94 protein-coding genes and 4 pseudogenes are annotated in these 194,869 nt (G+C 72.7%); 34 read left to right on the top strand and 64 right to left on the bottom strand.

Annotated elements, in window-relative coordinates:
- Nucleotides 1–109: 109 nt before the first annotated feature.
- Together AC0AIB_RS04920 and AC0AIB_RS04915 are read right to left on the bottom strand one after the other, a co-directional pair.
- On the bottom strand, nt 110–304 hold the full coding sequence (locus tag AC0AIB_RS04920; protein WP_328345849.1) for a ferredoxin: 195 nt from the start codon (nt 302–304) through the stop codon (nt 110–112).
- Nucleotides 301–1,497: a cytochrome P450 gene (locus AC0AIB_RS04915; protein ID WP_328348765.1), complete on the bottom strand. Its 1,197-nt coding sequence runs from the start codon at nt 1,495–1,497 to the stop codon at nt 301–303. The genes AC0AIB_RS04920 and AC0AIB_RS04915 overlap by 4 nt, the downstream gene beginning before the upstream one ends.
- A gap of 320 nt (nt 1,498–1,817) precedes the next feature.
- Here AC0AIB_RS04915 and AC0AIB_RS04910 point away from each other — a divergent pair, with 320 nt between their 5' ends.
- Together AC0AIB_RS04910 and AC0AIB_RS04905 are read left to right on the top strand one after the other, a co-directional pair.
- Nucleotides 1,818–3,083 carry a cytochrome P450 family protein gene (locus AC0AIB_RS04910; RefSeq protein ID WP_328345847.1) on the top strand — a complete coding sequence of 422 codons (1,266 nt, stop codon included), beginning with the start codon at nt 1,818–1,820 and terminating at the stop codon, nt 3,081–3,083.
- A gap of 177 nt (nt 3,084–3,260) precedes the next feature.
- Nucleotides 3,261–3,590 (top strand): non-heme iron oxygenase ferredoxin subunit, encoded by a 330-nt coding sequence (locus AC0AIB_RS04905; protein ID WP_328345845.1) that lies wholly within the window; start codon nt 3,261–3,263, stop codon nt 3,588–3,590.
- Nucleotides 3,591–3,825: 235 nt separating this feature from the next.
- Here the strand turns inward: AC0AIB_RS04905 and AC0AIB_RS04900 are convergent, their stop codons facing one another.
- From AC0AIB_RS04900 to AC0AIB_RS04875, 6 genes are all read right to left on the bottom strand, one after another.
- Nucleotides 3,826–5,091, bottom strand: a complete 1,266-nt coding sequence (locus AC0AIB_RS04900) for a cytochrome P450 family protein (protein ID WP_328345843.1) — start codon at nt 5,089–5,091, stop codon at nt 3,826–3,828.
- Between the two features lie 444 nt (nt 5,092–5,535).
- Nucleotides 5,536–7,503, bottom strand: coding sequence for a multicopper oxidase family protein (locus tag AC0AIB_RS04895; RefSeq protein ID WP_328345841.1), 1,968 nt, complete (start codon nt 7,501–7,503; stop codon nt 5,536–5,538).
- 49 nt (nt 7,504–7,552) lie between these two features.
- Nucleotides 7,553–8,758, bottom strand: coding sequence for a cytochrome P450 (locus AC0AIB_RS04890; RefSeq protein WP_328345839.1), 1,206 nt, complete (start codon nt 8,756–8,758; stop codon nt 7,553–7,555).
- 94 nt (nt 8,759–8,852) lie between these two features.
- The gene (locus AC0AIB_RS04885; RefSeq protein ID WP_465096102.1) at nt 8,853–9,740 is read right to left on the bottom strand and encodes an NAD(P)H-binding protein; all 888 of its coding nucleotides are present in this window, start codon (nt 9,738–9,740) and stop codon (nt 8,853–8,855) included.
- Between the two features lie 273 nt (nt 9,741–10,013).
- A complete protein-coding gene (locus tag AC0AIB_RS04880) occupies nt 10,014–10,514 on the bottom strand; it encodes a nuclear transport factor 2 family protein (RefSeq protein WP_328345835.1) in 501 nt (166 codons plus the stop codon).
- A gap of 500 nt (nt 10,515–11,014) precedes the next feature.
- A complete protein-coding gene (locus AC0AIB_RS04875) occupies nt 11,015–12,487 on the bottom strand; it encodes an MDR family MFS transporter (RefSeq protein ID WP_328345832.1) in 1,473 nt (490 codons plus the stop codon).
- A gap of 94 nt (nt 12,488–12,581) precedes the next feature.
- On the opposite strand from AC0AIB_RS04875, the gene AC0AIB_RS04870 reads away from it, so the two are divergent.
- A complete protein-coding gene (locus AC0AIB_RS04870) occupies nt 12,582–13,178 on the top strand; it encodes a TetR/AcrR family transcriptional regulator (RefSeq protein WP_328345830.1) in 597 nt (198 codons plus the stop codon).
- Nucleotides 13,179–13,208: 30 nt separating this feature from the next.
- Here AC0AIB_RS04870 and AC0AIB_RS04865 read toward each other — a convergent pair whose 3' ends face one another.
- The 24 genes and pseudogenes from AC0AIB_RS04865 to AC0AIB_RS04750 all read right to left on the bottom strand — a co-directional run bounded on the left by AC0AIB_RS04865 (nt 13,209) and on the right by AC0AIB_RS04750 (nt 85,266).
- Entirely contained in the window at nt 13,209–14,192 is a 984-nt protein-coding gene (locus AC0AIB_RS04865; RefSeq protein WP_465096101.1) for an ROK family protein, read from the bottom strand.
- A gap of 2 nt (nt 14,193–14,194) precedes the next feature.
- Nucleotides 14,195–14,893, bottom strand: a complete 699-nt coding sequence (locus tag AC0AIB_RS04860) for an HAD-IA family hydrolase (RefSeq protein WP_328345827.1) — start codon at nt 14,891–14,893, stop codon at nt 14,195–14,197.
- A gap of 10 nt (nt 14,894–14,903) precedes the next feature.
- Nucleotides 14,904–15,980, bottom strand: coding sequence for a Gfo/Idh/MocA family protein (locus AC0AIB_RS04855; RefSeq protein WP_465096100.1), 1,077 nt, complete (start codon nt 15,978–15,980; stop codon nt 14,904–14,906).
- A complete protein-coding gene (gene rifK / locus AC0AIB_RS04850; RefSeq protein ID WP_328345823.1) occupies nt 15,977–17,143 on the bottom strand; it encodes a 3-amino-5-hydroxybenzoate synthase in 1,167 nt (388 codons plus the stop codon). Before rifK ends, AC0AIB_RS04855 begins: the two co-directional genes overlap by 4 nt.
- 72 nt (nt 17,144–17,215) lie before the next feature.
- The gene (locus tag AC0AIB_RS04845; protein ID WP_328345821.1) at nt 17,216–18,070 is read right to left on the bottom strand and encodes a shikimate dehydrogenase family protein; all 855 of its coding nucleotides are present in this window, start codon (nt 18,068–18,070) and stop codon (nt 17,216–17,218) included.
- A gap of 14 nt (nt 18,071–18,084) precedes the next feature.
- Nucleotides 18,085–19,356: a 3-deoxy-7-phosphoheptulonate synthase class II gene (locus AC0AIB_RS04840; RefSeq protein WP_328345819.1), complete on the bottom strand. Its 1,272-nt coding sequence runs from the start codon at nt 19,354–19,356 to the stop codon at nt 18,085–18,087.
- Entirely contained in the window at nt 19,353–20,414 is a 1,062-nt protein-coding gene (locus AC0AIB_RS04835; protein WP_328345817.1) for a 3-dehydroquinate synthase family protein, read from the bottom strand. Before AC0AIB_RS04835 ends, AC0AIB_RS04840 begins: the two co-directional genes overlap by 4 nt.
- The gene (locus AC0AIB_RS04830) at nt 20,411–20,629 is read right to left on the bottom strand and encodes a hypothetical protein (protein ID WP_328345815.1); all 219 of its coding nucleotides are present in this window, start codon (nt 20,627–20,629) and stop codon (nt 20,411–20,413) included. Before AC0AIB_RS04830 ends, AC0AIB_RS04835 begins: the two co-directional genes overlap by 4 nt.
- Before the next feature lie 33 nt (nt 20,630–20,662).
- On the bottom strand, nt 20,663–21,394 hold the full coding sequence (locus tag AC0AIB_RS04825; protein ID WP_328348764.1) for an arylamine N-acetyltransferase: 732 nt from the start codon (nt 21,392–21,394) through the stop codon (nt 20,663–20,665).
- Nucleotides 21,395–21,453: 59 nt separating this feature from the next.
- On the bottom strand, nt 21,454–31,899 hold the full coding sequence (locus AC0AIB_RS04820; protein WP_465096099.1) for an SDR family NAD(P)-dependent oxidoreductase: 10,446 nt from the start codon (nt 31,897–31,899) through the stop codon (nt 21,454–21,456).
- A gap of 52 nt (nt 31,900–31,951) precedes the next feature.
- A complete protein-coding gene (locus AC0AIB_RS04815; protein WP_465096105.1) occupies nt 31,952–37,378 on the bottom strand; it encodes a type I polyketide synthase in 5,427 nt (1,808 codons plus the stop codon).
- A 72-nt stretch (nt 37,379–37,450) separates the two neighbouring features.
- Nucleotides 37,451–42,892 (bottom strand): annotated as a pseudogene (locus AC0AIB_RS04810) (type I polyketide synthase); the annotation flags it as partial.
- A gap of 60 nt (nt 42,893–42,952) precedes the next feature.
- Nucleotides 42,953–58,708 carry a beta-ketoacyl synthase N-terminal-like domain-containing protein gene (locus AC0AIB_RS04805; RefSeq protein ID WP_465096098.1) on the bottom strand — a complete coding sequence of 5,252 codons (15,756 nt, stop codon included), beginning with the start codon at nt 58,706–58,708 and terminating at the stop codon, nt 42,953–42,955.
- Between the two features lie 33 nt (nt 58,709–58,741).
- A complete protein-coding gene (locus tag AC0AIB_RS04800; RefSeq protein WP_465096097.1) occupies nt 58,742–74,230 on the bottom strand; it encodes a type I polyketide synthase in 15,489 nt (5,162 codons plus the stop codon).
- A 40-nt stretch (nt 74,231–74,270) separates the two neighbouring features.
- Complete coding sequence (locus AC0AIB_RS04795) at nt 74,271–75,464, bottom strand: cytochrome P450 (protein ID WP_328345804.1); 1,194 nt, start codon at nt 75,462–75,464, stop codon at nt 74,271–74,273.
- Between the two features lie 37 nt (nt 75,465–75,501).
- Nucleotides 75,502–75,717: a DUF5988 family protein gene (locus tag AC0AIB_RS04790; protein ID WP_328345802.1), complete on the bottom strand. Its 216-nt coding sequence runs from the start codon at nt 75,715–75,717 to the stop codon at nt 75,502–75,504.
- Nucleotides 75,718–75,849: 132 nt separating this feature from the next.
- The gene (locus AC0AIB_RS04785; protein WP_328345800.1) at nt 75,850–76,806 is read right to left on the bottom strand and encodes a Gfo/Idh/MocA family protein; all 957 of its coding nucleotides are present in this window, start codon (nt 76,804–76,806) and stop codon (nt 75,850–75,852) included.
- Nucleotides 76,803–77,786, bottom strand: coding sequence for a Gfo/Idh/MocA family protein (locus AC0AIB_RS04780; RefSeq protein ID WP_328345798.1), 984 nt, complete (start codon nt 77,784–77,786; stop codon nt 76,803–76,805). The genes AC0AIB_RS04785 and AC0AIB_RS04780 overlap by 4 nt, the downstream gene beginning before the upstream one ends.
- Before the next feature lie 583 nt (nt 77,787–78,369).
- Entirely contained in the window at nt 78,370–79,452 is a 1,083-nt protein-coding gene (locus tag AC0AIB_RS04775) for a cellulose binding domain-containing protein (protein WP_465096096.1), read from the bottom strand.
- Between the two features lie 150 nt (nt 79,453–79,602).
- Complete coding sequence (locus AC0AIB_RS04770; RefSeq protein WP_465096095.1) at nt 79,603–80,475, bottom strand: sugar phosphate isomerase/epimerase family protein; 873 nt, start codon at nt 80,473–80,475, stop codon at nt 79,603–79,605.
- A gap of 6 nt (nt 80,476–80,481) precedes the next feature.
- Nucleotides 80,482–81,666 (bottom strand): ABC transporter substrate-binding protein, encoded by a 1,185-nt coding sequence (locus AC0AIB_RS04765; RefSeq protein WP_328345792.1) that lies wholly within the window; start codon nt 81,664–81,666, stop codon nt 80,482–80,484.
- Between the two features lie 12 nt (nt 81,667–81,678).
- Nucleotides 81,679–82,662 carry an ABC transporter permease gene (locus AC0AIB_RS04760; protein ID WP_465096094.1) on the bottom strand — a complete coding sequence of 328 codons (984 nt, stop codon included), beginning with the start codon at nt 82,660–82,662 and terminating at the stop codon, nt 81,679–81,681.
- Between the two features lie 2 nt (nt 82,663–82,664).
- Nucleotides 82,665–83,639 (bottom strand): ABC transporter permease, encoded by a 975-nt coding sequence (locus AC0AIB_RS04755; RefSeq protein ID WP_328345788.1) that lies wholly within the window; start codon nt 83,637–83,639, stop codon nt 82,665–82,667.
- A gap of 115 nt (nt 83,640–83,754) precedes the next feature.
- On the bottom strand, nt 83,755–85,266 hold the full coding sequence (locus AC0AIB_RS04750; protein WP_465096093.1) for a sugar ABC transporter ATP-binding protein: 1,512 nt from the start codon (nt 85,264–85,266) through the stop codon (nt 83,755–83,757).
- Between the two features lie 521 nt (nt 85,267–85,787).
- Between AC0AIB_RS04750 and AC0AIB_RS04745 the strand changes: the two genes are divergently transcribed.
- On the top strand, nt 85,788–89,342 hold the full coding sequence (locus AC0AIB_RS04745; protein WP_328345785.1) for a ThuA domain-containing protein: 3,555 nt from the start codon (nt 85,788–85,790) through the stop codon (nt 89,340–89,342).
- A 637-nt stretch (nt 89,343–89,979) separates the two neighbouring features.
- On the opposite strand, the gene AC0AIB_RS04740 is transcribed toward AC0AIB_RS04745, so the two are convergent.
- Nucleotides 89,980–91,521, bottom strand: a complete 1,542-nt coding sequence (locus tag AC0AIB_RS04740) for a non-reducing end alpha-L-arabinofuranosidase family hydrolase (protein WP_328345783.1) — start codon at nt 91,519–91,521, stop codon at nt 89,980–89,982.
- A gap of 527 nt (nt 91,522–92,048) precedes the next feature.
- Between AC0AIB_RS04740 and AC0AIB_RS04735 the strand changes: the two genes are divergently transcribed.
- Together AC0AIB_RS04735 and AC0AIB_RS04730 are read left to right on the top strand one after the other, a co-directional pair.
- Nucleotides 92,049–93,416, top strand: coding sequence for a sensor histidine kinase (locus AC0AIB_RS04735; protein WP_328345781.1), 1,368 nt, complete (start codon nt 92,049–92,051; stop codon nt 93,414–93,416).
- Nucleotides 93,417–93,420: 4 nt separating this feature from the next.
- Nucleotides 93,421–94,101, top strand: coding sequence for a response regulator transcription factor (locus AC0AIB_RS04730; protein ID WP_328345779.1), 681 nt, complete (start codon nt 93,421–93,423; stop codon nt 94,099–94,101).
- A gap of 43 nt (nt 94,102–94,144) precedes the next feature.
- Here the strand turns inward: AC0AIB_RS04730 and AC0AIB_RS04725 are convergent, their stop codons facing one another.
- The 4 genes from AC0AIB_RS04725 to AC0AIB_RS04710 form a co-directional block, all read right to left on the bottom strand.
- Nucleotides 94,145–94,909: an enoyl-CoA hydratase-related protein gene (locus AC0AIB_RS04725; protein ID WP_465096092.1), complete on the bottom strand. Its 765-nt coding sequence runs from the start codon at nt 94,907–94,909 to the stop codon at nt 94,145–94,147.
- Between the two features lie 16 nt (nt 94,910–94,925).
- Complete coding sequence (locus AC0AIB_RS04720) at nt 94,926–96,269, bottom strand: ferredoxin reductase domain-containing protein (RefSeq protein WP_465096091.1); 1,344 nt, start codon at nt 96,267–96,269, stop codon at nt 94,926–94,928.
- Nucleotides 96,266–97,918 carry an amino acid adenylation domain-containing protein gene (locus AC0AIB_RS04715; RefSeq protein WP_465096090.1) on the bottom strand — a complete coding sequence of 551 codons (1,653 nt, stop codon included), beginning with the start codon at nt 97,916–97,918 and terminating at the stop codon, nt 96,266–96,268. The genes AC0AIB_RS04720 and AC0AIB_RS04715 overlap by 4 nt, the downstream gene beginning before the upstream one ends.
- 184 nt (nt 97,919–98,102) lie before the next feature.
- On the bottom strand, nt 98,103–100,070 hold the full coding sequence (locus AC0AIB_RS04710; RefSeq protein WP_465096089.1) for an AfsR/SARP family transcriptional regulator: 1,968 nt from the start codon (nt 100,068–100,070) through the stop codon (nt 98,103–98,105).
- Nucleotides 100,071–100,172: 102 nt separating this feature from the next.
- Here AC0AIB_RS04710 and AC0AIB_RS04705 point away from each other — a divergent pair, with 102 nt between their 5' ends.
- Nucleotides 100,173–101,069, top strand: coding sequence for an alpha/beta fold hydrolase (locus AC0AIB_RS04705; RefSeq protein WP_328345772.1), 897 nt, complete (start codon nt 100,173–100,175; stop codon nt 101,067–101,069).
- 81 nt (nt 101,070–101,150) lie between these two features.
- On the opposite strand, the gene AC0AIB_RS04700 is transcribed toward AC0AIB_RS04705, so the two are convergent.
- From AC0AIB_RS04700 to AC0AIB_RS04690, 3 genes are all read right to left on the bottom strand, one after another.
- Nucleotides 101,151–102,929, bottom strand: a complete 1,779-nt coding sequence (locus tag AC0AIB_RS04700) for a DUF1996 domain-containing protein (protein WP_328345770.1) — start codon at nt 102,927–102,929, stop codon at nt 101,151–101,153.
- Nucleotides 102,930–103,049: 120 nt separating this feature from the next.
- Entirely contained in the window at nt 103,050–104,483 is a 1,434-nt protein-coding gene (locus AC0AIB_RS04695; protein ID WP_465096088.1) for a hypothetical protein, read from the bottom strand.
- Nucleotides 104,480–105,529, bottom strand: a complete 1,050-nt coding sequence (locus tag AC0AIB_RS04690; protein WP_328345766.1) for an NAD-dependent epimerase/dehydratase family protein — start codon at nt 105,527–105,529, stop codon at nt 104,480–104,482. The genes AC0AIB_RS04695 and AC0AIB_RS04690 overlap by 4 nt, the downstream gene beginning before the upstream one ends.
- A 142-nt stretch (nt 105,530–105,671) precedes the next feature.
- Between AC0AIB_RS04690 and AC0AIB_RS04685 the strand changes: the two genes are divergently transcribed.
- The 10 genes from AC0AIB_RS04685 to AC0AIB_RS04640 all read left to right on the top strand — a co-directional run bounded on the left by AC0AIB_RS04685 (nt 105,672) and on the right by AC0AIB_RS04640 (nt 115,022).
- Nucleotides 105,672–106,331: a glycosyltransferase family 2 protein gene (locus AC0AIB_RS04685; RefSeq protein ID WP_328345765.1), complete on the top strand. Its 660-nt coding sequence runs from the start codon at nt 105,672–105,674 to the stop codon at nt 106,329–106,331.
- Nucleotides 106,328–106,987: a TIGR04282 family arsenosugar biosynthesis glycosyltransferase gene (locus AC0AIB_RS04680; protein ID WP_328345763.1), complete on the top strand. Its 660-nt coding sequence runs from the start codon at nt 106,328–106,330 to the stop codon at nt 106,985–106,987. The genes AC0AIB_RS04685 and AC0AIB_RS04680 overlap by 4 nt, the downstream gene beginning before the upstream one ends.
- Nucleotides 106,984–107,625: a class I SAM-dependent methyltransferase gene (locus AC0AIB_RS04675; RefSeq protein ID WP_328345761.1), complete on the top strand. Its 642-nt coding sequence runs from the start codon at nt 106,984–106,986 to the stop codon at nt 107,623–107,625. The genes AC0AIB_RS04680 and AC0AIB_RS04675 overlap by 4 nt, the downstream gene beginning before the upstream one ends.
- Complete coding sequence (locus tag AC0AIB_RS04670; RefSeq protein WP_465096087.1) at nt 107,622–108,836, top strand: molybdopterin-dependent oxidoreductase; 1,215 nt, start codon at nt 107,622–107,624, stop codon at nt 108,834–108,836. Before AC0AIB_RS04675 ends, AC0AIB_RS04670 begins: the two co-directional genes overlap by 4 nt.
- Nucleotides 108,833–109,282, top strand: coding sequence for a hypothetical protein (locus AC0AIB_RS04665; RefSeq protein ID WP_328345757.1), 450 nt, complete (start codon nt 108,833–108,835; stop codon nt 109,280–109,282). Before AC0AIB_RS04670 ends, AC0AIB_RS04665 begins: the two co-directional genes overlap by 4 nt.
- Nucleotides 109,283–109,307: 25 nt before the next feature.
- The gene (locus tag AC0AIB_RS04660) at nt 109,308–110,018 is read left to right on the top strand and encodes a response regulator transcription factor (protein WP_328345755.1); all 711 of its coding nucleotides are present in this window, start codon (nt 109,308–109,310) and stop codon (nt 110,016–110,018) included.
- Between the two features lie 68 nt (nt 110,019–110,086).
- Nucleotides 110,087–111,043, top strand: coding sequence for a sensor histidine kinase (locus AC0AIB_RS04655; protein ID WP_442930796.1), 957 nt, complete (start codon nt 110,087–110,089; stop codon nt 111,041–111,043).
- A gap of 163 nt (nt 111,044–111,206) precedes the next feature.
- Nucleotides 111,207–112,493: an ROK family transcriptional regulator gene (locus AC0AIB_RS04650; RefSeq protein ID WP_465096086.1), complete on the top strand. Its 1,287-nt coding sequence runs from the start codon at nt 111,207–111,209 to the stop codon at nt 112,491–112,493.
- A gap of 27 nt (nt 112,494–112,520) precedes the next feature.
- Nucleotides 112,521–113,342: a LacI family DNA-binding transcriptional regulator gene (locus tag AC0AIB_RS04645; RefSeq protein WP_328345750.1), complete on the top strand. Its 822-nt coding sequence runs from the start codon at nt 112,521–112,523 to the stop codon at nt 113,340–113,342.
- 126 nt (nt 113,343–113,468) lie between these two features.
- Nucleotides 113,469–115,022: a cellulase family glycosylhydrolase gene (locus AC0AIB_RS04640; RefSeq protein WP_328345749.1), complete on the top strand. Its 1,554-nt coding sequence runs from the start codon at nt 113,469–113,471 to the stop codon at nt 115,020–115,022.
- A 333-nt stretch (nt 115,023–115,355) separates the two neighbouring features.
- On the opposite strand, the gene AC0AIB_RS04635 is transcribed toward AC0AIB_RS04640, so the two are convergent.
- Nucleotides 115,356–116,912 (bottom strand): RICIN domain-containing protein, encoded by a 1,557-nt coding sequence (locus AC0AIB_RS04635; RefSeq protein ID WP_465096085.1) that lies wholly within the window; start codon nt 116,910–116,912, stop codon nt 115,356–115,358.
- A 270-nt stretch (nt 116,913–117,182) separates the two neighbouring features.
- Nucleotides 117,183–117,557, bottom strand: a complete 375-nt coding sequence (locus AC0AIB_RS04630; RefSeq protein ID WP_328345745.1) for a UBP-type zinc finger domain-containing protein — start codon at nt 117,555–117,557, stop codon at nt 117,183–117,185.
- Between the two features lie 141 nt (nt 117,558–117,698).
- On the opposite strand from AC0AIB_RS04630, the gene AC0AIB_RS04625 reads away from it, so the two are divergent.
- Complete coding sequence (locus AC0AIB_RS04625; RefSeq protein WP_328345744.1) at nt 117,699–118,295, top strand: alpha/beta fold hydrolase; 597 nt, start codon at nt 117,699–117,701, stop codon at nt 118,293–118,295.
- Nucleotides 118,296–118,331: 36 nt separating this feature from the next.
- Here the strand turns inward: AC0AIB_RS04625 and AC0AIB_RS04620 are convergent, their stop codons facing one another.
- Nucleotides 118,332–119,966: an ABC-F family ATP-binding cassette domain-containing protein gene (locus AC0AIB_RS04620; RefSeq protein WP_328345742.1), complete on the bottom strand. Its 1,635-nt coding sequence runs from the start codon at nt 119,964–119,966 to the stop codon at nt 118,332–118,334.
- Nucleotides 119,967–120,036: 70 nt separating this feature from the next.
- Nucleotides 120,037–120,993 carry a sulfotransferase family protein gene (locus tag AC0AIB_RS04615; RefSeq protein ID WP_465096084.1) on the bottom strand — a complete coding sequence of 319 codons (957 nt, stop codon included), beginning with the start codon at nt 120,991–120,993 and terminating at the stop codon, nt 120,037–120,039.
- Here AC0AIB_RS04615 and AC0AIB_RS04610 point away from each other — a divergent pair.
- Nucleotides 120,923–121,234 (top strand): annotated as a pseudogene (locus tag AC0AIB_RS04610) (Imm7 family immunity protein); the annotation flags it as partial. The gene AC0AIB_RS04615 and the pseudogene AC0AIB_RS04610 sit on opposite strands and share 71 nt — an antisense overlap.
- Nucleotides 121,235–121,269: 35 nt before the next feature.
- Here AC0AIB_RS04610 and AC0AIB_RS04605 read toward each other — a convergent pair.
- From AC0AIB_RS04605 to AC0AIB_RS04580, 6 genes are all read right to left on the bottom strand, one after another.
- Nucleotides 121,270–121,980: a hypothetical protein gene (locus AC0AIB_RS04605; protein WP_328345738.1), complete on the bottom strand. Its 711-nt coding sequence runs from the start codon at nt 121,978–121,980 to the stop codon at nt 121,270–121,272.
- 103 nt (nt 121,981–122,083) lie between these two features.
- The gene (locus tag AC0AIB_RS04600; protein ID WP_465096083.1) at nt 122,084–123,076 is read right to left on the bottom strand and encodes a nitroreductase; all 993 of its coding nucleotides are present in this window, start codon (nt 123,074–123,076) and stop codon (nt 122,084–122,086) included.
- Nucleotides 123,077–124,165, bottom strand: coding sequence for a GNAT family N-acetyltransferase (locus AC0AIB_RS04595; RefSeq protein ID WP_328345734.1), 1,089 nt, complete (start codon nt 124,163–124,165; stop codon nt 123,077–123,079).
- Nucleotides 124,162–124,602, bottom strand: a complete 441-nt coding sequence (locus AC0AIB_RS04590; protein ID WP_465096082.1) for a DUF4188 domain-containing protein — start codon at nt 124,600–124,602, stop codon at nt 124,162–124,164. The genes AC0AIB_RS04595 and AC0AIB_RS04590 overlap by 4 nt, the downstream gene beginning before the upstream one ends.
- A 2-nt stretch (nt 124,603–124,604) precedes the next feature.
- Nucleotides 124,605–126,182 carry a phenylacetate--CoA ligase family protein gene (locus AC0AIB_RS04585; protein WP_465096081.1) on the bottom strand — a complete coding sequence of 526 codons (1,578 nt, stop codon included), beginning with the start codon at nt 126,180–126,182 and terminating at the stop codon, nt 124,605–124,607.
- A gap of 777 nt (nt 126,183–126,959) precedes the next feature.
- Nucleotides 126,960–127,556 carry an acyl carrier protein gene (locus tag AC0AIB_RS04580; RefSeq protein WP_465096080.1) on the bottom strand — a complete coding sequence of 199 codons (597 nt, stop codon included), beginning with the start codon at nt 127,554–127,556 and terminating at the stop codon, nt 126,960–126,962.
- A gap of 194 nt (nt 127,557–127,750) precedes the next feature.
- Between AC0AIB_RS04580 and AC0AIB_RS04575 the strand changes: the two genes are divergently transcribed.
- Both AC0AIB_RS04575 and AC0AIB_RS04570 read left to right on the top strand, forming a co-directional pair.
- Nucleotides 127,751–128,059, top strand: coding sequence for a phosphopantetheine-binding protein (locus AC0AIB_RS04575; RefSeq protein ID WP_465096079.1), 309 nt, complete (start codon nt 127,751–127,753; stop codon nt 128,057–128,059).
- A gap of 415 nt (nt 128,060–128,474) precedes the next feature.
- On the top strand, nt 128,475–131,336 hold the full coding sequence (locus AC0AIB_RS04570; RefSeq protein ID WP_442930690.1) for an AfsR/SARP family transcriptional regulator: 2,862 nt from the start codon (nt 128,475–128,477) through the stop codon (nt 131,334–131,336).
- A 16-nt stretch (nt 131,337–131,352) separates the two neighbouring features.
- Here the strand turns inward: AC0AIB_RS04570 and AC0AIB_RS04565 are convergent, their stop codons facing one another.
- A complete protein-coding gene (locus tag AC0AIB_RS04565) occupies nt 131,353–132,822 on the bottom strand; it encodes a class I adenylate-forming enzyme family protein (protein ID WP_465096078.1) in 1,470 nt (489 codons plus the stop codon).
- A 356-nt stretch (nt 132,823–133,178) separates the two neighbouring features.
- Here AC0AIB_RS04565 and AC0AIB_RS04560 point away from each other — a divergent pair, with 356 nt between their 5' ends.
- From AC0AIB_RS04560 to AC0AIB_RS04550, 3 genes are all read left to right on the top strand, one after another.
- On the top strand, nt 133,179–134,942 hold the full coding sequence (locus tag AC0AIB_RS04560) for a condensation domain-containing protein (protein WP_465096077.1): 1,764 nt from the start codon (nt 133,179–133,181) through the stop codon (nt 134,940–134,942).
- 59 nt (nt 134,943–135,001) lie between these two features.
- Entirely contained in the window at nt 135,002–135,925 is a 924-nt protein-coding gene (locus AC0AIB_RS04555) for a TauD/TfdA family dioxygenase (protein ID WP_465096104.1), read from the top strand.
- 363 nt (nt 135,926–136,288) lie between these two features.
- On the top strand, nt 136,289–137,071 hold the full coding sequence (locus AC0AIB_RS04550; RefSeq protein WP_465096076.1) for a thioesterase II family protein: 783 nt from the start codon (nt 136,289–136,291) through the stop codon (nt 137,069–137,071).
- Between the two features lie 111 nt (nt 137,072–137,182).
- Here AC0AIB_RS04550 and AC0AIB_RS04545 read toward each other — a convergent pair whose 3' ends face one another.
- Complete coding sequence (locus tag AC0AIB_RS04545) at nt 137,183–137,797, bottom strand: helix-turn-helix transcriptional regulator (protein ID WP_328345716.1); 615 nt, start codon at nt 137,795–137,797, stop codon at nt 137,183–137,185.
- Between the two features lie 20 nt (nt 137,798–137,817).
- Entirely contained in the window at nt 137,818–138,420 is a 603-nt protein-coding gene (locus tag AC0AIB_RS04540) for a response regulator transcription factor (protein WP_328345714.1), read from the bottom strand.
- Nucleotides 138,421–138,954: 534 nt separating this feature from the next.
- Between AC0AIB_RS04540 and AC0AIB_RS04535 the strand changes: the two genes are divergently transcribed.
- From AC0AIB_RS04535 to AC0AIB_RS04505, 7 genes are read left to right on the top strand one after another with little or no spacing between them, the layout of a single operon-like run.
- Complete coding sequence (locus AC0AIB_RS04535) at nt 138,955–139,941, top strand: class I SAM-dependent methyltransferase (protein WP_465096075.1); 987 nt, start codon at nt 138,955–138,957, stop codon at nt 139,939–139,941.
- Nucleotides 139,938–140,753 (top strand): 2-keto-4-pentenoate hydratase, encoded by an 816-nt coding sequence (locus AC0AIB_RS04530; protein ID WP_328345710.1) that lies wholly within the window; start codon nt 139,938–139,940, stop codon nt 140,751–140,753. Before AC0AIB_RS04535 ends, AC0AIB_RS04530 begins: the two co-directional genes overlap by 4 nt.
- A 31-nt stretch (nt 140,754–140,784) precedes the next feature.
- On the top strand, nt 140,785–141,684 hold the full coding sequence (locus tag AC0AIB_RS04525) for an acetaldehyde dehydrogenase (acetylating) (protein WP_328345708.1): 900 nt from the start codon (nt 140,785–140,787) through the stop codon (nt 141,682–141,684).
- Nucleotides 141,681–142,745 (top strand): 4-hydroxy-2-oxovalerate aldolase, encoded by a 1,065-nt coding sequence (gene dmpG / locus AC0AIB_RS04520; RefSeq protein WP_328345706.1) that lies wholly within the window; start codon nt 141,681–141,683, stop codon nt 142,743–142,745. The genes AC0AIB_RS04525 and dmpG overlap by 4 nt, the downstream gene beginning before the upstream one ends.
- Entirely contained in the window at nt 142,738–142,965 is a 228-nt protein-coding gene (locus AC0AIB_RS04515; RefSeq protein ID WP_328345704.1) for an acyl carrier protein, read from the top strand. The genes dmpG and AC0AIB_RS04515 overlap by 8 nt, the downstream gene beginning before the upstream one ends.
- Nucleotides 142,958–144,007, top strand: a complete 1,050-nt coding sequence (locus AC0AIB_RS04510; RefSeq protein WP_465096074.1) for a histidinol-phosphate transaminase — start codon at nt 142,958–142,960, stop codon at nt 144,005–144,007. Before AC0AIB_RS04515 ends, AC0AIB_RS04510 begins: the two co-directional genes overlap by 8 nt.
- A complete protein-coding gene (locus AC0AIB_RS04505) occupies nt 144,007–144,963 on the top strand; it encodes an LnmK family bifunctional acyltransferase/decarboxylase (RefSeq protein ID WP_465096073.1) in 957 nt (318 codons plus the stop codon). The genes AC0AIB_RS04510 and AC0AIB_RS04505 overlap by 1 nt, the downstream gene beginning before the upstream one ends.
- A 171-nt stretch (nt 144,964–145,134) precedes the next feature.
- Here AC0AIB_RS04505 and AC0AIB_RS04500 read toward each other — a convergent pair whose 3' ends face one another.
- From AC0AIB_RS04500 to AC0AIB_RS04465, 8 genes and pseudogenes are all read right to left on the bottom strand, one after another.
- Nucleotides 145,135–146,448 carry an MFS transporter gene (locus AC0AIB_RS04500; RefSeq protein ID WP_465096072.1) on the bottom strand — a complete coding sequence of 438 codons (1,314 nt, stop codon included), beginning with the start codon at nt 146,446–146,448 and terminating at the stop codon, nt 145,135–145,137.
- A gap of 5 nt (nt 146,449–146,453) precedes the next feature.
- Entirely contained in the window at nt 146,454–153,605 is a 7,152-nt protein-coding gene (locus tag AC0AIB_RS04495; protein ID WP_465096071.1) for an amino acid adenylation domain-containing protein, read from the bottom strand.
- On the bottom strand, nt 153,602–160,033 hold the full coding sequence (locus tag AC0AIB_RS04490; RefSeq protein WP_465096103.1) for an amino acid adenylation domain-containing protein: 6,432 nt from the start codon (nt 160,031–160,033) through the stop codon (nt 153,602–153,604). The genes AC0AIB_RS04495 and AC0AIB_RS04490 overlap by 4 nt, the downstream gene beginning before the upstream one ends.
- Before the next feature lie 8 nt (nt 160,034–160,041).
- The gene (sbnB, locus tag AC0AIB_RS04485) at nt 160,042–161,052 is read right to left on the bottom strand and encodes a 2,3-diaminopropionate biosynthesis protein SbnB (RefSeq protein ID WP_328345693.1); all 1,011 of its coding nucleotides are present in this window, start codon (nt 161,050–161,052) and stop codon (nt 160,042–160,044) included.
- Nucleotides 161,046–162,056 (bottom strand): 2,3-diaminopropionate biosynthesis protein SbnA, encoded by a 1,011-nt coding sequence (gene sbnA / locus AC0AIB_RS04480; protein ID WP_328345692.1) that lies wholly within the window; start codon nt 162,054–162,056, stop codon nt 161,046–161,048. The genes sbnB and sbnA overlap by 7 nt, the downstream gene beginning before the upstream one ends.
- 115 nt (nt 162,057–162,171) lie before the next feature.
- Nucleotides 162,172–163,107: pseudogene (locus AC0AIB_RS04475) on the bottom strand (threonine ammonia-lyase); the annotation flags it as partial.
- Nucleotides 163,104–164,576 (bottom strand): amino acid adenylation domain-containing protein, encoded by a 1,473-nt coding sequence (locus tag AC0AIB_RS04470; RefSeq protein WP_465096070.1) that lies wholly within the window; start codon nt 164,574–164,576, stop codon nt 163,104–163,106. The gene AC0AIB_RS04470 and the pseudogene AC0AIB_RS04475, both read right to left, overlap by 4 nt.
- Nucleotides 164,573–165,520, bottom strand: a complete 948-nt coding sequence (locus tag AC0AIB_RS04465) for an ornithine carbamoyltransferase (protein ID WP_465096069.1) — start codon at nt 165,518–165,520, stop codon at nt 164,573–164,575. Before AC0AIB_RS04465 ends, AC0AIB_RS04470 begins: the two co-directional genes overlap by 4 nt.
- A gap of 176 nt (nt 165,521–165,696) precedes the next feature.
- Here AC0AIB_RS04465 and AC0AIB_RS04460 point away from each other — a divergent pair, with 176 nt between their 5' ends.
- Both AC0AIB_RS04460 and ectB read left to right on the top strand, forming a co-directional pair.
- Nucleotides 165,697–165,894, top strand: coding sequence for an MbtH family protein (locus AC0AIB_RS04460; protein ID WP_328345686.1), 198 nt, complete (start codon nt 165,697–165,699; stop codon nt 165,892–165,894).
- Between the two features lie 51 nt (nt 165,895–165,945).
- Nucleotides 165,946–167,196 (top strand): diaminobutyrate--2-oxoglutarate transaminase, encoded by a 1,251-nt coding sequence (gene ectB, locus AC0AIB_RS04455; RefSeq protein WP_328345684.1) that lies wholly within the window; start codon nt 165,946–165,948, stop codon nt 167,194–167,196.
- 75 nt (nt 167,197–167,271) lie between these two features.
- On the opposite strand, the gene AC0AIB_RS04450 is transcribed toward ectB, so the two are convergent.
- Complete coding sequence (locus tag AC0AIB_RS04450; RefSeq protein WP_328345682.1) at nt 167,272–168,915, bottom strand: MFS transporter; 1,644 nt, start codon at nt 168,913–168,915, stop codon at nt 167,272–167,274.
- Between the two features lie 499 nt (nt 168,916–169,414).
- Here AC0AIB_RS04450 and AC0AIB_RS04445 point away from each other — a divergent pair, with 499 nt between their 5' ends.
- Nucleotides 169,415–170,224 (top strand): response regulator transcription factor, encoded by an 810-nt coding sequence (locus tag AC0AIB_RS04445; protein ID WP_465096068.1) that lies wholly within the window; start codon nt 169,415–169,417, stop codon nt 170,222–170,224.
- Nucleotides 170,225–170,336: 112 nt separating this feature from the next.
- Here AC0AIB_RS04445 and AC0AIB_RS04440 read toward each other — a convergent pair.
- Together AC0AIB_RS04440 and AC0AIB_RS04435 are read right to left on the bottom strand one after the other, a co-directional pair.
- Nucleotides 170,337–181,703 (bottom strand): annotated as a pseudogene (locus AC0AIB_RS04440) (SDR family NAD(P)-dependent oxidoreductase); the annotation flags it as partial.
- An 11-nt stretch (nt 181,704–181,714) separates the two neighbouring features.
- Nucleotides 181,715–194,833, bottom strand: coding sequence for an SDR family NAD(P)-dependent oxidoreductase (locus AC0AIB_RS04435; protein WP_465096067.1), 13,119 nt, complete (start codon nt 194,831–194,833; stop codon nt 181,715–181,717).
- Between the last annotated feature and the right edge of the window lie 36 nt (nt 194,834–194,869).

Below are 194,869 nucleotides of genomic sequence, written 5' to 3'. Positions count from 1 at the left end.
CGGGCGCACGGCCGGCTGTGGGGGCGGGGGCCCCGACCCGTACCCGCGCTGCGCCGGGTGGGGAACGGGGCCCGGTGCCGGGTGGGGTACGGCCGGGCGGCCGTCGGCCTCAGCGATCGGCCCGCAACGCCCCGGACGGGCAGGCCGCGATCACCTTGAGCACGGCGTCCTCCTGGTCGGGGTCCGGGTCGGGCCGCAGGAGCACCACCGTGCCGTCCTCGTCGTTCTGGTCGAAGATCCGGGGCAGCCGCAGCACACACAGTCCCGCACCGACGCAGACGCCCCGGTCGGCACGGACCCTCATCGGGCGTCCCAGACGATCGGCAGGGCGTGCACCCCGTAGGTGATCATGTCGTTGCGCAGCGGCACCTCCGCCGGCGGTACGGCGAGGCGGACACCGGGCAGCCGACGCAGCAGTTCGGTGTAGCCGACAGTCATCTCGATCCGGGCCAGCTGCTGGCCGAGGCACTGGTGCACACCGTGGCCGAACGCCAGGTGCGAGGTGCGCTCACGGGTCACGTCCAGCACCTCCGGCTGCGGCCAGTGCCGCCCGTCCCGGTTCGCGGCCAGCAGGGAGACCACCACCGTCGCCCCCGCCGGGATGTGCTCCCCGCCCAGCTCAAGGTCCTCCTTGGCGAACCGGAAGAGCCCCGTGCTGACGATGGTCAGGAAGCGCAGCAGCTCCTCGACGGCGTCGCCGACCCGGGACGGGTCGGCGCGCAGCGCGGCGAGCTGCTCGGGCCGTTGCAACAGTACGAACGTGCCCAGCCCGAGCATGCTCGCGGTGGTGTCGAGACCCGCGAAGAGCAGGAGGTTGGCGATGCCGACCAGCTCGTCGTCGGTAAGCGCCGGATCGGCGCCCGGGTGGTGGGCCAGCCCGGAGATCATGTCGTCGGTGGGATTCGCCCGTTTGTCCGCCACCAGCCGCTGCATGAACGCGCGCTGCGCTTCGGTGTTCTCGATCGCCTCCTTGACCGGCACGTTCGTCTGCAGCAGGTCCGCCGCGCGCTGCTGGAACTCCGCCCGGTCCTCGTAGCCCACCCCGAGCAGCTCGCAGATCACCAGCGAGGGCACCGGAACCGCGAACTCCGGCACGAGATCGGCGCTGGTTCCCGCAGCCAGCATCGCGTCCAGCCGCTCGGTGACGATCTGTTCGATCCGCGCGGCGAGGTCCCGCATCCTGCGCACCGTGAACAGGCCGGCAAGCAACTTGCGGTAACGGGTGTGCTCCGGCGGATCCATGTTGATGAACGATCCGGCCCGCGCCTTGCCGCTGCGCAACTGCTCCCCCACCTCCGGGGAGAGGTTCTTGAACCGGGGGTGGTAGCGGAACCGGTCGGCCGAGAAACGCGGGTCGGACAGCACCGCGCGGGCCTCCTCGTACCCGGACACCATCCAGCACGGTTCCCCGCCGGGCAATGTCGACCTGCCCACCGGGGACTGCCCGGCCAGCGCCGCCAGACCGGGTGGCAGCGCGAACGGATCATCGCGCTGCAGGAACTCCCGGGAAAGCGGCGCTTGAAGCGATTCGTCGGCGGGTGGAGATTTCATCGTCTCGGTCGTCACCGCAGGGTCCTCCCAATTGCTCCAACAGACAGCGAACCAGCTCCCGCCGACCCATACTCCGCTGTCGAAGCCTAGGACAGTCCACACCGGCCGAACATCCCTCACGCTGATAGCGCCGCCGGCACCGACACCTATCAGGTTGAGGGATGCTCAGCCCGCCGGCCGCTCCCTATCGTTGCCGAAAAGGCGCCGTAACGCGCCCGCCCCACGCCAACGGATCGCACGCTATTCGACACGAAAGGGAGGGGCTCATGACCACTGCCGAGACGACGGCCGAGACGGTCGACCTGTTCTCACCAGAAGTGGTCGCCGACCCGTTCGGCTGGTACGCGCGGCTGCGCGAGGAGACCGGCCCGACCACCGGGACGCTGAACATCGGCACCATGATGGGCGGGCCCGAGATGTGGCTCGTCACCCGCTACGAGGACGTCCGCCAGGTCCTCACCGACCCGCGGTTCGTCACCAACCCGCCGGCCGACTCGACCATCGCGGACATCCGCGACGGCGTGTTCAAGCGACTGGACTTCCCACCGGATCTCATCCCGTGGATGGCCAACCTCCTCAACGTCTCCGACGGCGAGGACCACACCCGGCTCCGCAAGCTGGTCTCGTACGCGCTGACCGCACACCGGATCGGCAAGCTGCGCCCCCGGGTCGAGAAGATCACCGCGGACCTGCTGGACAAGCTGGCCGAGGACAGCAGGGACGGCTCACCGGTCGACCTGGTGGAGGAGTACTGCTACCCGCTGCCGGTCACCGTGATCTGCGAGCTGGTCGGCATCGACGAACCCGACCGGCCGCACTGGCGGGCCTGGGGCGACTCGATGGCCACGATGAACGGTGAACGCATCCCGACCACGCTGCTCAAGTGCATCGACCTCGCCCGGGAGCTGATCGAGAAGCGGCGGGCCGAGCCCCAGGACGACCTGGTCACCGCCCTCGTGCAGGCGCAGGCCGAGGACCCGAGCCGGGTCTCCGACGACGAGATCATCGGCATCCTGTTCAGCCTGGTGACCGCCGGCCACCAGACCACCACGTACCTGATCGGTAACTCGGTCATCATCCTGCTCGAGAACCCCGACCAGCTCGCGCGGTTGAAGGAGAACCCGTCGATGTGGCCGCAGGCGGTGCGCGAGCTGCAGCGCCTGGGCCCGATCCAGTTCGCGCAGCCGCGGTTCCCCGTGGAGGACATCGAGCTGGGTGGCGTGACGATCCCGCGGGGTGCGCCGGTGGCGCCGCTGCTGCTGGCGGCGAACACCGACCCGCGCAAGTTCCCCGACCCCAACAAGCTGGTCATCGACCGGCTGGCCGTCGGCAGCGAGAGTCACCTCGGGTTCGGCAAGGGCATCCACCGCTGCCTCGGTCAGCACCTGGCCTACCAGGAGGCGGAGGTGGCGTTGCAGGGGCTGTTCACCCGGTTCCCGGACCTCTCCCTCGCCGTGCCGCGCGAGGAGATCCCGTGGATCCTGCGGCCCGGGTTCACCCGGACCAGGACCCTCCCGCTGAAACTCGCCTGAGCACCCCGGCACCCTGTCGGTGCCCCGGGCGGGCCGGCTGATCATCCACGCCCGAAAGTGCAGGTCTGGGCGGTCCGGATACAGGACCGCCCAGACCTGCACGGCGTCGTACGCTGACCTCCATCGAGCCCGTCCGGGCAGACCAGCACGTTCCCGTCGAGAGGGAGAACCGCCCGTATGCGCACGCCGCAAGGGATCCGACTGTGTGCCCTGTCCGACCTGGAAGACAAGGCACCTCTTGCCGTCCAGGTCGGTGACGTCCCCGTCGTGGTGGTCCGCATCGGGGACGAGGTGCACGCGCTGCGGAACCAGTGCACGCACGCCCGGATGTCGCTGTCGGAGGGCGAGGTCACCAGCAAGGGGATCGAGTGCTGGATGCACGGCGCCTGCTTCGACCTGCGCACCGGCGTGCCGACCTCGCCACCCGCCGTCGACCCGGTGGACGTCTATCTGGTACGCGTCGAGGGCGGAGACGTGTTCGTCGACCCCCACACCACGGTGAACTGACCACCCGGGCAGGACTCCCCCGACGGCAAGCAGCGCGCCGGCTTCGGCGCGCTGCTGTCGTACCCCGTCACCGGTGCCCGGTCGCCGTCGAGCGGCGAGGTGCCCACTGACGGCGACCGGACGATCACCGGTCGCCGTGGTCGGCGGGCGACCGTCCGCGCCCTACCTGGTCGCGGCTGCTGTCTCAGGTCCGCCGACCCCGAGCCAGCAGCCACGACCAGGCACACCGGGCCCGTTAGCCGAGCCGCGACCCGGCGCCGTGCAGGCGGATGGGCAGCCGCCGCAGCCGCCACGAGCCAGGCATGTTCTGCCGTTCCAGCTCCTCCGCGGGGACGGCCAGCTCCAGGTGCGGGAAACGGCTCAGCAGCCCGCCGAACGCCACCTCGAACTCCTGCTTGGCCAGGTGCGCGCCCAGGCAGTAGTGCAGACCGGCACCGAAGCCCACGTGCAGCTCGCGTTGGCCGTCGGGCTGCCGGCGGAGGTCCAGTCGATCGGGGTCGGGGAAGTAACGCGGGTCGTAGTTGGCCGCGACGAGCATGCACATCAGCCGGTCGCCCTGCCTGATCGTGACACCGCCGACCTCGACGTCCTCCACCGCGTGCCGGAACTGGGTCCCGTGCAGCGGACCGCACCACCGCATCAGCTCCTGGACCGCCGCCGGCATCAACGCGGGTTCGGCGCGCAGCGTGTGCAACTGGTCGGGATGGGTGAGCAGCGCCAGGGTGCCGTTTCCGATCATGTGCGCCGTGTTCTCGGTGCCGGCCAGCACCAGAGTCAGCACCATCGTGATCAGCTCGTCCCCGGTGAGCCGGTCCCCCTCCTCGTCGTGCGCCTCGATCAGCCCGGACAACAGATCGCCGGTCGGCACGGCCCGGCGCTGCTCGACCAGTTCGGTGATGTGGTCCACCATGCCACGCATCGGCTCGTTCTGCGCCCCCGGCTCCAGCGAGAACGCGGCCCGGCCCCACTGCCGCCACCTGGGCCAGTCGGCCTCGGGGATGCCGATCAGCTCGCAGATCACGTTGATCGGCAGCAGGTAGGCGAAGTTCTCGATCAGATCGACGACGCCCACCCCGTCGGCGTCGTCCTCGGCCGCCCGCCGGGCGAGCTGGTCCAGCAGTCTCGCGGCGATCTCCTCCACCCGGGGACGCAGGGCGGCGACGCGGCGTGCGGTGAAGGTGCGCGACACCAGCCGCCGCAGCCGGACGTGGTCCTCTCCGTCGGCGTCCAGCAGGCTGCTCGTGAAGATCTTGATGTACTTCTCTTCGAGTCCGAGCGCCTTGGCCAGCTCTTCGTGCAGGTCGTCGACGTTCGCGCCGGGAACGCTTGCCGGGTTGTTGGCGAAGCGCTGGTCAGCCAGCACCATCTTGACGTCGTCGTACCGGGTGATCAGCCACAGCGGTGTGGGCGAGGTGGGGTAGACGGCCCGGACGATCCGGTCCTGCTCGCGTAGCCGCGAGTATCCCCGGAACGGGTCGCGGAGCAGGTCCGCGTCCCTCATGTCCAGTGCGGAGGTCCCATTGCTGGTGGCCACGGGACAGGTCCCGCTGATGGTGTCCATGTCTGCCTCCCAGGGTGTCACGTAGTGGGCACGCGGTCGACCGGATTCGCCGGCCGACCGGCCTTACGGACGGCGGGGGCGTACCCCCGCCGCTGGCGCGTGGGCGAACAGGCGCGACCGGGACGGCCTGACGTCGGGCGCGCTGTGGCGATGTGCTGTTCGGCAGGTACGGCACCGGGTGGCGGGTCCGGCCCGTGACAGCCGAGGGTGGCCGCCGGCCCCCTCGGTCGCCTTGGGCAACAATCGGACAGAACGAAGCGGCGCCCACCGTCACCGACGTCGACGAGAGCCGAGGCTCCCGCCGGGACCGGGCCGACGCTGACGGCGTCGGCCCCGGTCCGGTGGTCGTCGTCGAGCGGAGGGCCCGCGCCGCACCGTCGGCGGTCAACGCCCACCTGGACCTCCCCCGCCCCCCGGGTGGTGCTCCGAACTGCCGGAGTGGTGGGTCGAGCCGCCCGGATGCATGTGGAACCGGGCCACCTCGGCCGGGTGGACGACGAAGGGCCGCATCATGCCCTCGTCCTCGTGGTCGAGGATGTGACAGTGGTACATGAACTGGCCGGTGGCACCCTCGAAGCGGCCGGCGACCCGGATCCACTCCCCCGCCCACAGGTTGAAGGTGTCCTTCCAACCCTCCTCGTGCTTCTCGATCGGCGGGCCCTCACCGGGAGCGGGAAACGGCCTGCTGGTGCCGCCGACCGCGAGGTCGAAGGCCGTCAGGTCGGCGAACTTCCACCGGGTCAGCAGCTGGAACCGGGCCAGGTGGATGTGCATCGGATGCGGGGCCCCACCGAGCTGGATCAGATTCCACACCACCCACCGGCCCCGGTCGATGAAGACCGTCGTCGTCTCGTCGAACAGCCGCGCGACCTTGCGGAAGGTGCGCACCCGCCCGGCGGCCGGGTCGGTGAGCTGGATGATCCCCTCCTGCGGGAACCGGGTGGGCAGTTCGGCCGGGTCGGTGATCTCCTGCAACTCCCACATCTCCGGGTGCGGTCGACCTGCCACCCCCGGCAGGGTCGTCGCCACGAACACCTCGTCGTGATCCTCCGGAACGGTGCTGCCCTCTCGCAGCCGGACGTACGAGCCGGACAGCCGGGCCGGCGGCGTGAAGAAGTCGGCGCGGCTCCGGCTCTCGACACGGAACTGCATGATGTCCGGGTCGACCGAGGCACCGGTGTTGACCAGGCGCAGGCGCTGCCCCTTGAACCGGCTGAAGTCGATGAGCAGGTCGACGCGCTCGGCCGGGGTGAGGGTCAGCCCGCCCGCCGGCACCGCCGCCGGGGCGGGCAGCAGGCCGGCGTCCGTGCCTACGATGCGGACCGCGTCGTTGTGAACGACGCCCGCCTCGTCGACCAGGTCGAGCCGGAAGAACCGGCCGTTCGCCGCGTTGAGCACCCGGAAGCGGTACCAGCGCGCGTCGACGTCCAGGTGCGGCCAGATGACGCCGTTGACGACGGTGAACGGGCCGGTGACGGGGGCCGACGTACCGGTCGCGGGCTGGTACTGGAACTTGAACAGCAACCGGCCGGTGAGCGCCCCGGTCGCCGGGTCGGTGTCGAGGTTGCGGTCGGCGATGACCAACGGGATCTCGTGGTCACCGCCGGGCAGTCGCAGCCGGTCCTCCTCCTCGTCGCGGATCAGGTAGAGGCCGACGAGCCCGGCGTGGACGTTGAACCGCGTCACGGCCATCGCGTGGTCGTGGTACCACAGTGCGGTGGCCGCCTGCCGGTTCGGGTACTCGGTGAGCTGCACGTCCCCCGGCGACATGCCGTTGTGCGCCCAGCCGTCGTTGCCGCCGTTGGTCGTCGCGCCGTGCAGGTGGACGACGTTCCAGGGCGGCAGGCCCGCGACCCCGTCGATGAGTTCCACCCCGGTGGGCAGGCTGCCGTCCGCGCTGCGGTAGCCGGGCATGTTCGCCGGCGTCGGCACCGCGTACGGCGCCCGCACCGCCACCAGCGGCACCGTTCCCTGTAGTTCGTTGACCCAGGCGACCCGCAGTCGCCTGTCCCGGCGCACCTCGATGGTGGGGCCGGGAAACTGTCCCTCGTAGGTCCACAGGGTGGTCTCGGGCAGTTGGGAGTGCAACCGGCGCCGCGCGTTGGTCATCGTGATCGTGAGCTCGTCTCGGTGACGCCCCGACGACGGTCGGACCGTCGGCGGAATCCGCAGCGGGTCGAGGAACTTGGTGAGACCGAACTGTGGTGCCACGAGTGGCGCCCGGGCTCCGCTGCCCGTCGCCGCCGACGCCCCCGGGGCACCCGGGCCGAGCGTCTGCACCCCCGCGACGACGCCCGCGGTACCGAGCACGGTGGAGGCCAGGAAGGCACGACGCTGAACGGGGGAATCCATTGGTTCTACTCCTGCGTGGGGATGGCGGCGTACCGACACCTGCGGGGTGCTACCAGGTGACCGGTAGCGTGGTCAGCACCTCGAAGCCCGCGGTCGGGTTGAACGGAACCTCCTCCGCCGGGACGGCCAGACGCAGGCCGGGCAGGCGTCGGAGCAGGGTGGCGAGGGCGATCTCCATCGTGATGCGGGCCAGGCTCTGGCCGAGGCACTGGTGGGTGCCGAACCCGAACGTGACGTGGTCCCGGGCGGTGCTGCGGCGCAGACCCAGCGAGTTCGGCTCCTCGTGGACCTCCGCGTCGCGGTTGATCAGGGAGGTGATGAAGAAGACGCCGTCGCCCGCGCGGATGGTGGCTCCCTCGACCTCGATGTCGTCAGTGGCCAGCCGGGTCACACCGTCCGGAATGGACACGAAGCGTAGCAGCTCGTCGACCGCGGTGGGCATCAGCGCCGGGTCGGCCCGCAGCTCGGCCAACTGGTCGGGGTGTTGGAGCAGGGTGAACAGGCCGAGCGAGATCATGGTCCCGGTGGTGCCGTGGCCGCCCGCCACCTGGAGGACCAGCGTCGAGACCAACTCCTCGTGGTCCGCGTCGTCCGTGGCACCGCGCTTCGTGAGGAGGTCGTCGAGCACCCCCTCCCCCGGGTTACGTCGCTTCTCCGCGATCAGGTCACCCATGTAGGCCATCAGCACGTCGTACGCCTGGTTGGCGTTCGGGCCGGCGGCGAGCTGGTGCGACATCCGCGCGAAGGACGCGTGGTCGTCGTCCGGGATGCCCATCAGGCGGTACAGCACCGTGGCCGGCACGGGGGCCGCGAAGGCCGGGATCAGATCGGCGGGAGCGCCGTTGTCGACCATGTGGTCCAGCCGCTGGTCGACGATCTCCTGGATCATCGGACGCAGGGTGTTGATCCGCCTGATCGTGAAGCTGGGGATCAGCATCTTGCGCCGGGCCTGGTGCACCGGGCCGTCGACGCCCACCAACGCGGTGACGATCTTCATGACCTTCTGCTGTGCGTCGCCGACGGCAGCGGCGATGCTCGGGAACATCATGGGCCAGGCGGGGTTGGTGCGGTCACTGGAGATGCGGGGGTCGGCCAGGAGCCGGCGGGTCAGCTCACGACCGGTGACCGCCCAGACCCGCCGCCCGTCATAGAGCGCAACCTGGGCGAGTGGCCGCTGGTCGACAAGCGACGGGTAGTCGGGTGCCGGCTGGTAGGGACAGGTACGGTCCTGCGGGAACACCACGGTGTCAGTCATACGCGAACCTTCCGAGCAGCCAGTGCGGTGACGTGGGGGTTACCGGTGCGGTGCGGAGATTCGTGGCGACCGCCAGACACCACGATCCGGACGGCTAGCTCATGAAGTCCGCCCGGTGGTCCACCGCCCAGTCGGCGAAGGTCCGCGCCGGCTTGCCGAGGACCTGCTCGACCGTCCGGTCGATCTCGGCGGGCCCGTCGAGGGCCTCCAGGTAGTAGCGGATCCTGGTCTCGATGATCCCCGGCGGGTCCGTCGGACCGATCACCCCCTCCCGGATCAGCTCCCGAAGGCGGGGCCCGAACCGCTCCCGCAGTTCGGCGCGGGCTTCGTCGCCCGTGACGTCCTCGATCGTCAACTCTCGGCCGATCGCCTTACCGATGAGGGCGATCTGCTCGGCCTGGGTGATGCTGTCACCGCCGCTGAGGTGGTACCTCGCCCCGGCGTGGCCCTCCTCCAGCAGGGCGCGGGTGCTCACCTCGGCGATGTCCCGCTCGTGGATGGAGGACAGGTAGGAGTGCGCGTAGTGCAGCCGCACCGGCCGGCCCTGCCTGATAGCGGGCGCCCAGAGCAGGGAGTTCACGGCGAAGGCGCCCGGTCGGACGAAGGTCCACGACAGACCTGACCGTTCGATCGCCTCCTCCACATCCCGGTGCCACCTGGCGATCCAGTGGTCCGGGTCGCGACCGGCGACGGCCAGCGAGGACAGCAGTACGGCGTGCCTGACCCCGGCGGCCTTCGCGGCCGCCATCACCCCGTCGATGCTGGCCGGCTGGTTGTACAGAAATACCTTCTCGACGCCCTGGAACGCCTGCGTGAACGTCGCCGGGTCGGTCAGATCGGCCCGGCGGACGTCGACCTCCGCAGGCAGGTCGAGCGACTCCGGCTTGCGGGAGGTCGCCCGCACGTCCGCGCCCGCCCGCACCAACAGGTCGACGACGTGACGGCCGACGTTGCCGGTCGCACCGGTCACCAGGATCGCCATCATTCCCCCCGCCAGCCTGTTGTCGCCCCATCGGTCATCCGTACGAGCATTCGTAGGCTAGGGCAGGCGAGGGCGGCTGGGCATACCTCGCCTTGATAGCAGTGGAAGCCGGAAGGTGGCCGCCGACCAGGGTGGCGAGCCACCGCCGGACGCGTGTGATTCGACACGGCGTCCGCATGCCGCCCGTCCCGGTCGGACGGAGGGCGGTCCGCCGGTTCGGGACGGTGGACGACACCGCCCCTCCCCGGCTCGCCGGCTACCCCTTACCCGGGATCAACGCGGGGCGGGGGCGGGAACGGACTTGTCGATCGCCCACAGGACGTCGCCCTCGATGCGCGACAGGCGCCACCCGTCCGAGGAGCGCGTCGCCTCGAAGCGCATCCGCGAGTTGAGGGTGAGGGTCGGCTCCGGCGCGATCTTCCCCTTCGGCGTGACGCTGCTACCGAAGAGCTGCACCACGTCCGCCCGGACCTTGGCCTTGTCGCCGTCCAGGTCGACGAGGACGTTGCTGACCAGCTCCTGGACCCGGTCCTCGGTCTTGAACCCCTCGGACGCGCCGGCGATGACCTTGTCCCGTCCTTCGGTGAGACCCCCACCGGGATTGCTGACCACCACCCCTTCGGAGAGCACCTTGTTCAGATCGTCGAACTTCCCCTCCGTCGTGTCGGCGTAGAAGCGGTAGACGAGCTGGGTGATGTCTCCTCGGTCGTCACGGTATTCGACCTTGTCGGTGCCGCAGCCCGCGGTGGGGAGGGCGACGAGAAGAGCCGCCAACAGGCCGACGGTGCGGACGGACCCGCGCCGTGACCGAACGATTCCCCCTGGACTATCCATGTTCTGTTCTCTCCAACCCTGTCGCAGTCTTCGTCAGTACGCGGGCAGGCGCCGACATTCTCCACCTGGGATGAACAGGAACAGCACCGCCGCGACCCGCAACACCGGTGATCACCTGAAGCGACCTCCGCCGCAGAAGTGGACTACCGAATGTCGATGTGCGTCGACCCCGCCATCCACAGGATTGCCTTACGATCACCGGCGATCCGTGCGAGCCATCGTAGGGTAGGGCAGGCCAGCACCGCTGACCATACCTTGTGGAGACATTTGCGAACTGAGTTGGGAATCAGACACCCACCGTCCGATCCGTGGCCTCCGAGCACTGTCCACTTTGTTCTGATGACGAAATGGCTCGACCTTCGGGTCACCCTGCGGACATGCACCAGTCGACCCCTGGGGCACGTCGGAGATACCCCTCGGATAAGCAGCTGCGCTGCGGTTCAGGCGCGGGCGGCGACCTCGGATTGGGGTTTCTCGGAATCGGGAAGAGGCTTGGGACGGCCGGGGAGCAGGAGGCAGAGCGGCACGGCGAGGACGGTGAAGCCGACCGACCACCAGAAGGTCGTGCCGAAGGCCCGGGTGACGGCGTCCGGTGCCCGCGAGCCGGAACCGGCGTGCTGGAGGATCATGGCCAGGACGGCAGTGCCGAACGAGCCGCCGATCTGCTGGGTGACCAGGACGATGATGCTGGCGTTGGGGATGTCGCGGTGGTCCAGGCCCAGGTAGGCGGCGCTGGCCAGGGGGATGGTGGCGGTGCCCAGCCCCAGACCGCGCACGACCAGGACGGCCATCAGCAGCGGGTACGGCGCGTCGGGGGCGACGGCGAAGGGCACGGTGGCCAGGCCCACGATGCCGAAGCCGGCGAACGCGATCCAGCGGGGCCCTACCCGGTCGGTCCACCGACCGGCTAGCGGCCGTGACAACAGCGAACCGATGCCCTGCGGGATGAGCAGCAGCCCCGCGCCGAGCGCGTCCTCACCTCGGGCCTGCTGCCAGTAGAGCGGCAGCAGCAGCATCGCGCCGTACAGGGTCACCCCGACCAGGAAGAGCAGGCCCGCCGACGCGGCGAGCGACCGGTGACTCAGCAGCCGGATGTTCACCAGCGCCCCGGCTCCCCGGCGCAGCGCCCAGCCGATGAAACCGGCGACCAGGACGAGGCCGGCCAGGAGCGGGACCAGGACCCTGGGGCTGTCGAGGCCGGAGGTGACCGGGATCTGGGACAGGCCGTAGATGAGGGCGGCGGCACCCGGCGACAACAGGAGCAGGCCGACGGTGTCGAGCCGGCCCCGCTCGCCGACGGGCCGGTCGTCGGGCAGGTTCCTGAACGCGAGCCAGCCACCGACGCTGCAGAACAGGATGTTGACCAGGAAGAGCAGCCGCCAGTTCCCGGTGGCCAGCAGGAGGCCGCCCAGGACCGGGCCGAGGATCGGGCCGAGCGCGACGGGCAGGCTGATGGTCGCCATCACCCTGCCGATGTTGCGACCCCGGACGGCCTGCATGATCAGCGTGCTCATGAGCGGCATCATGACGCCGGCGGCGACGCCCTGGACGATCCGGAAGACGATGAGGCTGGGGGCGTCCCACGCCGACGCGCAGAGCACCGATCCGAGCAGGAAGAACCCGAGCGAACCGAGCCACAACCGCTTGCCGCCGACCGCGGTCTGGGTCCAGCCGACGATGGGGATGGTGACGAACATGGCCAGCAGGTAGCCCGTGCTCACCCACTGGATGGTGCTCAGCGGGGCATCCAGGTCACGGGCCAGGTCGTTGATGGCGACGCTGACGATCGTGGTGTCGAAGACCGCCGCCAGGGCACCGACGATGATCGTGAGCGCCAGCCGCCGCACCACCGGGTCGATGCGATCGGAATCGGTCGGCGTTGCGGCGGGTGCGGGCTTGCCGGATGCAGACATGGACACATCCTAAGATACATCGTTGTTTCTTATCGAGAGGCGACTCTAGATCGGGCGCACCGGGCCCGCAAGTATGCTGCGCAGGTGAGTCGAGGTGGGTGAGCCGGGCAGCCGGCGACGGGGCGCCGCACTGGAGCAGGCCCTGCTGGACGCGTCCTGGCAGGAGCTGGAGGAGGCCGGTTACGCGCGCTTCACCATGGACGCCGTCGCCGCGCGCGCCGGGACCAGCCGTCCCGTGCTGTACCGACGCTGGGGCGACCGGCTCGAGCTGCTGCGTGCGACGATCGTCCACGTCCTCGAGCGCAACCGTGTCCCGGCACCCGAGGACACCGGCTCGCTCCGCGGCGACCTGCTGGCCCTGATGCAGGAGATCAGCCGCACCCGCACCGAGTTCGTCACCGTGATGAGCGTCCACCTCGCCGGGTACTTCGAGGAGACCGGCACCGGTCCGGCCGACCTTCGCGACGTGATCCGGTACGGCCGCCCACACGCCCTCGACATCGTCTACGGCCGCGCCGCGGCGCGCGGTGAGATCGATCTCACCCGACTCTCCGCACGGGTCCGGGAGCTGCCCTTCGCCCTGCTGCGGCTCGAACTCCTCACCACCCTCCAACCCGTCTCCGACGCGACCCTCGAGGACATCGTCGACACCATCGTGCTGCCGCTGCTCCGACCCGCCGGGGTGGGCTGACGCCGGTGGTCGGACCGGTCGGCCCGGTGGTCATCCCGCGCTGTCGGCAGGGGCGGCGGTCGGGACAGGTACGCCGGTCGGCGGTGACGTCGACCCTCGCGCGGGCCCGGCCGGGGGCGGTGCGACGAGGCGGGCGAGCGACACCGCGCCGTGCAACGACGACAGACCGCCCAGCCGGGCCGGCGCCACCGGCAACGGGTCGTGTCCGGGGCGCGCCAGTTCGGCCAACCAGGCGGCCATCCGGTCGACGATCTCGGGGACGCCGGCCGAGAAGCCCCCACCGATCAGCACACGCTGCGGGTGGAGCAGCTCCTGCACGCTGGTCACGGCGGCGGCCAGGGCGCGGCACGTCCGGTCGACGGCGGTGACGGCCCAGGGCTGTCCGGCGCGCACCGCCGGCCCCAGTTCGTCGAAGGTGACCTCCGCTCCCCGCAGTCGCGCCGCGCGGCGCAGGGTGGCCGGTCCGGAGGCGACCGCCTGGAGACACCCGCGCCGGCCGCAGACGCAGCTCGCCCCGCCCGACTCGACGATGACGTGCCCGATCTCGAACGAGCCACGGCCGGGTCCGGGACAGGGGACGCCACCCAGGACCAGACCGCCACCGACGCCGGTGCCCACCCCGACGTAGAGCAGATCGTCACAGCCAGAGGCCCGCGCCTCGGCGAGCGCGCCGAGATCGCCGTCGTCCGCCCAGGCGACGCTCGCCCCGGGGAACAGCGCCCGCAGGGCCGCGTCCAGGTCCAGGTCGACCCACTCCGGCCGGCTGGGCCACGAGGTGACCCGGCCCCCCGGGCCGACCGTCGCCGGCATCGCGACCCCCACCGAGCGCGGTGGGGCACCGATGCCGGCCCGCAGCTTCGTCAGTTCCCCGGCGAGTTGGGCGAGATCCCGGGTCACGCTGTGCCGGGGCGTCCAGCCGAAGGTGGACTCCCGGACGAGCCCGGCGTCGGTCTCGGCCCGCAGTGCGACCTTGGTGCCGCCGACGTCGACGCCGAGGTAGTGGGCCGTCTCCACGGTCAGCCGGCCGGGACGGCCGGACAGCGGGCGAGCAGGTCGGCGGGGCGGTGCAGCACCAGGTCGGGGCCGCCGGCGAGCAACTCGGCGATGTCCTCCGGCGGCGCCCACAGCGCGGCGGCCGAGGCGACCCCGGCGCCCTGGGCGCTGGCCAGGTCGGTCGGCGCGTCCCCGATCATGATGGCCCGCTCGGGGGGCACGTCCAGCAGGTCCAGGGCGCGTCGCACGATGTCGGGGGCCGGTTTGGGGCGGGCCACCTCGTCGGAGCCGATCACGTGGGCGAAGAACGGCAGGAGGCCGAGCCGGTCCAGCAGTGAACGGGCCCGTGGCCCGCTCTTGCCGGTGGCGATGGCCAGCCGTAGGCCGCGGACCCGCAGGGTCAGCAGCAGTTCGAGGATGCCGTCGAAGACCTGCACCTGGTCGGCGAGGCGGTAGCTCTCCCGGACGAACGGCTCCTCCATCGCCAGCGGCAGGTCCATGATCCGCATGATGTCCGGGAAGTAGCGACCCAGATGGCGACGGTACTCCCCGAAGGGCGCCGGGCCGTCGCCGACGACTTCGGCGTACGCGATGGCGAAGGCCTCGCTCATCACCGCGAAGCTGTCGACGACGACCCCGTCGAGGTCGAAGATGACCGCGTGCCGGACCGGTGCCGAGGGGTCGGTCGCGGTCGCCGGCCGGTCGACGATCGGAAATGCCATGGAGACCTCTTCACTGGTACGCGGACACCGTGCGCCGGGCACGCGCCGACCCCGCCGACGCGTAGAAGTTCTCGATCATCTGCACGATCGGCCGGGCCTCGGCGATGGCGCGGCCGCGGCTGGCCGGGTCGGCGAGCATCGCGGCGAGGTCGTCCAGTTGCCGGGTGTACTCGATGCCGATCCGCTCGGTCGGCACCGCGAGCCGGGTCGTGGCGCCCTCCCGGGTCATCGTCAGCGCCGGATCGGGCTCCCGGTTGGGGCTGAAGCCGAAGGTGCACCTCAACTCCGCGACCCCGGCCCGGCCCTCGACGCGGATCGACGACACGTCCCGCGCCTCGTGCGATGCCCAACTAGCCCGCAGGGCGACCGAGACGCCGTCGTCGCGTACCAGGAAACCGCGTGCGGTGTCCTCCACGTCGGCGGCGTCGGCGCCGGGCTGGTCCTGTCGCCACGCCGCCCGCCAGGCGTCCACGTTGACGAAGTCGTCCGACGTCACGCCGATCACCTGCGTGAAGGTGGCCGGGCCGAGCAGGAACGCCAGCGTGTCTACCAGGTGCCAGCCGAGGTCGAACAGCGCTCCCCCGCCGGCCTTGCCGCGCTGGGTGAACCAGCCGCCGGCCCGCGGCACGCCGCGGGACCGGGTCCAGCCGAGGTCGACGTGCCGGATGTCACCCAGGTCCCGCAGCGCCCGCCGCAACGCCTCGACATCACCCCGGTACCGGGCGGCGCTGCCGGCGAGCAGCATCCCGCCCCGGCGTTCGGCCATCGCGAGGACGTCGACCTCGGCAGAGGTCAGGCAGACCGGTTTCTCGACGAACACCGAGATCCCGGTGGCGAGCAACGCGCCGGCCACCTCGACGTGCAGGTGGTTGGGCACCGCGACGACGGCCAGGTCGACCTCCTTCGCGGTGAACGCGTCGACAGTGGGATGCACGGCGAGGCCCGGCTCGTCCCGGAACGCCGCCCGCGACGCCGGGTCGGCGTCGACGACCGCGACGACCTCGAAGTCGGCGTGCGCACGCAGCAGCGGCAGCCACAACTCCCGCCCCGCCCAGCCGAGCCCGACCACCGCCACCCGGATGCTCATGCGGTGGCCACGGCGGCGGCGACGATCTCGGCCGTCGCGTGCATCTCCTGCTCTCCGGCGAGCAGCACCCGGTGGTGCAGCCAGACGCAGTCCCGGCTGATGGCATCGGTGTGCGGGCAGCGCTCCGCGATGGCGTCCAGGCTCTCGTCGGGTGCGCCGAACTCCCAGAAGGCCTCCGTGCGGTAGATCGCGCGGAACCCGGCGAACGCCGGTAGACCCGCCGCCACCAGCCGGTCGACCAGGGCGTTGCGGCCGTCCTCGCTGATGCCGGGGACGCGGAACATCGCCATGTAGTGCGAGTTGCGGTCGGCGCGCACGTCGCCGCCCTGCGGCACCACCCCGTCGATCGCCCCGAGCAGCCGCGACAGCAGCGTCCAGCGCTGGTCCCGCAGCGCGATCTGCGCGTCGAGGCGACGCAGCTGTGCCCGCAGCACGGCGGCGGAGAACTCGTTGAGCCGCATGTTGGACCCGGAGATCCGGTGCAGGTAGCGGCGGTCGCCCCGGGGCCGACCACAGCTGTGCCGCAGGAAGGCCAGCTCGTACTTCTCGCTCTCCCCCTCCGGGAACACCACGGCGCCGCCCTCGCCGGCGGTCATCAGCTTGCCGTTCTGGAAGCTGAAGGTGGCGATGCTGCCCAGCTCACCGACGCGCCGGCCCTGCCACTGCGCGCCGTGCGCGTGCGCGGCGTCCTGGAGCAGCGGTACGCCGTTCTCGGCGGAGATCTTCGCCAGCGTGTCCATGTCGGCGATCAGACCGGCCATGTGCACCGGCATGATCGCCCTGGTGCGTGGCGTGACGGCGGCGGCGACCGCTCCCGGGTCGATGTTGTAGGTGTCCGGGTCGACGTCGACCGGGACGGTGACCGCGCCGAGCCGCTGGGCCGCCTGGGAGGAGGAGATGAAGGTGAAGGCCGGCACGATGACCTCGGTGCCCGGCCCGACTCCCATGACCTGCAGGGCGAGCTCCAGCGCGTGTGTGCCGTTGGTGACCGCCAGCGCGTGTTCGGCGCCATGGTGGTCGGCGAACTCTCGCTCGAACGAGTCCACTTCGGATCCGCCCATGCGCCACCACTGGCCCTGCTCGAGCGCACGGATCAGGCCGTCCCGCTCGGCGTCGTCGTGCTGAGGCCACGCGGGGAATTCTGGTGCCGGTCGCGCGTCCATGGCTCTCCGATTCTCGTGGTGGATCCCATTGGGAGAAAGCGTGAATGGCCGTGTGACAGGGAAATGGCGATTTCAGCCTCTTGCGTCATGGTATGAGCGCGGTCGGGGGCCAACATCCCTCGGTCTGGTAGTCGTCGACACGTCGCCCCAGCGGAAGAAGGAGCGGTACGAATCGAGCTGCCCGTCGAGCATGTGGAATCCATGATGGACGGTGTGCCCACGCGCCGCGGCGGCCCGCAACAGGCGGGTCTCCCGGGGGTGCATGATGATGTCGGCCACCACGCTGCCCGGTGGTAGGAGGTCCGGTCGCATCGGCAGCGGGTCGTCGGGTTCGAGCCCGAGCGGCGTGGCGTTCACCACCAGGTCGACGCCGTCGAGGTCCGGCCCGGCCGAGGTGACGGTGCGGCCGGGCCAGTGCGGGTCCAGGCGGGAGCGCAGACCGGCCAGTCGGGCGGTGTCCGGGTCACACACGGCCAACCGGTCGACCCCCGCCGACAGCAGCGCCGCCGCGATGGCGCTGCCCGCGCCCCCCGCCCCGACGAGGGCCACCCGACGGCCCGCCGGCTCGTGGCCGGCCGCCACCAGACCGGCCACGAAGCCCAGACCGTCGAAGTTCTCCGCGTACCAGCTGCCGTCGTCGTCCCGGCGCAGCGCGTTGGCGCTCCCGGCGATCCGGACCATCGGGCTGCACCGATCGGCGAGCGCGACGACCGCGGCCTTGTGCGGCACCGTGACGAAGATGCCGTCGACGTTGCCGACACACCGCAACCCGTCCAGGATCCGGGCGAGGTGTTCCGGCCGCGCGTGCACCGGGACCAGCACCGCGTCGACGCCCAGCCGGGCGAGGAGCGGGTTGACCAGCAGGGGTGAGCGCACCTGGACGACCGGATCACCCAGGACCACGTACAGCCGGGTGGTGCCGCTCACGGGTGCGGGTGTGGTCAGCACCGTCCCGCCCGCCCGGCCGAGCCCCGACCGGTCAGCATCGCGGCGACCGCGACGGCGAGTTCGACCGACTGCGCGGCGTTCAGTCGCGGGTCGCAGGCGGTCCGGTAGCGGGTGGGCAGGTCACGCTCGGTGATCCCGCAGCCGCCACCCAGGCACTCCGTCACGTCCTCGCCGGTCACCTCGACGTGGATGCCGCCCGGATGGGTGCCGAGTCCCCGGTGCACCTCGAAGAAGCCGGCCAGCTCGTCGAGCACTCCGTCGAAGTGCCGGGTCTTGAACCCGTTACCCGACAGCCGGGTGTTGCCGTGCATAGGGTCGCACTGCCAGACCACCTGGTGCCCGGAGGCGTTGACCTTCTCCACGATCGGCGGCAGCACGTCCCGGACCAGGGCGTGGCCCATCCGGCTCACCAGCGTCAACCGTCCCGGGACGGCGTCCGGGTCGAGGCGCTCCACGTACTCGACGGCCAGCTCCGGGGTCACCCCGGGACCGATCTTGACGCCGATCGGGTTGGCCAGCAGCTCCGCGAATGCGACGTGCGCCCCGCCGAGCTGACGGGTGCGCTCACCGACCCACAGGAAGTGGGCGAGACCGCTGGTCAGCCGGGCTCGGGGGGTGCAGGCATCCGCCCAGAGCACGGCCCGCTCGTAGTCGAGCAGGAGCATCTCGTGGCTCACGTAGACCCCGCCCGCGCCGACCCGGCGGACCACCTCCATCGCGCCCGCCGCGTGCGCGTGGGCCCGCAACATGCGGTACGGGTCGGGCGTCCTGGCGGCGAGGGTGGGTTCGGCGGAGTTGACGATGTCACCGCGGTACACCGGGAGGCCCGACGCGTCCACGGCATTGGACCGGGGCTTGGCGTACTGGCCTGCCATTCGCGCGATACTGACCACCGGCATCCCGGTGGCCCCGGTCAGCACGTCGGACATCCGGGACAGCACCCGCAGGTTGGCGCGCAGGTGCGACTCGGTGTTGTCGGCGAAGGTCTCGGCGCAGTCGCCGCCCTGGAGCAGGAACGCCTCACCCCGGGCGACCGAGGCGAGCCGATCGGCCAGCCGGGCCGTCTCCACCGGCGTCACGATCGGATCGACCTGCCGCAACCGCGCGACGACGGCCCGGGCCCGGTCCGGGTCCGGCCAGCCCGGCTGTTGCGCCGCGGGACGGGCCAGCGCCTCGTCCAACCGGTGGGCCAGCAGCCGATCCGCCGGGCAGCGGGCGTGCGCAGGTCCGTCGGCGTCGCCCGGCGGGTGCGGGAACCGTCTCATGTCGAGACCGCATCGGCGGTGGCGGCCCCGACCAGCGTGGCCATCGGCACCCGCGGCATCTCGTCGAGGGCCCGCCGGACCGCCGCCACCGGCACGTCGCCGACCAGTTCCGCGCCCGCGGGCCCGTCCAGGACGAAACCGAGTCCGTCGACCGCCTTCTTGTCCCGGCGCATCTGACCGACCAGGAGTTCGGGATCGACCCCGGCGGGCAGTGCGGTGGGCAGGCCGTAGTGCCGGACGACCGTCAGGTGCTCGTCCGCCCTGGCCTGGTCGATCCGACCCAGCACGTGGGCCAGCCGGCCGGCGAAGACCGTGCCGATGGCGACCGCCTCACCGTGCCGGAGCGCGAAGCCGGTCGCCAACTCCAGCGCGTGACCCAGCGTGTGGCCGTAGTTGAGCAGGTGCCGCCGGCCGGCGTCGCGCTCGTCGACCTCCACGATGCCGGCCTTGAGGGCCACGCTGGCGGCGATCTGCGCGGTCAGCGGCAGGCCGCGCAGGTCACCGGCGCCGATGAAGTGGCAGCGGGCGATCTCACCGAACCCGCTGGCCAGCTCCCGGGGCGGCAGGGTGGACAGGTAGTCCGTGTCGCAGAGCACCGCACGGGGCTGCCAGAACGCGCCGACCAGGTTCTTGCCGTCCGGCAGGTTCACCGCCGTCTTCCCGCCGACGCTGGCGTCCACCTGGGCGAGCAGCGTCGTGGGCAGGTGGATCACGTCCACCCCCCGGTGGTAGAGCGCGGCGGCCAGCCCGACGACGTCGGTGGTCGTCCCGCCGCCACAGGAGACGACGACGTCGTTCCTGGTCAACCCGAACCGCACGAACTCGCCGCACAACGCCTCCACGGTGGCGAGGGTCTTGCCGTGCTCGCCGTCGCGGGCCGGCAACAGCAGCGTCTCCACCCCCGGGTCGGGAACCCACCGCGGTGGCCGGGCCGACACCACGACCGCCCGTCTGGCACCCAACCGGCCCACCACCTCGGCGAGGGAGGAACGGACCCCCGCGCCGACGGACACGTCGTAGGAGCGGTCACCGAGCCGCACCGGAACCGTCGCGCTCACGGTGTCTTCTCCACGGTCTCCGGCCCGGGCCACCGCGCCGGGCGGGCGGCCGTCGACCGCGGCGCGGGGCGGACGCCCCTCGGCTGCGGCGCCGGGCGGGCGGCCATCAGCTCCGGCGCGCCGCCGTAGAAGGCCCACACGAAGCGGGAGTACTCCACGAAGCAGGCCCGGACGAAGTCGACGAACCATGCGAACGGATGATCCAGCTTCTCCATCGTCTCCCTTTCTGGTAACGACCGGGTTCGAGCTCAGTCGAGGTGACCGGAGAGGATGCGGGACAGCAGCATCCGGTGCTCGTCGTCGTCGGTGATCGTGCGTACCTGCTCACGACCGTTGCGGACGGTCAGGTAACGGCGCTGCCGCAGGAACACCTGCCCGTCGTCCACGGCGCGGCCACACAGGACCTCCCGGGTGTCGTCCCGGCCCGGATCGGCCAGGATCTCCCGGAAGTTGCTCTCCATCTCCTTCCAGTCGCTCCACTGCCGGGGCTGCATGGTGAAGGTGTAGACAGTGCCCCAGCGGGTGGCGACCCCCCTGCGTTGCAGCGCGATCCCGGGCCCCTGGTCGACCAGCCGGAACCGGCTGCCGTACTGGGCCTGCACCGGGGCGCAGACCCGCAGCGGCTCGACGTACGTCGGTCCCGGGTAGCCGACGTCGACCAGCCAGTCGGCACCGTCCAGGGCGACCCGGGCGAACATGTGCTCGACGTCGCTGCCGAACGCGGCCCGGCCCTCGGTGGTGCTGCCCGCCAGCAGCGTGGCCTGGTAGCCCAGCTCGCAGAGGAGCCGGTAGAACAGGCGGTTCAGGTGGTAGCACGCGCCGCCCCGCCCGTCGACGATGCTCCGGGTGAACACCGCGTCGTCGTCGAGGTCGACGACGACCACCCCGTCGTCGAGGTCGTAGGCGAGACTGCTGTACGGAATCGCCATCAGGTGCCTCTTCTGCAGCACCCGCAACGTCTCCAGGTCCACCCCGGTCATTCCCTGGCAGCCGATCCGCCGCAGGTAGCCGTCCACGTCGAACACGTCGTCACCCTCTCTCAGACGGAGATCGCCGCCGGGACGTCCGCCCGGTCGCCGTACATCAGCTCGTACAGGTGGGCGGCGATCCGTTCCGGTGTCGGATGGGTGAAGACGAGATTGGCGGCGATCTTGCGGTCGGTGAGGTCGCGCAGCCGGTTGCGCAGCTCGATGGCGGTGAGCGAGTCGAAGCCGACCTCGAACAGTCCCTGGTCGGCCTCGACGTGGTGGCCGGCCCGGTAGCCCAGCACCGCGGCCACCTGGGCCCGCACCAGATCCAGTAGGATCCCGGCCCGCTCGGCGGCCGGCAGTCCGGCCAGCCGCTCGGCGATCTGCCCGGCCTCGTCGCCGGTCGCGCCACGCGCCTGCTGTCGACCGGCCCGGACCAGGCCACGCAGCAGGTGCGGCACCGCGCCGCCGGTCGAGGCGTCGGCGCGTACGCCGCGCAGGTCCAACTTCGCGGGCACCAGCAGCGCCTGCCCGGACCCGACGGCGGCGTCGAAGAGCTCCATGCCCTCCGCAGGGGTCAGCGACAGGAGCCCGCCACGCCTGGTCATCCGGGACCTGGCGAGCTCGTCGGTGCCGGCCGCCATGCCGGTGGTCTGCTCCCACAGGCCCCACGCCAACGACAACCCCGGCAGGCCCAGCGACCGACGCTGCGCCACCAACCCGTCCAGGAACGCGTTCGCCGCCGCGTAACTACCACTACCGGCACCCATGAACACCGACGACACCGACGAGTACACGACGAACGCCGTCAACGGCAGCCCCCGCGTCAACTCGTCCAGATGCCGCACCGCCTCCACCTTCGGCGCGAAGACCTCCGCCAACCGGTCCGGGGTGACCGTGCCGATCACCCCGGCGTCCGCGACACCGGCGGTGTGCACCACCGCGGTCGGGGGGTGCTGGGCCAGCAGGGCCGCCACCTGATCCCGGTCGGACAGATCGGCGGCGACCACCGCCACCTCGGCACCCTGCCCGGTGAGCTCGGCGACCAGCGCGGTCGCGCCCTCGGCGGCCGGACCACGCCGACTGGCCAGCACCAGCCGTCGCACCCCGTGCCGGGTGACCAGGTGCCGGGCCGCGAGGGCGCCCAACGCCCCGGTGCCACCGGTGACCAGCACCGTCGCGTCCGGGCCGAACACCTTCCCGGCCGCCGGCACCGCGCCGGTGGCCCGGATGAGGCGCGGCACCGACAGCGCCGCGCCGCGCACCGCCACCTGCGGCTCACCGGAGGCCAGCACCGCACCCCACCTCGACTCCGTCGCCTCCCCGCCGGCCGGGTCGAGGTCGACCAGGACGATCCGGTCGGGGTTCTCCGCCTGCGCGGCCCGTACCAGGCCCCACACCGCCGCGCCGGCGGGATCGGTCACCGCACCGTCCCCGGCGGGCACCGCGCCCCGGGTCGCGACCACCAACCGCGACTCCTCGAACCCGCCGCCGTCGAGCCAGCACTGGACCACGTCCAGCACCCGGGTGGTCAGCCCCAGCACGTCGGTGCCGCCGACGGCTTCCAGGACCACCACCGCCGGGGCGTCCACCGTCCCCGACAACACGTCGTCGGCCAGGTCGGCCACCGCTTCGGCGTCCGCGACGGGAAGCCAGGACGGTGCCGACTCCACCCGGACCGGGGGCAGCCCGACCCACTCCAACCGGAACAGCGAGTCGGCGGGCGCGGTTCCCGCCGCGGCGGCCGCCAACTGCGCGTCGGACACCGGCCGACCCACGAGCGACTCCATCGTCACGACCAGGCCACCGGCCTCGTCCGCGGCTTCCAGCGCCATCGCGTCCGGCCCGGGGCTGGTGACCCGTACCCGCAGCACCGCGGCGCCGGCCGCGTGCAGTCGCAGCCCGTTCCAGGCGAACGGCAACGACAGTTCCTGCCCGCCCGACGCGTCGGCGGCGGACACGGCACCGACGAGGGTCGAGTGCAGGGCCGCGTCCAGCAACGCCGGGTGGATGCCGAACCTGCCGGCCTCCGCCCGGTGCTCCTCGGGGAGCGCCACCTCGGCGAAGACCTCCTCGCCCCGCCGCCACACCGCCCGGACGGCCTGGAACGTCGTGCCGTACCCGTAGCCCACCTCGGCGAGCCGGCGGTAGCCCTCGCCGATGTCCAGCGGCTGCGCGCCGGGGGGCGGCCAGGCGGTGAAGTCGAACCCGCCGCCGTGCCCCCGCGGCGCGTCCACCGCGAGCACACCTGTGGCATGCCGCGTCCAACTGTCCGCGCCGCCGTCGACGTCCTCACGCTGGGAGAACACCTCGACGGTACGGGTGCCGTGGTGGTCCGGCCCGCCGACGGCGACCTGTAGCCGGACCCCACCGTGCGGGGGGATCACGAGCGGCGCCTCGATCACCAACTCGTCGAGCACCGCGCAGCCGGCCTCGTCCCCGGCGCGGACGGCCAGCTCGACCAGTCCGGCACCGGGCACCACGACCACGTCCCGGACGGCGTGGTCGGCCAGCCAGGGGTGGGTACGCAACGAGAGGCGGGCGGTGACCACCAGGCCGTCGGACTGCGGCAGCCGGACCACCGCGCCGAGCATCGGATGGTCGGTGCCGGCCAGCCCCAACGAGACGGCGTCGGTGGCGGGCTCGGTCGCGTGCAGCCAGTAGTGCTGGTGGTCGAAGGCGTAGGTCGGCAGGTCGACGCGGCCGGTCGGGGTGGGCAGCACGCCGCCGAAGTCCACCGCGACACCGCGGACGTACAACTCGGCCATCGAGGTGAGCAGCCGGCGCAGTCCGCCCTCACCGCGCCGCAACGACCCGACGACCACCGCGTCGGTGTCGTCGGTGCTTTCGGTGATCGGCTGGACCAGCACCGGGTGCGCGCTCACCTCCACGAAGACCCGGTGCCCCTGGTCGACCAGCTCGGCCACGGCGGCACCGAAACCCACCTGGTGGCGCAGGTTGCGGAACCAGTAGCCGCCGTCGACGACCCCGGCGGCGGAGATCCACTCGCCGGTCACCGTCGAGCGGAACGGCACCACCGGCGCCTGCGCGCGGATCCCCGCCAGCGCGTCGGCGAGGGTGTCCCGGATGCGTTCCACCTGCCGGCTGTGCGAGGCGTAGTCCACAGCGATCCGGCGCACCCGCACGCCGTCGGCGGACAACGCGTCGAGCGCCTCGTCCAACGCCTCGGCGTCGCCGGCGACCACCACCGATCCGGGACCGTTGACCGCGGCCACCTCGACCCGCCCGGCCCACGGTGCGAGCCGCGCGGCGACCTCCTCCCCGCCCAGGGCGACCGAGGCCATGCCACCGCGTCCGGACAGCTCCGTGGCGATGGCCCGGCTGCGCAGCGCCACCACCCGGGCCGCGTCCTGAAGCGACAACGCACCCGCCACGCATGCCGCGGCGATCTCGCCCTGGGAATGGCCCAGCACCGCGTCGGGGAACACCCCGACCGAGGACCACACCGCCGCCAGCCCGACCATCACCGCGAAGCTCGCGGGCTGGAGCACGTCGACCCGCTCCATCAACGCGGGATCGCACTCCCCCCGCAGCACCTCCGGCAGGGACCAGTCGACCCAGGGCGCCAGCGCGGCGGCGCACTCGGTGACCCGCTCGGCGAACACCGGCGACGAGTCCAGCAACTCCCGCCCCATGCCCACCCACTGCGCCCCCTGGCCCGGGAAGACCCAGACCAGCTTTCCGGGCGGTCCCGAGGTGGTCGTCCGGCCGACCACCAGGTCGGGGGCGCTCTCGCCGTGCGCCAGCGCCCGCAGGCCGGTCAACGCCTCCTCGGCGGACCCCGCCACCACGACGGCCCGCTCCCCGAACACGGCCCGCCCGGACACCAACGCCCGCGCCACCGCCGCCAACGACGCCCCGTCGGCGTCCTCGACGACGCCGGCCAACCGGCGGGCCTGCCCGGCCAGCGAGCCGGCACTGCGCGCCGACACCACCAACGGCAGCACACCGGCCGGCGGCGCGGCGGCCACCGGCGGGGCCGGCTCGGGCGGCGCCTCCTCGATGATCAGATGCGCGTTCGTCCCGCTGATCCCGAACGACGACACCCCCGCCCGGCGCGGGTGACCGTCGCGCGGCCACTCCTGTGCCCGGGTCAGCAGCTCCACCCCTCCCCCGGACCAGTCCACCTGGGAGGTGGGGGCGTCCACGTGCAGCGTCGGGGGGATGAGGTCGTGCCGTAGCGCCTGCACCATCTTGATCACACCGGCGACGCCCGCCGCCGACTGCGCGTGGCCGATGTTCGACTTGATCGAACCCAACCACAGCGGACGGTCGGGCGACCGGTCCTGTCCGTACGTGGTCAGCAGGGCCTGCACCTCGATCGGGTCCCCCAGTGCCGTCCCGGTCCCGTGCCCCTCCACCACGTCCACGTCGGCCGGGTCGAGACCGGCGCTGGCCAGGGCACGGCGGATCACCCGCTGCTGCGAGGGTCCGTTCGGCGCGGTCAACCCGTTGGACGCGCCGTCCTGGTTCACCGCGCTGCCCCGCAGCACGGCCAGCACCCGGTGACCGCGTTCCCGCGCCACAGACAGCCGCTCCAGCACCACCACGCCGGCGCCCTCGGCCCAGCCGGTGCCGTCCGCGCCGTCCGCGTACGACTTGCACCGGCCGTCACCGGCCAGACCACGCTGCCGGGAGAACGCCACGAAGGTGCCCGGCGTCGCCATCACGGTCGCCCCGCCGGCCAGCGCCATCGAACACTCACCCTGCCGCAGCGCCTGCGCACCGAGATGCATCGCCACCAGCGAGGACGAACACGCCGTGTCGATGGTGACAGCCGGCCCCTCGAAGCCGAACACGTACGACACCCGGCCGGACGCCACGCTCGCCGCCCCGGCCGTGCTCGCGAAGCCCTCCAGCTCGGGCGCGGGCACCCCGATCCCGTAGCCCTGGGCGGAGATCCCGGTGAAGACGCCGACGTCGCTGCCCCGCAGCGAGGTCGGGTCGATGCCGACGCCCTCCAGGGCCTCCCACGACACCTCCAGCAGCAGCCGCTGCTGCGGGTCCATGGCCAACGCCTCCCGGGGCGAGATCCCGAAGAACCCGGCGTCGAACAGGCCGGCGTCGGCGAGGAAGCCGCCCCGGCTGGTGGTGGAGGTGCCCCGGTTGTCGGGGTCCGGGTCGAACAGGTCCGCCAGGTCCCAGCCCCGGTCGGTGGGGAAGGGCGACACGCCCTCGCGGCCGTCGCGTACCAGCCGCCACAGGTCGTCCGGGCTGGTCACCCCGCCGGGCAGCCGACAGGCCATGCCCACGATCGCGATCGGCTCGTCCGGGTCCGCCACGGCGGCGACCGGGGTGGGCGTGCCGGCCACCCGCTCGCCCAGCACCCCGTGCAGGTAGCGGGCGAGGGCGACCGGGTTCGGGTAGTCGAAGACCAGGGTCGCCGGCAGTTTCAGCCCGGTCGCCTCCCGCAGCCGGTTGCGCAGTTCGACTGAGGTCAGCGAGTCGAATCCGGCGTCCTTGAACGCCGTGTCCGGGCGCACCGCGTCCGCGCCGGCGTGCCCGAGCACGAACGCGACCTGACCGCGTACCAGGTGCAGCAGCAGCGCCTCCTGCGCGGCCGGGTCGAGACCGGCCAGCCTGCGGACCAGGTCCTGGTCCCCGGCCGCCGCCGCGCGGGCCTGCTGCCGGGTCGGCCGGACCAGGCCGCGCAGCAGGTACGGCACGGTCGCCCGGGTCGCCCGCAGGTCCAGCTTGACCGGCACCAGCAGCGCCTGGTCGGTGCGCACGGCCGCGTCGAACAGGGCCATCCCCTCGGCTGGCCCGATCGCCAGGACGCCACCACGGCTGGCCCGTGCCTGGTCGGCCTCGCCCAGGTGGGCGGTCATCCCGTCGGTCTGCTCCCACAGGCCCCACGCCAGCGACACCGCCGGCAGGCCGGCCGCGCGGCGGCGGGCGACCGTGGCGTCCAGGAAAGCGTTCGCCGCCGCGTAGTTGCCCTGCCCGGCGGAGCCGAACACCCCGGACGCGGACGAGAACACCACGAACGCGTCGAGGTCCAGCCCCCGGGTGAGCTCGTCGAGGTGCCGGACCGCGTCCACCTTGGGGGCGAACACGGTGGCCAACCGGTCGGCGGTCAACGCCCCGATCACGCCGTCGTCCAACACACCCGCGGTGTGCACCACGGCCGTCGGCCGGTGCGCGGCCAGCAGCGCCGCCACCTGGTCGCGGTCCGACACGTCACAGGCGACGACCGAGACCACGGCGCCCTGCCCGGTCAGCTCGGCGGCCAGCTCCTGCGCACCGTCGGCGGCCGGACCACGCCGGCTGACCAGGACCAGCCGCCGCACCCCGTGTCCTGACACCAGGTGCCGCGCGACAAGCGCGCCCAACGACCCGGTGCCGCCGGTGACCAGGACCGGCCCCGGCCCGTCGAAGCCGGTCGTCGCGGCGTCCGACGGGGCCGCCACCCGGGCCAGCCGGGGTACCGAGAGCCCGGTGCCCCGCACCGCGACCTGCGGTTCACCCGCCGCCAGCACCGGCCCCAGCGCCTGCTCGACGGTGTCGTCGGGGTCGAGATCCAGCAGCACGATCCGGTCCGGGTTCTCGGCCTGCGCCGACCGCACCAGCCCCCAGACCGCCGCCGCGGCGGCGTCGGCCACCCCGCCGTCACCGGCGGGCACCGCACCCCGGGTCACCACCACCAGCCGCGACTCCTGCGGACCGGCGTCCAGCCACACCTGGAGGACGTCGAGCGCCCGCGCGGTCACGGCCAGCGCGTCGTCCGCGCCGACCGCCTCGAACACCACCACCGCCGGCGGGTCGTCGACCAGGGCCACCACGTCGTCGACGGTCGCCACCGACGCCCACGACGGCACGGGTTCCCCGGCGACCGCCGGCAGCGCGGTCCACTCCACCCGGAACAACGAGTCGCGGGACGGGCCGGCGTCCCGCTGGTCGACCGACACCGGCCGGGACACCAACGAATCCACCGACAGCACCGGGGCACCCGTCGGGTCCGCCGCCTCCACCGCGATGGCGCCGGGGCCTGCGGAGGTGATCCGCACCCGCAGCGCCGACGCGCCGGCGGCGTGCAGCACCATCCCGTTCCAGGCGAACGGCAGCACCGGCGGGCCGGCATCCTCCGCCGCCGCGGTGCCGAGCATGCCGGCGTGCAGGGCGGAGTCCAACAACCCGGGGTGGATGCCGAAGCCGCCCGACCCGGTGCCGGTCTCCGCCGGCAACGCGACCTCGGCGAACACCTCCTCGCCCCGCCGCCACACCGACCGCAGCCCCTGGAACGTCGGGCCGTACGCGTAGCCCCGCTCGGCCAGGTCGGCGTAGACACCGCCCGTCTCGACCGGCTGGGCGCCCGGCGGCGGCCAGGCGGTGAAGTCGAACCCGGCGGGCCGCGCCGCCGGCCCGACCGACAGCAGGCCCGTGGCGTGCCGGGTCCACTCGTCGGCATCGTCGTCGCGCTGCGAGTACACGTCCACCGGGCGGGTCCCGCCGTCCCCGGCGGCGCCCACGGCGACCAGCACCCGCACCCCGCCGCGCTCCGGGACGCGCATCGGCGTCTCGATGACCAGCTCGTCGAGCACCGGGCACCCGACCTCGTCGCCCGCGCGGACCGCCAACTCGACCAGGCCGGTCCCGGCCACCAGCACCCGGCCACCGATCGCGTGGTCGGCCAGCCACGGGTGCGACCGCAGCGACAGCAGCGACGTGAACACCAGCCCGTCGGACTGCGGCAGGCGTACCACCGCACCCAACAGCGGGTGGTCGACGGCGGACTGCCCCAACGACGTCGCGTCCGCCCCGGCCCCGCCGGGCGGCAGCCAGTAGTTCCGCTGATCGAAGGCGTACGTCGGCAGGTCGACGTGCCCGGTCACCGGCGGCAGCAGGCCGGCCCAGTCGACCGGGACGCCCCGGACGAACAACTCGGCAAGCGCGGTCAGCAGCGTCCGGTCCTCCGGGCGGCCGTCGCGCAGCGCCGGGACGCACCTGACCTCGGCGTCCGTCGCGGCGGCGGTCTCCGCCACCATCGCGGTCAGCGTCGCGCCCGGCCCGAGTTCCACGAACAGGTCGCCGCCGTACGCCAGCGCGGCGGCGATCCCGTCGGCGAACCGGACCGGCCGGCGTACGTGCGCCGACCAGTACCCCGGGTCCGCGAGTTCGCCCGGCTCCGCCAGCCGGCCTGTCACGTTCGACACCACCGGGATCGTCGGCTGATGCCAGGTCACCCCGGCGATCTCGGCGGCGAACCCGGCCAGCATCGGCTCCATCTGGTGGGCGTGGAACGCGTGCGAGACGACTAGCTGCTTCGTCTTGTGGCCCCGCTCGCGCAGCCGGTCCGCCGCGGCGAGGGTGGCGTCGTGGTCGCCGGAGAGCACCACGGAGGACGGGCCGTTGACCGCGGCGAGCTCCACCCGTTCGTCGAGGAGGTCGGCGACCTCCGCCTCGCTCGCGGCCACCGCGACCATCACCCCGCCCGGCGGCAACGCCTGCATGAGCCGGCCGCGTGCCGCGACCACCCGGGCCGCGTCGGCGAGCGACAACACCCCGGCGGCGTACGCGGCGGTGAGCTCGCCGATCGAGTGCCCGATCACCAGGTCCGGCCGCACCCCCCACGAGGTGACCAGCCGGAACAGCGCGCTCTCCAGCGCGAACAGGCCGGCCTGGGTGAACACCGTCTGGTTCAGCAGGTCACCGCTGCGCGGCAGCCGGTCCAGCACGACGTCGCGCACCGGGTGGTCGATCCAGCCGGCCAGACACGCGTCGAGGTGCGCGCAGACCTCGTCCAGCGCCTGCGCGAACACCGGATACCTGTCGTACAGCTCACGGCCCATGCCGGGCCGCTGCGCGCCCTGCCCCGGGAAGACCAGCACGACCCGGCCGGGCGTAACCGAACCGGTCACCACCTCGGGGGCGGCCTCGCCGCCGGCCAGCGCGCGCAGCCCGGCGACCGCCTGCGCGGTGGTGTCCGCCACCAGCACGGCGCGCTCACCGAGCACCGCCCGCTCGGTCAGCAGGGCCGTCGCCACCCGGGCCAGCGGCAGCTCGGTGCCGGCGAGGAAGGCGGCCAGCCGATCCGCCTGCGCGGTCAGCGAGGCGGCGCTGCCCGCCGACACGACAAGCGGCACCAGCCCGGTGGGCGCCTCCGCCGGGGCCGTCGCGACGTCGGCGGCGGGGGCCTCTTCGAGGATCACGTGCGCGTTGGTGCCGCTGATCCCGAAGGCGGAGACCCCGGCGCGGCGCGGTTGGCCGTCGCGCGGCCAGTCGCGCGCCCCGGTCAACAGCTCGACCGCGCCGGCGGACCAGTCGACCTGCGGCGTGGGCTCGTCCACGTGCAGCGTGGGCGGCAGCACGCCGTGCCGCAGCGCCTGCACCATCTTGATCACGCCGGCCACGCCCGCCGCCGCCTGGGTGTGCCCGATGTTGGACTTGACGGATCCCAGCCACAGCGGGCGGCCCGGTTTGCGGCCCTGGCCGTAGGTCGCGATCAGGGCCTGGGCCTCGATCGGGTCGCCGAGCGCGGTACCCGTCCCGTGGGCCTCCACGGCGTCCACCTCCGCCGGGGTCAGCCCGGCCCCGGCCAGCGCCTTGCGGATCACCCGCTGTTGCGACGGGCCGTTCGGCGCGGTCAACCCGTTCGAGGCGCCGTCCTGGTTCACCGCGCTGCCCCGCAGTACGGCCAGGATCCGGTGGCCACGCTCCCGGGCCACCGACAGCCGTTCCAGCACCACCACACCGACACCCTCGGACCAACCGGTGCCGTCCGCGGCGGCGGCGAACGCCTTGCTCCGCCCGTCGGCGGCGAGCACCCGCTGCCGGGAGAACGCCACGAACGTGCCGGGTGTCGGCATCACGGTCGCCCCGCCGGCCAGCGCCATCGAGCACTCCCCCAGCCGCAGCGACTGCGCGGCCAGGTGGATCGCCACCAGCGACGACGAACAGGCGGTGTCGATGGTGACCGCCGGCCCCTCGAACCCGAAGGTGTACGACACCCGGCCGGACGCGACGCTCGACGCCGACCCGGTGCCGGCGAAGGCCTCCAGCTCCGGCGTGATCGACCCGGCCCCGTAGCCCTGGGTGAACACCCCGGAGAACACCCCGACGTCGGTGCCGTGCATCGACGTCGGATCGACCCCGGCGTCCTCCAGCGCCTCCCACGACGTCTCCAGCAGCAGTCGGTGCTGCGGGTCCATCGCCAGCGCCTCCCGGGGGGAGATCCCGAAGAGGCCGGCGTCGAACTGCCCGGCGCCCGTCAGGAAACCACCCTGACTGGTGTACGAGGTGCCGGGGCGGTCCGGGTCCGGGTCGAACAGGCCCTCCAGGGGCCAACCCCGGTCCTCGGGGAAGTCGGAGAGGGCGTCCACCCCGTCGGCCACCAGCCGCCACAGCTCCTCCGGCGAGGACACCCCACCGGGGAACCGGCACGCCATGCCCACGACGGCCAACGGCTCGTCGGCGTGCCCGGAACCCCGCTGCCGCAGGGTGTGCAGCTCGGCGGTGACGCGCTTGAGGTACTGCAGGAGCTTCTCGTCAGTGGCCATTGTCGTCTGTCCTCACGAAGGTGTCGATGGGGTCCGGCGGCGCGCACCGAGGTCAGGTGAGTCCGAGTTCCGCGTCGATGAAGTCGAGGACGTCGTCGGCGGAGGCGGATTCGAGTTGCTCCGCCACCGAGGCGACCTCGCCCTGCCCACGGACCCCTGTGCACCTGGCGACCAGCCCCTGCAGGCGGAGCGTGAGGGCGGATCTCGTCGACTCGTCGAGCGTCAGCTCGCCAATCAGCGACTCGACCTCCTCGATCCTGGCCGTGACCCGGGTGAGTGCGTCACCACCGGTGCCCAGTTCGTCGCGCAGGTGCCGGGCGAGGGCGTACGGGGTGGGATAGTCGAACGCCATCGTGGCGGGCAGTTTCAGGCCTGTCGCGTCCCGCAGCCGGTTACGCAGCTCCACCGACGTCAACGAGTCGAACCCGGCGTCCTTGAACGCCCCGTCCGCCCGGACCGCCGCCGCGCCGGAGTAACCGAGCACCACCGCGACCTGGGCACGCACCAGGTCCAACAGCACCGCCTCCTGCTCCGCCGGAGCGAGTCCGGCGAGCCGCCGGGCCAGCCCGCCGTCGCCGTCGGCCGCCCGCCGCGCCTGCTGCCGTCCGGGCCGGACCAGGCCGCGCAGCAGGTGTGGCACCACACCGCCGGCACGCAGCTGGCGGAGGTCGAGTTTGACCGGCACCAGCAACGCCTGCCCGGCGGCGAGCGCGGCGTCGAACAGGTCGACACCCTCCGCCGCGGTGATCGGCCGCACGCCACCCCGACTCATCCGGGCCTGGTCGGCTCCGCCGAGGTGCGAGGTCATCCCGGTGGCCTGCTCCCACAGGCCCCACGCCAGCGACAAGCCGGGCAGCCCGGCCGCCCGACGGTTCGCCGTCGTGGCGTCCAGGAAGGCGTTCGCCGCCGCGTAGTTGCCCTGGCCGGGCGAGCCGAACACCCCCGAGCCGGAGGAGAACACCACGAACGCGTCGAGGTCCGTGCCCCGGGTCAGTTCGTCGAGATGCCGTACCGCGTCCACCTTGGGGGCGAACACCCGCGCCAACCGCTGCGGGGTCAACGCCTCGACCACCCCGTCGTCCAGCACGCCGGCGGTGTGCACGATCCCGGTCGGGCGGTGCTGTGCGAGCAGGGCCGCCACGTCGTCGCGGCGGGACAGGTCGCAGGCGACGACAGACACCTCGGCGCCCTGCCCGGTCAGCTCCACGACCAGGTCCGCCATGCCCTCGGCGTCCGGTCCCCGCCGGCTGGCCAGCACCAGACGTCGTACGCCGTGCCGGGCCACCAGGTGCCGGGCCGTCAACACCCCGAGCACACCCGCACCGGACACCAGCACCGTCCCGTGTGGACCGAATCCGGCGGGAGCCTGCGACGCGGGCGCGTCGGCGGGAGCCTGCGACGCGGGCGCGTCGGCGGGGGTCTGCGACGCGGACGTGTCGGCGCGGGCCAGGCGCGGGACGAGGAGGTTCCCCGCGCGGACGGCGACCTCCGGTTCCCCGCTCGCCAGCACCGGCCCCAGGACCTGCTCCGCGGCACCGTCGGCGTCGAGGTCCAGCAGGACGATCCGGTCGGGGTTCTCGGCCTGGGCGGAACGCATCAGCCCCCACACCGCCGCCGCGCTCGGGTCGACCACCGCCCCGTCGCCAACCGGCACCGCCCCCCGCATCACCACAAGCAGTCGCGCCTGCTCCGCCCGGCCCAGCCAGTCCTGGAGCGCCGCCAACGCGTGCGAGGTCACGGCCAGCGTGTCGGCTCCACCGGCCACCTCCAGCACCTCGACGTCGGGCCGGGCGTCGGCCGATGTCGCCGCCGGGGCGGTCAGGCCGGTCCACTCCACCCGGAACAACGCGTCCTGCGGCGTCGTGGCGGCGGCGAGCCCGGCGACGGTGACCGGACGGTGCACGACCGACTCGGCCGTCAGCACCGGGCTGCCGGTCCCGTCGGCCGCCGCCAGCGAGACGACACCGGCCGCGCCGGGCACCAGCCGTACCCGCAGCGCCGAGGCGCCGGCCGCGTGCAGCGCCAGCCCGGCCCAGTCCAGCGGTAGCCGCAGTTCGTCGGGGTCGCCGTCGGCGGTGGGCAGAGTGGCGTGCAGGGCCGCGTCCAGCAGCGCGGGATGGATCCCGAAGCCGGCCGCCTCCGTGGCCACCTCGTCCGGCAGGGCGACCTCGGCGAACACCTCCTCGCCCCGCTGCCACACCGCGCGCAGCCCCTGGAAGGCGGGGCCGTGGACGTACCCACGTGCGGACAGGTCGGGGTAGCGGTCCGCCGGGTCGACCTGCCGCGCACCGATCGGCGGCCAGGTGGCGAAGTCGAACTCCGGGGCCGGCGGCGACGCGGCGGACAGCGTGCCCCGGGCGTGCCGGGTCCACCCGTCGTCGACGCCGTCGGGCAGCGAGTGCACCTCCACCGTCCGGGTGCCGTCGTCCGCCGGCCCGCCCAGGGACACCTGCACCCGGACCCCGCCGTGCTCGGGCAGCACCAGCGGCGACTCGGTGACGAGCTCGTCGAGCGCCGGGCACCCCACCTCGTCGCCGGCCCGCACCGCCAACTCCACAAGCGCGCTGCCGGGCAGCAGCACCACCCCGCCGACGACGTGGTCGGCCAGCCAGGAATGCGACCGTAGCGACAGCCGCGCGGTGAACACCCGGCCGTCGGAGCGGGGCAGCGGGACCGTCGCCCCCAGCAGCGGGTGCTCCGTCGCCCACTGACCGAGCGACGCCGCGTCGGTCGCGGACTCCTCGGGCCGGAGCCAGAAGTGCTGCCTGTCGAAGGCGTAGGTCGGCAGGTCGACGTGCCCGGCGACGGGCGGCAGGACCCCGGTCCAGTCGACCGGTACGCCCCTGACGAACAGCTCGGCCATCGAGGTGAGCAGGCGGCGCGTCCCGCCGTCGTCGCGCCGCAGCGTGCCCGTCACCACGACGTCGGTGTCGTCGACGATCTCGCTGATCGGCTGGACCAGCACCGGGTGGGCGCTCACCTCGACGAACACCCGGTAGCCCTGCGCGACCAGGTCGGCCACCGCCGGCCCGAACCCGACCCGTCGGCGCAGGTTCTCGTACCAGTAGTCGCCGTCGGTCACCCCGGCGTCGCGGATCCACTCCCCCGTCACCGTCGAGTGGAACGGCACCGTCGGGGCCTGTGCGGTGATCCCGGCCAGCGTGTCGGCGAGGGCGTCGCGGATGTCCTCCACGTGCCGGCTGTGCGAGGCGTAGTCCACCGCCACCCGCCGTACCCGGACCTGCTGCCCGGCCAGCGCCTCCAGCGCCTCGTCCAACGCCTCGGCGTCCCCGGCGATCACCAGCGACGACGGGCTGTTCACCGCGGCCACCTCGACCCGGTCCGCCCAGGGCCGCAACCGGGCGAGGACGTCCTCCTCGCCGAGCGCGACCGAGGCCATCCCGCCCCGGCCGGACAGCTTCGCGGCGATGGCCTGGCTGCGCAGCGCCACCACCCGTGCGGCGTCCGCGAGGGAGAGCGCGCCGGCCGTGCAGGCCGCGGCGATCTCGCCCTGGGAGTGGCCGACGACCGCGTCGGGCAGCACACCCACCGACGCCCACACCGCCGCCAGCCCGAGCATGACCGCGAAGCTGGCCGGCTGGAGCACGTCGACCCGATCGGTCAGTCCCGGATCCGCGTCACCGCGCAGCACGTCGATCAGCGACCAGTCGATCCACGGCGTCAACGCGGCGTCGACCTCGGCGATCCGCGCGGCGAAGACGGGGGACGAGTCGAGCAGTTCCCGGCCCATCCCGACCCACTGGGTCCCCTGACCGGGGAACACCCACACGACCTTGCCCGCCGGGCCCGCACCGGTCAGCACACCGGGGGCGGTCTCGCCCCGGGCCAACGCGGCCAGCCCGGCCGACGCCTCCCCGGCCGAACCCGCGACCACCACGGCGCGCTCGTCGAAAAGGGTCCGGTGCGAGAGCAGCGCGCCGGCCACCTCCACCAGCGGCACCGGGGCCGACTCCAGGTACGACGCGAGCCGGGCGGCCTGGCCGGTCAACGACCCGGCGCTGCGCGCCGTCACCACCAGCGGCACCACCCCGGGCGCCGACACCTCGGCATCGGGTGCCTCGGACGCCTCCTCGGGTGCTTCCTCCGGTGCCTCCTCGATGATCAGGTGCGCGTTGGTCCCGCTGATCCCGAACGACGACACCCCGGCGCGACGTGGCCGGTCACCGCGCGGCCACTGCCGGGCCCCGGTCAACAGCTCCACCGCACCCGCCGACCAGTCGACCTCGGTGCTGGGCTGCTGTACGTGCAGGGTGGGCGGCAGCACCCCGTGCCGAAGCGCCTGCACCACCTTGATCACGCCGGCCACCCCGGCCGCCGCCTGGGTGTGCCCGATGTTCGACTTCACCGAGCCCAGCCACAACGGCTGCCCCGGTTCCCGGCCCTGACCGTAGGTGGCAAGCAGCGCCTGCGCCTCGATCGGGTCACCCAGCACCGTGCCCGTGCCGTGCCCCTCGACCAGGTCCACCTCGGACGGTGACAGCCCGGCATTCGCCAACGCCGCCCGGATCACCCGCTGCTGCGACGGACCATTCGGCGCCGTCAACCCGTTCGACGCACCATCCTGATTCACCGCACTACCCCGCAACACCGCCAACACCCGATGACCACGCTCCCGCGCCACCGACAACCGCTCCAACACCACCACCCCCACCCCCTCCGCCAACCCCATCCCATCCGCACCCTCCGCAAACGCCTTACACCGCCCATCCGCCGCCAACCCCCGCTGCCGGGAAAAGGACAGGAAGGAACCGGGCTGGGCCATCACCATCGCGCCGCCGGCCAGCGCCGCCGAACACTCGCCCTGCCGCAGCGCCTGCACGGCCAGGTGCATCGCCACCAGCGACGACGAACAGCCGGTGTCCACGGTCACCGCCGGCCCCTCGAAACCGCACACGTACGACACCCGGCCGGTGGCGATGCACGGCGCGGCACCGGTGCCGGCGAACCCCTCCAGCTCCGGCGCGACCGGGCGACCGGAGCCGGCCCCGTAGCCCTGACTGGACAACCCGGTGAACACGCCGACGTCGGTGCCGCGCCACGACGAGGGGTCCACGCCCGCCCGTTCCATCGCCTCCCAGGACGCCTCCAGCAGCAGCCGCTGCTGGGGGTCCATCGCCAGCGCCTCGCGGGGTGAGATCCCGAAGAATCCGGCGTCGAACAGGCCGGCGTCGGAGAGGAAACCGCCCCGGCTGGTGGTGGAGGTGCCCGGCCGGTCGGGATCCGGATCGAACAGGACGTCGAGGTCCCAGCCCCGGTCGGTGGGGAAACCGGCGACCGCGTCGACCCCGTCCACCACCACCCGCCAGAGGTCGTCCGGCGAGGTCACCCCGCCCGGGTACCGGCAGGCCATCCCGACGATCGCGATCGGCTCCCGTGCCTGGTCCTCGACCTCGCGCAGCCGCCTGCGGGCGTCGCGGGCGTCGCCGATGGCCCGCTTGAGGTAGTCGCGGAGTTGCACCTCGTCAGCCATGGAAACTCAGCTCCCCGGGGATGTCCGTGTCCGATTGCCGGTCTGCGGGTCGTGCGGTGGTCAGGCGAAACGGTCGACGAGCGCGAAGAGCTCCTCGTCGCTGGCGGTGTCGAGGTCGTCGTCGGACGGCCCCGGATCGGCCGCCGCCTCGGCCGTGTCGAGCAGCTCCCGCAGGCGCGCGGTGATCCGGTCGCGGGCCTCGTCGTCGCCGGCCACGGCACCGATCGCCGAGTCCAGGCCGGCGAGGTCGGCCAGGACGGAGTCGACCGGCGACACCTCCTCGACGGCGATCTCGGCCCGCAGGTGGCGGGCCAGGGCCTGCGCGTTCGGGTAGTCGAAGACCAGGGTGGCCGGCAGCTTCAGACCGGTCGCCTCGCGGAGCCGGTTACGCAGCTCCACCGAGGTGAGCGAGTCGAACCCGGCGTCCTTGAACGCCGCGTCCGCCCGGACGGCCCCCGCCTCGGCGTGCCCGAGCACCACCGCGACCTGGGTCCGTACCAGCTCCAGCAGCAGCGTCTCCTGGTCGGCCGGGGCGAGTTCGGCGAGTCGACGGGCCAGCCCGCCGTCCCCGCCGGCCGCCGCCCGCGCCGACTGCCGCCCCACCCGGACCAGTCCCCGCAACAGAGGCGGTACGCCCCCACCGGCAGCGGCGTCGGCCCGGACCTCCCGCAGGTCCAGCCGGACCGGCACCAGCAGCGCCGGCCCGGACGCCAGGGCGGCATCGAACAGCGCCATGCCGTCCGAGGACCCGAGACCGCGTACGCCGCCGCGCCCCTCACGCCGGCTCATCCGGTCCAGGGTGACGTCGTCGATGGTGTCCGCCATCCCGGTGAGCTGCTGCCACGGCCCCCAGGCCAGCGACAACCCGGGCAGACCCGCCGCCCGGCGCTGGGCCATCAGGCCGTCCAGGTAGGCGTTGGCCGCCGCGTAGCCGCCGCTGCCCGCGCCCATGAAGATCGACGAGGCGGACGAGTAGACGACGAACGCGTCGAGGGCGAGGTCACGGGTCAGCTCGTCCAGGTGGCGTACCGCGTCGACCTTCGGGGCGAACACCCGGGCCAGCTTCTCCGGGGTCAACGCCCCGACCACCCCGGCGTCGAACACCCCCGCCGTGTGCACGACGGCGGTCGGACGCTCCTGCGCCAGCAGGGCGGCGACCTGATCCCGGTCGGACAGGTCACCGGCCCACACCGACACCTCGACGCCCTGCGCGGTCAGCTCGGTGACCAGCTCGGCCACCCCGTCGGCGGCGTGGCCCCGCCGGCTGGCCAGCACCAGCCGCCGCACCCCGTGGCCGGCGACCAGGTGCCGGGCCGCGAGAGCACCCAACGTGCCGGCCCCCGAGATCAGCACTGTCGACTCCGGGCCGAACCCGGACGGGGAGCCGGCGCCCCGGGGGACGCGGGCGAGGCGCGGCACGGCCAGCGTCGACCCGCGTACCGCCACCTGCGGCTCGCCGCTGCCCAGCACCGCGCCAAGCACCGCCTCCGGTCCGTCGGGAGTGGCGGGATCGGCGTCCAGCAGCACGATCCGGTCCGGGTTCTCGACCTGGGCGGCCCGCACCAGACCCCACACCGCCGACGCCGCCGGGTCGGTCACCCCGCCGTCACCGGCGGGCATCGCGCCCCGGGTGGCCACCACGAGCCGCGACTCGTCCCGCTCGCCCGCCGCCAGCCAGGCCTGCACGACCGCCAGGACCCGCGAGGTCACGGCCAGCGCGTCGCCGGCACCGACCGCCGTCACCACCACCGCGTCGGGCACCTCGGTCAGGGCGGCCACATCGTCGGGGCCGTCCACCGCCACCCAGGACGGCGAGGGCTGCCCGGCGACAGTGGCGAGCGCGGTCCAGTCGACCTGGAACAGGGCATCGGTCCCGGCCGGGTCCACCTGGTCGGTGGAGACCGCGCGCAACACCAACGAGTCCATCGTCAGGACCGGTCCGCCGGTCTGGTCGGCGGCCTCGACGACCATCGTGTCCGGTCCGCCGGTGGTGACCCGGACCCGCAGCGCCGCCGCGCCCACCGCGTGCAGCACGAGACCGTTCCAGGCGAACGGCATCACCGACCGCCCGGGTTGCCCCTGCGGCTCGTCCGCCGCGGCGGCGACGGTGCCGGTCTGCAGGGCCGCGTCCAGCAGCGCCGGGTGCAGGCCGTAGCCGGCGGCCTCGGCGCGGTGCTCCTCGGGCAGGGCGACCTCGGCGAACACCTCGTCGCCCCGCCGCCACACAGTCCGCACTCCCTGGAACGCGGGACCGTAGCCGTAACCCCGCTCGACCAGGTCGGCGTAGAAGTCGCCGACCTCGACCCGCTGCGCGCCCGGGGGCGGCCACGCCGTGAAGTCGAACCGGTCGCCGCTGTCGCCCGGCCGTGCCGACAACGAACCCGTGGCGTGCCGGGTCCACCCGTCGGCGGCCTCCCCGCGCTGCGAGTACACGTCCACCTGGCGTACGCCGTCGTCGTCCGGTCCGCCCACAGCGACCTGGACCCGCACCCCGCCGTGTTCGGGAACCACGAGCGGCGTCTCCGTCACGAGTTCGTCGAGCACCGGGCAGCCCACCTCGTCGCCGGCCCGCAGGGCCAACTCCACCAGGCCGGTGCCGGGGAAGAGCACCACGCCACCTATCGCGTGGTCGCCCAGCCACGGATGCGACCGCACCGAGAGCTGCGACGTGAAGACCACCCCGTCGGACTGGGGCAACCGCACCACCGCGCTCAACAGCGGGTGATCCGGCGCGGACTGGCCGAGCGCCGTCGCGTCGGTCGCCGTGTCGGCCGACCGGAGCCAGTAGTGCCGGTGGTCGAAGGCATAGGTCGGCAGCTCCGCCCGGGCCGACGCCGAGGCCGGCAGCCACGGGGTCCAGTCCACAGGTACGCCCCGGACGAACAGTTCGGCAAGCGAGACGAGCATCCGGCGCGGACCGCCGTCGTCGCGGCGCAGCGAGCCGGTGACCAGCACGTCGGCGTCGTCCACGATCTCGTTGACCGGCTGGACCAGCACCGGGTGCGCGCTGACCTCCAGGAAGATCCGGAACCGCCGGTCGAGCAGCTCGGCCACCGCCGGGGCGAACCGGACCTGGTGGCGCAGGTTCCGGTACCAGTAGTTCCCGTCCAGCACCCCGGCGTCGGTGATCCATTCACCCGTCACGGTCGAGTAGAAGGGCACCGCCGGCGCCTGCGCCGTGATCCCGGCCAGCGCTTCGGCAAGCGTTTCCCGGAGGTCCGCCACGTGCCGCGAGTGCGACGCGTAGTCCACCGCCACCCGCCGTACCCCGACGTCCTGGCCCGCCAGCGACGCCAGCGCCTCGTCCAGGGCCTCGGCGTCCCCGGCGACCACCACCGACGTCGGGCCGTTCACCGCCGCCACCTCGACCCGGTCGGCCCACGGCGCCAGCCGGGCGACGGCGTCGTCCTCGCCGAGCGCCACGGTCGCCATGCCGCCCTTTCCCGACAGCGTCGAGGCGATGGCCCGGCTGCGCAGCGCCACCACCCGGGCGGCGTCGTCGAGCGACAGCGCCCCCGCCACGCAGGCCGCCGCGATCTCACCCTGCGAGTGGCCCAGCACGGCGTCGGGCCGTACGCCGGCCGACGTCCAGACCGCGGCCAGGCCGACCATCAGGGCGAAGCTGGCCGGCTGGAGCACGTCGACCCGGTCGGTCAGCTCGGGATCGGCCTCGCCACGCAGCACCTGCTCCAGCGACCAGTCGATCCACGGGGCCAGGGCGGTGGCGCAGTCGGCGATCCGGGCGGCGAACACCGGTGAGGAGTCCAGCAACTCGCGGCCCATCCCGACCCACTGCGAACCCTGGCCCGGGAACACCCACACCAGCTTCCCTGGCGCGCGGGCGCTGCCGGTCACCACCCCGGCGGTGTCCTCCCCCCGGGCGAGGGCGCCGAGCCTGGTCAGTGCCTCCTCGGTCGAACCGGCCACCACGACGGCGCGGTCGTCCAGCACGGCCCGGCCGGCGGCCAACGTGGCGGCCACCCCGGTGAGCGGCGACCGGGTCGTCGCGAGGAACCCGGCCAGCCGCTCCGCCTGCCCGGCCAACGCCGCCGCGCTGCGCGCCGTCACCACCAGCGGCACCACCCCGTCGGCCGGCACCCCGTCGGCCGGCACCCCGTCAGTGGCGGGCACCTCCTCGGGTGCCTCCTCGATGATCAGGTGCGCGTTGGTCCCGCTGACCCCGAACGACGACACACCGGCGCGACGCGGATGCCCGTCGCGGGGCCACGGACGGGCCCCGGTCAGCAGCTCCACCGCGCCCTCGGACCAGTCCACCCCGGTGCTGGGGGCGTCGACGTGCAGGGTGGGCGGCAGCACCCCGTGCCGCAGCGCCTGTACCACCTTGATCACGCTGGCCACCCCGGCGGCGGCCTGGGCGTGACCCACGTTCGACTTCAACGACCCCAACCACAACGGCCTCCCGGGCTCCCGGTCCTGGCCGTAGGTGGCAAGCAACGCCTGCGCCTCGATCGGATCGCCGAGGGACGTCCCGGTGCCGTGGCCCTCGACCAGGTCCACCTCGGACGGTGACAGCCCGGCATTCGCCAACGCCGCCCGGATCACCCGCTGCTGCGACGGACCATTCGGCGCCGTCAACCCGTTCGACGCACCATCCTGATTCACCGCACTACCCCGCAACACCGCCAACACCCGATGACCACGCTCCCGCGCCACCGACAACCGCTCCAACACCACCACCCCCACCCCCTCCGCCAACCCCATCCCATCCGCACCCTCCGCAAACGCCTTACACCGCCCATCCGCCGCCAACCCCCGCTGCCGGGAGAACACCACGAAGGAGTTGGGGCTGGACATCACCATCACCCCGCCGGCCAGCGCCATCGTGCACTCGCCCTGCCGCAGCGCCTGCGCCGCCAGGTGCATCGCCACCAGCGACGACGAGCAGGCGGTGTCCACGGTCACCGCCGGCCCCTCGAAACCGAACACGTACGACACCCGGCCCGAGGCGACGCTCGACGCCACCCCGGTCCCCGCGAAGCTCTGCATCTCCGGCCCGATCGGACCGGACCCGTAACCCTGCGGGGCGGTGCCGACGAAGACGCCGACGTCGGCGCCCTTCAGCGCGGTCGGGTCGACGGCGGCGTTCTCGAAGGCCTCCCAGGAGGCCTCCAACAGCAACCGCTGCTGCGGATCCATGGCCAGCGCCTCACGCGGTGAGATGCCGAAGAACCCGGCGTCGAACAGCCCCGCCTCGTGCAGGAAACCGCCCCGGCTGACGTACGAGGTGCCCGCGTGGTCGGGGTCGGGGTCGAACAGGTTGTCCAGGTCCCAGCCACGGTCGTCCGGGAACCCCGACACCGCGTCGCGGCCCTCGGACACCAGCCGCCACAGGTCTGCCGGCCCGGCCACCCCGCCCGGCAGCCGACAGGCCATCCCGACGATCGCGATCGGCTCCCGGGACGCGCCGAGCAGCTGGCGGTTGCGCTTCTTCAACTCGCCGGCCTCGGCCACCGACCGCCGCAACGCCTCGACGACCTTCTCGTACGACGCACTCACCGCACGCCCACCTTTCCTCCGTAGCAGCTGCCGGACCACCCGGGGCTACTCACCGCCGAGCACCAGTTCCACCAGGTCGTCGACGTCCAGGTCGCCGACCTCCCGTTCCTGCGCGGCACCGTCGTCCGGCTCGTCCGTGCCGGCCAGTTCGAGCAGGGCGTCGACCAGTCCTGCCGCCCGCAGCCGGGCCAGCGGGACCGACGCGAGGGCCTGCCGCAGCCGCGCCTCGTCCACCGTCGCGTCCGCTGCGGGCGCGGTGTCGTCCGGGCGCAACCGGGTCCGCAGGTGGTGGGCGAGCGCCACCGGGTTCGGATAGTCGAAGACCAGCGTGGGCGGCAGTTTCAGGCCGGTCGCCTCGCGCAGCCGGTTGCGCAGCTCCACCGAGGTCAACGAGTCGAACCCGACGTCCTTGAAGGCCACGTCCGCCCGGACGTCCTGCGGGTCGGCGTGCCCCAGCACCGCCGCGACCTGGCCGCGCACCACGTCCAGCAGCAGCGCCTCCTGGTCGGCCGGGGCAAGCCCGCCGAGCCGGCGGGCCAGCGAGTCGTCCGGCGCGGCCGCGGCCCGCGCCTGTTGCCGGCCCGCGCGTACCAGGCCCCGCAGCAGCGACGGCACCGCGCCGCCGGCGGCGACATCGGCCCGCATCGCCTGCGGGTCCAGCCGGATCGGCACCAGCAGCGCCTGGTCCATCCGCAACGCGGCGTCGAACAGGGCCAGGCCCTCGGCCCGGCTCAGCTCCAGCACGCCGCCACGGCTGGCCCGCGCGTGGTCGACGATGCTGAGGTGGGCAGCCATCCCGACGCTGCGCTCCCACAGGCCCCAGGCCAACGAGAGCCCGGGATGGCCCGCCGCCCGCCGGTGCGCCATCGCCGCGTCCAGGAACGCGTTCGCCGCGGCGTAACTGCCCTGACCGCCGCCGCCGACCACGCCCGCGACCGACGAGAACACGACGAACGCGTCCAGGTCCAGGCTCCGGGTGAGTTCGTCGAGGTGCCGTACCGCGTCGACCTTGGGCGCGAACACCCCGGCCAGCCGGTCCGGGGTCAACCCGCCGACCAGCCCGTCGTCGAACACCCCGGCCGTGTGCACGACGCCGGTCACCGGGTGTTCGGCCAGCAGCGCCGCGACCTGGTCCCGATCGGACACGTCGCAGGCCACCGCCGACACGTCCACGCCCTGTGCGGTCAGCTCGGCGACCAGCTCGGCCGTCTCCTCGGCGGCCGGGCCGCGCCGGCTGGCCAGCACCAGTCGACGTACCCCGTGCCGGGCCACCAGGTGCCGGGCCACCAGCGCACCCAACGCGCCGACACCCGAGACCAGGACGGTGCCGTCCGACCGGAAGGCGACCGGGGCGTCCCGGAGCGGGTCGGCGACCCGGGCGAGCCGGGGAACGCAGAGCCGGTCCGCCCGCACGGCGAGCTGTGGTTCACCGGCCACCAGCACCGGGTCCGCAGCGGCCCCGGGGGTGGGGTCGGCGTCCAGCAGGACGATCCGGTCCGGGTTCTCGGCCTGGGCGGCCCGGACCAGACCCCACACCGCCGCGGCGGCCGGGTCGGTCACCAGGTGGTCACCACCGGCGGGTACCGCACCCCGGGTACGGACGACCAGTCGCGCCTCCTCCAGCCGGGGCTCGGCCAACCACGCCTGCACGACCGCCAGCACCCGGGAGGTCACCGCGAGCGGACCGGCACCGCCGTCGGCGTCGCACACCGCCACCGGTGGCAGCTCCTCGCCCTGGGCCAGTGCCGTCACCTCGTCGGCGGTGGAGACCGGCGTCCACGACGGCACCGGCTCGGCGGAGGTCCCGGGCAGTTCGCTCCAGTCCACCCGGAACATCGCGTCCCGGGCGTCGTGCCCGGCGGCACCCAGTTGCGCCGCCGACACCGGGCGGGACACCAGCGAGTCCATCGTCAGCACCGGTCCACCGGTCCCGTCGGCCGCCTCGACGACCAGGGTCTGCGGCCCGTTCGGCGCGAGCCGCACCCGCAGCGCCGTCGCACCCGCGGCGTGCAGGACGAATCCGTTCCACGCGAAGGCCAGCACCGCCTCGTCCGGTTGTTCTCCGGTGGCACCGGCCGTGGCGGCCTGGAGGGCGGCGTCCAGCAGCGCCGGGTGGACGCCGTACCGGCCCGCCTCGGGGCGCAGGTCCTCGGGCAGGGCCACCTCGGCGAACACCTCGTCGCCGCGCCGCCACACCGCACGCAGGCCCTGGAACGCGGGGCCGTAGCCGTAACCCCGCTCGGCCAGGTCGGCATAGAAGTCCCCGACGTCGACCGGTTCCGCGCCCGGCGGTGGCCACGCGGTGAAGTCGTATTCGGTGCCGCTGCCGCCCGGTGTCGCGGAGAGCACCCCGACGGCGTGCCGCGTCCAGGTGCCGGTGCCGCCGTCGCGGCGGGAGTACACCTCCACCCCCCGCGTGCCGTTCGCGCCCGGCCCGCCCAGGGCCACCTGCACCCGTATCCCGCCCTGTTCGGGCAGGACCAGCGGCGTCTCGACCACCAACTCGTCGAGCACCGGGCAACCGGCCTCGTCGCCGGCGCGTACGGCCAGTTCCACAAGCCCGCTGCCGGGCAGGATCACCACCCCGCCGACCGCGTGATCGGCCAGCCACGGATGCGAGCGCACCGACAGCAGCGAGGTGAACACCAGGCCGTCCGAGGTGGGCAGCTGGACCACCGCACCCAGCAACGGGTGGTCGGTCGTCGCCTGTCCCAGTGACGTCGCGTCGGTGGCGACGCCGATGGGCTGGCGCAGCCAGTAGTGCCGGTGGTCGAAGGCGTAGGTCGGCAGCTCCAACCGCCGGGGCGGCGGGGGCAGCAGCCCGGTCCAGTCCACCGCCACGCCCCGGACGTACACCTCGGCCATCGAGGTCAGCAGCCGCCGCAGGCCGCCGTCGTCGCGCCGCAGCGACCCGGTCACCACCACGTCGGCGTCGTCCACGATCTCGCTGATCGGCTGGACCAGCACCGGATGGGCGCTGATCTCCACGAACACGCCGTGGTCCCGGCCGAGCAGATCCTCGACGGCCGGGCCGAAGCGCACCTGACCGCGCAGGTTGCGGTACCAGTACCCGCCGTCGACGACCCCGGCGTCGCGGATCCACTCCCGGGTCACTGTCGAGTAGAACGGCACCGTCGGGGCCTGCGCCCGCACGTCCGCCAGCGTCTCGGCGAGCAGGTCGCGGATCTGCTCGACCTGGACGGTGTGCGAGCCGTAGTCGACCGCCACCCGCCGGACCCGGACCCCGTCGGCCGCCAGCGCGGCGAGCGCCTCGTCGAGGGCTCCGGCGTCGCCGCCGATCACCACCGAGGTGGGGCTGTTGACCGCGGCGACCTGGACCAGGTCGGCCCAGGGCGTCAACCGGGCGACCGTCTCGTCCTCGCCCAGGGCGACCGACGCCATGCCGCCCCGCCCGGACAGCGCCGTGGCGATGGCCTGGCTGCGCAACGCCACCACCCGGGCAGCGTCCTGGAGCGACAGCGCGCCTGCCACACAGGCGGCGGCGATCTCACCTTGAGAGTGCCCGACCACGGCATCCGGCCGCAGCCCGACCGACCGCCACACCGCGGCCAGGCCGACCATCATGGCGAAACTGGCCGGTTGCAGCACGTCGACCCGGTCCAGCAGGTCGGGCGGGGCCTCGCCGCGCAGCACGTCGATCAGCGACCAGTCCACCCACGGCGTCAACGCGGCAGCGCACTCGGCGATCCGCTCGGCGAAGACCGGCGAGGACGCCAGCAGTTCCCGGCCCATCCCGGCCCACTGGGTGCCCTGGCCCGGGAACACCCAGACCACCTTGCCCGGGGCGCCCGCCCGACCTGTCACCACGCCGGGCGCGTTCCCGCCGGCCGCCAGCGCGGTGAGCCCGGCCGTCGCCTCGGCCCGGGAGCCCGCCACCACCACGGCCCGCTCGGTAAGCGCGGCCCGACCGGAGGCCAGCGCCCCGGCCACGTCCGCCAGCGGCACCTCGCCTGCCTGGTCGAGGTACGCCGCGAACCGGCCGGCCTGCGCGGCCAGCGCGGTGGCGCTGCGCGCGGAGACCAGCACCGGCACCACGTCCGGGCAGGTGGCCGGTGCGGGGGTGGGGGTGTCGTCCTGCGGGGGCGCCTCCTCCAGGATGAGGTGCGCGTTGGTGCCGCTGACCCCGAACGCGGAGACCCCGGCCCGGCGCGGGTGCCCGTTGCGCGGCCAGTCCCGTGCCTCGGTCAGCAGCTCGACCGCGCCGGCCGACCAGTCCACCTCGGGCGTGGGCGCGTCCACGTGCAGGGTCGCCGGCAACACCCCGTGCCGCAGCGCCTGCACCATCTTGATCACCCCGGCCACCCCGGCGGCGGCCTGCGCGTGACCGATGTTCGACTTCAACGACCCCAACCACAGCGGCCGGCCCGGATCACGGTCCCGGCCGTACGTGGCGAGCAGCGCCTGCGCCTCGATCGGGTCGCCCAGGGCGGTGCCGGTGCCGTGCGCCTCCACCGTGTCCACCTCGGCCGGGACCAGCCCGGCGTTGGCCAGCGCCCGGCGGATCACCCGCTGCTGGGACGGGCCGTTCGGCGCGGTCAGCCCGTTGGACGCGCCGTCCTGGTTCACCGCGCTGCCGCGCAGCACCGCCAGGATCTGGTGCCCCCGCTCCCGCGCCACCGACAGTCGTTCGAGGACCACCACGCCAACGCCCTCGGCCCAGCCGGTGCCGTCGGCGGCGGCGGCGAACGCCTTGCAGCGCCCGTCCACGGCCAGCCCCCGCTGCCGGGAGAACTCGACGAAAGCGCCCGGGTTCGCCATCACCGTCGCACCGCCGGCCAGCGCCATCGAGCACTCGCCCTGCCGCAGCGCCTGGGCCGCCAGGTGGATGGCGACCAGCGAGGACGAGCAGGCCGTGTCGATCGTGATCGCCGGGCCCTCGAAGCCGAAGACGTAGGAGACCCGGCCCGACGCCACGCTCGACGACCCGCCGGTCCCCGCGAAGCCCTCCAGCTCGGGGGTGACCACGCTGGCCCCCGGGGCGACGTAGCCCTGGCCGAAGACGCCTGTGAACACGCCGACGTCGGCCCCCTTCAGCGCGGTCGCGTCCACCCCGGTGTCCTCCAGCGCCTCCCAGGACGCCTCCAGCAGCAACCGCTGCTGGGGGTCCATCGCCAGCGCCTCCCGCGGCGAGATCCCGAAGAACCCGGCGTCGAACAGCCCCGCCTCGTGCAGGAAACCGCCCCGGCTGGTGTACGACGTGCCCGGACGCTCCGGGTCGGGGTCGAACAGGCCCTCCAGGTCCCAGCCCCGGTCGGTGGGGAACCCGGACACCGCGTCCCGGCGCTCGGCCACCAGCCGCCACAGGTCCGCCGGCCCGGCCACCCCACCGGGCAGCCGGCACGCCATGCCGACGATGGCGATCGGCTCCTCCGGGTCGGCGGCGGCGACTGTCGGCACGGCCACCGTCGGCGTGCCGTCGCCCAGCTCGTCGCGCAGGTGCCGGGCGAGGGCCTGCGGGCTCGGGTGGTCGAACACCAGCGTGGCGGGCAGTTTCAGCCCGGTCGCCTCGCGCAGCCGGTTGCGCAGCTCCACCGAGGTCAACGAGTCGAAACCGGCGTCCTTGAACGCCGCGTCCGCCCGGACCGCACCGGCACCGGTGTGTCCGAGGACGGCCGCCACCTGGCCGCGTACCAGGTCCAGCAGCAGGGAGAGCTGGTCCGCCGGGGTGAGCCCGGCCAGCCGCTCGGCGAGCCGGCCGCGTCCCCCGCCGGCGGCACCGGAGCTCGCCTGCCGCCGGCCGGCGCGGACCAGACCACGCAGCATGTGCGGCACCGCGCCGCCGGTCGAGGCGTCGGCGCGGACGCCGCGCAGGTCCAACTTCGCGGGCACCAGCAGCGCCTGCTCCGCGCCGAGGGCGGCGTCGAAGAGGGCCATGCCCTCGGCCTGCGTCATCAGCTGGAGCCCGCCACGCCGGCTCATCCGGGCCCGGGTCAGCTCGTCGGTGTTCGCCGCCATGCCGGTGGTCTGCTCCCACAGACCCCAGGCCAGGGACGACCCCGGCAACCCCAGCGATCGGCGCTGCGCCATCAATCCGTCCAGGAACGCGTTCGCCGCCGCGTAACTACCGCTACCGGCACCCATGAACACCGCCGACACCGACGAGTACGCCACGAACGCCGTCAACGGCAGCCCCCGCGTCAACTCGTCCAGATGCCGCACCGCGTCCACCTTCGGCGCGAAGACCCGGGCCAGCTTCTCCGGGGTGACCGTCTCGATCACGCCGGCGTCCAGGACACCTGCCGTGTGCACCACCGCGGTCGGGGGGTGCTGGTCCAGCAGGGCCGCCACCTGATCCCGGTCGGACATGTCGCAGGCCACCACGGTGACGTCCACGTCCCGCCCGGACAGCTCGGCGACCAGCTCGGCCACCCCGTCGGCGGCCGCACCCCGCCGGCTGGCCAGCACCAGCCGGCGGACACCGTGCCGGGCCACCAGGTGCCGGGCGGCCAGCGCGCCCAACACGCCGGCGCCCGAGACCAGGACGGTGCTCTGCGGGCCGAAGCCGGTGGCCGGGTCGGCGGTCCGGGTGGCGCGGGCGAGCCGGGGCACGGACAGGGTGGTCCCGCGCACCGCGAGCTGCGGCTCACCGCTGGCCAGGGCCGCCCCCAGCACCGGCTCCACGCCCCCGTCGAGGGCCGGATCCAGGTCGAGCAGGACGATCCGGTCCGGGTTCTCACCCTGGGCGGCACGCACCAGACCGCACACCGCCGCCCCGGCCGGGTCCGGCACCGCGCCGTCCCCGGCGGGCACCGCGCCGCGGGTCACGACCACCAGCCGCGACTCCTCCAGCCCCGGGCCGGCCAGCCAGGCCTGGACGACCTGGAGCACCCGGGCGGTCACCGTCAGGGGATCGCCAGCACCTGTCGCGTCCAGCACGACCGCCGGGGGTACGTCGGTCAGGGCGGCCACCTCGTCGGCGGTGGCGACAGGCGTCCATGCCGGCGTCGGCACGGCACCGTCGGCGGGCAGCTCGGTCCACTCCACCCGGAACAGCGAGTTGACGGGTTGCGTGCCGGCGTCGGCCGTGCCCCCGGACGGCGTACGGAGCCCGAGCGAGTCCACGGTCAGCACCAGCGAGCCGGTGTCGTCGGCGGCGCTCAGCGCCACCGTGTCGGCGTCGGTGGCGACCAGCCGGACCCGCAGCGTCGACGCGCCCACGGCGTGCAGCACCAGCCCGTGCCAGTCCAGCGGCTGTCGGAGCGGCGCACCGGCCCCGTCCGCCGTGGGCAGCAGGCCCGGGTGCAGGGCCGCGGCCAGCAACCCCGGGTGCAGGCCGTATCCGGCCGCCTCCGCGACCTGCCCCTCGGGCAGGGAGACCTCGGCGAACACCTCTCCGCCGCGCCGCCACGCGGCCCGCACCGCCTCGCCGTAGGGAGAACCCTCCTCGGCCGGTCCGGCGTCGTGCGGAGCGATGTCGACCGGACGCGCGCCGGGGGGCGGCCAGGCGGTGAAGTCGAACGGTTCCGGTGTCCCGGGGGTCTGCGAGAGCAGGCCGGTGGCGTGTCGGGTCCACACCTCGTCGGCGGTGTCCTCGCGCAGCGAGTAGATGTCCACCGTGCGGGCGTCGTCCCGGCCGGGCCCGCTCAGGGCGACCTGCACCCGGATCCCGCCGTGGGCGGGGACGACGAGCGGCGTGTCGATCACCAGTTCGTCGAGGACCGGGCAGCCGGCCTCGTCACCGGCGCGTACCGCCAGCTCGACCAGCCCGGATCCCGGGACGGCCGCGACGTCGCCGGCGGTGTGCCCGGCCAGCCACGGGTGCGACCGCACCGACAGCCGGGAGGTGAAGACCAACCCGTCGGACTGCGGCAGCCGGACCACCGCGCCGAGCATCGGATGGTCGGCGCTTGCCATCCCGAGCGACGACGCGTCCGCCGCCACCGCCGGGTGCAGCCAGTAGTGCTGGTGGTCGAACGCGTACGTCGGCAGGTCCACCCGACCGGTGACCGGCGGCAGCATCGCCTGCCAGTCCACCGGCACCCCGTGCACGAACAGCTCGGCCATCGACGTCAGCAGCCGTCGCGGGCCACCGTCGTCACGGCGCAGTGTGCCGGTCACCAGGACGTCGGCCTCGGTGCCGTCGACCACGTCGTTGATCGGCTGGACCAGCACCGGGTGCGCGCTCACCTCGACGAACACCCGGTGACCCTGGTCGATCAGGTCGGCGACGGCCGGGCCGAACCGCACCTGGTGGCGCAGGTTGCGGTACCAGTAGTCACCGTCGACCACCCCGGCGTCGCGGATCCACCCGCCGGTGACCGTGGAGTAGAAGGGCAGCACCGGCGCCTGCGCGTCGATCCCGATAAGCGTCTCGGCCAGCTCGTCCTCGATGTCCTCGACGTGCCAGGTGTGCGACGCGTAGTCCACCGCCACCCGCCGGCCGGACAGCGCCTCCACCGCCTCGGCCAGTGCCTCGGCGTCACCGGCGATCACCACCGAGGTGGGACCGTTGACCGCGGCGACCTCGACCCGGTCGGCCCACGGCGTCAACCGGGCGACCGCCTCCTGCTGGCTCAGGGCCACCGACGCCATGCCGCCGCGGCCGGACAGCTCGGCGGCGATGGCCTGACTACGCAACGCCACCACCCGGGCGGCGTCCTGAAGCGACAACGCGCCCGCCACGCAGGCCGCGGCGATCTCGCCCTGGGAGTGGCCGACCACCGCGTCGGGCACCACACCCACCGACGCCCACACCGCCGCCAGCCCCACCATCACCGCGAAGCTGGCCGGTTGCAGCACGTCGACCCGGTTCGTCACCTCGGGTCCGGTGTCGCCGCGCAGCACGTCCACCAGGGACCAGTCGATCCAGGGCGCCAGCGCGTCGGCACACTCGGCGATCCGCTCGGCGAACACCGGGGAGGTGTCGAGCAGTTCCCGGCCCATGCCCACCCACTGGGTCCCCTGGCCGGGGAACACCCACACCAGCTTCCCCGGCACCCGCACGCTGCCGGTCACCACCCCGGCCGGGGTCTCGCCCCGGGCCAGCGCGGCCAGGCTCGCCGACGCCTCCCCGGCCGAGCCCGCCACCACCACGGCGCGGTCGCCGAGCAGCGCCCGGCTCGACAGCAGCGCTCCCGCCACCCGGGTCAGCGGCACCTCGCCGGCCCGCTCGACGTACGCCGCCAGCCGGCCCGCCTGACCCGCCAGGGAGCCGGCGCTGCGGGCCGACACCACGAGCGGCACCACGCCGTCCGCCGGTTCCTCCGGGGGCAGTGCCCGGACCTCGTCGGCAGGCGCCTCCTCGATGATCAGGTGGGCGTTCGTGCCGCTGATCCCGAACGACGACACCCCGGCCCGACGCGGACGACCGTTGCGGGACCAGTCCCGGGCCTCGGTCAGCAACTCGACCGCCCCGGCGGACCAGTCGACCTGGCCGGTGGGCTCGGTCACGTGCAGGGTGGGCGGCAGCACGTCGTGCCGCAGCGCCTGCACCATCTTGATCACGCTGGCCACCCCGGCGGCGGCCTGGGTGTGCCCGACGTTCGACTTCAACGAACCCAGCCAGAGCGGCTGCTCCGGGTCGCGGTCCCGGCCGTAGGTGGCAAGCAACGCCTGCGCCTCGATCGGATCGCCCAGCGCGGTACCCGTGCCGTGGGCCTCCACCGCGTCCACGTCGGCGGGCGTCAGGCCGGCGTTGGCCAGCGCGCTGCGGATCACCCGCTGCTGCGACGGCCCGTTCGGGGCGGTCAGCCCGTTGGACGCGCCGTCCTGGTTGACCGCGCTGCCCCGGATCACCGCAAGCACCCGGTGGCCCCGCTCCCGGGCCACCGACAGCCGTTCGAGGACGACGATGGCGACACCCTCGGACAGCACCGTGCCGTCCGCCGTGGCGGAGAACGCCTTGACCCGTCCGTCCTCGGCCAGCCCGCGCTGCCGGGACATGCCGAGCACGCCGATCGGCGAGCCCATCACGGCGACCCCGCCCGCCAGCGCCATCGAACACTCGCCCTGGCGCAGCGCCTGCGCGGCGAGGTGCATCGCCACCAGCGACGACGAACACGCCGTGTCGACGGTGAGCGCCGGTCCCTCGAAGCCGAACGCGTACGACACCCGGCCGGAGGCCACGCTGCCGGCGGTGGCCGTGGTGACGAAGCCCTCCAGCTCCGCCGGCATGTTGCTCAGCGACTCCAGGTAGTCGTGGATGGAGACGCCGGTGAAGACACCGATGTCGTGGCCGCGTACCGCGGTCGGGTCGACGCCCGCCCGCTCCAGGGCCTCCCAGGAGGCCTCCAGCAGCAACCGCTGCTGCGGATCCATCGCCAGCGCCTCCCGCGGCGAGATCCCGAAGAACCCGGCGTCGAACAGGCCGGCGCCCTGGAGGAAACCCCCCTGCCGGGTGTACGACGTACCCGGACGCTCCGGATCGGGGTCGAACAGGCCCGCCAGGTCCCAGCCCCGGTCGTCGGGGAAGGGGGACATCCCCTCGCGTCCCTCGGACAGCATCCGCCACAGCTCGTCGGGGTCGGTGACCCCACCGGGCAGCCGGCAGGCCATGCCGACGATCGCGACCGGCTCGTCGGGATCGGCGAGCACGGTGACCGTGGTCGCGGTGCCGGCCACCGTGTCGCCCAGTTCGGTACGCAGGTGCCGGGCCAACGCCACCGGCGTGGGATAGTCGAAGACCAGCGTGGCGGGCAGCTTCACCCCGGTCGCCGCGCTCAGCCGGTTACGCAGCTCGACAGCCGTCAGCGAGTCGAACCCGATCTCGTTGAAGGTGCGGGTGCCCTGCGCCAGCTCCGGTCCGCTGAAGCCCAGCACCCCGGTCGCCTCGGCCTGGACGATGCCCACCAGGATGGTCTCCTGCTCGTCCGGCGTCAGCCCGGCGAGCCGGCGGACCAGCCCGCCGCTGTCGCCGGCCGACGCCCGCGCCACCCGCCGGCCCACCCGGACCAGACCGCGCAGCAGGTGCGGGACGTCCCCGCCGGTCGCGGCCTGGGCCCGCATCGCCTTCAGGTCGAGCTTGATCGGCACCAACAGCGCCTGGTCGGCGTGCAGACCCACGTCGAACAGGGCGGTGCCCTCCGCCGGGGTCATCGCCAGGACGCCTCCCCGGCTCATCCGGGCCTGGTCGACGGCGCTGAGGTGGGCGGTCAGGCCGGTGCTCTGCTCCCACAGGCCCCACGCCAGCGCCACGCCCGGCAGCCCGGCCGCCCGGCGGTTGGCCATCACCCCGTCGAGGAAGGCGTTCGCCGCGGCGTAGTTGCCCTGACCGGCGGAGCCCATCAGCGCGGCGGCCGACGAGAAGACGACGAAGGCGTCGAGTGCGGTGCCCCGGGTCAGCTCGTCGAGATGCCGCACCGCGTCCACCTTGGGGGCGAAGACGCCGGCCAGCCGCTCGGCTGTCAACGCGCCGATCACGCCGTCGTCCAGGACGCCCGCCAGGTGCACCACGGCCGTCGGGGGGTGCTCCGCCAGCAGGGCCGCGACCTGGTCGCGGTCGGACACGTCGCAGGCCACCGCCGACACGTCCGCGCCCTGCGCGGTCAGCTCGGCGACCAGCTCCGTGACACCGTCGGCGGCCGGACCCCGGCGGCTGGCCAGCACCAGCCGGCGCACCCCGTGCCGGGACACCAGATGCCGGGTGAGCATGGCAGCCAACGACCCGGTCCCGCCCGTGACCAGCACGGTCCCGTCCGGCCGGAACACGTCGGGCGCACCCGGATCCTGGTTCGCGGCATGGGTGAGCCGGGGGGTGGCGAGGGTGGTCCCCCGCACCGCGAGCTGCGGTTCACCGCTGGCCAGTGCCGGTCCCAGCAGCAGGTCCGGGCCGGCGGGGTCGGCGTCGAGCAGGACGAACCGGTCCGGATTCTCCGCCTGGGCGGCCCGGAGCAGACCCCAGACCGCCGCGCCGGCCGGGTCGCCCACCAGGCCGTCCCGCGCGGGCGTCGCGCCCCGGGTCACCACCACCAGCCGCGCGTCCGCCAGCTCGTCCGCGACCAGCCAGGCCTGCACCACCGCCAGCACCCTGGTGGTCAGCGCCAGCGGCCCGTCGTCGTCACCGACGGCGTGCAGGACGGCCGTCGGTGCGCCGGCTGCGCCGCGGGTCAGGGCCGCCACGTCGGCCGGGCCGGTGACCGTCGTCCAGGACGGCACCGGGGCGGCGGCGACCGGGGGCAGCTCGGTCCACTCCACCTGGAACAGCGAGTCGCGGCTCTCCTGCGCCGCCGTCTCCAGTTGATCGGCGGAGACCGGCAGCGACACCAGCGAGTCCATCGTCACCACCGCAGCGCCGGTGTCGTCGGCGGCCTGGAACGACAGGGCGTCCGGCCCGCACGGCGCGACCCGTACCCGCAGCGCGGACGCGCCGGCGGCGTGCAGCACCAACCTGTTCCACGCGAACGGCAGCACCCGCCGGTCGTCGTCCGGGTTGGCGAAGGCGTTGGTGTGCAGGGCGGCGTCCAGCAGCGCCGGATGGATACCGAACCTGCCGGCGTCCTCCCGCTGGTCGTCCGGGAGCGCGACCTCGGCGAACACCTCGTCGCCGCGCCGCCACACCGCGCGTAGCCCCTGGAACGCCGGGCCGTAGGCGTAACCCCGCTCGACGAGGTCGGCGTAGAAGCCGTCGATGTCGACCTGCCGTACCCCCGGCGGCGGCCACGCGGTGAAGTCGAATCCGGTCACCGGCGTCGTCGGCGTGGCCGCCAACAGGCCGGTGGCGTGCCGGGTCCAGGTGTCCGTGCCGTCCTCGCGCAGCGAGTACACCGACACCGGGCGCAGCCCGGTCTCCGCCGGCCCGCCGACGGCGACCTGGAGCCGTACCCCGCCCTGCTCGGGCAGCACCAGCGGCGCCTCGATCACCAGTTCTTCCAGGACGCCGAAGCCGAACTCGTCGCCGGCCCGCACCGCGAGGTCGACGTAGACCGTGCCGGGGATGATCACCACCCCGCCGATCGCGTGCCCGGCCAGCCACGGATGGGTCCGCAGCGACAGCCGGGAGGTGAAGACCAACCCGTCCGACTGCGGCAGCGGCACCACCGCGCCCAGCAGCGGGTGGTCGGCGCCGACCAGGCCCAGCGACGCCGCGTCGGTGGCCGAGTCGCCCATCCGCAGCCAGTAGTGCTGGTGGTCGAACGCGTAGGTGGGAAGCGCGACGGGCGGCTGTCCCGCCCCGTCGGGCAGCAGCACCGACCAGTCCACCGGTACGCCCCGGACGTACAGCTCGGCCATCGAGGTCAACAGGCGGCGCAGGCCGCCCTCGTCGCGCCGCAGCGACCCCGTCACGACCACCTCGGAGCCGGCCCGGTCGACGATCTCGCTGATCGGCTGCACCAGCACCGGATGCGCGCTGACCTCGACGAACACGCCGTGCCCCTGGGCGAGCAGCTCGGCGACCGCCGGGCCGAACCGCACCTGGTGGCGCAGGTTGCGGTACCAGTAGCCACCGTCGACGACCCCGGCGGCCTGGATCCACTCCCCCGTCACGGTGGAGTAGAACGGCACCGTCGGCGCCAGCGCGGTGATCCCGGCCAACGCGTCGGCGAGGGCGTCGCGGACGTCCGTCACGTGCCGGCTGTGCGAGGCGTAGTCCACCGCGATCCGCCGTACCCGGACGCCCTGGTCGTCGAGCAGGTCCAGGGCCTCGTCGAGGGCGTCGGCGTCGCCCGCGACCACCACCGACGACGGGCCGTTCACCGCGGCCACCTCGACCCGGTCGGCCCACCGGGCCAGCCGCTGGGTCGCCTCCTCCTCGCTCAGCGCGACCGACGCCATGCCGCCCCGCCCGGACAGCGTCCCGGCGATCGCCTGGCTGCGCAGCGCCACCACCCGGGCCGCGTCGTCAAGCGACAGCGCACCGGCCACACAGGCCGCCGCGATCTCGCCCTGCGAGTGGCCGAGCACCGCGTCGGGCTGCACACCGACCGACGTCCAGACCGCGGCAAGGCCCAGCATCACCGCGAAACTGGCCGGTTGCAGCACGTCGACCCGCTGCAGCACCGCCGGGTCGACGTCCCCGCGCAGCACGTCGACGAGCGACCAGTCGACCCACCGCTCCAACGCGGCGGCGCAGTCCGCGATCCGCGCCGCGAACACCGGGGAGGAGTCCAGCAGGTCCCGGCCCATGCCGGCCCACTGGGTCCCCTGGCCCGGGAACACCCACACCACCGGACCGGGCGTACCGGAGCCGGTCACCAGACCTGGCGCGTTCTCACCCCGCGCCAACGCACCGAACCCGGCCACCGCCTCCTCGGTCGAGCCCGCCACCACCACGGCCCGCTCGCCCAACGTGGCGCGGCCCGCCACCAGCGTCCCGGCCACCTGGGGAAGCGGCGCCGGGGTGTCGGCGAGGAACGACGCCAGCCGGCCCGCCTGCGTCGCGAGCGAGGTGGTGGTCTGCGCCGACACCACCATCGGAACGACCCCAGTCGGCGGCAGCGGGGCCGGGGCCGCCTCCTGCGGTGCCTCCTCCAGGATCAGGTGCGCGTTGGTGCCGCTGGCACCGAACGACGACACACCGGCCCGGCGGGGACGACCGTTACGGGGCCAGTCCCGGGTCTCGGTCAACAGCTCCACCGCGCCGGCCGACCAGTCCACCTGCGGCGTGGGCGCGTCCACGTGCCGGGTCGCCGGCAGCACCCCGTGGCGCAGCGCCAGCACCGCCTTGATCACCCCGGCCACCCCGGACGCCGCCTGGGTGTGGCCGATGACCGACTTGACCGAGCCGAGCCACAACGGCTGCCTCGGATCCCGGCCCTGCCCGTACGTGGCGAGCAACGCCTGGGCCTCGATCGGGTCGCCCAGCACGGTGCCGGTGCCGTGGCCCTCCACAGTGTCCACATCGGTCGGCCGGAGCCCGGCGCTGTTCAGCGCGTTGCGAATCACCCGCTGCTGGGAGGGGCCGTTCGGCGCGGTCAGCCCGTTGGACGCGCCGTCCTGGTTCACCGCGCTGCCCCGGATCACCGCCAGCACCTGGTGACCCCGTTCCCGGGCCACCGAGAGGCGCTCCAGCAGCAGCACGCCGACGCCCTCGGCCCAGGACGAGCCGTCGGCACCCGCGGCGTACGACTTACAGCGCCCGTCGAAGGCCAACCCCCGCTGACGGGCGAAGCCGACGAACCCGCCCGGCGTCGCCATCACCGTCGCACCGCCGGCCAACGCCATCGAGCACTCGCCCCGGCGCAGCGCCTGGGCGGCCAGGTGCACCGCGACCAGCGACGACGAGCACATGGTGTCGACGGTCACCGCGGGTCCCTCGAGCCCGAGGGTGTACGCGACCCGGCCGGAGGCGACCCCGCCCGCGGTGCCCAGCGCGCGTTCCAGGCTGAGGAACCCCTCGAACCCGCTGAGGTCGGGTGCGTAGTCCTGGTGCACGATCCCGGCGAACACCCCGACGTCGCTGCCCCGCACCGAGTGCGGATCGATACCGGCCCGCTCGAAGGTCTCCCACGCCACCTCGAGCAGTTGCCGCTGCTGCGGGTCCATCGCCAGGGCCTCCCGGGGGGAGATCCCGAAGAACGCGGCGTCGAACTGCCCGGCGTCGTGCAGGAAGGCACCTTCCCGGACGTACGTCGTCCCAGGGTTGTCCGGGTCCGGGTGGTAGAGGCCCTCCAGGTCCCAGCCGCGGTCGGTGGGGAAGCCGGTGTAGACGTCGGTGCCGTCGGTCACCACCCGCCACAGGTCCTCGGGGCCACGGATGCCGCCGGCGTACCGGCAGGCCATCGAGACGATCGCGACAGGCTCCGCGGTCGCGGCGACAAGCGCACTGTTCTCCTGCTGAAGCCGGGCGTTCTCCTTCAGCGAGGCACGCAGTGCCTGGACGATCTGCTCGTCTGGCGCCGACATAACCCATCCTCCACGTTCGTTCGTCATCGGTGGTCAGCTCGTCGTGCCCAGCGCACGCTGGACGAGACCGGCGATGTCCAGGGCGTCGATCAGTTCCCCGTCGTCGTCCGCCGGGGGCGGCCCGGTATCCGGGCCGGTGGCGTCCACGTCGGCCAGTCCCAGCAGGGTCTCCAGCACGCCCGCCTCCCGGAACCGGGCGATCGGCACGGACGCGAGGACCCGCCGCAGGTCGTCCTCCCGCCCCGCCAGGTCGTCGTCGGGCTCCCGGAGCAGTTCGGCACGCAGGTAGCCGACAAGCGACTCCGGGGTGGGATAGTCGAAGATCAGCGTCGCCGGCAGGCGGAGCCCGGTCGCCGCGTGCAGGCTGTTGCGGAGGTTGACCGCGGCCAGCGAATCGAAGCCGACCTCCTGGAAGGGCTGCCTCGGCCCGATGCCCTCGGCGCTGCCGTGGCCCAGCACCGTCGAGGCGTGTCCACGGACCAGCCGGAGCAGAATCCGCTGCTGTTCGCTGTCGGTGACGTCGCGCAGGGAGTCCGCCAGCGACGCGGCGGTGTCGCTGTCACCGGTGTCGGGCTGCGACGCCGCCAGGGCGGCCTTCGCCTCGGGCAGATCCGTGAAGAGCGGGCTGGGCCGCACCGAGGTGTAGGCCGGGACGAAGGCGGCCCAGTCCATGTCGGCGACGGTCACGGACTTCTCGTTGCCGCCCACCGCCTGGACCATCGCGGTCACCGCCACCGGGGGGGCCATCGGCAGGACACCCCGGCGGCGCAGCTGGGCCAGGGCGGCCTCGTCCATGCCCACCCCGATCTGGTCCAGCGCGCCCCAGCCGATCGAGGTCGCCCGCAGGCCGCGGGCCCGACGCCACTCGATGAGGGCATCGAGGACGGCGTTCGCCGCACCGGACGGCCCCTGGCCGCCACCACCCCAGACCCCCGCGATCGACGAGAACACGACGAACGCGTCGAGCGGGGTGTCCCGGAACAGCTCGTCCAGCCACAGCGCGGTGTCCACCTTCGCGGCGAACACCCCGGCGAGGTCGCCCACGCCGGTGTCGTCGACGGAACTGGTCTGGGTGACGTCGGCGGCGTGCACCACGGCAGTCACCGGCTGCTCCGGGGCCGTCGCGGCCAGCAGGGCGGCGATCGCGTCCCGGTCGGCATCGGCGCAGGACTCGACCACCGTGGACAGGCCGAGCCCGGCCAGTGCGGCCCGCAGCTCCGGCACGCTGTCGTCGGGCGCGTGGGCGGTGGTGGTGACGACGAGCCGGTCGACGCCCGCCTGCGCCAGCCAGACGGCGGTGTGCCGGCCGAGCCCCTCCGCCCCACCGGTCACCAGGACCGTGCCCCGGGGTTGCCAGCCCCCGCCGCCCGCCGGCTCGGGTACGGGCTTGCGGACCAGCCGCCGACGGTAGGTGCCCGACCGGCGGATCGCGAGCTGGTCCTCGTCGACGCCGTTCAGCACCCCGAGCAGGGACTGTGCCGTGCGGGGGTCACTCGCCCCGGGCAGGTCGACCAGACCGCCCCAGCGGTCCGGCCGTTCGAGCGCGACGGCACGGCCGAGGCCCCAGAGCGCGGCCTGGGCAGGTGCGGTGACGGCGTCCTGGATGCCGATGTTCACCGCGCCCCGGGTCAGGCACCACAGCGGCGCGGTGACGGCCCGGTCGCCCAGGGCCTGCACCAGGGCGAGCGTCGTCGCCGCGACCTCGGTCGGGGTCCCGGGGTCCAGGGCGAGCAGGGACAGCACGCCGGTCAGGTCGTGGTCGGCCAGGGCCGTGGTCAGCCGGACACCGAGCCGTTCCCGGGTGCGGTCCGGCGCGTCGACCTCCAGCAGGGTCAGGTCGAGGCCCTGTCCGGCCAGGTCGGCGAGGAGCGCGTCGTCACCGTGCGCCGGCGGCACGACGACGAGCCACCGGCCGGCCGGCACCCCGGCGGCCTCCCGGTCCAGGGGCTGCCAGGTCACCTGGTAGCGCAGCTTCTCCGCGGTGGACATCTCGCGGCGCTTGCGCCGCCAGTCGGCCAGCACGGGGGCGACGGTGTCCAGCGCACCGCGCTGGTCGGGTGAGGCGAGTTCCAGCAACTCGGCGAGGGAGTCCAGGTCGGGACGCTCGAGCGCGGCCCAGAAGTCGGCGTCAGCGCCGTCTGTGCCCGGTTCGGCCGCGTCGGTGCCCGGGTCGGCCTCGTGCAGCCAGTAGTGCCTGTGGTCGAAGGCGTACGTCGGCAGGTCGACCCGGACCGGGACGGGCGGCAGCAGCGCGGCCCAGTCGACGGCCAGCCCCCGCACGAACAGCTCGGCCATCGAGGTCAGCAGCCGCCGCAGGCCACCGTCGTCGCGGCGCAGCGTCCCGACCACCAGCCCGTCGGTGATCTCGGCGATCGGCTGCACCAGCACCGGGTGCGCGCTGAGTTCCACGAACACGCCGTGGCCCTGGGCGACCAGGTCCGCCACCGCCGGGCCGAATCCGACCTGGCTGCGCAGGTTGCGGTACCAGTAGCCGCCGTCGACGACCCCGGCGTCGCGGATCCAGTCGCCGGTGACCGTCGAGTAGAACGGGACGGCCGGCGCCTGCGCGTCGATCCCGGCCAGCACGTCGGCGAGGGTGTGCCGGATGTCCTCGACGTGCCAGCTGTGGGAGGCGTAGTCGACGGCCACCCGCCGGACCCGTACCCCCTGGCCGGCCAGGAGTTCCAGGGCCTCGTCCAGGGCGTCGGCGTCGCCGGCGACCACCACCGAGGACGGGCTGTTGACCGCGGCCACCTCGACCCGGCCAGCCCAGGGCGTCAACCGCCCGAGCACGTCCTGCTCGGGCAGCGCGACCGAGGCCATGCCACCGCGACCGGACAGCTTCGCGGCGATCGCCTGGCTGCGCAGCGCCACCACCCGGGCGGCGTCCTGGAGCGAAAGCGCCCCGGCCACGCAGGCCGCGGCGATCTCACCCTGCGAGTGCCCGAGCACCGCATCCGGTCGTACGCCGACCGACGACCACACCGCCGCCAGGCCCACCATCACGGCGAACGACGCCGGTTGCAGCACGTCGACCCGCTCGGTCAGGTCGGCGGGGGTCTCGCCGCGCAGCACGTCCGGCAGGGACCAGTCGATCCACGGCTCCAGCGCGGCGGCGCACTCGGCGATCCGGGCGGCGAAGACCGGTGACGAGTCGAGCAGTTCCCGGCCCATGCCGACCCACTGCCAGCCCTGGCCGGGGAACACCCACACCACCCGGCCGGGCACGTCCACGCCGCCGGTGACCAGGCCCGGGGCGTTCTCACCCCGGGCCAACGTGCCCAGCCCGGCGAGCGCCTCGGCGTCGGTCTGCGCCACCACCACGGCCCGCCGGCCGAGCTTCGCGCGCCCCGAGAGCAGCGCACCGGCCACCCCGGCCAGCGGCACCGCACCGGCACCCTTGAGGAAGGACACCAGCCGGCCGGCCTGCCCGGCCAGCGCACCCGGGCTGCCCGCCGACACCACCAACGGCACCACCCCGGCCGGTACGACCTCCGGGGCGGCCGGCGCCGTCGGCGCGGCCGGCGCCTCCTCCAGGATCACGTGCGCGTTCGTCCCGCTGGCCCCGAAGGAGGACACGGCGGCCCGGCGCGGACGCCCGCCGCGTGGCCAGTCCCGCGCCTCGGTCAGCACCCGGACCGCCCCGGCCGACCAGTCGACCTTGGTGGTGGGGGTGTCCACGTGCAGCGTCGCGGGCAACAGCTCGTGCCGCAGCGCCTGCACCATCTTGATCACCCCGGCCACCCCGGCCGCCGCCTGGGTGTGCCCGATGTTCGACTTCAGCGACCCCAGCCACAGCGGACGGTCGGGGTCCCGGCCCTGCCCGTAGGTGGCCAGCAGGGCCTGTGCCTCGATCGGATCGCCCAGCGCGGTGCCGGTGCCGTGCCCCTCCACCGCGTCCACGTCGGCGGGCGTCAGGCCGGCGTTGGCCAGCGCGCTGCGGATCACCCGCTGCTGCGACGGGCCGTTCGGCGCGGTCAGCCCGTTGGACGCGCCGTCCTGGTTCACCGCGCTGCCACGCAGCAGTGCCAGGACCGGATGCCCGCGCTCCCGCGCCACCGACAACCGCTCCAGCAGCAGGACCCCGACCCCCTCGGACCAGCCGGTGCCGTCGGCGTCGTCGGCGTACGCCTTGCACCGGCCGTCGGCGGACAACCCCCGCTGCCGGGAGAACTCCAGGAACGCGTCCGGGCTGGCCATCACCGTCGCGCCGCCGGCCAGCGCCATCGAGCACTCGCCCTGCCGCAGCGCCTGGGCCGCGAGGTGCATCGCCACCAGCGAGGAGGAGCAGGCGGTGTCCAGGGTGACCGCCGGTCCCTCCAGGCCGAACACGTACGACACCCGACCGGAGGCCACGCTGGCCGCCGCCCCGGTCATCAGGTAGCCCTGCACGTCCTCGGGCACCCGGTGCAGCCGGGTCACGTAGTCGTGGTGGACGATGCCGGTGAAGACCCCGATGTCGCTGCCCTTGACCGACAGCGGGTCGATGCCGGCCCGCTCCAGCACCTCCCAGGAGGTCTCCAGCAGCAACCGCTGCTGCGGGTCCATCGCCAGCGCCTCGCGGGGCGAGATCCCGAACAGCGTGCCGTCGAACTGGGCGGCGTCGTAGAGGAACCCACCCGTGCGGGTGTAGCTGGTGCCCGGGTGGGCGGGGTCCGGGTGGTAGAGGCCGTCGAGGTCCCAGCCCCGGTCGACGGGGAAGCCGGCGACCGCGTCGTGCCGCTCCCGTACCAGGTTCCACAGTCCCTCGGGGGTGTCCGCGCCGCCGGGCAGCCGGGTGCTCATCGCCACGATCGCGATCGGCTCGTCGGAGACGGCAGCCCCGGCGGTGACTGGCAGTTCCGGGTGCTCACCGAGCAGTTCGGCGCGCAGGTGGGCGGCGAGGACCGCCGGCGTCGGGTAGTCGAAGACCAGGGTGCTGGGCAGCCGTACGCCGGTGAAGTCCTGGAGTCGGTTACGGAGCTTGACCCCGCTCAACGAGTCGAAGCCGAGGCTCTTGAAGGGCTGCTCCTCGTCGAACGCGTCCGAGTCCCGGTGGCCGAGGACGACGGCGGTGCTCTCCTTGACCAGGTCCAGCACGATCCGGAGCTGCTCGGCGACGGCCAGCCCGGCGAGCCGGTCCGACAGCCCCGCACCTGTCGCCCCGCCCCGGGGCACCACCCGGCGGGCGAGCGGTTGCGGTTGCGGTTGCGGGTCACCGTCCACCGCCACGACGGCGGCGGCGTCGGGGGTCAACGGCACCGGGGCGACGGGGACGGCGGCGTCGAGGGTCAGCGGGCCGATCGTGGCGACGGGTTCGCCGTCGACGTCCGCCAGCTCCAGCAGGTGGCCGCCGTCCGGCGTCGGTGTCGTCCGCAGCCGCACGGCAGCGGCGCCCTGCGCGTACACCGTCATGCTCCGGCACGTCGCGATGTCCCGCTCGTCGTCGCCGGCCAGGACGCGCAGCGCGGCGTCGACGAGTCCCGGGTGGAGGGTGAACGCGGCGGCCTGCTCGGCCAGCTCGGCCGGGAGGCCGAGCTCGGTGCCCGACCGGTCCCGCCTGTCGAACGCCGGCGGCGGCACCCCGGGCACCAGCACGGCGCGGGCGTGGCAGGTCCACGACCCCGGCGCCGCGCCGTCGGGTAGGCCGTGGACGGCCACGCCACGACGTCCGTCCGCGCCGGGACCGGCCACGGTCACCCGCACCCGGGTACGCCCGGCCGCCGCGACCGTCAGCGGCGCTTCGACGACGATCTGGTCGAGGCTGCCGCAGCCGACCTCGTTGCCCGCCCGGACCAGCATCTCCAGCAGCACGGCGACCGGCACCCGGGGGGTCGGGCCGGGGAGCACCCCCGGGCTGCGTGGCGACAGCCGACCGGTGAGCACCAGGCCGCCGGTGTCGGGCACGTCGATCACGGTGCCGAGCAACGGGTGCCCGGCGCTTGTGGCACCGAGCGCCTCCGCGCCCCCGGTGGCGGTGTCGTCGGGCTCGGCCCAGTACCGCTCGTGTTGGAACGCGTAGGTGGGCAGCTCGGTTCCCACCCCGGTGGCACGCCTGCCGAGCAGGCCGGTCCAGTCGACGGGCACGCCCCGCACGTGCAGCGCCGCGACCGCGGCCACCAGGTCGGCGACCTCCGCGCCGTCCTTGCGCAGCACGGCGAGGCAGCTCTGCTCCGGTACGCCGAGCGTGGCGAGCGCCATCGCGGCCAGCGCCCCACCCGGCCCCAGCTCCAGGAAGGTCGTCGCGCCGTGCCCGCTCAGCGCGGTGACCGCGTCGCCGAACCGGACCGGGTGGCGGGCCTGGTCGACCCAGTACTCCGGGGTGCCGAGCTGGCCCTCCCCGGCGAGCGCGCCGGTCAGCGTGGACACGACGGGCAGGTCGCCCGGCCGGAACGACAGGTCCGCCAGCACCGCGCGGAACTCGTCGAGCATCGGCGTCATCAGCGGTGAGTGGAAGGCGTGGCTGACCGGAAGTCGTCGCGTCTTACGGCCCCGACCGGCCAGTTCGGCGGCGACGGCGAGCACGACGTCCTCGTCGCCGGAGAGCACCACCGCGTCGGGGCCGTTGACCGCCGCGACGCAGACGACCCCCTCCGACCCGGCGAGCAGCGGCGCGACCTCGGCCTCGGTCGCCTGGACGGCGACCATCGCGCCACCGGTGGGCAGGTCCTGCATCAGCCGGCCCCGGGTGGCGACCAGTCTGGCCGCCCCGTCCAGGTCCAGCACCCCGGCGACGTGGGCGGCGGTGATCTCCCCGACCGAGTGGCCCGCGAGCAGGTCGGGGCGTACCCCCCAGGACTCGACCAGCCGGAACAGCGCGGTCTCCAGGGCGAACAGCGCGCCCTGCGTGTAGACGGTCTGGTCGAGCAGCTCACCGTCGGAGGCGAAGGCCACGTCACGCAGCGGGCGCGACGCGTGCCGGCCCAGGTGCCGGTCCACGGCGGCGCAGGCGGTGTCGAACGCGGCACGGAAGACCGGGAAGGCTGCGGCGAGCTCGCGTCCCATGCCGGCCCACTGACTGCCCTGGCCGGTGAACAGGACAGCCAGTCTGCCCGGGACCGGGGTGCCGGAGACGATCCCGGGGCCCGTCGCGCCACGCTCGACGGTACACAGACCGGTGCCGGCCTGCCCCCGGTCGGCGGCCAGCACGACCGCCCGGTGGTCGAGGTGGGCGCGGGTGGTCACGAGGGCGTGTGCCGCATCGGTGAGGCGTACGTCGGACCGGTCGGCGAGGAACCGGGCGAGCCGACCCGCCTGGCCGCGCAGGCCGGCAGCCGTCCGCGCCGACACCACGACCGGGACCGGGAAGCCGCTCGACTCCGGCCCAGACTCCGGCTCCGACGCCGACTCCGGCGGGTCGGTGACCGGCTGGTCGGGAGCCGCTTCCAGGACGACGTGCGCGTTGGTGCCGCCGATGCCGAAGGACGACACCGCAGCCCGGCGGGGCCGGCCGGTGTCCGGCCAGTCACGCGCCTCGGTCAACAGCTCCACCGCGCCCGAGGACCAGTCCACGTTGCGCGACGGACGGTCGACGTGCAGCGTCCGGGGCAGCACGCCGTGCCGCATGGCGAGCACCATCTTGGCGACGCCCGCGACCCCCGCCGCGGCCTGGGTGTGCCCGATGTTCGACTTCACCGACCCCAGCCACAGCGGCCGGTCGGCCGGTCGGTCCTGGCCGTAGGTGGCGAGCAGCGCCTGCGCCTCGATCGGGTCGCCGAGCGTCGTGCCGGTGCCGTGCGCCTCCACGACGTCCACGTCCGAGGGTCGCAGGCCCGCGTCGGCGAGTGCCTTCAGGATCACCCGCTGCTGCGACGGGCCGTTCGGCGCGGTGAGCCCGTTGGACGCGCCGTCCTGGTTCACCGCACTGCCCCGGACCACTGCCAGCACCTGGTGACCCCGGCGGCGGGCCTCCGACAGCCGCTCCACGAGCAGCAGTCCCACCCCCTCGGACCACCCGGTGCCGTCCGCGCCGTCGGCGAACGCCTTGCACCGGCCGTCGGGCGCGAGGCCACCCTGCCGGGAGAACTCGACGAACGTCTCGACGGTGCCCATCACCATCACACCCCCGGCGAGGGCCATCGTGCACTCGCCGCGGTGCAGCGCCTGCGCCGCCAGGTGCAGCGCCACAAGCGAGGAGGAGCAGGCGGTGTCGACGGTGATGGCCGGCCCCTCGAAGCCGAAGTGGTAGGAGACCCGGCCGGAGACGACACTGCCCGAACTTCCGGTGAGGCGGAAACCCTCGGTGCCGGCCGCCTGGAGGGTGCGGGTGTCGTAGTCGTGGCTGTTGACGCCGACGAAGACCCCGACCTCCTGCCCGGCGAGCGTGGTCGGGTCGATCGCGGCCCGCTCGAACGCCTCCCATGACGTCTCCAGCAGCAGCCGCTGCTGCGGGTCCATCGCCAACGCCTCGTTCGGTGAGATGCCGAAGAAGGCCGCGTCGAAGCCGGCGGCGTCGTCGAGGAACGCGCCGTGGCGCACGTACGAGGTGCCCGGGTGGTGCGGATCCTCGTGGTAGACCCGGTCGGTGTCCCACCCCCGGTCGGCGGGGAACTCGGTGACCGCGTCGACCCCGTCGGCCACCACCCGCCACAGGTCCTCCGGGCCGTGCACGCCCCCGGGGAAGCGACAGGCCATCGCCACGATCGCGATCGGCTCGTCGGTCGTCGGGGCAGGTGCACCGGCTGCGGCCGGCTGGCGCGAGGTCCCACCGAGCAGCCTGGTGTGCAGGTACCCGGCGAGCGCGGCCGGTTTCGGGTAGTCGAAGACCATCGCCGGGGACAGGGTGAGCCCGGTCGCGGCGGCCAGCCGGTTGCGCAGTTCCACGGCGGTGAGCGAGTCGAAGCCGGCGTCCTTGAAGCTGCGCCCGGGGTGCACGGCGTCGGCGTCGGCGTCGGCGTGGCCGAGCACCGCGGCGGCGTGTCCGCGTACCAGGTCGAGCAGGAGTTCGGTCTGCGCGGTCTCGGCGAGTCCGGCGAGGCGCCCGGCCAGCGACGTGGGGCCGGTGGCGCTGCCGGCCCTCGGCCGCGGCGCCGGGGCCAGCGCGCGGAGCAGCGGCGGGACCGGGTCGCCGGCCACGGCGGCCCGCCGCAGGGCGGGCAGGTCGAGTTTCGCCGCCACCACCGTGTCGGCCAGGCCGAGGGTGGCGTCCAGCAGCGCCATGCCCTCGGCGGCGGACAGGCCGGTCATGCCGGTACGCCGGTGGCGGCTCAGGTCCGCGACCCCCAGGTGCCGGGTCATGTCGCTGGCCTGCGACCAGTAGCCCCAGGCGAGGGAGACGGCGGGCAGCCCGAGCCGGTGCCGCTGCCGGGCGAGCGCGTCGAGACACGCGTTGGCCGCGGCGTAGTTGGCCTGCCCCGGGTTGCCCAGCACGCCCGCCGCCGAGGAGAACAGCACGAACGCGGCGAGGTCCAGGTCCCGGGTGAGCTCGTGCAGGTGGAGCGCCGCGTCCAGCTTCGGCCGCAGCACGGTGTCGAGGCGTTCCGGGTGCAGTTCGGTGAGCACCCCGTCGTCGAGGACGCCGGCGGTGTGCACCACGGCGGTGAGCGGATGCGCGGCCGGCACCGCCGCCAGCACGTCCCGCAGCCGGTCCCGGTCCGCCGCGTCGCAGGCGACGACGTCTACCGACGCCCCCAGCGCGGTCAACTCGGCGTGCAGCTGCGGGGCGTGGCCCCGCCGGCTGAGCAGGACCAGGTGCCGGATGCCGTGCGCGGTGACGAGATGACGGGCCGTGGTGGCCCCCAGGGTTCCGGTGCCACCGGTGATCAGCACGGTGCCGTCGGGGTCGAGTCGACGGTGCGGCGTCGGGACGTCAGGCGAGAACCGGACCAGCCGGGGCACCTCCGCGACGCCGTCGCGCACCCGCACCTGCGGCTCGCCGCTGTGCAGCACCGCCGGCAGCGCGGGCCGGGACGCGTCGTCGAGGTCGACCAGCACGATCCGGCCCGGGTGCTCCGACTGCGCCGACCGCACCAGGCCCCACACCGCTGCGACGTCGAGCGCGGTGTGGTCACCGGTGACCACGACCAGTCGCGTGTCGGCCAGGGCCGGTTCGGCGAGCCAGGCCTGCAGCAGCGTCAGCGCGGCGTCGGCCGCCGTACGGGGATCCCCGGTGACCGCCTCGTAGTGCAGGACGTCAGGTGGTGTCGCCGCCGCCGTGGCGACGTCCCCGCCGGTGGTGACGGGCACGATGTCGACGGCGCGGTCCACGGGCGGCAGCGGCAGCGCGGTCCACTCGACCCGGAACAGGGCGTCGGGCGGCAACGCACCGCCGGCCGGTTCGTCGGCCTCGGCGGTGCCGAGCACCCCGTCGGCGGTCAGCACGGGTCGCCCGGTGGCGTCGGTAAGCGTCAGCGCGGTCCCCTGCGGCGACGTCGGGCCCGGCCGGACCTGCACGGCGGTGGCCCCCGAAGCCAGCAGGGTCACCCCGGTCCACCGGGTCGGCTGCGTGCCGTCGGGCAGGACGGCGCGGACGGCCGCGTCGAGCAGGGCGGGGTGCAGCCCGTAACGGTCGGCGTCCCGTGCCGCGCCCTCGTCCAGGTCGACCTCGGTGGCGACTCCGGGCATCGGGCGGGTCGGCAGGGTGACGGTGGGGGCGAGGGTGCCGTGCGCGTGGCGGGTCCATGGCGCGTCGAACGGGGCCTGCGCGGCACGGGAGTGGATCGCCACGGACCGCCGCCGCGTCCCATCGGGTTCGCCGACGACGACCCGGATGTCACGGCCGCCGCGCGCCGGCAGCAGCACGGGCACCTCGACGGTCAGGTCGTCGAGGACGGGGGTGTCGGCCAGGTCACCGAGCCGGATGGCCACCTCGACCAGGGTCGCGTTCGGCACCGCGACGGTTTCCGCGCCGAGGTGCTCCGCGAGCCACGGAAGAGCCCGCGACGACCACCGCGAGGTGGCCGCGAAGCCGGCCGAGTCCGGCAGGCTCACCACCGCGCCGAGCAGGGGGTGTGCCGTGGTCTCCTGGCCCAACGACGTGGCGTCCGTGGTGGTGGGTGTCGACCGCAGCCAGTAGTGCCGCCTGTCGAACGCGTAGGTCGGCAGGTCCACCCGGCCGGACACCGGCGGGAACATCGCGGCCCAGTCGACCGCCACCCCCCGGACGAACAGCTCGGCCATCGAGGCCAGCAGCCGGCGCAGGCCACCGTCGTCGCGCCGCAGGGTGCCGGTCACCAGCACGTCGGCGTCGGCCACCAGTTCGCTGATCGGCTGGACGAGCACCGGATGCGCGCTCACCTCGACGAAGACGCCGTACCCCTGGTCGACCAGGGCGGCGACGGCCGGGCCGAACCGCACCTGGGCACGCAGGTTCCGGTACCAGTAGGCGCCGTCGACCACCCCGGCGTCGCGGACCCATCCGCCGGTCACGCAGGAGTAGAAGGGCACCACCGGCGCCTTCGCCTCGACCTGCGCCAGCGCCTCGGCCAGGATCTCCTCGACGTCCGCCACGTGCCGGGTGTGCGAGGCGTAGTCCACCGCCACCCGCCGTACCCGCACACCCCGCGCCGCCAGCGCCGCCGACGCCTCGTCCAGCGCTTGGACCTCACCGGCGATCACCACCGACGACGGCCCGTTGACCGCGGCGACCTCCACCCGGCCCGCCCAGGGCGTCAGGTGTGCGGTCACCTCGTCCTCACCCGACGCCACCGACGCCATGCCGCCGTGGCCCGACAGGGTCGAGGCGATGGCCCGGCTGCGCAGCGCCACCACCCGCGCCGCGTCCCGGAGCGACAGCGCCCCGGCCACGCAGGCCGCCGCGATCTCACCCTGCGAGTGACCCACCACCGCGTCCGGCCGGACCCCCACCGACGACCACACCGCCGCCAGGCCCACCATCACCGCGAACGACGCCGGTTGCAGCACGTCGACCCGCTCGATCAGATCGGCGGGGGCCTCACCGCGCAGCACGTCCCGCAGGGACCAGTCGATCCACGGCTCCAACGCCGCGGCGCACTCCGCGATCCGGGCGGCGAAGACCGGCGAGGTGTCGAGCAGTTCCCGGCCCATGCCGACCCACTGCGTCCCCTGGCCCGGGAACACCCACACCACCCGGCCCGCCACCTCCGCGCCGCCGGTCAGCACACCGACCGCCTGCTCACCACGGGAGAGCGCATCCAACCCGGCCGACGCCTCGTCCACCGAGCCCGCCACCACCACCGCGCGCTCGGACCACACCGCCCGCTGCGACACCAACGCCCCGGCCACCCCCGCCAACGGCAGACCGGACCGCGCGACGAACCCGGCCAGCCGACCCGCCTGACCCGCCAACGACACCGGGCTGCGCGCCGACACCACGAGCGGCACCACCTCCGCCGCCACCGGCGGGGCCACCTCGGCGACGGCCGGCTCCTCGGCCGCCTCCTCCACGATCACGTGCGCGTTCGTCCCGCTCACCCCGAACGACGACACCCCGGCCCGACGTGGACGACCCTCAGGGGTCCACTCCCGGGGCTCGGTCAACAGCGCCACGGCACCGGCGGACCAGTCCACCCCCACCGCCGGGGCGTCGACGTGCAGCGTCGCCGGCAGCACCCCGTGCCGCAGCGCCTGGACCATCTTGATCAGACCGGCGACACCGGCAGCCGCCTGGGTGTGCCCGATGTTCGACTTCAGCGACCCCAACCACAACGGCCGATCCGCGTCCCGGTCCTGACCGTACGTCGCCAGCAGCGCCTGCAACTCGATCGGATCACCGAGCGTCGTCCCCGTACCGTGCCCCTCCACCGCGTCCACCTCGGCCGGCGACAGGCCCGCCGCGGCCAGCGCCCGACGGATCACCCGCCGCTGCGCCAGACCGTTCGGGGCGGTCAGGCCGTTCGACGCGCCGTCCTGGTTCACGGCGCTGCCCCGGACCACCGCCAGCACCCGGTGGCCGCGCTCCCGGGCCACCGACAGCCGCTCCAGCACGACCACGCCCGCGCCCTCGGCCCAGCCGGTGCCGTCGGCGGTGGCGGCGTACGCCTTGCACCGGCCGTCCGGGGCGAGCGCCCGCTGCCGGGAGAACTCCACGAAGGTGTCCGGGTTCGCCATCACCGTCGCCCCGCCGGCCAGCGCCAGGGAACACTCGCCCTGCCGCAGGGCCTGGGCGGCGAGGTGCACCGCCACCAGCGACGACGAGCAGGCGGTGTCCACGGTGATCGCCGGCCCCTCGAAGCCGAACACGTAGGACACCCGCCCCGATGCCACGCTGGTGGCCGACCCCGTGGTGGTGAAGCCCTCCAGCTCCGGCGCGTCGACGCCGGTGCCGTAGCCGTGGCCGAAGACGCCGGTGAACACGCCGACGTCGGTGCCCTTCAGCGACGAGGCGTCGATGCCGGCCCGCTCCAGCGCCTCCCACGAGGTCTCCAGCAGCAACCGCTGCTGCGGATCCATGGCCAGCGCCTCACGCGGCGAGATCCCGAAGAACCCCGCGTCGAACAGCCCGGCATCGCGCAGGAAACCACCGTGCCGGGTGTACGAGGTGCCGGTGCGGTCCGGATCCGGGTCGAACAGCCGATCGAGGTCCCAGCCCCGGTCGTCGGGGAACTCGGCGACCGCGTCGACACCGGCGGCCACCAGGTCCCACAGCTCCTCCGGCCCGCTCACCCCACCGGGCAGCCGGCAGGCCATACCCACGATGGCGACGGGTTCGTCGAAGTCGGCGACCGGCACCGGCTCGTCGACCGTCCGGTCGACGCCGAGGAGCTCGGCCCGCAGCCAGGCGGCCAACGCCAGCGAGGTGGGATGGTCGAAGACAACGCTGGTCGGCAGCCGCAGCCCGGTGCCCGCCGTCAACCGGTTGCGCAGTGCGACGACGGCCAGCGAGGTGAAGCCCAGGTCGCGGAACGCCCGGTCGGCCGGGACCGACCCGGGCCCCGGCTGTCCCGACACCGCCGCCGCCTGGGTGCGGACCAGGTCGTCCAGGAGGGCCAGTTGGGCCGGTTCGTCGAGTGCGGACAGCCGACGCCGCAGGGTCGCCGCGACGGCGTCGTCGGGCTCGGCGACGGTCGTCAGCGCGTCGTGGTGCTCGGTCGCCGCGTACACCACCCGGCCGGGCTGTTCGGCCAGCAGCCGCCGCTGGACCTTGCCGGAGGCGGTGCGGGGGATGTGCGTCACCTCGCGGACCTCGGCGGGCACCTTGTAGGCGGAGAGCCGCTCGCGGCACCGGCTCAGCAGGGCCTGGACGTCGAACCCGGTGTCGCCGGGGATCACGTACGCCACCGGCACCTCGCCGAGCGTGTCGTGCGGCAGGCCCGCCACGGCGGCGTCGGCGACCCCGGGGACGGTCCGCAGCACCGCCTCCACCTCCGTGGGGTGGATGTTCTCCCCACCGCGGATGATCAGCTCCTTGCTCCGCCCGCAGATGGTGAAGTACCCGGCGTCGTCCCGCCGGGCCAGGTCTCCGGTGCGGAACCAGCCGTCGCGCAGTGCCTCGGCGGTCGCCTCCGGGCTGTCGTGGTAGCCGACCATGACGTTCGGCCCACGGACCCACACCTCCCCCTCGACCCCGGCGGGACGGTCCACTCCGGTACCGGGGTCGACGATGCGCACCTCGACGCCCGGCACGGGCAGGCCGCAGGATCCGTCGACCCGCCGGCCGTCCGGCGGGTTGATGGTGATCGCCCCGCAGGTCTCGGTGCTGCCGTACGCGTCGACGAGCGGCACCCCGAAGGTCTCCTCGAACTCCCGGCGCAGCCCGGCGGCGAGGACCGCTCCGCCGGCCAGGCCGATCCGCAGGTGGGGTGCCGAGAAGCCGTGCTGCCGGGCCGCCGTCACCAGGTGCTGGTAGGTGGTGGGCACCCCGGCCAGGAAGGTCGACTCCTGCTCCCGGAGCACCCGGAGCACGTCCGACGCGGAACTGCCGTCCATGATCCGGGCGGTGGCACCGACCACGGTGACGGACAGCACGCAGGCGATGTGCGAGAGGCTGTGGAACAGCGGGAGCGGCCAGAGCACCCGGTCCCGGTCGGTCAGCCCGGGAATCGGCACGTAGCAGGAGGCGACGGACCAGAGACAGTTGCGCTGGGTCGACAGCACACCCTTGGGGTGGCCGGTCGTCCCCGAGGTGTAGAACATCCAGGCCACGTCGTCGAGACCGAGGTCGTCGCGGGCCGGCTGGTCCGGTTCGGCATCGGCGAGCGCGTCGTACGACAGCGTCCCGGTCGGCACCTCGGCACCGGTCACCAGCACCGTCAGGTGCGGCATCGACCGGAGCCTGCCGGCCTGTGCGGCATCGGTGACGATCACCGTGGCGCCGCTGTCGGACAGCAGGTACTCCAGCTCGGCCTGCGCCGAGGCGGGGTTGAGCGGCACCCCGATGCCGGCGGCGCGCACGATCGCGAGGTAGCTCTCCACCGTCGCCACCGACTGGGGCAGCCAGATGGCCACCCGGTCACCGGGCCGGACGCCGAGGCCCCCCAGGTGCCCCGCGAGCCGCCGGGTCCGCGCCTCGAGGTCGCGGTACGTCACCGCCCGCCGGTCGTCCTCGAAGGCCACCTTGCCGGGAAACCGGGCCGCGTTCTCCTGGAGCGTGACGGGCAATGGCCTGATGAGGTCGGTGCGCACGGCGGGGCAGGTCCTTTCGAGGATCAGCGGAGCGGAACGCTCACCAGCGGACGGGGAGGTTCTTCACCGCGAAGACGGAACCCTGCAGGCGCAGCGGCACCTCGTCGGCCGGGACGGCCAACCCCAGGTCGGGGAAGGCCTGCAACAGTGCCGACAGCCCGGTACGCAGCTCGATCCGGGCGAGGTTCTGACCGAGGCACTGGTGGACGCCGAAGCCGAACGCCACGTGGCCCGAGGTCTCCCGCTCGATGTCCAGTTTCGCGGGGCACCCGAACTTGGCCGGGTCACGGTTGGCCGCCGGCAAGGACACCGTGACGGTGTCCCCCTTCCTGATCAACTCGCCGTGGAGCTTGAGGTCCTCCAGCGCGGTGCGGTACGTGTGGTACTGGTTGACCGTCAGGTAACGCAGCAGTTCCTCGATCGCGGCGTCGAGCCTCGCCGGTTCCGCCCGGAGCAGGGCCAGCTGGTCCTGGTGGTGCAGCAGGGCGAACACGCCGACTGCCAGCGCGCTCTCCGTGGTCTCGTAGCCCGCGAACAGCAGCAGCGTGACGATGTTGCGTACCTCCTCCCCGGTCAGCTCCTCGTCGGCGACCAGGGCACTGATCAGGTCGTCGCCGGGCTGCTGTCGACGCCTGTCGATGACCTCGTCGAAGAACGCCCCCGCCTCGGCGTAGGCGGCGGCCGCGGCCGCCGGGTCCGCCTCGGCGTCGTGCAGGAGGATCACCGCGTGCAGATAGCGGTCGCGTTCCGCGTACGGCAGGCCGACCAGCTCGGACAACACCCGCAGCACCAGCGGCCGGGCGAAGGTCTCGACCAGGTCCACAGGTGCTCCGTGCGCCCGCATGACCTCGATCTGCTCGGCGGCGACGGCCTGCACGTGCGACGTCAACCGACTGGTCCGCCGGACGGTGAACTCCCCGGTCAGCAGCCGGCGGTACCGGGTGTGCTCGGGCGGGTCCATGTGGATGAACATCCCGGGGATCAACGGGTGGGTCGGGATCACCTGCCCCTGGTGCGTCACCGGGAAGTGACCGACCTCGCAGCTGTGGCTGAACCGCAGGTCGCTGAGGACCTCCCGCACCAGGTCGTAACTGGAGACGATCCAACCGACGTGCCCGTCCGGGTAGCGCATCCGGGCGAGCGGACGCTGTTCCCGCAGCTCGTCGAAGATCGCCGGCGGGTCGAACTTGTCGGTCCGCGCCCACGGCTGCTCGAAGGAAATGGCGTCGGTCATGGAATCCTTCTCCCTCGGAAAATGGTGGGTGAGCGGTTTATTCGGCGATTCTCGTGCGCCCGGCCCAGCGGAACACCGCCACCTCGCAGCCGTTCACCGTCCGGTACTCACCGTCGTGGACGAAATGCTCGTAGCCGGCCCCGTGTCGAATCTTGAGTGTTTGTCCCAACGCCGCCTCCGGGACGCTGCGCTGCGCCGACGACAGATCGACCGGCCCACCACTGAGGACGACTTCCACCTGTGTGACACTCATCTGGTCTCCCATTTCGCCGGGTCGTTTCCGCCTGAACCTGGGCACGCGATTCCCGCACCGACAATGTCGGCGCCATCCTCGCGAAAGGTGATCGACAGGTCCGGATCCCGAGGTCGGCCAGGGCCGACGTCGTCATCCGACGTCGACGGGCTGCCCGGTGCGCATCGATTCGTAGGCGGCCTGGATGATCCGCTGCGTGCGTAACCCGACCTCGCCGTCGGGGCCGGCTCCCTTGCCGGTGTCGATCGTGTCGAGGAATTCCCGGAGCATCAGCGGATACCGGTCCTCCCCACCCGTTTCCCGCCGCTCACCGCCGGTGGCGGCGTCGAACCCGCCGAGCAACCGGGGCGCGGCGTCGTACTCCACGCTCGCCCGGTCCCCGACGAGGGTCAGCGTCGGTCCGGCCGCCGGCGACCTGCTCCAACTGCAGTCGAGCGTGGCGACCACCCCACCGCGGTAGGTGACGGTGAGCACCGCGGCGCTCTCGACGCCCTGCCCCCCACCGAGCACGTCGTTCGCCTGCGCGTACACCCGCTCCGCCGGTGCCCCGTCGAGCACCGTGTCCACCAGGTCGAGCAGGTACGGGGCGTTGGCGGCGACGGCGCCCAGGCCGGCCACCGGCGGGGTGTGGTATGCGCCGTGGATGGTCGTCAGGGTGCCGACGACGCCGTCGGCGATCCCCCGACGGATCGCGGCGAACGCCTCGCCGTAGCAGGCCGGGGAGGCGAGGGTGAGCCGGACACCCGCCATGTCGCAGGCGTCCACCATCTCCTTGACGTCCGACTCGGTGAGCGCCAGCGGCTGTTCGCACAGCACGAACGCCTCCGCCTCGGCCATCCGCTCGACCACCTCCCGGCGACGGCCGACCTCCCCGGTGACCACGACGGCGTGTGGACGCCACTGCGTGACCTCGTCCCAGTCGTCGGCGTAGGGCACCCCGAGCTGTCCGGCGAGGGTCCGGCCCCGTTCCTGGTCGTCGGCGGTGCCGTCGGGGTCGGCGACGAGCAGTTCGACGTCGGGCAGGTCGTGCAGCAGACGGGCGTAGGCCTCGGCGCGCTCGTGCGCGAGGGACAGGACGGCGACCTTCATGCGGCTCCCTTCACAGGCAGTTCCACGGCGCGGCCGGTCCAGGCGGACTCCGCTGCCGCCTGGGTGATGCGGACCGCGGCCAGCGCGTCCCGGGCACCCAGTCGCGGTTCGGGGCCACCCAGGAAGGCCTGGGCGAACTCGCGCATCTCGGTGGCGAACACCGACCTGCCGGCGTAGCCGAAGCCGCCGGCCTCGCCGTCGGCCACCCGGACCTCCTGGGGCCACTCGGAGTCGTAGCTCACGCTGCCCCCGGTGCCCGCGACGTGGAACGTCACCCGTACCGGCGGCTTCGGCGTGGCCGTCCACCGGCTCACGATCTGGCTGATCGCGCCGTTGGCGTGGGTGAGGACGGCGGTGCCGGTCGCCACCGCCCCCTGCGGGGCCGGTGCGGCGATCTCGCCCTGGTAGCAGGCGTACACCCGGACCACCTCCCCGAAGATCCAGTAGGCCAGGTCCGCGCCGTGCAGCAGTTGGTCGGTCAGGATCCCGCCGGACCGCGCCGGCACCGACCCCGTCCAGGGCCTCGGGTGGTACGCGGAGAACTGGAACCGCGCGGTCGTGCCCTCGCCCAGGCCTCCGGACGCCACCAGCTCGTGCAGTCGCGCGAAAGCCGGCGCGAACCGTACGTCGTGGGCCGGGTAGAGCCGCACCCCGGCGCGCTCGGAGGCGTCGACGATCTCCTCGGCCTCTGCGGTGGTGGCCGCCAACGGCTTCTCGCACACCACGCCCACGCCTCTGGCCATGGCGGTCAGGGCGATCTCCCGGTGGGTGCCGGTCGGGGTGCAGATGTCCACGGCGTCGGCACCGTCCAACGCCTCGTCCAGCGAGCCCACGGCCCGCGCCCCGAACTCACGCGCCAACTCGGCGGCCCGGCCGTCGTCGGAACAGACCCGGACGGCCGCCCCGGCGCCGATCCACGCCTCCAGGTGCAGGCGCGCGATCAGTCCCGCGCCGATCAGAGCCACCTCAAGTTGTCGCATGGCAAGTCCAGACCTTCCCTCCAGCTGCCGGACCCACGGAACTCACAGGTACGGATCTATGCCTGGTTAGACTCGCCCACCCCGCTGGTCAGGGGCCATTACCAACGTGGGTAGTTCGGGCCGGTGACCAGGTCGCCGCGTTCCCGCCGGCCGCACCGGCCCGGCCCGGCGTACCCGTCGGCGCGGCTGGCGGGACCAGGCGGGGTGACCGTGCGGCACCGCAGACCCGACTGTCGAGTGCGCTTCCGGTCGACCGGGTGTGCTCGGTTCGGCCTCCGCTGGCGCGCGGTCCGGCGACGCCACAGGCGGACGCTGACGGTTCCGCAGGCGAGCGGGTGGTCCGGGTGGCTCAGGAAGCGTCGTCCGGGATGGTCTCCTCCGGGCGGCTACGGGGGCACTGATGAGGCGGCGCAGGGGCCGGAACATCCCGCTGCGGCACGCTGACCCCACCGCGGGCCGACTTCACGCCACCGACCGACCTTCCTCCCCCCGCCGCAGCGGCGTACCCCGACACCATCGCCGGGGTACGCCACCCGGGATCGGGCCCGCCTGCGAACCGCGGTGCCGCCGGGCACCTGGCGGCCTACCGGACGGTGAAAATCAGCGGGTTCGAGATGCCGACGCCCCCGTGGGAGTCGTAGACCCGGACGGTGAAGGTGGACGACGTGGCGGCCGCCAGGTCCACCGGGAACTGGTAGCGCTGCCCGCTGCTGGTCGTGGTCGTGGCCACCCGGGTCGTGCCGAGGTACAGCTCCGCCCGGCCGACGACGTCCCCGGCATCGGTGTCGGTGGCGTCCGCCACCAGCGTCACGGTCGTCGGTTCGAGGAAGTACGTCTGCCCGCCGGGGGTGCTCAGCGCCACCGCCGGCGGTCGGTTGGTGCCGGTGGACGCGGGCGTCACCACCGTGACCAGCCGCGGCGGCGCACCGCCGGACAGCGACTGGTCGGTGCCGGCGGAGACGTTCAGCACGAAGGTGGTGCTGGTACCGGGCTCCCCGGCCGGTGGGGTCCACTGGGTCTCGTACCGGTCACCGGCGGTCTTCACCCCCTGCGCCACAGTGACGCCGTTCACCCGGAACGACACCGAGGTGATGTAGTGGCCGCCGCCCACCGTCGCGGTCGCCGCCAGCGGGACGGGCCCCGGCCCGGTGTAGACCGCGCCGGCGGCAGGGCTGAGCCACGTGACGATCGCCGGATAGTCGGCGACCGGCGGCGTCGTCGTCGTCCCGGTAGGCGTCATGCTGGGCCGGACGCCGCCGGTGCAGGCGACACCGTTGAGCGTGAACGACGCGGGCACGGGGTTGTTGCCGAACCAGGAGCCGACGAAGCCGATGTTCACCGTGGCGTTGGTGCCCAGGGTCGCGTTCCAGCCCAGGTTCGTTGCGCTGACCTGCTGGCCCGACTGGCTCCAGGTGGCGCTCCAGGTCTGCGCGAGCAGCTGGTCGACGGCGGGAAAGGCGAACCGCAGCGTCCACCCGTTGACGGTGTCGCCCAGGTTGGTGATCGTGATGTCGGTGCTGAAACCACCGGTCCACTGGCTGCTGACGACGTAGTCCACCCGGCAGCCGGCCGCCGCGTTCGCCGCGCTGGACTGCGCGAGCACGGCGACCATCCCGGTCAGGGCGACGACGGCGGCCATGACGACGGCCGTCAGTGACTTCCTCATGACGCACCCCACCCAGTTAATATCGGTATCCATAAATGCGTATGCCGACTGTCCTGTGGTTCCACTTTCCTGTCAAGCCACCACCGACGGTCCTGCCGCCGGCAGGACCGTCGGTGGTCGGCCCCCGTACGGCACATCCGTCGAACCGCCTCAGCCGGCCGCGGCCGGCGGATCGGCGGTGGCCGCCCGGAGGTAGCGCAGGCCGTCGGTGGCGAGCCGGTCCTGCGAGGGGGCCAGTGGACGCCAGATCGCCGCGGCGGTGGCGATGGTCTCGTTCTCCGCCGTGAACGACTCGATGCAGAGCGCGCCCCGGTAACCGGTGTCCCGCAGCACGGCGAAGAAGCGCGGCCAGTCGAAGTGGTCCGCACCGGGTGCGCCCCGGTCGGTGCCGCTGACCTGGACGTGCTTGATGTGCGGGCCGGCGGCGGCGAGGGCCGCGTACGGATCGGACTCCTCGATGTTCATGTGATAGGTGTCGATCATGATGCCGACGCTCGACGGCAACCCGTCGATCAGCTCCACCGTCTGCGCGACGGTGTTGACCACGCTCGTCTCGTAGCGGTTCAGCGCCTCGACCCCGATGCTGACGCCCTGCTCGCCGGCCTGCTCGGCCACCGGCGTCAGCGCCCGCCGGAACTCCGCGTAGCAGGCCGCCCGCGCCGCCGCCGACATCCGCCAGGTGCGGCCGACCGAGGCGTACACCGGGCCGCCGACGCACGGCGCGCCGACGGCCGCCGCGGCAGTCACGCACCCCGTGAGGTACGCGACTGTCGACTCCACGACGGCCGGGGCGGCGTTCACCAGGTCCCGCCCCGGCGGGGTGACCGCGCAGACGCCGGCCGCGACCAGACCGTGCGCGGCCAACAGATCCCGGGTACGGGCCGGATCCCAGTCGCCGGGCTGTTCGATGGGCAGTTCGACCGCGTCGAAGCCGAACGACGCGATCCGCGGGACCAACTCGGCGAGGGCCGCGTCGTCGACAGGCGAGGCCCACACCCAGGGGTTGACACCGATGGTGTACACCGGGACCTACTTCCAGCGCTGCGGGTAACCGGGCAGGTCGGTGCAGCCGCACATCGCGTAGTGCAGCGGCGGCATGTCCGCGTCGAGGTACTGGTCCAGATTGTCCTGGGTGATTGTCGGCTGGGGCAGCTTCCACGGGCTGGACACCTGCTGGCCGTCGAGGATCCGCAGCGCGGCGACGATCGGCGTACGCCACTGGTAGGTCGGGTAGGTCGGCGCGATGGCGGTGAGCTTCTTGTCCTTCCAGATCTTCAGGAAGTCGAGCTGGTCCTCGCCGTTGATCGGCGGCACCGGCTTGCCCGCGTCCTGGAACGCCTCGACCGCCGCGACGGCGACCGCGCCGGCGTCCATCCAGACGCCGTCGATGGTGCCGTACCGCTGGATGTAGTCGTCGACGATCTTCTTGGTCTTGGCCGGGTCGCCGTCGGTGAACTCGACCCCCACGACGTCCACCTTCGCCTTGTCGAACGCCACCTTCGCGGCCGACCAGCGGGTTTCCAGGACGTCGACGCCGGGCAGGATCCGCAGGGCGAGGACCTTACCGCCGGGCTTCATCTTCTGGCTGACGAACTCGGCACCGACGTGGCCGAAGCCGTAACCGCCGATCGGGTTGATGAACGTCACCGGGCACTTCGTGTCGACGCCACGGTCGAACACGACCACCGGCAGCCCGGCCTTACAGGCCGCCTCGACGGCCGGGGTGAGCGTGGCGGTGGTGTTCGGCGAGACGATGAGCGCGTCGCAGCCCTTGCCGAGCAGGTCGTTGATGTCCGCGATCTGCTTCTGGTCCTTGCCCTCGGCATCGACGTGCACGAACTCCTTGATGCGGCTCTTCTGCGCCTCCACCTCGGCCTGCATGGTCTTGAAGCCGACCTGCCGCCACGGATTGTTCAAGGCCGCGTTGGAGAAACAGATCTTGTGCGGCCCGGCCTTCCTGAACTTCGCGGTGTCCACCATGGCCGGATTGAGCACCTGCTCCCACGGCTTGTCCGCCGCGCCGGTCGGGGTGGCGCCGAGCAGCGCCAACTCCGCGTCGTAGTCGGCCTGCACGAAGAACTTCGACTGCTCCCCGGTGCCCGACCCGGCGGCGGAGGAGGAACCGCCCGAGGGCCCCGCGCCCGGTTCGTCGGTGGCACAGGCGGTGAGGGACAGCAGGGTGACGGCGGCCAGCGCCGCCATGGAACGTCGCACTATGGATTCCCCTTATCGTGACGAAGAACGGGTTGCCGAGACCGCCACGGCGAGCAGGATGATCGCGCCCTGGACGGTGGACCTGAGGGCGCCGGAGACGCCGTAGAAATTCATCAGCGCGAACAGCAGTTCGAGGGTCAACGCGCCGAGCATCGCGCCGACGACCGAGCCGCGCCCCCCGCCCAGGGCGACGCCGCCGAGGACGACAGCGGTGATCGCACCGAACTCCAGGCCCGCACCGGACTGGAACGACACCCCGCTGTAGCCGCCCAGCAGGATCGCCGCCACGGCCGCCGCCAGCCCGCTGAGGATGAAGGCGACGGTCCGGGTACGCCAGACGCGTACCCCGCTCAGCTGCGCGGTGCGCGGGTTGTCGCCGACGGCGACCAGGGTCCGGCCGAAGTCCGACCGCATCAGCAGCACCGCGAGCACCGCGACGGCCACCAGGACCAGCAGCGCGTACGGCACCCGGCCGAGCAGCGGCACGTCCTCGACCGCCCGCCGGCCGAACCGCCGGAACTCCTCGGAGAGACCGCCCTTCGGCGCGCCGTCGGACCACAGGTACACCGCGCCGACCAGGATCAGGAACATGCCGAGGGTGGTGATGAACGACGGCACCCGCAGGCGTGTCGTGATCAGGCCGTTGACCAGCCCGACCAGCGCCCCGAAGCCGAGCAGGAGCAGCACCACCGGCCAGGTGCGGGCCGGGTCGCCGTCGATCAGCCGGGCCGCGACCACCACCTGGGCGGTGACCAGCGAGCCGACGGAGAGGTCGAACTCGCCGGAGACGATCACGAAGTACTGGCCGGCGGCGAGCAGGATGATCGGTGCGGAACGCCCCAGGAAGGACATCAACGACGGCGGGTCGAGGAAACTGGGCTGCCGGATGCCGACGAGCACCAGCAGCACCGCGAGGATGGCCAGGATCGGCAGCACCCCGCCGGGGCGAAGCCGGACACGGCGCAGTGACAGCGGACGACGCTGGACGAGCTGCATGGCTAGGCCGCCGCCTTTCGCAGAGCCCGACGGGCGTAGACGGCGACCGCGGCGATGATGATGACGCCCCTGATCACCTGCTTGAAGAACGCGTCGACCTCGAGCTGGTTGAAGATCGCGTCGATGCTGGCGAGCAGCAGCACCCCGCCGACGGTGCCGACGACACCGCCGCGCCCACCGGCGAGCGCGGTCCCGCCGATCACCACCGCGGCTATCGACTCCAGGTCGTAGAGGCCCTCGGTGCCCACCCGGGGCGCGCCCGAACCGAGCCGGCTGGCCAGGTAGATCCCGGCGAGCCCGGCACACAGCGAGCACAGCACGTGCGCGGTGACGAGCACCCGGTCGTTGCGGACGCCGGAGAGCCGGGCGACCTCCGGATCACCGCCGACGGCGACCAGGTGGTGACCGAAGCGGGTCCGGGACAGTACGAACCAGGCCGCCGCGGTCACCGCGAGCAGCAGCAGGAACGACAGCGGCACCGGGCCGACGCGCTGATAGCCCAGCGACTGCACCAGGCCGGGTGAGGTGCTGCCGGCCGGGCCGTCGTAGTTGCTGTCGAGGTACCCCTTGAGCAGCAACCCGACGCCGAGGGTGGCGATGAACGCGTTGACCCGGAACCTGGTCACGAGCAGCCCGTTGAGCAGTCCGACGCCGGCACTGACCGCCAGCGCCAGGCCGATCGCCGGCAGCAGCGCGCCGTCGCTGCCGTTCATCGTCTCGGCCGCGACGAGGGTGCTCAGGCTGATCACGTACGCCACGGAGAGGTCGAGCGAACCGCCGAGGATGACCAGGGTCTGGCCGACGGCGACGAACCCGAGACCGGCGGCGACGTGCAGCAGGCTCACCGTCGTGGACTGGTTGAACAACTGGCCGCCGTCGACCAGGACGACCAGCCAGCCGATCGCGAGGGTGAGGGCCAGCGCCACGAACACGCCCGGCACCGGCCGTCGGGCCGGCAACAACGACAACACGCTCACCGGACGGTCTCCATTCGCGACTGCGGGGCTCGCAAACCCGGCTCACTCCTCGCACTCACCAGAGCCATCCCCGTTCGCGACTGCGGGGCTCGCAAACCCGGCTCACTCCTCGCACTCACTGGGCGCCAGCCCTCACGTGGCCTACGGCCAGGGCGACCGCGTCCTCCTCGGTCGCGCCGGCGGGCAGCTCGCCGGCGATCCGGCCGTCGCGCATGACGACGATCCGGTCGCTCATCCCCAGCAGCTCGGGCAGGTCGGACGAGATCATCAACACGGCTGCGCCGTCGCGGGCCAGCCGGCGGACGAGATCGTGGATGGCCGACTTCGCGCCCACGTCGATGCCCCGGGTCGGCTCGTCGAAGAGCAGGACCTGCGGGTCGAGCGCGAGCCAGCGGGCCAGCACGACCTTCTGCTGGTTGCCGCCCGACAGGAAACGGATCTCCTGGTCGTCGCCGGCGGCGCGGACCTCGACGGCGGCGAGCAGCTCCCGCACCCGGGCGGTACGGGCGGCGCGACCGGACCGGGCCGCGAAGACCGCCCGGCTGGCGAGCAGCGCGTTGTCGAGCACCGACTGTCGGGGCACGATGCCCTCCCCCTTGCGGTCCTCGGTGACGTAGGCGATGCCGGCCCGCATCGCGGTCCGGGGCGAGCGCAGCCGGACCGTTCTGCCGTCGAGTGTCACCTCGCCGGTGGTGAACGGGTCGACGCCGAACAGCGCGCGGGCCAGCGCGGACCGCCCGGCGCCCTGGAGACCACCGACGCCGAGCACCTCCCCGGCTCGCAACTCGACGTCGATGCCACGCAGTTTCCGGTTCCCCGCGTCGCGGGCGGTGAGCCGCACCGGGCCGAGGTCGGCGGGGCGGGCCCGGTCCGGGTAGTAGCTGGACAGCTCCCGGCCGACCATGTGCCGTACCAGGGTGTCGGTGGTGGTGTCGGCGGTGTCCACGGTGGTGACCCGGCGGCCGTCCTTGAGGACGGTGATCCGGCCGGACAGGTCGAAGACCTCGGTGAGCCGGTGCGAGACGTACAGCAGGCCGATGCCCCGCTGCTGGAGCCGGCGTACCAGGCCGTAGAGCAGTTCGACCTCGTGGTCGGCCAGGGCCGCGGTCGGCTCGTCCATGATGAGCAGCCGGGCGTCCAGGGCGAGCGCCTTGGCGATCTCGACGACCTGCTGCTGGGCGACGCCGAGGCGGCCCACCTGGGCGTCGGCCGCGAGGGTGGTCTCCCCGATCGAGGCGAGAAGCCGGCTGGTGCGGTCGAGCATCGCCCCGCGGTCGACCAACCCGCGGCGCACCGGCTCGTGTCCCAGGTAGACGTTCTCCGCGACGGTGCGCTCCGGCAGCAGATTGAACTCCTGGTGGATGATGCCGACCCCGGCCCGCTGCGCGTCGCGCGGGCCCCGGAAGACGCGCGGTTCACCGGCGACCTCGACGGTGCCCTCGTCCGGGGCGTACCCGCCGGAGGCGATCTTCATGAGGGTGGACTTGCCGGCGCCGTTCTCACCGACGACGGCGTGCACCTCGCCCGGCGCGACGTCGAGGTCGACACCGTCGAGGACGCGTACCCCGAGGAAGGACTTGCCGATCCCCCGGAGGGTGAGCAGCGACGCCGGTGGTGGGTCTGACATTCCGGGAACCCTCACAGAAAGTAGTCATCGACGTGATCGCCACCCCACGTCCGGCTCGTGCACGGAGTCGGACGGGAGTACTTTCGCTGTCTGCCACGGGTGCTTACGTCTCGTCGAAGCAAACTTTCCTTGACATCGACGAAACATCACACGTATGAAGATAGATGTTTCGATGCTTGTCCACAATCCTCCTCCCGATGCAATTCCCAGGCACGCCCCCGATCAGCACCGCCGCCGCGTCGAGGGGTCCGCAGCCGGCTGCCACCAACAGGTCGAAACATCGAACCTTCCCCAATCCATTGACAGTCATCGATGACTCAATCATCCTGACCTCGCGACCCACGGGACGAGAACACCAACAAGTCACTCTCTGTGACGATCAACGGGACTGGCGGCCGTTACGGCGGACGGCACGACGACCCGAGCACCACACCCGTGCCCTGCCTGCGCCAGCCACCACCTGACGCGCCGACGGAGCCACGGTCGCCACCGGAGTTGCCCGCCGAAAACTAGGAGACGGCATGCGTCGCACCACACTGCTCATCGCCATGATCGCCGGCCTGTTACTGTCGCTCGGCCTCGCCCCACCCGCGTCGGCGGCACCGGCCTTCCGCGCCCTGCTGTTCACCAAGACAGTGGGCTACCGGCACGACTCGATCCCCGCCGGGATCAGCATGTTCCAGCAGCAGGCGGCGGCCAACAACTTCGAGTTGGTGCAGACCGAGGACTCCAGCGTCTTCACCCCGGCCAACCTCGCCACCTTCGACGTGATCATCATGTTCCAGACCTCCGGCATGGTCTGGACCTCGGCCGCCCAACGCCAGGCCGTGGAGGGTTACCTGGCCAGCGGCAAGGGCATCGTCGGCATCCACAACGCCCTGGACATGGGCATCGAGGGCGAGTACCCCTGGTGGGACCAGACCCTCAACGGCGGTGCCCACATGCCCGAGCACTCCCCCGGCGTGCTGCCCGGCACCGCCATCGTCGCCGACAAGCAGCACCCGTCGACGACCGGCCTGCCGGACCGTTGGAACCGCAGCGAGGAGTGGTACAACTTCGACGCCAACCCGCGCGGCAACGTGCACGTGCTGGTGACCGCCGACGAGCGCACCTACAACCCGGGGTCCCGGGCGATGGGTCCGGACCACCCGATCTCCTGGTGCCGCAACGCCGCTGGCGGGCGGGTGTGGGCCACCGCGATGGGCCACGCGATCGCCTCCTACAGCGAGACGAGCTTCCGTGACCACGTCCTCGGCGGCGTGAAGTGGGCCGCCGGCAACCTGCCCGGCGACTGCGGCGGCACCGTCTGGAGCAACTTCGAGAAGCGCACCCTGGACGACAACACGGTCGACCCGATGGCCCTGGCCGTGCTGCCGGACGGTCGGGTCATGTACATCCAGCGCGGCGGCCAGGTCAAGATCTTCAAGCCCACCAGCAACAGCACCGTGACCGCCGGCACCCTGAGCGTCTACACCGGCGGCGAGGATGGTCTCACCGGCCTGGCGCTGGACCCGAACTTCGCCACCAACGGGTACGTGTACCTGTACCACTCGCCGGCGAGCAGCAGCACCGACGTCAACCGCGTCTCCCGCTACACGCTCTCCGGTGACAGTCTCAACCTGTCCACCGAGGCCCGGATCATCGACATCCCGGCGTACCGGGACCGTACCTTCCCCGAGCCCGGCCACACCGGTGGCTACATCGACTTCGGCCCGGACGGGAACCTCTACATCGGCACCGGCGACGACACGCCGCCGAACCTCGACCCCAACTGGCAGGGCTACGCCCCGCTGGACTGGCGGTCCGGCAAGTCCAACCTGGACGCCGCCCGCAGCGCCGGCAACACCAACGACCTGCGCGGCAAGCTGCTGCGCATCCGCCCCTCGGCCACCGGCGGCTACACCGTCCCGACGGGCAACCTCTACCCCCAGGGCACGGCGCAGACCCGGCCCGAGATCTACGCGATGGGCTTCCGCAACCCGTTCCGCTTCTCGATCGACCCTTCCAACGGCTGGGTCTACCTGGCCGACTACGGGCCGGACCGCAACCCGCCCACCACCAACCGCGGCCCCGAGGGCCTGGTCGAACTGAACGTGATCAAGCAGCCCGGCAACTACGGGTGGCCGTTCTGCCACGGTGACAACCAGCCCTACGCGCCGTTCAACCCGGACACCGGCGTGGTCGGGGCCAAGTTCAACTGCAACGCGCCGGTCAACAACTCGCCCAACAACACCGGCCTGACCAGCCTGCGACCGGTCGTCGCGCCCAACATGTGGTACGGCTACGGCACCTCGTCGAACTTCCCGGAGCTCGGTTCCGGCGGCTCCGGGCCGATGGGCGGGCCGGTCTACCGCTACGACCCGGCGAACCCGTCGGCCACGAAGTTCCCGGCCTACTACGACGGCGTGCACTTCTTCTACGAGTGGTCGCGCAGCTACATCAAGGAGGTGCACTTCGACTCCGCCACGGCGGTGACCCGCACCAACTCGTTCCTGCCCGGGGGACGGTTCAACAAGCCGATGGACCTGGAGTTCGGCAAGGACGGCTCGCTCTACGTGCTGGAGTGGGGCACCAACTTCGGTGGCGGCAACAGCGACTCCGGGCTCTACCGGATCGACTACATCCAGGGCGGCCGGTCGCCGATCGCCAAGGCCGTCGGCACGCCCACCAGCGGCCTCGCCCCGCTGAACGTCCAGTTCAGCAGCGCCGGCACGGCCGACCCGGACCCGGGCAACACGCTCAGCTACCAGTGGACGTTCGGTGACGGCACCACCTCGACGGCGGCCAACCCGTCGCACGTCTACACCACCAACGGCAACTACACGGCGCAGTTGAAGGTCACCGACAACACCGGAAAGACGGGCTTCGCCAACGTCCAGATCACCGTCGGCAACAGCGCGCCGGTGGTCACCATCACCACGCCGGCCAGCGGCGGCATGCTCACCTTCGGTGACAAGGTGTCGTACCAGATCAGCGTCACCGATCCGGACGGCGGCACTGTCGACTGCTCCAAGGTGCTCCTCAACCCGGCGCTGGGTCACGACGACCACGCGCACGAGACCACCGAGTACCCGGGCTGCTCGGGCACCATCTCCACCGACCTGCTCGGTGGGCACCCCGACGGCGCCAACCTGTTCTACGTCTTGAACGCGCGCTACACCGACAGCGGTGGCCCGGGCGGCTCGTCCCCGCTCACCGGCACCGCGCAGGCGATCCTCCAGCCGAAGCACAAGCAGGCCGAGTACTTCAGCAGCCAGTCCGGCATCCGGGTGGTCGACGAGGCCAGCGCGGAGAGCACCAAGCGGGTCGGTGACATCTCCAACAACGACTGGATCGCGTTCAACCCGATGAGCCTGTCGGGCATCTCGACGGTCAGCTACCGGTTGTCGTCGCCGTCCGGTGGCGGTTCGATCGAGCTGCGGGCCGACTCACCGACCGGCACCCTGCTGGCCACCACTCCGGTGCCCAGCACCGGCGGCTGGAACAACTACCAGTCCACCGCGCCGGTGAGCGTGTCCGCGCTGTCCGGGACGCACCCGCTCTACATGGTGTTCAAGAGCAGTGCGAACAACGCGTTCGACCTCGACTCGCACACCTTCGGCGGGAACGGTGTCGGCACGCCCGGCACCGGCACCGGCACCGGCGTGGCCGGGAAGACCTGGACGCTCACCGCCCTGCACAGCGGGAAGCTGATGGACGTCAGTGGCGTCTCCACCGCCGACGGCGCCCAGCTCACCCAGTGGGCGGCCACCGGTGGCAACAACCAGAAGTGGCAGGCCGTGGACGCCGGTAGCGGCGCGGTCTACCTGAAGGCGGTGCACAGCAACAAGTGCGCCGAGGTGATCGGCGGCTCCACCACGGCGGGGGCGTTCCTCCAGCAGGCCACCTGCAACAACAGCAACCAGCAGAAGTTCACCGCGACGGCGACCACCACCTCCGGGGTCTACACGGTGCGCAACGTGCAGAGCGGGCTCTGCCTGGACGTCAACGGTGGCGCCACCACCGACGGCGCGCGGCTGCTGCAGTGGACCTGCCACAGTGCCGCCAACCAGCAGTGGCGGTTCACCCAGGTGTGACGCACCACCCGCCGCCGTCGTCGCGGCGGTGGGCTGACTGAGGGGGACCGGCTCCGAGCCACGGAGCCGGTCCTCCTTCCTGTTGGCCGGGCCGGGCCACGATGGCGGGGGCTGTGCGGCTGCGTTCACCTACCACCACAGTCCCTGGTCGGATCTCCGATGGCGGCGGCCCTGGCCGGCCTCCGGCGGCGGCCACTGCACCGACGGCGGTCACGACCGTCCCGCTCCACCCCGCGCCCGACAGTTCGCGGCCGGTGTGCTGAGGCCGCCGCCGCGCCCTGCGCCCCCGATGCGGTCGGTCGCTGAGGTCCCGGCGGCCAACGGGTGATCGACTGGGGCATCCGGGCCACCGCCCGCCCCGCAACCCGACCATGCGGACGACGGACGACGGACAGCGGACAGCCTTCTCGGTGTCCCGCTGACGGGAGTCGACCGCCGCACCAGTGGTTTCGCGGGTCCGGGTGTGAGCGGCGGGTGTACCTGTGGAAACGAGAGTCGGCAGGACCCGCGCGTGCGGGTCCTGCCGACCGGTGACGCTGGAGTTACCGAGCTGGTCGATGCGGGGCGTGGACCGCCCTCGGGCCGCCCCCTTGCGGGGATCTCAGGAACAATCCGGGGGGCGGCCCTGCGGTACGGCTCAGCGCTGCCGCGTCAACAGCCCCGGCCGGTACGGCAGCAGGCCGTAGTCGACGCCGCTGGAGCTGGGGGAACGGCCCTGGTAGAGCAGTTGCAGGTTGCACGGGTCGATGGTCATGGTCTGGTCGGCGCTGGTCCGCAGCAGCTCACCGTGGCTGATGTCGTTGGTCCAGGTCGCGCCGCTGTTGGCCTTGCCCGCGAACGGGTTGTTGTAGGTGGTCGCGTTCGGCGTCCAGGTGCCGCTCAGGCTGGTCGCCGTGAACGAGCGGAAGTAGCGCTCCCAGGAGCTGGTCCTGGCCTCGACGATCATCAGGTACTGGTTCTGGCCCTGCACCTTGTAGACCTGCGGCGCCTCGAACAGGTTTTCCGAGGTGTCGCTCATGATGGTCGTGTAGCTGGAGCCGAAGTTGCCGGGGAAGTTCCCGATCGGCATGCTGGCCCGGTAGATCTTGCCGTTGTCGCCGGCGAAGAACAGGTACATGTTCTGGCCGTCACCGATCACCGTCTGGTCGATCGGACCCGTCCCCGAGCCGGTGATGCTCCCGGTGAACATGGCCTGTGCGGCCGACCACCCGTTCGGGTTCGTCGGGTCGCTCGACGTCCGGTAGAAGAAGGCGGCGCCCGCACCCCACTGGTACGTCAACACCCAGATGTTCTTCGGCGCGAAGTAGAACAACGACGGCGCGACAGTGCCGGAGTTCATCCCGTTCTGCGACGCCGACGCCATCTCCGACCAGTTCGTGAAGAGGCCGAAGTTCATCGAGCCCCAGGTGTTGCCGAAGTCGTGCGTGGTGGCGTAGACGAGCTGCTTGCCGTTGTACGGCGCGACGGTGAAGTCCTTCAGCGACACCCACCCCGACTTCGGGTTGGCCAGCGGACCCGTCGACGACCACCGGTACGACGACGGCAACGTGCAGTTGCCGCCCGGCGGTGGGGTCGTCGTGGGCGGCGGGGTGGTGGTGCCACCGACCCGGACGAGCTGCCACTGCTGGTTGGTGCCGTTCCAGTCGGCGTACTGGACGACGTTGGCCCCGTCGGCGGTGGCCGCGCCCTGCACCTCGACGGCCTTGCCGCTGTTGCGGTTGACCAGCTGAATGTAGCCGTCGATGTCCTGGATGCTGAACTGCTGGTTGGTGCCGTTGTTGTCGGTCCACTGCACGATCGCCCCGCCGTCGGCGGTCGACTTGCCGGAGACGTCGAGGACCTTGCCGGACAGCCTCGACTTCAGCCGGTAGTAGCCGCCGCCCGAGTCGACGAACTGCCACTGCTGCTGGCTGCCGTCGTTGCGGGTCCACTGGGTGATCCGGGCCCCGTCGGTGGTCGCCAGGTTGTAGACGTCGAGGGCCTTGCCGCTGTTGCGGTTGACCAGCACGTACGAGGCGTTGGTGTCGATCGTGGCCGCGGCGGCCTCCGTCGCGGTGACGGCGACGACGCCGCCGCTCAGGGCGGTCACGACTGCCGTGGCCGCCGGCAGCAGCCATCGCCGACGCCGGTGACCCGGCGGACGGGGAGCCGGGCCGGGTGTGTCAGCCAGGAGATGCATGGGGTGCTCCTTCATCAGGACGGGTGGAGCCTCTCGGGGACGGTCCCTGCGCGGTGGCCCACGGTGACGTTGTCGCCGGGGGCCGGGTAGCGTGGTCGACCCGCACCCGTCGGCCGTTCCCTCGTCGGGACCGGAGCCGACAGGCAATGTGAACGCTCACATCGACGATCACAGGTCGAGCACTCTCATGATCGGGCTGGTGGGGGCGAACGAACCGGCAGGGGTCCCATTCAGATCCGGCGATGTTACCAGAGCGTTTCGGGCGGCTCAAGAGCCGCTCAGGGCACCCGGCCACGTCGCCACCACCCTCCGCCGCCAGGGGCTGCGGTGGTGGTATCGACCGAGATGTTAACGCTCACTCGCTCCCGCGCCGGCAGGGAACCGACCTCCGCCGGCCCGCCATCCGGGAGGACGTCGTGATCCCTTCCGATCCGGTGGACGATGTGCCATCTTCGAGGAATGGGGGTCGATGGCCGAACCGGCAGACCGGGTCGCACCCGGGCGGGAAGGCCGGGAGCGGCAGCGCGGTGCCGCTGACCGGCGGCGTACGCCGCGCCCGACCGCGCACCGGGCTGGCCGTCGGTCTGCTGGTCGTCGCCCTGCTGGCCCTGGTCGGCGGGATCGGCTACGCCGCCCTGCTGCACCTCCAGCAGGCGAAGATCCGCCACGAGTTGGACTGGGCCATGGTGCACGGCCGCCCCGCCGACCCGTCGGGCTGCACCTGGATCTTCGGCGGCGCGAGCGACACCGGGCACGGCGGCGCACCTCCGGCCGGCTTCCCCCACCACCCGGCCATCCACACCGTGGAACGTACCGGTCGGCCACAGGTCGACCAGGTGGCCCGCAACGGCACCATCTACCACGTACGCACGCAACTGCGCGACGGCGAAGTCGTCCAGGTGGTCTTCGACGCCCGCTTCCAGCTCGCCGAGCGGCGGCACCTGATCTGGGGGGTGGCGGCCGCCGCGGTGGCGGTCCTGGTCGCGGCGACCGCGACCGACCTGCGGTTGCGCCGAAGGTCGGTGGAGCCGCTGACCGAGGCACTCGACCGGCAGCGCCGTTTCGTCGCCGATGCCAGCCACGAGCTGCGGGCCCCGATCACCCGGGTGCACACGGCGGCGCAGTTGCTGGCGCAGCGGTCGACCGGCGAAGACACCGGCACCGACCAGCAGGATCTGGACCGGTTGCTGCGTACCACCCGGCTGCTCGGGGAGATCGTCGACGAGTTGCTCCTGTCGGCCCGGCTGGCCGACCCGACGGCGACGACCCGGCCGGTGGCCACCGTCGACCTCGCCGCGCTCGTCACCGAGGCGGTCGAGGCCGACGCGCCCCGGGCCGCCACGCACGGCGTGACGCTCACCGTGGCCGGTGTGGGCGCCCCGGTGCCGGTCCGCGGCGTCGGGCCCGCGCTGCACCGGGTGGTGGCGGAGTTGCTGGCGAACGCCCTGCAGCACACCCCGACCGGCGGTCGCGTCGAGGTGCGGTTGGGCCCGGTGCTCGCCGACCACGTCGAACTGACGGTCGGCGACTCCGGCCGGGGGTTCGACCCACGGCACACCGAACGGATCTTCGACCGGTTCCACAGTGGGCCCGACGCCGGGGACCGCCGGGTCGGGCTCGGACTGGCCCTGATCCGCGAGGTGGTCACCGCGCACGGCGGCACGATCAGCGCCACCGGCCGGCCGGGAGCGGGTGCCACCTTCACCGTACGGCTGCCGGTGCGCTTCGGTGGGCGGGCCGGCGCGCCGCCGCCGGACGGCGATCCCGCCGGGTCCTGGTGGCCCTTCTGCTGGCGGGCGAACCGCGACCGGGTGGATCAGGAGCGCGAGATGAGCAGATTCCGACCGGTGAAGAATTCCACCGGTCAACAGTCCCCCACTTCGGTGCGACCATGAACGAATGACCCACCCGCCAGACCAGGCGCACGGCCCGTTGCTCCTCGTCGAGGACGACGCGGAACTCGCCGACATGCTGGTCGAGCTGTTCCGCCGGGCGGGTTACCCGATCGACCTGGCCCGGGACGGCCAACGGGGCCTGCACCTGGCCCTGCGCGGCCGGTACCAGGTGATCATGCTGGACCGCCGGTTGCCGGCGATCGACGGCGTCGACCTGCTGATCCGGCTGCGGCGCTGCGCGGTCGCCGCCCGGGTGCTCATGCTCAGCGCGCTGGCCGACCCCGACGAGCGGATCCGGGGCCTGGACGCGGGCGCCGACGACTATCTGCCGAAGCCGTTCGAGGTGCCGGAGCTGATGGCCCGGGTGCGGGCGCTGACCCGCCGCCGCTTCGACACCGCCGAGCTGATCCCGATCGGGGCCGGGCAGCTGGACCTGGCCCAGCGCGGGGTACGGCTGCCCGACGGCCGGGAGGTGACGCTCAGCGGACGGGAGTTCGAGCTGATCCGGCTGCTCGCCACCCAGCCCCGGATGGTGCACAGCCGCAGCCAGCTACGCGGGCGGGTCTTCGGCGCCGACCGGACCGAGGCGGTGGTCGACACGTACGTGCACTACCTGCGGCGCAAGCTCGGCGACGGGGTGGTCCGCACCGTACACGGACTCGGCTACCAGATCGGCGCGCTCTGAGCCGGCGGCCCGGGACCGGTGGGACCCCGGGCCGCCGGGCGGCTCAGCGACCCGAGAACCGGGCCGGACGCTTCTCCAGGAAGGCGGCCATGCCCTCCCGCTGGTCCTCGGTGGCGAACAGGGCGTGGAAGGCCCGTCGCTCGAACAGCACCCCGGCCCGTACGCCGACCTCTTCGGCCTGACGGACCGCCTCCCGCGCCAGCAGCGTCGCCAACTTGGGATGCCCGGCCACCACCGCCGCTGCGTCCTGCGCCACCGCCAGTAGCCGCGCTGCCGGCACCACCCGCGACACCAGGCCCCACCGTTCCGCTTCTGCCGCATCGAGCTGGCGTCCGGTGAGGACCAGGTCCATCGCCCGGGCCGGGCCGACCAGCCGGGTCAGCCGCTGCGTGCCGCCGATCCCGGGCATCACCCCCAGCCGCAGCTCCGGCTGCCCGAACCGGGCGTTCTCCGCCGCGAAGACCAGATCGCACATCATCGCCAGCTCACAGCCACCGCCGAGGGCGTACCCGGCCACCGCGGCGATCTTCGGGGTGCGCAGCGCGGCGAACGCGTCCCAGCCCGCGAAGTGGTCCTCCAGTGCCACGTCCAGGAAGGACTTGCCCGCCATCTCCCGGATGTCGGCACCGGCCGCGAAGACCTGCTCCGACCCGGTGATCACGAAACAGCCCACGCCCGGATCGCGGTCCAGCGGTCGCAGCGCCTCGACCAGTTCCGTCAGCAACGCCGTGTCCAACGCGTTGCGCACCTCGGGCCGGCACAACCGCACCGTGACCACCCGGTCGTCCTTCTCGATGGTGATCCTCATCGTCGCCTCCATGTCGTCAGGAATCCCAGATCGCGCCGTACGCGGGCACCCCGCGTTCCTCCATGCCCCGCACCACCTGCCAGGTCAGCGGGCGGTTCGAGATGCAGATGACCGCCTCGGCGTCGAACCGGCGGTACGCCTGCCAGGCCAGCCGCAGCATGTCGGGCTTGCCGTCGCGGGCGGTGTCCCACAGCAGCGCGTCGGGTTGGTGGGCGAGGATCTCGTCGACCAGCTGGTCACCGAAGGTCTCCCGGTGCCGGCGGGCCACCCAGACCAGCCGGGCCGGCACCTGCCCGGCCAGCAGGTGCGGCAGCACCGGGCCGATGCCGCTGCCGGTCGCCACGTACACCACCCGCCGGAACAGGGTCTCGATGTTGGCCACCCCGGCCGTGCTGATCCCCTTCACCCAGACCCGCTCCGGCGCGTCGTCGATGAACCGCCCGGTCCAGTCGCCGGCCCGGGAGACGGTCAGCCGGAACCCGGGCCGACCCGGCGCCGGCACGTTGGCGAAGGAGTGCCACTCCCACAGCGGGCTGCGGCTGACCGCGGTGGACGAGCCGGGGAACGGGGTCACCCCGTGGTCGAAGTGCGCCAGCGCCACGTGCGACGAGGGGCGTTCCACCACCACGGGCACCCGGCGCAGCCGCAGCCAGGGCAGCGCGATGCTGGCGGTCAGCACGGCGAGCGCCCCGCCCTGCGGGGAGACGGCCAACGCGACCGGCCCGCCGGCCAGGAAACCGGCCTGTACCCAGAGCAGCAGCAGGGCCGCCCAGCCACCGAGGCGGTGGGTGCGCTCGAACAGGTCGTGCCGGCGGGAGCGCACCGGCGGCAGCGCGGTGCCGACCACCGCCAGCAGCAGGCCGGCGGCGGCGTACCCGGTGACCAGCGCCCCCGCCCCACCGGGTCCGTCGCCGACGGTCAGCGCGCCGAGCTGCGCCAGGTACCACCCGGTCCCGGCCAGCGCCGCGCCGACGTGCAGCCCGCCGAAGTGGTAGACCTTGCCCAACGTCGCGCGGATCCGCAGCGGCCAGCGGGTGGGTGCCCGGGTGGCCAGCCAGAAGAACAGGTTGACCAGGTACTGCTGACGCACCAGCACCGCCAGCGCCACGTTCGCCAGGGCGGCGTCACCCAGCGCCTCGGGGCCGCGCCACCAACCGGCGGTCAGCCCGTACGCCAACAGCGCGATATTGGTGGCGAGCACCGCCGCCACCAGGCGGTGGTGGTGCATGAACCGGGGGTGGGCGAGGATCCGGCGCAGCGTCGACACCGGCGGTGGCAGCACGCCGCCGGACCCGCTCTCCGCGACGGTAACCGGGCGTGCCTGCGGGACCGGCGGGGGCCGGAGACCGGTGCTGGTCACGCCGCCGCCTCCTCGATGTGCGCCCACTGCCACCGCAGGTCGAGGGCGAGCCGGCGCAGCGCGTCCCGGTCGACCTTGCCCCGCCCGGTCATCGGCAGCTCCGGCAACGGGTGCACGGCCGCCGGCACGCAGTAGTAGGGCAGCGCGGCGGCCACCGCCTCCCGGCACCGCTGCGGGTCCAGCTCCGCCGGAGCGACGAAGGAGACCAGGTCGCGGTCGGTCAGCCTGAGCGTGACCGCCTGCCGGCAGCCGGGCACCGCCTCCAGCACGGCGGAGACCGCGTCCAGCTCGACCCGGAAGCCCCGGACCTTCACCTGGTCGTCGGTGCGGCCCAGGTGTTCCAGTTCCCCGTCGGCGCACCAGCGTGCCCGGTCCCGGGTACGGAACATCAGCCGCCCCGCGCCCAGGAACGGATCCGGGGCGTACCGCTCGGCGTTGAGCGCGGCGTTGTCCAGGTAGCCGACGGAAACGCAACCGCCACCGGCCCACATCTCGCCGACCTCGCCGATGCGGCAGGGCCGGCCGTCGGCGTCGAGGACGTAGACGGTGTTGTTCGGCGTCGGTCGACCGATGGTGAGCGGGCCCCCGGGCCGGTGCCGGTGCATGGTGTTGACGATGGTGGTCTCGGTCGGTCCGCAGCAGTTGTAGAAGAGGCGGCCGGCGGCCCACCGGTCGGCCAGCGGACGCGGGCAGGGCTCGCCCGCCACGGCGACGACGCGCACCCGCCGGCACCGGTCCAGGTCGATCCGGCCGAGCACCGACGGGGTGGCGATCACCACGTCGGCGCGGGCGGCGGTGGCGGTGAGATCACCGTCGCGCACCAGCAGGGTGCCACCGTTGGCGAGGCAGCCCAGGATCTCCCAGGCCGCCATGTCGAAGGCGACGTTGAGCAGTTGGGCGACCCGCCGACCCGGCCGTATCCCCAGGTCGCCCGGCGCGGTGAGCAGGATGTTGGCCACGTTGCCGTGGGTCACGGTGACGCCGTTCGGGGTGCCGGTGGTGCCGGAGGTGAACAGCACGTAGCAGCCGTCGTCGGCGCGTACCGGACGGGTCGGGACCGCGACGGCCGGGTGGTGTTCCGCAGGCAGCGGCTCGGTCATCACCTCGTCGACCGCGAGCCGGGGCACACCGGGCAACGCCGGCACCGCGTCCAGGGTCGCCGACGTGGTCAGCACCACCCGGCAGCGGGCAGCCGAGATGACCTGCCGCAACTGCCCGGCCGGGGCGATCCGGACGTCCTGCGGGACGTAGGCCGCCCCGGCCTTGAGCGTCGCCAGGATCCCCACCAGCATCGGGATCGACCGGCTGGCGAAGACGCCCACGGTGTCCCCGGTCCGCACGCCGAGCGCCACCAGCCGGATGGCCAGCCGGTCGGCCTGGCGGTCCAGCTCGCGGTAGCCGATCCGCACCCCGAGGTGCTCGGCCGCGACGGCATCCGGGGTGGCGGCGGCCCAGCGCGCGAACGCCTGGTGGATACGCAGATCGGGTACGGGCACCGCCAGCCCCTTGCCGAACCGGTGGAAGAGCCGGCGTTCGCGTGGTGGGAGGTGGTCCAGCAGGGGGCCCCGCCAGCCGTCCGGCGCGGCGGGAAGGGTGCTGACCGGGCGTGCCGCCGCGTCGTCGATCGTGCTGGACTGTCGTACGGACATGGGCTGCTCCTGTTCTGACCGGCCGCCCTACGCGGCTGTCGAGATAGATGCTCGCCAATGCAAATGGGAAATGTCTTAGATTCCGCGCGGCGCCGGGGTGCACCTGCCGTGCTGGCCTGTCCCAGCCCGGGGCGACCGGCGCGCGGCGACCAGGGCGGCGGAGTATTCCGACGTCGCGGCCCGGTCAGCGCGGGTGGCCGAGCGCGGTGTCGAGGCAGCCGAGGTGATGTGCGACCGGACCTACGGTGAGCATCCCGCTGCCGGCGCCGGCCACCTCGGCGGCGGCCGGGGCGAGTTCGGTCCGGGCGCGTCGCATGACCTCCCGGTCGTCCACCGTGATCGCGCTCTGGGCGGTCAGGCACCACAGGGCCTCGAAGAGCAGGTCGGGCGGGGGTTCGGGGATCCGACGCAGCGCGACGGCGGCCTCGGCCCGGCGATCCTGCGCCAGCAGCACGTGCGGACGCGCCCAGGGCAGGTAGGGCCCCCAGTCGGTGTCCCGGGCGAAGCGGGCCGGCTGGCCGTGCCACACGCGCAGGCACAGCAGGGCGAGCGGCAGGAGCCCCCGCTCGACCCCGGGCATGCCGGCACCGGACAACGACACCGCCGCATCACGGTAGGCCGCCTCCGCGACGTGCGGTGCCGCCCCGGTCGCGGTCAGCCGCAGCGCCTCGTACCACCTGGTGAAGACGCCGACCAGCGGTCGCCCGTGCCGGGCGGCGAGTCGCGTCACGACCGCCGCGTGGCCGTCCGCGCCGGTGAAGTCCGCCCGCGCGCTGCGGGCCTGGAGGCGGATCAGGTGACCGAGGATCTCGTAGGTCACCAGATCGTGCCGGGCGGCGAGCGCCACGATCTCCGCGCCGACCTCGTCCCGCGCGGGAGCGAGACCCGCGCGCGGGAACGTCTGCATGAACACGCCGTTGAGGGCGAAGGCGAGCAGGGCCGGATCCGCCAGGCGGCGTGCGATCTCCTCCGCCTGCCGGGCCGCCTGCGGCCCCCGCGCGGACCGGGTGCCGCGCGACTCCACCGCGACGGTGGCCAGCAGCCGCGCCCGGGTGGCAGCGGAGGAGCCCGGGGGCAGGGCGGCCAGGGTCCGCTCGGCGGCCGCCACGATCTGCCCCGCCCGCTGCGGATCGTCCGAGCGGGTCCAGATCGCCGGCACGTCGTAGCCGCCGATCACCCGGGCGGTGAGTTCGGGGTCACCGAGCCGCTCGGCGGCGGCGACGGCTGCGGACCGCTGGTCCCGGGCCACTTCGAGCCCCTCCGGTCCGGCCACCGCGAGACCGCTGAGCAGGCCGATGGTCGACTCGAGTCGCGCCGGAGCGCCGCTGGCCACCGTGCGGTCGTACGCCGCAGCGGCCTGTGCCCAGACCTGTTCCGGACCTGGATGGGCGGAATCGTCACCGAACCGGTCGGCCTGCCGGAGGATGTCGGTCTCCAGACGGCGCAGGCGTGGGCCGGGGTCGAGTCCGAGCTGGTCGCGGAGCAGGCCACGGGCCCGGCGCAGCACCGCGAGCGCGTCGCCTTGGCGGCCCGTGCGGTACAGGGCGAGCGCCAGCAGCCGCCACGCCTCCTCCCGCCACGGATGTTCGGCCACATGGGCGTCGAGACCCGGTACGGCGTCGACGGCCCGCCCCACCGCCAGGAGCGCCTCGGCCCGCCGCTCGATCGCGTGCAACCGGAGCTGTTCGAGGCGGGACCGCTCGACACCGGCCCACGGCTCGTCGAAACCGGCGTACGCGGGCCCGCGCCACCACCGCAGGGCGGGGTCGAGACGCGCCAGGGTCTCGCGGGGCGTTGCGGTGGACGCGGCGACCACCGCGTCGTCGAACCGCCAGGCGTCGACCGCCTCCGGCGCGGCCCGCAGCGCGTAACCCGGCCCCTCGGTGACCAGCAGCCGGGCCGGCTCGCGCGGTGGGCGCTGCGGTTCCAGCGCGCGACGCAGGGCCGCCACGAACGTGCGCACCGCACTCACCGCGCCCGCCGGTGGGTGCTCCCACAGGTCGTCGACGAGCCGGCTGACCGGGACGACCCGCCCCTGGGCCACCAGGAGCCGGGCCAGCACCGCGCGGTGTCGGGGCCCCCTCAGGTCGATCGACGCACCGTCGGCGTCCCACGCGACGACCGGTCCGAGGACGCCGAACCCGACCTGCACCGCGAACCCCCTTCCGTGTCCCGCCTCAACGTAGCGCGCTCATCGGTTGCTCATCGGCGGGCGGCACGCTGAACACGGCTACCGAACAGAAGGGTACGAACGATGACCAGCACCACCATTCCCGGCTTCGACTACCAGCGCGTCACCGTCGACGAAGATGTACGGCTCCAGGTGGCGGTGGGCGGCACCGGACGGCCGATCGTGCTGCTGCACGGCTTCCCGCAGACCCACCTCATGTGGCGGCACGTCGCCACCGACCTGGCTGCCGACCACACCGTGATCTGCCCAGACCTGCGCGGCTACGGTGCCAGCGACAAGCCCGCCGAGCGCGACGGCGACACGTACGCCAAGCGGACCATGGCCGCCGACGTCGTCACCCTCGCCCGCGAGCTGGGTCACCAGCGGTTCGCCCTCGCCGGGCACGACCGTGGCGCGCTGGTCGCCATCCGCGCCGGCCTCGACCATCCGGACACGATCACCCACCTCGCCTCGCTCGACGTGCTGCCCACCCCCGACACGTGGGACATCCTGCACGGAGTCGACGCGGCGGTCGCCTTCCACCTCTACCTCATGGCCCAACCACCCGGCCTGCCCGAGCAGCTGATCGGCGCCAGCCCGGACGCCTTCTTCGGCTACTTCCTCGACGTCTGGGCCCGGGACCCGCAGGCCATCGCCCCGGACGTACGCGCGGAGTACCTCAGGGCGTCTCGTGAGGCGGTGCCGTCCATCGTCGCCGACTACCGCGCCTCGGCCGGTGTCGACCTCGCACACGACCGGGCCGACCGGGCCGCCGGGAACCGGTTGACCATGCCGGTCACCGTGGTCCAGCAGGACTGGGGAGCGGCCCTCGGTTTCGACGCCGCCGCCCGGTGGCGCGCCTGGGCCACCGACCTGGAGCACCACACCACGTCCGCCGGTCACTTCATGGCCGAGGAGACCCCCACCGAGGTCGTCACGGTGCTACGCCGCCTGCTCACCCGCCCCGGCGCCGACCGGTAGGCCGCAGCGCCGCGGGCCCGGGGCGGGAGTCTGGTCAGACTCCCGCCCCGGGCCCGTCCTGGGCGGCTCGTGCCAGTGTCGTCAGGAGCAGTTCTTGCCCTTGTTGATGCAGGTGGCGATGCGCTGCATGGTCTGGGCGGAGTTGACGTTGACGAAGTCGTTGTGGTCGGAGAAGGGGTTGTGGTTCTCCTCGGGGAAGGAGTCGAGAGCGTACTGACCCTTGACCTGCACGTCGCGGGCGATGTCGTAGCCGACGGTGATCCGCAGCTGCGGGATCGCCTGGAAGCCCTGCGGGCACGCGCCGGTGGCCTTGTCGGCGAACGCGACGTGGTTGCGGTGGTTGTCGCTGTCGATGTTCCTGCCGTCCCAGCAGCCGGGGAAGTCGTGCACGCGCTGCACTTGGCTGCCGGCGGGGCAGATCGGGTACTTGTCGGAGAGCCGGTCGGCGAAGCCCGCGCAGCTCCAGGTGGCGCGGGCGTTGGCCGGGCCACGGCTGGTCGGCTTGGCGTCACCGGTGAGCGCCCGGAGGAACTTCGGCATCGGCACCACCTTGCTGACCGGGTTGCCGCGGTACTCGATCAACACCTGCGCCGGGCGGACGATGCCACCGGTGTTGCCGGGCAGTTCGAAGTTGGGCCCCTGCGGATCGGGGAGCGCGGCGGCAGTCGTGGGCGCGGCGGCAGTGGTGGGCGCGTTGCTCGGTGCCGCCGTGGCGCCGGGGGCCTGGTCCAGGGTGCAGGTGGCGAACGCTTCGAGGCCCTGCGGGCGGGCGGCCTGCCGGCTGATCGCGATGGCGATCCGGTCGAGCACGGCGGTCCGCTTGGCGCGCAGCGGGCCGAGGATGGCGTTGTCGACGAAGGCCGGGCCACCCTGGCCACGGCTGGTGACGAGGCGTTCGTTGGCCTCGGAGATCTGCCGGTCGAGCTCGTCGAGGTTGCGGTTCACCTCGGCGAGCGCCCCGGCGGGCACGCCGGGCAACTTGTCCCGCACGCTGGGGCACTGGATCCGCGGGTTGGCGGCCTGGGCCGCCTTGACGCTCGCGCGGTGGGTGGCGCCGGGCATCCGGGCGTGCATGTCGTCGTAGCTGATGTCACATTCGACGAGCGAGACCAGGCCGGGCTGGTTACCGCCGGCGGCGGTGACCGTGGTGCTGATCTGCTTGATCATCGCGGCGCGGCGGGCCCGCAGCGAGTCGATGACCTCACGGTTGAACGCGGCGTCGATGCGGCCCCGGCTGGCCGTCATCCGCTGGTTCGCGGCAGCCTGCTGGCGGTCCAGTTCGGCCAGCAGGCGGTCGACGGTGGCGCGGGCTCCGGTGGGGACGGCGCGCAGCCGCTTGCCGACCGAGGGGCAGACGACCATCGGCTGGGTCTGGGCGAGGGCCTGCTGGACCTGGTTGCCGCTGCGGACGCTCTTGTCGATCCGGACGACCGGCCAGAAGTAGGACGACTTGTCACCGTTGCGGCAGGTGGTGCCGGAGGCGTCCAGGTCGGCGTTGGAGGAGTTCGCGGTGATGGCCAGGTTGCCGACGAAGTCGTGGACGTGTTCGGCGCCGTTGCGGATGCCGGGCTGGGCCACCGGGTTGTCCGGGCTGAACTTGCCGTTGCCGTTCGTGCCGCAGTCGACGGTGAACCGGCCGGTCGAAGCGCCGGCGGCCGGCTTCGGGTTCTGCACGTTCGGCGCCACGTTCTCGATCTTCACGAACTGGTCCAGGCTGGTGGCAGCGTCCGCGGTGCCCTTGCCGCCGCTGGTGACGAAGGTGACGGTCAGCGCACCGGTGGCCGCCAGCACGACCGCCGCCATGGCGAGCCGGGCCGGCCGCGACTGCACCAGCGGCGTCCCGTTCTTTCTGCGGTTCATCGGAATCTCCTCAAAGCCGAAAGACGGCTCCGGTGATGTGTTGTCGCCCCGGGGTACGGACCGGCGGGCGGTGGAAGCTCAACGTTCGGCGGGTACGTCATGCTTCGGTAAGAAGTCCCGTTACCAGCCCGTCAGGAGCAGGTGGTTGACCGTGAGGGCCACCCCGGCCTGCACCGCCAGCCAGCTGCGGCGGTCGGCGGGTGGGATCAGCGCCGCTCCCGCCATGAGCCAGCAGGTGAAGGGCAGCCAGATGCGTTCGACCTCGGCCTTGCTGTAGCCGGACAGGTCCGCCGCGATGATCACCGCCGTGGCGGCCAGGACCAGCAGCCAACCGGCCTGGTCCGCCCCCGGCTGACGAAAGCCCGACCGGCGAAGGTCCGACCAGCGAAGGTCCGGCCAGCGAAGGTCCGGCCGGCGAAGGTCCGGCCGGCGAAGGTCCGACCAGCGAGACGAGAAGGCCCGGCGAGCGGCCAGTGCCGCACGACGGATGATCACGGCTGCCACCGGACCGGCGGCGACGACGACGAGCGCGAGGTCGGCCCAGACCCAGTAGCCGTACGGCCGGTCGCTGGCGATGCCCTGGTAGTAGCGCTCGATGACGAGGTGGTAGCCGGTGGGCCAGAGGAAGCCGGTGGCGGTGAACGCGGCGACGACCGGCACCGCCCCGACGAATGCCCAACCCACTGTGCGCCGGTGCCGGCCGAGCACGACGACCGCCAGTGCGATCGGGGCCATCAGGATCAGCCCGTAGGAGAGGTAGCAGCCGAAGGCCAGCAGGGCGCCCCCGGCCACCGCCCCCACGGCACGCCCCCGGGTCACCCCGTAGGCCAGCAGGGCGACCCCGGTGGCGGTCACCCCGGCGAACAGCCCGTCGGCCGACACCCCGGCCCAGACCGCACCGGGGAACAGCACCACGAACGGCACCACCGCGCGGGCCGCCTCGTCGGTGCCGAGCAGCCGTACGGTCTGCGGCACCGCGACGGCGACGAGTCCCGCGACCAGGATGCACAGCAGGCCGGCCCAGCCGCCGCCATCCAGCCCGACCCGGTCGAGCCAGACGAAGACGAGCAGTGCCCCTGGCGGGTGCCCGGACACGTGGGTGGTCCAGGAATCCGGTTGCAGGTCGAGGATCCGGCCGGAGAACCCGGCAAGCATGGCCGGGATGTCGGTGACGCCGGGTACCTCGTGCAGGTATTCGAACTCGGTGGTCAGCCGGTCGGCGATGCCGCGCTGCCAGCCGTCGATCAGGGCGAGCGACAGCGTCCAGGCCACCGCGGTGGCGTAGGAGATCGCGAGCAGCGGTCGCCAGGACGACCGGGCGGCCAGCGCGGGCCCACGCCAGCAGACCAGCACGGCCAGCAGCAGGGCCAGCGGGGTGCCGGGGCCGACGTGCGGCAACCACCCGGCGAACAGTGGCGCCGCGCTGGCGTGCACCGGATGTCCCAGCAGATACAGCACGCCACCGGTGACGGCGGCCACCGCGAACAGGCCGAGCGCGGCGGCGGCGGCGATCAGGTCGGCACGCGCCGGGCGGTGGCGCGGGGTGACGTTCACCCGCGCAACGGCGCGTACGCGAACTCCGCGATCCCGTCGGCGAGCCCCACGACGGCCCGGAAGCCGAGTTCGGCCTCGGCACGCGCGGGCGAGGCGACCACGTGCCGCACGTCGGCGAGCCGGAACTCGCCGGTGACCACCGGCGGGCGGCCACCGGCGGCCCGCGCGAGCTCCGTGGCCAGCTCGCCGATGGTGGCCGGACGACCGGAGGCGATGTTGTACGCCCGCCAGCCGGTGCGCGTCCCGGTCGCGTCCAGCGCGGCGACGTTGGCCGCCGCCACGTCGCGGACGTGCACGAAGTCACGGCGCTGGCCGCCGTCCTCGAACACCCGGGGCGGTTGTCCGCCCTCGATCGAGGAGCGGAAGATCGCCGCCACCCCGCTGTACGGCGTGTCCCGGGGCATCCCCGGCCCGTAGACGTTGTGGTAACGCAGCGCCACCACCGAGCCTCCGGTCTGCCGGGCCCACGCCGAGGTGAGATGTTCCTGGGCGACCTTGGTGGCGGCGTACCCGCTGCGGGGGTCCAGCGGAGCCTCCTCACCGATCAGCCCCGGCACGAGGGTGGCACCGCAACTCGGGCAGGTCGGCTCGAAACGGCCGGCGGCCAGGTCGGCGACGGTTCGCGGCGCGGGGCGGACCGGACCGTGGGCGGCGCAGGAGTAGGCGCCCTCGCCGTAGACCACCATGGAGCTGGCGAGCACCAGCCGGTGCACGCCCGCGCGGGCCATCGCGGCGAGCAGGACGGCCGTGCCGAGATCGTTGCAGCCGACGTACTCGGGCAGGTCGTCCAGGTCGACGCCGAGTCCCACCATCGCCGCCTGGTGGACGACCACGTCGACGCCGGCCAGCGCCCCGTCCACGGCGGACCTGTCGCGCAGGTCGAGCCGGACGAGCGGGGCGCCCGCCACGGTGTCCGGCAGCGGCTGCCGGTGTGCGCCGGGATGACCGGAGTCCACCACGGTCACCAGGTGGCCGGCGTCGTGCAGGGCGGTCACCACATGGGTTCCGATGAAACCGGCACCGCCGGTGACGAGTACGTGAGTCACCCGCCGACGGTAGAGCCGGCAGGCGGCGACGCGCTCCGGTGACGGTCTCCCGTCAGCGGTTCGTAAGAACTCCGCGGTGCCGGAGAACGCCGTCATCGGCCGGTAAGGATTTCCGGGCGGATCCTGTCCTACCGTCCGCAGCATGACCGATGTGGTTCTTCCCTGCCGCAACGAGGCCCCGGCCCTGCCCGACCTGCTGGCCCGGATGCCGGCCGGCTACCGGCCGATCGTGGTGGACAACGGCTCGACCGACGGCTCGGCGGCGGTGGCCCGCGCCTGCGGCGCCGAGGTGATCAGCGTGGCCGAGCCCGGGTACGGCGCGGCGGTGCACGCCGGGGTCCTGGCGGCCGACCCCGCCGACGGGGTGGTGTGCGTGCTGGACGCCGACGGGTCCTTCGACCCGGCGCAGCTGCCCCGGCTGGTCGGTCCGGTCCTCGTCGGCGAGGCGCAGCTGGGCACCGGCCGGCGGCGTCCGACCGCGCGCGGGGTGTGGCCGCTGCACGCCCGGGTCGCCAACGCCTTCCTGGCCCACCGGCTGCGCCGCACGACCGGCCTCGACGTCCACGACATCGGGCCGATCCGGGCCGTCCGCCGGGACGACCTGCTGGCGCTGGGGTTGCGGGACCGCCGCTTCGGTTACCCGCTGGAGCTGCTGATCGCGGCCGGTCGGGCCGGCTGGCGGGTGGTCGAGGTCGACGTCGACTACCACCCCCGGGCGGCCGGGACCCGATCCAAGGTCACCGGCACCGTGCTCGGCACCGCCCGCGCGGTCCGGGACATGAGCGCGGTGCTGGCCCGGTGAGCGTCCCTCAGGTGCTGGTGCTGGCCAAGAAGCCGGAACCAGGCCGGGTCAAGACGCGGCTCTGCCCGCCCTGCACCCCCGAACAGGCGGCCCGGGTCGCCGCTGCCGCCCTGGCCGACACCCTCGACACCGTCACCACGGCCACGGCCGGCGCCCGGGTCCTGGTCGTCGACGGTGACCATCCGGCCCCACCGGGCTGGACGCGGCTCGCCCAGCGGGGCGGCCCGCTCGGCGACCGGCTGGCCAACGCGTTCGCCGACACCCGCGAGGTGGGTACCAGCACCCTGCTGATCGGCATGGACACCCCGCAGCTCACCGCCGGCCACCTCGACACCGCGACGCGGCTGCTCGGCACGGCGGACGGACCGGACGCGGTGTTCGGGCCGGCCGACGACGGTGGTTGGTGGACGCTGGGCCTGCGCGTACCCGACCACGCCGAGGTGCTGCGCACCATCCCGACCTCGGTGGCGGACACCGGCCGGCTCACCCTGGCCGCGTTGCGCCGTCGCGGCCTGCGGGTCCACCTGCTGCCCCACCTGCGGGACGTGGACACCGCGGCCGACGCGCACGCAGTGGCCGCACGGTGCCCGGCGGGCAGCCGGTTCGCCGTCGCCGTCGCCGCCGACGTGCCGTCGCCCGTGGCGGTCGCCCGGTGAACGCCGTGGCGGTCTTCGACGCCGTGTTCGACCGGGCCGCGTCGGGCCACCCGACCGCGTTCACGGCCCGGCACCCGAGCGGCGGTGTGCTGCGGTTCGACCCGGCCGTCTGGTGCCGGGACGCCACCGCCGGGGACGCCACCCTGCTCGCCCGCTGCACCGGCCCCACCCTCGACGTCGGCTGCGGTCCCGGCCGGCTCACCGGTGCGTTGATCGACGCCGGACGCCCGGCCCTCGGCATCGACGTCAGCGCCATCGCGGTCCGGCTGGCCCGCCGGCGTGGCGCGGTCGCGCTGCAACGCGACGTCTTCGGCCCGGTGCCGGGGGCCGGTCGCTGGCGGCACCTGCTGCTGGCCGACGGCAACATCGGCATCGGCGGTGACCCGCACCGGCTGTTACGCCGCTGCCGCCGGCTGCTGGCGGCCGACGGCCGGCTGCACGCCGAGCTCGCGCCACCCGGCACCCCGGCCTGGTCCGGCACGGCCACGGTGCAGACCCCGGGCGGCACCGGCAGCCCCCTGCCGTGGGCCTGCGTACCCCTCGACGATCTAGCCGCGTTGGCCGGGGACACGGCGCTGCGGGTGCGCGACACCTGGACGGAGGCGGGCCGGTGGTTCGCCACCCTCACGCCGAGGTGACCAGCCGTCCCACCCGGCTGCGGCGGTTGGCAGGCTGGTGGCAGGCGCCCCTGCCGGCACCCCCGCAGGTGCTGCGGCGCGGGCCACTGCGGCCCGACCGGTTCCCCTCCCGGTTACGGTCGACCCGGCTGACCAGCCAACTCGGCGTCGCGCTCGGTGTGGCGTTCGCCGTCTGCTTCCTCACCGGGCTGCTCAGTCACCTGGTCCTGAACCCGCCGGGCTGGTTCGGCTGGCCGGCCCGCCCGGTGGGGCTCTACCGGTTCACCCAGGGTCTGCACGTGGCGACGGGTCTGGCCACGGTGCCGCTGCTCGGGGCCAAGCTGTGGTCGGTCTACCACCACCTGTTCCGCTGGCCGCCGGTCCGGTCGATCGCCCACGCGGTCGAACGCGCCAGCGTCGCCGTGCTGGTCGCCGCGGCGCTGTTCCAGGTGGTGGGCGGGGTGCTGAACGTCTCCCGCTGGTACGCGCCGATGCCGTACTTCTTCACCGCCGGGCACTACCGGGTGGCGTGGCTGGCGATCGGCGCGCTGCTGGTGCACGTCGGCGTACAACTGCCGGCCGTACGCGCCGCGCTCGCCCGGTCCACCGACGAGTCGCCGTCCGACCGGCTCAGCCGACGCGGGCTGCTCGGCGGTGTCGCCGCAGCGGCCGGGCTGGTCACCCTGACCACTGTCGGGCAGACCGTCCGACCGCTGTCCGGGCTGGCGGTGCTCGCCCCCCGCCGGCCGGACGTGGGACCGCAGGGGCTACCGGTCAACAAGACCGCGCAGCGCGCCGGGGTGGCCGTCCGCGCGCTGGACCCGGCGTACCGGCTGGTGGTCACCGGTCCCGCCGGGCGCACCGAGCTGGACCTCGCCGACCTGCACGCGCTGGAGCAGCACACCGCGCAGCTGCCGATCGCCTGTGTGGAGGGGTGGAGCGCCACCGGGCGGTGGAGCGGGGTGCGGCTGCGGGACCTGGTCGCGCTCGTCGGTGTCGACCTGGACCGGGCGACAGTCGTCGTCGAGTCGCTGGAGGAGGTCGGCCGGTACCGCACGTCGACAGTCGGGCCGGCGCACGTACGTGACCCGCTGACGCTTGTCGCCCTGCGGCTGGGCGGGGCACCCCTGCACCTCGACCACGGTTTTCCCGCCCGCCTGATCGCCCCGAACCGCCCCGGCGTGCTACAGACCAAGTGGCTCGGCCGGATCATCGTCCGGCAGTCGCGGTGAGGACCCGGGTAGCGCTGGTCGCGGTCGGACTGCTGGCCATGGGGTACGCCGTGGTGGGCGCGCTCGCCGACCCCGAGATCGATCCGGCCGGGGTGCTGCTCTTCCTGGCCGGCGTGCTGGTCGGGCACGACATCGTCTGGATGGCCGTGCTGCTGGCCGCCGGCGCCGCGCTCACCCGGTCCGTCCCGCGCCGCCACCGCCCGGTGACGCGGGCCGCCGCGATCAGCGTCGCCGCGCTCAGCGTCGTGGCGTTGCCGCTCGTGCTCGGCTTCGGCACGTCCCCGGACAACCCCTCGGCGCTGCCGCTGCCGTACGGCCGGAACCTCGCCGTGGTGCTGCTGCTCGTCGCCGGCGTGACGGTGCTCTCGGGGCTGTGGAGAGACCGGCGACGCCGATCCCCGGCACGCGGTAAGGAATCCGAAAGGCCAGGCGGGAGCGGCTCGTAGTCGGTCGGTCGGTAGCGTGGCCGGAATGGGACACCGGGTGTTGGTGGTCGACGACGACCCCACGGTCAGCGACGTCGTCCGCCGCTACCTGGAACAGGACGGCTGCGAGGTCCGGCTGGCCGCCGACGGCGCCGCCGGGCTCGCGGCGATCGCCGCCCACCGGCCCGATCTCGTGGTGCTCGACCTGATGATGCCCGGGATCAACGGCCTCGACGTGTGCCGCCGCATCCGCCGGCAGCTCCCCGACCTTCCGGTGATCATGCTGACCGCCCTCGGCGAGGAGGCGGACCGGGTGCTGGGGCTGGAGGTCGGCGCGGACGACTACATGACCAAGCCGTTCTCGCCCCGGGAACTCGTGCTCCGGATCCGTTCGGTGCTGCGGCGTACCGCCGGGCCCGCCACCGGGTCGGCGGGCCTGGGCAGGCTCGTCGACGCGGAGCTCGCCGTCGACGTCGCCCGACGCGTCGCCGAGCTCGACGGCGTGCCGCTGGCGCTGACCGTCCGGGAGTTCGACCTGCTGGTGTTCCTGATGCGCCACCCCGGGCGGGCGTGGTCCCGCGCCGACCTGTTGGACAAGGTGTGGGGCTGGCAGTTCGGCGACCAGTCGACGGTGACCGTCCACGTCCGTCGGCTGCGCGAGAAGATCGAGAAGGAGCCGGCGGAACCGCGCCGCATCTGCACCGTCTGGGGCGTCGGCTACCGGTACGATCCGCTCGACGAAGGAGCCCGCCGGTGAAGGACACACTGCTCATCGGGCTCTACGCCCTCGCCGCCGGAGGTGTCGTCGGGCTGGCCGGCGCCGGGATGCTCCGGCTGCTGCGCGGCCGCTCGATCCTCGTACACGTCCTGGTGCTGCTCACCGTCACCGTGCTCGCCGTGGTCGTCGGCGTCGCCACCGTCGCCCAGGCCATGTTCCTGTCCCCGCACGACCTGTGGGTCGTCCTGGTCACCGTGAGCGCCTCCGCGGTGATCAGCCTCGCCGTCGGTGCCGTCTTCGGCAGCCGGCTGGCCGCCTCCGCCGTCTGGGCCCAGGCGGCCCGGGACCGGGAACGGCGGTTGGAGGCCGGACGGCGCGAACTCGTCGCCTGGGTGTCGCACGATCTGCGCACTCCCCTTGCCGGGTTGAGGGCGATGGCCGAGGCCCTGGAGGACCGCATCATCGACGACCCGGCCACCGTCGCCGAATACCACCGCCGCATCCGGGTGGAGAGCGACCGGATGGCGCAACTCGTCGACGACCTGTTCGAGCTGTCCCGGATCCACGCGGGCGCGCTGCGGCTCGTACCCACCACCGTGCCGCTGCGCGACATCGTGTCCGACGCGATCGCCGGTGTCGCGCCGCTCGCCGCCGGCCGGAAGATCCGCCTGGTCGCCGCGGACAGCGGCTGGCCCTCCGTACGCGCCGGTGAACGCGAACTCGCCCGCGTCGTCAGCAACCTGCTGATCAATTCCGTCCGGTACACCCCCGAGGACGGCACCGTGCACATCGCCGCCGGCCACGAACGCGACAGCGTGTGGCTGGCCGTCTCGGACACCTGCGGCGGCATCCCCGAGCAGGACCTGGACCGGGTCTTCGACGTCGCCTTCCGGGGCGAGCGGGCCCGCACACCGGGCACGGCCGGATCCGGTGGCGGCGGCGGGCTCGGCCTGGCGATCGTGCGTGGTCTCGTCGAGGCCCACGGCGGCCGCGTCGACGTGCGCAACACCGTCCGGGGCTGCCAGTTCGAGGTACGGCTGCCCGCCGCGACGGGCAGGTCGTGAGCCCGGCGTAGGTCGACGCGTACCGGCGGGCTGCCAGGGAGGCTCGCCGCGCGTAAGGCCCACCCGCGCCGAGGAGCGGAGCCCGGACCGGGCCAGGGCCCTACGACATCGCACTGCTTGTATACTTCCGGTCGGCCGACCGAACAGCCCTGGCAGAGAAGCAGTGAGCGGACCAGCAGCGAGCAAACCGCATGCGAGCAGCAAGTCACTCGTTCTCGACGCGATCCGGGCGGCCGGCACGATCAGCCGGGTCGGCCTGATCAAGGCTACCGGTTTCACCGCACCGACGATCTCCACCCTGGTCCGCAAGCTCATCAACGAGGGCCTGGTCGTCGAGACCGGTCACGCCAAGTCGACCGGGGGCAAACGGCGGGTCCTGCTCCAACTCGACCACGCCTCCCGGTACGCCGTCGGCGTGCACCTGGATCACGGCGTCATCACGTACGCGCTGACCAACCTGGGCGGCACCGTGGTGGCCCGGATCTCCCGTCCCGGTGCCGGCGCCGAGGAGCCGCCGATCGTCGTCGCCCGGATCGCCACCGAGATCGCCGCGCTCATCGCCGGCGTCGGAGTGGAACGGGCCCGGATTCTCGGCGTCGGCCTGGTGTTCCCCGGCCCGGTCGACGCCACCCGGGGCATCGGCGGCCCCCCGGACGTCGGGCTCGCCCCCGCCATGCGGCAGTGGAACGGGTTTCCGCTGGGCCGGGCGCTGGAACAGGTGACGGCGCTGCCGGTGGTGCTGGACAACGACTCGACCGCGGCGGCGCTGGGTGAGCACTGGACGGGCGGATTCGGCGCCGCGACCTCGGCCGCCGTCCTCTACATGGGCACCGGCATCGGTGCCGGCCTGGTCATCAACGGCGTCACCTACCGGGGGCCGAGCGGCAACGTCGGGGAACTGGGGCACGTCTGCGTGTCGGCCGACGGGCCGCGGTGCTGGTGCGGTGCCCGTGGCTGTGTGGAGGCGCTGGCCGGGCCGGCTGCGGTGGTCGCCGCCGCGCGGTCGGACCCGGCAGCGGCCCGGGCGGTGGGTTTCACGGTCGGCGCGCGGCGGCCCTCGGTGGTCGCCGACTTCGCCGCGATCAGCCGCGCCGCACGCCGGGGCGAACCGCACGCGCTGGCGTTGCTGGAGCGGTCCGCCCGGCACGTCGGGGCCGCCGCCCGGACGCTGGCGAACCTGATGGATCTCGAGGTGCTCGTGCTGACCGGGCCGAGCCTGGCCGCCGCCGGGTCGGTGTACCTTCCCATCGTCCGGCACGAACTCCGCGCCTCCTTCTCGCGGGGCACGCACACGGTCGACGTACGGCTCTCCCGTTCCGCCGCCACGGCCTCGGCCATCGGCGCCGCCGCCCTGGTCCTCGAATCCGAGCTCGTACCACTGGGTTCCGGGCCGCGCCCGCCCGAGCAGGTGACCGACGAGCGGGCGGGGCTCACCGAATCGGCAAGCTGACTGACCCGGGGGTGCACGGTGGACGACATGTGGAGGACGAGCGCGGTGGGCCTGGTGCTCGCCCGACCGCCCCGGCTGCTCGGCACCGAGCCGTTCTTCATGGAGTTCATCGCCGGCATCGAGGAACGACTCGCCGCCCACGGCCGGTCGGTGCTGCTGCATGTGGTCGCCCACCACGCCGCCGAGATCGCCGCCTACCGGCGGTGGGCGCAGCAACGGCTGGTCGACGCGATCGTGCTGGTGAACCCGGCGGTGGACGACCCCCGGCCGGCGGTGCTGCGGGACCTCCGCCTGCCCGTCGTGGTGGCGGGTGAGCCGACCCACGACAACCCGGCGGTACGGCGGGACGACGTCGGGTCGATGCGGGCGGCTCTCGCGCATCTGGTCGGACTCGGGCACCACCGCATCGCCCGGATCACCGGACCCGGCACTCTCGTGCACACCCGGACCCGCACGGCCGCCATGCTGGCGGCCGCCGTCGACGCCGTCGTGGTGGAGGGCGACTACTCGGCGGAGTCCGGGGCCAGGTTGACCGCCCGGTTGATGAGCGAGCCCGAGCCACCCACCGCGATCATCTACGACAACGATCTGATGGCGGTGGCGGGCCTGCACGCGGCCAAGGAGTCGGGCCACCGGGTTCCCCGCGACGTCAGCCTGATCGCCTGGGACGACTCCAGCCTCTGCCGGCTGGCCTCGCCGGCCCTCACCACGATGAGCCTCGACGTGCACTCGTTCGGCGAGTCGGTCGGCGACTCCGTGCTGCGGCTGATCAACGGCGAGTCGGTGCCGGAACGGTGGTGCGCTACCGAGACGGTGGTCGCCCGCGAGACGACCGCCTCACCCCGGTAGCGCCGCCGCGTACCCGCACCGGCGATCCGTCGAAACGGCATCGATGCGCTTGACTTAGTGAGGCTCATAAAGAAAGCTCGCACACGCGCTCCCATCGACGCTCCCCTCTATGACTAGGAGAGCCTCATGACACGTCGTCATGCCCTGCTGGCGTCGGCAGCAGCCGGCACACTGGTGGCCGCCAGCCTGACCGCGGCCACCCTGCCGGCCTCGGCCGCAGCCTCGGCCTGTGCGGTCACCTACACGGTGCAGAGCCAGTGGACCGGCGGGTTCAGCGGCAACGTCGCCATCACCAACCTCGGCTCCGCCCTCACCAACTGGACCCTGACGTTCGACTTCCCGCAGCCCGACCAACGGGTCACCCAGGGCTGGAGCGCCACCTGGTCCCAGTCCGGTGCGCGGGTGTCGGCGGCCAGCCTGAGCTGGAACGGCGCGCTGAACACCGGCGGGTCCACCACGATCGGCTTCAACGGGTCGTGGAGCGGCACCAACCCCGTACCCACGTCGTTCGCGCTCAACGGGACGACCTGCACCGGCACGGTCAGCCCCTCCCCCACCACACCGCCGACCACCGCCCCACCGACGACCACACCGCCCACCACCGCACCGCCCACGACCACTCCCCCGACGACCACACCGCCGACGACCACACCGCCGAGCGGTGCCGCGCCGAGCCTGCGGGTCTCCGGCAACCGGCTGGTCACCGCGAGCGGTGCCACCTACCGGCTGCTCGGCGTCAACCGGGCCAGCGGCGAGTTCGCCTGCGTGCAGGGCAAGGGCATGTGGGACAGCGGCCCGGTCGACCAGGCCTCGGTCGACGCGATGAAGTCCTGGAACATCCGCGCCGTGCGGATCCCGCTCAACGAGGACTGCTGGCTGGGCCTGTCCGGGTCGCCCAGCGGCACCACCTACCAGCAGGCGGTCAAGGACTACGCGAACCTGCTGGTCGCCAACGGCATCAACCCGATCCTCGACCTGCACTGGACCCACGGCCAGTACACCGGCAACATCTCGGCCTGCCCGGACGTGGACGCCACCTGCCAGAAGCCCATGCCGAGCAGGCAGTACACGCCACAGTTCTGGACCGGGGTGGCAAACGCGTTCAAGGGCAACGACGCGGTGCTGTTCGACCTGTTCAACGAGCCCTACCCGGACGCCGCCAACAACTGGTCGGACATGACGGCGGCCTGGCGCTGCCTGCGCGACGGCGGCACCTGCACCGGCATCGACTACCCGGTGGCCGGCATGCAGAGCCTGGTCGACGCGGTACGCGCCACCGGCGCCACCAACGTCCTGCTGGTCCCCGGGCTGACCTGGACCAACGACCTGACCCAGTGGCTGACCTACAAGCCGACCGACCCGCGCAACAACATCGTGGCCTCGTGGCACTCGTACAACTTCAACGCCTGTGTCACCGAGACCTGCTGGGACACCCAGATCGCGCCGGTGGCCGCGCAGGTGCCGGTGCACGCCGGTGAGATCGGCCAGGACACCTGCGCCCACGACTACATCGACCGGTTGACCACCTGGCTGGACCGCAACCGGCTCGGCTACACCGCATGGACCTGGAACCCGTGGGGTTGCAGCGGCGGCAACGTCCTCATCGAGGACTACGACGGCACCCCGACCAAGAGCTACGGCGAGGGGTACCGGGCCCACCTGCGCACCGTGACCCCGTAACGGCTCCCGGTGTCGCCGCCGTCCCCACGGGGGCGGTGACCCGACGCCGGTGGGTGTGGGTACGACGGTCGGCCGTCGTACCCACACCCACACCCGGTTCCCCTGCGACGGGGGCGTCACGGCGGGACGCGCCGGCCATCCGGGGAAGGTGGCGTCCCCGGGTGCCGGTGATCGAGATGGACGGCCGGGTCGGGCTGCCTCCGGGCCGGGGGCGGTTGGTGCGGCGTGGTGTGGGGCAGCGGTGGTGGCCGCCCCACACACCGGCCCGCACACCCCGGCCACCGGCGGGGCGTGCGGGCCACCGTGCATCCGTGCTCGTGGTCGGGACGACCGTCAGACGGCCGTGCGGGACCACTGCTGGTTGGCGCCGGTGTTGCAGGTGTACTGCTTGAGGATCACGCCGTCCGCGGTCGACGAGGCCGGAACGTCCACGCACTTGTTGCTGTGGCGGGCCCGCAGCTGGAAGTAGTTGCCGTTGGCGACAATCTGGAACTGCTGGTTGGTGCCGCTGCCACAGGTGTACTGGACGAGCTCGGCGCCGTCGGCGGTGGAGGCGCTCACCACGTCGAGGCACTTTCCGCTGTGCCGGCTGACGAGGCGCCAGTAGCCGCTGCCGGCGTCCTGGAACTGCCACTGCTGCCAGGCGTTGCCGGTGTAGGTGTACTGGCCGACGCGCGCGCCGTTGTCGGTGTTCGGTTGTTGGACGTCCATGGCCTTGCCGCTGTGCCGCACGGTGACCTGGTAGAACGTCCCCGTCGACGGCGGGGGCGTCGTCGGGGGCGTCGTCGGCTCGCTGCCGATGGTGTCGCCCCAGCCGTACCGGATCCGGTCGGCGCCGGAGGTGTTGCGGATGGTGAGGTTGAGGTCGGTGCCGCTCCCGCTGAGGGCGTACATCGAGTACCAGTCGTAACCGATGGTGCCGGGCTTGCCGCCGAGCGCGGGCCAGTAGGTGCCGCCCATCTGGTTGTTGCGCATGACCTGGGCCATGGCCCGGATGTAGCGCACGAAGTTGTCGGTGCTGCCCGCGTCGGCGTAGTTGCGGCCGTCGTTCATGGGCGCGCCGTACTCGGTGGCGACCGCGCGGGAGGCGCAGTTACCGAGGCGGGCCTGGATGTGGCCGAGGAACGCGTCGTAGGTCATCGCGCCGTAGAAGAAGGCGTAGTAGTGGAAGGACAGCAGGGTCGCGTTGAAGCGGCTGTCGTTGCAGATGTCGCGCAGGTCCTGGCTGAAGCCGGTGCCGCCGATCAGCACCCGGCCGGGCGGCGCCGAGGAGTGGGAGCTGAGCCAGTTCGCCGCGACGTTGCGCCAGTCCGCCGAGCTGTAGCCGTGCGGTTCGTTCATCGGCTCGAAGTAGACGTTGGGGTTCGAGGCATAGGTGTTGGTCACCGTGGTCCACATCGCGTTCCACGCGCCGAGGTTGGTGATCCGACCGCCGGAGGCGGCCCCGTCCTCCCAGTAGGCCAGGATGACCTTGAAACCACGTTCGGTGGCGGCGTCGATGGCCCCCCGATAGGCGTTCCACCACGCCGTCCCCACCGTGTGGGTGTTGACCGGCAGGCGGACGGTGTTGACCCCCATCGTGGCGGCCATGTCGTCGTAGAGGGCGTTGGCCTTGGCCCGCACCGTCGCGTTGCTGTCCGACGAACTCAGGCCCTGCACGACGAGGGGGCCCTTGCTGAAGTTGTCCCCCAGCACGGCCCAGTTCATGCCCCGGAACTGGCTGGTGGCCGCGGTGGCCGGTGACGACGTGACGACCACACCGCCGACCATCGCGGTCATCGCGGCCGTCAGCGCGACCAGCAGCCGCCGAACCGGCCGGGTGCGCGACGACGCTGCTCCGTTGCCGTCAGGTGTCGACGTCGGTGGTACTCGTCGTGGGACCACGAACATGCTGCCCTCCCGGGACGGTCGCGTATGTTAGCGCTAACATTAGCCAGGGCGTGCGTGGCGCCGAGCCCACCGCCCGACCTGGTTGACGTGCCGCACGAGCAGCCTCGGCCTGCATTCCGCCGAGGCAGGCAACATGTGTTCCGGTTGTTACGTGCGCATTGCAGACAAGTGTTAGCGATCGCATCTGAGGTGTCAAGACATCGAAGATGCTCATCGACCCGGGTTCCGCCACCGGCCCCGGCGCACCGCGCCGCGGGCAGGCCCCGGCAGTCAGTGCAGTAGGCGCTTCCAGTCCGCCGGCACCCGTCCGCGGGGACCGGGGGCGGGCTGGTCGAGCGGGCGCGAGGGCGGCCCGGCCAGCTCCGGCCCGTCGGGGTGGAACCGGTCTTCGGAGTAGTCCCAGAACCACGACTCACCGGGTTCGAAACTCCGGACCACCGGATGCCCGGTCGTGGTCGCGTGTGCCGTCGCGTGCTGGCCCGGCGAGGAGTCGCAACAGCCGACATGGCCGCAGCCGGCGCAGCGGCGCAGGTGGAACCACCACCCGCCGGAGGACTCGCACTCGACGCAGCCGGGGCCGCTCGGTGGCACGGCCGGGTTGATCGCCGCTCCGGTCACGGGCGGTGGCTCTGGCTGGTCGTTCACGATCAGTTCCCTTCGACTCGCGGTGGCTCCCGCCGGTGCCCGTTTCCCCGGCCGGGTGAGCCGGTCGATCGACGGACGAGACGGTGCGCCGATGGTCCGACAATAGAGTCGACCCTCCCACCAGCATCCGGAGGTACCGCGATGTCCACCACCACCGCACCGCCCGGCAAGCCGACTGTCGTCCTCGTCCACGGCGCCTTCGCCGAGTCGGCGAGCTGGGACGGCGTGATCGCCGGGCTGCTCGGCGACGGCTATCCCGCGGTGGCCGTGGCCAACCCGCTGCGCGGTGTCCCGCACGACGCCGACCACCTGCGCGCCCTGCTCACCGGACCGGTCGTCCTGGCCGGGCGGTTCCCCGGCAGTTCCCTGGGCGAGACGCTGGCCGCCGTCACGCTCCCCGGCGGGGACACCGACCTCTACATCCAGCAGAACCGCTACCACCACCAGTTCGCCGCCCACTCGACGGCGGAGCGGGCTGCCGTGATGGCGGTGACCCAGCGGCCGATCACCGAGGCCGCCCTGAACGAACCCTCCGGCGAGCCCGCCTGGCGATCGCTGCCGTCCTGGTTCCTGTTCGGCAGCGAGGACCTCAACATCCCGGTCGCCGCCCACCGGTTCATGGCCGAGCGGGCGGGCTCCCGGCGTACGGTGGAGGTGCCCGGTGGTTCACACACCGTGGCCATCCCGGAGGCCGCCCTGCTCGTCGACCTCATTCGTGCGGCCGCCGGCGCCTCCTGACGGAACGGACCACGGGGTGACCGGTCAGCGCGCGGGTCACTGCGGCGGCTCGCCGAGTTCGGTGAGCCGGCCGTCGGCCAGCCGGAGCCAGCGACCCACGGTGATCTCGGCCAGGAACCGTTGGTCGTGGCTGACCACGACGAACGCCCCCCGGTACGACAGGAGCGCACTCTCCAACTGCGCGACGCTGGTGAGGTCCAGGTTGTTGGTGGGCTCGTCGAGCAGCAGCAGCTGCGGCGCCGGTTCCGCGAACAGGACGCAGGCCAGCGTGGCGCGCAGCAGTTCGCCGCCGGAGAGCACACCGACCGGCAGGTGGGCGCGGTCGCCACGGAACAGGAAGCGGGCCAGCAGGTTCATCCGGTCCGCCCCGGTCCGCGACGGCGCGAAGGCGGCGAGGTTCCCGGCGACCGTACGGTCCGGGTCGAGCAGATCGAGACGCTGCGACAGGTACGCCACCCGCCCCTGCGCCCGCATGACGGCACCGGCGAGCGGTTCCTGGTCGCCGCTGATCAGCCGCAGCAGCGTGGACTTGCCCGCGCCGTTGGGCCCGGTCAGGGCGATCCGTTCGGGGCCCCGGATGACCAGACCCACCCCGTCACCGGCGAATACCGGCCGGCCGGCGTAGGCGGCCCGCACACCCTCACCGTGGAAGAGGGTGCGGCCGGCGGGCACCGTCGGGTCGGGCAGGTCGACGACGAGGTGGTCGTCACGGCGGGCGGCGGCGCTCGCCTGGTCCAGCCGGGCCTGGGCGTCGCGGGCCCGCGCGGCGTGCACGTCGTTGGCCCTGGCCGCCGACACCTGCGCGTCCCGCTTGAGGTTGCCGGCGACGATCCGGGCCAGCCCCGCGTCGGCCAGGTTCCGCGAGGCGGTGGAGGCACGACGGGCCGACCGCTCCCGGGCCTGCTGGAGTTCGCGCCGCTGCCGCTTCACGTCCTGCTCGGCCTGGCGTACCTGTCGCTCGGCCACCTCCCGCTCGGCCTGCACCGCCTGCTCGTACGCGGTGAAACTGCCGCCGTACCAGCGGATCCCACAGTGGTCCAGGACGGCGATGCGGTCCATCTCGTCCAGCAGTGCCCGGTCATGGCTGACCACGAGCAGGCATCCGGTCCAGGAGCGCAGCACGGCGGTCAGTCGCTCCCGTGCCCGGCGATCGAGGTTGTTGGTCGGCTCGTCCAGCAGCAGCACGTCGGGCCGCTTGAGCAGTTCGGCGGCGAGGCCCAGGGACACCACCTGGCCGCCGCTGAGGGTGCCGAGCCGCCGGTCCCACGTGACGTCGGTCAGCCCGAGCCGGTCGAGTTCGGCGCGGGTGCGTGCCTCGACGTCCCAGTCGTCGCCGACGGTGGTGAAGTGTTCCTCGGCGGCGTCGCCGGCCTCGATGGCGTGCAGCGCGGCGATGACGCGGTCGACCCCGAGCACCTGGGCGACCGTCTGGTGCCGGGCGAACGGCAGGTGCTGGGGCAGGTAAGCCAGCACCCCCTCGACGGTGACGCTGCCGCCGGTCGGACGCAACTCACCGGCGACGAGCCGCAACAGGGTCGACTTGCCGGCGCCGTTCGCGGCGACCAGGCCGGTACGGCCACCGGGGACGGAGAACGACAGGTCGGTGAAGACCGGGGTGTCATCCGGCCAGGAGAAGGACAGGGCGGAGCTGACGACACGACTGTCGGACATGGTGACCTCGGAAGACGGGTGGACTGGGCGGGCATCCGGGGGTAGCGGGGATTCGCCGAGGACGGCGTGGTCACTCGTATCCCATGGCGGGGATGACCCTGCCGAGTGCCTCCTCGACGAACTCCCGGGTTGCGGCGTCGAGCTGGTCGCTGCGGTTCGTCAGCCGGTGTGACCGGAACGTCGAGGGGGTGACGACGTCGTCGACGCCGAGCCGTGCGAACAGGGCGCGGCGCTGCCCGGGCCAGTCGGCGGCGAGGTCCTCCGCCCGCACCTCGACGTACCGCCTGGCCGTCAGGTCGACCGTGTCCCGCCAGGCGAGCCATCGGTGGTAGACCGGCGTGAGGTAGGCGAGTGCGCCGTGCACGGTGGGCGGCGCCCACGGCTGGGCAAGGTGGGACGCGAGTACGGAGACCGGGTGACGCGTGATGTGCACGATTGTCGCTTCGGGGACCAGTTCCCAGAGGAAATCCATGCAGAGCATGTTGAACGGTGTCTTCTCACACCAGGTCGGCTTGCCCGCGTCGGCGGCTGCCCCGTCGAACAACCCGTCGACCAGACCCCGCAGGATCGCGACCAGGTCACCCCGGTCGCTGAAGTACCGGGGAACCACCCGTCGGCGGCTCGGCGGCGCGAACGGCCCGGCCGGCCGGTCGGCGTCGCCGAAGCCCTCCGCCGGCGCAGGCTCGTCGTAGGTGGTCGCGATCAACTGCGGCCAGAGTCTCTGCACCGCGTCCCGGTAGCGCCGCTCGCCGACCAGCTCGGGAACGGTCCTGCCGCGATCGTCGCGCCGGCCGGGCACTCGTACGGTGAGCAGGTCGCTCAGCCGGCGCAGGGCGTCCTCACCGACGCCGGGCTCGAACCGGCTGGTGAGCGCGTCGGCGAGGTCCCGCAGACCACCCGGGTCGACGAGGAACCGGGTCTCCATGGGAATCCGGTGAATCAGCGGGTGTTCGCCGATGACGTCGGCGATCCGTGACGTTCCCGAGCGACCCGTGCCCGCGACGAAGACCGGCGAAGGAAAGGGCATAGTGAGCACAGTCAAACTCCCGGTCCACTGCCTGCGCAAACCCTTTTGTCCCCGTCGCGACGGGAACACGCGTCCCCCGTCCGGCTCGCCGTACACTTCTGCCGTGTTCGAGTACCACGGGTGGGTCACCCTCCGCTCGACCGCCGAGGCTGTCGACGACGACCCGCCCCTGCGCCTCGACGAGATCCGGGAGCTGGTCGACGAACTCACCGGCCACGGGTTGGTCGACCTCCGCCCGGTCGACGGGAGAGTCGACCGGCGGATGTGGTGGTCCGCTCAGCCACCCTCCGGTGCGTCGTCCGCCCGCGCGCTGACGACCTGCTCCCAGGCGGGCACGGGCAGGCGGGCCGCGGAGTTGATGGTCAGCTGGTGCCGGTCGCCGAGACCGTCCTCGGCGTGGATCCGAATGTCGAACGGGTCGATCTGCACAAGGCCGTGCACGGTGAACGATCCGAGGTGATATCCCTCCGCGAGCCTGGGTTGCGGCGGGAGGGGTGCGCGACCCAACCAGGAGAAGTCGGCGTCCGCCGGCCGCACGCCGCGTGCCGCAAGCTCCTCCCGGAAGGTCTGATACGGCAGCCAGGGTCCGGCACCGAGGCGGTACTCGACCCTCGTGACGCCCGCGTAACCGGGGCCGGCGTTCGACAGGTGCAACTCCCACCGGTCGTTGTTCGCATCGTGCGGCGTCCACGAGTACCCGAAGCGGGGCTGGTTCGCCCGGGCGAACTGGGCTCGCGTCAACATCAGACCGGCGAGGGCGGCACCGATGGCGGCGGTGGTCTGCAGGTCGATCAACGAGAACCGCAACGGCCATTCGGCGAGTGCCCGGATGTCGACATTGCGGCGGACGGCCTCCCAGCCGAAGTTCACGCCCAGCAGACCGAGCGCGATCGCCGGAAGCACAGTGAACAGACGCGACCGGTGCACGGTGTGCCAGTGCGGCACCCCACCCGGCGCTCGCGTACCCGTGAAGACACCGTCAGTCACGGTCCCGACCGTAGCCGGGTACCGCAACCGCAGGGGCCCTGCGCTCAGCCCGGGCTGCGGACGAAGGTCTTGTTCACTCCGCGAGCCGTCGTCGTCCTGCTGATCACGAGCCGGTCGGCGGTGCAGCGGCACAGGCCGGAACCCGGCGGGCCGACCGGGGTGCGGGACGGGTGGGCCGCCCCACCCGGGTGACGTGCAGCAGGCGTTGCGGTGCGACGTCGAGCAGCGTCCCGAGCGCCGCCCGGGTGGCGGCGACGTCGATGAGCTGGCTCAGCGGATGTGCCGCCAGCCCCGCCGTGTGCAGGGTCAGCCAGCTGCGCAGCAGCACCCGCCCGAACTCGACCTGTCCGGGCCGGTCGAGGTGTTCCGGGGCGAGCAGGACCAGCACGGTGCCACCGTGGGCGAGCGGGTCGCCCCCTGCGGCGGCGAGTAGTCTCGGCAGGCCCAGCGGGCGCAGCAGCGGGTACCCGGCCAGTGCCACCCGCAGCCCGGCGGCGGCGGGCCGGGACAGCGCGAGGCACCTGTCGGTGAGCCCGTCGGCGTGGTAGTCCGGATGGGTCGGGTCCAGCCGTAGCCAGCGGCGCAGCTCGGCGACGACCGCCGGGTCCGCGTACGACCCGCGGTCGGCGGCGCGCAGCAGGGCGCCGAGCCGGTCGGCGTGCGGCACGGTCCGGATGCCGCCGCCGGCGGGCCGGGCGACCGCGTCCAGGGCGGCGAGGACGTCAGGTTCCACGCCCCCGGCGAGGGTGCCCCGGTGGGTCCGACGCTCCCACACGTCGGTGGTGCGGAACGGCGTCGGGTAGCGGTGCGGGGCGGGCCGCAGCAGCCCCACCCACCTGTGGCGTTCGTCGTGGTCGGCGAGGTACTCCAGCCGCAGGCCGGCGTCGGCCGCGACGATCAGGCAGGTCTCGACGAACGCGCCGAGGGACAGCCGCAGGTCCCGGCCGGTGGGGTCGGCGGCGGGCAGGGTGTACGCGGGATCCCAGCCGATCCGGACCGCGTCGGGTTCGTAGCGCAGCCGCCACGGCTGGGTGTTGTGCGCGCTCGGGGCCCGCCAGCACCACGGTTCGAGTGCGCGGAACGCGTCGAGGTCCACCTACCGCTCCTTGGCGTAGAAGGTGTACCCGTGCAGCGGGCGGCCGCCGAGCCGCCGGTACTGGGCGGCCGACGCGGCGTTGTCCCGCTCGACGTAGGTGCTGCGCAGCGTGGTGTAGCCGGCGGTGTGCAGGTTGCGGTGCAGGTGCGTGGAGAGCAGCCGTTGGTAGCCGCGCCCCTGGTGCTGCGGAAGCACGCCCTTGACGATCAGCACCGCCTCCCGCCGGTACCGGCGGCGGGCGGCCAGCAGCCGCGCCTGGTTGACCAGGTGCAGGTCGCCCCGGACGGTGATCAGGAACTCGCTGATGTCGGGTACGCAGAGCACGAACGCCACCGGCTCGCCGTCGCGGGTCAGGTAGAGCAGCAGCGACTCGTCCAGCAGGTACGCCAGCCCGTCGGTCTGCCGCCGCAGCTGCGCGGCGGAGATCGGCGTGTAGTAGCCAAGCTGGGCGAAGGAGGCGTTGAGCATCCCGCGCAGCAGGTCGAGTTGCGCGTCGAGCCGCCGCACGTCCCCCCGGTGCAGCACGATCCGCGCGCCGTCCGGGTCCACCTGCACCGGCGGGGTCGGCTCCGGTGGGGCGGGCACCGGGCAGATCCAGGTGTCGGACTCGAACCGGCGGGCGAAGCCGTACGCCTCGTAGGCGGTCGCGTACCACGGCGGGTTCCAGGCGCTGTCGACGAAGCCCCGCTCGGCGTAGCCGGAGGTGATCACCCCGCCGGCCTGGTTGGGCAGCAGCGCCACCGGGCCGAACAGCAGTTCCCGGTCGGCGTCGGCGTGCGCGGTGATCGCGTCGAACAGCGGTCGTGCGGCCGGCTCGGTGAACTCGGTGAGCCCGAAGAGCTGGCACCGGCGGCCGAGCTTGGCGTCGAAGTCGGCGTCGGTGTGCAGGGTGGTCCGGCCGACCACCGTGCCGGTGGCGTCGCGCAGCAGGTACAGCGGCACGCCGTCGCGCCACCAGCGCCGGATCTGCTGCCGTGGGGTGGGCACGTGGCGTGGTTCGCCCGCGTACAGCCGGTCGCCGAAGGCCAGGAACCGCCGCAGGCCGCGCCGGTCGGTGACCCGCGCGAACCGGTGCCGGGCCGGGCTCATCGGCGCACCGCCGGCCCGGTCGTCTCCGCGCCCAGCGGGGTGAAGGTGTCGATGTGACCCAGCTGTGCGTCCTCGGCCCGCCAGGTGCCGTTGGAGTAGCCGTCCGGTGCGGCGGTGTAGAGCCGGATGAAGCCGGCGGTGGCGTTGCGGGTGCCGTCGGTCAACCAGAGCATCAGCCGGCGGTGGTGCCGGGTCCGGGCGAAGCGCAGCATCGCGTCGCGGTCGGTGAAGAACGCGATGGTGCCGAGCGTCAACGGGAACTGCCAGTAGACCGTGTGCCAGCAGTAGCCCTTCATCCGGCGCATGTCACGGACCATCCGGAACCAGGCCGGGGCCAACCGCAGCAGCACCAGCGGGTTGGCGTAGCGGGTGCCGCCGATGAACATGGCGCCGGCGCGGCCCTGCGCGGGGGCGCGGGAGAAGTCACGGGTACGCATGGTCACCTCACCAGGTAGCTGTTCTTGATCTTCTGTTGGCCGGCGAACGGGCCGGTGCCGGGTTCGTGCAGCTCCACCCGTAGGTCGCCGGCGGTCGGGTCCTCCACCAGGGACTGGGCGAAGTCGCGGGAGACCGAGGTCAGGTGCCGACGCACCCCCCGGCGGCACGCGTCGGCGAGCGCGTCGCGCTCCGGGGCGGCCAGCGGGCGGCGCAGTTCGAGGTGGATCACCGGCCGGGTCTCCAGCGCCGCGTCCTCGACAAGCGCCAGGCAGAACCGGCTGATCTCGGCGGCGGACGGGTTGCCGACGTAGAGGCCGTACTCGACGTCCTGCGGGTAGAGGTTCGCGCCGAGGTAGGAGACGGTGGAGTCGCTGCGGCCGAAGAGCAGCAGCAACGGCAGGGTCATCCGCTCGGCCGAGACCGCGGTGCGCAACTCGGCCCGGCGTACCGGATCGGCCCCGACCAGCTCGACGACCCGCCGGTACGACACGAGCAGCGCCTCGTCCCCGACGTTGTACCGCAGCCGGGGTTGGAGCACGTCACCGCCGGTGACCGTGCAGAGCAGTTCCCCACGCTCGTTGGTCTCCAGGAAGGTCGCGAAGGGGTTGTACTGGAACACCATCGGCAGCCGTTGCTCGCCTGCGCCGAGCAGGGCGTCGCGCAGCCCCCTGTCGGTCTGCAGGCGACGCCGCAGCCACACCGTGAACCGGGTCTCCGCGCCGATGCCGATGCTCAGGTCGGACGCCCCGTACGCCGACCGGACCAGGTCGAAGCGTTGCTCCAGGTAGTCGCGCAGCGCCTCGGTCATCCCCTCGCCGCCGCAGCTGGCCGAGACCCGGTACCGCGACCAGGGGAAACCCTCGGCGTCCAGCCGGTCCCGCAGGTGCTTCAGGAACGGTGGATAGGCGGTCACCAGGTAGTCGAAGTCGGGGCCGAACTCCCGCAGCGTGTCGATGATCTTCCCGAGGTCCGGGCCGGTGTTCTTCACCACCGCGATCCGGGCCATCGCCGCGCCGGTCGTCGTCCCGGTCGCCCAGGCCCCCATCGAGTAGGCGTTGATCACGAACGGCCGGCGCATCGGGAAGACCAGCCCGGTGTAGCCGGCGATGTCCCGGTGCACGGCGCGGAGCTCCCGCTCGCTACGGGGCCAGTTGAACGGCCGCCCGGCCGAGCCGGCCGACTCGTCGACGACCACCCCCCGGGTGGGCAACCGCCCGTGCCGGCAGCGGGCGGCGGCGTCGTGGGCCACCACGTAGCTACGCTTGTCGGTCTCCGGGAAGTCGACGAGCCGGCGGCGGACGCCCGCCGGTCGGGCGTCCAGGAAGGCCCGGTAGGCGGGGACCTGCCGGGCGGCCCGGGCGCAGACCGCCCAGGCGTACGCGGCGGCCAACCCGTCCAGCGCCGGGTGGTGCCGCCGGGCCACCCACCGCCAGCCGGCCCGATGTCGACCGACGAGCCGACCCAACCCGGCGACCGCCCGGCCGAGGACCCCCAGCCCGACCTGCCGGCCGTACGCCATTACGGTCGGCAACGGTGGGACGGTACGCAGGGCGACGGGTCGGTGCGGTAGCTCGGCCATGCGCAACACTCTGTCCGCACCGACACGCCGACGCCTGAGGTCGGATGCGGTGCGCAGCTGAGTATCCCTACTCGGTCGGCGGCGGAAACGGTGCGTGGCCCGGTGCCTGACGACGCCCCGCGCCCGGACGGGAGCCGCACGATGCCGTCCGCCGGGGACGGCGACCATTCACCGGCCCTCCGCGGGCGACTCGCTCGTGAAGGTGCCCCGGATGGGCGCGAGACCGGCGGATGCTCGCCCATCTTCCAGGGATGACGTGGGAATCGGCAGAGTCGACCAGGCGCGCGCCGCGGGTCGCGGCGAACCAGCCGTCCACTGCGGGTAACAAAGGGTCCGACACCCGTCAGATGGGCCAGCGTAAGATCAATTTCTGTCGCCGGACGACGACGACCCCGAACCCGAACCCGAACCCGAGAATGATTCGCCTATTGCGGACTGGATACGCGCGCCCTTCCCACATTGCCGGCCGTGGCGCACCGACTCCGTGGACGCTCGCACGGCCTGCCGGCACCACCGCTCGGAGAGCGTCGACTCCCCGATCCGTTCACCGTTGGGCGGCGCCATGACTGTGCCGAAACCGGGCGTCCCGGCGAGCGGAACCGGGCTCCGGCAGCCGAATCGAACCGGGCCTTGCTCAGCCACCCGTCAGGTCGCACTGGACCTGCACCGGCTCCGTGAGACGGAACCGGAAATGGGTGGCCCCGGTGGACGCGGAACAAGTGTTGCCGGACGGTGGGGATGCCCGGGAGAGCCGATCATGAAGACGTCCCCACCTGCTCACTGCCGTTGCAGCGCCCGGGGCTCACGCAGCAGGCCGGCGACGCCGCGGATGCTGTAGGTGCTCATGAAGTCGTAGACGTCAAGCGCCTGGCCGAAATCGTCTTCGATCTTCGCGAGGATCTCGACCGCCACCATCGAGTCGCCGCCCAGGTCCAGGAAGTCGTCGTGCACGCCGATCCACCTGAGGTTCATGGTGCTGCTCCAGATCGACAGGAGCCGTTCCTCGATGCCGTCGGCCGGCCCTTCGGACAGGGTGCACGTGCCGGCGACGACGGCGGACCGGACGTACTCGGTGTCGAGCGCGTCACCGGCGAGCGGCATGGCGTCGACGAGCAGCACGCCGTCCAGTCCGCAGTTCGCACCGAGCCGGTCCCACACATAGCTGCGAAGCTCCGGCCCACTCACGTACTGGGAGAACTCGACCACGCCGATCGTGGCGTCCCGATCGTCGTGGCGAATCGTCGTCGCCCGTGCGTCACGCACGGCCGAATGCCCCCGCAGGGTGGATGCGAGCTCCGTCAAGCCAACCATCAACCGCTCCTTCAGTAACGGCGGCAGTCCGAGCCGTCGGCACGGATCGACAACAATCGCCAATGTGTCACGGAAATCCGGGTGGCCGCAGAGAAACATCGGCAGAAATTCCGGAAGAGGCCGACCGCCGTTGCTTCTTGCCGCCGCCCCTTGCCTAACCCTGTCGAATCGGGCCACAATTCACGCCGACGGGTGGCGAGACTGCGACCGACCGCTATTCGACATCACATTGTCGTCGACCCAGGGGGTAGTGCCCGATGAACGAGATCAGCTACGCACAGTCATCGCTCGTCGAGGAGGACGTGCCGAGCACCGCCACGGAGCGGGCCATCGCCGAGGTGTGGGCCGAGGTACTGAACCTCGACGAGGTGGGACGGCACGACAACTTCTTCGACCTCGGCGGCCATTCGGTGCTCGCGACGCAGGCGGTGGCCAGGTTGAGCGTCGCGCTGGGCCGGGACCTGCCGGAACGCGCCCTGTTCGACTGGCCGACCGTCGCGACCCTGGCCTCGGCTCTGCCCGGCTATCCCGTCTCCACACCGGACGTACCGATCAGGCGCAGGTGACCGGCGGTCCGGGGCACGGGGCCGCACCTCGGGCGGGACAAAACGATCATGCCGGAACCTCACGACATGCCGGAACCTCACGACATCGAGCGACACCAAACCATTCAAGATAATATACCGAGATTTCGCCCGTATGCTGCGGCATTAACAGCATTCATGTGCCGTCACACCGCAGCATGAAGAATTGAGGCTACCCCCCGGCGGCCGGCTCGGCGTACCACCCAGGCCCGCCCGCTTGCCAAGCGCACGACGGCCGGGCAAAATGGGATTGACGCTCGTCGTTCAGACGATCCCGTATGCTGCCGACATGGTACGAGTCGAGTTCCGGGTTCTTGGAACATTGGAAGCCGTGGTCGATGGTTCTCCCGTGCCGATAACCTCTCCGCGGCAACGTATAGTGCTGGCCAATTTGCTGATGGCCGCCAACCATGTCGTGACCGTCGAGAAGCTGATCGGTGCCGTCTGGGACGCTTCCCCGCCGCCCAGCGCGCGCGGTCAGATCCAGATCTGCATCTCCGCGCTGCGCCGGGCGCTCGGCAGTCCGGAGATCATCGACACCAACCCACTGGGGTACTCCATCCGGGTGGACCGCCAGCAGCTCGACTACCTCGTGTTCGACGACGCCCTCGCCCAGGGTCGCTCCGCCGCGGCCAACGGACGGCTGGACGAAGCGCTGGCCCACCTGGACCGTGCGATCGACATCTGGTCCGGCCCGGCGTTGGGCGGAGTGCCCGGCCGGGCCGCGGAGATCGCCTCCCACCGGCTGGAGGAACGACGGATCATGGCGCTGGAGGACCGCGCCGAGATCCGTCTGGGTCTGGGCGGTCATCGGGAGCTGGTCGAGGAACTGGTCGCGCTGACCACGGAACACCCCCTGCGGGAACGCCTGTGGGGATTCCGGATGCTCGCCCTCTACCGATCAGGACGCCAGGCTGAAGCGCTGGCGACGTACCGTCTGGCCCGCACCAACCTGGTGGGCGAACTGGGCATCGAGCCGAGCCAGTACCTGCGCAAACTGGAACGCGCGATCCTCAGCCAGGACAGCAGCATCAGCGGCGACGTGGACGAGGGCGGTACCGGGACCGCCACGGGCCTGCACCGGCCGCAGGAGTTGCCCGCCGATCTGCCGGACTTCGTCGGCCATGCCACGCTTGTCGACACGTTGACTGCCACGCTGACCAGCGAGGACACCACACAGGTGCCGATCGCGATCATCACCGGCGCACCGGGCTGCGGCAAGACCTCGCTGGCCCTGCACGTCGCCCACCTGTTACGCGCCAGATTCGTCAACGGCAGCCTCTACGCCTGCCTGTACGGGAGCACCGCCCAACCACGCTCGACCGACGCGGTACTCAGCGACCTCCTGCACGGACTCGGCGTCGCCCCGGCGGCGATCCCCGGCACGCGGGGTCAGCGGATCAACCTGCTACGCAGCCAGCTGGCGACCCGGCGGCTGCTGATCGTGCTGGACGATGTAGGCAACGAGGACCAGATCGCCGATCTGCTCCCCGGCGTGCCCGGTCCGGCGGTGCTGATCACCAGCCGCCGCAGGCTCGCCGGCATCCCGGGCGCCCGCGCCGTCGATGTCGACATGATGTCGGCCGCCGAGAGCCTGACCCTGCTCGGTCGGATCTGCGGGGAGCAGCGGGTCACTGCGGCACCCGACGCCGCGGCGGAGCTGACCCGGATGTGCGGCGGCCTGCCCCTGGCCGTCCGGATCGCCGCGGTCCGACTGGCCGCACACCCGCACTGGGCGGTCGGCACCCTGGTGGACCGGCTGCGCGACGAGCGGTCCCGGCTGGACGAGCTCTCCCACGGCGACGTCGCGGTCCGTTCGCTGCTCGCCGACGTGTACGAGTCACTCACCGCACCGGCGCAGACCCTGTTCTGGCTCCTCAGCGCACTGGAACTCCACGAGTTCAGCGCCTGGACCGCGGCGGCCCTGCTGGACTGCGACACGAAGCGGGCGACGGCGCTCCTCGACGAGCTCGCGGACGTCCGGCTGCTGGAGGCACACCTCTCCGCGCTCACCAGCCAACCCCGCTATCGATTCCACGAGCTGGTACGGGTGTTCGCGACCGAGCACCGGTTGACGCAGGGCGACCAGAAGGCGTACACGGAGGCGGTCACGCGGTCGCTGGGCGCCCTGCTCGCCCTGGCCGAGGAGGCTCATCAACGGATCTACGGGGGGCGCTTCGCGGTCCTGCACGGGACGGCGCCCCGGTGGGCCGGCGCGCGTGCCGAGTTCGACCGGTTCCTCGGCGATCCGACGGCCTGGTTCGACGAGGAGCGGATCACGCTGGAGGTGGCGGTCCGCCAGGCGGCGGAGCTGGAGCTGGACGAGTTGTGCTGGGAGCTGGCCGTCGTGTCGGTCACCATGTACGAGAGACGCGGCATGTTCGCCGAGTGGCGTACGACGCACACCGTCGCGCTGGAGGCCACCAGTAGGGCCGGCAACCGCCGGGGTGAAGCCGCCGTGCGGGCGTCGCTCGGTTCGCTGGGCGTCGCCCAACACGCCGAGGACGACGGCGAGAACCTGCTGCACGCCATGGAGTTGTTCGACGCGGCAGGCGACGAGGCCGGGTCGGCACTGACGCTGCGCAACCTTGCTCACCTGGACCGGATCCAGGGCCGGCCCGCCATCGCGGTGCTCCGTTACGAGCAGGCCCTGGCGAAGTTCCGGACCGTGGGTGACCTGGGCGCACAGGCCCATGTGCTGAGTGGACTGGCGCGTTGCCATCTGGATCTCGGTTCCCCGGCACAGGCCGAGACCCTGGCGAAGGAATCGCTCGCCCTGGGCGAACAGCTCGGTAACCGGCGCCTCCAGGCACAGGCGTTGTACCGGCTCGGTGAGGTCTTCGCCGACTCCGGACAGTCGTTGACCGCCAAGGCGGTCTTCCAGTCGGCGCTGGATCTGGCGCGGGCACAGGACGACCGCGTCGGCCAGTCCTACGCCCTCAACGGCCTCGGCAGGGCCATGTTGGAGCAGAACGAGTTCACCGCGGCCGAGATCCATTTCAGCGAGGCGGTCGAGCTCTGCCGGGTGACGCGCGAGCGGAACGTACACGCACACGCCCTGTTCGGGCTCGGCCGGGTATACCTGGGCCGGGGCGAGTTCGATACCGCGGAACAGTTCTTCGTGCAGGCCGCGAACGCTTTCGCCATGCAGGAGAACAACCCCTGGCACTCGCGTTCCATCGAAGAGCTGGGCGCGTTGCGCCAGGCTGCCGGCCGGCTACCGGCGCGGGGTGGGAACGAGTCGACCGGAGGTAGGTGAGGACCGGGCCGCGACGTCAACCCCGCTGGCCGGCCAGCCGCCACCGCTCGAGCTTCCCGGCGGACGAGCGCGGTACCTGATCGACGAACGTCACCCGGGTAGGCACCTTGTAGTTGACCAGAACGGCCCGGCAGTGCGCCATGAGCTCACCGCTGCTGACCGAGGCTCCCGGCCTGCGGACTACGTAGGCCCCGACCGTCGACCCGAGCACCTGCTCCTCAGTCGCCACCACCACGGCGTCCAGCACCGCGGGGTGTTCCAGCAACCGGGCCTCGACCTCGTTGGGATAGACCTTCTCGCCGCCCACATTGATCACGTCGTGCCGTCGGGGGGCGAGGAACAGGTAACCGTCCTCGTCGAGCCACCCGAAGTCGCCGACGCTGGCGAAACCGTCGGCGGTCGTTTCCAGCACCTGGCTGCCCAGGTACGCGTCTCCCCTGGAGACCCGGCCGGCGCGCATGAACACCTTGCCGGTCTGTCCCGGGCCGAGCCGGTTCCCGGCGTCGTCCCTGATGCTGATCTTCGTGAAGAACCCGCGACCCACCGTTCCGGGTCGCTGCTGCCATTCGTCCCCACGCACCAGGGTGCCGCCGATGTTCTCGGTCGAGCTGTACACCTCGTACAGGTGCTCTGGCCCGACCAGCTCGATCCACCGCTGCTTGGTGAACGAGTCGCACGACGCGGCTGTGTGCATCACCGTGCGTACGCTGGTGAAGGACGCCGGGTCGGGCTGGAGGAGCAGCAGGATGGTGCGCATGTGCGCCGGGGTGAGCTGGATCCACTCCACCGCGTGGCGCTCGACCAGCTCCACCGTCCAGGCCGGTAGGAAGTACGGCGGCAGAATGGTGGTGTTGCCGTCGAGGAGCCCGTCCAGCAGGGTGGTGAACGGGGCCGCATGGTGCAGGGGGCCGAGGATCAGCTGCCGCTGACCGGATCGCCAGCCGGCACGACGGCGCAACGGCAACGGCACCTGGTGCGGGTCGTAGCCGAGCGGCCCGGGGCGGACCGCGATCTTCGGGTGGCCGGAGCTGCCCCCGGTCGGCAGCAGGTAGCCGATCCGACGGGCCGGCGACCACGCCGACCGGCCCGCGTCGGCGTCGGAGGCGGCCTCGTGGGCGGCGGCTGGGGCGGCGGCGTCGATGAGCTGAGCCCGGCCGTAGGTCCGGCCGATGAAGGCGAGGAGCTTTTCCCGCTCGGGTCCGGGCGAGGCCGGGTTCAGCGGCAGCAGGGGCAGCTCGGCGGAGAGGACGGCCACGATGTCGACCACCGCCTGGATCGTGTTGTTCGCCTCGACCGCGACCACTCCCGGGCCGGTCCCCCGGGCGGCGGCGTCCACCAGTGCGTCCGCCCGCCGGCCGCTCCGCTCGGCCAACTCCCGCCACGTCAGTACCTGCTCGACGGAGTTCTCGTCGAAGCCGACGACCGCGGGCTGGTCGGTTGACGTCGCCGCGATATCGGTGATCCGCTGACGGATCGATACGGTCATTCGGGCCTCCCACGATCGAGTGCGTCGGCATCCGCCCGGCGGTCGACGACATGTCGGACGGTCCGGCCGAGTGGACGTGAACCCACGCGGCAGACCGGCCGCCGCACGCGCCTGATGGACGCAGGTCGATGATGTCCGGTGCGGCCCGGCGCACGCAGGGAACAACCGGCAGAACAACGCACACGATCCGACCCGTGAGTCGCTGCCGGTCCTTCCCTACTGCCCGGCACGGGGCGCTCAATAATCTGGCGCACATGGTTTCACCAGGGCATGTCGATAGTGCCGTGCCGGGCACTCGGACGACGCCGACCCGCCAGGCAACCCGGACCCGCGGCCCCCGCCGCCGGGAGCGATCGGTGAGCCTGGCCCCCCGGCCATCGGTGACCGTGCCGTTCAGCGGGACACGATCGGCCGAGGGGCCGCTCAACATCGGCCAGTACAACATCCTGCAGTGGCTACGCGGTGAGTCGGAGCAGTTCTTCGCGGCCGTCGCCGGAGAACTCGACGTTCCGGCCACAGCCGTCGTCGACGACGTCGCCGAGGCACTCGCGACCCTGGTCGCACGGCACGAGGGACTGCGTACGACGTACGTCGACGGCGTCGCACCACGACAGTTCGTGCACGCCACCGGTGACCTCGTCGTGGAGGTCTACGCGATCGAGGCCGCCGACCCGCGGCTCGTCGACCGGGCCGGCCTGACCCGGGACCTCATCCGCCGGTTGCGCGCCGCAGGCGCCTACCGCATCGACGAACTGCCGGTCCGGGTCGCCCTCGCGGTGCTGCCGGGTGACCCGTCCACCGGCTCCGCCCCGGTGGTGCAGGCCGCGGTGATCGGTTGCTCGCACCTCGCCGTCGACTACCAGGCGATGGAGATCGTCAAGAGGGAGTTCGCGGACCTGATCCGGGATCGCACCGCACGACCGGCCGGTGGACCACCGATCCAGCCCTTGGACCTGGTCGCCCTGGAGAACACGCCCAAGGCACTGCGGCACGAGGAGACGGTGCTGAACTACTGGCGCGACCGGCTGTCCCGCATGCCGCAGTGTCTGTACCCGGTCCCACGGGGCGCGGCGGGCGACGGATCGGTAGCCGTCGAGATGACCTCCGCCGCGGCCGGGATGGCGTTGCGAGCGGTGACGGCGCGCACCAGGACGAGTCGCGCCAGCGTCGTGCTGGCGGCGATCGGCGCGGTGCTCTCGCACCGGACCGGCAGCCGGGAGCTCGTGCTGCCCACCCTGTCCGCCAACCGCTTCGAGCCGTACCTTCGGCAGCACGTCGGCAGCCTCGCGCAGCTCGCGTTGATCACGCTCACGATCGGTGACACCACCCTCGACCGGCTGGTCCGGCAGGCGTGGGCCGCGGTGGTCGACGCGAGCAGGCACGGCCGGTACGACGTGGACCGGCAGCGTGCCGTCGCCGGCCGGATCGAGCACGAGCGCGGCATCGTGTTCGACTGCGAACCGCTGTTCAACAACCTTGTCATGGAGTCAGGTCCGGCAGCAGGCAGGGCCACGGCACCCGTACCCGCACCTGGTGAACTGGACGCCGCGCGACGCGCGACGCAGCTCCGGCGGCAGCCGATGCCCGTCGGGACCACGCTGATCCGGTTCGATCTCTACGGGACCGACGGACAGTTGCGTCTCGGCTGTTGGAGCAGCGACACCTGCCGCATCTCCGCCGACGAGACCGAAGCGTTGCTCCTGGCGGTCGAGAACCTGTTGATCACGGCGGCTTCCGGTGACCTCGACGCCCGGGGGATCCGTGGCGCGATCCCGCTCGACCCGGTACAGCGGGGGCCGGGCTGGCTGTTCGTGGACGGCTGCTGGGTCGAGCTGACCGAGGTGCAACGGCTGCTCGACGACGCACTGGCGTCCACCGGTGCCAGGGCCTTCACCGCCGTGCACGGTGTGCCGTTGGCCGCTCGTCTGGCCCGGACCGAGGCCGTACGCACACCTGAAGATGCCCACGCCGCGTGCATGGCGGCGCTGAGCGCGTATCCGACGGCAATGGCGCCACAGCACTACGTCATCTGTGAACGCATCCCGGATGACCCCGACGACCAGGCCGCATGGACCGACGTGTGTTGCCAGGGATCCGGCCGAAAGGGAGTCGACCGTTGACCACCAGCGAGATCACATCCACCAAGCTCACGCCCTCGGTGACCGGCGACGAGTCGGCACTGCCCGGCGTGCTGACCGCGCCCACCGACGGCGTGCCGGCCGCGAGTCATCTCGCCGGGGTCCGGGATTCGGTCCGTCGGCAGCTGCGTACCCACGGCGCGGTCCTGCTGCGCGGCTTCGACGTCGGCGGGGTCAGCGGGTTCGAGCGGGTCGTCCGGGCGGTGTCCGGCGCACCGCTGTCCTATGCCGAGCGGTCGTCACCACGCAGCACCATCGCGGGCCAGGTCTACACGTCGACGGACTACCCGCCGACCGAGGAGATCTTCCTGCACAACGAGAACTCGTACCAGGCGACCTGGCCGTTGACGTTGTTCTTCTACTGCATCACCCCGCCCGACACGCTGGGTGCCACTCCGCTCGCCGACACCCGTCGGGTTCTGCGGTCGATCGACCCGACCGTGCGGGAGGAGTTCGCCCGGCGCGGCTGGACCGTGGTCCGCAACTTCACCGAGGGCTTCGGCGTGCCGTGGCAACAGGCGTTCAACACCACCGACCGGGCCGAGGTCGAACGCTACTGTGCGGCGAGCGGTGTGGAGGTCCGGTGGAGCGGGCGCACCGGCCTGCGCACGACGGCCCGCCGACGGGCGGTGCACCAGCATCCGGTGACCGGCGAGACCGTCTGGTTCAACCACCTCACGTTCTTCCACGTGACCACGCTGCCCGAGGAGGACTGCGAGGGGTTGCGGGAGATGTTCGACGAGGCGGACCTGCCCACCAACACGTACTACGGAGACGGCGGGCCGATCCCCGACGAGATCGTGGCACACCTGCGCGACTGCTACCGCGCCGCCCAGCGACGATTCGACTGGCAGCGTGACGACGTGTTGATCGTCGACAATATGCTGTCAGCCCACGGTCGTGAACCGTTCACCGGATCCCGCAGAATCGCCGTCGCGATGGCCGAACCATTGCCGGTACCGTAACGCCAGGTGGCGCCGGGTCGCCGGAGGGCCGCCCCGGTGGCGGCCCTCCGGCGACCCCTCCGGGAGGGATGATCAGCCCCACGGAGTGTCGCCAGGAACGGCGACCACCGAGGTGAACGGCGTGGTGAGCAGGTACGGACCGGAAACCATTGACACTCGCAACTCGGTACCCCTTGTCTGCTTCGGCTCTCGTGCCGGCTGTCGCCGACAGAACGAAGCTATGGCCGGCCGTTTTCAGGTCCCCATCATCACGCTTTACCCACCGGCCGGGACCTACCCTGCCGGTGATAGTGACATGGAGGCGCGTGGAACGACGATTGAGCAAGAAATGCCTACTCTCCGTCAACGAAGGCGACCTTCCTCATGGCCTCATCTCGGGACCACCGGACCGATACGCCGCATGCCGGTACCGCGGCGCTTATCTGCATACCCAGCGCCGGTAACGGCCACTTCCAGTTCGATCGGTGGCCCGACGCCGTCGGCCCGTGGTGTGTCGTCCGTACGCCGGCCGCAGGCGGGCCAGACGGCGGAGCACAGGGGACCGACTCGACGGCCACCGGTCCACCGGCACCGCCCACGCTGCCGGAGCGGGCCGCGGAACTCGTGGCCGGCCTGGTGCGCCGAGGGGTCGAGAGGTTCGCGGTCTTCGGCCACGAGAGCGCCGCGCTGCTCGGCTACCAGGTCGCGGTCGAGTTGGACCGGCGGGGCGCGCCGGCGCCCCTGCGCCTGTTCGTATCGGGCTGTCCCGCACCCCACCGTCTCCACCGGTCGGCCGGCGAGGCGCAGACCGAGCCGACCGACGACGAGCTGACCGCACGCGTGCTGGCGACCACGGTGGCCACGGGCGGCAACCCGATGCCGTCGGTCGTCGCGACCGGCGTACGTGCGCTCCGGGCCGACCTGGCCACGTTGCGGGCCTACCGGATACCCCGCCCGACGCCGCTGCGCTGCCCGTTGACCGCGATCCGGTGGCTGGACCAGGGCATCGCACCGGAGGCACTGGCCAGCTGGTCGGCGTACGGGGACACCGAAGTGGTGCAGTTGCCCGGATCCAGGTTGAGCTATGCGACCGAGCCGGCCGACCTGTTGCGGGTCATCGCCGACCGGGCGCCGGCCGGTGATCCCCGGCGGCCGGCCGAGCGGTGACAGCGGCCGGCCCGGACGCCACCCTCCCGGGACCGCCCACGCCGGCGGACGGGAGCGGGTCCGCCGGGACACCACGGCCGGCACCGGGGCGGAGGACCGTGGACGACCGGCTCAGATCAGACCGGCCGCTACCCCGCAGGCCACGGCGTGGGCCCGGTTGCGCACCTGCAACCGCGCCATCATGTCGTAGATGACGTTCTTCACCGTGTGGTGGGAACACAGCAGTGACCTGGCGATCGTCGCGTTGTCCTGGCCCTCGGCCATCAACGCGAGCACCCTCGTCTGCCGGGGCGTCAGCGGCGACCGGCCAGCCGACCGGGACGTTCCGGCCGGGTCCGGCGTACCGACGCCACCGAGCACCCCGACCAGCACCTCGTGCGGCAACCGGACCTCGCCGTCGCGGGCGGCCCGCAGCGCGGCGGCCAGCCGGCCCGGTGTGGCGTCGGTGAACCGGAGCATCACCAGGGTCCCCGACCGTAGTACGCGGACCACGTCCGTCGGCGAGAAGCGGTCCGCGATCACCAGCGTTCCCCGCGGCGCGGACCACGGCTGCGGCGGGCACGCCACCAGCGCCTCGCTCACCGTGGCGACCGCGGTGACGATGACGGTGTCCGGTGATCCGTACGGCTCGGGCACCGAGGTGACGCCGGCCTGCCGCAGGGCGGCCAGCACCTCGGCCCGGATGACCGCGTCCGGGGCCACCAGATGTGCGGTCGGGGACGTCATGCGCCTCTCCTGTCCGTCGTTCACAACATCCCGGCCCGCAGGGCGAAGGCCACCGCGTGGGCCCGGTTGCGCAGCCGGAACCGCCGCGTGATGTCGTGCACGACACTGGTCACGGTGCGCGTCGAGTAGCACAGCTCCTGCGCGATCTCACCGGTCTCCCGTCCGTCGGCGAGCAGCCGCAGCACCGCGCGCTCGCGGTCGCTGATGTTCGACGCGAGGGTGCCGGCGGGAACGGTCGGCGCGGCGAGCAACCGGTCGAGCATGTCCGGCGAGACCGTGCAGTCCCCCTCACCGGCGGCCAGCACGGTGCGGGTGAGCCGCTCCGCGGTCGCCTCCCGGCGTCGGAGCAGGCCGCGCGCACCAGCCGCGATGGCCCACAGCGCCTCAGCCGGCTCCACCTCGGGCACCACGAGCACCACCTCGGGGCGGTCCGCCCCGGCACGGACGGCCCGCACCGTGTCCAGCGCGTCCTGGCCCAGTTGGTCGACGACCAGGACCGTGACCGCGGCCCGCTCCCGCGTCGTCACCACGGTGATGTCCGGGCACCCGAGCATCGCGCTCGTCACGCCCGCCTCCAACACCGGGTCGGTCGCCACGACATTGACCCACATCGGTTCGCCCATCACGCCTCCTTCGTCGCCGCGCCGTGGCGTGGCGTGGCGTCGGAATCTCCTGGGCGTACGGTTCCGCGACGAGCTAACTGGTCGCTGTCGGCTCGCTGTCAGCCACCGGCGCCGGACGATAGCGGACCATCGACTCGCTATCGTCGCCCCGCGCCGCGACCCGGTCGCCGAACAGGCAGCCAGCGGGAAGCGACGACAGTCGACGTCTCCCGCAGGTCTGCCGATTCTTCTCTGCAGCCGGTCCGGGTCCCGTGGAACATTGACAACCGTTGCGGACCCGTGCCGAAAAGGTGGGTCACCGCCGTTACCGGAGGAGCGGTGGATGGACGACTCGGCAGAGCTCGCCGCCACTCCGACAGCGCATTCGACCGGGCGGCACGCACCAGTGTCGTGTCGTGGAGACCCTGGTCGGATGGGCGGCGGTGGCTTCGCGTCACCACACCGGCCGCGCCTGCCGGGTCGACGGACGCGAACTGAGAGCAACAAGGGCCGATACCGGACAATCGCCGAACCGGCGGGACGTGGGGTGAATCAGTGATCAGTTCTGACGTCAGTGGAATCGCTGCGGATCTGGCGGCGAATGCCACTCTCCTGGAGATCGCCGAGAATCTGGGACTCTCACCGCTACTCGACCGTGGGACGCCGTTCACGCTGGCCGAGGCAACGGCGGCGGCCGGCGTCGCCGAAGCGCGCATCCTGCCCTTCCTGCGCGCCATGGTCGCCGCCGGTCTGCTCGAGCACGACGCCGAGACCGGGCTGTTCGCGCCCTGCGCCCAGCTCGCGGACCGCAGGTACGAGGCGGGTTACCTCTCCTGGTCGCTCAACGCCAACCGGCCGTACATCGATCACGCCGAGCGGTTCCTGCGCGAACCGGAGACGGCCGGCCGGCACCACCAGCGCGACGGCCGACGGGTGGCGGTCTCGTCCCGCTGGATCGGCTCGTACGGCTTCTATCCCGGGGTGTTGTCCGAGATCATCAGCCGCAAGCCCCGGCGCATCGTCGATCTCGGCGCCGGTGCGGGCGCGTTGCTGATCCGGCTGCTGACCGAGCTGCCCACCAGCACCGGCGTGGCCCTGGACCTCAGCCCGGGGGCGTGCGAGGAGGCCGAACGCGCCGGTCACCGCGCCCAGGTGGGCGATCGGCTCACGGTGGTCAACCGGTCCGTCGAGACGCTCGTGGACGACCCGGGTCCCCTCGCCGGCGCGGACGTCGTCCACGCCGGTTTCGTCATGCACGACGTCGCGCAGACTCCCGAGGTCTTCGCTGGTGTCCTGCGGTCGTGCCGCGACCACCTCGCCGACGGCGGCTGCCTGGTGGTCACCGATGCGGTGCCGTACGTGGACACACCGGGCGAGCGCGCCTTCAGTGCCCTGTTCAGCTACCTCCACGAGAGTGCGATGGGTGTACGGCTGCCGGCCGAGGAGCAGTGGTGCGAACTCTTCCGGCAGGCCGGCTTCTCCGACGTGACCAGCACCCCCCTGCCGATGCCCGGCAGCCGGCTCTTCGTGGCCACCCGATGAGCCGGAACGACGGATCACCGGCCCTGGCGGAGCACGACGCCGAGTGGATGGCCCGGGCCCTGTACGAGGCGCGGCAAAGACGCGTACCGATCGCCCCGTTCACCGACACCCGCCCCACGCTCGACGCGGCGGGCGGCTACGCCGTCCAGCGTCGGCTGACCGACCTGCTGGTCGCCGACGGCGAGCGGGTGATCGGTTACAAGGCCGGGCTCACCTCCACCTCGATGCAGGAGATGTTCGGGGTCGACGCACCGGACTACGGCCCGGTGTTCGCCTCGACCGTCCACCCGGACGGCACCCGCTTCGCTCCTGGCGAGTTCATCTCGCCGAAGGTGGAAGCCGAGATCGTCTTTCGGCTGGCGAGCCCGTTGACCGGTCCCGGCGTCACGGTGGAGCAGGCCCACGCGGCGATCGGAGAGGTCGTCGCCGGTCTCGAGATCGTCGACTCCCGGATCGCGGACTGGCGCATCCGACTGGGCGACACGATCGCCGACCTCGCCTCGAACGGCGCAGCCGTCCTGGGACGTCCGGTCCCGGCCCGCCCGGACCTGGACCACCGGCTCGTACGAATGGCCTTCCGCCGCAACGGGGAGCTGGTCGCGTCCGGTCGGGGCGCCGACGCCCTGGGCGACCCGGTGGCGGTGGTGGCGTTGCTGGCGAACCTGCTGGGCGAGAACGGCGTCACGCTGGAGGCCGGGCAGCTGATCATGACCGGTGCCCTGCACGCCGCGGTCCCGCTGCGCCCCGGCGACACCTACACCGCCGAATTCGACCAGCTGGGCGCGGTCACCCTGCACGTAGCGCATGCGTAGTCACGACCCGGGTAGGAAGGCGATCCCCTCGATGAATCCAGAACGACGGCTGTCAGTCGGGGTACTCGGCGCCGGACTCATCGGCGTCGACCTGGCGATGAAGGCCGACCGGTCCGCCGCCCTGGACCTTCACCTCGTCGTCGGCCGGACGGCCGAGAGCCCGGGCCTCAAGCGGGCCGCCCGGCTGGGGCTGCCGGTCACGAGCCGGGGCCTGCCCGCACTGGCCGACCTCGACGCACCGCTCGACGTGGTCTTCGACGCCACCGACGCCGGCTCGCACGCCGAACACGCCGAGGCGCTGGCACCGCTCGGCACGCTGCTGGTCGACCTGACGCCCAGCCGGATCGGGCGGATGGTCGTCCCCACCGTGAACGGCGCGGACGTCACCGCCCACCGCGACCTCAACATGGTCAGCTGCGGCGGACAGGCGGCGGTGCCGATCGTCCGGGCGGTCGCGCGGGCCCACCGCGTCGACTACGTGGAGGTGGTCGCGACCGCCGCGACGCTCAGCGTCGGCCGTGGGACCAGGCTGAACATCGACGAGTACGTGGAGACCACCCAGGACGCGCTGCGCGAGTTCACCGGCGTCGGGGACGTGAAGGCCATCCTCAACATCAGCCCGGCCCGTCCTCCGGCGACCTTCCGGGTGGCCATCTCCCTGATCGGCGCGGGGCTGACACCCGATTCGGTGCGCCCACTCGTGGCCGCCGCCGCCGCCGACGTCCGTGCCTTCGCCGCCGGCTACACCGTGACGAGTTGCCTCGTGGCGGACGACAGCAGGGCGTTCATCGCCGTGGAGGTGACCTCCACGGGCGACCAGATACCCGCCTACGCCGGCAACCTCGACATCATCAACTCCGCGGCGATCCGGGTCGCCGAGCGCTGTGCGGTGGCACGCCGACCGATCGACGTCCTGGAGGGGGCATCATGAGCCGGCAAGCCGTGGAGAACACGCCGGGGCGACCGATCCTGATCCACGACCCGACGTTGCGCGACGGCCACCACGCCGTCCGCCACCAACTCGGGCGGGACCAGCTCCGGGCGTACGCCGAGGCCGCCGACGCGGCCGGGGTGCCCGTCGTCGAGGTGGGGCACGGCAACGGCCTGGGCGCCTCCTCCCTCCAGGCCGGCCGCGCCCTGCTCAGCGACGCGGCGATGCTCTCGGTGGTCCGGGACGCGTTGTCGACCAGCAGGCTCGGGGTGTTCATGCTGCCGGGCTGGGGCACCACCGAGAACCTCCGGCAGGCCATCTCGTACGACGTCGACCTCGTCCGGATCGGCACCCACTGCACCGAGGGCAACCTGGCCGAACGGCACCTCGGGCTGCTGCGCGACGTGGGCGTCGACGCCCACGGCGTACTGCTGATGAGCCACATGGCGACTCCCGAGCGCCTGGCCGAGGAGTGCGCGCGGCTCGTCGGGTTCGGCGCGACCGGCGTGGGAATCCTCGATTCCTCCGGCTACTACCTGCCGCCGGACGTGAGCACGCGCATCGCGGCCATCCGGTCCGCGGTCGACGTGCCGGTGATGTTCCACGGGCACAACAATCTCGGTATGGCGGTGGCGAACTCGATCGCCGCCGCCGAGGCGGGCGCCACCATCCTGGACGCCTGCGCCAGGGGGTTCGGCGCGGGGGCCGGCAACACGCAGTTGGAGGTCCTCGTGCCCGTGCTCGAACGGCTGGGCTACCACACCGGCATCGACCTCTACCGGCTGCTGGACGCGGCGGACATCGCCGAACGGGAACTGATGCCCGCACCGCCCACCATCGACTCGATAGGCGTGGTGAGTGGTCTCGCCGGGGTGTTCTCCGGATTCAGGAACCGGGTGCTGGACGTCGCCGCCCGCGAGGGCGTCGATCCGCGCGACGTCTTCTTCGCGCTGGGCCGCCTGCAGGCGGTGGCCGGACAGGAGGACCTCATCGAGGACGTGACGCTCACGTTGCGTGCCGGCTCCACGGGTCGAGGTGAACGGATGACGAGCCATGTTTGACCAACTCAAGGCCATTCTGGTCGAGGACCTGCAGATGCGCACCGAGGACGTCGTCGCCACCGCCGACCGCGCCGAGGTGGGCCTCGACTCGCTCACCGTGGTCGAGCTGTCGGCCCTGCTCAGCCAGCGGCTGGACATCGAGGTCTCCGACTACGAACTGCTGGAGCTCGCGACCGTCGGCGACATCGCCGATCTGGTCGCGGAGCGCTGTCGTGGGTGAGACCGCCGGGCCGTCCCACGCCGCCACCCGGGGCCTGTCGCGCAACGAGTCACCACACGACCCGCTGCCCGACATCGTCGCCTCGGTGGCGGCGGGCGGCCGGGACGTCAACCGCTATCCCGACCCGGCGTGTACCGACCTGATCCGGGCGCTCGCCGACCGCCACGGTGTGGAGGCCGACCGGGTGGCGGTGGGCGCCGGGTCCTGTGCGTTGCTCCAGTCGCTGTTCCAGCTCGCCGGGCCGGGCGCCACGGCCGTCTACGCCTGGCGGTCCTTCGAGTACTACCCGGTCCTCGCCGACCAGCTGGGGGTCCGCTCGGAGCGGGTGCCGCTGGTCGACGACACGCACGACCTCACCGCCATGGCCGATCGGATCACCGCCACCACCCGGCTGGTCGTCATCTGCAATCCCAACAACCCCACGGGCACCCTGGTCGGCCCGGAACAGCTACGCGCGTTCCTCGATCGCACCCCGCCGACCTGCCTGGTGGCCCTGGACGAGGCGTACTCCGAGTACGTCGACGAGCCCGCCGGGGCCGGCGGCCTCGCACTGTGCGACAGGTATCCGAACCTGGTGGTCCTGCGCACGTTCTCGAAGGCGTACGGCCTGGCGGGACTTCGGGTCGGCTACCTCGTCGGCGCCCCACACGTCGTGGCGTCGCTGCGCGAGATGGCGTTGCCCTACGCGGTGAGCGGTCCGGCCCAGCGCACGGCGATCGCCGCCCTCGGCGTCGAGGAGGTGCTCCTGACGCGGGTCCGGGAGACGATCGCCGAGCGGGCCCGGGTGCGGGCGGCCCTGCTCGCCGACGGCTTCGCGGTTCCCGTCAGCCAGGCCAACTTCGTCTGGCTCGGGCTCGGCGAGGACGCGGGCCCGTTCGGCCGCTGGTGTGCACGGGCCGGTGTCGAGACGCGGGTCTTCGACGGTGACGGCGTTCGGGTGTCGATCGGTTCGCCCGCGGACAACGACGCGTTCCTCGCGGCGGTGCGCCGGTGGCGTATCCGCAGGGCGGCGGAACTGCTCACGACGGGAACGGTGGGATGATGCCGGAGAACACAGCCCTCCCCCGGAGGCCGGAGAACACCGCCCCACCCCGGAGGGTGGTCGTCGCGCCGGGGATGTGCAGCGGTGGCTCACTGATCTTCGGGCGGATCGGTGACTGGACGTGGGAGTCGGTGGCCGAGGCCTGCCGCACCAACGTGCACGCCGCCCGTACCGCCGAGGGCCAACCTACCTATCTGTCGTTCTACTACTACCGGGTGCGTGGCGGGAAGGTCGTTCATCCGCACGGCCTGACCTTCGGCGACGAGCTCGACGTGACGTCGAGGGTCTTCCAGTTCGGCGGCGGCTCGGTGCTCACCCTGCACCGGCTCGCGCCCGCCGGTTCCGGCCCCGGCACCGCGGTCCTCGATCCGGCGGAGTTCTACGAGACGCCGAACCCGGAGTGCATGTACGCGGAGACGCTCAACCGGTGGATCGCGCGTGGCCGTCCGGACAGCAACCGGGTCCTCACCGAAACCGTCCCCCACGACTTCGACCACGTCGATCTACCGCGACTTCCCAATCGGTTCTCACCACGTACGCTCGTCGGCCGGGCCCGTCACGCGGGCAGCTTCTGCGCTCCGGGGCCGCCCGGATTCACGCTCGCCGGGCAGGAGCAGTCCTTCGCGTACGCGTTGGACGCCGTACGGGACATCAACGGCGCCGGACTGGTCTACTTCGCCTCGTACTTCTCGATCTTCGACACCGCGCTGTTGCGACTGTGGCGCGGGCTCGGCCGTAGCGAGCGACAGTTCCTCCAGCGGCGGGTGATCGACCAGAAGGTGGGCTTCTTCGGCAATGCCGACCTAGGCGCGCTCTTCACCATCACCGCGCGGAGATGGCAGAACGTCGCCGACCCGCTCTCCGAGATCGCCGACCTCGAGCTCCGCGAGTCCACCACCGGCCGGCTGCTGGCGGTCGCGGCGATCGAGACGGAAACGCCGTCGACGCCGGCATGAGGACGGGGTCGACGGCGACAGGTCGCGGGGTCGGTCGGCCCGGCCCGGGCCGACATTGCACGGGCACGGTGGCGAACCTGCGACCGTGCCCGTCCTGGCGTGGCTGACGTTCTTCACCGGGTGCTCGGCACGTCGCACCTTTCCTGGCTGAGGCACCGGGGCCGGGCGGGCTTACCGTCCCGCTGTCGTCGCGGGCTGCCCTGTCGTCGCGGGCTGCCCTGTCGTCGCGGGCTGCGCGCCGGTCAGCGTCACGGGACCGAACCGCCGCAGCGCCACCACGAGGTTGACCGCCGCGAGGGTGGACAGGGCGGCGAGGACGAGCAGGGTAGTCGTCACCCCGAAGCGGCCGATCGCCACTCCGCCGGCGACGAAGCCCAGCGGGCCGGCGATGTTGCTGATGGTCATGACCGCCTGGATCACCTTCGCCCGGATGTCGGCCGGGAACCGGGTGGCCAGGATGCTGAAGAACGGGGCGTTGGACAACGGAAGCGCCGCACCGGACACCGCGAGCGCGGCGACCAGGACCGGCACCGGCACGTCGAACAGCAGCACCCACCAGGGAAGGACGAGCTGGAAGGCGGCCAGACCGAAGACCAGCGTCGGGGACAACCGGCTGCCGACCAGATAGCTGACCGCCGCCCCGGCGATGGCACCGGCACCGAAGCCCGACAGCAGCAGCCCGCCGACCTTGGCATCGCCGCCGAAGCGGTCGAACGCCAGCAGCGGCAGCGCGAGCATCAGGACCCGCATGAGGAAACCGAAGCTGACGGTCGAGACCATCACCCGGCGGAGGAAGTCGTCTCCGAGCACCGCGCGTACGCCGGCCAGGACCCCCGTGTGGGTCGCGGTCTGCTGCTCCGACCGGGGTGGCGGCGGTGCCGTCCGGGACGTGCGGGGGACGAACCACCACAGCAGCAGACCTGACAACGCGTAGGTCGCGGCGTCGAACCACAGCACCTGCTCCGCACCGAGGGTCGCGATCAGCACACCGGCCACGGCCGGACCGGCGAGCGCGGCGACGTTGAAGCACCCTTCCAGCACGCTGTTCGCCCGCATCAGTGCCTTCGGGTCCGGACCGGCGAGCTCGGTGGCCAGGTCGCGTTGGGCGGCGAAGTAGGGCACCCCGAGCACGCCGATCACCGCGACCACCGCCAGCAGCAGGGGGAAGCTGAGCCGGTCCAGCGCGGCCAGCACGGGGATCGCCGCGATGGCCACGGCCTGGGCGAAGTCGGCGACCACCATGGTCCGGCGGGCGCCAAACCGTTGGATCACCTCACCGCCGGCGAATCCGAGCAGCGCCATGGGCAGCACCGACACGGCGAAGACCAGACCCGCCCGGGGCGCCGAGTCGGTGCTCTCCAGGACCAGCCACGGCAACGCGAGCATCGTCATCTGGCTGCCGAAGGCGGAGCCGCTGCCGGCGGCGTACACCGCCACGAGTGCCCGGCCGGCCGGAGCAGGTCCGGGCGATGGCGCGGTGTGCACCCCGTTCACCGTCGCCCGGCCGGCGTGTCGATCAGCGTCGTCACGATGTGGGCGAGGTCCGCCACGTACTCCTTCATGACCGAGAAATGCTCACCCTTCATCCGGTGGACCGCCACCTCGCCGGTCCGTTCCCGCCACCGCTGCAGGTAGTCGTCGAAGCTCTGCCCGGAGCTGACGACCTCGTGCGCGCCCAGCGCCAGTTCGTCGCTGACGATCAGGTCCAGGTGACCGGCGTACGGGCGGTCACGGTAGGACAGCACCATCTCCATGACCTCCTCCCACATCCGCGCGGCGGGCAGCCACATCGTCCCCGCGCCGCGCTCGGGCAGGGTGATGCCGTCGTTGCCGACGATGTCGTCCACGATGTGTTCGAGCAGCGCCAGGGTCTCCTGCCGGAGCACCGAGGTGTCCTCGTCCGGCGGTGCCGCGTCGAGCCGCTCCAGGTTCGTCACGCACTTCCTGATCAGGGCGTACTCGTCCCAGAGGTGCTCCTTCTGCCAGGCGTCCTGCCCCGGGTCGAGCAGGATGAAGGTGACCTCCTCGCCGTCGTCCGCCAGCCGGGTGGCCATCTCGCTGCTCACCCCGCCGCCGCCACACCAGCTGAAGATCCGGTACGGCCCGTGCGGGACGTCCGCCCGCAGCTCCGCGACGTAGCGGGCCGCCATCTCCTCGGTGGACGGGACCGCGCCGGTCGACGGGTCACGGCCCGGCCATTCGAACGCGACCACCGGCAGGTCCGGGTCGAGGTGCTCGGCCAGCCGCCGGTACCAGTGCGCGCTGCCGCCGCCGGGATGCACGCACACCAGCGGGGGCTTGTCACCGGTACGGCGCAGCCAGAGCAACGCCGTGGCCGGCGACCGGTGGCGATCGATCGACTCGGCGAGCGCTGCGAGCGTGCGGTGCTCGACGAAGGACCGCACGGTCGTCTCGATGCCGTGCCGGTCCCGCAGCATCGCGATCGCCCGCAACGTCAGCAGCGAGTGCCCACCGAGGTCGAAGAAGTCGTCGTCCCGGCCGACCCGGGGCAGGTGGAACAGATCGGTCCAGACCTCCGCCACCGCCAGTTCCGTCGGCGTACGCGGTGCGCTGTACTCCCGTGCCGACGTGCCCGCCACCGGCCGGGGCAGCGCGGCCCGGTCGAGCTTGCCGTTGTTGTTCAACGGAAGCCGGTCCAGGCGCACCCAGGCCGTCGGGACCAGGAAGCCGGGCACCCGGCTCCGCATCAGGTCACCGAGCCGGGCGGGGTCGGTGGGGCCGTCCTCGTCGAGGACGACGTAGCCGACGAGCTGCTTGATCCCGTCGACACCCTGGTACGCCGCCGCCGCGGCGGCCCGCACCGGGGGCAGCTCGGCGAGCGCGACCTCCACCTCGCCCAACTCGACGCGGTGCCCGCGGATCTTCACCTGGTGATCGCGCCGCCCGACGAAGCGGAGCGTGCCGTCCGGGTCCTGGCGGACGATGTCCCCGGTGCGGTAGAGCCGGTTACCCGGCGAGTCCCCGGACGGGTCCGGTACGAAGCGTTCGGCGGTCAGGTCCGGCCGGCCCTGGTATCCCCGGGCGACGCCCGGCCCGCCCAACAGCAGCTCACCCGGCACACCGAACGGAACCGGATCGAGGTTCTCGTCGACGACCTGCACGCAGGTGTGGTTGATCGGTTTCCCGATCGGGATGGCATCGGTGACCGCGGGCAGCGGAATCCGTGGGTGGACGGTGGCGAACGTGGTGCTCTCGGTCGGGCCGTACCCGTTGCTGACCACCACGCCGTGCGCCATCGCCGTACGCACGTGCAGCGGAGACAGCACCTCACCACCGACCACCACCTCGCGTACCCCGGCCAGCGCCTGCGGCCGGACGTCCAGGATGGTGGTGAAGAGGCCGGTGGGCAGGCACAGCACGGTCACCCCGTGCCGGCGCAGGATCTCCTCGAGCTCGGCTGCGGTGGGCGTCTCCGGGGCGACGACCAGTCGTGCCCCGTTGCACAGCGCGCCCCAGACCTCGAACGTCGACGCGTCGAAGGCGAGCGTGCCGGCCTGCAGCAGGACCTGGTCGGCGTCCAGCCGCACGTAGTCCTGGCCGTGCACCAGCCGTACGACGCCCCGGTGCGGGACCAGCACGCCCTTCGGACGCCCGGTGGACCCGGACGTGTACGTGATGTAGGCGAGGTTCTCCGGGGACAGGGCCACCGGTGGCGCGCTGGTCGGCAGGCTGCTGTGCGACCACCAGCCGGGGTCCAGGCTCAGCGTGGTCAGCCCGGCGCGGGTCGCGAAACGGTGGGCATGGCCCGGCCCGCTCAGCAGGATCCGGGTGCCGGAGTCGTCGAGGAGGTACCCGATGCGGTCGTCCGGGTACTTCGGGTCGAGCGGCAGGTAGCAGGCACCGGCCTTGAGGATGCCGAGCAGCGCGACCACCGCGTCGATCCCGCGGTCCATGCACACCGCGACCGGCGTCTCCGGGCCGGCGCCCTGCTCACGAAGCGCCCACGCCAGCTGGTTGGCCCGGGCGTCGAGCTCGCCGTAGGTCAGGCGCGACTCGCCGCACTCGAGCGCGACGGCGTCCGGCCGGGCATGTGCCTGGGTGGTGAACAGGTCGGTGACGCAGACCTCGGGCAGCGCGGGCCAGTCCCGCTGCGGCACGGTGAACCGGTGTGCCGGGGTCCCGCCGAGGTCCACCGGACCGGCGCCGTCGTCGGCGACCATCGCGGCGAGCATCGCGAGGAAGGTCTCCCCCAGGGCGGTCAGCCGCTCCTGCGTCGCCCAGCCGGCCCGGCACTCCAGTCGCAGCTCACCCGGGAAGGTCAAGGTGACCAGGGTGAACTCGTTGGGGCTGTCGTCGACGACCGCGCCGAACACGTCCTGCTGCGCGTCGAGCACGTGGAAGTCGAGATAGGAGAAGATGGCGCTGACCAGTGGCGTGCCGCCGCCCCAGCTCTGTTGCATCGCGGGGATCGGGTAGCGCCGGTGCGGCCAGACGGCGAGCTCCTCGGCGAACACGGCGCGCACGAGGTCGCGCCACCGGGGCGTACGCAGGTCCACCGCGAACGGCACGGTGTTGAGGTACATCCCCATGACCTCGTCGCCGCGTAGCAACTCGGGTCGGCCGTTGACCACCAGACCGCTGAAGAACCGCCGCTGGCCGGTGATGACGCCGAGCATCGCGAGGTGCGCGGTGTGCAGCACGGCCTTGAGTGAGGTCTGCGTCCGGGCGGCCAGCTGCCGTAGCTGCGGTTCGAGATGCCGCCAGGACATCCGCAGCTCCGGCACCGCGCCGTGGCCGGCCGGGGCGGTGTCCGCCGGCAGGGCGACCCGGTCGTGGTCACCGACGCGGTCCCGCCAGAACCCCTGGTCCGCCCCGGAGGACAGCGACCGCCGTTCCCACCTGACGAAGTCGGCGTAGCGCCCCGGGGGCGGGGGCTTCAGCGCGTCGGTGTCGGAGTCCCGGATCGCCCGGTAGGTGTCCCGCAGCTCACCGATGAGGGAGTGGTGGCTCCAGCCGTCCAGGATGGCGTGACACTCCGTGTGGGTCAGCACCCACGTCCGCTCCCCGGTGCGGTGCACGTGCCAGCGCAGCTGCGGTGCGTGGTCGACGGGCAGCCTCGTCGAGTGCATCGTGTGCCGGTACCGCGCCAGGACGTCCTGCTGTTCGGCCTCCGGGAGCCCGCGCAGGTCGTCGAAGCCGATCTCGACCCGCGCGCTGGCGTGGACGAGTTGCATGGGCTCGGAGTAGCCGGACATGTCGAAGGTGGTACGCAGGATCTCGTGCCGGTCGACCAGCCACTGCCCGGCGTCGCGCAACGCGGCCAGGGAGAACGGGCCGTCGTCGACGATGTCGAAGCTCGTGACGTTCTGGTAAGCCGGGTGCGAGTCGTCGACGAGCATCTCGTACACCATGCCGGCCTGCACCTGGCCCATCGGGTAGGCGTCGACGAGGCCGTCGGGGAGCCGTTCGCGGTCGGCCGGGCCGATCTGCTCGAACGGGCCGACCAGCGGGTCGTCCGCACCGGTCGCCGGCCGGTCGGCGAGCGTCGCCAGCTGCGCCGCGGTCTGGTGGGTGAAGATGTCCTGCACCGACAGGTCCAGCCCCGCGCGGCGCAGGGCCCCGATCGCGCGGATCGCGCGGATGGAGTCGCCGCCGATGTCGAAGAACCGGTCGTGCACACCGACCCGGGCGACGCCCACCGCCGCACCGAGTGCGTCGGCGACGACGCCTTCGGCGGCGGTACGGGGGGCGACGTACTCTCCGGCCGCTCCGCCGCGACCGGACGTCGGGGCGGGCAGCGCACGGCGGTCCGTCTTCCCGCTGGTGGTCAGGGGCAGCGCGGGGAGCAGCTGCCAGTGGCTCGGGATCATCGCCTCGGGCAGCCGACGGCGCAGGAACGACGCCACCTCGCCCACCTCGACGCCCGTCCCCCGGGCGACGAGGTAGCCGACGAGCTGGCCGTCGTGCACCGTGACGGCGACCGCGGACACGCCCGGATGCTCGGCCGCCACCGCCTCGATCTCGCCGAGTTCCACGCGGTGCCCGCGGATCTTCACCTGGTCGTCGAGCCGGCCGAGGTAGTCGATGCGGCCGTCCGGCAGGTACCTCGCGAGGTCACCGGTGCGGTACAGCCGCCCACCGCCGGCCTCGTCGAACGGGTCGGGAACGAACCGCTGCGCCGTGAGCGCCGGGCGGTGGAGGTAGCCGCGGGCCAGCTGCACACCGCCCAGCAGCAGCTCACCCGGTACGCCGATCGGGACCGGTCGCAGGTTCCCGTCGACGATGTAGGTGCGCGTGTTGGCGATCGGCCTGCCGATCGTGACCGGCGTGCCGGGCTCGCACCGGGCCGCGGTGACGTCGACGGCCGCCTCGGTCGGCCCGTAGAGGTTGTCCAGCCGGCCACCGATCCGCTCGTGGGCGGCGGCGGCCAGGTCGGCGGGGAGCGCCTCGCCGCTGCAGATCAGCCGGCGCACCGACGGCAACGGCCCGGACGACTCGGCCAGGAACACCCGGAGCATGGACGGTACGAAGTGCAGGGTGGTGATCTGTTCGGTGGCGACCAGTCCGGCCAGGTAGTGCGGGTCGCGGTGGCCGTCGGGCCGGGCGACCACCAGGGTGGCCCCGGTGGTCAGCGGCCAGAAGAACTCCCACACCGAGACGTCGAAGCTGTACGGGGTCTTCTGCAACACCCGGTCGGTGGCGTCCAGCCGGTACGCGTCCTGCATCCACCGCAGCCGGTTGACTATCGCGCGGTGCGTGACCACGACCCCCTTGGGCTGGCCGGTCGAGCCGGACGTGTAGATCACGTACGCGGGGTGGTCCGGCCCCGCCGGGACCGCCCCCGCCGGCACCGGCCCGGTGTCGGAGACGACCGGTTCGTCGTCGGTGAGCACGATCGTGGCACCGGCGTCGGCGCACATGTAGTCACGGCGCTCGGCCGGGTGGTCCGGGTCCAGCGGCAGGTAGGCGCCGCCGGCCTTCTGGATCGCCAGCAGGGCCACCACCAGCCCGACGCCGCGGCGACGGCACACTCCGACGATCGACTCCGGCCCGACGCCCGCGTCGACCAGGTACCGCGCCAGCCGGTCGGCCCGCCGGTCCAGCTCGGCGTAGGTGACGTCCTCGCCCTCGAAGCGGACGGCGACGGCGTCCGGGGTACGGCCCGCCTGCCGCGCGAACAGCTCCGGCAGGGTGCCGGTCCCGTACGCCACGTCGGTCTCGTTCCACCTGCCCAGCACCAGCCGCCGCTCCGCCGGTGGGGACTCGGCCAACCGGCTGATCGGGGCGTCCGGCCGGCGCGCGACGTTGCCGACGAGGGCGGTGAAGTGGGCCGCGAACCGCTCGACGGTGTCCCGGTCGAACAGCGCGGTGGCGTAGTTCAGGAACCCGGTGAGGGTGCCGTCGGGCTGGTCGACGACCACAAGCGTCAGGTCGAACTTGGCGTCGCTCTCACCGACCGGCAGCTCCTCGGCGCGCAGCCCGCCGACGTGGCGGGCCCCGGACTCCCCGCCGGCCCACAGGAACATGGTCGAGAACAGCGGGGTCCGGGACGCGTCGCGTACCGGGGCCAGCTCGTCCACCAGCCGTTCGAACGGGAGTTCCTGGTGGGCGTACGCGCCGAGCGCCATCTCCTTCACCCGCCGCAGGACCTCGGGGAAGGACGGGTCGCCGGACAGGTCGACGCGCAGGACCAGCGTGTTGAGGAACAGCCCGATCAGGTCCTGCACCTCGGCCCGGTCGCGACAGGCCACCGGGGTGCCGACCGTGACGTCGTCGCTCCGGCCGAACCGGCCGAGCAGGATCGCGTACCCGGCCAGCAGCACCATGAACGACGTCGCGCCGGCCCGGCGGGCGAGCTCGTGCAGGGCGCGGGCGTCCGACGCGGGCACCGCGAACGGGACCACGTCGCAGGCGCTGTCCCGGACCTGCGGGCGCGGCCGGTCGAGTGGCAGCTCCACCGGGGTGGCACCGGCAAGCGCCTGCCGCCAGTAGGCGAGCTGACGGTCCAGCATGGCGCCGGACAGCACGCCGCGCTGCCAGCCGGCGAAGTCGGCGTACTGCACAGGCAGTGGTGCCAGCGGGGACGGTCCGCCGGTCAGCGCGGCCCGGTACAGCTGGTCCAGCTCACGCCACAGCACCTGCTCGGACCAGCCGTCGAAGGCGATGTGGTGCAGGGTCACGACAAGCGCGTGCTCCTCGTCGGCCAGCCGCGCGAGGGTTCCGGTCAGCACCGGCCCGGTCGCGAGGTCGACGGGTGCCCGGTCGTGGGTCAGCCAGCCGGCGATCCGCTCGTCCTGCGCGGCGGTGTCGAGACCACGCAGGTCCACCTCGTGCAGCGTGGCCGGCTGCGGAGCGTCGATCAGCTGGCACGGCTCACCGTCGACCACCACATAGCGGGTGCGCAGCACCTCGTGCCTGGCCACGATCCCGTCCAGCGCCGCCCGCAGCGCCTCGGGCTCCAGCGGCCCGAACAGCCGAAGGCCCGCGCTGACCAGGTATTCCGTGCCACCCGGCCGGACCTGGTCGAGAATCCACAGCCGGCGCTGCGCGAACGACGACGCGGGCGGCGTCCCGCGCGGCACCCGGGCGATCCCTTCGTCGGGCGCGGCGGTCGCGGCACCTGCGAGCCTGCGCCGAAGCAACTCCGCGCGCAGACCGGCTCGATCGATTGTCTCAGTCACAGGGCACCATCCCGGGAAAGCAGTTCACTGAGCTGGGCGTCGGTCAGCTCGTCGAGTTCCGCCGCGATCAGGTCGGTCACCACCACGGCCAACTCCGCCACGGTGGTCGCGTCGAACAGGCTGCGCAGCGGGACCTCGACGGCGAGGGCCGCCCGCAGCCGGGCCAGGACCCGGGTGGCCAGCAGCGAGTGCCCGCCAAGTCCGAAGAAGTCGTCGTCGACGCCGATCCGGTCGACGCCGAGGATGTCGGACCAGATCGCGGCGATGGTCTCCTCCGCCGGGTTGCGCGGTGCCACGTACCCGCGGGCGCCGTCGAGCTGGAGTGGTGTCGGATCGGGCAACGCCGCCCGGTCGACCTTCTTGCTCGGTGACAGCGGCAGGGCCGCGACGGTGACCCAGGCCGACGGGATCATGTACGAGGGCAGCGACTCCCGCAGGTAGGCCCGCAGCTCGTCGAGGTCGGGCCCGGTGTCGTGGGGCCACTCGAGGTAGGCGACGAGCCGCTTGTCGCCGGGCCCGACGTCCTTCGCGACGACGACGGCCGCGGACACCGCGGGGTGCGTGGCCAACGCGGCTTCGATCTCGGCGAGTTCGATCCGGAAACCACGGATCTTCACCTGGGTGTCGAGCCGGCCGAGGAACTCGACGGTGCCGTCAGGCCGGTGCCGGACCAGGTCACCGCTGCGGTAGAGGCGCGCTCCCGGTTCGGTCCCGAACGGGTCGGGCACGAACCGTTCCGCCGTCAGCTCGGGCCGCCGGTGGTAGCCGCGCGCCAGCCGTACGCCGCCGATGCACAGCTCGCCGGGAACCCCGACCGGAAGCGGACGCAGCCCCGCGTCGAGCACGTACACCCGGGTACCGGCGACCGCGCGGCCGATGTGCAGGGTGGCCGTGCCGCGCTCGTCGGCGAGGTCGCCCGACACCGGGTTGAGCATGCAGGTGACGCTCGCCTCGGTGGGCCCGTAGTTGCAGAGGAACCGGCCGGGCAGGCCGGTCGCCGCCCAGCGTTGGGCGTCGGCGACGGTCACCACGTCCGAGCCGACGTTCATGAGCTTCAACCCGGCGAGCCGGTCCACACCGGACTCCAGCATCTCCCGGTAGTACGCCGGGGTGATCTCCATGATCGTCACGCCGTACTGCTCCAGCTTGGGCGGCAGCTCGCTCGGCGTCCAGAAGACCGGGTCGCTCACCACGAGTGTGGCGCCGGCGGCCAGGGTGGCGCCGATCTGGTCCATGGCGACGTCGAAGGTGAGCGCCGAGAGCAGGACGACCCGCTCCCCGGGGTGGATGCCGTAGTAGTCGGCGATGACCCGGCAGTGGTGCGCGTACGACCGGTGCGAGATCATCACACCCTTCGGGCGGCCGGTCGACCCGGAGGTGTAGATGATGTACGCGAGGTTGTCCGGAACCGTCACCGGCGCCGGGTCGGCCGAGGACCGGGCAACCGCCCGGTCCTCGTCGTCGTCGACGACGAGCACCGGGCGCTCGTGCCCGGCGAACCGGTCGGCGAACCCGCCCGTGGTCACCACCAGGTGCGCCCCGGCGTCGGCGAGCATGTAGCGCAGGCGCTCCGGCGGATGCTCCGGGTCGAACGGCGCGTACACCCCGCCGGCCCTGAGCACCGCCAGCAGCACCACGACCGGCGCGAACCCGCGTTCGAGGCAGGAGCCGACGACGACCTCCGGGCCGACGCCCATCGCCCGCAGGCGGTGCGCGAGCGCGTTGACCCGCGCGTCGAGCCCGGCGAACCCGAGCCGCTCGGCACCGAACACCACAGCTGTCGCGTCCGGGGTCCGGGCCACCCACCGTGCGAACAGCTCCGGTACCGAGAGGTGCCGTTCGTCGGGCGGGTCGAGCAGGTCCAACCGGTGCGCGTCGGGGTCCGGCCACCGGTGCGCGATGGTGTGGCGTTCGTCGGCCGACAGTAGATCGAGGTCGCCGATCCGGGCGTGCGGGTCGGCGGTCATGCCGCTCAGCAGGCGTAGGTACTGGCGGGCGAGGCGTTCGACCGTCGCGCGGTCGAACAGCGCCGTGGCGTACTCGAACCAGCATTCCAACCGGCCGTCCGGCTGCTCCATCACGGACAGGGTCAGGTCGAACTTCGCCACCGCCACGCCACTGTCCAGGCCGACCGCGGTGCACCCGGCGAGGGTGGCCGCCGAGGTACCGGTGGTGTGCTGTACCTCGAACATGATCTGGAACAGCGGGTTGCGGGACAGGTCGCGGTCCGGTTGCAGGGCGTCGACGAGGTGTTCGAACGGCACCTCCTGGTGGGCGAACGCCTTCAGGGTGGTCCGGCGGACCCGGTCGATCAGGTCGAGGGAGGTCGGCTCGCCGCCCAGGTCGACCCGGACCACGAGGTTGTTGACGAAGAAGCCGACCAAGTCCTCGCTCTCCGGCCGGGTCCGGCCGGCGACCGGGGTGCCGATCGCGATGTCGGTGCGGCCGGTGTGGCGGCCCAGCACCACGTCGAACGCGGCGAGCAGCACCATGAACAGGGTGGCACCGGTGCGGTTGCCCAGCTCCCGTGCCGCCGCCGCGGTGGCCTGCGGAACGTCGACGATCAGCAGTTCACCGCTGAGGTCACGCCCGGGTTGGCGGGGCCGGTCGGGGGTCAGTTCCACAGGCACGAGCCCGGCGAGCTGGGCCCGCCAGTACTCGATCTGGCTGCCGATGGTGCCGTCGGCCTGCCGGTCGCGCTGCCAGGCGGCGACGTCGGCGTACTGCACCGGGAGCGGCTGCGGCGACCACGGGGTGCCGGCGAGGCCCGCCGCATATGCCTCGTTCAGCTCACGCAGGAAGATGCCCAGCGACCAGTTGTCGAAGGCGATGTGGTGCAGGGTGACCGCGACCAGGTGCTCGTCGACCGCCGTGTGCACGACGGTGACCCGCAGCGGGCGCTCGGCGGTGAGGTCGAACGGCCTGGCGCTCGCCGCCCCGATGATCGCCCTGGCCCGCGGCGCGGCATCCGCGGTGCCGGTCAGGTCCACCACGTCGAAGGCCACCGGGCCGGGCGGATCCACGAGCTGCAGCGGGACACCGTTGTCGGCGACGTAGCGGGTGCGCAGCACCTCGTGCCGGGCGCTGACCTGCTCCACCGCGCGGTGCAGGATCGCGGTGTCCAGCGCCCCGGTGAGCTGGTACACCATCGGGATCAGGTATTCCGCACTGCCCGGTTCGAGCTGGTCCAGGAACCACAGCCGCTGCTGACCGAACGAGGTCGGCAGGGCGCCGGTACGCGGCACCGGCACGATCTGCGGCCCGCTGTCGGGGGTCGTGCCCGCGTCGATCGCCGCGGCGACCCGCTCCACGGTCCGGCCGTCGAACAGGGTGGCCACCGTCAGTTCCAGCCCGAACCTGCGGCGCAGCCGGTGCGCGAGCCGGATCGCCAGCAGCGAGTGCCCACCCAACGCGAAGAAGTCGTCCGCCACACCGACCCGCTCGACCCCGGTCAGCTCGCCCATGACCGTGGCGACGGCCCGCTCGGTGGGCGTTCGCGGCGCGACGTGACCGGGGTCGTCGTCGCGCGGCCGGCTGTCGGGGGCAGGCAGCGCGGACCGGTCGACCTTCCCGTTGGGCAGCGACGGAAGCTCGGCCAGCGCGACGATGGCGGCGGGAACCATCGCGGCGGGCAGTCGGGTGGCGAGGAATCCGGACAGCTCGTCGGGCTCCACCGTCGCCCCGGCGGCCGGCACCACGTAGCCGGCGAGCTCCAGGTCACCGGCGGTGGACCGGTAGGAGGTGACCACGGCCGCCGCGACCGACGGATGCGCCCGGAGCGCGGCCTCCACCTCACCGGGTTCGACGCGTACCCCCCGCACCTTGACCTGCGCGTCGAGCCGGCCGACGAACTCCAGCGTGCCGTCGGCACGCCACCTGACGAGATCCCCGGTGCGGTACCACCGCTGACCCGGCCGGCCGGCGAACGGGTTCGGGGTGAACCGCTCGGCGGCGAGGTCGCCGCGCCCGGCATAGCCACGGGCGAGGCCGACGCCGCCGACGCACAGCTCGCCGGGTACGCCGACGGGGGTGAGCCGGTCGGCGGAGTCCACCACGTACAGGTCGACGCCGGGCAGCGCGACGCCGATCGGGACCGTGCCGTCCGTCGCCCCGCGCTCGTAGCGCCACGCGGTCGCGTCGATCGAACACTCGGTCGGGCCGTAGGTGTTGTACAGCTCCACCTCGAGCACCCCGAGGAGTCGCTCGCACAGGTCGGTCGGCAGCGGCTCACCGGCGGAGCACACCAGCCGCAGTGCGCCGCACGCGGCCAGTTCCGGCTCGTCCACCACTGTCCGCAGCACGGACGGGACGAGCTGCACCACGGTGATCCGGTGCGCTGCGAGCGCACCGACCAGCACGGCGGTGTCGCGGTGCGCGTCCGGCGGCGCCATCACCGCGGCACCGCCGGACACCAGCGGCGCCAGGAACTCCCACATCGAGGCGTCGAACCCGATCGTCGTCTTCTGCAGGACGCGGTCGGTAGCGGTCAGCTGGTGCTGGCGCACCGCCCACAGCACCCGGTTGCGGATCCCGCCGTGGGTGATCACGACGCCCTTGGGCTGGCCTGTGGAGCCGGACGTGTACATGACGTAGGCGGCGTTCGCGGCGTCGAGCGCCACCGGGGGCGGTGGTGCGGCGCGGGCGATGTCGTCCCACTGCTCGTCGAGCACCGTCACCGGCACCCGCCGTGGGATTCGTCGTCGCAGCGCCGTCTCGGTGAGCACCAGGTCGACGCCGGCGTTGTCGATCATGAACTCCAGGCGGTCGGCCGGCAGGTCGGGGGCGAGCGGGACGTAGACCGCACCGGCCACGAGCGTCCCGAGCAGCGCGACCACGACATCGGTGCCGCGGTGCATGGCGACGCCGACGGCCGTCTCCACGCCGACACCACGGGTGTGCAGGAAGCCGGCCAGGCCGTCCGCCCGGCACATCAGCTCGGCGTAGGTCAGCTCGACGTCACCACAGACCACTGCCACCGCGTCCGGCGTGGCCTCCGCCTGGGCCCGGAACAGGTGCGGCAGCAACGCGTCGGTCGCCTCGTGCGGCCCGGGGTTCCCGCCGAGCAGCCGCCGCTGTTCCCCGGCCGTCACGGTCGGCACGTCCCGCAGCGGTGCCTCCGGCGCCGCCGCGAGGTTCTCCAGGAGCGCCAGGTAGTTGTCGGCCATCCGCTGGATCCGGCCCCGGTCGAAGAGCGCGGTGGGATAGGTCATCCGGCCGACCCACGATCCGTCCGGCTCCTCGACCAGTTGCAGCGACATGTCGAAGGTGGCGCTGAGCACCGGGGTCGGCACCCAGTCGACCTCGATGCCGGGCAGCCGCAGCGGCTCCCCCTGGCCGTTGAGGAGCGCGAACCCGACCTGGAAGAGGGGGTTACGGGACAGGCTCCGGTCCGGCGCCAGTTCGGCGGCGAGCCGTTGCAGGGGCACGTCCTTGTGGGCGAAGGCGTCCAGGGCCGTCTCACGGACGCGGCCGAGCAGCTCGACGAAGGTGGGATCGCCTGCCAGCTCGGTCCGCAGCACCACAGTCTGGGCGAGCGAACCGATCAACGGCTCCAGCTCGACCCGGTTCCGCCCACTTGTCGACACCCCGACACCGAAATCGAGCTGGTCGGCGTAACGGCTGATCAGGAGCTGGTAGACGGCCAGGAACACCATGAACGGGGTCGCCCGGGCGGCGCGTCCCACGGCGAGGATCCGGGCCGCCGACGACGCCGGCACCACGAACGCCACCACGTCGCCGGCCGGCTCCCAGACGGCGGGGCGCTGCCGGTCCGTCGGCAGCTCCAGTGGGGTCAGTCCGGCCAGTCGCGCACGCCAGTAGTCCAGTTGCCGCAGGAGCGCCGCGTCGTCGGCGCTCCACCGGCTCCGCTGCCAGTCGGCGAAGTCGGCGTACTGGAGCTCCAACGGCGGCAACGGCTCCGGCGGTGGCTCCTCGCCCCGGGCGTGGGCCGCGTAGAGCACACCCAGCTCCCTGGCGAGGACGCCCAGCGACGGGCCGTCGAAGGCGATGTGGTGCACCACGATCAGCAGGATCGCCTCACGCGGGGAAAGCTGGACGACTGTCAACCGCCAGGGCGCGGCGGTGCGCAGGTCGATGGCTGTGGTCACCGCGACCTCGCCGACCTCCCGTACCCGCCGATCCTGTTCCTCCGCCGGATATCCGCTGAGGTCCACCACCGTGAGGTCGGCCGGTGCCGGTTCCTCGATGATCTGCACCGGCTGTCCGTCGACCGTCGCATAGCGGGTACGCAGGATCTCGTGCCGGCCGACGATCTCGGAGAAGGCCGCCGTCAGCGCCTCCCGGTCCAGCGGCCCGCGCAGCCGGAATCCCCAGTGCAGCAGGTACTCCTGCGCGCCGGACCGGACCTGGTCGAGGAACCACAGCTGCTCCTGCTCGAACGACAGTCGGAACTGGTTGCCGGTTTCCAGGATGTCGGTCATGCGCGCACCTGCTGCTCCGTCGGTAGGAAGTTCGCCAGGGTGGTGCCCAGGCCGCGGGCCGATGCCGCAGCCCGGACCAGGTCGGCCACCGCCAGGTCCAGGCAGCCGAGGCCGAACGGGGAGAACACCGTCACGGCGTCGTCGCTCCTGACGTACCGCTTACCGGTCAGCAGGATCTCGCCCAGCGAGGACGAGATGAAGTCGCGGTGGCCGGCTTCCTGCTGGGCGAGGTCCAACGACGTCGCGGCCCGACAGACGTGGTCCGCGTCGTCGACGATGTTCACGCTGGAACGGATGGAGTCGGTGGTGAGGTCGCGCAACGACAGGTGCAGCACCAGCGTCCCCGGTCGGCAGTGCTCGGTGCCCAGGTGCGGGGCGCTCGCCGTCGTCGCCAGGCAGACGAGTCGGTGGCGGGCCAGGGCGTCGGCCGCGCTCGGCGCCACGTCGACAGTCAACGTCGGCCAGACCGAGAGCGCCTCGGCGGCGAACGACCGCGCCCGTTCGGCGCTCAGGTCGTACAACGTCACGGTGTCCAGCGCCGGTAGTACGGCCCGCAGATACCTCAGCACCTCGAAGCCGATCGGGCCGCAGCCGACGAGGGTCACCGCGGTTTCCGGGCGGGACGAGGAGAGGGTCGCCGCCGCCAGAGCGGCGCTCGCGGCCGTCCGTCCGGCCGAGATCGCCGACGCTTCGAGGACCGCCTCCGGCACCCCGGTGTGCACCGAGTTCAGGATCATCACGGCCGATGCCCGGTGCATCCCCCGGCCCAGGTTGCCGGGGAAGGACGACACCCACTTCACCCCGCAGGTCGGCGTCGCACCACCCAGGAAGGCCGGTAGCGCGATGATCCGTTCGCGCTCCCCGTCCGGGAAGCGGAGGAAGACCGACTGCGGTACCCGCGTGCGGCCCTGAGCGTGCGACCGGTACGCCGCGTCCACCGCGGACACCACCTCGTGCTCGGCCCCGTCGAGGACGGCGCGGACCTCACCCGCCCCGAGGATCAACATGGCGCCACCTGCACGTCGGGCTTGTTCCACAGATGCGCCACGTCACCGAAGTACGTCATGACCCAGTCGTCGTCGTAGATGGTGTCCAGGTACCGTTCGCCGCCGTCGGGGAAGACCATCGCGCAGGTGGCCCCGGGCCTGATCTGGTCGCGCATCTGCTCCAGACCGGCCACCACGGCGCCCGACGAGCCACCGACGAGGATCGCCTCGCGGGCGGCCAGTCGACGGCAGGCCGCGATCGCGTCCACGTCGTCGACCCGGACCACGACGTCGGCCAGGTCGCTGCCGTACAGCTTCGGACGCACCGATGCGCCGTGGCCGGGAAGCATCCGCCACCCGACCGCCGGACCGAAGATCGCACTGCCCGACGCGTCCACCGCCACGAGGGTCACCGGCAACTGGTGCGTCCTGATGTACTCGGCGCACCCCCGCAGGGTGCCGCAGGAACTCGTGGCGCAGAACAGGTAGTCGACCTCGGGCAGGGCCGCCACGATCTCCCGTACGGTCGTGTGGTGTGCCCGCGGGTTGAGCGGGTTCGAGTACTGGTCCGGGCAGTACGCGTCGTCGATCGTCGCGACGAGTTCCCGGACCCGCCGGATGCGGACGGGCAGGTATTCACCGGTGGCCGGGTCGACGTCGGTGACCACCTCGACCTGCGCGCCGAGGGCACGCATGACGTCGATGTTGTGCCGGTTGGTACGCGGGTCGACCACGCAGATGAAGCGGATGCCGTAATATCCGCAGACCTGCGCGAGCCCGATTCCGAGATTGCCGGAGCTGGATTCGACCACCACCGACCGTCCGGGTACGAGTCGCCCGTCGCGGATGCGCTCTCGCAGCATCTCCAGCGCCGAGCGGTCCTTGATGCTGCCGCCGGGGTTGTGCGATTCCAATTTGGCGAACATCCGGAACGGACTACGTGGGTCGAGCTTCACCAGCTCGACGATCGGTGTCGCGCCGATTGTCGCCAGCACTCCTGACCCCGGGGGTGTCTGTTCGGTCATAGAGCCGCTCCTCGAATTGCATCCGCTCCGCGATGCGCCTGCCATGAGACTCCTCCGCACCACCGAGACAGTGCAGGGAAGAACGTGCAGACTCACCGGTTGACGCCGGCAGCAGTTCTGCCGGAGGTTCTTCTGTCGTCCTGGTACTGCCGTTGCCCGCGCTGCCGTTTCCACCGGACACGATCGCCACCGCGCGGCCGGGGGATCCGCGCAGTGCGCCGGCCAGCGCCACCGCACCGCTCGGCTCCGCGCTGACACCGGCGCGGCGAAGGATCCCCAGGGCGTGGGTGATCGCGTCGTCGGTCACGCCGATCAGATCGTCGACCCGGTGCCTGATGATCGGCCAGGGAACCGTGCCGGGTCGTTGCCCCCGCAGGCCGTCGGCGATCGTCAGGGACGGTGGCACCTCCGTCGGCGCACCCCGGGCGACCGAGACGGCGTACCGGCGGGCGGACATCGGCTCCACCCCGACGACCCGCACCGGCCGGGACAGCGCCGACGCGGCCAGGCAGACGCCGGCCAGCAGGCCACCGCCGCCGGTCGGTACGAAGATCGTCGACAGGCCCGGCACCTGCTCGAACACCTCGAGCCCGACGGTGCCGGCCCCGGCCACCACCAGCTCGTGGTCGGAGGACGGCACGAGGACCGCACCCGTCGCCGCGGCGATGTCCTCGGCCCGGCGGTCCCGCTCGACCACCCCGCCTGCCACCTGCACCACACCGGCGCCGAGCGCACTGATCGCCTGTGCCTTGCCGTCGCTGGCGCCGGCGGCCATCACGATGGTCACCCTGATGCCCAGGGCGGCACCGAGCATGGCGACGGCGATGCCGTGGTTACCTGACGAACCGGCCACCACCTCGCCCGCGTACCGCGCGAGCATGGCGTTCGCCGCGCCCCGGACCTTGAACGATCCGCCGCGCTGGCGGTGCTCGGCCTTGAGCAGCACCCGCGAGTTCAGGGCCAGCACCGGAGTGCGATCCACCAGGCCCGTGATCCGTGCGGCAGCCGTCCGGACGTCCGCGAGGGTGGGCCCGATGCCCGTCGTCCTCACGGTCGGTCCGCGGTGATCGCCCGACGGTCGGTCTTGCCACTGACGGTGGTGGGCACGCGGACGATCCGGGCGAACCGGCGCGGGATCATGTGGGGTGGCAACGTCAGCGCGAGATGTGCGCGCAGAGCCGAGTCCGTCACCTCCGCCGACGCGCCGGCGACGTGCGCGACGAGGAAGACCCGGCCGTCGACGTCGGTCTCCGCGGAGACCTCCGCGCCGGCGACGGCAGGGTGTGCCAGCAGCGCGCCCTCGATCTCCGCCGGGTCGATCCGGTAGCCACGGACCTTGAGCTGCCGGTCGGTGCGTCCGAGGTACACGAGGTCGCCGTCGGGTGACCGGCGTGCCAGGTCACCGGTGCGGTACATGCGGGTTCCGGGCGCCCCGTGGGGGTCCGGCACGAACCGGGCCGCGGTCAACGCCGGCCGTCCGCCGTACCCGCGCGCGACACCGCAGCCACCGATGCACACCTCGCCGACGCCACCGTCGGGCACGGTGCGCAGACCGTCGTCGAGCAGGCGCACGCTGACGCCGTCGATAGGTGTCCCGATCAGGTCGACAGTGGTGTCGGGGACCGGTGGCACGTCGAAGCGGGTCGCGGTCATCGTGGTCTCGGTCGGACCGTACTGGTTGATCATCCGCCCCCGCACGGTGTCCCGGCCGCCGGCGATGAGGAACGGGCGCAGCGACTCACCGCTGGACACGGTCAACCGCAGATCGGGCAGACCGCTGCGCCGCAGCGACGTCAGGAACGTCGGGGTGGCCGAGAGGATCGTGTTCACCCCCCACTCCCGGACGGCCTCGACGAACTCACCTGTCCGCAGCAGGGTGGCGCGGGGTACCAGGACCACCTGCCCGCCGGCGACGAGCGGGGCGAACGTGTCGCGGATCGAGGCGTCGTACCCGAACGGCGCGAGCTGCAGCACCACGGTGTCCGGACCGAGTCCGTAGTCGGCGACGACGAACCGCAGGTAGTTGGTGACGCCGCGGTGCTCCAGCATTACCGCGTTCGGCGGTCCGGACGAGCCGGAGGTGTGACTCACGTAGGCGAGCGAACGGGGCGACAGCGGTGGCAGGGTCGCCGGCACGTCGGGCGCGTCGACGAGCACTGTCGGGCCGTCGACGGGGAGGACGGGCTGACCGGCCCGGGACGGTGTGGTGACCAGGATCCGGGCCTGGGCCGTGCGGACCATGGCCGCCAGACGGTTGTCGGGTAGCTCGGCGTTGAGGGTGAGGAAGGCGCCGCCGGCCCGGAGTACGGCCGCCATCGCGATCACGGCCTCCGGGCCCCGGTCGACCAGGACCGCGCAGACCTGCTCCGGACCGACGCCGCGGGCCACCAGCGCGCGGGCGAGCCGGTCGGTCCGGGCGACGAGGTCCGCGTAGCAGACGACGGTCTCCGGGGTGACTATCGCCGGCGCGTCGGGCCGGGTCGCGGCGTGGGTGGAGATGTCGTCGAGAAAGGTGGTCACAGCCCCGCTCCGCCGCTCGGCAGGTCGGCGGCGCACCACTCCAGGACCGCCCGGGCGCTGTGGTATTTGTTCTCGGCCTGGGTGAAGGCGATGCTCACGGGTCCGTCGAGCACCGCCGCGGTCACCTCCTCGCCCCGGTGTGCCGGCAGGTCGTGCATGAACACCGCGTCCGGGACGGCGGCCAGCAACGCCTCGTCGACCTGGAACGGGGCGAATGCCGTACGCCAGTCGGGCGTCGGCTTCGTCGATCCCGTGGTCTGCCAACGGGTGGTGTAGACGACGTCGACAGGTGGCAGGGCGGACAGGTCGTGCCGTTGTTCGACCCGCGCACCGCTGTGCCGGGCGGAGGCCGCCGCCTGGTCGAGGTACCGCTGCCCGACGCCGTACCCCGGTGGGGTACGCAGGTGCAGCTCGGTGCCGGGGTACCGGGACAGCGCGAGCGTCAGCGCGGAGGCGGTGTTGTTCCCCTCCCCCACGTACAGCACCCGTACGCCCTCCACCCGACCGAAGTGCCTGACGATCGTGGTGAGATCGGCGAGGGCCTGCGTCGGGTGTTCGACAGCGCTCATCGCGTTGACCACCGACATCTGCTTCTGGGCGGCGTACGCCCGCAGCTCGGCCTCCGGCCCGGCGGTACGGGCCACCAGGACGTCGAGCATGCCGGACAGCACCGTCCCGGTGTCCTCGACGGACTCGCCGGTGTTCAACTGGAGGTCGTCGGGGCCGTAGGTGACCAGTCCGGCGCCCAGCCGCAGCGCACCGGCGGAGAACGCGGTCCGGGTACGGGTGGACGTCCTGCGGAACAGCACGCCGACGACCCGCCCGGACAGCGGTCGGTCCGCTCCCACGGCACCACGCGAGTACTCGGCGCCACGCTGGACGATCCAGCGCAGCTGGTCGTCGGAGAGGTCGTCAATAGAGATCAGGTGGCGTCGCTCGGCCATGTCGAGCCCCCTTCCAGTTGGCGATCCGCCGTGACCAGAGCCTGCGCGACGCAGGGAACCACCGAACAGGGACGCGACCGCACGACGCCTCTGCGCGTTCGTCTCTATGGACGGTGCGGGTGGGCCCGGCAGGATCGGGCCCACCTACTCGGATCACCCGACCAGCAGGAGGGGCCATGACTGACGACGGTGTCTACCGCGTCGTACGCAACGACGAGGAGCAGTACTCGATCTGGTGGGCCGACCGGGAGCTGCCGCCCGGCTGGACCGCCGAAGGGACGTCCGGGTCGAAGCAGGAGTGCCTGGACCACATCGCAGAGGTGTGGTCGGACATGCGGCCGCGCAGCCTGCGTGAGCAGATGGCCCAGGCCTGAGGGACTGAAGAGGCCGTGGTGGACGGGCAGGTCCAACTCCGAGGAGACATCATGATCGCCCCGACAATCGAGTCCGAGGTCCGTAGTTACTGCCGGAGCTGGCCCGTCGTGTTCGACCACGGGCGGGGCAGCCGGCTCTTCGCCCGCGACGGCCGCGGCTACCTCGACTTCTTCGCCGGTGCCGGCGCCCTCAACTACGGCCACAACCACCCGGTACTCAAGCGGGCCCTGCTGGACTACCTCGCGCGGGACGGGGTCACCCACAGTCTCGACATGTTGACCGCCGCGAAGCAGGACTTCCTCACCGAGTTCGCCTCGCGGGTACTCGGCCCGCGCCGCCTGGACTACCGCGTGCAGTTCCCCGGGCCCACCGGGGCCAACAGCGTCGAGGCCGCGCTCAAACTCGCCCGCAAGGTGACCGGACGCCACACCGTCGTCGCCTTCACCCGCGCCTTCCACGGCATGTCGCTCGGCTCACTGGCCGTCACCGGAAACGCCACCGCACGCGCCGGCGCCGGGGTCCCGCTCGGACACACCTGGCGCATCCCGTACGACGGCTTCGCCGAAGGCCGGGTGTCCGGGCTCACCCTGCTCGACACCATGCTCGCCGACAGCAGCAGCGGAATGGACCTCCCGGCCGCTGTCATCGTGGAAACCGTGCAGGGTGAAGGCGGCGTCAACCCGGCCCGCGCGACCTGGCTCGCCGACCTCGCCGAAATGTGCCGCCGCCGCGACATACTGCTGATCGTCGACGACATCCAGATGGGCTGCGGCCGCACCGGCCCGTTCTTCAGCTTCGAACACGCCGGGATCACCCCCGACATCGTCTGCCTCTCCAAGTCCATAAGCGGATACGGCCTGCCGATGTCCCTCACTCTCTTCCGCACCGAACTCGACGTGTGGCAACCCGGCGAACACAACGGAACATTCCGCGGCAACAACCCCGCCTTCGTCACGGCGACCGCCGCACTGAGGGAGTTCTGGACCGACAGCAAACTGGAGAAGCAGACAGCGGAACGGGACATCCTGTTCGAGGAGCAGCTGGCGGAACTCGCCGGTCGGTATCCGGCGCAGATGGCGGCGTCACGGGGTCGGGGCCTGGTGTGGGGTCTGGCCTTCCGGGAGCCGAGCACGGCCGGTCGGGTCGCCCGGGAGGCGTTCTCCCGTGGGCTGCTGGTGGAGACGTCCGGCTCGGTCGACGAGGTGGTGAAGCTCATGCCGCCCCTGACGTCGACGGACGAGGAGTTGTCCGAGGGCCTCGGCATCCTGGGGGAAGCGGTGGCGGCAGCGGTCGGCGGCTGAACGACGTCGGCACCACGCCGGGAACCGGCCGACCGCCCCCGCGACCTGTCCACCCACGACCGGGCACCGTCCCCCTCACCGCACCTGGGCAACCGTGGCCTCCGGGCCGCGGTCCTCCTCGTGGTCCGGCTCCGGCATCGGGTCGTTCTTCCTGCCACCGGCAGGCAGGCTGAGCAGCAGCAGCACCGCCCCGAGGAGGGTGACGAGCGCGATCCAGGCCGCACCGACGTGCATGGCATGGATGAACGCGTCATCGGCGGCCTGCGCCAGAGCGGGCCGGTGGATGACGGTGGCGACGTGGCGAGCCTGTTCGGCGGAGACTCGCGCCTGATCCTGCACCGGGGCCGGCACTCCCCCCAGCGAGGGTTCGATCGCACGTCGGTAGACGATCGACATGATCGTGCCGCCGACGGCGATGCCGATCACACTTCCGGTCTGTCGGACGGTGTTGGTGACGGCAGATCCGGCCCCGGCCTGCGCCAACGACAGGTTGCTGAGCAACGCGGCCGTGACCGGGCCGATCACCATGCCGATCGACAGACCCTGGATCAGCAACAGGACCTCGATCGAGACGAGTGAGGTCTGTAGTCCGAGGAACCCGTACCCGGCCATGGTCAACGCGGCTACGGTCATCGCCGGCACGGTGACGACCCGTAGCGGCAGGTGGCGGCTCAGGCGCGAGCCGAGAGGCGCCCCCGCGAGCGCGCCGAGTGCGGTCGGGACATTGGCCAAGCCGGCCTCCATCGGCGAGAATCCGAGCGCACCCTGCAGGTAGAACGCGTTGTAGAAGGTGATGGCGGCCACCGCGAAGAGCAGCAGTGCCAGCGCCACGTTGCCGCCACCGAAGGTGGGCTGCATGAGCAGCCGCGGATCGAAGCTGGGCACCTTGACGTGCAGCTCGACGAGCACGAAGACGGCGAGCAGGGCCAGACCGACGACGACCGGCGCCCAGACGCCGGTACGACTCCAGTCGTCGACCTGCCCCGCCCGGATCAGCCCGTAGGACAACGCCACGAGGCCGCTGATCGACAGCAGCATTCCCGCGGGATCCAGTGGCCGCAGAGTGGGGCTGCGGAAATTCGGGACCAGCACGGCGAGCCCGACCAACGCCGCGACGGCGACCGGGACGTTGATCAGGAAGACCGAGCCCCACCAGAAATGATCGAGCAGGAACCCCGCCAGCACCGGACCGGCAGCCATTCCGACGCCGGCCGACGTCGAGAAGATGCCGATCGCGGCGGCCCGCGCCGGGCCACTGAAGGTCCACATGAGGATGGCCAGGTTGGCGGGCGTGATCAGCGCGCTGCCCACCCCCATCGCCGATCGGGCGGCGATCAGTTGGCCGGCGTCGCTCGCGTACGCCGCCCACAGCGACGACCCGGCGAAGATCACCAGCCCACTGGAGAACACGGTCCGGTGACCGAACCGGTCGCCCAATGCCCCGGCGGTGAACATCAACGTGGCGAAGGCCAGCGTGTATGCACCGGTCGCCCATTGCAACTGACCGGGGTCGGCCCCCAGTCCGCGGACCGGATCGGCAAGGGTCTCCAGCGTGGTGCTCAGGACGGTATTGTCCAGCCAAATCAGCAGTGAACACACCATGAGAACGGCAAGGATCAACTGCTGCCTGGCCTTCGGCAACGTGTGAGGCGCGGTCATGAATACCTTCGGATATTGGTCGGCAAGGGCCTGAACGGCAGGACTATAAGCAAGGTCCACGTCACTGTCAAGCTTGGCTTCTCTTTTCAGGAACTGTGGCGCCCGAACGGGTGGCGCGCTTTGCCAGGCTTGCGGAATTAATATTTTTGTGGCTCTGGCAGCTTTGCGAGTCGGAGGATCCCATGATTCCCCGAGGGTTGCGACCGGGCGGATTTCATGCCTTCGGCCAGCTACCACACCGGCTCCTTGCGACCCCGTGGCCGTGCTGACTTCGCAGATGACGGTGGGGGTGGTCGCTTCGGGCGGACAATGGGCGCGCAGCCCCGCCGCCACCCGAGAGCATTTTGGCTGTGACCAGCGCCACCGCGCGGTCCGGATGGCGTCCACGCCACACCCAAGGCCGCACGCTGGTCGCCCTGTTCGCATCAGGTCCAATGATGATCATGAATTGCTCCCGCTACTTCGTTCCGGGGTGGACGGTCCCCGCAAACTCGTGCCATGCTCGTCTATGGGTTCGGGCCCTTCGAGATTAAGACGCGAAAATCGGGGGATCACTGACATGGGTGGCGTGGACGACAGGGTGAAGTGGCGAGCGGGTTCACGCAGTGAAGATCGCGGATCCCTCACCCCGCAGGGCGACTACCTGTTGCCCGATCCACGTGACCGCCGGTTCCTGCAGGTCGGGCGATCGCCGTTGCGGACCGCGATCGCGATGGCGACCGGCAGCACCGACACCAACCTCCACATCGTGCTGATGATCCAGGATCACATCCGTCGATACAGCATCGAGGGGATGTTCCGCTCACTCGACATCCCCTTGACCGCGCAGTTCATCACGGACATCGAAGGCCTCTCGACATTCCGCGACGGGCAGCTCGTCATTTTTTCCAGCAATTCCTTGAACCAGGTGCCTGACGAGATCGCCGAGCAGCTGCGCATCCACCACATGAGGGTGTTGATCCTGTTGGACTCGGAGGACATCGTCGACCAGTGGTGGGTCGACCACGCGAACGGCTTCCTGGACTGGGCGGATCTCCGGCCCGAGACCCTCCGCGAGGCGATCGTCGACGTGGAGGCCGGCCGGTTCCACGTGTCCGCGGCCCTGGTTCGCAGATCCGTGACGACACCCGACCAGGCCGGTGACGACACCACCTCGAAGCGCGCGCCGACGGTCGCCCTGACCGCACGGGAACGCCAGGTACTCTGCCTCATTGCCGAGGGGCAGAGCAATCGACAGGTCGCCCGGTCGCTGAGGATCTCCGAACACGGCGTCAAACGCACGGTCGGCATCATCCTGGCCAAGTTGAACTGCCCGAACCGAACCCTCGCGGTTGTCCGGGCCCTGGATCTGGGGCTCCTCGTGGTGTGAGGTGCCGACCGCTCGATGACGTGCCGTCCGTCGGCACGGCTGCATGAGGCTCCCTTCCGGACACCCGGTGGACAGATCAACGACCGCCGAGTGAACCGAGCCAGCGCCGGAGGTGCGCGGCGGTCTCTGCCGCCTTCTCCTCGATGATCGAGAAGTGATTCGCCTCGACCCACCGGACCGGCCCACGGTGTTGCCAGTCAGGGACGGGGTCGACGTCGCCGAAGCTGCCCAGCGTCACGGTGGCCCGCAGATTCAGCGTCGGTGCGGCGATCGACTCGGCCTTCCGCTCGGGATACATCCGCACGTAACCGCCCATGGCGACCAGGCCGTGGTCGTCGACGGGGGTCAGGGCGTTGTCCCGGGACAGGATCTGCCCCAGCGCGTCGGTGAGCACCAGACGGTTGAGTTCGTGGTCCTCCGGGGAGTACGTGTCGATCATGGCGACGCCCGTGACTTCGCCGCCGTCGTCCTCGATCCGCCGGGCGACCGCGTGGGCGAGCGCACCGCCGATCGAATAGCCGACGAGCGCCACCGGGCCCCGCTCGAGTTCCGACGCTACGGTCGCGGCGAGGCTCTCGATCGCTGCGGCCCAGGTGGCTGGCAGGTCGTCGCCCGGGCGAGTGCCGGGCAGCCGTAACGCACCGACCTGCCGCTCGCCACCCAACTCGCGGGCGAGCCGGGCGAACTGGTGCGGACCCGATCCCGCCAGGAACGAGGGGAGGCAGATCAGCGTCGGCGCCGCGGCACCGCGCGCCAGCAACTGCACAGCCGGGTGCCGCGCGGCGGCCTCGGCGGCGGGATAGGTGGTCATCAGATCGGAGCCCGCGACCAGCAGGGGCATCGCCCCTGCCAACTCACCGCGTCGGTGCGCCGCCGACACCAGGCCGGTGATCGTCCCGCGCACGCCGGCCGGCGCCTGCTCCACCACGCCGACGCCGGATTCCTCGAGCCGCGATCGCACCAGCTTCGCCACGTCGGCGGCGGTCGCATGGTCGAAGACCAGCGTCGACGGGAACGACAGCCCGGTCAGCTGTGCGAGCCGGTTGCGGAACTCGACGGCACCGAGGGAGTCGAAACCGAGCTCGGCGAACGGCGCGTCGGCGCCGATCGCGTCGCCGGACACGTGGCCGAGCACGGCCGCGGCGACGTCGCGCACCTCGCGCAGGATCACACGGTCGCGGTCGGCGTCGGGCAGCGCGGCCCACCGCCGCGCCAGGCCCACCCCGGTAGGGGCAGCGGCCGGGGGGACCCGGACCATGCCACGCAGTACCGCGGGCAGTGTGCCGCCGCGTGCCAGGGCGGTCAGCGCCGGCATGTCCAGCAGTGCCGTCACCGGGGTCGCCCGATCGGTCGCGAGTGCGTCGTCGAACAGCGCCATCCCGGCCTCCGGGTCGATCGGGATCAGGCCCAGCCTGGTCCGGATCTGGCGGGCGTGCTGCTCCGCGCCGTCCCCGCCGATCACCCCCGCCATGCCGACGGTCCACAGTCCCCAGGCCAGTGAGTGCGCGGGCAGGCCGGCACCGCGCCGCACACGTGCCAGCGCGTCCAGCACGCTGTTCGCGGCGGCGTAGTTGCCCTGTCCCTGTCCACCAAGCAACGGCGCGGCGGACGAGAACAGCACGAACGCCGACAGATGCAGGTCACGGGTCAGCTCGTGCAGGTGCAGTGCCGCGTCTACCTTCGGTGCCAGCACCCGGGTCGTCTGTGCGGCGGTGAGGGTGTCGAGCGTGCCGTCGTCCAGGACACCCGCCGCATGGATGACGGCGGTCAGCGGGGCGTCGACGTCGATCCCGGCCAGCAGGGCCTGGACCGCGGTGCGTTCGGTGACGTCGCACGCCACGACCCGGACCCGGGCGCCGAGTCCGGTCAGCTCCGCGACCAGATCGGCGGCACCGTCAGCGGCGGCACCGCGCCGCGATGCCAGCAGCAGCCGCCGTACGCCGTACGCGGCGACCAGGTGTCGGGCGACGATCGCACCGATCCCGCCGGTGCCGCCGGTGACGAGCACCGTGCCGTGGCCGAACGACTGTGGCATGAGCGGTGCGGCGGCGGGCAGCGGCTGCAGGCGCGGTGCCAGGAGCCGACCCTCACGAACGGCCAGGTGGGGTTCGTCCCGGGCCACGGCCTCGGCGAGCGACCTGATCGGCAGGGTGTCACCGTCGTGGTCGACGAGCAGGAACCGGCCCGGATGTTCGGACTGTGCGCTACGCACCAGGCCCGCCACGGCGGCTCCGACCAGATCGGGTTCCTCGCCGGGCAGTCCGGCGGCCGTGCGCGTCACGATCGCGAGTCGGCCGGGGTGTTCGGCGGCTGTCCATTCCTGCAACAGCGCGAGCGCCGTCAGCACGGCGGCGTGTATGTCCGCCGCGCCGGCACCGGTTCCGCGGGGCACCGGCCACACCACCGTGTCGGGAACATCCTGCAGCACGGCGAGGTCGGCGAGGTCGGCGCAGCAGGTCGGGGGTTCCGGGGCCGCGACGGCCGCCGGGTCGCCGAGCACCACGACGCGCCCGGCGTCCGCCTCGGCGACGGCGGGCACGGCGACCCACTCGAGGTCGAACAACGGTGCCGCACCGCGCAGCCGGGCCAACGCCTGCTGTGCGAGTGGGCGGGCCCGCACCGACTCCATGCTCAGCACGAGGGCACCGGTCGCGTCGACCGCGTCCACGCGCACGGCGTCCGGTGCGACGCGGGCGACGCGGACACGCAAGGCACCGACGCCGGACTGTGCCAGCTGGACACCGTGGAAGACGAACGGCAGTGGCACCCGGCCGTCGGACCCGCTCTCGGCGAGCTGGCCGACAGCGGCATGGAACACCGCGTCGAGCAGCGCCGGATGCAGTCCGAAGGCGGTGGCCCGCGCTGCGGTGGCGGTGTCGAGCGCCAGGTCGGCGAACACCTCCTCGCCACGCGACCACGCGGCACGGACACCCTGGAACACCGGGCCGTACCCGAGGCCGAGGTCGCCGAGTGCGCGGTACACCTGCTGCCCGTCGACCGGATCGCCGGCGATCGGAGGCCACGGCTGGCACCAGTCCGGTGCGGCGGTCGGCGCGGCGGGCGTGAGCAGGCCCTGGGCGTGCAGCACCCAGGCGTCGGCGGTGCGGACGTGGACGGCCACGGTCCGCTGCCCACCGGCGTCGGGTCGGCCCACCGCGAGCTGAACATCGGCGGCACCGTCGGCCGTGAGGACCAGCGGCGCCGCGAGTTCCAGCTCCGCCAGGCGCGGCACGCCGAGCCGGGCACCGGCGGCCAGAGCCAGCTCCACGAATCCGCTACCGGGCATCAGGACGGTGCCGAAGACGGTGTGGTCGGCGAGCCAGGGGTGCGTGCGCAGCGAGAGCCTGCCGGTGAACAGCCACTCGTCCCTGCCGGCGAGCTGCACCCGGGCGTGCAGCAGCGGGTGGTCGACGGAGTCGGCACCGGCGAGCGGCGCGGCGGCCTCAGCGGGGAGCAGCCAGAATCGTTCGTGCTGGAAGGGATAGGTGGGCAACGTGATCCGGGTCTGCGGTCGAGCTCCGAAGTAGGCCGCCCACCGCACCGGCCGGCCTGCGCAGTGCGCGGTTGCCAGCGCGGTGACGAACTGCTCGGGTTCGGCGACCGTACGACGGGATCCAGCGACCACCGATGCGCGCGCTGCGGGGTCCGCCGCCACAGTGGCTCGGGTCATGGCCGTCAGTACCGCGTCCGGCCCCAGCTCGACGAACAGACGCACACCCGAATCGAGTAGTGACCGCACCGCCGGGGCGAAACGCACCGTCTCGCGCACCTGCCGTACCCAGTACTCGGGCGTACCCACCGACCCGCCGGCGAATTCACCGGAGACCGTGGAGCACAGGGGTATCCGTGGCTCGTGGTACGTCAGGTCCCCGGCCACCTGCGCGAACTCGGTCAGCATCGGCTCCATCAGGGCGGAGTGGAACGCGTGGCTCACCCGCAGTCTGCTGGTCCTGACGCCCTCGGCCACCAGCCTCGATTCGAGCGCCGATACCGCCTCGGTGTCTCCGGAGAAGACCACCGCATCGGGAGCGTTCACCGCGGCCAGCGAGACCGTCGCGACCGCCGGCCCGGCGTCGCCCACCGCCAGCAGTTCCACGGCCCGCTCCTGCGGTACCGCGGCGGCCAGCATGCTCCCGCCTGTCGGCAGCGCCCCCATCAATCGACCTCGGGCCGCGACGAGCCGGCACGCGTCCGGCAACGACCAGACACCTGCCACATACGCCGCGGCGAGCTCGCCGATCGAATGCCCGGCCACCGCATCCGGTCGGACGCCGAACGACTCGACGAGGCGGCACATCGCCACCTCGAACGCGAACAACGCGGGCTGGGTGTACTCGGTGCGGTCCAGCGGATTCTCGATCGTCTCGGCGAACATCACCTCCCGCAGCGGCTGCCCCAGGTGTGCTCCGAATTCCGCGCACACCTCGTCGAGCGCGGCGGCGAAGACCGGGAACGCCCGGTACAGCCCGGCACCCATCCCGATCCGCTGCGCGCCCTGGCCGGTGAACAGGAACGCCGTCGTGCCTGTCCGACCGGTGTCGTCGGTGACGCCCGGTCCGGGCTCGCCGGCTGCCAGGCGCGCCAGGGCCGCCAGCAGCGTCTCCCGGTCCGAACCCACGACGGCGGCGCGCTGCTCGAGCCGCGCGCGGTGCAGCGCCAGGGTCGCCGCGACATCGGCCAGGTCACACTCCGGACTGTCGCACAGCGCGTCGTACAGCTGACGTGCCCGGGCCCGCAGCGCGGCTGTCGTCCGCGCGGACAGCAACAACGGCACGACCGCCGGACGCGGTAGATCGACCGGCCGCGGGACCGCCGGTGCTTCTTCGAGGATCACGTGTGCGTTGGTCCCGCTGATCCCGAACGACGACACCCCCGCCCGGCGCGGACGCTTCCCGGCCGGCCACGGCTCGACCTCGGTCAGGATCCGTACCGCGCCCGCCGACCACTGGACGTGCGGCGACGGCGCGTCGACATGCAGGGTGGGCGGCAACAGCTCGTGCCGCAACGCCTGCACCATCTTGATCACACCGCCGACACCGGCAGCCGCCTGCGTGTGCCCGATGTTCGACTTCAACGACCCGATCCGCAGCGGCTCGACGCGGTCCTGTCCGTAGGCGTTGATCAGTGCCTGCGCCTCGATCGGGTCACCCAGCGTGGTACCGGTGCCGTGCGCCTCCACCGCGTCCACCTCGGCCGCGCTCACCCCGGCGTTGACAAGTGCCTGCGCGATCACCCGCTCCTGGGACGGGCCGTTCGGCGCGGTCAAGCCGTTGCTGGCGCCGTCCTGGTTGATGGCGCTACCGCGGATCACGGCCAGCACCGGACGCCCGGCACGCTCCGCGTCGGACAACCGCTGGAGGGCGAGCACGCCGACGCCCTCGGACCACGAGACACCGTCCGCGGCACTCGCGAACGCCTTGCAGCGCCCGTCCGGTGACAGCGCCCGCTGCCGGGAGAACTCCACGAACAGCAGCGGGGTCGACATGACCGTCACCCCACCGACCAGGACCAGCGAGGTCTCCCCGGCACGCAGCGCCTGCACCGCCAGGTGCACGGCCACCAGCGACGACGAACATGCCGTGTCCACCGTCACCGCGGGTCCCTCCAGACCGAGGGCGTAGGACACCCGGCCGGAGACGACGCTGCCGGCCGACCCGGTCGCCAGGTAGCCTTCCGCGGCACCGTCGGCGGCCGCGCGCGCCACGTAGCCGTAGTCCTGGTACATGACGCCCGCGTACACCCCGGTGTCGCTGCCCCGCAGCGCGGTCGGATCGATGCCGGCATCCTCGATCGCTTCCCAGGACGCCTCCAGCAGCAACCGCTGCTGCGGGTCCATCGCCGCTGCCTCACGGGGCCCGATGCCGAAGAAGGCGGCATCGAAATCACCTGCGGCACGCAGGAATCCGCCCTCCCGGGTGTAGATCCTGCCAGGCTTGCCGGGGTCGCTGTCGTACAGGTGGTCGAGGTCCCAGCCGCGGTCACCGGGGATCGGGGTGATCGCGTCCACGCGTCCGGCGACCAGTTCCCACAGCTGGTCAGGATTCCCGACGTCGCCGGGATACCGGCAGCTCATGCCGACTATCGCGATCGGTTCGTCGGCCCTGGCCCTGGCCCTGGTCGAGGTGGGACGCGGTCGCGTCGGCGTCGAACCGTCGATCCGGGTACGCAGGAAACCCGCCACGGCGGCGGGGGTCGGATAGTCGAACACCAGCGTGGACGGAAGCTGAACACCGGTGGTTGCGGTCACCCGGTTGCGGAACTCGACTCCGCCGAGCGAGTCGAGGCCCAGCTCTGCGAACGGGGTCTCGGGCTCGATGGCGTCGGCCGACTCGTGGCCGAGGACGGCGGCGGCGATCGCGCGGACCTCGTGGCGGACCAGCGCCTCCCACTGGTCGGCGGGGGCGTCGAGCAACCGCTGGCGCAACGGGCTGTCGGCGGTCCGGCGGCGCGCCGGTAGCTGGATCAGGCCACGCAGCACCGCGGGCAACGTGCCGAGTCGACCCAGCGCGGTGAGGGCGGAGGTATCGAGCAGCGCGGTCGTCACCATCGGTTCGTCGCTGGTCACCGCCTGGTCGAACATCTGCATGCCGGTGTCCGGCTCGATCGGGGACAGACCGAGACGCGTACGGATCCGACGCGCCAGGTGTTCGCCACCCGGGTCGTTCAATGCCTCGGCCATGCCGAGTCTCCACAGCCCCCACGCCAGCGAGTGCGCGGGCAGACCGGCACTGCGGCGCGTCCGGGCGAGGGCATCCACCGCCGCGTTCGCCGCCGCGTAGTTGCCCTGACCCTGCCCACCGAGCAGCGGCCCGGCGGAGGAGAACAGCACGAACGCCGACAGGTCCAGGTCGCGGGTGAGCTCGTGCAGATGCCAGGCCGCATCGACCTTCGGGGCGAGCACCCGGTCCACCTGCTCGGCGGTCAGGGTTTCGATGGTGCCGTCGTCGACCACGCCCGCGGTGTGTACGACAGCGGTCACCGGCTCGTGCACCGGTACCGATGCCAGCAGGGCCGCGACCGCGGCGCGGTCGCTGACGTCACACGCGGCGACGCGTACGTCGGCGCCCAGCCCGGTCAGCTCGGTGACCAGCGCCGTGGCGTCCGGCGCGGCGAGGCCACGGCGCGAGACGAGCAGCAGTCTGCGTACCCCGTGCCGGGTGACCAGGTGACGTGCGGTGACGGCGCCCAGCCCACCTGTGCCGCCGGTGATCAGGACCGTCCCGTCACCGAAGGGCCCGTCAGTCGATCCGCCGGTCGCGGTACGGATCAGCCGCGGTGCCAGGGTGACTCCGTCGCGGATCGCGAGCTGTGGTTCCTCCGTGGCGACCGCCACGGCGATCCACCGGCGCAGGTCCGCGAGGTCGTCGTCATCGAGGTCGACCTGCACGATGCGTCCAGGATGTTCCGACTGCGCACTGCGCACCAGGCCGCGGACGGCCGCCGCCGCGGGGTCCGGCGTCTCACCGGGCAGACCTGCGCCGTTGCGGGTCAGCACGACCAGCAACGACTCGGCGCAGCCCGGTTCGGCGAACCAGCCGCGCAGCACCACGAGGGCGTCGTGCACGGCGGCGCGGATGGTGGCGGGGACGTCGTCGCCGTCCGCTGTCGCCGTCTCGGGCGACCAGACGACGGCCGCGCCCGGGTGGCCCCCGCCTGCCGCGAACGCCGCGACGTCCCCGAACGTCCCGGCACCACCTGCGACAGGTCGACCCAGTGCGAGCAGGTGCCGGTCCGGCACCGCAGGTGCCGTCACCGGCGTCCAGTCGAGAGCGTAGAGCGGGCTGCGGGCGCCGGCGAGAGCGCGCGCGTCCGCGGGGCGGGCGAGCACGGCGTCGATCGACAGCACCGCGGCGCCGGTGGCGTCACAGGCGTCGATGCGCACCTTCCCGGGACCCGAACGGATGATGCGGGCGCGGACCCCGGTGACGCCGTGCCGGAACACCCGGACGCCGCCGAAGGAGAACGGAAGCGGCAGCCGGCCGTCGGGTAGACCGTCGGCGAGTCCGTCGATGGCAGCGTGGAAGATCGCATCCATCAGCGCCGGGTGCACCACGAAGCCCGCCGCCCGGCCCGCTGTCGTCTCGTCCAGCGTCACCTCGGCGAACATGTCGTCCCCACCGGCCCAGGCGGCGCGCACACCCTGGAAGGTCGGGCCGTAGCCGAATCCAAGGTCGGCGAGCCGGTCGTACAGCCGTGTGCCGTCGATCGACGTGCCGTCGGTCGGCGGCCAGTCCGGGTCGGTCCAGGCCGGCGGCACATCGTCGGCGGGGGCGAGGGTGCCGGTGGCGTGCAGCGTCCACTCCGGCTCGCCCGGGTCGGACCGCGCGGTGCCGGTGACGGTCCGCGAGTGGACAGACAGGCCCCGGCGACCGGTGTGGTCGGGCTCGGTCACCGAGACCTGCACGTCCACGGCAGTGGTGCCGTCGAACAGCAGCGGCGTCGCCAGGACGAGTTCGTCCACGACGGGTAGGTCCAGGTGGCGGCCCGCGGCACACGCGAGTTCCACGAACCCGGTGCCGGGCAGGAGCACCGCCCCGAAGGCCGTGTGGTCGGCGATCCACGGCTGACCGGTGGTGGAGAGCCTGCTACTGAAGAGCCATTCGTCGCGACCGGCAAGCGGCGCGCCGACGCGCAGCATCGGGTGGTCGAGCGCGGCGAGACCCGCGCGGCCCAGGTCACCTAGCGCGCCGTCGTCGGGCTGCACCCAGTAACGGCGATGCTGGAAAGCGTATCCAGGCAGGTCGAGGTGGTCGACCGGTCTTCCCGGTGACAGCGGCGTCCAGTCGACGGTGACGCCCGCGCAATGGGCGGCGGCGAGCAACCGCAGGAACTGGTCGGTCTCGTCGACGCCGCGTCGCGCCGCCGCCGCGACCAGCGAGCGGGACGCCACCTCGTCGATCAGCGTCTGGCGGGTCAGCGCCGACAGCACCGCGTCCGGACCCACCTCGACGAACCGGCGCACGCCGGCGTCGACGAGAGACTGCACCGCCGGGGCGAACCGCACGGCCTCGCGCACCTGCCGCACCCAGTACTGCGGCGTCAGCAGTTCGGGGCCCGCCGGCGCGCCGGACACCGTCGAGCACACGCCGATCCGTGGGGTCTGATACGTCACCGAGCTGGCGACCTGCTCGTACTCGGCAAGCATCGGCTCGACCAGTGCCGAGTGGAAGGCGTGACTGACCGTCAGTCGGTTCGTCTTCACCCCCTCGCCCGCCAGCCGGTCCGCCAGTGCGTCGATCGCCGCCGTCTCGCCCGAGAACACCGTCGCCACGGGCGCGTTCACGGCGGCCAGCGAGACCGTCCCCGCCGCGAGCAGTTCCCGCGCCCGCTCCTCGGGCACCGCGGCGGCGAGCATCGCTCCACCGGCCGGCAGCGCGCCCATCAGCCGACCCCGGGCGGCAACGAGCCGGCACGCGTCGGCCAGCGACCACACCTCGGCCACGTAGGCCGCAGCCAGCTCGCCGATCGAATGCCCGACCACCACGTCCGGGGTCACGCCGAACGACGCCAGGAGGCGGTACAGCGCCACCTCGAACGCGAACAACGCGGGTTGCGTGAATTCCGTCCGGTCGAGCGGGGGCATGCGCCCGGTCTCACCGCCACTGTTCCCGGCACCACCGGTCGCGCCGAACATGATCTCGCGGAGCGACACCCCCAGCAGGGCATCGAGTTCCGCGCACACCTCGTCGAGAGCGGCGGCGAACACCGGGAATGCCTCAGCCAACCCGGCGCCCATACCGACACGTTGCGCACCCTGACCGGTGAACAGGAAGGCCGTCTCGCCGGTGGTGACGGCACCCGACACCACCTGCGGGGAAGCCGTACCCGCCGCCAGGGCCGTGAGGCCGGCGAGCTGACCGGCCCGGTCGGCGCCGAGCACCGCGCCGCGCTGCTCCAGCTGGGCCCGCGCGACGGTCAGGGCGGCGGCGACATCGGCGTCGTCGACCTCGGGGTGGTCGGCGAGCCAGGCCAGCAGCCGGCTCGCCTGCGCCCGGAGGGCGGCCTCCGACCTGGCCGAGAGCAACCACGGTGCGCGCAGCGTCGGTAGAGCCGGCTCCGACTGTCGTACCACGGCATCCGGCCCGGTCACCGGGTCGACGGCACGCCCACGCGGCGCCTCTTCGATGATCACGTGAGCGTTGGTCCCGCTGATCCCGAACGACGACACACCTGTACGACGCGGACGGTCGGGCCGTGGCCACTGCCGAGCCCGGGTCAGCAGCCGCACCGTGCCGGCCGACCAGTCGACCTCGGGGGTCGGCTCGTCGACGTGCAACGTCGCGGGCATCACCCCCGCGCGCATCGCCATCACCATCTTGATCACACCCGCCACACCCGCCGCGGCCTGCGTGTGACCGATGTTCGACTTGACCGAACCCAACCACAACGGGTGGTCGTTCCGCCGGGCCTGGCCGTAGGTGGCCAGTAGCGCCTGCGCCTCGATCGGGTCACCCAACCGGGTACCCGTACCGTGCGCCTCCACCACGTCCACCTCCGCGGCGGACAACCGCGCGTTGGCCAGGGCAGCCCGGATCACCCGCTCCTGCGCGGGCCCGTTCGGCGCGGTCAGCTGGCTGCTCGCGCCGTCCTGGTTCACCGCGGAACCACGGATCACCGCCAACACCCGACGCCCACCACGCACCGCATCCGACAGCCGCTCCAACACCAGCACACCCACACCCTCGGCCCAACCCGTCCCGTCCGCCGACGACGAGAACGCCTTGCACCGCCCATCCGGCGACAACCCCCGCTGCCGGGAGAACTCCACGAACGTCCCGGGGGTCGCCATCACCGTCACCCCACCGGCGAGCGCCATCGCACACTCACCCTGACGCAACGACTGGGCAGCCAGATGAAGCGCGACCAACGAGGACGAACACGCCGTGTCGACAGTGACCGCCGGCCCCTCCAACCCGAAGGTGTAGGCCACCCGACCCGACGCGACGCTGCCCGCGCTCCCGGTGAGCAGATAGCCCTCGAAGCCCTCCGGCGCGCTGGGGAACCGGGAGCCGTAGTCGTCGTACATGACACCCACGTACACCCCGGTACGGGTGCCCCGCAGCGCGGTCGGATCGAGGCCCGCGTGTTCGAAGGCCTCCCACCCCGTCTCCAGCAGCAGCCGCTGCTGCGGATCCATCGCCGCCGCCTCGCGGGGGCTGATGCCGAAGAACTCGGCATCGAACCGGTCCGCGTCATACAGGAAACCACCCTCGCGGGCGTACGAGGTCCCTCGATGGTCGGGGTCGGGGTGGTAGAGCTCCTCCAGGTCCCAGCCACGGCCCTCGGGAAAGGCACCCACCGCGTCGCGTTCCGCGCTCAACAGCTCCCAGAGGTCTGCCGGAGAGGTGACATCGCCGGGCAGCCGGCATGCCATGCCCACGATCGCGATCGGCTCACCGGCGCGCTCCTCCAGCTCCTGGACCTGCTGACGGCTCTCTCTCAGCTCGACGGTGGCCCGCTTGAGGTAGTCACGCAGTTTCTGCTCGTTGTTCATGCCTGCCTGCCGAGTTCGTTGTCGAGTGCCGCGAAGAGGTCGTCGTCGGTGTCCAGTTCGACGGCCGGCAGGGTCGGCCCTCCGTCCACCATCCGGAGCAGCCTGCGCAGTTGCGCGGCGATCGTTCCTGCGAGGGCGACGCCGTCGGGCGTGTCCGGGGTGGCGATGACGGCCTCCAGGGCGTCCAGTGCTTTCTGGACGGGATCCTGCTGCTGGCCGATCAGGTGACCCCGCAGGTGTTCGGCCAGCGCTGCCGTGGTCGGGTGGTCGAAGACGAGCGTGCTGGGCAACCTCAGCCCGGTGGCGGTGTTGAGCCTGTTGCGGAGCTCGACGGCGGTGAGCGAGTCGAGGCCCAGGTCCATCAGACCGCGCCGGGCGTCGATCGTCAGTGGTGCCGGGTGGGCCAGCACGACGCCGACCTGCTCCTTGACGAAGGAGAGCAGCAGCGCCTCCTGCTCCGCCTCGCCCATCCCGGTGAGCCGTTGTGCCAGCGGGATCTCCACGGGCGTGGTGTGCCGGTCCGTTCGTCGCCCGGCACGCACCAGACCGCGGAACAGCTCAGGCAACGTGTCTCCGAGGGAGCGCAGCGCGGCAGGGTCGAGCGCCACCGGCGCGAGCACCGGTCGGGATCCGAGGTCACCGTCTGCCTGTGCCGTCCTGTCGGCGACCATGACCAGGTCGAGCGCCGCGAGTGCCTGGTCGGTCGGCATCGGTAGCACCCCGTTGCGCATCAACCTGGACCGATCGGCCTGTTCGAGCTCGTCGGCCATTCCGCCCTGCCACATCCCCCAGGCCAGGGACACTGCGGGCAGGTCGACGCCGCGACGGTACTCGGCCAGCGCGTCCAGGAAGGTGTTACCCGCGGCGTAGTTGGCCTGTCCTGCGTTGCCCACCAGGCCGGCGACGGAGGAGAAGAGGACGAAGTCCGTCAGCTCCAGTCGGGCGGTCAGCTCGTGCAGGTTCCAGGCCGCCTGCACCTTCGGCCGCAGGACCCGGGCGAGGCTCTCCGGGGTCATCGCCGCCACGGTGGAGTCCTCGACGACTCCGGCCGCGTGCACCACCGCGGCGAGCGGGTGTTCGTCCGGGATCGAGGCGAGCAGCTCGGCCAGCGCCCCACGGTCGGCCACGTCGCAGGCCGCCACCCGCACGTCGGCACCGAGCGCCGTCAACTCGGCCACGAGGTTCTCCGCGCCGCCCCGCCGGCTGGTGAGCAGCAGCCGGCGGGCGCCACGGTCCTCCACCAGGTGCCGGGCGACCAGGGCACCGAGCGCCCCGGTGCCACCGGTGACCAGCACCGTACGCTGCGGGTCGAACCGGCCGTCGGAGTCCGGGCGTCGGACCGGCTGCGGCACCCTCACCAACCTGGTCACGTAGGCGTGTCCCCCGCGCAGCTCGAGCTGTGGTCGCGGATCTGCCAGAGCCGCTGCGCGCAGTTCCTCGCTGGCCGGCAGGCCGTCGGTGATCACATGCTGGAATCGCCCCGGGTGTTCCGACTCGGCAGCCCGGATCAGCCCGGACAGCGCGCTGTGCGCCAGTTCCCCCGTGCTGATCACGGCGAGTCGTGTTCCGATCGGCCTGTCGGTGTCGAGCCACTGCTGCAACACCGCCAGCACCTCTCCCGTGACCTCGGCCGTCGCCTCCGGGGAGGCTGGACGTACCGGAAGGACGACCACGTCGGGAACGGCCACGCCGTCCGCGGTCAGGGCGGCGAGGTTCCGATGGCACCCGGCGTCGAGCCCCAGGTCGTCGGAGCCGAGAACCGCGATGCTCGTGGCACCCACGGTGGCGAGTTCCACCGCGGTGCGCTCCACCGCATACACGTCCGGATGGGGGTGGCCGGTCAGCGTGCCGGTCGGCAGCGCTCGTAGCGTCAGCGACTCGACGGTGGCTGCCAACGTTCCGGTGTCGTCGGCGATGCGCACCGCGACGGCTCCGCTCCCGCCGACCGAGAGCTTCACCCGCAGGGGGCCGGGCCGGATCACCGACAGCTGGACACCGCCGAAGGAGAAGGGCAGCCGGATCTCCGCCGACTCCTCCAGGAGCAGCGCATGCAACGAGGCATCGAACAGCGCCGGATGCAGGACGAATCCATCAGTGTCGACGTCTGCCCGTACCTCAGCGTAGAGGTCGTCACCCGACCGCCAGGCCGCCTGGAGTCCCTGAAAGGCCGGGCCGTACCCGTAGCCGTGGCCGGCGAGGCGGTCGTACAGGTCGTCGACCGGCTGTGGTTCGGCGTCGGCTGGAGGCCAGGACGCCAGCTCGGGGTCGGGATGCGGGCTGAGGGGAATGGCAGCGACCACGCTTCCGGTGGCATGCCGGCCCCAGACGTCGCCGTCCTGGTCTCCACGGGAGTGGATCGCCACCGGCCGACGGCCGTCCGCATCCGGGCTGCCGACGGTGATCTGCAGCCTGAGCGCCCCTGCGTCGGGAAGGACCAGGGGTTCCTGGAGGGTCAGCTCCTCCAGTCGCTCGCAACCGACCGCGGCTCCCGCATGCACGGCGAGCTCCACCAGGGCCGTCCCGGGGACCAGCAGGGTGTCGGCGACGGTGTGGTCGGCGAACCACGGGTGGCTACGGGCCGACACCCGGCCGGTGAACAGCACACCGTCGGAATCCGCGAGCGGCACCCCGGCTCCGAGCAGCGGGTGCCGCGCGCAGTCCAGGCCCGCCGAGGTGACGTCGTCGCTGCCACGCCCCTCGGTCAGCCAGTAGTGCCGGCGTTGGAACGGGTAGGTCGGCAGGTCCACGGCCCGGCCGGCGTTCTCGCCGAACAGGGCACGCCAGCGCACCGGCACGCCTCGGACATGGGCGTGGGCCACGGCGGTGACGACGGTATGCGGCTCGGGACGCCCAGCGCGCAGCACCGGGACCAGCAGTGCCGCCGCGTCGAGGAAATCCTGTCCCATGGCGCTGAGCACGCCGTCCGGGCCGAGTTCCAGGAAGGTCCGCACGCCTTCGGCCTCCAACGCGCGTGCCGCATCCCAGAAGCGCACCGGCTGGCGGACGTGGCGGACCCAGTACTCCGCAGTGGTCAGTTCCTCGACGGTGGCCAGCGTCCCGGTCAGGGTCGACACGATCGGGATGGTGGGCGGGGCGAAGGCGAGGTCCTTCGCGACCGCGTGGAAGTCGTCGAGCATCGCGTCCATGTGCGGGGAATGGAAGGCGTGGCTGACTCGGAGCCGCTTGGTCCTCCGCCCCTGAGCGGTCAGTTCCGCTCCGACCGCCGCGACTGCCGCCGTGTCCCCCGAGAGGACCACCGAGGTGGGGCCGTTGACGGCGGCGACACCCAGCAGGTCCTCCCGTCCGTCGAGCAGCCTCAGCACCTCCCGCTCGTCGGCCTCGACGGCGAGCATCGTTCCGCCACCGGGCAGGGACTGCATCAGCCGGCCACGGGCCGCGACCAGCTTCGCGGCGTCGGCCAGCGAGAAGACGCCGGCGACATGCGCGGCTGCCAGTTCGCCGACGGAGTGACCTCCGAGGAAGTCCGGCCGTATCCCCCAGCCCTCGAGGAGCCGGTAGAGCGCCACCTCGGTGGCGAACAGGGCGGCCTGGGCGACATGGGTCCGGTCCAGCGACGCGGGGTCCTCACCCCAGAGAACGTCGAGCAGAGGCTCGTCCAGCCACCGGTCGAGCTCGCCGCAGACGGCGTCCAGGGCGTCGGCGTAGCCGGGGTAGGCGGAGTACAGCTCCCGGCCCATACCGATTCGCTGGCTGCCCTGACCGGTGAAGAGGAAAGCGGTCCGACCGGCCACAGGCGTGCCACGCACGCTCAGCGCGGCGAGCCCGCCGACCGCTTCCGGGACGGTGGCTGCCACCACCACGGCCCGGTGCGCCAGCCCGGCACGCCCCGTGGCCAGCGTGCTTCCGGTCGACGCCAGGTCCTCCTGCGTGGCTCCGGCGAGGACCGCGCCGACCTGATCGGCCTGCGCCAGCAGCGCCGCCTCGTTGTGCGCGGACAGCACCAGCGGCACGATCGGCATCGGCGGGGGCGGCGAGACCGCCTCGGTGGCCGGTGGCTGCTCGACGATGACGTGGGCATTGGTACCACTGATGCCGAAGGAGGAGACGCCCGCCCGGCGCGGACGTCCGGATTCGGGCCAGGGCACCGCCGTGGTGAGGAGTTCCACCCGGCCGGCGGACCAGTCCACGTGCGGGCTGGGCTCGTCGATGTGCAGGCTCTTCGGCACCGTTCCGTGCCGCATCGCCATGATCATCTTGATGACGCCGGCAACACCCGAGGCGGCCTGGGCGTGCCCGATGTTCGACTTCAGCGAGCCCATCAGGAGGGGGGACGTGCGTTCCTGCCCGTACGTGGCGAGCACCGCCTGGGCCTCGATCGGGTCACCCAGTGTGGTGCCGGTGCCGTGGGCCTCCAACACGTCGACGTCCGCCGGGACCAGCCCCCCGTTGGTGAGTGCCTGGCGGATCACCCGTTCCTGGGAGGGACCGTTGGGGGCGGTGAGACCGTTGCTCGCACCGTCGTTGTTGACGGCGGTGCCCCGCAGGACCCCGAGGATCCGACGGCCGTTGCGCCGGGCGTCGGAGAGCCGCTCCAACAGGAGCACTCCGGCGCCCTCGGCCCACGCCGTGCCGTCCGCCTGCGCGGAGAAGGACTTGCAGCGGCCGTCCGGTGCCAGGCCGCGCTGCCGGCTGAACTCCACGAACAGCGTCGGCGCGGCCAGCACCGTCACACCCCCTGCCAACGCCAACCCGCACTCACCGTTGCGTAGTGCCTGCGCGGCGAGGTGGATCGAGACCAGCGACGAGGAGCAGGCAGTGTCGACGGTGATCGCCGGTCCCTGCAGGCCGAACGTGTAGGCGACCCGGCCGGAGGCGACACTGACCGTGCTACCGACCGACAGGTAGCCCTCCAACGCGTCGGGGGCGTCCTTCAGACGTGCGGCGTAGTCGTTTGCCATGACACCGGCGAACACACCGGTCTGGCTGCCCTTGAGCGAGGTCGGGTCGATACCGGCACGCTCGAACGCCTCCCAGCAGATCTCCAGCAGCAGGCGCTGCTGCGGGTCGATGGCCGTGGCCTCCCGCGCACTCACGCCGAAGAGCTCGGGATCGAACTGCGCGGCGTCGTAGAGGAATCCGCCGTGCCGGGTGTACGAGGTGCCCACGTGATCCGGGTTCGAGTCGTACAGGTTGTCCAGGTCCCAGCCACGATCGTCCGGGAACGGCCCCACCCCGTCCCGCTCGTCGGACAGCAGCGCCCACAGCTCCTCCGGCGAGGCGACCTTCCCCGGGTAGCGACAGGCCATCGCCACGATCGCGATCGGCTCGTCCGGAACACCGGCGACCGGTTCGGCCACGGACGCCCCGGTCGCCGCACCGACGAGCGCCGTCCGCAGGAAGCCCGCCAGCTCGACCGGATCGGGGTGGTCGAACACCAACGTCGCGGGCAGCTTCAGCCCGGACACCGCGTTCAACCGGTTGCGCAGTTCCACCGCCTTGAGCGAGTCGAAGCCCAACTCGCTGAAGGCTCGGTCGGTGGCGACCTGGTCGGCGCGGGTGTACGCCAGTACCGACGCCACCGTGTCCCGAACCAGCTCCAGCAGTACGCGCTGCTGGTCCTGGGCCGGCAGGCCCGCCAGTCGCTCCCGGAGCGGGCTTCCACCTGTCGGCTCGCCGACCGCCACCCGCCGCGCCGGGCGCACCAGTGCGTGGAAGAGAGCGGCCAACGTGCCGTCCTCGCTCCGCCGCCGTAGTCCGGTGTGGTCCAGCAGTGCCGGAACGAGTACCGGGCGACCGGTCGCCAGGGCGGCGTCGAACAACGTCAGCCCCTGCTCACTGCTGATCGGCGCGATTCCGCTTCGGGACATCCGGGCCAGGTCGGCGTCGGTCAGGTGGGCGGTCATCCCGCTGTCGGCGGCCCACAGGCCCCAGGCGAGCGAGGTGCCCGGCAGCCCCAGCGCCCGACGGTGGAGCGCCAGGGCATCCAGGTAGGTGTTGGCCGCCGCGTAGTTGGCCTGTCCTGCGGTGCCGACCGTGCCGGCCAACGAGGAGAACAGGACGAACGCGTCCAGGTCCAGGCCCGCCGTGAGCTCGTGCAGGTGCCGGGCACCATCGATCTTGGGACGCAGCACGGTGTCGAGCTGCCCGGCCGTGAGTGCCTGCAGCGTGCCGTCGTCGAGCACGCCGGCGGTGTGGAGCACAGCGGTGAGCGGATGCTCGGCGGGAACACCCTCCAGTACGGTGGCGACCGCCGCCCGGTCGGCGATGTCGCAGGCGACCACGGACAGCTCGGCTCCGTGCGCGACGAGTTCGGCCTCCAGCTCCAGCATGCCCGGGGCCTCCCGGCCACGGCGGCTCACCAGCAGCAGGTGCCGTACGCCGTACGCGGCGACGAGATGGCGGGCGAACAGCTGGCCCAGCGTGCCCGACGCACCCGTGAGCAGCACGGTGCCCCCGGGGTCCAGCGCAGGCGCCGGGTGGCTGGTCGCAGGCGACCTGACCAGCCGCGGCACCAGCAGCGCCCCGTCCCGCAGGCACGCCTGTGCTCCCGGCACGGCCAGCGCACGGCCCAGCTCGGCCGCGGAGAGGTCCCACTGCGTCACGTCCACCAGGCCGAACCGATCGGGGTGCTCGGACATCGCGGTACGCACCAGCCCCCAGACGGGAGCCGAGCCGAGGCCGGCCTCCGTGCGGGCGGTGGTCGCGTCACGGGTGACGAAGACCAGACGCGCATCGCCGAACCGCGCGTCGGCGAGCCATTCCTGGGCCAGCCGCAGGGTGCTGTGTGCCACGGCACGGGGATCCCCGTCGGCGACGGGGACCACGACGAGCTGCGGACCCCCCTCGATGCCGGAGAGGTCACGGTAGGTCCCCAGCGGGGCGGGCAGCCCGTGGCCGGACCCGTCGAGCACGGCCCACCGGGTGATCGTGGGGCCGGCACCGACGGCCGTCCACTCCACCTCGAGTAGCGGTTGGTCCGCAGTGGTCCGACCGGCCAGCTGCGCAGGGTCGACCGACCGTAGGCCCAGCGATGTCACCGTCGCGATCGGCGCACCGCCGGCATCGGCGAGGGAGATCGCGGTACCCGAGCCGGCAGGGGTGAGCCGCACCCGCAGCATGTTGGCGTTCGCCGCGTGGAGCCGGACGCCCGTCCAGGCGAACGGCAGCACCAGCCGGCCGCCCTCGGCGAGCGCCAGCGGATGCAGCGCGGCATCGAGCAGGGCCGGGTGGATCCCGAACCCGTCCGGGGCGACGTCCGTCGGCAGGGCGACCTCGGCGAACATCTCCGTCCCGGCGCGCCACAGCGCCCGCAACCCCTGGAAGGTCGGGCCGTACTGGAAGCCCCGCTCGGCGAGCGTGTCGTACGCCGCGGACAGATCCACCGGCTCCGCGCCGGCGGGAGGCCAGGCGGCGGCGTCCCGCGCCCCCGTGCGCGCCTGCGCGCGGCCCAGCGTTCCGGTGGCGTGCAGGGCCCATGGGCTCGGCAGCGCGTCGACGGCCCCGGGTTCCGGCCGGGAGTGGATCGACAACGCACGCCGACCCTCCTGGTCCGGAGCGTCGACCGCGACCTGGAGTTGCACCGCGCCGCGGCCCGTGAGCACCAACGGAGCCTCCAGCGTCAACTCGTCGAGTTGGTCGAGACCCGTGTGGTCACCCGCCCGGATCGCGAGGTCGACGAAGGCGGTGCCGGGGAGCAGCACGGTGCCCGCCACGGCGTGGTCCGCCAACCACGGCTGCCCGCTGAGGGAGATCCGTCCGCTCAGGACCAGCTTGTCCTCGTCGGCCGCCATCCAGAGGGCAGCCCCGATGAGCGGGTGGCGTTCGGCGGCCATGCCGAGCCCGCCGGCGTCCCCGGCTGGCGGCGGGCCTTCGAGCCAGTGGCGTTGCCGCTGGAACGGGTACGTGGGCAGGTCGACCGGTCCACCGGCGGCGCCGACCACCGCCGACCAGTCGACCGGCACCCCGTTGACGTGTGCCGCGGCGACCGAGGCCAGGAAGCGGTCCGGTCCACCGTCGTCGCGCCGCAGCGATCCGACGACCACGGCCCCGCGTACGCCGGCGTCGTCGGCGGTGTCACCGAGCGCCGAGGTGAGCACCGGGTGGGCACTGACCTCGATGAAGACACGGTACCCGTCGCGGAGCAGCGCACGGACGGCCTCCTCCAACCGGACGGTCCGGCGGAGGTTGCGGAACCAGTACCCACCGTCGAGTTCCGGACCGCTCAGCGGCTGCCCGGTGACGGTGGAGAAGAAGCTGATCTCACCGGTACGCGGCGTGACGCCGGCCAACAGCTCCCGTAGCTCGTCCTCCAACAGGTCGACGTGGGCGGAGTGGGAGGCGTAGTCGACCGGAACGGTGCGGGCACGGTATCCGTCGACCTCACTCTGCGCGACGAGGTCGGCCAGCGCCTGCGGGTCACCGGAGACGACGGTGCTCGCCGGGCCGTTGTGGGCGGCGATCTCGACCGCTCCGCCCCAACGGGCGACGAGCGCGCGAACCTCGTCGGCCGGCAGCGCCACCGACACCATCCCGCCCGTGCCGGCCAGCTTCACGATCGCCCGGCTACGCAACGCGACGATCTTCGCCGCGTCCTCGATCGATAACACCCCGGCGACCACCGCCGCCGCGATCTCGCCCTGTGAGTGACCGACCACCGCATCGGGCTCGACGCCCACCGAACGCCACAGCGCCGCCAGCGACACCATCACCGCCCACAACGCGGGCTGCACCACATCGACCCGGTCGAGACCGGCCGCGCCGTCCACACCGCGCAGCACGTCCAGCAGCGACCAGTCCGTGAACGGCGCCAGCGCCTGCCCACACTCCGCCAGCCGCGCGGCGAACACCGGGGAGGAGTCGAGGAGTTCGAGCGCCATGCCCTGCCACTGCGAACCCTGACCCGGGAAGACGAACACCGTCCTGCCCCTGCCGGAGGCGACGGCCTGCACCAGGTTCGGCGCGGAACCGCCCGAAGCCAGTGCCTCGAGACCCGCGAGCAACTCGTCGCGGTCCGCCCCCGTGACGGCCGCCCGGACCGGAAGGTGCGGAACCCGCGTCGCAAGAGCCGAAGCGATCACCGCCGGCTCCACGACCGACGAGGCCAGAAGTCCGCGGAGCTGGCCCGCGCGGGCCACCAGCGCCGTCGCACTCTTGGCGGACACCACAATCGGAAGCCCCGCTACGACCGGGCCACCTGCCACGATCGGCTCCGGTCCCTGTTCCAGGACCACATGCGCGTTCGTGCCGCTGATCCCGAACGACGACACCGATGCGCGACGCGGACGACCGCGCTCCGGCCACTTCTGCGCCTGCGTCAGCAGTTGCACCGTGCCCGCCGTCCAGTCGACCTCGGGGGTCGGCTCGTCGACGTGCAGGGTCGCCGGAAGCTCACCGTGACGCATCGCCATCAGCATCTTGATGATGCCCGCCACACCCGCCGCCGCCTGCGTGTGACCGATATTCGACTTGATCGATCCAAGCCACAGGGGCTGGTCACCGGACCGCTCCTGACCGTAGGTCGCCAGGAGCGCCTGCGCCTCGATCGGGTCACCCAACCGGGTACCCGTGCCGTGCGCCTCCACGGCGTCGACATCGGAGGCCGTCAACCCCGCGTTGGCCAGAGCCTGACGGATCACCCGCTGCTGGGACGGGCCGTTCGGGGCGGTGAGACCGTTGCTCGCACCGTCCTGGTTGACCGCGGAACCCCTGATCACCCCCAGGATGTCGTGCCCCAGCCGGTGCGCGTCCGACAGCCGCTCCAACACCAGCACGCCCGCACCCTCGGCCCAGCCCGTGCCGTCCGCCGACGACGAGAACGCCTTGCACCGCCCGTCCGGTGACAACCCCCGCTGCCGGGAGAACTCCACGAAGGTGTTCGGCGTCGACATCACCGTCACCCCACCGGCAACCGCCATCGAGCATTCGCCCCGACGCAACGCCTGTGCTGCCAGATGCACCGCCACCAACGACGAGGAACAGGCCGTGTCCAGGGTCACCGCCGGCCCCTCCAGGCCGAACGTGTACGCCACCCGGCCCGACAGCACACTCGCGATCGTGCCCGTCAGCAGATGGCCCTCGAACCCCTCCGGAGCCCTCCCCCACCGCGACCCGTAGTCGTTGTACATCACACCCGCGTACACCCCGGTCGAGGAACCGGCCAGCGAGGCGGGATCGATACCTCCCCGCTCCAACGCCTCCCACACGACCTCGAGCAACAGGCGTTGCTGCGGATCCGTCGCCACCGCCTCACGCGGACTCAGCCCGAAGAACTCCGCATCGAAGTCCGCAGCGTCGTAGAGGAAACCACCCCTACGCGTGTACGACTTGCCGGTCCTTCCCGGATCCGGGTCGAAGAGCGCGTCCACGTCCCAGCCGCGATCCGCCGGGAACTCGTCGATCGCATCCCGGCCCGCCGCCACCAGCCGCCACAGATCCTCCGGCGAACCGACCCCACCGGGATAACGGCACCCCATACCGACCACGGCGATCGGCTCGTCCGAACCGAGGTCGTGCGCAACCACGGACGGGGCGACAACCGGTCCGGACACCTCGAGTCGAGCCAGCAGGAAGTCCGCCACCGCCCCCGGCGACGGGCAGTCGAAGACCAACGTGGCCGGCAACCGCAGACCCGTCAGTTCGTCGAGCCGGTTACGGAACTCCACACCGGTCAGCGAATCGAAGCCGGCGTCCCTGAACGCCCTGCCGGGATCGACGTCGGCACCAGCGCCGTACCCGAGCACGAGGGCGACGGTCTCCCGTACGGTCTCGAGCACCGCTCGTGCCCGGTCGTCGGGAGAGAGCGGGGCCAGCCGTCGGGCCCAGGACGAGCCGGCGCCGGGGGCGACGCCCGTCGCCTGCCGACGGCGTGCCCGGACCAGGCCGGTGTACAGGCCGGGGAGCCCGGTGCCCTCGGCCAGGGCGCGTAGCGCACCCAGGTCCAGCTCGGCCGGGACCAGCAGCGGCTCCGCCGAACCCAGCGCGGCGTCGAACAGCGCCATGCCCTGTTCCGGGTGCAGCGGGAGGACTCCGCTGCGCTTCCAACGCGCGACGTCCGCATCTCCGAGGCCGCCGGCCATGCCCTCGGCGCTGTCCCACAGCCCCCAGGCGAGCGAGGTGGCGGGCAGACCCTGCGCCCGGCGGTGCTGCGCGAGAGCGTCCAGGAAGGTGTTCGCCGCAGCGTAGTTCGCCTGACCGGCGGTGCCCACCAGACCTGCGATGGACGAGAAGACCACGAAGGCGGACAACCTGCGGTCGCGGGTCAGCCGGTGGAGGTTCCAGGCCGCGTCCACCTTCGGGCGCAGCACCCGCTCCAGCTGACCCGCCGTCAGCGACCCGACCGTCGCATCGTCCAGCACGCCTGCCGTGTGCACCACAGCGGTCAGTGGACGATCCGCCGTCACCTCGTCCAACAGACCGGCCAACGCGTCGAGATCCGACACGTCGCAGGCGGCCACCGAGGCCCGCGCACCCCACGTCGCCAGCTCCGCCACGAACTCCGCAGCGCCCGGAGCCGCACCACCACGGCGACTCACCAGCAGCAGATGCCGCGCACCGTGGTGCGACACCAACCGCCGCGCCACGAGACGACCCAACGTACCCAAGCCACCGGTCACCAGGACCGTTCCCTCCGGGTCCATGCCCCCCGGGGCCGGGCCTTCCGGGGCCGGGCCCGCCGCCACGGCCGCGACCACACCCGAAGCCGGTGCCAGCCTCGGTACGAACAGCCCACCGCCGCGCACCGCGACCTCGGGCTCACCCGACGCCAACGCCACCGGCAACAGCGCCGCCCCACCCTCGTCCAGGTGGACCAGGGCCAGCCTGCCCGGATGCTCGGACTGGACGGTCCGGACCAGGCCCACGAGCGCCGCCGTGGGTAGCGCGCCGTCGGGCAGGACCACCACCAGGCGACTCTCGGCGAACTGCCGGCTGGTCAACCACTCCTGCACCACCTGCAGACCGCGCACCGTCGTCACGTGGGTCTGCAGAGGCACGTCAGCCGGGGCGTCGGTAGCTAGTTCCTGACCACTGACCACCACGAACTCCGGTGCCGGGAGGCCCGCGTCGACAGCGGCACGGAGTGCCCCGAGGTCAGCGTGCGGCGCCTCGCCCACGCGAACCCACCGCTGCTCGTCGACGGGATCGACCGGAGGCACGGCATCCCAGTCCACGCGGTACAGGGACGCCACGGCCGGACCGGCCGGTGCGAGCCGATCACGGTCGACAGGTCGCAGGGAGACCGCCCCGATCGTCGCCACCGGCGCGCCGGCCCCGTCCGCGACAGCGAGGCGCGCAGTGTCCTGGCCGGTACGGGTCCAGCGGACCCTCAGCACCGTGGCGCCGACCGCGTGCATGGTGAAACCCGAGAACGAGAACGGCAGGCGGATCGTGTCGCCCTCCTGCGCCGCCTCCAGTACCAGCGGGTGCAGGGCCGCGTCGAGCAGAACGGGGTGCACGCCGAAACGACCGGCCTCGTCGTGCAGCTGGTCGGGCAGCGCGACCTCGGCGAAGAGATCGTCCCCGACGCGCCAGGCCGCACGGAGACCGCAGAAGGCCGGTCCGTACCCGTAACCCCGATCGTCGAGGCGGTCGTAGACGCCCTCCAGCGGGATGGCGACGCCATCAGCAGGCGGCCACTGGTCCAGGCAGACACCTGCCGAGGGGGCGAAGGGCGTGAGCAGGCCGGCCGCGTGGGCGGTCCACTGCCCTGCGCCGGTCCTGGAGTACACCGTGAACCGACGGTCTCCGCGCGTATCGGCCCGCTCGACGGTCAGCCGGATCGAGACTGCGGCGGTTGCGGTCAGCGTGAGGGGTGATTCGAGGGTGAGCTCCTCGACGGTGGCGTGTCCGAGTTGCTCGGCGGCATGACCGGCCAGTTCCAGGAACACCGTTGCCGGCACCAGGACCGTCCCACCGATCGTGTGATCTGCCAACCACGGTCGCGTCGACAACGACAACGACCCGGAGAACTGCACCCCGCCGCCGTCCGGTTCCGCGATCACCGCAGCCAGCAGCGGATGGTCCGCAGCCGTCAGTCCCAGACTCTCCACGTCACCGGCACGCGGGCCGTCCAGCCAGAAGCGTCGGCGTTGGAAGGCGTACGTCGGTAGATCCACCACACCCACACCCGGCAACAACCGCTCCCACTCCACCCCCACCCCATGCACATGCACACGCGCCAGAGCCGTCACCAG

Source organism: Micromonospora sp. DSM 43699, assembly GCF_055517075.1.
Note: the sequence above shows the minus strand (reverse complement) of the source record. Positions and strands in the feature narration are given on the sequence as shown.

Coding starts and splice junctions, on each gene's coding strand:
- AC0AIB_RS04590 (WP_465096082.1), bottom strand. CDS start 124,602: ATGCGTACCCGTGACTTCTCCCGCGCCCCCGCGCAGGGCCGCGCCGGC.
- AC0AIB_RS04685 (WP_328345765.1), top strand. CDS start 105,672: ATGACCGATGTGGTTCTTCCCTGCCGCAACGAGGCCCCGGCCCTGCCC.
- AC0AIB_RS04705 (WP_328345772.1), top strand. CDS start 100,173: ATGACCAGCACCACCATTCCCGGCTTCGACTACCAGCGCGTCACCGTC.
- AC0AIB_RS04465 (WP_465096069.1), bottom strand. CDS start 165,520: ATGGCCGAGCGACGCCACCTGATCTCTATTGACGACCTCTCCGACGAC.
- AC0AIB_RS04585 (WP_465096081.1), bottom strand. CDS start 126,182: ATGGCCGAGCTACCGCACCGACCCGTCGCCCTGCGTACCGTCCCACCG.
- AC0AIB_RS04740 (WP_328345783.1), bottom strand. CDS start 91,521: ATGCATCTCCTGGCTGACACACCCGGCCCGGCTCCCCGTCCGCCGGGT.
- AC0AIB_RS04840 (WP_328345819.1), bottom strand. CDS start 19,356: ATGAGACGGTTCCCGCACCCGCCGGGCGACGCCGACGGACCTGCGCAC.
- AC0AIB_RS04885 (WP_465096102.1), bottom strand. CDS start 9,740: ATGGCGATCCTGGTGACCGGTGCGACCGGCAACGTCGGCCGTCACGTC.
- AC0AIB_RS04745 (WP_328345785.1), top strand. CDS start 85,788: ATGCGTCGCACCACACTGCTCATCGCCATGATCGCCGGCCTGTTACTG.
- AC0AIB_RS04775 (WP_465096096.1), bottom strand. CDS start 79,452: ATGAGGAAGTCACTGACGGCCGTCGTCATGGCCGCCGTCGTCGCCCTG.
- ectB (WP_328345684.1), top strand. CDS start 165,946: ATGATCGCCCCGACAATCGAGTCCGAGGTCCGTAGTTACTGCCGGAGC.
- AC0AIB_RS04905 (WP_328345845.1), top strand. CDS start 3,261: ATGCGCACGCCGCAAGGGATCCGACTGTGTGCCCTGTCCGACCTGGAA.
- AC0AIB_RS04460 (WP_328345686.1), top strand. CDS start 165,697: ATGACTGACGACGGTGTCTACCGCGTCGTACGCAACGACGAGGAGCAG.
- AC0AIB_RS04825 (WP_328348764.1), bottom strand. CDS start 21,394: ATGACCGGGGTGGACCTGGAGACGTTGCGGGTGCTGCAGAAGAGGCAC.
- AC0AIB_RS04895 (WP_328345841.1), bottom strand. CDS start 7,503: ATGGATTCCCCCGTTCAGCGTCGTGCCTTCCTGGCCTCCACCGTGCTC.
- sbnA (WP_328345692.1), bottom strand. CDS start 162,056: ATGACCGAACAGACACCCCCGGGGTCAGGAGTGCTGGCGACAATCGGC.
- AC0AIB_RS04625 (WP_328345744.1), top strand. CDS start 117,699: ATGTCCACCACCACCGCACCGCCCGGCAAGCCGACTGTCGTCCTCGTC.
- AC0AIB_RS04805 (WP_465096098.1), bottom strand. CDS start 58,708: ATGTCGGCGCCAGACGAGCAGATCGTCCAGGCACTGCGTGCCTCGCTG.
- AC0AIB_RS04525 (WP_328345708.1), top strand. CDS start 140,785: ATGAATCCAGAACGACGGCTGTCAGTCGGGGTACTCGGCGCCGGACTC.
- AC0AIB_RS04700 (WP_328345770.1), bottom strand. CDS start 102,929: ATGAACCGCAGAAAGAACGGGACGCCGCTGGTGCAGTCGCGGCCGGCC.
- AC0AIB_RS04890 (WP_328345839.1), bottom strand. CDS start 8,758: ATGACTGACACCGTGGTGTTCCCGCAGGACCGTACCTGTCCCTACCAG.
- AC0AIB_RS04760 (WP_465096094.1), bottom strand. CDS start 82,662: ATGCAGCTCGTCCAGCGTCGTCCGCTGTCACTGCGCCGTGTCCGGCTT.
- AC0AIB_RS04570 (WP_442930690.1), top strand. CDS start 128,475: ATGGCCGCCAACCATGTCGTGACCGTCGAGAAGCTGATCGGTGCCGTC.
- dmpG (WP_328345706.1), top strand. CDS start 141,681: ATGAGCCGGCAAGCCGTGGAGAACACGCCGGGGCGACCGATCCTGATC.
- AC0AIB_RS04660 (WP_328345755.1), top strand. CDS start 109,308: ATGGGACACCGGGTGTTGGTGGTCGACGACGACCCCACGGTCAGCGAC.
- sbnB (WP_328345693.1), bottom strand. CDS start 161,052: ATGTTGATCCTCGGGGCGGGTGAGGTCCGCGCCGTCCTCGACGGGGCC.
- AC0AIB_RS04640 (WP_328345749.1), top strand. CDS start 113,469: ATGACACGTCGTCATGCCCTGCTGGCGTCGGCAGCAGCCGGCACACTG.
- AC0AIB_RS04575 (WP_465096079.1), top strand. CDS start 127,751: ATGAACGAGATCAGCTACGCACAGTCATCGCTCGTCGAGGAGGACGTG.
- AC0AIB_RS04595 (WP_328345734.1), bottom strand. CDS start 124,165: ATGAGCCCGGCCCGGCACCGGTTCGCGCGGGTCACCGACCGGCGCGGC.
- AC0AIB_RS04785 (WP_328345800.1), bottom strand. CDS start 76,806: ATGAAGGTCGCCGTCCTGTCCCTCGCGCACGAGCGCGCCGAGGCCTAC.
- AC0AIB_RS04875 (WP_328345832.1), bottom strand. CDS start 12,487: ATGTCTGCATCCGGCAAGCCCGCACCCGCCGCAACGCCGACCGATTCC.
- AC0AIB_RS04750 (WP_465096093.1), bottom strand. CDS start 85,266: ATGTCAGACCCACCACCGGCGTCGCTGCTCACCCTCCGGGGGATCGGC.
- AC0AIB_RS04550 (WP_465096076.1), top strand. CDS start 136,289: ATGGCCTCATCTCGGGACCACCGGACCGATACGCCGCATGCCGGTACC.
- AC0AIB_RS04830 (WP_328345815.1), bottom strand. CDS start 20,629: ATGGAGAAGCTGGATCATCCGTTCGCATGGTTCGTCGACTTCGTCCGG.
- AC0AIB_RS04540 (WP_328345714.1), bottom strand. CDS start 138,420: ATGGGCGAACCGATGTGGGTCAATGTCGTGGCGACCGACCCGGTGTTG.
- AC0AIB_RS04730 (WP_328345779.1), top strand. CDS start 93,421: ATGACCCACCCGCCAGACCAGGCGCACGGCCCGTTGCTCCTCGTCGAG.
- AC0AIB_RS04545 (WP_328345716.1), bottom strand. CDS start 137,797: ATGACGTCCCCGACCGCACATCTGGTGGCCCCGGACGCGGTCATCCGG.
- AC0AIB_RS04635 (WP_465096085.1), bottom strand. CDS start 116,912: ATGTTCGTGGTCCCACGACGAGTACCACCGACGTCGACACCTGACGGC.
- AC0AIB_RS04620 (WP_328345742.1), bottom strand. CDS start 119,966: ATGTCCGACAGTCGTGTCGTCAGCTCCGCCCTGTCCTTCTCCTGGCCG.
- AC0AIB_RS04790 (WP_328345802.1), bottom strand. CDS start 75,717: ATGAGTGTCACACAGGTGGAAGTCGTCCTCAGTGGTGGGCCGGTCGAT.
- AC0AIB_RS04530 (WP_328345710.1), top strand. CDS start 139,938: ATGAGCCGGAACGACGGATCACCGGCCCTGGCGGAGCACGACGCCGAG.
- AC0AIB_RS04820 (WP_465096099.1), bottom strand. CDS start 31,899: ATGGCCACTGACGAGAAGCTCCTGCAGTACCTCAAGCGCGTCACCGCC.
- AC0AIB_RS04645 (WP_328345750.1), top strand. CDS start 112,521: ATGTGGAGGACGAGCGCGGTGGGCCTGGTGCTCGCCCGACCGCCCCGG.
- AC0AIB_RS04795 (WP_328345804.1), bottom strand. CDS start 75,464: ATGACCGACGCCATTTCCTTCGAGCAGCCGTGGGCGCGGACCGACAAG.
- AC0AIB_RS04910 (WP_328345847.1), top strand. CDS start 1,818: ATGACCACTGCCGAGACGACGGCCGAGACGGTCGACCTGTTCTCACCA.
- AC0AIB_RS04855 (WP_465096100.1), bottom strand. CDS start 15,980: ATGAGCATCCGGGTGGCGGTGGTCGGGCTCGGCTGGGCGGGGCGGGAG.
- AC0AIB_RS04715 (WP_465096090.1), bottom strand. CDS start 97,918: ATGTCCGTACGACAGTCCAGCACGATCGACGACGCGGCGGCACGCCCG.
- AC0AIB_RS04655 (WP_442930796.1), top strand. CDS start 110,087: ATGCTCCGGCTGCTGCGCGGCCGCTCGATCCTCGTACACGTCCTGGTG.
- AC0AIB_RS04900 (WP_328345843.1), bottom strand. CDS start 5,091: ATGAGGGACGCGGACCTGCTCCGCGACCCGTTCCGGGGATACTCGCGG.
- AC0AIB_RS04860 (WP_328345827.1), bottom strand. CDS start 14,893: ATGGCATTTCCGATCGTCGACCGGCCGGCGACCGCGACCGACCCCTCG.
- AC0AIB_RS04515 (WP_328345704.1), top strand. CDS start 142,738: ATGTTTGACCAACTCAAGGCCATTCTGGTCGAGGACCTGCAGATGCGC.
- AC0AIB_RS04445 (WP_465096068.1), top strand. CDS start 169,415: ATGGGTGGCGTGGACGACAGGGTGAAGTGGCGAGCGGGTTCACGCAGT.
- AC0AIB_RS04725 (WP_465096092.1), bottom strand. CDS start 94,909: ATGAGGATCACCATCGAGAAGGACGACCGGGTGGTCACGGTGCGGTTG.
- AC0AIB_RS04565 (WP_465096078.1), bottom strand. CDS start 132,822: ATGACCGTATCGATCCGTCAGCGGATCACCGATATCGCGGCGACGTCA.
- AC0AIB_RS04780 (WP_328345798.1), bottom strand. CDS start 77,786: ATGCGACAACTTGAGGTGGCTCTGATCGGCGCGGGACTGATCGCGCGC.
- AC0AIB_RS04505 (WP_465096073.1), top strand. CDS start 144,007: ATGCCGGAGAACACAGCCCTCCCCCGGAGGCCGGAGAACACCGCCCCA.
- rifK (WP_328345823.1), bottom strand. CDS start 17,143: ATGGACGCGCGACCGGCACCAGAATTCCCCGCGTGGCCTCAGCACGAC.
- AC0AIB_RS04615 (WP_465096084.1), bottom strand. CDS start 120,993: ATGCCCTTTCCTTCGCCGGTCTTCGTCGCGGGCACGGGTCGCTCGGGA.
- AC0AIB_RS04920 (WP_328345849.1), bottom strand. CDS start 304: ATGAGGGTCCGTGCCGACCGGGGCGTCTGCGTCGGTGCGGGACTGTGT.